This window comes from Pseudomonas sp. MNR3A (assembly GCF_009650575.1).
GTDB classification, from domain to species: Bacteria; Pseudomonadota; Gammaproteobacteria; order Pseudomonadales; family Pseudomonadaceae; genus Aquipseudomonas; species Aquipseudomonas machongensis.
On the sequence record NZ_VZZS01000030.1, the window covers coordinates 1 to 230686 of the forward strand.

General features: G+C 63.1%; 198 protein-coding genes, 5 tRNA genes and 2 pseudogenes. 66 read left to right on the forward strand and 139 right to left on the reverse strand.

All coding sequences use genetic code 11. The features are described 5' to 3' along the window. The first annotated feature begins 171 nt into the window (after positions 1–171). The gene (locus F6X62_RS20305) at positions 172–720 is read left to right on the forward strand and encodes a hypothetical protein (protein ID WP_054895558.1); all 549 of its coding nucleotides are present in this window, start codon (positions 172–174) and stop codon (positions 718–720) included. Between the two features lie 20 nt (positions 721–740). Here F6X62_RS20305 and F6X62_RS25465 read toward each other — a convergent pair. Next, positions 741–860, reverse strand: a pseudogene (locus F6X62_RS25465) (lysis protein); the annotation flags it as partial. On the opposite strand from F6X62_RS25465, the pseudogene F6X62_RS20310 reads away from it, so the two are divergent. After that, a pseudogene (locus F6X62_RS20310) lies at positions 859–1044 on the forward strand (pyocin activator PrtN family protein); the annotation flags it as partial. The pseudogenes F6X62_RS25465 and F6X62_RS20310 overlap by 2 nt on opposite strands. 210 nt (positions 1045–1254) lie before the next feature. Here the strand turns inward: F6X62_RS20310 and F6X62_RS20315 are convergent. The 3 genes from F6X62_RS20315 to F6X62_RS20325 form a co-directional block, all read right to left on the reverse strand. After that, positions 1255–2355, reverse strand: a complete 1101-nt coding sequence (locus F6X62_RS20315; protein ID WP_256674054.1) for a hypothetical protein — start codon at positions 2353–2355, stop codon at positions 1255–1257. After that, entirely contained in the window at positions 2352–3047 is a 696-nt protein-coding gene (locus F6X62_RS20320) for a hypothetical protein (protein ID WP_153774530.1), read from the reverse strand. The genes F6X62_RS20315 and F6X62_RS20320 overlap by 4 nt, the downstream gene beginning before the upstream one ends. Positions 3048–3185: 138 nt before the next feature. Further along, positions 3186–4307, reverse strand: a complete 1122-nt coding sequence (locus tag F6X62_RS20325) for a tyrosine-type recombinase/integrase (RefSeq protein WP_153774531.1) — start codon at positions 4305–4307, stop codon at positions 3186–3188. A gap of 92 nt (positions 4308–4399) precedes the next feature. Here F6X62_RS20325 and dusA point away from each other — a divergent pair, with 92 nt between their 5' ends. The 3 genes from dusA (at position 4400) to F6X62_RS20340 (ending at position 8638) form a co-directional block, all read left to right on the forward strand. Beyond that, on the forward strand, positions 4400–5419 hold the full coding sequence (gene dusA, locus F6X62_RS20330; protein ID WP_153774532.1) for a tRNA dihydrouridine(20/20a) synthase DusA: 1020 nt from the start codon (positions 4400–4402) through the stop codon (positions 5417–5419). Between the two features lie 196 nt (positions 5420–5615). Then, positions 5616–6542, forward strand: coding sequence for a transaldolase (gene tal / locus F6X62_RS20335; protein ID WP_063545613.1), 927 nt, complete (start codon positions 5616–5618; stop codon positions 6540–6542). A gap of 203 nt (positions 6543–6745) precedes the next feature. Next, on the forward strand, positions 6746–8638 hold the full coding sequence (locus F6X62_RS20340; RefSeq protein WP_153774533.1) for an alkaline phosphatase D family protein: 1893 nt from the start codon (positions 6746–6748) through the stop codon (positions 8636–8638). A gap of 28 nt (positions 8639–8666) precedes the next feature. On the opposite strand, the gene rssC is transcribed toward F6X62_RS20340, so the two are convergent. The 5 genes from rssC to F6X62_RS20365 form a co-directional block, all read right to left on the reverse strand. Then, a complete protein-coding gene (gene rssC / locus F6X62_RS20345) occupies positions 8667–9149 on the reverse strand; it encodes an anti-sigma factor antagonist RssC (protein WP_054894422.1) in 483 nt (160 codons plus the stop codon). Beyond that, entirely contained in the window at positions 9146–10330 is a 1185-nt protein-coding gene (rssB, locus tag F6X62_RS20350) for a two-component system response regulator RssB (RefSeq protein WP_153774534.1), read from the reverse strand. Before rssB ends, rssC begins: the two co-directional genes overlap by 4 nt. A 330-nt stretch (positions 10331–10660) precedes the next feature. Then, complete coding sequence (mgrA, locus tag F6X62_RS20355) at positions 10661–11701, reverse strand: L-glyceraldehyde 3-phosphate reductase (protein ID WP_153774535.1); 1041 nt, start codon at positions 11699–11701, stop codon at positions 10661–10663. A gap of 154 nt (positions 11702–11855) precedes the next feature. After that, complete coding sequence (locus F6X62_RS20360; protein WP_054894425.1) at positions 11856–12764, reverse strand: LysR family transcriptional regulator; 909 nt, start codon at positions 12762–12764, stop codon at positions 11856–11858. A 141-nt stretch (positions 12765–12905) separates the two neighbouring features. Continuing rightward, the gene (locus F6X62_RS20365; RefSeq protein WP_153774536.1) at positions 12906–13613 is read right to left on the reverse strand and encodes a VacJ family lipoprotein; all 708 of its coding nucleotides are present in this window, start codon (positions 13611–13613) and stop codon (positions 12906–12908) included. A gap of 199 nt (positions 13614–13812) precedes the next feature. Between F6X62_RS20365 and F6X62_RS20370 the strand changes: the two genes are divergently transcribed. Then, a complete protein-coding gene (locus tag F6X62_RS20370) occupies positions 13813–14376 on the forward strand; it encodes a phosphonoacetaldehyde phosphonohydrolase-related protein (RefSeq protein WP_153774537.1) in 564 nt (187 codons plus the stop codon). Positions 14377–14499: 123 nt separating this feature from the next. Next, positions 14500–14763, forward strand: coding sequence for a DUF4404 family protein (locus tag F6X62_RS20375; RefSeq protein WP_063545619.1), 264 nt, complete (start codon positions 14500–14502; stop codon positions 14761–14763). Positions 14764–14851: 88 nt separating this feature from the next. Here F6X62_RS20375 and queF read toward each other — a convergent pair whose 3' ends face one another. Both queF and F6X62_RS20385 read right to left on the reverse strand, forming a co-directional pair. Continuing rightward, positions 14852–15682 (reverse strand): NADPH-dependent 7-cyano-7-deazaguanine reductase QueF, encoded by an 831-nt coding sequence (gene queF / locus F6X62_RS20380; RefSeq protein WP_153774538.1) that lies wholly within the window; start codon positions 15680–15682, stop codon positions 14852–14854. A 67-nt stretch (positions 15683–15749) separates the two neighbouring features. Then, positions 15750–16244, reverse strand: coding sequence for a plastocyanin/azurin family copper-binding protein (locus tag F6X62_RS20385; protein ID WP_153774539.1), 495 nt, complete (start codon positions 16242–16244; stop codon positions 15750–15752). Between the two features lie 207 nt (positions 16245–16451). Between F6X62_RS20385 and cinR the strand changes: the two genes are divergently transcribed. Continuing rightward, positions 16452–17132, forward strand: a complete 681-nt coding sequence (gene cinR, locus F6X62_RS20390; RefSeq protein ID WP_065861984.1) for a two-component system response regulator CinR — start codon at positions 16452–16454, stop codon at positions 17130–17132. Next, positions 17129–18466, forward strand: coding sequence for a heavy metal sensor histidine kinase (locus tag F6X62_RS20395; protein ID WP_153774644.1), 1338 nt, complete (start codon positions 17129–17131; stop codon positions 18464–18466). The genes cinR and F6X62_RS20395 overlap by 4 nt, the downstream gene beginning before the upstream one ends. A gap of 83 nt (positions 18467–18549) precedes the next feature. Here the strand turns inward: F6X62_RS20395 and F6X62_RS20400 are convergent, their stop codons facing one another. From F6X62_RS20400 to F6X62_RS20410, 3 genes are read right to left on the reverse strand one after another with little or no spacing between them, the layout of a single operon-like run. Beyond that, positions 18550–19794: a lipoprotein-releasing ABC transporter permease subunit gene (locus F6X62_RS20400; protein WP_153774540.1), complete on the reverse strand. Its 1245-nt coding sequence runs from the start codon at positions 19792–19794 to the stop codon at positions 18550–18552. Between the two features lie 56 nt (positions 19795–19850). Next, entirely contained in the window at positions 19851–20534 is a 684-nt protein-coding gene (gene lolD, locus F6X62_RS20405) for a lipoprotein-releasing ABC transporter ATP-binding protein LolD (protein ID WP_172964760.1), read from the reverse strand. Between the two features lie 7 nt (positions 20535–20541). After that, positions 20542–21792: a lipoprotein-releasing ABC transporter permease subunit gene (locus tag F6X62_RS20410; RefSeq protein WP_054894434.1), complete on the reverse strand. Its 1251-nt coding sequence runs from the start codon at positions 21790–21792 to the stop codon at positions 20542–20544. Positions 21793–21885: 93 nt separating this feature from the next. On the opposite strand from F6X62_RS20410, the gene F6X62_RS20415 reads away from it, so the two are divergent. After that, entirely contained in the window at positions 21886–22470 is a 585-nt protein-coding gene (locus F6X62_RS20415; RefSeq protein ID WP_153774541.1) for a PilZ domain-containing protein, read from the forward strand. 31 nt (positions 22471–22501) lie between these two features. Further along, on the forward strand, positions 22502–23218 hold the full coding sequence (locus F6X62_RS20420) for a glycerophosphodiester phosphodiesterase (RefSeq protein ID WP_153774542.1): 717 nt from the start codon (positions 22502–22504) through the stop codon (positions 23216–23218). A 48-nt stretch (positions 23219–23266) separates the two neighbouring features. Here the strand turns inward: F6X62_RS20420 and sthA are convergent, their stop codons facing one another. The 3 genes from sthA to F6X62_RS20435 form a co-directional block, all read right to left on the reverse strand. Continuing rightward, entirely contained in the window at positions 23267–24661 is a 1395-nt protein-coding gene (gene sthA / locus F6X62_RS20425; protein WP_054894437.1) for a Si-specific NAD(P)(+) transhydrogenase, read from the reverse strand. Between the two features lie 202 nt (positions 24662–24863). Next, positions 24864–25862 (reverse strand): FAD:protein FMN transferase, encoded by a 999-nt coding sequence (locus F6X62_RS20430; protein ID WP_153774543.1) that lies wholly within the window; start codon positions 25860–25862, stop codon positions 24864–24866. 131 nt (positions 25863–25993) lie between these two features. After that, on the reverse strand, positions 25994–27457 hold the full coding sequence (locus F6X62_RS20435; protein ID WP_054894439.1) for a glyceraldehyde-3-phosphate dehydrogenase: 1464 nt from the start codon (positions 27455–27457) through the stop codon (positions 25994–25996). A gap of 167 nt (positions 27458–27624) precedes the next feature. On the opposite strand from F6X62_RS20435, the gene mfd reads away from it, so the two are divergent. The 3 genes from mfd (at position 27625) to F6X62_RS20450 (ending at position 34971) form a co-directional block, all read left to right on the forward strand. After that, positions 27625–31074, forward strand: coding sequence for a transcription-repair coupling factor (mfd, locus tag F6X62_RS20440; protein WP_153774544.1), 3450 nt, complete (start codon positions 27625–27627; stop codon positions 31072–31074). A gap of 9 nt (positions 31075–31083) precedes the next feature. Then, the gene (locus F6X62_RS20445; protein WP_153774545.1) at positions 31084–31659 is read left to right on the forward strand and encodes a CsiV family protein; all 576 of its coding nucleotides are present in this window, start codon (positions 31084–31086) and stop codon (positions 31657–31659) included. Between the two features lie 411 nt (positions 31660–32070). Next, entirely contained in the window at positions 32071–34971 is a 2901-nt protein-coding gene (locus tag F6X62_RS20450) for a DEAD/DEAH box helicase (RefSeq protein WP_371926323.1), read from the forward strand. Positions 34972–35023: 52 nt separating this feature from the next. On the opposite strand, the gene nagZ is transcribed toward F6X62_RS20450, so the two are convergent. Genes nagZ through F6X62_RS20465 form a run of 3 tightly spaced genes read right to left on the reverse strand, consistent with a single transcriptional unit; the run spans position 35024 to position 37323 of the window. Beyond that, positions 35024–36022 (reverse strand): beta-N-acetylhexosaminidase, encoded by a 999-nt coding sequence (gene nagZ / locus F6X62_RS20455; RefSeq protein ID WP_178117574.1) that lies wholly within the window; start codon positions 36020–36022, stop codon positions 35024–35026. Positions 36023–36044: 22 nt separating this feature from the next. Next, positions 36045–36569: a L,D-transpeptidase gene (locus F6X62_RS20460; protein ID WP_153774548.1), complete on the reverse strand. Its 525-nt coding sequence runs from the start codon at positions 36567–36569 to the stop codon at positions 36045–36047. 40 nt (positions 36570–36609) lie between these two features. Further along, positions 36610–37323 carry a TetR/AcrR family transcriptional regulator gene (locus F6X62_RS20465; protein ID WP_153774549.1) on the reverse strand — a complete coding sequence of 238 codons (714 nt, stop codon included), beginning with the start codon at positions 37321–37323 and terminating at the stop codon, positions 36610–36612. Between the two features lie 241 nt (positions 37324–37564). Here F6X62_RS20465 and lexA point away from each other — a divergent pair, with 241 nt between their 5' ends. Together lexA and sulA are read left to right on the forward strand one after the other, a co-directional pair. Then, positions 37565–38173, forward strand: coding sequence for a transcriptional repressor LexA (gene lexA, locus F6X62_RS20470; protein WP_054894445.1), 609 nt, complete (start codon positions 37565–37567; stop codon positions 38171–38173). A 13-nt stretch (positions 38174–38186) separates the two neighbouring features. After that, complete coding sequence (gene sulA, locus F6X62_RS20475; protein WP_054894446.1) at positions 38187–38663, forward strand: SOS-induced cell division inhibitor SulA; 477 nt, start codon at positions 38187–38189, stop codon at positions 38661–38663. 50 nt (positions 38664–38713) lie between these two features. Here sulA and F6X62_RS20480 read toward each other — a convergent pair whose 3' ends face one another. The 7 genes from F6X62_RS20480 to F6X62_RS20510 form a co-directional block, all read right to left on the reverse strand. After that, on the reverse strand, positions 38714–38947 hold the full coding sequence (locus F6X62_RS20480; RefSeq protein WP_011534820.1) for a hypothetical protein: 234 nt from the start codon (positions 38945–38947) through the stop codon (positions 38714–38716). Between the two features lie 51 nt (positions 38948–38998). After that, positions 38999–39520 carry a DUF6586 family protein gene (locus F6X62_RS20485; protein ID WP_153774550.1) on the reverse strand — a complete coding sequence of 174 codons (522 nt, stop codon included), beginning with the start codon at positions 39518–39520 and terminating at the stop codon, positions 38999–39001. 89 nt (positions 39521–39609) lie between these two features. Then, on the reverse strand, positions 39610–42219 hold the full coding sequence (topA, locus tag F6X62_RS20490; protein WP_112898835.1) for a type I DNA topoisomerase: 2610 nt from the start codon (positions 42217–42219) through the stop codon (positions 39610–39612). Between the two features lie 100 nt (positions 42220–42319). Next, entirely contained in the window at positions 42320–42571 is a 252-nt protein-coding gene (locus F6X62_RS20495; RefSeq protein WP_153774551.1) for a DUF1653 domain-containing protein, read from the reverse strand. A 78-nt stretch (positions 42572–42649) separates the two neighbouring features. After that, a complete protein-coding gene (gene fadA, locus F6X62_RS20500; RefSeq protein ID WP_054894450.1) occupies positions 42650–43825 on the reverse strand; it encodes an acetyl-CoA C-acyltransferase FadA in 1176 nt (391 codons plus the stop codon). Between the two features lie 30 nt (positions 43826–43855). Beyond that, the gene (gene fadB, locus F6X62_RS20505) at positions 43856–46003 is read right to left on the reverse strand and encodes a fatty acid oxidation complex subunit alpha FadB (protein ID WP_153774552.1); all 2148 of its coding nucleotides are present in this window, start codon (positions 46001–46003) and stop codon (positions 43856–43858) included. Between the two features lie 470 nt (positions 46004–46473). Next, entirely contained in the window at positions 46474–46911 is a 438-nt protein-coding gene (locus tag F6X62_RS20510; protein WP_063545637.1) for a hypothetical protein, read from the reverse strand. Between the two features lie 109 nt (positions 46912–47020). Between F6X62_RS20510 and F6X62_RS20515 the strand changes: the two genes are divergently transcribed. Then, on the forward strand, positions 47021–47461 hold the full coding sequence (locus F6X62_RS20515; protein WP_054894453.1) for a universal stress protein: 441 nt from the start codon (positions 47021–47023) through the stop codon (positions 47459–47461). Positions 47462–47521: 60 nt separating this feature from the next. Here the strand turns inward: F6X62_RS20515 and F6X62_RS20520 are convergent, their stop codons facing one another. Continuing rightward, complete coding sequence (locus F6X62_RS20520) at positions 47522–49453, reverse strand: ATP-binding cassette domain-containing protein (RefSeq protein ID WP_054894454.1); 1932 nt, start codon at positions 49451–49453, stop codon at positions 47522–47524. A gap of 235 nt (positions 49454–49688) precedes the next feature. On the opposite strand from F6X62_RS20520, the gene F6X62_RS20525 reads away from it, so the two are divergent. The 5 genes from F6X62_RS20525 to F6X62_RS20545 all read left to right on the forward strand — a co-directional run bounded on the left by F6X62_RS20525 (position 49689) and on the right by F6X62_RS20545 (position 58039). Next, positions 49689–51617: a transglycosylase SLT domain-containing protein gene (locus tag F6X62_RS20525; protein WP_153774553.1), complete on the forward strand. Its 1929-nt coding sequence runs from the start codon at positions 49689–49691 to the stop codon at positions 51615–51617. A 113-nt stretch (positions 51618–51730) separates the two neighbouring features. Next, positions 51731–53461, forward strand: a complete 1731-nt coding sequence (dsbD, locus tag F6X62_RS20530) for a protein-disulfide reductase DsbD (protein ID WP_153774554.1) — start codon at positions 51731–51733, stop codon at positions 53459–53461. Continuing rightward, positions 53461–54297, forward strand: coding sequence for a TlpA disulfide reductase family protein (locus F6X62_RS20535; RefSeq protein WP_063545640.1), 837 nt, complete (start codon positions 53461–53463; stop codon positions 54295–54297). The genes dsbD and F6X62_RS20535 overlap by 1 nt, the downstream gene beginning before the upstream one ends. Position 54298: 1 nt before the next feature. Beyond that, positions 54299–55057, forward strand: a complete 759-nt coding sequence (dsbG, locus tag F6X62_RS20540) for a thiol:disulfide interchange protein DsbG (protein WP_153774555.1) — start codon at positions 54299–54301, stop codon at positions 55055–55057. Between the two features lie 111 nt (positions 55058–55168). Continuing rightward, the gene (locus F6X62_RS20545; RefSeq protein WP_153774556.1) at positions 55169–58039 is read left to right on the forward strand and encodes an RHS repeat-associated core domain-containing protein; all 2871 of its coding nucleotides are present in this window, start codon (positions 55169–55171) and stop codon (positions 58037–58039) included. A gap of 48 nt (positions 58040–58087) precedes the next feature. On the opposite strand, the gene F6X62_RS20550 is transcribed toward F6X62_RS20545, so the two are convergent. Next, the gene (locus F6X62_RS20550; protein ID WP_153774557.1) at positions 58088–71041 is read right to left on the reverse strand and encodes a non-ribosomal peptide synthetase; all 12954 of its coding nucleotides are present in this window, start codon (positions 71039–71041) and stop codon (positions 58088–58090) included. Between the two features lie 317 nt (positions 71042–71358). Between F6X62_RS20550 and F6X62_RS20555 the strand changes: the two genes are divergently transcribed. After that, on the forward strand, positions 71359–71892 hold the full coding sequence (locus tag F6X62_RS20555; protein WP_054894776.1) for an RNA polymerase factor sigma-70: 534 nt from the start codon (positions 71359–71361) through the stop codon (positions 71890–71892). Between the two features lie 80 nt (positions 71893–71972). On the opposite strand, the gene F6X62_RS20560 is transcribed toward F6X62_RS20555, so the two are convergent. Together F6X62_RS20560 and F6X62_RS20565 are read right to left on the reverse strand one after the other, a co-directional pair. Beyond that, the gene (locus F6X62_RS20560; protein WP_153774558.1) at positions 71973–72995 is read right to left on the reverse strand and encodes a GNAT family N-acetyltransferase; all 1023 of its coding nucleotides are present in this window, start codon (positions 72993–72995) and stop codon (positions 71973–71975) included. Positions 72996–73059: 64 nt separating this feature from the next. Beyond that, complete coding sequence (locus F6X62_RS20565; RefSeq protein WP_153774559.1) at positions 73060–73860, reverse strand: ABC transporter substrate-binding protein; 801 nt, start codon at positions 73858–73860, stop codon at positions 73060–73062. Between the two features lie 258 nt (positions 73861–74118). On the opposite strand from F6X62_RS20565, the gene F6X62_RS20570 reads away from it, so the two are divergent. Further along, the gene (locus F6X62_RS20570) at positions 74119–74658 is read left to right on the forward strand and encodes an exonuclease domain-containing protein (protein WP_063545644.1); all 540 of its coding nucleotides are present in this window, start codon (positions 74119–74121) and stop codon (positions 74656–74658) included. Positions 74659–74732: 74 nt separating this feature from the next. Next, complete coding sequence (locus tag F6X62_RS20575; protein WP_054894773.1) at positions 74733–75017, forward strand: pyrimidine/purine nucleoside phosphorylase; 285 nt, start codon at positions 74733–74735, stop codon at positions 75015–75017. A gap of 41 nt (positions 75018–75058) precedes the next feature. Here F6X62_RS20575 and F6X62_RS20580 read toward each other — a convergent pair whose 3' ends face one another. Next, positions 75059–75751 (reverse strand): alpha/beta family hydrolase, encoded by a 693-nt coding sequence (locus F6X62_RS20580; RefSeq protein WP_153774560.1) that lies wholly within the window; start codon positions 75749–75751, stop codon positions 75059–75061. 49 nt (positions 75752–75800) lie between these two features. Here F6X62_RS20580 and ccoN (F6X62_RS20585) point away from each other — a divergent pair, with 49 nt between their 5' ends. The 16 genes from ccoN (F6X62_RS20585) to F6X62_RS20660 all read left to right on the forward strand — a co-directional run bounded on the left by ccoN (F6X62_RS20585) (position 75801) and on the right by F6X62_RS20660 (position 91391). Next, the gene (gene ccoN, locus F6X62_RS20585) at positions 75801–77225 is read left to right on the forward strand and encodes a cytochrome-c oxidase, cbb3-type subunit I (RefSeq protein WP_063545645.1); all 1425 of its coding nucleotides are present in this window, start codon (positions 75801–75803) and stop codon (positions 77223–77225) included. Positions 77226–77238: 13 nt separating this feature from the next. Next, a complete protein-coding gene (gene ccoO / locus F6X62_RS20590) occupies positions 77239–77847 on the forward strand; it encodes a cytochrome-c oxidase, cbb3-type subunit II (protein WP_054894770.1) in 609 nt (202 codons plus the stop codon). Positions 77848–77852: 5 nt separating this feature from the next. Then, positions 77853–78044 carry a cbb3-type cytochrome c oxidase subunit 3 gene (locus F6X62_RS20595; protein ID WP_054894769.1) on the forward strand — a complete coding sequence of 64 codons (192 nt, stop codon included), beginning with the start codon at positions 77853–77855 and terminating at the stop codon, positions 78042–78044. Beyond that, positions 78041–78982: a cytochrome-c oxidase, cbb3-type subunit III gene (gene ccoP, locus F6X62_RS20600; protein ID WP_153774561.1), complete on the forward strand. Its 942-nt coding sequence runs from the start codon at positions 78041–78043 to the stop codon at positions 78980–78982. The genes F6X62_RS20595 and ccoP (F6X62_RS20600) overlap by 4 nt, the downstream gene beginning before the upstream one ends. 398 nt (positions 78983–79380) lie before the next feature. Beyond that, a complete protein-coding gene (ccoN, locus tag F6X62_RS20605) occupies positions 79381–80823 on the forward strand; it encodes a cytochrome-c oxidase, cbb3-type subunit I (RefSeq protein ID WP_054894767.1) in 1443 nt (480 codons plus the stop codon). Beyond that, a complete protein-coding gene (gene ccoO / locus F6X62_RS20610; RefSeq protein WP_054894766.1) occupies positions 80823–81431 on the forward strand; it encodes a cytochrome-c oxidase, cbb3-type subunit II in 609 nt (202 codons plus the stop codon). The genes ccoN (F6X62_RS20605) and ccoO (F6X62_RS20610) overlap by 1 nt, the downstream gene beginning before the upstream one ends. 5 nt (positions 81432–81436) lie before the next feature. Further along, positions 81437–81634, forward strand: coding sequence for a CcoQ/FixQ family Cbb3-type cytochrome c oxidase assembly chaperone (locus F6X62_RS20615; RefSeq protein WP_054894780.1), 198 nt, complete (start codon positions 81437–81439; stop codon positions 81632–81634). Then, positions 81631–82611 carry a cytochrome-c oxidase, cbb3-type subunit III gene (ccoP, locus tag F6X62_RS20620; protein WP_153774562.1) on the forward strand — a complete coding sequence of 327 codons (981 nt, stop codon included), beginning with the start codon at positions 81631–81633 and terminating at the stop codon, positions 82609–82611. Before F6X62_RS20615 ends, ccoP (F6X62_RS20620) begins: the two co-directional genes overlap by 4 nt. A gap of 289 nt (positions 82612–82900) precedes the next feature. Continuing rightward, a complete protein-coding gene (ccoG, locus tag F6X62_RS20625) occupies positions 82901–84316 on the forward strand; it encodes a cytochrome c oxidase accessory protein CcoG (protein ID WP_151925603.1) in 1416 nt (471 codons plus the stop codon). 15 nt (positions 84317–84331) lie between these two features. Continuing rightward, entirely contained in the window at positions 84332–84862 is a 531-nt protein-coding gene (locus F6X62_RS20630; protein WP_054894763.1) for a FixH family protein, read from the forward strand. Positions 84863–85010: 148 nt separating this feature from the next. Further along, on the forward strand, positions 85011–87455 hold the full coding sequence (locus F6X62_RS20635; RefSeq protein WP_153774563.1) for a heavy metal translocating P-type ATPase: 2445 nt from the start codon (positions 85011–85013) through the stop codon (positions 87453–87455). 13 nt (positions 87456–87468) lie between these two features. After that, positions 87469–87690, forward strand: coding sequence for a cbb3-type cytochrome oxidase assembly protein CcoS (gene ccoS, locus F6X62_RS20640; RefSeq protein WP_153774564.1), 222 nt, complete (start codon positions 87469–87471; stop codon positions 87688–87690). After that, a complete protein-coding gene (locus tag F6X62_RS20645; protein ID WP_153774565.1) occupies positions 87683–88366 on the forward strand; it encodes a sulfite exporter TauE/SafE family protein in 684 nt (227 codons plus the stop codon). The genes ccoS and F6X62_RS20645 overlap by 8 nt, the downstream gene beginning before the upstream one ends. A 115-nt stretch (positions 88367–88481) precedes the next feature. Continuing rightward, positions 88482–89864: an oxygen-independent coproporphyrinogen III oxidase gene (hemN, locus tag F6X62_RS20650; protein ID WP_153774566.1), complete on the forward strand. Its 1383-nt coding sequence runs from the start codon at positions 88482–88484 to the stop codon at positions 89862–89864. A 190-nt stretch (positions 89865–90054) separates the two neighbouring features. Then, entirely contained in the window at positions 90055–90789 is a 735-nt protein-coding gene (gene fnrA, locus F6X62_RS20655; RefSeq protein WP_054894758.1) for a Crp/Fnr family transcriptional regulator FnrA, read from the forward strand. 53 nt (positions 90790–90842) lie between these two features. Further along, complete coding sequence (locus tag F6X62_RS20660; RefSeq protein WP_063545653.1) at positions 90843–91391, forward strand: adenine phosphoribosyltransferase; 549 nt, start codon at positions 90843–90845, stop codon at positions 91389–91391. A gap of 32 nt (positions 91392–91423) precedes the next feature. Here the strand turns inward: F6X62_RS20660 and F6X62_RS20665 are convergent, their stop codons facing one another. Next, positions 91424–92353 (reverse strand): class I SAM-dependent methyltransferase, encoded by a 930-nt coding sequence (locus tag F6X62_RS20665; RefSeq protein WP_153774567.1) that lies wholly within the window; start codon positions 92351–92353, stop codon positions 91424–91426. Positions 92354–92382: 29 nt separating this feature from the next. After that, complete coding sequence (locus F6X62_RS20670) at positions 92383–93285, reverse strand: DMT family transporter (RefSeq protein ID WP_054894756.1); 903 nt, start codon at positions 93283–93285, stop codon at positions 92383–92385. 132 nt (positions 93286–93417) lie between these two features. On the opposite strand from F6X62_RS20670, the gene F6X62_RS20675 reads away from it, so the two are divergent. The 3 genes from F6X62_RS20675 to F6X62_RS20685 all read left to right on the forward strand — a co-directional run bounded on the left by F6X62_RS20675 (position 93418) and on the right by F6X62_RS20685 (position 96569). Then, complete coding sequence (locus F6X62_RS20675) at positions 93418–93855, forward strand: Lrp/AsnC family transcriptional regulator (RefSeq protein ID WP_063545655.1); 438 nt, start codon at positions 93418–93420, stop codon at positions 93853–93855. Positions 93856–94287: 432 nt separating this feature from the next. After that, complete coding sequence (locus F6X62_RS20680) at positions 94288–95823, forward strand: NCS1 family nucleobase:cation symporter-1 (RefSeq protein ID WP_153774568.1); 1536 nt, start codon at positions 94288–94290, stop codon at positions 95821–95823. A 17-nt stretch (positions 95824–95840) separates the two neighbouring features. Then, positions 95841–96569, forward strand: coding sequence for an aspartate/glutamate racemase family protein (locus tag F6X62_RS20685; protein WP_153774569.1), 729 nt, complete (start codon positions 95841–95843; stop codon positions 96567–96569). 79 nt (positions 96570–96648) lie between these two features. Here F6X62_RS20685 and F6X62_RS20690 read toward each other — a convergent pair whose 3' ends face one another. The 5 genes from F6X62_RS20690 to F6X62_RS20710 form a co-directional block, all read right to left on the reverse strand. Next, positions 96649–96894 (reverse strand): hypothetical protein, encoded by a 246-nt coding sequence (locus F6X62_RS20690; RefSeq protein WP_063545657.1) that lies wholly within the window; start codon positions 96892–96894, stop codon positions 96649–96651. Continuing rightward, entirely contained in the window at positions 96881–97381 is a 501-nt protein-coding gene (locus F6X62_RS20695; RefSeq protein WP_153774570.1) for a hypothetical protein, read from the reverse strand. The genes F6X62_RS20690 and F6X62_RS20695 overlap by 14 nt, the downstream gene beginning before the upstream one ends. A gap of 116 nt (positions 97382–97497) precedes the next feature. Further along, positions 97498–98157, reverse strand: coding sequence for a hypothetical protein (locus tag F6X62_RS20700; protein ID WP_054894750.1), 660 nt, complete (start codon positions 98155–98157; stop codon positions 97498–97500). A gap of 174 nt (positions 98158–98331) precedes the next feature. Continuing rightward, positions 98332–98670, reverse strand: coding sequence for an FKBP-type peptidyl-prolyl cis-trans isomerase (locus F6X62_RS20705; protein ID WP_054894778.1), 339 nt, complete (start codon positions 98668–98670; stop codon positions 98332–98334). Positions 98671–98709: 39 nt separating this feature from the next. Further along, positions 98710–99723: a DMT family transporter gene (locus F6X62_RS20710; RefSeq protein ID WP_306109882.1), complete on the reverse strand. Its 1014-nt coding sequence runs from the start codon at positions 99721–99723 to the stop codon at positions 98710–98712. 73 nt (positions 99724–99796) lie between these two features. Between F6X62_RS20710 and F6X62_RS20715 the strand changes: the two genes are divergently transcribed. Beyond that, a complete protein-coding gene (locus F6X62_RS20715) occupies positions 99797–100690 on the forward strand; it encodes a LysR substrate-binding domain-containing protein (RefSeq protein WP_125929336.1) in 894 nt (297 codons plus the stop codon). On the opposite strand, the gene F6X62_RS20720 is transcribed toward F6X62_RS20715, so the two are convergent. From F6X62_RS20720 to ccmA, 13 genes are all read right to left on the reverse strand, one after another. Further along, positions 100687–101091: a GFA family protein gene (locus F6X62_RS20720; RefSeq protein ID WP_054894747.1), complete on the reverse strand. Its 405-nt coding sequence runs from the start codon at positions 101089–101091 to the stop codon at positions 100687–100689. The genes F6X62_RS20715 and F6X62_RS20720 overlap by 4 nt on opposite strands. A 124-nt stretch (positions 101092–101215) precedes the next feature. Then, a complete protein-coding gene (locus F6X62_RS20725) occupies positions 101216–102004 on the reverse strand; it encodes a PhzF family phenazine biosynthesis protein (protein ID WP_054895606.1) in 789 nt (262 codons plus the stop codon). 37 nt (positions 102005–102041) lie between these two features. Next, positions 102042–102980, reverse strand: a complete 939-nt coding sequence (locus F6X62_RS20730; protein ID WP_153774571.1) for a 2-hydroxyacid dehydrogenase — start codon at positions 102978–102980, stop codon at positions 102042–102044. Between the two features lie 103 nt (positions 102981–103083). Continuing rightward, the gene (locus tag F6X62_RS20735) at positions 103084–103509 is read right to left on the reverse strand and encodes a hypothetical protein (RefSeq protein WP_065862031.1); all 426 of its coding nucleotides are present in this window, start codon (positions 103507–103509) and stop codon (positions 103084–103086) included. A 12-nt stretch (positions 103510–103521) separates the two neighbouring features. Continuing rightward, positions 103522–104709, reverse strand: a complete 1188-nt coding sequence (ccmI, locus tag F6X62_RS20740) for a c-type cytochrome biogenesis protein CcmI (RefSeq protein ID WP_153774572.1) — start codon at positions 104707–104709, stop codon at positions 103522–103524. Beyond that, on the reverse strand, positions 104702–105178 hold the full coding sequence (locus F6X62_RS20745) for a cytochrome c-type biogenesis protein (RefSeq protein ID WP_063545664.1): 477 nt from the start codon (positions 105176–105178) through the stop codon (positions 104702–104704). The genes ccmI and F6X62_RS20745 overlap by 8 nt, the downstream gene beginning before the upstream one ends. Further along, on the reverse strand, positions 105175–105711 hold the full coding sequence (locus tag F6X62_RS20750) for a DsbE family thiol:disulfide interchange protein (RefSeq protein WP_153774573.1): 537 nt from the start codon (positions 105709–105711) through the stop codon (positions 105175–105177). Before F6X62_RS20750 ends, F6X62_RS20745 begins: the two co-directional genes overlap by 4 nt. Continuing rightward, positions 105708–107681 (reverse strand): heme lyase CcmF/NrfE family subunit, encoded by a 1974-nt coding sequence (locus F6X62_RS20755; RefSeq protein WP_178117575.1) that lies wholly within the window; start codon positions 107679–107681, stop codon positions 105708–105710. The genes F6X62_RS20750 and F6X62_RS20755 overlap by 4 nt, the downstream gene beginning before the upstream one ends. 11 nt (positions 107682–107692) lie before the next feature. Next, positions 107693–108148 carry a cytochrome c maturation protein CcmE gene (gene ccmE, locus F6X62_RS20760; protein WP_054895613.1) on the reverse strand — a complete coding sequence of 152 codons (456 nt, stop codon included), beginning with the start codon at positions 108146–108148 and terminating at the stop codon, positions 107693–107695. Further along, positions 108145–108321, reverse strand: coding sequence for a heme exporter protein CcmD (gene ccmD / locus F6X62_RS20765; RefSeq protein ID WP_153774575.1), 177 nt, complete (start codon positions 108319–108321; stop codon positions 108145–108147). Before ccmD ends, ccmE begins: the two co-directional genes overlap by 4 nt. Next, positions 108318–109085, reverse strand: coding sequence for a heme ABC transporter permease (locus F6X62_RS20770; RefSeq protein ID WP_153774576.1), 768 nt, complete (start codon positions 109083–109085; stop codon positions 108318–108320). Before F6X62_RS20770 ends, ccmD begins: the two co-directional genes overlap by 4 nt. 46 nt (positions 109086–109131) lie before the next feature. After that, on the reverse strand, positions 109132–109800 hold the full coding sequence (gene ccmB / locus F6X62_RS20775; RefSeq protein WP_153774577.1) for a heme exporter protein CcmB: 669 nt from the start codon (positions 109798–109800) through the stop codon (positions 109132–109134). Continuing rightward, a complete protein-coding gene (gene ccmA, locus F6X62_RS20780) occupies positions 109797–110429 on the reverse strand; it encodes a cytochrome c biogenesis heme-transporting ATPase CcmA (RefSeq protein ID WP_153774578.1) in 633 nt (210 codons plus the stop codon). The genes ccmB and ccmA overlap by 4 nt, the downstream gene beginning before the upstream one ends. A 246-nt stretch (positions 110430–110675) precedes the next feature. Between ccmA and F6X62_RS20785 the strand changes: the two genes are divergently transcribed. From F6X62_RS20785 to F6X62_RS20795, 3 genes are all read left to right on the forward strand, one after another. After that, positions 110676–112244: a flagellar hook-length control protein FliK gene (locus F6X62_RS20785; RefSeq protein WP_153774579.1), complete on the forward strand. Its 1569-nt coding sequence runs from the start codon at positions 110676–110678 to the stop codon at positions 112242–112244. Then, complete coding sequence (locus F6X62_RS20790; protein ID WP_153774580.1) at positions 112241–112573, forward strand: EscU/YscU/HrcU family type III secretion system export apparatus switch protein; 333 nt, start codon at positions 112241–112243, stop codon at positions 112571–112573. The genes F6X62_RS20785 and F6X62_RS20790 overlap by 4 nt, the downstream gene beginning before the upstream one ends. Positions 112574–112661: 88 nt before the next feature. Next, on the forward strand, positions 112662–115394 hold the full coding sequence (locus F6X62_RS20795; protein WP_153774581.1) for a dermonecrotic toxin domain-containing protein: 2733 nt from the start codon (positions 112662–112664) through the stop codon (positions 115392–115394). 62 nt (positions 115395–115456) lie between these two features. Here the strand turns inward: F6X62_RS20795 and F6X62_RS20800 are convergent, their stop codons facing one another. The 56 genes from F6X62_RS20800 to flgB form a co-directional block, all read right to left on the reverse strand. Next, positions 115457–115852: a DUF2802 domain-containing protein gene (locus F6X62_RS20800; RefSeq protein ID WP_054895569.1), complete on the reverse strand. Its 396-nt coding sequence runs from the start codon at positions 115850–115852 to the stop codon at positions 115457–115459. A gap of 1 nt (position 115853) precedes the next feature. Continuing rightward, positions 115854–116333 (reverse strand): chemotaxis protein CheW, encoded by a 480-nt coding sequence (locus tag F6X62_RS20805; RefSeq protein WP_016393802.1) that lies wholly within the window; start codon positions 116331–116333, stop codon positions 115854–115856. 68 nt (positions 116334–116401) lie between these two features. Beyond that, on the reverse strand, positions 116402–117304 hold the full coding sequence (locus tag F6X62_RS20810; RefSeq protein WP_153774582.1) for a CheW domain-containing protein: 903 nt from the start codon (positions 117302–117304) through the stop codon (positions 116402–116404). Beyond that, a complete protein-coding gene (locus F6X62_RS20815) occupies positions 117304–118092 on the reverse strand; it encodes a ParA family protein (protein WP_054895567.1) in 789 nt (262 codons plus the stop codon). Before F6X62_RS20815 ends, F6X62_RS20810 begins: the two co-directional genes overlap by 1 nt. A 50-nt stretch (positions 118093–118142) precedes the next feature. Beyond that, a complete protein-coding gene (motD, locus tag F6X62_RS20820; RefSeq protein WP_054895566.1) occupies positions 118143–119030 on the reverse strand; it encodes a flagellar motor protein MotD in 888 nt (295 codons plus the stop codon). 3 nt (positions 119031–119033) lie between these two features. Beyond that, positions 119034–119774 carry a flagellar motor protein gene (locus tag F6X62_RS20825; RefSeq protein ID WP_153774583.1) on the reverse strand — a complete coding sequence of 247 codons (741 nt, stop codon included), beginning with the start codon at positions 119772–119774 and terminating at the stop codon, positions 119034–119036. Further along, on the reverse strand, positions 119774–120904 hold the full coding sequence (locus tag F6X62_RS20830; protein WP_054895564.1) for a chemotaxis response regulator protein-glutamate methylesterase: 1131 nt from the start codon (positions 120902–120904) through the stop codon (positions 119774–119776). The genes F6X62_RS20825 and F6X62_RS20830 overlap by 1 nt, the downstream gene beginning before the upstream one ends. Positions 120905–120949: 45 nt before the next feature. Then, positions 120950–123178 carry a chemotaxis protein CheA gene (locus F6X62_RS20835; protein ID WP_153774584.1) on the reverse strand — a complete coding sequence of 743 codons (2229 nt, stop codon included), beginning with the start codon at positions 123176–123178 and terminating at the stop codon, positions 120950–120952. Between the two features lie 12 nt (positions 123179–123190). Next, positions 123191–123979, reverse strand: coding sequence for a protein phosphatase CheZ (locus tag F6X62_RS20840; protein WP_054895562.1), 789 nt, complete (start codon positions 123977–123979; stop codon positions 123191–123193). 18 nt (positions 123980–123997) lie between these two features. Then, the gene (locus tag F6X62_RS20845) at positions 123998–124372 is read right to left on the reverse strand and encodes a chemotaxis response regulator CheY (protein WP_153774585.1); all 375 of its coding nucleotides are present in this window, start codon (positions 124370–124372) and stop codon (positions 123998–124000) included. A gap of 104 nt (positions 124373–124476) precedes the next feature. Continuing rightward, the gene (gene fliA / locus F6X62_RS20850; RefSeq protein WP_054895561.1) at positions 124477–125217 is read right to left on the reverse strand and encodes an RNA polymerase sigma factor FliA; all 741 of its coding nucleotides are present in this window, start codon (positions 125215–125217) and stop codon (positions 124477–124479) included. Then, positions 125214–126047 carry a flagellar synthesis regulator FleN gene (gene fleN / locus F6X62_RS20855; RefSeq protein ID WP_016393812.1) on the reverse strand — a complete coding sequence of 278 codons (834 nt, stop codon included), beginning with the start codon at positions 126045–126047 and terminating at the stop codon, positions 125214–125216. Before fleN ends, fliA begins: the two co-directional genes overlap by 4 nt. A gap of 75 nt (positions 126048–126122) precedes the next feature. Beyond that, on the reverse strand, positions 126123–127433 hold the full coding sequence (gene flhF, locus F6X62_RS20860; RefSeq protein WP_054895560.1) for a flagellar biosynthesis protein FlhF: 1311 nt from the start codon (positions 127431–127433) through the stop codon (positions 126123–126125). An 11-nt stretch (positions 127434–127444) separates the two neighbouring features. Then, entirely contained in the window at positions 127445–129574 is a 2130-nt protein-coding gene (gene flhA / locus F6X62_RS20865; protein WP_063545676.1) for a flagellar biosynthesis protein FlhA, read from the reverse strand. 163 nt (positions 129575–129737) lie between these two features. Continuing rightward, positions 129738–130880, reverse strand: a complete 1143-nt coding sequence (flhB, locus tag F6X62_RS20870; RefSeq protein ID WP_153774586.1) for a flagellar biosynthesis protein FlhB — start codon at positions 130878–130880, stop codon at positions 129738–129740. Between the two features lie 2 nt (positions 130881–130882). Beyond that, positions 130883–131659, reverse strand: a complete 777-nt coding sequence (fliR, locus tag F6X62_RS20875) for a flagellar biosynthetic protein FliR (RefSeq protein ID WP_054891868.1) — start codon at positions 131657–131659, stop codon at positions 130883–130885. Positions 131660–131666: 7 nt separating this feature from the next. Then, positions 131667–131936, reverse strand: a complete 270-nt coding sequence (gene fliQ / locus F6X62_RS20880) for a flagellar biosynthesis protein FliQ (RefSeq protein ID WP_054891869.1) — start codon at positions 131934–131936, stop codon at positions 131667–131669. A 22-nt stretch (positions 131937–131958) separates the two neighbouring features. Then, complete coding sequence (fliP, locus tag F6X62_RS20885; RefSeq protein WP_054891870.1) at positions 131959–132714, reverse strand: flagellar type III secretion system pore protein FliP; 756 nt, start codon at positions 132712–132714, stop codon at positions 131959–131961. After that, positions 132714–133166, reverse strand: a complete 453-nt coding sequence (gene fliO, locus F6X62_RS20890) for a flagellar biosynthetic protein FliO (RefSeq protein WP_153774587.1) — start codon at positions 133164–133166, stop codon at positions 132714–132716. Before fliO ends, fliP begins: the two co-directional genes overlap by 1 nt. Further along, positions 133167–133634, reverse strand: a complete 468-nt coding sequence (gene fliN, locus F6X62_RS20895; protein WP_054891872.1) for a flagellar motor switch protein FliN — start codon at positions 133632–133634, stop codon at positions 133167–133169. Between the two features lie 45 nt (positions 133635–133679). Beyond that, on the reverse strand, positions 133680–134648 hold the full coding sequence (gene fliM, locus F6X62_RS20900) for a flagellar motor switch protein FliM (protein WP_054891873.1): 969 nt from the start codon (positions 134646–134648) through the stop codon (positions 133680–133682). Between the two features lie 11 nt (positions 134649–134659). Next, positions 134660–135157 (reverse strand): flagellar basal body-associated protein FliL, encoded by a 498-nt coding sequence (gene fliL / locus F6X62_RS20905; protein ID WP_054891874.1) that lies wholly within the window; start codon positions 135155–135157, stop codon positions 134660–134662. Positions 135158–135416: 259 nt separating this feature from the next. After that, the gene (locus tag F6X62_RS20910) at positions 135417–136811 is read right to left on the reverse strand and encodes a flagellar hook-length control protein FliK (RefSeq protein ID WP_153774588.1); all 1395 of its coding nucleotides are present in this window, start codon (positions 136809–136811) and stop codon (positions 135417–135419) included. 72 nt (positions 136812–136883) lie between these two features. Then, complete coding sequence (locus F6X62_RS20915) at positions 136884–137231, reverse strand: Hpt domain-containing protein (protein ID WP_054891876.1); 348 nt, start codon at positions 137229–137231, stop codon at positions 136884–136886. A 49-nt stretch (positions 137232–137280) separates the two neighbouring features. After that, the gene (locus F6X62_RS20920; RefSeq protein ID WP_153774589.1) at positions 137281–138972 is read right to left on the reverse strand and encodes a fused response regulator/phosphatase; all 1692 of its coding nucleotides are present in this window, start codon (positions 138970–138972) and stop codon (positions 137281–137283) included. A gap of 8 nt (positions 138973–138980) precedes the next feature. Continuing rightward, complete coding sequence (locus F6X62_RS20925; protein WP_054891878.1) at positions 138981–139286, reverse strand: STAS domain-containing protein; 306 nt, start codon at positions 139284–139286, stop codon at positions 138981–138983. Positions 139287–139373: 87 nt separating this feature from the next. Then, the gene (fliJ, locus tag F6X62_RS20930) at positions 139374–139832 is read right to left on the reverse strand and encodes a flagellar export protein FliJ (RefSeq protein ID WP_054891879.1); all 459 of its coding nucleotides are present in this window, start codon (positions 139830–139832) and stop codon (positions 139374–139376) included. A 6-nt stretch (positions 139833–139838) separates the two neighbouring features. Next, positions 139839–141197, reverse strand: coding sequence for a flagellar protein export ATPase FliI (gene fliI / locus F6X62_RS20935; protein WP_065862051.1), 1359 nt, complete (start codon positions 141195–141197; stop codon positions 139839–139841). Beyond that, complete coding sequence (gene fliH, locus F6X62_RS20940) at positions 141187–141945, reverse strand: flagellar assembly protein FliH (RefSeq protein ID WP_153774590.1); 759 nt, start codon at positions 141943–141945, stop codon at positions 141187–141189. The genes fliI and fliH overlap by 11 nt, the downstream gene beginning before the upstream one ends. A gap of 162 nt (positions 141946–142107) precedes the next feature. Next, entirely contained in the window at positions 142108–143127 is a 1020-nt protein-coding gene (gene fliG, locus F6X62_RS20945) for a flagellar motor switch protein FliG (protein ID WP_054891882.1), read from the reverse strand. After that, positions 143120–144895, reverse strand: coding sequence for a flagellar basal-body MS-ring/collar protein FliF (gene fliF / locus F6X62_RS20950; RefSeq protein ID WP_054891883.1), 1776 nt, complete (start codon positions 144893–144895; stop codon positions 143120–143122). Before fliF ends, fliG begins: the two co-directional genes overlap by 8 nt. 14 nt (positions 144896–144909) lie before the next feature. Continuing rightward, a complete protein-coding gene (fliE, locus tag F6X62_RS20955) occupies positions 144910–145242 on the reverse strand; it encodes a flagellar hook-basal body complex protein FliE (RefSeq protein WP_054891884.1) in 333 nt (110 codons plus the stop codon). A gap of 105 nt (positions 145243–145347) precedes the next feature. Then, positions 145348–146721, reverse strand: a complete 1374-nt coding sequence (locus F6X62_RS20960) for a sigma-54 dependent transcriptional regulator (RefSeq protein WP_153774591.1) — start codon at positions 146719–146721, stop codon at positions 145348–145350. Continuing rightward, positions 146718–147935, reverse strand: a complete 1218-nt coding sequence (locus F6X62_RS20965; RefSeq protein WP_153774592.1) for a PAS domain-containing sensor histidine kinase — start codon at positions 147933–147935, stop codon at positions 146718–146720. The genes F6X62_RS20960 and F6X62_RS20965 overlap by 4 nt, the downstream gene beginning before the upstream one ends. A gap of 142 nt (positions 147936–148077) precedes the next feature. Then, positions 148078–149553, reverse strand: a complete 1476-nt coding sequence (gene fleQ / locus F6X62_RS20970) for a transcriptional regulator FleQ (protein ID WP_054891886.1) — start codon at positions 149551–149553, stop codon at positions 148078–148080. 169 nt (positions 149554–149722) lie between these two features. After that, complete coding sequence (gene fliT / locus F6X62_RS20975; RefSeq protein ID WP_054891887.1) at positions 149723–150019, reverse strand: flagellar protein FliT; 297 nt, start codon at positions 150017–150019, stop codon at positions 149723–149725. Positions 150020–150034: 15 nt separating this feature from the next. Next, positions 150035–150430, reverse strand: coding sequence for a flagellar export chaperone FliS (gene fliS, locus F6X62_RS20980; protein WP_054891888.1), 396 nt, complete (start codon positions 150428–150430; stop codon positions 150035–150037). A 132-nt stretch (positions 150431–150562) separates the two neighbouring features. Beyond that, positions 150563–151969: a flagellar filament capping protein FliD gene (fliD, locus tag F6X62_RS20985; RefSeq protein ID WP_153774593.1), complete on the reverse strand. Its 1407-nt coding sequence runs from the start codon at positions 151967–151969 to the stop codon at positions 150563–150565. Between the two features lie 79 nt (positions 151970–152048). Beyond that, positions 152049–152405: a flagellar protein FlaG gene (locus F6X62_RS20990; protein WP_153774594.1), complete on the reverse strand. Its 357-nt coding sequence runs from the start codon at positions 152403–152405 to the stop codon at positions 152049–152051. A 72-nt stretch (positions 152406–152477) separates the two neighbouring features. Next, positions 152478–153338 (reverse strand): flagellin domain-containing protein, encoded by an 861-nt coding sequence (locus tag F6X62_RS20995; protein WP_054891891.1) that lies wholly within the window; start codon positions 153336–153338, stop codon positions 152478–152480. Between the two features lie 281 nt (positions 153339–153619). Continuing rightward, positions 153620–154555: a ketoacyl-ACP synthase III gene (locus tag F6X62_RS21000; protein WP_054891892.1), complete on the reverse strand. Its 936-nt coding sequence runs from the start codon at positions 154553–154555 to the stop codon at positions 153620–153622. Positions 154556–154772: 217 nt separating this feature from the next. Further along, positions 154773–158303, reverse strand: coding sequence for a glycosyltransferase (locus F6X62_RS21005; protein WP_153774595.1), 3531 nt, complete (start codon positions 158301–158303; stop codon positions 154773–154775). Positions 158304–158425: 122 nt separating this feature from the next. Continuing rightward, on the reverse strand, positions 158426–161146 hold the full coding sequence (locus F6X62_RS21010) for a glycosyl transferase (protein ID WP_153774596.1): 2721 nt from the start codon (positions 161144–161146) through the stop codon (positions 158426–158428). Positions 161147–161202: 56 nt separating this feature from the next. Further along, positions 161203–164778: a glycosyltransferase gene (locus F6X62_RS21015; RefSeq protein ID WP_153774597.1), complete on the reverse strand. Its 3576-nt coding sequence runs from the start codon at positions 164776–164778 to the stop codon at positions 161203–161205. Between the two features lie 116 nt (positions 164779–164894). Continuing rightward, positions 164895–166457, reverse strand: coding sequence for a flagellar hook-associated protein 3 (locus F6X62_RS21020; RefSeq protein ID WP_153774598.1), 1563 nt, complete (start codon positions 166455–166457; stop codon positions 164895–164897). Positions 166458–166470: 13 nt separating this feature from the next. After that, positions 166471–168516 carry a flagellar hook-associated protein FlgK gene (flgK, locus tag F6X62_RS21025; protein WP_112898870.1) on the reverse strand — a complete coding sequence of 682 codons (2046 nt, stop codon included), beginning with the start codon at positions 168514–168516 and terminating at the stop codon, positions 166471–166473. Positions 168517–168528: 12 nt separating this feature from the next. Beyond that, positions 168529–169722 carry a flagellar assembly peptidoglycan hydrolase FlgJ gene (flgJ, locus tag F6X62_RS21030; protein ID WP_065862064.1) on the reverse strand — a complete coding sequence of 398 codons (1194 nt, stop codon included), beginning with the start codon at positions 169720–169722 and terminating at the stop codon, positions 168529–168531. An 11-nt stretch (positions 169723–169733) separates the two neighbouring features. Beyond that, positions 169734–170843, reverse strand: a complete 1110-nt coding sequence (locus tag F6X62_RS21035) for a flagellar basal body P-ring protein FlgI (RefSeq protein WP_065862324.1) — start codon at positions 170841–170843, stop codon at positions 169734–169736. A 12-nt stretch (positions 170844–170855) separates the two neighbouring features. Continuing rightward, a complete protein-coding gene (flgH, locus tag F6X62_RS21040; protein WP_054891899.1) occupies positions 170856–171551 on the reverse strand; it encodes a flagellar basal body L-ring protein FlgH in 696 nt (231 codons plus the stop codon). Positions 171552–171611: 60 nt separating this feature from the next. Continuing rightward, complete coding sequence (gene flgG / locus F6X62_RS21045; protein WP_063545695.1) at positions 171612–172397, reverse strand: flagellar basal-body rod protein FlgG; 786 nt, start codon at positions 172395–172397, stop codon at positions 171612–171614. A gap of 48 nt (positions 172398–172445) precedes the next feature. Further along, a complete protein-coding gene (locus tag F6X62_RS21050; RefSeq protein ID WP_054891901.1) occupies positions 172446–173186 on the reverse strand; it encodes a flagellar basal body rod protein FlgF in 741 nt (246 codons plus the stop codon). Between the two features lie 209 nt (positions 173187–173395). Continuing rightward, positions 173396–173578 (reverse strand): hypothetical protein, encoded by a 183-nt coding sequence (locus F6X62_RS21055; RefSeq protein ID WP_054891902.1) that lies wholly within the window; start codon positions 173576–173578, stop codon positions 173396–173398. 72 nt (positions 173579–173650) lie between these two features. Next, complete coding sequence (gene flgE, locus F6X62_RS21060) at positions 173651–175009, reverse strand: flagellar hook protein FlgE (RefSeq protein ID WP_063545696.1); 1359 nt, start codon at positions 175007–175009, stop codon at positions 173651–173653. A 30-nt stretch (positions 175010–175039) separates the two neighbouring features. Then, positions 175040–175726 (reverse strand): flagellar hook assembly protein FlgD, encoded by a 687-nt coding sequence (flgD, locus tag F6X62_RS21065; protein WP_063545697.1) that lies wholly within the window; start codon positions 175724–175726, stop codon positions 175040–175042. Positions 175727–175742: 16 nt separating this feature from the next. Beyond that, positions 175743–176186 (reverse strand): flagellar basal body rod protein FlgC, encoded by a 444-nt coding sequence (flgC, locus tag F6X62_RS21070; protein ID WP_054891905.1) that lies wholly within the window; start codon positions 176184–176186, stop codon positions 175743–175745. Between the two features lie 2 nt (positions 176187–176188). Continuing rightward, positions 176189–176596 (reverse strand): flagellar basal body rod protein FlgB, encoded by a 408-nt coding sequence (flgB, locus tag F6X62_RS21075; RefSeq protein ID WP_054891906.1) that lies wholly within the window; start codon positions 176594–176596, stop codon positions 176189–176191. A gap of 341 nt (positions 176597–176937) precedes the next feature. Between flgB and F6X62_RS21080 the strand changes: the two genes are divergently transcribed. Further along, on the forward strand, positions 176938–179547 hold the full coding sequence (locus tag F6X62_RS21080) for an autotransporter outer membrane beta-barrel domain-containing protein (RefSeq protein WP_153774599.1): 2610 nt from the start codon (positions 176938–176940) through the stop codon (positions 179545–179547). Positions 179548–179662: 115 nt separating this feature from the next. Here F6X62_RS21080 and cheR read toward each other — a convergent pair whose 3' ends face one another. Together cheR and F6X62_RS21090 are read right to left on the reverse strand one after the other, a co-directional pair. Beyond that, entirely contained in the window at positions 179663–180490 is an 828-nt protein-coding gene (gene cheR / locus F6X62_RS21085) for a protein-glutamate O-methyltransferase CheR (protein ID WP_054891907.1), read from the reverse strand. A 49-nt stretch (positions 180491–180539) separates the two neighbouring features. Continuing rightward, positions 180540–181469, reverse strand: coding sequence for a chemotaxis protein CheV (locus F6X62_RS21090; protein WP_063545699.1), 930 nt, complete (start codon positions 181467–181469; stop codon positions 180540–180542). A 67-nt stretch (positions 181470–181536) separates the two neighbouring features. Here F6X62_RS21090 and flgA point away from each other — a divergent pair, with 67 nt between their 5' ends. The 4 genes from flgA (at position 181537) to F6X62_RS21110 (ending at position 184142) form a co-directional block, all read left to right on the forward strand. Further along, the gene (gene flgA / locus F6X62_RS21095) at positions 181537–182289 is read left to right on the forward strand and encodes a flagellar basal body P-ring formation chaperone FlgA (protein ID WP_153774600.1); all 753 of its coding nucleotides are present in this window, start codon (positions 181537–181539) and stop codon (positions 182287–182289) included. A 199-nt stretch (positions 182290–182488) separates the two neighbouring features. Further along, positions 182489–182803: a flagellar biosynthesis anti-sigma factor FlgM gene (flgM, locus tag F6X62_RS21100; protein WP_153774601.1), complete on the forward strand. Its 315-nt coding sequence runs from the start codon at positions 182489–182491 to the stop codon at positions 182801–182803. Between the two features lie 46 nt (positions 182804–182849). Next, entirely contained in the window at positions 182850–183317 is a 468-nt protein-coding gene (locus F6X62_RS21105) for a flagella synthesis protein FlgN (protein WP_054891911.1), read from the forward strand. Between the two features lie 81 nt (positions 183318–183398). Further along, positions 183399–184142, forward strand: a complete 744-nt coding sequence (locus tag F6X62_RS21110; RefSeq protein WP_054891912.1) for a flagellar brake protein — start codon at positions 183399–183401, stop codon at positions 184140–184142. Between the two features lie 88 nt (positions 184143–184230). On the opposite strand, the gene F6X62_RS21115 is transcribed toward F6X62_RS21110, so the two are convergent. From F6X62_RS21115 to bkdR, 3 genes are all read right to left on the reverse strand, one after another. Next, positions 184231–185571 (reverse strand): MFS transporter, encoded by a 1341-nt coding sequence (locus F6X62_RS21115; RefSeq protein ID WP_063545702.1) that lies wholly within the window; start codon positions 185569–185571, stop codon positions 184231–184233. Between the two features lie 126 nt (positions 185572–185697). Continuing rightward, complete coding sequence (locus F6X62_RS21120) at positions 185698–186939, reverse strand: glutamine synthetase family protein (RefSeq protein WP_178117576.1); 1242 nt, start codon at positions 186937–186939, stop codon at positions 185698–185700. A 193-nt stretch (positions 186940–187132) separates the two neighbouring features. Then, positions 187133–187618: a Bkd operon transcriptional regulator BkdR gene (gene bkdR / locus F6X62_RS21125; RefSeq protein ID WP_054891915.1), complete on the reverse strand. Its 486-nt coding sequence runs from the start codon at positions 187616–187618 to the stop codon at positions 187133–187135. Positions 187619–187815: 197 nt separating this feature from the next. Between bkdR and F6X62_RS21130 the strand changes: the two genes are divergently transcribed. The 5 genes from F6X62_RS21130 to F6X62_RS21150 all read left to right on the forward strand — a co-directional run bounded on the left by F6X62_RS21130 (position 187816) and on the right by F6X62_RS21150 (position 193554). Next, entirely contained in the window at positions 187816–189048 is a 1233-nt protein-coding gene (locus F6X62_RS21130; protein WP_063545704.1) for a 3-methyl-2-oxobutanoate dehydrogenase (2-methylpropanoyl-transferring) subunit alpha, read from the forward strand. Between the two features lies 1 nt (position 189049). Beyond that, positions 189050–190108, forward strand: a complete 1059-nt coding sequence (locus tag F6X62_RS21135) for an alpha-ketoacid dehydrogenase subunit beta (RefSeq protein ID WP_054891917.1) — start codon at positions 189050–189052, stop codon at positions 190106–190108. Beyond that, on the forward strand, positions 190109–191377 hold the full coding sequence (locus F6X62_RS21140; protein ID WP_054891918.1) for a dihydrolipoamide acetyltransferase family protein: 1269 nt from the start codon (positions 190109–190111) through the stop codon (positions 191375–191377). A 2-nt stretch (positions 191378–191379) separates the two neighbouring features. Beyond that, positions 191380–192759, forward strand: coding sequence for a dihydrolipoyl dehydrogenase (gene lpdA / locus F6X62_RS21145; RefSeq protein WP_153774603.1), 1380 nt, complete (start codon positions 191380–191382; stop codon positions 192757–192759). Positions 192760–192990: 231 nt separating this feature from the next. Beyond that, positions 192991–193554 (forward strand): hypothetical protein, encoded by a 564-nt coding sequence (locus F6X62_RS21150; protein WP_256674056.1) that lies wholly within the window; start codon positions 192991–192993, stop codon positions 193552–193554. A gap of 132 nt (positions 193555–193686) precedes the next feature. Here F6X62_RS21150 and F6X62_RS21155 read toward each other — a convergent pair. Beyond that, positions 193687–193758: transfer RNA gene (locus F6X62_RS21155), tRNA-Arg, on the reverse strand. Between the two features lie 628 nt (positions 193759–194386). Here F6X62_RS21155 and F6X62_RS21160 point away from each other — a divergent pair. Beyond that, positions 194387–194713, forward strand: coding sequence for an Arc family DNA-binding protein (locus F6X62_RS21160; RefSeq protein WP_029613963.1), 327 nt, complete (start codon positions 194387–194389; stop codon positions 194711–194713). A 62-nt stretch (positions 194714–194775) separates the two neighbouring features. Here F6X62_RS21160 and mgtE read toward each other — a convergent pair whose 3' ends face one another. From mgtE to alaS, 8 genes are all read right to left on the reverse strand, one after another. Continuing rightward, positions 194776–196218, reverse strand: a complete 1443-nt coding sequence (gene mgtE / locus F6X62_RS21165; RefSeq protein ID WP_054891920.1) for a magnesium transporter — start codon at positions 196216–196218, stop codon at positions 194776–194778. 364 nt (positions 196219–196582) lie between these two features. Next, positions 196583–196659, reverse strand: a tRNA-Arg gene (locus tag F6X62_RS21170). 86 nt (positions 196660–196745) lie between these two features. Next, positions 196746–196822, reverse strand: a tRNA-Arg gene (locus tag F6X62_RS21175). A gap of 72 nt (positions 196823–196894) precedes the next feature. Next, positions 196895–196971: transfer RNA gene (locus tag F6X62_RS21180), tRNA-Arg, on the reverse strand. A gap of 107 nt (positions 196972–197078) precedes the next feature. Beyond that, a tRNA-Ser gene (locus F6X62_RS21185) sits at positions 197079–197169 on the reverse strand. A 72-nt stretch (positions 197170–197241) separates the two neighbouring features. After that, positions 197242–197430, reverse strand: a complete 189-nt coding sequence (gene csrA / locus F6X62_RS21190) for a carbon storage regulator CsrA (RefSeq protein WP_043209419.1) — start codon at positions 197428–197430, stop codon at positions 197242–197244. A gap of 173 nt (positions 197431–197603) precedes the next feature. After that, on the reverse strand, positions 197604–198839 hold the full coding sequence (locus F6X62_RS21195) for an aspartate kinase (protein WP_054891921.1): 1236 nt from the start codon (positions 198837–198839) through the stop codon (positions 197604–197606). An 84-nt stretch (positions 198840–198923) separates the two neighbouring features. Further along, positions 198924–201548 (reverse strand): alanine--tRNA ligase, encoded by a 2625-nt coding sequence (gene alaS, locus F6X62_RS21200; RefSeq protein WP_153774604.1) that lies wholly within the window; start codon positions 201546–201548, stop codon positions 198924–198926. Between the two features lie 354 nt (positions 201549–201902). On the opposite strand from alaS, the gene F6X62_RS21205 reads away from it, so the two are divergent. Beyond that, positions 201903–203096 carry a M91 family zinc metallopeptidase gene (locus F6X62_RS21205; RefSeq protein WP_178117573.1) on the forward strand — a complete coding sequence of 398 codons (1194 nt, stop codon included), beginning with the start codon at positions 201903–201905 and terminating at the stop codon, positions 203094–203096. A gap of 4 nt (positions 203097–203100) precedes the next feature. Here the strand turns inward: F6X62_RS21205 and astE are convergent, their stop codons facing one another. From astE to acs, 13 genes are all read right to left on the reverse strand, one after another. After that, positions 203101–204108 carry a succinylglutamate desuccinylase gene (gene astE / locus F6X62_RS21210; RefSeq protein ID WP_153774606.1) on the reverse strand — a complete coding sequence of 336 codons (1008 nt, stop codon included), beginning with the start codon at positions 204106–204108 and terminating at the stop codon, positions 203101–203103. Positions 204109–204119: 11 nt separating this feature from the next. Beyond that, the gene (locus F6X62_RS21215; protein ID WP_054891925.1) at positions 204120–204410 is read right to left on the reverse strand and encodes a hypothetical protein; all 291 of its coding nucleotides are present in this window, start codon (positions 204408–204410) and stop codon (positions 204120–204122) included. Between the two features lie 15 nt (positions 204411–204425). Then, on the reverse strand, positions 204426–205775 hold the full coding sequence (gene astB / locus F6X62_RS21220) for an N-succinylarginine dihydrolase (RefSeq protein ID WP_153774607.1): 1350 nt from the start codon (positions 205773–205775) through the stop codon (positions 204426–204428). Positions 205776–205797: 22 nt separating this feature from the next. Further along, the gene (gene astD / locus F6X62_RS21225) at positions 205798–207264 is read right to left on the reverse strand and encodes a succinylglutamate-semialdehyde dehydrogenase (protein ID WP_178117577.1); all 1467 of its coding nucleotides are present in this window, start codon (positions 207262–207264) and stop codon (positions 205798–205800) included. Continuing rightward, entirely contained in the window at positions 207261–208289 is a 1029-nt protein-coding gene (gene astA / locus F6X62_RS21230) for an arginine N-succinyltransferase (protein ID WP_054891928.1), read from the reverse strand. Before astA ends, astD begins: the two co-directional genes overlap by 4 nt. Positions 208290–208351: 62 nt before the next feature. After that, on the reverse strand, positions 208352–209371 hold the full coding sequence (gene aruF / locus F6X62_RS21235) for an arginine/ornithine succinyltransferase subunit alpha (RefSeq protein WP_063545713.1): 1020 nt from the start codon (positions 209369–209371) through the stop codon (positions 208352–208354). Positions 209372–209517: 146 nt separating this feature from the next. Continuing rightward, positions 209518–210738: an acetylornithine transaminase gene (locus tag F6X62_RS21240; RefSeq protein ID WP_153774609.1), complete on the reverse strand. Its 1221-nt coding sequence runs from the start codon at positions 210736–210738 to the stop codon at positions 209518–209520. A 338-nt stretch (positions 210739–211076) separates the two neighbouring features. Then, complete coding sequence (gene argR / locus F6X62_RS21245; RefSeq protein WP_153774610.1) at positions 211077–212057, reverse strand: transcriptional regulator ArgR; 981 nt, start codon at positions 212055–212057, stop codon at positions 211077–211079. 91 nt (positions 212058–212148) lie between these two features. Then, complete coding sequence (locus F6X62_RS21250) at positions 212149–212913, reverse strand: ABC transporter ATP-binding protein (protein ID WP_054891932.1); 765 nt, start codon at positions 212911–212913, stop codon at positions 212149–212151. Between the two features lie 22 nt (positions 212914–212935). Beyond that, positions 212936–213634: an ABC transporter permease gene (locus F6X62_RS21255; protein ID WP_054891933.1), complete on the reverse strand. Its 699-nt coding sequence runs from the start codon at positions 213632–213634 to the stop codon at positions 212936–212938. Further along, positions 213631–214320, reverse strand: a complete 690-nt coding sequence (locus F6X62_RS21260; protein WP_054891934.1) for an ABC transporter permease — start codon at positions 214318–214320, stop codon at positions 213631–213633. The genes F6X62_RS21255 and F6X62_RS21260 overlap by 4 nt, the downstream gene beginning before the upstream one ends. A gap of 91 nt (positions 214321–214411) precedes the next feature. Then, the gene (locus tag F6X62_RS21265; protein WP_054891935.1) at positions 214412–215197 is read right to left on the reverse strand and encodes an ABC transporter substrate-binding protein; all 786 of its coding nucleotides are present in this window, start codon (positions 215195–215197) and stop codon (positions 214412–214414) included. Positions 215198–215704: 507 nt separating this feature from the next. After that, the gene (acs, locus tag F6X62_RS21270) at positions 215705–217666 is read right to left on the reverse strand and encodes an acetate--CoA ligase (protein ID WP_054891936.1); all 1962 of its coding nucleotides are present in this window, start codon (positions 217664–217666) and stop codon (positions 215705–215707) included. Positions 217667–218081: 415 nt separating this feature from the next. Here acs and F6X62_RS21275 point away from each other — a divergent pair, with 415 nt between their 5' ends. Then, positions 218082–218339 carry a DUF2790 domain-containing protein gene (locus F6X62_RS21275; RefSeq protein ID WP_153774611.1) on the forward strand — a complete coding sequence of 86 codons (258 nt, stop codon included), beginning with the start codon at positions 218082–218084 and terminating at the stop codon, positions 218337–218339. Positions 218340–218457: 118 nt separating this feature from the next. On the opposite strand, the gene F6X62_RS21280 is transcribed toward F6X62_RS21275, so the two are convergent. Further along, positions 218458–220017 carry a sigma-54-dependent transcriptional regulator gene (locus F6X62_RS21280; protein WP_151925555.1) on the reverse strand — a complete coding sequence of 520 codons (1560 nt, stop codon included), beginning with the start codon at positions 220015–220017 and terminating at the stop codon, positions 218458–218460. 254 nt (positions 220018–220271) lie between these two features. On the opposite strand from F6X62_RS21280, the gene phhA reads away from it, so the two are divergent. The 4 genes from phhA to F6X62_RS21295 all read left to right on the forward strand — a co-directional run bounded on the left by phhA (position 220272) and on the right by F6X62_RS21295 (position 223160). Further along, entirely contained in the window at positions 220272–221057 is a 786-nt protein-coding gene (gene phhA / locus F6X62_RS21285) for a phenylalanine 4-monooxygenase (protein WP_153774612.1), read from the forward strand. 39 nt (positions 221058–221096) lie between these two features. Further along, entirely contained in the window at positions 221097–221453 is a 357-nt protein-coding gene (locus F6X62_RS21290) for a 4a-hydroxytetrahydrobiopterin dehydratase (protein WP_054891940.1), read from the forward strand. 292 nt (positions 221454–221745) lie between these two features. Then, entirely contained in the window at positions 221746–221874 is a 129-nt protein-coding gene (locus F6X62_RS25470; protein ID WP_256216352.1) for a hypothetical protein, read from the forward strand. Between the two features lie 92 nt (positions 221875–221966). Then, complete coding sequence (locus tag F6X62_RS21295) at positions 221967–223160, forward strand: MFS transporter (protein ID WP_153774613.1); 1194 nt, start codon at positions 221967–221969, stop codon at positions 223158–223160. A gap of 48 nt (positions 223161–223208) precedes the next feature. Here F6X62_RS21295 and F6X62_RS21300 read toward each other — a convergent pair whose 3' ends face one another. Beyond that, positions 223209–226229, reverse strand: coding sequence for an FAD-binding and (Fe-S)-binding domain-containing protein (locus tag F6X62_RS21300; RefSeq protein ID WP_153774614.1), 3021 nt, complete (start codon positions 226227–226229; stop codon positions 223209–223211). Positions 226230–226402: 173 nt separating this feature from the next. Here F6X62_RS21300 and F6X62_RS21305 point away from each other — a divergent pair, with 173 nt between their 5' ends. Continuing rightward, positions 226403–227287: a LysR substrate-binding domain-containing protein gene (locus tag F6X62_RS21305; RefSeq protein WP_153774615.1), complete on the forward strand. Its 885-nt coding sequence runs from the start codon at positions 226403–226405 to the stop codon at positions 227285–227287. Positions 227288–227401: 114 nt separating this feature from the next. On the opposite strand, the gene F6X62_RS21310 is transcribed toward F6X62_RS21305, so the two are convergent. Continuing rightward, the gene (locus F6X62_RS21310) at positions 227402–228823 is read right to left on the reverse strand and encodes an amino acid permease (protein ID WP_054891944.1); all 1422 of its coding nucleotides are present in this window, start codon (positions 228821–228823) and stop codon (positions 227402–227404) included. A 648-nt stretch (positions 228824–229471) separates the two neighbouring features. After that, the gene (gene rluB, locus F6X62_RS21315) at positions 229472–230554 is read right to left on the reverse strand and encodes a 23S rRNA pseudouridine(2605) synthase RluB (RefSeq protein WP_065862088.1); all 1083 of its coding nucleotides are present in this window, start codon (positions 230552–230554) and stop codon (positions 229472–229474) included. Positions 230555–230686 lie beyond the last annotated feature (132 nt).

A 230686-nucleotide genomic window follows, 5' to 3' on the forward strand; every position in this document is an offset into this window, starting at 1 on the left:
TTATGCAAGTCTTTACTGTATGGATAAACAGGTGTTAGGCTCGCCGCGCTTTGTGCACAAGGCAGGGGCCACGGCTGGACTTGCAGGAAGGGCCTGCGGGTTCGGCGGGCCGGGCTGGATGTTGACGCATCCGCCCGGCTCGCCTCTTTTCACTAGATCAAGGAGCCTCCCGTGGAAGATCAGGTAAAAAAAAATCTAAGGAAACTGAAGTTAGAAACCGCAGAGCTTTTCGGAAAACTAAAAACAGAGATACCGCTGGCTTTGCTCTTGGGGACGTTCCCACTGCTACTGTTTTCCTACTTCAAGCGGGATGTAGACGAGATACTGGGCGGATTATTGGCAATAGGACCATTGGTTTATTACTCAGTTTTTTTGCTGGCCCCTTACGCTCTGGTGCTGATCATCAAGCACACCATCCGCCTCAGCTTCGACTCTACCAGAGAAAAATTAAACTATATCCATTTAATTGTTGACGAAGTCGGTCTTGGCTTCCTAACCATTACGAGAACAGCATTAGGCGCAATTATTGGAATCCTGATCCTACTGCACTTTTCCGACATCATATCTGGCACGCCCAAGCAAATTGCGAACACATATGTCAACGTAGCATTTTTAACGATATTCAACTGCCTTGGAGCGCTAATTAAGGACTGGGCGAATAAAGGAATAAATAGGCCTCTAGAGCGAAACCCTATAAGGCTGGGCAAAAAACTCTACTGACCTCTAAATCTAAAGCTCGCCTATTTTGACAACTCACGAGCATATTGCTGACAGGCTTTCAGGGCAATGATTGCTCGGTCACCTTCGTCGGTGATGGCGATAATTCGCTGAGCATGCGCTCGGTCAAGGTAGGCGCGTACCCCTGACATGTTCCAACGCAAAGTTCTAGCCGGCCAGATCAAGCTACCTATTACCCGCCTTGAGCCAAGCCAGAAGAGCGCCCGAGGCATTCATATTGCTGACCTGGCTTTCTATTTGGATCAGCAGCGGGATGCTGCGCGAAAAGAGTGTGCGCAGCTGAACAAGTCGTTTCGGGGCGCCTAACCGCAAGAGCACACCTCGGCAGGTCAGCTTCTGTCGCACGCCATGACCGCAGTAAACATTCGGCACAGCCAGCCAAATCAACTTGACTACATGTGTCGATAGCCGTCGACATTCGGCGGCTATCAAACCAACGCGGCCTTTGGCGGCGGGCAGCTAACGAGCTGAAGCTATCCTTCGTGCCTACAGGCATAAGCTACACCGTCGGTTCACTCATAGAGAATTGGTTCGAGTTAGACCGAGACTCAACCCACTGGGAAGATTTTCAATCGCAATAAGTGCTAGATTGTCGGTGATGATTCTACCGTCATTTAGCAGAGCGAACGAAGGCACCCAAAGAATTGCTTCTTTATCGAATTCATAGACCATTTGCCGACATACCTTTCCTTGAGCCTTAAGCCGCGAAATTAATAAGGCTGCTTGAGCACCCGCACCTGCTAAAGCATCCATGGCTGCATGAAGCTTTTTTGAATCTTTACCCCTGAATAGAAACGAGACCTGACAATCATCATGATTTGAATGAAAATCAAGTACAGGATTTCGCCTGTCGGCCATTCGAGTGAGTAATTTCCGGAACCAAGCATGTACTCCAGCATATGTGGCCTTACCCGCCTCCGAGGCAACCGCAGTCACAAATGGGTTCCAAACAATGAGTAAGTAGGGCAGTCCAATCCGGATCAACTCTTGTAATGATTCAGCTGCATTGAGGGACAGTTCAGCACGATCGACCTTAATAGGTGAGTCAATCGTCACCTCATCCACCCAGCCTCCATCCACCTCTCTTGAATCTGTCGCAATCTCGATCCACACATCGTCCGGTAAGTTGGGAAGTTTTAGGGGGGACGAAGCGGGTATGCCAACGTCTAAACCCAAATCAAAAAACCTCAAAACCTGGCCCCCAGCATAGAATCCAATCACTGCGGCGACAAATTTCCGGCCGTTGCCATTTTCGAATAGTGCGCCTTCCAGTAGTTGCCCTTTTGGACGACCGGGATCATGATTCTCAAGAAGAGTAAATGGATTACTGTTCACCTTGTCAACCAGCCTTTCTGGATCGACGTCCACCAGCAACTTACCATTTATATCGCATTCATCTGTCCAGATCACTGCGCGAACAATTTTCCCGAACTCCCCCCCCTTGGTGTCGTTATTCCACCTCTTCAACCCACTTAAGTGCAGCAGGTGTTTCTTGAATAAAATCAGACATATGCTTCGCCCCTTCTGATGCAATATGCAAAAAGCCAGATAAACCATATTATAATCGGCCACACCTTCGCGCCCTTCGCTTTGGGATCTGAGAGTTCCGCGCATCATGAGGCAATCACAGCAGACCAACGCAAAAGACAGATAACTGCCGCAAACCCACTCCAGATATAGGGTAACAGATGCTCAGTAGCGTACGAAGTTTTGATACAGAGTTTAATGAGCGAGAGCCATACACACAGACAAATCAGCCAATACGGACAATCACGATCAATCTGGTAAGTTCCAGTGGTTGCAACTCCACCGTCCTTCTCATTTGTTATCACACAGTAAGCATGGATTACCAACACATCCTTCATACCTCTGATGTACCTACGCTTCTCGGATGGATCAGTGAAGCGCTTGCATTCTGAGGTTTCAATTACGCACTTGCCTACCCCACACTTTAAAGCAGAAATGATAGCTCCCTTGCCACGTTCAAGCACCTCTTTTTTAATCGACTGCCTATTAAGCCACAGCATAATATTGCGCAAATAACCGACATAATATCCCTTATACTCTTTCAAGCCCGAATATGACACATCCGGCTGCTGCTGATAAAACCTCAACAATAAATATGCGTTAATTGCAAAAGCGACAAACCAAATGTGCTCGGTATTCCTTCTGAACTCAATTTGGGTGCCTAACACTGACAAGGCTTTTAGGTCCGCCCCAAAAAACCATAGAGCAATGAGCAGGGACGAGAAAGCAAGTAACCAACCGCGAGCTTTTGGGAAAGAGCCTTCATCGAAATCAGAACTCACAGCAACACTCCAGACAGGTTATTAATTATCGCAGTTAGCTCGACGTCTGCCGGGAGCAATCTAGCCGAATACTGGAGAGCTTACAACTGGTCAAGGCGAATACAAAATGGCAACCAAGTTTTTACATTACCCAGCCGACTACACAGCCCGGACGCCAAGTTTAACCGGCGCTTGGATGATCTTATCTAGCCACGCCCATCCCTTATATCGATCACCTCGCCCCCGCAAATGGGTATAACGGCGTAGCGAGTTCCAATCGCGATGCCCGGATACGCTCGACACCCTCGGGATATCCCAATCCATTTCAAACAACCGGCTCACTCCTTCATGGCGAAGGTCATGAAAATGGAGCCCATCTATCGCTACCACCTTACAAGCTCTTGCCCAAGACATGCCGACTGAGTCGGTGTTAAACGGGAAAATCTCAGGACACTGGCGCGGCATGCTTTGCAAAATCTGCCATGCCTCATCCGGCAAATGACACCAGACATCATTGCCGATCTTTTGGCCAGGGTTCTTCAAATCCCGCACCTTTACCGCCTGCCGATGTTCGTCCAAATCCTCCCAGCGGATTCTGGTGATTTCAGCCATCCTCCGTGTTGAGAAGATCGCGAACGCCATCACCTTGGGCATATGAATAGCAGTGGGCCTACGCTTCAGCATCTCGAAGAAATGCTCAAGCACCTTGTCGAGGTCATCCAGTGTCGGACGTCGATCCCGCTCGCGGCTACGCATGTTGTAGCCGAATTGCTTGAGGACAAGACGAGCATCAGGCATAGCTCGCGCGTCGATCTCGTAACCCCACGCTGCCCTGGCCAGCGACAGAACCGACCCAAGGTGCGCCAAGTCATTACCTGCCGTCTGCGGTTTGACTCCACCACCCTCGGGACTCATTCGCCACAATGCGTAGTCGACCAGCACCTGCTGGGTGATATTGGAGTCGACTACGTCAGCGAGGTAGGTTTTCTGGATGGCTCTGAGTGTCTGTCGCTTGGTCACGCCTAGCGGCCGGGCTTTCTCCGCTTCTACCAGGTACCGGTCAATCATCGCCGCAATCGGACGCCCCACACGGTTCGCCCGCTCGATTGCGCCCGGCTCCGACAATTCGGTCTCGCGTCGCTTCGCCCATGCCACAGCCGCCTGTTTGCGGGCGAACGTCTGGCTCTCTTGGTAGACTGTGACCTTGTCGCGGTTGATGCGAATCTGGACGGTGCAGCTGGTGGTGCCATCGGCTTTCTTGCGCAGTCTGATCGTTGCCATAGGGAATTGGTACACGTCTTAGGTCGATTGGTACATTGCACCAAGCGCTTGGTAAAACGCCCCAACCCCCCCGAAAATCGGTACGAAACACGTTGAACGAAAACACAGCAAAACCAAGCTCTAAACCACAAACCACGCGCCCTGAACCCTCCCGCCGGTTCAGCGTTGCACCCATGATGGACTGGACCGACCGCCACTGCCGGTACTTCCTGCGCCTGCTCTCCCAACGCGCCCTGCTCTACACCGAAATGGTCACCACCGGCGCCCTGCTCCACGGCGATGCGGCGCGTTTCCTGCGTCATGACGAGTCCGAGCACCCGCTGGCCCTGCAGTTGGGCGGCAGCAACCCGGCTGAACTCGCCGCCTGCGCTCGTCTGGCGCAGGAGGCGGGTTACGACGAGGTCAACCTCAACGTCGGCTGCCCCAGCGACCGGGTGCAGAACAACATGATCGGGGCCTGCCTGATGGGCCATCCGGCGCTCGTGGCCGACTGCGTCAAGGCGATGCTCGACGCGGTCGAGATTCCGGTGACGGTCAAGCACCGCATCGGCATCAATGGCCGCGACAGCTATGCCGAGCTGTGCGACTTCGTCGGCCAGGTGCACGACGCGGGCTGTCGCAGCTTCACCGTGCATGCACGAATCGCGATCCTCGAGGGCCTGTCGCCGAAGGAGAACCGCGAGGTGCCGCCGCTGCGCTACGAGGTGGCGGCGCAGTTGAAACAGGACTTCCCGGACCTTGAGCTGGTGCTCAACGGCGGGATCAAGACCCTCGATGAATGCCGCGCGCACCTGCAGACCTTCGACGGCGTGATGCTGGGGCGCGAGGCCTACCACAACCCGTACCTGCTGGCCGAGGTGGATCAACAACTGTTCGCCAGCGACGCGCCCGTCGTGACGCGCAGCGAGGCGATGGCGCGGCTGATGCCGTATCTGGTGGCGCATGTGGAGAGTGGCGGGGCCATTCATCACATCACCCGGCATATCCTCGGCCTGGGCCAGGGCTTCCCGGGGGCGCGGCGGTTCCGCCAGTTGCTGTCGGCAGACATTCACAAGGCGGCCGAGCCGCTGAAGGTGGTCGAGCAAGCGGCAGAGTTGCTGGCCGGCCGCTAGGGGAACCCTGGGCGGGGGGGTAGACTCGAAGGGGGAGTCGATGCCCCATCCAGGGGCTGCCATGTGGCCATCGCGGGGCCAGCCCGCGCCCGCATGACGCAGGATAGCCTTAGCCGGTGTTTGGCCTTGAGTGGCCGCCAGGGCTCGGGTAATGTCAAGACACTCACAGGACAGAGCATCAGGACAGAGCACGCCCATGACCTCAAAGCTGGAACAACTCAAGCAGTTCACCACCGTGGTCGCCGACACTGGGGACCTGGATGCCATCACCCGCCTCAAGCCGGTCGATGCCACCACCAACCCGTCGCTGCTGCTCAAGGCCGCGGCCATCTCGGGTTACGCCGACCTGCTCAAACAGGTCAAGGCTGATGCCAAGGGCAACGTCGACCTGGCCTGCGACAAATTCGCGGTGGCCGTGGGCGCGGGCATTCTCAAGGTCATCCCCGGGCGTATCTCCACCGAAGTGGATGCACGCCTGTCGTTCGATGAGCCGGCGTTGCTGAACAAGGCCCGCCAGCTGATCGCCCTGTACGAAGCTGCCGGCATTTCCAAGGATCGCGTGCTGATCAAGCTGGCCTCCACCTGGGAAGGTATCCGCGCCGCCGAGAAGCTGGAAAAGGAAGGCATCCAGACCAACCTCACGCTGCTGTTCTCCTTCGCCCAGGCCCAGGCCTGTGCCGATGCCGGGGTGTTCCTGATCTCGCCGTTCGTGGGCCGGATCTACGACTGGTACAAGAAGAGCACCGGCAAGGAGTACGTCGGCGCCGAGGATCCAGGCGTGCAGTCGGTGACACGCATCTACGATTACTACAAGACCAACGGCTACGACACCGTGGTCATGGGCGCGAGCTTCCGCAACGTCGGGCAGATCGAGCAACTGGCCGGGTGCGATCGCCTGACCATCAGCCCGGAGCTGCTGCAACAGTTGAGCGACGACCAAGGCGAGCTGCCACGCATCCTCAAGCCGGGCAATACCGGCGAAGCCAAGCAAGTGCTGAACGAGAGCCAGTTCCGCTGGGCGATGAACGAGGATGCCATGGCCACCGAGAAGCTGGCCGAGGGCATTCGCCAATTTGCGCGCGACCAGGAGAAGCTCGAGGCGTTGATGGCCGACAAAGGCTGATACATATCCGAGTTGTGGAACGGGCGGGAAGTACTGAGTATTTCCCGCCCGTTTGCGTTTGTGTATTCGAAAAAGAAGCTGCCGGCCTCATCGCGGGGCAAGCCCGCTCCCACAGAAGCATGTGCCCTACCACGGAATAGGTGCTGCTGTAGGAGCGGGCTTGTCCCGCGATTGGGCCGGCAGCCTCCCAACAGATGGAAGCAATGACCACCACCCTCCCCCTAGTTCTCGCTGGCCCCGTACTGCGCCGCCTGGAACCGCAACGCCTGGCCATCTGGCTGGTCGCTTCACGACCACTGAATCCCAAGTTCGTGCTGGACTGCCCGCACGTCGGCAGCCAACTGGAGTGCCAAGTCGTCGCCATCGGCGAACATGCTCATGTACACCTGCTGAACCTGCACTTCGACCAGCCCTTGCCCGAAGATGTGCTGCTGGAGTACGACCTGCACCTGGACAATGATCAGAGCATCGCCGACTGGGCGCCGCACCTGCTGTACCCAGGTGCCAGTCGTCCGAGCTTCGTGTTGCGCAAGCGTATCGATCCATTGCTGCACGGCTCGTGCCGCAAACCCCATCACCCCGCCGCCGACGGCCTGCTCTGCGCCGACCGCCTGCTGCTCGACAACCCACCCCCTGAACAACGCCCGGCACTGCTGATGATGACCGGCGACCAGGTGTATGCCGACGATGTGGCCGGCCCCACCCTCAAGGCCATCCACGGCTTGATCGAACGCCTGAAGCTGTTCGACGAGCCTCTCGACGGCGCGCTGGTCGACAGCGGCCAGGCGCTCTATCGTCATCCCGCCTGCTACTACCATCGCGCCGACCTGCTGCCAGCCCAGCAGGGCAATGAGCCGCTGCGCCGGCGTTTCTTCCGGGGCAAGCGCAAGCCGATCTTCTCGTCGAGCAATGCCGACAATCATCTGGTGACCTTCGCCGAGGTCATGGCCATGTACCTGCTGGTCTGGTCGCCCACACCCTGGACACTGGTGGGGCTGGAGGCGCCCGAAGGGCTCTCTGTCACGCGCCAGCAGCGCTACCAGGACGAACTGCCGCTGATCGAGGCGTTCCGCGACGGCCTGGGCCAAGTGGCGCGCGTCATGGCGCACCTGCCCTGCCTGATGATCTTCGACGACCACGACATCACCGATGACTGGAACCTGTCGGCGCAATGGGAGCAGACCGCCTATGGCCACCCCTTCTCGCGCCGGATCATCGGCAACGCCGTGCTCGGCTACCTGCTGTGCCAAGGCTGGGGCAACGACCCCAAGGGCTGCACAACGCTGGTCGAGGGATTGCAGGCACTGACTGCAAATGCACCGCAGGGCGCACTGGACGGTGAGGCCCTGGATACACTGATCGGTGATCTGCTGCGTTTCCAAGGCTGGCAATACGACCTGCCCAGCGACCCACCGCTACGCGTACTGGACACCCGCACCCGACGCTGGCGCAGCGAACGCAAGCTGAGCAAGCCGTCCGGGCTGCTTGACTGGGAAGCGCTGTGCGAACTGCAGCAGGCCCTGCTCGATCATCCGTCAGCGATCATCGTGTCACCGGCGCCGATTTTCGGGGTCAAGCTGATCGAGACGGTGCAGCGGGTGTTTACTGCACTGGGCTACCCGCTGCTGGTGGATGCCGAGAACTGGATGGCCCATCGCGGCGCCGCTCAGGTGATCCTGAATATCTTCCGCCATTCCCGCACGCCGGGACACTACGTGATCCTGTCCGGGGACGTGCATTATTCATTCGTCTACGAAGTGCTGATCCGTCACCGCCAACGCAGTCCACACCTGTGGCAGGTCACCAGCAGCGGGATCAAGAACACCTTTCCAGTGCGCCTGCTGGATGTGCTCGACCGTCTGAACCGCTGGCTGTACTCACCGCGCTCGCCGCTCAACTGGTTCACCCAGCGCCGATCAATGGAGGTGGTGCCGCGCGTGCCAAGCCGAAGCAAGGCCGGGGAGCGGCTGTGGAATGGTGCGGGCCTGGGGCAGGTATTCTTCGACGAGCAGGGGCGGCCGGCGCGGGTTGTCCAGCTGAGTGCCGAGGGCGATGAAGCGACGGAGTTCGTGCGGTGTGGTGAGAGGGACCGCTAGCGGATCCCGGGGCGCCATTGGCGCCGAATCAGGAACGCTCCAGCGCACTCACCAGATCACGAAACGCTTCGCGGTTGGAGTCGTTCAGGCCCATGAGGATCTTGTGCGCCTCCAGCACCTTGGAGCGCACCACTTCTTCGTTCTGATCCTGCGATGGCAAGTCGCTCAGGCAATCCGGGCATGGCAGCGGACGGTCGACGATGTTGAATACCTGGTCGAACCCCATCGACTGCAATAGCCGGGAAATGTCCGGGTTGGTAGTGACCACGGTCGGCAGCAGGCCAACCTTCTGCCGCGACAGGATCGACAGCTTGGCCAGCAGGCCCAGGGTGGTGCTGTCGATGCTTTCGGTTTCGGTCAGGTCGATGACGATGGCCGAGAAATTCAGTGCGGTGAAGATCTTCTCGATCGTCGCATCCAGCGCCGAACACAGGGTCAGGCGCACTTCACCGACGAATTTCAGCACGAAGGTACCGCTCTGCTCGGCGAACTGGATTCTACCGGTACTCATTGAAGGTTCCTGCTCAACACCAATAGGGCGATATCATCCGGCATCTCCCCAAGCGTAGCCAATCCGAATCGTTGGCGCAGCCCGTCCAGGCTGCCCCCCGCGGTCTTGACGATTTCCGGCAAGGCCGCTTCCTTATCTTTGAGTGTATCCCCAGGCAAAAGGTCCAGGATGCCATCGGACATGAGCGTGAGACTGAAGCGCGGCGGCAGCTCGAGCACATGGTCCTGGTAGGTGGCTTCATCGAACAGCCCCACCGGCAGGCCACGGCCTTCCAGATAGCGGGCCTGCCCCGGGGTGTAGAGCACAGGCAGCGGCAAGTGGCCGCCGACGCTGTAGGTCATCAGGCCGGTATCTTCGTCGATCACCCCGCCGACCATGGTCACATGCTTGCCCAGCTTGCAGTTGATCAGGCCACGGTTGATGTGCGCCAACACCTGCGACGGCTTGAACTCGCGCATCTTGCCGTTGCGCTTGAATTCGAACAGCAGGCGGGTGGTCATGAACTTGAGCAGCACGGTGACGAAGGCCGACGACGCGCCGTGGCCGGACACGTCCGCCAGGTAGAAGGCGATGCGGCGCTCGTCGACGCGGAAATAATCGGTGAAATCGCCGGAGAGGTAGAGCGAGGGAATGATCTGGTGGTCGAACGACAGATCGCCCGCAGTCCACGGCTTTTCCGGCAGCATGTTCATCTGCACCTGGCGACCGGCGGTCTGGTCTTCCTGCAGCAGGTGCAGACTGGCTTCCAGCTCCCGGTTGGCAGCTTCGAGCTTGTCGCGGTAACGCTGGTTCTCGAGCACCAGGCGCGAACGGTCGAGCGCACGGCGCACCGAGTGCTCGAGCACGGCAAGGTCTTCCAACGGCTTGATCAGGTAGTCGGCCGCGCCCAGGCGCAAGGCCTCGACCGCATCGCTCATGACGCCCGCACCGGATACCACGATCACGGGCAACTGCGGAGCGTGCTCGGTGATCCGGCGGATCAATTCGAGGCCGCCCATCTGCGGCATGCGCAGATCGCAGATCACGAGGTCGGGCTGGTGTTCTTCGAAGACCTGGAGCCCCTGCTGGCCATTACTGGCCTGGAGGACGCTGAAGCCACTGTCTTCCAGATAGGCGGCGAGGCTTGCACGGACCACGTCGTCGTCATCGATGATCAGCAGCGTTGCACTGGTTTTCTGCATGTGGGCGAACGGCGCCGATTGGTTGGCGTAGCGGACATCGGCAAGGGCGACGGACGGCTACTGGAATACTCTGTGACCACTTCTCTTTGAGGTGTAGGACAAGAAAACCTGTCCGGCAAATCGCAGTGGTGCCCTGTAAGGCGCAGACGGTACTCCCATCCGCGGGGCGTTTCAAGCATACGAGGGTCGAGTTCGATGTGCTAATCACCAGCGGTTATTTGGCAGGGCCGTTTGGCATACGGTTGGGTATAGAAAAGCCCTTGAGCGGCCAGACAATTACAGGATGTAAATGCCTGGCTACTCGCGGGCAGGTCTGGAGAAGATCAGGTTTCAGCGACGACCGATGTGCGACGACACACTCCACAGATCGACACCACCGTCTGTGGCATGACGGTCGATGGCGGACAACTCGTCAGGGGTGAACTGCAGATTGCCCACCGCATCGAGGGAGTCGTCGAGCTGCGCCAGCGTACGTGCGCCGATCAGCGTCGAGGACACCCGCAAATCACGCAGCACCCAGGCGATCGCCATCTGCGCCAGGGTCTGGCCGCGGGCCTGGGCGATGTCGTTGAGGCCGCGGATTCGCGCCAGATTGTCATCGCCGAGCATGCGCGACGGCAGCGAACCACCCCGGGTGGCGCGGGATTCGCTTGGCACGCCCTGCAGATACTTGTCGGTGAGCATGCCCTGGGCCAACGGCGAGAAGGCAATGCAGCCGACTCCCAGATCGTCGAGCGTGCCGAGCAAGCCCTGCTCGATATCGCGGTTGAGCATCGAGTAGTTGGGCTGGTGGATCAGCAGCGGCACGCCTTCAGAAGCCAGGATTGCTGAAGCTTCGCGGGTCAACTCCGGCGAATAGGAGGAGATGCCCACGTACAGGGCCTTGCCCTGGCGGTGCAACTGCGCCAGCGCGCCCATGGTCTCTTCCAGCGGTGTGTCGGCATCGACCCGGTGCGAATAGAAAATGTCGACATAATCCAGGCCCATGCGTCGCAGGCTCTGCTCGCAACTGGCGATCAGGTGCTTGCGCGAGCCGGTCGGGCCGCCGTAAGGGCCCGGCCACATGTGCCAGCCGGCCTTGGTGGAGATCACCAGCTCATCGCGGTAGGCGGCAAAATCCTGAGCCATCCAGCGCCCGAAGTGTTCTTCGGCGGAGCCGGCAGGCGGGCCGTAGTTGTTGGCCAGGTCGAAATGCGTGACACCACGGTCGAAGGCACGGCGCAGCAGGCTGCGGCCGGTCTCGAACTGATCCACGCCGCCGAAGTTCTGCCACAGGCCCAGGGAAATGGCCGGCAGTACCAGGCCGCTGCGCCCAACACGACGATAGGGCATGGCGCCCTCATAGCGACCGGGATCGGCAAAATAAGTCATCAAGTCCACCTCTTGGTCTGGTTACATGCTAGGCAGTGCGCAGCCTGTCGGCGCGACCACCGCTGAATCCATTCAATCAGCAAACGCGCGAACTTCAGACAGAAAAGAACTCAGCGCCATGCTGAACCATTTTCATCATATGGTCAGACTAGGCTCATGAAAGGCCCTGATCGGCTCGAATCAACTCGATCAGCTGACGCAGGGCGGGTGGCGTCTGGCGGCGGCTGGGGTAGTACATCACCAGCGGCTCGTCGCTGGAGGCCCATTGCGGCATCACCACTTCCAGCGCACCGCTGCGCAGCTCTTCGCGCACCCGCATTTCCAGGCAGTACGCCAGGCCCAACCCCGCAACTGCGGTGCCAATGGCCATGTCGCTGGCGTTCAAGCGCAGCGGCCCTGGCCCTTCGATGCGCACCTGCCGTTCTCCGTCACCCAGCTCCCAGGGGTAGACCGAATCGTCGCCGATACGCATCTGGATGCAGCGGTGCTGCATGAGCTCGGCGGGCGATGTGGGTCGGCCGTGCTTGTCCAGGTATGCCGGCGCGCCAACCACAACCCAGCGCAACACGCCGGTCAGCGGGATGGCGATCATGTCCTGGGGCACGGTTGCACCGAAGCGGATGCCGGCATCGAAGCCTTCGGCAACGATGTCGAGCATGCGGTCGTCCATCACCAGGTCGAGGTGCACCTGGGGAAAGCGCGACAGGAACCGATCAAGCACCGGCAGGATCAGCAGGCGCCCGGCGTCATGGGGAATATTCAGGCGCAGGCGACCGACGGGCGCCTTGCGGTGGTCTTCGAGGGCATTGAGGCCGTGGCCGATGGCTTCGAAGCCCTGGGCCAGGGACTGCATGAGGTCACTGCCGGCGGCCGTCAGCGCGACCGAGCGGTTGGTGCGATTGAGCAGGCGGACTTCGAGGCGATCTTCGAGCTTCTTCATCGTATGACTCAACGCCGAGGCGGTCAGTCCGAGCTCGTTGGCGGCATCGACGAAACTGCCGCGACGTGCAATGGTGAAGAATACGTTCAGGTCCGCCAGATCGGAGCGCTTGAATGCCGCCATGGGGCCAGCCACCCTTGAGAATGAGAACGACGGCCATTGTGCCGTCAATCAGGGAGAAGCTGAACGTACGGTGCATCACTTTTCACACTGCGCCAAACGAAGAAGGCGACCCTTGCGATCGCCTTCTTCTGCTTGCCTGACTCAGAAGTCGTCTTCGACTTCCCCGTCCTTGACCTTGAACTCGCGGTTCTGCAGGTAGGCGTTGCGGATGAAGATGTACTTGTCGCCCTGCATCAGCTTCTCTGCCGACAGCAGGCTGGCGCGGGTGTCGATCACGTCCAGGGCGAAGATCGAGTTGCGGGTCGGTACATGATCGATATAGCGGTAGGGTTCGGTGAAGGAGTCCGGGTACTTGGACAGACCGTCACGCACAGTGCTCGGCCCCAGCAGCGGGATGACCACGTATGGCCCGCTGGGCACGCCCCAGTAGCCGAGGGTCTGGCCGAAATCTTCGTCGTTGCGCTGCAGCCCCATGCGGGTGCCGACGTCGATGAAGCCGCCCAGGCCGAACGTGGTATTGACGATCAGCCGCGCCGTGTCGATGCCTGCCGCGCGAGGCTTGAGCTGCAGGACATTGTTGACCAGGTTGCCGACGTCGCCCAGGTTCAGGAAGACATTGTGAATGCCGTCCTCGAGGAACTGCGGGGTGACCGCCTGATAGCCTTGGGCCAACGGCTTGAGGGCGTAGGTATCAATGGTGTCGTTGAACCTGAAGATCGGTCGATTGACCACTTCCCAGGGATCTTCCTCGGTCGCCGCCTGGGTGGCGGCCACAGGCGCCAGCAACAGACTGACACAGACACAGGCCTGGGTGATTCGCTCGATCACACCGGCACCGATCCTCTGCATAGATGTTTCTCCATCGGATTTCACGGTGGCAGCCGCCTGAAGGCGCTGCTGGATAGTGCGCCAGTATAAAGGCAATCTGGCAGGCAGCCAGCATTACACACCTTTGTTCAACATTTTGTGAACAAGAGTTTCATCTTCCAACTGTCATCCGACCGTCATGAAGGGCGTTTAGCCTGCGGTGTATTTCAGGGATGTTGCCATGCACGAAGCGCCCGCCCTCACTGCTGTGCTGTTCGGCCTGCGCGGTTGCCTGGTCCAGGCCGCGAACGGCAGCCCCCTGCCCGCCCCCGGTGCCCTGGACACCCTCCAACAACTGCGGCGCCAGCAAGTACCTTGCATCTGGCTGGACGACCTGAGCGACCATCAGGGCGAGCACCTGGCCAGCGTGCTCCCCGACTGGCTGCCCGGCCAGGTTGCCAACGGTTCGCCATGGCCCTCACCGAATGCTTGCTGGCATGCCTTGATGTCATTGAACAGCGATCGCCTCGATGGCTGCGTGCTGGTCAGTGGCGAGCCGCGCCTGTTGCAGTCGGGCCTGAACGCCGGATTGTGGACCGTCGGCCTTGCCGCCTGCAGCCCTTCCTGCGACCTGGCATCGAGTCGGTGGCAAGCCATGAGCACGCAGGAGCAGGAGTTGGCCCGCGGCAAGGCTACCCTCGAGCTGTTCGGCCTGGGCGTGCACTCGGTGATTGACCACCTGGAGTCACTGGACACCTGCCTTGCGGACATCGCTCAGCGCCGACGCAAGGGTGAAAAACCCTGACACAGCGTCGTTGATGCCGGTCATGCAAAGCGCCAGCAAGTGGATTACGCTTGAAGTCAGGCCAGAACCTTTGCCGCTTCGCCGAGGTCCATGGCTTGCCAAGTCATTGATGGAGAACAGCCAATGCCCGCCCGCGAATTGCAAGAGCGCCTCAACAGCCTGCGCGAGCAACTGGATCGAAACGTACCGCTGTCGGAAGAAGAACTTGCCAGCCTGCATGAGGAAGCGCGACAGATCGAAGCGCAACTGAAGCTCGAAGAGGCCACGCCAGACAACAACCTGGTCGATGGCGTGAATCTGGCCATCGAGCGTTTCGAAGCCGATCACCCGGACCTCACGGCGACGCTGCGCAGCATTGCCAACTCGCTGCACAGCATGGGGATCTGATTTCATCACCAAGAGCCGCCCCTGCAGTCATCACCTGCCGGAGCGGCATCGCGCTACGCTGGGGGTATAACGCCCCCAAGCATTGCGCTTACTGGCGCACCAACCGCCCGTTGCTCGGACTGATCGGCCGATTGCTGCGGTAGGGGTTGATGTCCAGACCACCCCGACGCACATAACGCGCATACACCGTCAGATGCTCCGGCTGCAGCAGGCGCAGCAGGTCCAGGTAGATCCGCTCGACGCACTGCTCGTGGAAATCGGCATGCTGGCGGAAGCTCACCAGATAGGTCAGCAGGCTGGCATGATCCAGCGCGCGCCCCTTGTACTCGACCACCACACTCCCCCAGTCAGGCTGGCCGGTGACCGGGCAGTTGGACTTGAGCAGGTGGCTGTGCAGGGTTTCCTCGACGATACGCTGCGAGTCGCAGCGCAGCAGTTCAGGCTGCGGTTGCTCGTAGTTGCTGATGCTCACGTCCAGCCCATCGATGCACTGGCCCGGCAAGGCCACCACACCCTGCTGCTCGACCTCACCCAGCGTTCGAACCTGAACCTTCACAGGCTTGCCTGCAGCAGCGGACAAGTCCTTCTCCAGGCACGCCTGCAGCTCGCCGCTCGATGCGAACACCGTCTGGTTCAACGAGTTGAGGTAGAGCTTGAACGACTTGGACTCGATGATGTTAGGCGAGTCGGCCGGAATGGCGAACTCGCCGATGGCCACCACCGGCTTGCCGGAGGGCAGCAACCACGACAGCTCGAAGCAGTTCCAGTAGTCCACGCCCTGCCACGGCAGGGTCTGCGCGGTCACACCCAGCTCGGCCCATTTAGCCGTGCGTGGGATCGGAAACAGCAGCGACGGGGTGTAAGTGGCGATGTATTCGCTGGACTTGCCCAGCGGGGAGTGTTCGGCGGCGGGATGCATGTATCTGACCTGAAAGCGCGGGAATGGCGCCATTCTACCGGTTTTGCACCCCGCCTTGGGGATGATGTCACTCGATGGTCAACTGACCGACCATGCCCGCCTGATAGTGGCCCGGTACGTTGCAGGCGAATTCGATGGGCGTCGACTTGCGGAAGGTCCAGGTCAGCTCGGCGCGCTGCCCGGGCTGGACCAGCACAGTGTTGCCCTGATCATGCCCGTTGCCGCCATGGCCCATCTGGCTGTGGTCCATCCCGGCCATGTTGCCATGGTCCATGCCCGCCATGGCCGCCATCTCCTTCTGGTGCTCGACGTGCATGGCTTTGTCACCCAGGTTGAACTCATGAGCCAGCTTGCCTTCGTTGATCACCACGAAGCGCACCGTCTCGCCGGCCTTGACCTGCAGGCTCTTGGGCTCGAAGGCGATGTCCTTGAGCACCACATCGACGGTACGGGTGGCCTTGGAGGCCGGCGCCGGTTCGCCGAAGCCGAAGGTCTTGGCGCCATCGGCGAAGACCGGCAGGCTGGCCACGGCGAGGGTGGCGGCGAGGATCAGGTGTTTCATGGCAACTCCGGTTTGTGCGCTAGAGATGGAGCCACTCTAGGGTCATGGGACTGGCGGCTAGCTGACAGGCAGATTACAAGTTTGTCAGCTTGGGCGCGCTTGCCGATCGTCACGTATCATTTGAGCCAATGCTGCGGCACGACACTCCGGGCTGTTCTATGAAAACTGGAGTGCTCGTGCGCTTACCTTTTTGACAATGGACAGTGCATGAAACTGCTGATCGTCGAAGACCAGGCCAGGACCGGCCAATACCTGCGCCAGGGCCTGAGCGAGGCCGGTTTTGCCACGGAACTGGCCGATGACGGTGAAACGGGGCAATTCCTCGCGCTCACCGGCGACCACGACCTGCTGATCCTGGATGTCATGCTGCCGGGCCGGGATGGCTGGCAGATCCTTCAGGCGGTGCGCCAGGCGGGGCTGGACACGCCGGTATTGTTCCTTACCGCGCGTGACGCTGTCGAAGACCGCGTCCATGGCCTGGAGCTGGGGGCCGACGATTATCTGGTCAAACCCTTTGCCTTCTCCGAGCTGCTGGCCCGGGTACGTAGCCTGCTGCGCCGCGGCGCCAGCCCCTCCCAGGACACCACCCTGGCCCTGGCCGACCTGCGCCTGGACCTGATCCGTCGCCGCGCCGAGCGCGCCGGCAGCCGCATCGACCTGACCGCCAAGGAATTCGCCCTGCTCGAGCTGCTGCTGCGGCGCCAGGGCGAGGTGCTGCCCAAATCGCTGATCGCTTCGCAGGTGTGGGACATGAATTTCGACAGCGATACCAATGTGATCGAGGTCGCGATCCGTCGCCTGCGCCTGAAGATCGACGACAACCACCCCAACAAGCTGATCCATACCGTGCGCGGCATGGGCTACGTGCTCGAGGAGCGCCACGACTGATGCCCCGACTCTCCCTCAGCGGGCGCCTGGCCCTGCTGTTCGCGGCCTGCACCGCCGCCGTGTCGCTGAGCGCCGGGTTGCTGTTCAGCCATGCCAGTGAACGTCACTTCGTCGAGCTCGACCAGCAGTTGCTCAGCGCCCGCCTCTCGCAATTGCGTGCGCACCTGGCCGATGTCGACTCCCGCACCGCGTTGGACGTCCACCTGCCGACGCTGCGCAGCGAGCTCAGCCACCAGTCGGACCTGGCCCTGCGTATCCGCGGCAACGACGGTACGCTGTGGTTCGACAGCCGCGCAGGCTTGCCGCAGGAACCCCGTCAGCCGGGCCTGGCCACCCTGCACAGTGACGGCATGGACTACCGCAGCCTGTGCCAGGCGTTGCCAAACGCCCAGGTCACCTTGTTTCTCGACATCACCCACCACCAGCACTTTCTACAACGCATGCAGCAGTTGATCTGGCTGACCGTCGGGCTCTGCGCGTTGGCTACAGCCCTCCTCGGCGCCTGGGCTGCGCGCCGCGGATTGCAACCGTTGCGCCAGATGGGCGCGGTGGCCGCCAGCGTCAATGCGCGCTCGCTGACCACGCGCCTGCCAGTGGCACAACTGCCTGAAGAACTCGCCGAGCTCGGCCACACCGTCAACGCCATGCTGCAACGCCTGGACGATGCCTTTCAACGCCTCTCGGCCTTTTCCGCCGACATCGCCCATGAACTGCGCACGCCGCTGTCAAATCTGCTCACCCACACCCAGGTCACCCTCACCCGCCCCCGCAGCCTGGAGGAGTACCGCGAAGCCCTTCACGGCAACCTCGAGGAACTCCAACACATGGCGCAGATGGTCAACGACATGCTGCTCCTGGCCAAGGCCGACCATGGTCTGCTGATGCCCAGCCGACAGGCTTTGGACCTGGCGACCGAGACCGATGCTCTGCTGGAGTACTACGCGCCGCTGGCCGAAGATGCCGGCATCATCCTGCGACGCCGCGGTGAGGCACAGACAGAGGGCGACCGGCACATGCTGCGCCGGGCCATGTCCAACCTGCTGGACAACGCACTGCGCTTCACCCCACCTGGCGGGACCATCGAAGTGACGCTGTCACCGGGGCTGCACATAGAGATCGCCAATACCGGCCCCGCGATTGCAGCGCAGGCCCTACCACGCCTGTTCGACCGGTTCTATCGAGAGGATCCGACACGCCATGAAGGCAGCAGCGAACATGCGGGGCTAGGGCTTGCGATCACCCGGTCCATCGTGCAGGCCCATGGCGGGGGAATTCACGCCCACTGTGAAGGGGGATGGACACGCTTTGTGATTGACCTGCCCCCGAAGCGCTGAGGCAGTGCAACGGCTGGCGCGGGCTTCGTTTACGCTCGCGCCAGCGCAGGGATCGCGCCCACCTTCATGCGCAGACCACGACGTCACTCGTAACGCAATGCCATCGCAGGCTCGATCTGCGATGCGCGATACGCCGGATACAACGTGGCCAGGAAACTCATCACCAGGCCGGCGATACAGATGATCGCGACATCACCCCACTGCAACTGCGATGGCAGGCTGCTGATGAAGTACATGTCGGAGGTGAAGATATGCTGGCCGCTGGTGCGTTCCAGCCAACCGACGATGGCGCTGACATTGAGCGCACCGATCACGCCCAACACCCCGCCAATCAGGGTGCCGACGATACCGATCAGGCTGCCCTGGACCATGAAGGTCCCCATGATCTGCGCCGGCGTCGCGCCGATGGTGCGTAGAATCGCGATGTCGGCACCCTTGTCGTTCACCACCATCACCAGGGTGGCGATGATGTTGAACGCCGCCACGGCAATGATCATCAGCAACAGCAGACCGATCATGGTCTTTTCCATCTTCATCGCGCTGAACAGGCTGCCCTGGGTGTGCGACCAGTCATCGGCGCGGAAGGCATCGCCCAGGGCCGAAGCGATCGCCTTGGACACCTGCGGCGCAGCGTACAGGTCGTGCAGCTTCAGGCGTACGCCCTGCACCTGGCCCGGTGCCCAGCGTTGCATCTCGCCGGCGTCGGCCATGTGGATGTAGGCCTGCGAACCGTCCAGCTCGGCGCCGACCTTGAAGATGCCGACCACGGTCAGGCGCTGCATGCGTGGGGTAATACCACCGGGCGCACTGCTCACTTCCGGCACGATCAGGGTGACCTTGTCGCCGGTGTTCAGGCGAAAACGGCGCGCCGTCAGCTCCCCGAGCACCACGCCATACTCACCGGGCTGCAACGCTTGCAGGGCACCCTGAACGATATGCTGGCCGACAATGGAGACCTTGCCCTCCTGCGCCGGATCGATACCGCTGACCTGGATCGGCTGCATCGCGCCCTTGTAGGAGAGCATGCCTTCCATTTCCGTCAGGGGCGCCGCGGCGATCACCGCCGGGTTCTTCAGCGCGGCCTCGGCAACACGCTGCCAGTTATCCAGCGGCTGTACGCCAAGAATGCTGGCATGCGGCACCAACCCCAGCACGCGGGAGCTCATTTCACGCTGGAAACCGTTCATCACCGACAACACCACGATCATCGCCAGCACGCCCAAAGAGAGGCCGATCATCGAGGTCATGGAGATGAACGAGATGAAGTGATTGCGGCGCTTGGCACGGGTGTAACGGGCACCGATGAACAAGGGCAAGGGTCTGAACATGTACGCGAACACCCAGTTGAACAGTAGATTGGGGCCGCGCAGGCGGCCCCATGCAATCAGATCGAGATCAGACGACCGTCTTCCAGGCTCAGCACACGGTCCATCTTGCGTGCCAGGCTCAGGTCGTGGGTCACCACCAGGAACGCCGTGCGCGACGCCGTCGACAGTTCCTGCATCAGCTCCTGGATACCCAGAGCGGTATGGTGATCAAGGTTGCCGGTGGGCTCGTCGAGCATCACCAGGCCCGGCTGGTTGACCAACGCACGGGCAATCGCCACGCGCTGGCGCTCGCCGCCAGACAGTTCGGCAGGCTTGTGATTCAGGCGATGGCTGAGGCCTACACGCTTGAGCAGCGCCTCAGCGCGCTGACGTGCTTCCGGGATAGGTGTACGACCGATCAGCAGCGGCATGCAGACGTTTTCCAGGGCCGTGAATTCTGCCAGCAGGTGGTGGAACTGGTAGACGAAGCCCAGGGCGCGGTTGCGCAGCAAGCCGCGATCACGTTCGCCAAGCGCCGAAAGCTCCTCCCCGGCCAGCCAGACGCTGCCCTGGGTTGGCGTGTCGAGGCCGCCCAGCAGGTTGAGCAGCGTGCTCTTGCCCGAGCCGGAGCTGCCGACGATGGCCACCCGCTCCCCTGGGTGCAGTTCCAGGCTCAGGCCCGACAGCACCTGCACCGACTCCGGCCCCTCGTCATAGGACTTGCCCAGGTTGCGGCAACTCAGTACGGCTTTATCACTCATGCGCGACTCACTCATAACGTAGCGCCTCTGCAGGCTGGGTGCGCGCGGCACGCCAGGCCGGATACAGGGTGGCGAGGAAACTCAGGACCAGCGCCGCACCGCAGACCATCCACACGTCCTGGGCGATGATCTGCGACGGCAGGTAATCGATGAAGTACACATCGGCATTGAGGAACTTGTGCCCGATCAAGGTCTCGACACCCGCGATCGCCGCACTGACGTTGAGCGCGGCGATGATCCCGACCACTGCGCCGATCAGCGTGCCGACCACGCCGATCACCGTGCCTTGGACCATGAAGATCGCCATGATCTGCCGGGGCGTGGCGCCAAGCGTACGCAGGATGGCGATGTCGCCGCGCTTGTCATTGACCACCATCACCAGGGTGGAAATGATGTTGAACGCGGCCACCGCGACGATCAGCAGCAGGAGCAGGCCGATGATCGACTTCTCCATGCGAATCGCCTGGTACAGGTTGCCCTGGGTGCGGGTCCAGTCGCGGGCGTAATACTGGTGCTCGCCCAACTGCTGGACGATGCTCCAGGCCTCGCGCGGAGCCTTGAACAGGTCGTCGAACTTCAGGCGCAGGCCTTGCACCTGGTCGGCCTTCCAGCGGTGCAGGCGCGAAAGGTCGGAGAGGTTGGTCAGGCCCAGGAAGCCATCGATCTCGCCAGCGCCGACGTGAAAGGTGCCGACCACGGTAAAGCGCTTCATGCGCGGGAACATCCCGGCCGGGGTGATGCTCACCTCGGGGGCGACGAAGGTGACCTTGTCACCGACCTTGACGCCCAGCTTGGTGGCGGCCTTGTCACCGATGAGGATGCCCCACTCGCCGGGCGCCAGTTGGTCGAGGCTGCCCTGCTGCAGGAAGTTGTCGATGATCGACACCTCGCGCTCGCGGTCCGGCTGGATGCCGTTGAGCAGCATCTTCTGCACCTTGCCGTCATGGGTAAGCAGCCCCTGCATCTGCGTGAAGGGCGCGACCGCCTGCACGTGCGGATTCTGCTTTACTTGTTGAGCAAGGGCCTGCCAGTCGCCGATGGGCTGGTCGCCCTCGATGGTGGCGTGGGGGACCATGCCAAGGACGCGGGTGCGCATCTCGTGATCGAAGCCATTCATCACCGACAGCACCACGATCATCACCACCACGCCCAGGGCGAGGCCGATCATCGAGGTCAGGGAAATGAACGAGACGAAATGGTTGCGTCGCTTGGCACGGGTGTAACGCGTACCGATGAATACGAAGAGAGGTCTGAACATGTCGGGGCTTGTTCGGATGAAAGGGAACGTCCTGGTGGCGAGGCGCCTACGGCGGCTTTACACTCGGACCACCGCCGCAACCATGGGTTCGCCATGACGACATTAGACGAAGAAGATCGCCGGGAATACTACCGCATCGAAGACAGGATCGCACTGGAAATCAGCCCCCTGAGCGCGGCCGAAGCCCTTGAACCAGAACTGTTGCAGGATGATTCACCACTGTTCAACCTGCTCAGCGAGCTGCACCTGTCGGACTTCGAATCCCAGCACCTGTTGCGCCAGCTCAGCGACAAGGACCGCACCCTGGCCGCCTTCCTGCGCGCCCAGAACAAACGCCTCGACCTGCTCAGCGCGGTGGTCGCACAAACGCTGATCGGCGAGATCGGCCAGCCGCAGCGGGTGATCATCTCCGAAGGCGGTGTCGAATTCGCCCAGGCGCAGCAGATCGCGCCCGGCACCCGGGTAAAGGTGAAGATGGTACTGATGCCTCGCGCCCACGGCCTGCTGCTGCGTGGCCGCGTCACCCACTGCGACCCACGTCCCGAAGGCGACTTCGAGGTTGGCACCGAATTCATCGACATGACCGATGCCCAGCGCCAGCTCCTGGCCCGCTATATCCTGCAGCGTCAGCAACAACAGCGGCGCCAGCAACTCGAACACGACGACCCGGCATCCTGAGCCTTTTCCCTTTAGACCTGAAGGAACGAACGTGACCCTGATCTACGGCCATCGCGGCGCCAAGGGCGAAGCGCCCGAGAACACCCTGACCAGCTTCCGCCAGTGCCTTTCGCACGGCGTCGACCGTTGCGAGCTGGACCTGCACCTGTCGGCCGACAACGAGCTGATGGTGATCCATGACCCGACCCTCAAGCGCACCACCGGCCGACGCGGCAAGGTCGTCGAACACCCGGCAGCGGACCTGGTTACCTACGACGCGCGCAAGGGCGGCCCCGGACATGTGCAGCCCTGCCCTATCCCGCGCCTTGAAGAACTGTTCGAGAAGTGCGCCTTTGCCCACTGGCAGCTGGAGGTCAAGAGTGCTTCGCGCACCCGCGCAGCAAGCACGGTGCTGGCCATTCGCGAGCTGGCACAACAATACGGCCTGCTCGACAAGGTGACCATCACCTCGAGCTCGCGGGAAGTGCTGGGAGCAGCGCAGGAACTGGTGCCCGACATCGCGCGTGGGCTGGTTGCCGAATACGCCTGGCTCGACCCACTGAAAGTGGCACAGAACTACGGCTGCGAGATGCTCGCGCTGAACTGGACGCTGTGCACCCCCGAACGCCTGCTCAAGGCGCAGAAGCAGGGTTTGCATGTGTCGGTGTGGACGGTCAACGAGCCGGCGCTGATGCGCCGACTCGCCGATTTTGGCGTGGACAGCCTGATTACAGACTTTCCCGGTTTGGCCAAGACCACCCTCGGGTAGGGCTGAAATCGGTCTCCCCGACCGGCTCAGGCCACCGGTCGGAGCCGCTCAAAAAAGCCGGTTCAGACCGTCGTAGGCAGCTACCCGATAGGCTTCGGCCATGGTCGGGTAGTTGAAGGTGGTGTTGACGAAGTACTTGAGATTGTTCAGCTCACCCGGCTGGTTCATGATCGCCTGGCCGATGTGGACAATCTCCGAAGCCTGGTAGCCGAAGCAATGCACGCCAAGGATTTCCAGAGTTTCGCGGTGGAACAGGATCTTCAGCATGCCCTGAGGCTCGCCGGCGATCTGCGCACGGGCCATGCTCTTGAAGAACGCCTTGCCCACTTCATACGGCACCTTGGCCTGGGTCAGCTCCTGCTCGTTCTTGCCGATCGAACTGATCTCCGGAATGGTGTAGATACCGGTCGGCACGTCGTTGACGAAGCGCCAGCTGCCGTTGTCGACGATGCTGCCGGCCGCCGAACGGCCCTGGTCGTGGGCGGCGCTGGCCAGGCTCGGCCAACCGATCACGTCACCGGCACCATAGATGTTCGGCACACTGGTGCTGTAGTTCTCGTCGACCTCGATCTGGCCGCGGCTGTTGACCTTGATGCCGATGTTCTCAAGGCCCAGCTTGTCGGTGTTGCCGGTACGGCCGTTGCACCACAGCAAGGCGTCGGCCTTGATCTTCTTGCCCGACTTCAGGTGCAGGATCACCCCGTTGTCCAGCCCCTCGACACGCTCGTACTCCTCGTTATGGCGTACGGTGATGTTGTTGTTGCTGAAGTGGTAGCTCAGCGCCTGGGAGATTTCCGAATCCAGGAAGCTCAGCAGTTGACCACGGTTGTCGACCAATTCGACCAGCACACCCAGGCCACTGAAGATCGAGGCGTATTCGCAACCGATCACCCCGGCACCATAGACGATCAGCTTGCGCGGCGTGTGGCTCAGGCTGAGGATGGTGTCGCTGTCGTAGACGCGCGGGTGGTGGAAGTCGATGTCGGCCGGGCGATAAGGACGCGAGCCGGTGGCGATGATGATGTGCTTGGCGTTGAGCTTCTCGACCACGCCGTTGGGGCAGACCACTTCGACGGTCTGCTCATCGGCGAAGCTGCCGGTGCCGACGAACACGTCGACGCGGTTGCGCGCGTAGTAGCCGGTGCGCGAGGCAACCTGCTTGGAAATCACCTTCTCGGCGCTCTTGAGCACGTCAGGGAAGGAGAACCAGCGCGGCTCACCAATGGCACGGAACATCGGGTTGGTGTTGAACTGCATGATCTGCCGCACCGAGTGACGCAGTGCCTTGGACGGAATGGTGCCCAAGTGGGTGCAGTTGCCGCCGACCTGGCGACGGCTGTCGACCATCGCGACCTTGCGCCCCGCTTTGGCGGCGTTCATTGCCGCGCCTTCTCCGGCTGGGCCGGAACCCAGCACCACTACGTCGTAGTTGTAGACAGCCATGCGTACTCCTTCAGAACTGGCCCGCCGGCCGGCTGGCCGCGGGGCTCATCATGTCGCCGGGGCGCCATGAAAAAATTCGGGTGCAGTCTAATCAAGCGTGAACGCCGCGCACATTAACCCTTGGTCGCGTCGTAGGCCATCTTTGCCTGCACTACATGTCATTTCGCCGCTTCCCTGGCCGCGATCATCCGTGCCCTGCCTTTCACCCGCCTTTCAACACCCGCTGGAAACCGGGTGTGGAACGGGAGACGAAACCACCCTCGACCCGGGTCACCAGTACGGCAGCGATGCCGTGGGCCACAGCAAAATCCCAGCCGCGCTCGGGCCCGAGAATCAGCAGCAACGTCGAGTAACCGTCAGCGATCAGTGCCGAGCTGTCAAGCACGGTGACTGCAGCCAGACCGTGGGCGACCGGACGCCCCAGACGGGCATCGAAGGTGTGCGAATAGCGCCGGCCATTGTCCTCGAAATAGTTGCGGTAGTCACCCGAGGTCGACACCGACAGGCCATCGATGGCAATTACCTGGCGGGCGATCTGGCGATCCTCGCGCGGCAGTTCCAATGCAATGCGCCAGGGGCTGCCATCAGGCTTGCGGCCTGCGGCCTGCAACTCCCCGGTGGCTTCGGCGACAAAGCTGTCGACACCCATCGCCCGCAGGCGCTCGGCGATCAGGTCAACGGCGTGACCGGCAGCGATGCTGTTGAAGTCCAGCTCCAGCGCGACATCCTTGCACAGGCGATCGCCATCGATGTGCAGGTGACGATAACCTACGCGCTGACGGGCCAAGGCCAGGGCCTGAGGATCGGGCACCTGCTCCTGACGCGCCTGCGGGCCGAAGCCCCACAGGTTGAGCAGTGGCTCGACACTGAGGTCGAAAGCCCCCTCGCTCACATCCGCCAGGTGCTGGCCGAAGGTGACCAGCTCGAGCATGTCCTGCGGGATGGTCAGGCATTGATTGGCCGGCAACTGGTTGAAGCGACTGACGACAGAGTCGTCACGGTAGGTGGAGTAATACGCGTCGATACCGTGCAGGATGGTTTCGACAGCTTCGCGCACCTGGTCCGGCGCCGGGCCGCCGGGGTTGCGAACATACTGGATGCTGTAGCTGCTGCCCATGGTCGGACCGCCCAGGCGCTCCAGCGTGGGTTGCTGGTCACAGGCCGATAGCAGCATCAGGATAAACAGTAAGGCTTTGCGCAAGATTCAGACTCTCGGTTGCCTGTGCCGCGTCTACCGTGGGACCAGCGTTTACCGTGGCAGTGCCGGCACAGACACGACATAAAAAAACGGGAACCCGAAGGTTCCCGTTTTTTCATGGCCTTACAAGCCTATCAGCGTGGAAACGCTGGCGGGTTCACACCGGCCATCTCTTCCATCACGCGAACGACCTGGCAGCTGTAACCGAATTCGTTGTCGTACCAGACGTACAGGACAACACGATTATCGTTGCAGATGGTCGCTTCGGCATCGACCACACCGGCGTGGCGCGAGCCGACGAAGTCGGTCGAAACCACTTCCTGAGAGCTGACGTAGTCGATCTGCTTGTGCAGCTCCGAGTGCATGGCGGTCTGGCGCAGGTACTCGTTGAGCTCCTCGCGGTTGGTCGCCTTTTCCAGGTTCAGGTTCAGGATGGCCATCGACACGTTCGGCGTCGGTACGCGAATGGCGTTGCCGGTCAGCTTGCCCTTGAGCACTGGCAGTGCCTTGGCAGCGGCAGTGGCGGCGCCGGTTTCGGTGATGACCATGTTCAGCGGCGCGGCACGACCGCGACGGCTGCCCTTGTGGAAGTTGTCGATCAGGTTCTGGTCGTTGGTGAACGAGTGAACGGTTTCGACGTGGCCGTTGACGATGCCGTACTGATCGTTGATGGCCTTGAGCACCGGCACGATGGCGTTGGTGGTGCAGGATGCCGCGGAGATGATCTTGTCATCGGCAGCGATATCGCCATGGTTGATGCCGTGCACGATGTTCTTCAGCGCGCCCTTGCCAGGTGCGGTGAGGATGACACGGGCAGCGCCCGGGCAGGCCAGGTGCTGGCCCAGGCCGTCGGCATCGCGCCAGACGCCGGTGTTGTCGACGATCAGTGCGTTGTCGATGCCGTACTGGGTGTAGTCGACTTCGCTCGGGCTCTTGGCGTAGATGACCTGGATCAGGTTGCCGTTGGCAGTGATGGTGTTGTTGGCTTCATCGATGGTGATAGTGCCGTCGAACGGGCCGTGAACCGAGTCGCGGCGCAGCAGGCTGGCGCGCTTGACCAGGTCGTTTTCGGCGCCCTTGCGCACGACGATGGCGCGCAGGCGCAGGCCGTCGCCACCACCGGTCTTCTCGATCAGGATGCGCGCCAGCAGGCGGCCGATGCGGCCGAAGCCGTACAGGACGACGTCGGTGCCCTTGCGCGCCGAAGCGTTCTGCTGGCCAACCACCTCAGCCAGCTCTTCACGGACGAACTGCTCCGCAGTGCGACCGTTGCCTTCCTGCTTGAACTTGTTAGCCAGCTTGCCCAGGTCGACCGAAGCGGCGCCCAGTTTCAGCTCGCTCATGGCTTTGAGCAGGGGGAATGTCTCGTGTACGGACAGTTCGGTCTCGTCGGTCTGACGGTGACGTGCAAAGCGATGGGCTTTGAGGATCGAGATAACCGAACGGTTGATCAGGCTGCGGCCATAGATCGAGCTCACCACGTTGTTGTTGCGGTAGAGCTGACCGATAAGCGGGATCATCGCTTCAGCCAGGGCTTCACGATCGATCCACTCACCAAGACACTGGTCGGGCTTCTGAGTCACGGGAACCTTCCACATGTAGGGACAGAAAAAAGGGGCTACATTATGACGCCCCGATGCGTATCGGGCAATGAGCGCCTGTCGCTACCCGCAAAGCCAGCCGTCATGCCCTTTCGAGCCTGACAGCGAGCAGCGTCGCCGGTACACTTGACCTCTTTGCCGCAACGCTTGGAGTCGGATCTTCCGTGTCAGTTCTGCGCCTTCCGCAACTGTCGGCCACGGCCGGCAAACAAACCTGGGGCAACCTGCCAGGTGCCGCCCTCAGTCTCGCCATCGCCGAGGCCGCCAGCAGCGCCGGGCGCTTCACCCTGCTGCTGACTGCCGATAGCCAGGCCGCCGATCGCCTGGAACAGGAGCTGCGTTTCTTCGACCCGCAGCTTCCGGTGCTGCCGTTCCCAGACTGGGAAACCCTGCCCTACGACCTGTTCTCGCCGCACCAGGACATCATCTCCCAGCGCATTGCCAGCCTCTACCGACTGCCACAGCTGGACCACGGCATTCTCGTGGTGCCGATCACCACCGCCCTGCACCGCTTGGCCCCGACCCGCTTCCTGCTGGGCAGCAGCCTGGTGCTGGACGTGGGCCAGAAGATCGACGTCGAGCAGATGCGCACCCGCCTGGAAGCCAGCGGCTACCGCTGCGTCGACACGGTCTACGAGCATGGTGAATTCGCCGTGCGCGGCGCGCTGATCGATTTGTTCCCCATGGGCAGCAAGGCGCCGTATCGCATCGACCTGTTCGACGACGAGATCGAAACCCTGCGCACCTTCGACCCGGAGACCCAGCGCTCGATCGACAAGGTCGACTCGATCCGCCTGCTGCCGGCCCGCGAATTCCCCATGCACAAGGATGAGGTGACACGCTTCAAAGCCCGCTTCCGAGAGCGCTTCGACGTCGACTTCCGGCGCAGCGCGATCTTCCAGGACCTGACCAGCGGCATCATTCCGGCCGGCATCGAATACTACCTGCCGCTGTTCTTCGAAGAGACCGCGACACTCTTCGACTACCTGCCGGAAGACACCCAGGTATTTTCCCTGCCGGGCGTCGAGCAGGCCGCCGAACACTTCTGGAACGACGTACGCGGGCGCTACGAAGAGCGCCGCGGCGACCTCAGCCGCCCCTTGCTGCCACCGGCCGAGCTGTTCATGCCGGTCGAGGACTGCTTCGCCCGCCTCAAGCAATGGCCGCGCGTTGTGGTCAGCGCCGACGAACTCGAACAGGGCGCAGGCCGCGAGCGCTTCCCGGCGCGCGCCTTGCCCAACCTGGCCATCGAGGCCAAGGCCAACCAACCGCTGGCAGAGCTGTCGAACTTTCTCGACCAGTTCCCCGGCCGGGTGCTGTTCACCGCCGAATCGGCAGGCCGCCGCGAAGTGCTGCTGGAGCTGCTCGAACGCCTGAAGCTGCGCCCGCACACCGTCGAAGGCTGGGCCGACTTCATCACGGGCAGCGAGCGCCTGGCGATCACCATCGCCCCGCTCGATGACGGCCTGCTGCTGGATGACCCGAGCCTGGCCCTTGTGGCCGAAAGCCCGCTGTTCGGCCAGCGCGTGATGCAGCGCCGACGTCGCGACAAGCGCGGCGAAGCGGCCAACGATGCAGTCATCAAGAACCTCACCGAGCTGCGCGAAGGCGCCCCTGTGGTGCACATCGATCACGGCGTGGGCCGCTACCTGGGCCTGGCCACCCTGGAGATCGACGGCCAGGCCGCCGAGTTCCTCACCCTGGAATACGCCGAGGGCGCCAAGCTCTATGTGCCGGTGGCCAACCTGCACCTGATCGCCCGCTACACCGGCAGCGACGACGCCCTGGCGCCGCTGCACCGACTCGGCTCCGAAGCCTGGCAGAAAGCCAAGCGCAAGGCCGCCGAACAGGTGCGCGACGTGGCCGCCGAGCTGCTCGACATCTATGCCCGCCGTGCTGCGCGCAAGGGCTACGCCTTCGCCGACCCGGCCGCCGACTACGCCACCTTCAGCGCCGGCTTCCCCTTCGAAGAGACGCCCGACCAGCAGGCTGCCATCGAGGCCGTGCGCCTCGACATGCTCGCCGCCAAGCCCATGGATCGACTGGTGTGTGGCGATGTCGGCTTCGGCAAGACCGAAGTGGCCATGCGCGCAGCCTTCATCGCGGTGCACAGCGGCCGCCAGGTCGCGGTCCTGGTACCTACCACCCTGCTCGCCCAGCAGCACTACAACAGCTTCCGCGATCGCTTTGCCGACTGGCCCGTGACGGTCGAGGTGATGAGCCGCTTCAAGTCCGCCAAGGAAGTGGCCGCCGCCGCCGCAGACCTTGCCGAAGGCAAGATCGACATCCTCATCGGCACCCACAAGCTGCTGCAGGACGATGTGCGCTTCAAGGACCTGGGCCTGGCGATCATCGACGAAGAGCACCGTTTCGGCGTACGCCAGAAAGAACAGCTCAAGGCGCTACGCAGCGAGGTGGACATCCTCACCCTCACCGCCACGCCAATCCCGCGCACCCTTAACATGGCCGTGGCCGGCATGCGCGACCTGTCGATCATCGCCACCCCGCCGGCTCGACGCCTGTCGGTGCGCACCTTCGTCATGGAGCAGAACAAGAGCACGGTCAAGGAAGCACTGCTGCGCGAGCTGCTGCGTGGCGGCCAGGTCTATTACCTGCACAACGACGTGAAGACCATCGAGAAATGCGCCGCCGATCTCGCCGAGCTGGTGCCCGAAGCGCGCATTGGCATTGGCCACGGGCAGATGCGCGAGCGCGAGCTCGAACAGGTGATGAGCGACTTCTACCACAAGCGCTTCAACGTGCTGATTGCCTCGACCATCATCGAGACCGGCATCGACGTGCCCAGTGCCAACACCATCGTCATCGAACGTGCCGACAAGTTCGGCCTGGCCCAGTTGCACCAATTGCGCGGCCGGGTCGGACGCAGCCACCACCAGGCCTACGCCTACCTGCTCACCCCGCCACGCCAACAGATCAGCGGCGATGCCGAGAAACGCCTGGAGGCGATCGCCAACACCCAGGACCTGGGCGCAGGCTTCGTGCTGGCCACCAACGACCTGGAGATCCGCGGCGCCGGCGAGTTGCTCGGCGAAGGCCAGAGCGGGCAGATCCAGGCAGTGGGTTTCACCCTCTACATGGAGATGCTCGAACGTGCGGTCAAGGCGATCCGCAAGGGCACCCAACCCAATCTCGAGCAACCACTGGGCGGCGGCCCGGAGATCAACCTGCGCCTGCCGGCGCTGATCCCCGAGGACTACCTGCCCGATGTGCACGCCCGCCTGATCCTGTACAAACGCATCGCTTCGGCGGCCGACGAGGAAGGCCTCAAGGACCTGCAGGTGGAGATGATCGACCGCTTCGGCCTGCTGCCCGAGCCGACCAAGAACCTCATGCGCCTGACGCTGCTCAAGCTGCAGGCCGAGAAGCTTGGCATCAAGAAGGTCGATGCCGGCCCCAATGGCGGCAAGCTCGAGTTCGAGGCCGAAACGCCGGTCGATCCACTGACCCTGATCAAGCTGATCCAGGGCCAGCCCAAGCGCTACAAGTTCGAAGGCGCGACCCAGTTCCGCTTCCTGGTGCCGATGGAACGCCCGGAAGAACGCTTCAACACCCTCGAGGCGCTGTTCGAGCGCCTGGCCCCACAGTCAAATTAAGGAAGCTCCATGCGTGCCATTCGTTGCCTGACCTTGTTGCTGTCGCTCATCGCGCCAGTGACGGCCTTCGCCGAAGGCCCTTATCAGGTGGAAATCCTCCTCCTGCGGCAGAATGCAGTGCCTGCCGTGACCAGCCCGTTCACCCCCGAGAACTGGAGCGCCGGCGCCCCACGCCTGGCCAAGGATGCCGAACGCCCACCGGCACTGGTCGACGAAGCCACCCGCCTGCAAGCCACTGCCGACTACACTGTGCTGCTGCACAAGGCTTGGCAGCAGCAGGTGGGCAGCGAGCCCAGCCGCATCGCCGTGGGCGCCGGTGACGAGCAGTTCGGGCACTTCCCCATCGAGGGCAACCTGAGCATCGCCGAGGGCCGCTTCATCCGCATCGAGGCCAACTTCTGGGTCAACGACCTGGACGGCAATGGCAGCGTGCTGCGCAGCGAGCAATTCAAGCAAAGCAACAGCAACGTGAAAAACGGCCAGCTGACCTTCCTCGACGGGGGCCACCTGGCGCTGCTGATCAGGGTCGCACCGGCTGGCATGCGCAAGCTGCCAACGATGGACCCGGAGATGATGGAGCAGTGACACGTGAGTGACGTGCAGAAGCAGGTTGCGGAAAACCCGAGCTGGAAGCGCGAATTCGACGCCGGCGCTCTGCAGCGCGGTGAGCGCTATGCCGAGCAAGGCAGGGTAGAGATTCTCTCCCACGGCGACGCACGCATCGAGGCAACCTGCAGCGGCAACGGCGACAACCGTTATCGTCAGCGGATCACCATCACCTTCAACTCCGCCGGACACTGTCATGTTCGCGGCCAGTGCACCTGCCCGGTCGGCGAGAACTGCAAGCACTGCGCCGCCGTGCTCTACACGCTAGCCCACCGCCATGCGGCACAACCGGCGGCCAGCGATCACCTGCCGCACCACCTGCAACACTGGCTGCAGGGCCTCGAGCAACGCGCCACCCCACGCCAGCCTGACGAAGACAAACGCGGCCGCATGGTTTGCTACCAGCTCATGCTGCTGGGCGATCAAGGTTGCGCCCTGCGCGTGCGCAAGGGCACTCGCACCGATGGCGACATACGCTACAGCCGGGTGCAATCGCTGTATGAACTGCTCTACGAGCCGCCCAAGTTCGTCAAGGAAGAAGACCTGCGCATCCTGCGCCAGTTGTCCGCACAGAACGCCCCCTACGGCCAGGAGCGCGGCTACGTGCTAAAAGGCCAGGAAGGCGGCGAGCTACTGCAACGGGTGCTGGAAACCGGACGCCTGATGTACATGGACGAGTTGCCGCTGCTGCGCCGCGGCCAGGAGCGCCAGGCGGAATTTCGCTGGGTGCGCCTGGACAGCGGCGAATACCGCGGCATGTGGTACAACGCCGACAAACCGCTGCTCTGCGTCCTGCCGCTGGTGCCGTTGTTTTACTTCGACGTCATGACCAGAGAAGTCGGTACCGTCGCCCACAGTCTCGACCCGCACACCGCCATCCAGCTCTCGCTCGCACCCGATGTACCGGAACACCTGATCGTGCCACTCAGCCACAAGCTCAACGCCCTGAACCACCAACTGCCGACCCCGACAACGGTCAAGCAGGAACTGCTCGACAACATCGAGCCCACACCACACCTCACCCTTGGCAGCCTGGAATTCAGCGCCTACACGCCCAAGACCGGACGCATGCAGCGCCAGATGCAGCATCGCGCGGCGCTGTCGTTCGACTACGACGGGCTGCGCGCCAGCGGCCCCGAAGACAAGCCGCTGAGCCGCCTGGTGGACAGTACCAGCCAGCATATTCGCCGCCAGCCACAGCATGAAAAGCGCCTGCGCGACACCCTGCACAAGCTCGGTTTCAAGCCTGCCACACGTCAGAGCAAGGCCCTGCCCGACAGCGCCGGCGAAATGTTCCAACTGCCCGACGACGAGACCTGGCTGCGCTTCGCCCGCGAAGACCTGCTGCGACTGCGCGAGGCAGGCTGGAAGGTGGACGTCCACCGTGACTTCGCCTTCAACCTTCACGACGTGGAAGACTGGTACGCCAACATTCAGGAAGCCCCCGGCCACGAATGGTTCGATCTGGAACTGGGCATCGTCGTCGACGGCCAGCGCCACAGCCTGCTGCCGATCGTCCTGCAGTTGCTGCGCAGCAGCCCCGAACTGCTGCGCCCCAGCGAACTTGCGCGGCGCGGCGACGATGAACACCTGTTGATCGACCTCAACCGTGGTCGCCTGGACAGCCCGGCCATGCGGGTCGCCCTGCCCTACGGCCGGATCAAGGCAGTGATGGGCACCCTCGGCGAGCTGTATCTGCACGAGGATGCCAGCGGGCCGACGTTGCGCATGGAGCGCGCCGATGCGGCACGCCTGAACGATATCGAGCACCTGCCCCTGCAATGGGAAGGTGGCGAACAACTGCGCGATCTCGGCCGGCGCCTGCGCGATGCGCGTGACCTGGAGGTCGAGCCACCCAGGGGGCTGGCCGCGACCTTGCGCCCCTACCAGCAGCAGGGCCTGAACTGGCTGCAAGCCCTGCGCGAGATGGGCACCGGTGGCATCCTCGGCGACGACATGGGTCTGGGCAAGACCCTGCAGACCCTTGCCCATCTGCTGCTGGAAAAAGAAGCCGGGCGCCTGAACCATCCAGCCCTGGCAGTGATGCCCACCAGCCTTGTGCCCAACTGGCTGGACGAAGCACAGCGCTTCGCACCCAATCTGCGCGTTCTGGCCCTGCACGGCCCCGGACGCACCCGGTTCTTTGGTGCACTGCACGAATACGACCTGATCCTGACCACATACGCCCTGCTGCCACGCGACCTCGAGCCATTGCAGGCCCAACCCTGGCACGTGCTGGTGCTGGACGAAGCACAGAACATCAAGAGCAGTACCAGCAAGGCCGCCCAGGCCGCCCGGGAGCTGCAGGCCAACCAGCGCCTTTGCCTGACAGGCACACCCATGGAGAACAACCTGGGTGAGCTATGGTCGATCTTCCACTTCCTGATGCCCGGCTGGCTGGGCGATCAGAAACGCTTCAACCAGGATTACCGCACCCCCATCGAACGTCATGGCGACCGCGAGCGGCTGGCCCACCTGGCCAGCCGAGTACGCCCTTTCCTGCTGCGCCGCAGCAAGGAGCAGGTGGCCCGAGAGCTGCCGGCCAAGAGCGAGATGGTTCACTGGGTGGACCTCAGCGATGCACAGCGCGACACCTACGAAACGGTGCGCGTGGCCATGGACAAGAAGGTGCGCGATGAAATCGCCCGCAATGGCGCCTCACGCAGCCAGATCGTCATCCTCGATGCCTTGCTCAAGCTGCGCCAGGTGTGCTGTGACCTGCGTCTGGTCAAGGGTGTGGAAGCCAAGGGCAATCAAGCCGACAAGGGCAAGCTGGGCAGCTTGATGGAAATGCTCGAGGAACTGCTCAGCGAAGGTCGCCGAGTGCTGCTGTTCTCCCAGTTCACTTCGATGCTCGCACTGATCGAGCAGGAACTGGAAAAGCGCGACATTCGCTACAGCCTGCTGACCGGCGACACCCGCGATCGCCGCGCGCCGGTTCAACAGTTCCAGAACGGCGACAGCGAAGTGTTCCTGATCAGCCTCAAGGCCGGTGGTACAGGCCTGAACCTGACCGCTGCCGATACGGTGATTCACTACGACCCCTGGTGGAACCCGGCCAGCGAGAACCAGGCCACCGACCGCGCGTACCGTATCGGCCAGGACAAGCCAGTGTTCGTCTACAAGCTGATCACCCGCGGCACGGTGGAAGAGAAGATCCAGCAGTTGCAGCAAGAGAAAGCCGCCTTGGCGGCCGGTCTGCTCGATGGCGGGCAGGCCGGTCAGTGGCGGCTGGGGGATGAAGAAATCGAGGCACTGTTCGCCCCGCTGCCGGGCAAGCGAGGGCGCTGAATCCGGGGCGTCCCCTTCGCGTCCCGACTTGCCCGCGAAGGGAACACCGCGGTCAATCCACCAGCTGCGCGTCCTTCAACGCCCCCAGCGCCTCAAGCCAGCGCGGCTGCTGGCGATAGTCGGTGCGTGCGAAGCCTTGCCCACGCATTCCGGCGATGCGCGGCGACGGCCGCACCTTCAAGCGCTGCGCCGCACTCAGCGCGAGTTCCGCCGCAGCTCGGTCATTGCACACCAGCCCCATGTCGCAACCGGCACTCAGCGCTGCCTCGATGCGACTGGCGGCATCGCCCACCACATGCGCGCCAGCCATGGACAAGTCGTCACTGAAGATCACCCCCTCAAAGCCCAGCTCGCCGCGCAGGATGTCCTGCAGCCAGCGCCGCGAGAAGCCCGCCGGCTGGTTGTCGATCTGCGGATAGATCACATGCGCCGGCATCACCGCTGCCAGTTGGCCGCTGAGACGAGTGAACGGTACCAGATCAGCCTGGCGTAGCTGCTCCAGGCTGCGCTCATCGGTGGGGATCGCCACGTGCGAATCGGCTTCCGCCCAGCCATGCCCAGGGAAGTGCTTGCCGCAAGCCGCCATGCCAGCCGTGTTCATGCCACGAATGAAGGCACCGGCCAGTTGCGTGGCACGCTGCGGATCCCCTTCGAAGGCACGGCTGCCAACGACCGCGCTGCGCTGGTGATCAAGGTCCAGTACCGGTGCGAAACTCAGGTCCAGGCCGACCGCCAGAACTTCGGTGGCCATCAGCCAACCGCATTGTTCGGCCAGGTAATCAGCGTTGGCATTGTCGGCAATGGCACGCATGGCCGGCAAACGCACGAAGCCCTGACGCAGACGCTGGACCCGACCACCTTCCTGATCGACCGCCAGGATCAGGTCAGGACGAATAGCACGGATCGAGGCGCACAGCTCGCGCACCTGGCGTGGGCTGTCGATGTTACGGGCAAAGATGATCAGACCGGCCACTTCGGGCTGGCGCAGGAGGTGACGATCCTCGGCGGTCAACCATTGACCGGCGATATCCACCATCAGGGAGCCTTGCAGGCTGGCAGTCATAGGGTGTCCTTCATTGAATATCCAGAGAGGCCCATTGCGGGCAGGCAGCCTCGCTTATGCGCACTGGGCAATGGACCGGCACGCGCTCGAACAGGTCCAAAAGCTCGCGGTTGCGCAGGCGCACGCAGCCGTGGGACAACGGCACGCCCAGCGGTTCGCTGTCCGGCGTGCCGTGCAGATAAATGTAGCGACGAAAGGTATCGACCCGTCCCAGGCGGTTGACGCCTGGCTCACAGCCACTGAGCCAGAGGATGCGGGTGAGGATCCAGTCACGGCCTGGAGATTGCGCGTGCAAGGCGGGCGACCAGACTTCACCGGTCCAGCGTCGGCTGCTGAGCACAGCCCCTTGCGGCAATCCAGCGCCGATCTTCGCCCTGACCTGATGCAGGCCACGCGGCGTGCAGCCAGAACCATTGAGTTCACCCGCCCCCAGACGCGCAGTGGAAACGTCCAGGCGCACGCACAACGTCCCCCGGAAAAATCCGTAAAGGCGTTGGTCAGCGAGGGAGATGTGCAGGAAATCAAGGTCGGGCATGGGCGCTAGCTTAGCCGAAGCGCCCTGCCCCGCCCAGTGTTCAGGCCTTGGCTGGCGCGCCGGTGACTGCGCTCTTGCTGCGTGGCCGCAGTTGCGCGGCCGCCATGGCCTCGTCGGTTACCCCGCTATCGGCACGCATGCCGGCGGCGAGGAACGGCACCATCAGACGCATGACCTGCTCGATCGAAGTGTTGATGCCGAAATCGGTTTCAGCGATGGCGCGCAGCGCCTTGATACCGGACATGCTGAACGCCGCGGCACCCAGCATGAAATGCACGCGCCAGAACAACTCGATGGGGGGAATACGCGGCGCCGCTTCGTTGACCAACAGCATGTAGCGCCTGAACACCTTGCCGTACATGTCTTCAAGATAGCGGCGCAGGTGGCCCTGACTCTGACTGAAGGCCAAGCCCAGCAGGCGCATGAAGATCGAGAGGTCGTTGTTGCTGCGCGGCTGCACGGCCAAGGCCTGCTCCACCAGCATCTCCAGCAGTTCTTCGAGCGTCGGCTTCTGCTCGGGGCGCGCCTGACGGCGCTCGAGCTCACGCTCCAGGCTGGCACAGAACGGACCGAGGAAGCGCGAGAAGACCGCCTGGATAAGCGCCTTTTTGGAGCCGAAATGGTAGTTCACCGCCGCCAGGTTGACCCCGGCCTTGCTGGTGATCAAACGCAACGAAGTTTCCGCGAAACCTCTTTCCGCGAACAGCTGCTCGGCAGCATCGAGAATGCGTTCAACGGTTTCCGATTGGGCCATGACTTATCCGCCTGACAAACAGTTGTTTGAAACATACGTTTCAAGCACGCGCATGTCAAGGTTCGGTGACCCGACGGTCGCCCTTTTTAAAGCGCTGGGGCTCAAGCTGCAAGCCACAAATATCAAGGGCTGGGCACGACGCTCGGAAGACCGAGGCGATTTTCTTCAAGCGTGGTGCTTGCAGCAGGCCTTGTACTGTATATAATCCCAGTCACTGTATAAAAAGACAGAGCCACTCGCCATGCTGAAACTGACGCCACGCCAAGCCGAGATCCTGGCCTTCATCAAACGTTGCCTTGAAGACAACGGCTTCCCGCCTACCCGCGCAGAAATCGCACAAGAGCTAGGGTTCAAATCGCCCAATGCCGCCGAAGAGCACCTCAAGGCCTTGGCGCGCAAGGGCGCCATCGAGATGACACCAGGCGCCTCCCGCGGCATTCGCATCCCTGGTCTCGAAGCCAAGCCTGACGACAGCGGCCTGCCGATCATCGGCCGTGTTGCAGCAGGTGCCCCGATCCTCGCCGAGCAGCACATCGAGGAATCCTGCAATATCAATCCAGCCTTCTTCCATCCTCGCGCCGACTACCTATTGCGCGTTCACGGCATGAGCATGAAGGATATCGGCATCGTCGACGGCGACCTGCTCGCCGTGCACACCTGCCGCGAAGCCCGCAACGGCCAGATCGTGGTCGCCCGCATCGGTGACGAAGTGACCGTCAAGCGCTTCAAGCGCGAGGGCAGCAAGGTCTGGCTGATTGCCGAAAACCCCGAATTCGCCCCCATCGAAGTCGACCTGAAAGATCAGGAACTGGTGATCGAGGGCTTGAGCGTCGGCGTCATTCGCCGCTGATCCAGGAGGCGTCATGCAGCAGTCCGCCCATTTATCGCAGCCCGCACAATTGCCATTGTTCGAAGCCTTTCTCGCACAGCCGGTACTGCCAGGCCTGAAAAGTCGCGAGCAGTCGCGCAAGCCCGGCCAACCAGAACTGTTCAGTGAACTGTCCCTGCGCGGCGCGCCAGGGCACTGCCAGAGCCTGTTGGCCCCTATCCTGCGCGAGCTGAGCGAAGAAGATGACGCACGCTGGCTGACACTGATCGCACCGCCGGCGAGTCTCACACAAACCTGGCTGCGTGACGCCGGCCTGAATCGCGAACGCATCCTGCTGCTGCAACCCGGAAGCAACCAGAGCGCCCTGCAACTGGCCTGCGAAGCGCTACGTCTGGGTCATAGCCACACGGTGGTCAGCTGGTTCGGCAACGTCAATGCCAGCATCCGCCAGCAGCTCGTTCGTGCCGCCACCTGCGGAAACGCACAAAGCCTGAACATCCGCCTCGGCTGATGTCCAGGCTTTGCCTGTGACGCACTACAGTGATGGCCCAACTGGCGTGTTCAGTGCAGAACCCGCGGTCCCTCATCACGCTCGAAGTCACCTTCGACCAGCTTACCTGCCATCTGCACACCAACGCTGAGCATGGCTTTGGCCACTTCTACATGCTGCCCCTGAAGAAATGCCTTGGCATCTTCGGAGAAATCCAGGGTAACCAGCGAACCCTCGTCCTCGGCACGGCGCAGTTCGATCCGGCCATCAGGCAATTCGACAATTTCTAGAAAGGACGTTGACATAAAGGGCCTGCTGTTCACGAAAGGCGAGTAGTGTACCAGCCGCGCCGACTGTCAGCACTCACTCAACGCTTCTCGGAAACGTCTTACAAGCCCTTTTAGGTCCTGCCGCCAGCGCTCCAACTCCGCCCGAGACAGCACGATTTCCTCGACTTCATCGAGATTGACAGCCTGGATCAACGGCTGGGTGACATCTGTCTTGGCGACTTTCTTCGCGACCGGTGGTTGGAACAAATCGGCATAAGACTTGATCAACTGCGCCAGCCAGGTCTGCGGCTGGCGTGCCAGTTCAAGCATCTCGGCCATTTCCGGAATGGCGACGGTCTTCAGGGTTTCATCGTCAAGCAACAGCTCTGCACGCGCGGCGTTCGCCTGCGGCAGACGATAGAAGCCGGCAATTTCATGGCACAGCCCGAGCAACGCCCCATACAAATGAAACACCGCCGCCTCACGCTCAGCCTGGATCAGGCCCTGGGCATTCATGGCCTGGCTCTGCTCGGCCTTGGCCATGGACTCAAGAGCCAGGCCTGCAAAGAACAGTTTCTGGTTGGTGCGGGTATAGAGTTCCTGGGCCATTTCGGATGACCTCCCATGGGCAGCAAGGCGAATAGCTGCATCATAAATGATTGGGGCCGCAAAGCGGCCCCAATTGCAACACCGACGAATCAGCGCTTGTCTTCGACCTTCCACGCCTTGCCGTCGTAGAACGCCTTCCAGCCTGTCGGCTTGCCATCGACCTCGGATTGCACGTACTGCTCCTTGGTCTTGCGGCTGTAGCGAATCACCGCCGGACGACCGTCCGGATCCTTCTGCGGTGCATCGCAGAGGAAGTGATACTTCGGATCGATCTCATGCTTGTGCGGGATGATTTCCAGCACCAGCGGCGCACGGGTCTCGCGATTTTTCGGGAACTGGCTGGCCGCCAGGAACAACCCCGAAGCGCCGTCACGCAGCACGTAGGTGTCGTCGACCTTCTCGCACTTGAGCTCCGGCATGTCCACCTTGTCCATCTTCGGTGGCGCAGCCTCGCCGCTCTTGAGCAACTTGCGGGTGTTCTTGCACGCCGGGTTGGTGCAACCGAAGAACTTGCCGAAACGGCCAGTCTTGAGCTGCATCTCGCTGCCGCACTTGTCGCATTCCAGGCTCGGCCCCTCGTAGCCCTTGATGCGGTAGCTACCCTCTTCGATCTCGTAGCCAGGGCAATCCGGGTTATTACCACAGATATGCAGCTTGTGCTTCTCGTCGAGCAGGTAGGCGTCCATCGCCGTCGAGCAGATCGGGCAGCGGTGCTTGCCACGCAGCACCAGCGACTCGGATTCACCCTCGTCGTCAGCTGCGATCTCGTCACCCGGCACCAGATTGACGGTGGCCTTGCAGCGCTCCTTGGGCGGCAGGCTGTAACCCGAGCAGCCCAGGAACACCCCGGTCGAGGCGGTGCGGATCATCATCGGCCGACCGCATTCCTTGCAGGCAATGTTGGTCAAGGTCGGCTGATTGGCTCGCATGCCGTTTTCGCTGGACTCTGCTGTCTGCAGCTTCTTGCTGAAATCACCGTAGAACTCGTCGAGCACGTTTTTCCAGTCACGCTCGCCCTGGGCCACGTCATCGAGATTCTCTTCCATGCCGGCGGTGAAGCCGTAGTCCATCAGGTTGGAGAAGCTTTCGGACAAGCGCTCGGTCACGATGTCGCCCATCTTCTCGGAATAGAAGCGGCGGTTGTGCAGGGTCACATAGCCGCGGTCCTGGATGGTGGAAATGATGGCTGCATAGGTCGACGGACGACCAATACCACGTTTTTCCATTTCCTTGACCAGGCTCGCCTCGGTGAAACGCGCCGGCGGCTTGGTGAAGTGCTGGCTTGGGTCGAGCTGGATCAACTTGAGCGTCTCGCCCTGCCCCATTTCCGGCAGCACATCGTCCTCGCCCGGCTTGGCCTGTTGTGGCAGCACACGGGTGTAACCGTCGAACTTGAGAATACGGCCCTTGGCACGCAACTCGAAATCGCCAGCCGCCACGGTGACGCTCGTGGACAGGTACTGCGCCGGTGGCATCTGGCAGGCCAGGAACTGGCGCCAGATCAGCTCGTACAGGCGCTCGGCATCACGCTCCATGCCACTGAGCTTGCTCGGGTGGGTGTTGACGTCGGAGGGACGAATCGCTTCGTGCGCCTCCTGTGCGCCTTCCTTGCTGCCGTAGACGACCGGAGCGGCCGGCAGGTACTGCTTGCCGAACTCGCTTTCGATGTAGCTGCGCGCCATTTCAACGGCATCGGTCGACAGGTTGGTCGAGTCGGTACGCATGTATGTGATGTAGCCGGCTTCATACAGACGCTGGGCCATCATCATGGTCTTCTTCACCCCGAAGCCCAGGCGGTTGCTTGCCGCCTGCTGCAAGGTCGAGGTGATGAAGGGCGCCGATGGCTTGCTGCTGGTCGGGCGATCTTCACGCTTGATCACGCTGTAGCTGGAAGTCTTGAGCTTCTCCAGCGCCGCCATGGCCTGCGCTTCGTTCAACGGCTTGAAGGCTTCACCGTTCTCGCGCGCCACTTCGAAGCGCACCTTGGCGTTCTTCGCCGTGCCCAGGTCAGCATGGACCTCCCAGTATTCTTCGGGATTGAACGCACGGATCTCGCGCTCCCGCTCGACCACCAGCTTCACAGCCACCGATTGCACACGGCCGGCGGACAGGCCACGGGCGATCTTGGACCAAAGCAGCGGCGAAACCATGTAGCCCACCACGCGGTCGAGGAAGCGCCGCGCCTGCTGGGCATTGACCCGGGCGATATCCAGGTCCCCAGGCTGCGAAAACGCCTCCTGAATGGCCTTCTTGGTGATTTCGTTGAACACCACGCGCTTGTAGCGGCTGTCGTCTCCCCCGATGGCTTCGCGCAGGTGCCAGGCAATGGCTTCCCCCTCGCGATCCAAGTCGGTTGCGAGATAGATGGTGTCGGCATCCTTGGCCAAACGACGCAACTCGTCGATCACCTTCTCCTTGCCGGGAAGGATCTCGTACTTGGCCTTCCAGCCGGCCTCTGGGTCGACACCCATGCGCGCCACCAGTTGGCGCCGGGCTTTCTCCTTCGGCGTCAGCGCCGGAGCCTCACTCGCGGTCTTGCCGCGCTTGGCCGCCGGTTCCTTGGCCGTACTGGCCGAACCGCTGGTGGGGAGGTCTCGGATGTGGCCGATACTCGACTTCACCACGTACTGGCTGCCCAGGTACTTGTTGATGGTCTTGGCCTTGGCCGGGGATTCCACAATGACCAGCGATTTGCCCATGGATCGGAGTATTCCTGAATCTGAAGATGAAAAACGCGTCAGGTGCCGGACGCGGCACCGCTATATATAGTGGCAAAAGAGTGAGGTCAAGCGCGGTCGTTCACTCGCGAGGCTTCCCGGCCAGTGCCGCAAGCCCCTCTTCGGCCTTGACCAAAGCAAAGCGTGGCACCTGCTCGCCGTCAACCTCGACCGACTCCTGGAACATCGAAAGTGGCCGCACCCAAAACCCATAGTCACCATACAGGGATTGGTAGAACACCATCCACTCTTCGCTCTCCGAGTGCCGCGCAACGCTGAAGACACGGTACTCAGGCCCTTTGTAATGCCGGTATACGCCTGGTTGTATCTGCATGCTGCCCACCCTCTTGAACAAATCCTGTAAAAAACAAAAACCGGGGCACAAGGCCCCGGCTGCTGTCCTGCGAAGCGATCAGACGCGTTCGAAGACAGTGGTGATACCCTGACCCAGGCCGACACACATCGTCGCAACACCCAGCGTACCGCCATTCTGCTTCATGACGTTGAGCAGAGTGCCGGAAATCCGCGCACCGGAGCAACCGAACGGGTGACCCAGGGCGATGGCGCCGCCGTGCAGGTTAACCTTCTCATCCATCTTGTCGAGCACTTTCAGATCCTTCAGCACTGGCAGGGCCTGTGCGGCGAAGGCTTCGTTGAGCTCGAAGAAATCGATGTCGGCGATGGTCAGACCCGCACGCTTGAGGGCTTTCTGAGTCGAAGGCACCGGCCCATAACCCATGATCGCCGGATCCACACCGGCTACTGCCATCGAACGAATCACGGCCAATGGCTGGATGCCGAGGTCCATGGCACGCTGGCCGGACATGACGATCATGCACGAGGCACCGTCGGTGATCTGCGACGAGGTGCCAGCGGTGACAGTGCCACCCTTGGGGTTGAACGCCGGCTTGAGCGCAGCGAGGCCCTCGAGGGTGGTCTCGGGGCGAATGGTTTCGTCGTAGTCAAAGACCTTGAGGAAGCCGTTCTCGTCGTAGCCCTGCATCGGGATGATCTCATCCTTGAACTTGCCCTCGACCGTGGCCTTGTGGGCCAACTGGTGCGAACGCAGGCCGAACAGGTCCTGCTGCTCACGGGTGATGCCGTGCATCTTGCCGAGCATCTCCGCAGTCAGGCCCATCATCCCGGAAGCCTTGGCAGCGTGCAAGGACAGGTGCGGGTTCGGGTCGACGCCGTGCATCATGCTGACGTGCCCCATATGCTCGACACCACCGATCACGAATACATCGCCGTTGCCGGTCATGATCGCCTGGGCAGCGGTGTGCAGCGCACTCATCGACGAGCCGCACAGGCGGCTGACGGTCTGCGCAGCGGAAGTGTGCGGGATCGGGGTCATCAGCGACGCCATGCGCGCGATGTTCCACCCCTGCTCCAGGGTCTGGTTGACGCAGCCCCAGATCACATCCTCGACCTCTTTCGGATCGACCTTGTCGTTGCGCTCCAGCAGCTTGCTGATCAGGTGCGCCGACATGTCCTCGGCGCGGGTGTTGCGGTGCATGCCACCCTTGGAACGGCCCATCGGCGTGCGACCGAAGTCGACAATCACCACGTCTCTTGGATTCAGGCTCATATCAATAATCTCGCTCTAGCTCGTGGCCGTTCAGTTGAAGAAGCGCTGGCCGTTCTTGGCCATCTCACGCAGCTTCGCAGTCGGGTGGTACAGCGGACCCAGATCGGCGTACTTGTCGGCCAGGGCAACGAACTCGGCGACACCGATCGAATCGATGTAGCGCAGCGCACCACCGCGGAAGGGAGGGAAACCGATGCCGTAGACCAGGCCCATGTCCGCCTCGGCTGCAGTTTCGACGATGCCATCTTCCAGGCAACGCACGGTCTCCAGGCACAGCGGCACCATCATCCAGTTGATGATGTCCTCGTCACTGACTTCACGCTGCTCGAAGATCACCGGCTTGAGCACGTCCAGCACGGACGCATCGGCGACTTTCTTCGGCTTGCCGCGCTTGTCGGTCTCGTAGGCATAGAAGCCCTTGCCGTTCTTCTGACCCAGGCGATTGGCTTCGTACAGGGCGTCGACGGCGGAGCGGCGGTCGTCCTTCATGCGGTCCGGGAAGCCTTCTGCCATCACGTCGCGACCATGGTGGCCGGTGTCGATGCCGACTACGTCCATCAAGTAGGCCGGGCCCATCGGCCAGCCGAACTTTTCCATGACCTTGTCGATACGCACGAAATCGACGCCTGCGCTGACCAGCTTGGCGAAGCCACCGAAGTACGGGAACAGTACGCGGTTGACCAGGAAGCCCGGGCAATCGTTGACCACAATCGGATTCTTGCCCATTTTCTTGGCATAGGCCACCGTGGTGGCGACAGCCACTTCACTGGACTTCTCGCCACGAATGACTTCGACCAGCGGCATCATGTGCACCGGGTTGAAGAAGTGCATGCCAACGAAGTTTTCCGGCCGCTTGAGCGCCTTGGCCAGCAAGTTGATCGAAATGGTCGAGGTGTTCGACGCCAGAATCGCGTCTTCCTTGACCTGCCCTTCCACCTCGGCCAGCACCGCCTGCTTGACCTTCGGGTTCTCGACCACAGCCTCGACGACGATGTCGACGTTGGCGAAATCGCCATACGACAAGGTCGGGCGAATGGCGTTGAGAGCTTCGGCCATCTTCGCCGGGGTCAGGCGGCCTTTCTCGACGCGCTTGCCAAGCAGCTTGGACGCTTCGTTAAGGCCCAGCTGGATAGCTTCCTCGCGAATATCCTTCATCAGGATCGGCGTGCCCTTGACCGCCGACTGGTAGGCGATACCGCCACCCATGATGCCGGCGCCGAGTACGGCGGCCTGCTTCACGTCACGAGCGATCTCGTCGTGGGCCTTGGCTTTGCGCTTGAGTTCCTGATCGTTCAGGAACAGGCCGACCAGGCTCTCGGCGACCGAGGTTTTGGCCAACTTGGCAAAACCGGCAGCTTCGACTTCCAAGGCCTTGTCACGACCAAAGTTGGCAGCCTTCTGGATGGTCTTGATGGCTTCGACCGGGGCCGGGTAGTTCGGGCCGGCTTGACCGGCGACAAAACCCTTGGCGGTTTCGAAGGCCATCATCTGCTCGATGGCGTTGAGCTTGAGTTTCTCGAGCTTGGGCTGACGCTTGGCCTTGTAGTCCAGCTCACCGCTGATGGCGCGCTTGATCAGGTCCAGAGCACCGGCCTGCAGCAGTTCAGGCGCGACCACGGCATCGACGGCACCCACTTTCAGGGCGTCTTCAGCGCGGTTTTCCTTGCCCGAGGCGATCCACTCGATGGCATTGTCCGAGCCGATCAGACGCGGCAGGCGAACGGTGCCGCCAAAGCCTGGGTAGATGCCCAGCTTGACTTCCGGCAGGCCGATCTTGGCGCTGCTGGACATGACGCGGTAATCCGCCGCCAGGCACATCTCCAGGCCGCCGCCCAGGGCGATGCCGTTGATGGCCACGACGGTCGGCACCGCGAGGTCTTCGAAGTCGCTGAAGATACGGTTGGCTTCCAGGTTGCCGGCCACCAGCTCGGCCTCGGGCAGCTTGAAATTGTCGACGAATTCGGTGATGTCGGCACCGACGATGAACACGTCCTTGCCGCTGCTGACGATCACACCCTTGATGGAAGCGTCGGCCTTGATGGTATCCACGGCCTGACGCAGCTCGTTCAGGGTAAGGCGGTTGAATTTGTTGACGGACTCACCCTTGAGGTCGAACTTCAGTTCGACGATGCCGCTTTCAAGAGCCTTAACCGTGATGGCTTTACCTTCGTAAATCATCAACTGATCTCCACGATATGGAAGCTGAACTGTACACGCCGATCACTGACAGGAAGGCCATCTTCAAGCCCTCCCCCAGGCACACCCGTCAGCGCGCTAGTCGGGATTCTGTACGAGCGATGTGAACATACAAACGCTCAATTCATACGCCCGTTTGATTTGGGTACGCACACATTCTCCGAAAAGGTCGGCGTTGTCAAATGCTCGAAAGCACCCGGAAAACGCGACTTTCCAGTCATTTTGTAACACCAGGGGATAAAACATGATGACAGTGATTGTCGATCATTCATGTCGACGATCGGCCAATGGCTGGTGGGGTTAGTTGCGCTGCCAGCCTGCTGATTTTTCATGCGCACATTCGAGACAAGGGTCTACACTGCCCTCGAATCGAATGTTTTCCCGGCCTGCCTGGCCAGCTTCACCACTGTGGGATCAGGGTTGCCCTGCTCCCACTTTTTTTTGCGCATGCCTCAGGCGAGGGTTTCGAGTGTGTGGGCAATATCCTGCAATACAGATTTTTCGCCGCGCTCGCTCCAGTACAAGGCGATCATGCGCGTATCGGCCTCCACCTTGTAGACATTGGCCGGCAACCGCGCAAAACACTCCGCCAGACGAGGCTCCTCGCAGGGTTCACGCCATTTGTTCCACCACACTCCCGGGCTGACCTGCCAATAGCACCAGCTATCCTCACGCCCTTTGCGCCGCCCTCGGTGATACTGCGGACATGGGCTTGGCGGCTCGCTTTGCAGCCAGTGCGGCCACTGTTGGGGCGCCAGTTGCATGGCCAGGCCCATGCGTCGCCCCTCCAGGCGCAGGCTCATCTGTTCGCTCTGCTTGCGGGACGGTCGCAACCAGGCCAACGGGCTGAGAATCAGCGCAAGGATTGACACCACCAGCCATACCGTCATATCTGTAGTTCCCATAAAGCGTTGCAAATGAGCGGGTTAGTCTTTTTCACGCAAGACCTGCCAGAAAGCGACCATACTTTCATTATTGCGATTGTCAGGAGTGCCGCTCATGTCCTACGAACATCTTCTGGTTGCCGTCGACCTGACCGAAGAATGCGACCCGGTGATCAAGCGTGCCATGAAGCTCGCCGAACCCACCGGAGCCAAGGTTTCCCTGGTGCATATCGTCGAGCCGATGGCCATGGCATTTGGTGGCGACGTGCCGATGGACCTGTCGCAACTGCAGCAACAGCAGTTCGACCAGGCCAAGGAACGCATGGATCGCCTGTTCAACAAATATCCAGACATCCAGCGCGGCGATTCGCACCTGACCTACGGCCAGCCGCGCCAGGAAATACACCAACTGGCCAAGGATCAGAAGTGCGACCTGATCGTGGTCGGCAGCCATGGCCGCCATGGTCTGGCGCTGCTACTGGGTTCTACGGCCAATGACGTGCTGCATGGGGCACCGTGCGATGTACTGGCGGTGCGCTTGCAGAAGAAAGAATGATATAGCCCGAGCCGGCCCTATCGCTGGGACTTGTCCCGCGATAGGGCCGGCTCGATCGACTCAACCTTCCAGCTCGGCCCAGCGCTCGACCAGCACATCCAGCTCAGCCTGCAACTTCTCGAGCTTGGCCAGCACGTCCGACGTTTCGCCAATCGGCCGCTGATAGAAGCCAGGCGCGTTCACCTCTTCCTGCAGCACCGCCATCTTCTGCTCCAGCGCATCGATCTGCCCAGGCAGCATCTCCAGCTCACGCTGCAGTTTGTAGCTCAGCTTTTTCTTGCTACTGTCGGCCACCACAGGCGCCACGGGCTCCGGGGCGACCTCGACCGCAACCTTCTCGACCACCGCACTGTTGAGCTCGGACTTGCCGCCCTTGCTCTCGGTCACGCCCAGCAGCTTCGGCGAGCCCCCCTGGCGGATCCAGTCTTCATAGCCACCCACGTACTCACGTACCTTGCCCTCACCCTCGAACACCAGGGTGCTGGTGACCACGTTGTCGAGGAAGGCCCGGTCGTGGCTGACCATCAGTACCGTGCCCTTGAAGTTGGACAGCACTTCCTCGAGCAGCTCGAGTGTCTCGACGTCCAGGTCGTTGGTCGGCTCGTCCAGCACCAGCAAGTTGGCCGGTTTGCTGAACAGCTTGGCCAGCAACAGACGCGCACGCTCACCACCAGACAGCGCCTTGACCGGCGTGCGTGCACGCTGGGGGCTGAACAGGAAGTCACCGAGGTAGCTCAGCACGTGGCGATTCTGACCATCGATCTCGATGAAGTCGCGACCTTCGGCGAGGTTGTCGATCACCGTCTTCTCGAGGTCGAGCTGGTGACGCATCTGGTCGAAGTAGGCCACCTCCAGCTTGGTGCCGCGATCGACCTTGCCGGCGGTCGGCTCCAGGTCACCCAGCATGAGCTTGAGCAAGGTGGTCTTGCCGGTGCCGTTGGCGCCGAGCAGGCCGATGCGGTCCTGGCGCTGCAGGACCATGGAGAAATCCTTGACCAGCTTCGGCCCCTGAGGGTGCGCGAAGCTGACGTTTTCCAGCACCATCACCTGCTTGCCGGACTTGTCGGCGACCTCGATCTGGATGTTCGCCCTGCCCTGGCGCTCGCGACGCTCGCTGCGCTCCACGCGCAGGGCCTTGAGGGCACGCACACGGCCTTCATTACGGGTACGCCGGGCCTTGATGCCCTGGCGGATCCAGACCTCTTCCTGGGCCAGGCGCTTGTCGAACAGCGCATTGGCGGTTTCCTCGGCGGCCAGCGCAGCCTCCTTGTGCACCAGGAAGCTGGCGTAGTCGCCGTTCCAGTCAATCAGCCCGCCGCGGTCCAGCTCGAGGATCCGCGTGGCCAGGTTCTGCAGGAACGAGCGGTCGTGAGTGATGAACAGCACGGCGCCGTTGAAGCCGCTCAGGGCCTCTTCGAGCCAGGCGATGGCACCGATGTCCAGGTGGTTGGTCGGTTCGTCGAGCAGCAGCAGGTCAGGCTCGGACACCAGCGCCTGGGCCAGCAGCACGCGACGGCGCCAGCCGCCGGACAGCTCGGCGAGGGTCTTGTCGGCCGGCAGTTGCAGGCGGCTCAGGGTGCTCTCCACGACCTGTTGCAGGCGCCAGCCGTCCCGGGCTTCCAGCTCATGCTGGACATGCATCAGCTTGTCCAGGTCGGCATCATTCTGGATGTTCTGGCTCAGGTGGTGATATTCGGCGAGCAGCGCACCGACGCCGTCGAGGCCCTCGGCGACCACATCGAACACGCTGCGATCGTCGGCCACCGGCAATTCCTGCGGAAGCTCACCGATCTTCAGTGCCGGCGCACGCCAGATTTCTCCTTCGTCGGGTTTCTGCTCACCCTTGACCAGGCGCAACATGCTCGACTTGCCGGTGCCGTTACGGCCGATAATGCACACCCGCTCGCCACGGGCGATCTGCCAGGACACCTTGTCCAGCAGCGGCATGGCGCCGAACGCGAGGGACACATCGCTGAATTTGAGCAGGGTCATGATCATCTCCAAAAACCGGGCGCGCATTCTACCTGACTTTCACGCCTACTTCGCCCCTGCGTGACATTCCGGGTGCGATGGCAGCGAGCGCTTGGCGACGCGTGGTCGGTGTTAACGATTCGATACAAGCACAGTGCTTTCATCCATCGCCGGCAAACGGCTAAGCTAAGGAAACTAGATTTCAACAGTGCTGGCTTCGCCGTCACTTTTCATGGTTCAACTGCCCGGACGTATCATGCGCAGCCGCCTGTTCCAATTCGTTTCCTGCCTGGTGCTCACCGCTACGACCGCGAGTGCTGCACAGGCCCTCGACATCACCCAGCAGCGCCAGTACTACGACGAGGCCAAGCGTGCCCTCGCCAAAGGCGACAAGGGTCCCTACCTGCGCTATGCCCAAGCGCTCAGCGACTATCCGCTCACACCCTACCTGGCCTACGACGAGCTCACCGCGCGGCTGAAGACTGCCAGCAACGAGGAAGTCGAAGGCTTCCTCGCCAAACACGGTGACCTGCCCCAGGCCAACTGGATGAAACTGCGCTGGTTGCGCTGGCAGGCCGAACGCGGCGAATGGAAGACCTTCGCCAAATACTACGACCCGAAGCTGAACTTCACCGAACTGGATTGCCTCAACGGCCAGTACCAGTTGACCAACGGCCTGCGCGCCGAAGGTTTCGCCACTGCCGAAAAACTGTGGAACGTCGGCAAGTCGCAACCTGCGGCCTGCGACACCTTGTTCGGCCTGTGGGCCGCAGAAGGCCAGCTCACCGAGGCCCGCCGCTGGCAGCGTGCCAAACTGGCGGCCGAGGCGCGCAACTACAGCCTGGCCAACAACCTGGTGCAAACGCTCACCACACTCGGTCCGCAAGGCAAGCTGCTGATCGATGTGGCGCAGAAACCCGAGCTGCTCAAGCAGCCTTCGCGCTTCATGCCGGTCAACGAAGCGATGTCCGATGTGGTCAGCCTCGGCCTGCGCCGCCTGGCGCGGCAGGATCCCGAGCAAGCCATGGCCCTGCTCGACGACTACGCCCAGCGCATGCATTTCTCCCGCGACGAGAAGGTCGCCATCGCCCGCGAAATCGGCCTCACGCTCGCACGGCGCTACGATCCGCGTGCCCTCGACCTGATGACCCGCTACGACCCGGAACTGCGCGACAACACCGTCAGCGAATGGCGCATGCGCCTGCTGCTGCGTCTCGGGCGCTGGGAAGAAGCCTACGAACTGAGCCGCCGCCTGCCCCAGGATCTGGCCGACAGCAGCCGCTGGCGCTACTGGCAGGCACGCAGCCTGGAGCTGGCACAACCCAACAACCCGCAGATCCCGCTGCTCTACAAGAACGTCTCGCGTGAGCGCGACTTCTATGGTTTTCTTGCTGCCGATCGCGCGCAAACACCGTACCAGCTCAACAACAAACCCCTGGTACTGAGCCAGCAGTTGATCAACAAGGTGCGTAACACCCCCGGCGTGCGCCGCGCCCTGGAGTTCCACGCCCGTGGCCAGATTGTCGAGGGGCGCCGCGAGTGGTACCACGTCAGCCGCCACTTCAACCGTGACGAAATGGTCGCCCAGGCCCGCCTGGCCTACGACCTGCGCTGGTACTTCCCGGCTATCCGCACCATCAGCCAGGCTAAGTACTGGGACGACCTGGACATCCGCTTCCCGATGGCCCACCGCGACACCCTGGTGCGCGAAGCCAAAGTCCGCGGCCTGCACTCGAGCTGGGTATTCGCCATCACCCGTCAGGAAAGTGCCTTCATGGACGATGCCCGCTCGCCAGTAGGCGCCAGCGGCCTGATGCAACTGATGCCAGGAACCGCCAAGGAGACCGCGCGCAAGTTCAGCATCCCGCTGGCCTCGCCTGCGCAGGTGCTCGATCCGGACAAGAACATCCAGCTCGGCGCCGCCTACCTGAGCCAGGTGCACGGCCAGTTCAACGGCAACCGCGTGCTGGCTTCGGCCGCCTACAACGCAGGCCCCGGTCGCGTACGTCAGTGGCTCAAGGGCGCCAAGCACCTGAGCTTCGATGTCTGGGTCGAGTCGATCCCGTTCGATGAGACACGTCAGTATGTGCAGAACGTGCTGTCGTACTCGGTGATCTATGGCCAGAAACTGAACGCACCACAACCGTTGGTGGACTGGCACGAACGCTACTTCGACGACATGTGATCCGGCCCAAGCCCTGTCGGAGCACCGACAGGGCCTCATGTCGGACCGGGTTAACTTTCGGTTAATCAGTCTGCTCCAGCATGGTGCACTCAATGCACTGCCAAGGCGTCGACATGCGTGTTCTCCTGCTCTTCCTGACATTCCTGCTCGCCGGCCCGCTCCAGGCCAATCCCTTCGCTCCCAAGTCGGATTTCCTGCCGGTGAATCAGGCTTTCGTCCTGAGCCAGGACCGCTTGCCTTCCGGGCAGATGCGCCTGTATTTCCAGATCAAGGATGGCCACTACCTCTACCAGAAGCGCCTGAAGTTCGACGGCATTCCCGTCGATCAGCAACCGCAACTGCCTGCGGCTCTCAACCATCATGACGAGTTCTTCGGCGACAGCGCCGTCTATCGCACCGAACTCGAGTTGCTGCTGCCCGCCAACGCCACTGGCGAACTGCGACTGGGCTGGCAGGGCTGCGCCGATGCCGGGCTGTGCTATCCACCGCAAACCACCGTGATCGATCTGGGCGGCCAGGCGGTTTCTGCTGCGCCAGCCGCACCGGATGGCGGACAAGCCAGAGACCAGGCCCTGGCCAGCGGCCTTCAGCACAGCAGCCTGGCCTGGAGCCTGCTGGCGTTCTTCGGCCTGGGTCTGCTGCTGGCCTTCACCCCCTGCTCGCTACCGATGCTGCCCATCCTCGCCGGGTTGGTCATGGGCAATGGTGCCAGTGCACGACGTGGCTGGATTCTGGCCGGCGTCTACGTTCTGAGCATGGCCTTGGTGTACGCCGCACTGGGTGTGGTCGCCGCGCTGCTCGGCGCCAGCCTGCAGGCCTGGCTACAGCAACCCTGGCTGCTGGGCAGCCTGGCCGGCCTGTTCGTGATCCTCGCCCTGCCGATGTTCGGGGCCTTCGAACTGCAGCTGCCCGCCGCCGTGCGTGACCGCCTCGATCGTGCAGGCCAGGGCACGCGTGGCGGCAACCTGTATGGCGCAGCGTTGCTTGGCGCGCTCTCGGGCCTGCTTATGGGGCCGTGCATGACCGCGCCACTGGCCGGTGCGCTGCTCTATATCGCCCAGAGCGGCGATGTGGTGCAGGGCGCGCTGGTGCTGTTCAGCCTGGGGCTGGGCATGGGCGTTCCACTGCTGTTGCTGGTCACCCTGGGCAACCGCTACCTGCCACGCCCTGGATCCTGGATGAACCTGGTCAAGGGCGTGTTCGGCTTCGTCTTCCTGGCAATGGCGCTGTACACCCTGCGCAGCCTGCTGCCAGAACCACTGCTGCTGGCACTGGTCGGCGCCTGGCTGATTGCCCTGGCCTGGGCTGCATGGCCTGCCCTGCAGCGTCTGCCGGCGCTGCGAGCCCTGCCGTTGCTGGGTGCGCTCTGGGGTGGCCTGTTGCTGGTCGGTGCTGCCGCCGGTGGCAACGATCTGTGGCAACCGCTGCAGCCATTCACCGGTGGTGGCGCCGCGCCGATGAGCAGCGCCCATGACCAGCGGGTTATCACCATCGACAACCCGCAGGACCTGCAGCGCGAACTGGATGCCGCCAAGGCGCGCAACCAATGGGTGTTAGTCGACTACTACGCCGACTGGTGCGTATCGTGCAAAGTGATGGAGAAACAGGTATTTGCCCGCAGCGACGTGCAAGCCAGCCTCGACGGCGTGCAACTGCTGCGCCTGGATGTCACTGCCGACACCCCCGCCAGCCGCGCATTGCTGCAACGCTACCAGGCTCCAGGCCCGCCCAGCCTGATCTGGATCGGCCCGGAAGGTGACGAGCGCCGTACCCGGCGCATCACCGGCGAAATCGACGCGGCAGCGTTCCTGCAACACTGGGCCCAGACCAGGAGTCAAGGTTGATGCTGACGGTAACCCTGGGGCCATTGACCATGGCCCTGAACCACCTGCTGCTGCTCAGTGCATTGGGCATCGCTTGCCTGGTCGGCTGGTGGGTGGCCCGCCGTGGCGGCGAAAGCCCCGAGTCGGCACTGTTCAACCTGTTTCTGGTCGGAGTCCTCAGCGCGCGTGCAGGCTTCGTCCTGGAGTACTGGGCGATGTACCGCGACGAGCCACTGCAGATCATCGACATTCGCGATGGCGGCTTCCAACTCTGGAGCGGCCTGGCGGGCATCGTCGCTGCTGCCTTGTGGCAAGGTCGACGCCGTCCGGGCCTGCGCCGGCCACTGGGCTGGGCACTGTTCAGCGGCGCCCTGTTCTGGGGGCTGGCAAGCCTGGGCAGCCACCTGTACAGCAAAGGCACCGAACTGCCCGATCTGAGCCTGCGCAACGCCAGCGGCGAGTCGGTGGCCCTGCACAGCTACCGCGGCACACCCCTGGTCATCAACATCTGGGCCACCTGGTGCCCACCGTGCCGACGGGAGATGCCCGTGCTGCAGCAGGCCCAGAGCGACTACCCCGACGTGACCTTCCTGTTCGTCAACCAAGGCGAAACACCCGAAAGCGTCAGTACCTTCCTTGCCACGACCGGCCTGAGCCTGAACCACGTGCTGTTCGACGGCAGTGGGCAACTGGCGCAACGGGTCGGCTCCATGGCCCTGCCCACCACTTTGTTCTACAACGCCGAGGGCCGCCTGGTAGGCAGCCATCTCGGCGAGCTGTCCCGCGCCAGCCTGCACAACGCCCTGGAACCTTTAAAGCGGGCCGTGGCGCCCGCCCCCGCCGTACAAGGAAAATGACATGCGACTGACTGCTCTCCTGCCCCTCTCCCTGGCCCTGCTCGTCGCGCCCCTTGCCCAAGCAGAGCCCTGGCCCAAGCCGATTCAGCAGATGGAGGCCAAGGGCGCGGTGATCAAGGGCACGTTCGACGCGCCCAATGGCCTGCGCGGCTATGCCGCCGAGTACCATAGCAACGGCATCGCCCTGTATCTGACCCCCGACGGCAAGCACGTACTGGTTGGCAGCCTGTTCGATGAACAAGGCCAGGACCTGAGCGCCGAGCCACTGGACAAGCTGGTCTACGCACCGATGAGCAAGGAAATCTGGGCGAAGATGGAAAAGACCGCCTGGATCCAGGACGGCAAGGCCGATGCGCCACGCATCGTCTACCTGTTCAGCGACCCCAACTGCCCTTACTGCAACATGTTCTGGCAACAGGCGCGGCCCTGGGTCGACTCGGGCAAGGTGCAATTGCGCCATATCATGGTCGGCATCATCCGCCCGGACAGCCCTGGCAAGTCCGCCGCGCTGTTGTCGGCAAAAGACCCTGCCAAGGCACTGCAAGAACACGAAAGCGCTGGCAAGGCCAGCACGCTCAAGGCACTGGACACCATTCCCGAACCCACACAGAAGCAACTCGCAGCCAACCAGGCGTTGATGGAAGAAATGGGGCTGGGCGCAACGCCTGCGATCTTCTACCAGGATGAACAGGGACAACTGCAAAGCCAACAAGGCGCGCCACGCCCGGAAATGCTCGGCAAGATCCTGGGCAAGCGCTGACCTGATAAATCTGTCAGGTGCGAGACCGACGCAGTCTCCCTAGACTCCTCTTATCGCACCCTCGCGGCCACGCGATCGGTGCACAGGATGCGATGAGAAGAGGGATCGCAGATGCCTGCCATCAAGGCTGCACGCTACCATGCCGAAACACCGGACGTGACGGTGCTGTCCGGTGCAGCAGGCGCTACGGTGACGCTGCGCCTGCTGCGCTCCCCACAGGATGGAGCAGACATACCCGCAGCAAAACTGCTGCGTAACCGCACCCATGCAGATGCACTGACCCGCACCGTCCGCCAGTTCGGTGCACGAGCATTGCAGGTATCGGCAGGCGCAACGACGCTGGCCGATGTCACGACGGTCGCCAGCCTCGGCGGCCGACAGTTGAAGCTGCACACCACCGACGGCGATACCTCACTGTCGCTTGATGATGCCACTGGTCGGCCACTGTGGACCTGCAACGCCCAGGGCACCCACCACACGCACACCTATGAAGCCCCAGAACAAGGCGGGCGCAAGAGCGCGATCTTCGAGCACCCAGCCGCCGGCATCGCACGTATGCGCGAGCGCCTGGTGTATGCCCCAGCCACTGCTGCCGACCGCCAGCGCAACCTGGCAGGTGCCACGCTCAAGCATTTCGACAACGCAGGCCTGACCCATACAGCCTTGCTATCGCTGACCAGCAAACCTCTCGAAACCCGGCAAAAGCTGTTGCAACCTCAAGCCGAACAACCCGATTGGGCTGGCAGCAGTGAAGGTGATCTGGAAGAGAACGTACTGATCACCGTTAACCGATACAACGCAGTGGGCGATGTGCTGGTACGCACCAACGCAGCCGGGGTCACGAGCTCGAAGACACTGGACGTCAGTGGCGCAGTACGTCAGATACATTTGCGCCAGGGTGCCAAGGAGGCCATGGCGCTCGCGGCTGTCACGCGCAGGGCCGATGGCATGGTCATGGCGCAGACGTCTGGCAATGGCGTGGTCGACCTCTATGGCTACTCGCCCACCAGTCAGCGCCTGATTCAACATCGTACGCAACGCCCAAGTGACCATGCGCTGGGCTATCTGCTGATCAGCGACCTGCACTATGGCTACGATCCCGCAGGCAACATCCTCGCCCTCGATGACCAAGGTGCCGACCCTCAATGGCATGACAACCTACAGTCTGACGGTCTGCGCGAATACGCCTACGACACCCTGTACCGCCTGGTCGAGGCCAGCGGGCGCGAGCGCAGCCCGGTCGGTGCCTACTGGTCGTCCTCCTTCGGAACGTCCGACCGCCAGGGCGGCATGGTCTGGACACCTTACAGCGAACGCTACGAATACGACGACGGTGACAACCTGATCACCTTGAGTCACACCGGTGCTGCCGGCCAGCGCACCCAGCAGTTGCGTGTGTCGACCCAAAGCAACCGCGCAATGCCCGAGGGCCACGGGCTGACACCAGACAACGGCTTCCTGCCTGGCGGCCTGCAGAAACAACTGGTGGATGGCCGGGCACTGGCTTGGTTGGCCGATCACCAGTTGGGCCAGGTGTCGCTGGTCAAACGCGCTACCGGTGCGGCGGATGATATCGAGCAGTACCGATACGCCAATGGCGGCACCCGCCGTCGCAAAATCAGTACGGTGCGCGTGACCAACGGAATCCAGACCACCCTGACGACCTACCTCGATAACTGCGAAGTACGCCTGCGCACACTCGAAGGCCAGCCCCAGGCGCTCAAGCACGTGGTGATCAGCGAAGTCGAGGAGGTGCGTTGGATTGAAAATCGCCTGAGTACCGAGGTTCACCTGCGCTATGGGTTTAGCGACCATCTGAGCAGCAGTGCAGGAGAAACGGACGAGGCGGGAAACATCGTCTCGCGTGAGGAATACACCCCTTATGGCGAAACAGTTGGCCTAGATGAGCAGGCAGCGGAAGTCGACGGATTAACCCAACGTACGTCGCGTCATGCCGGCAAGGAGCTCGATGCCAGCGGTCTTTACTACTACGGCTGGCGATACTATCAGACGGGGTTGGGGCGATGGCTGAGTGCCGATCCCGGTGGGCTTGTTGATGGCCCGAATCTGTATCGGATGAATAGAAATAATCCTCTGCGCTTTCGTGACGCTACGGGGATGTCTCCAGCAGAGACCTTTATGAGTATAGCCATTGAAATATTTGCCATCTGGCTGCTTCTGCTGAACATAGCGACGCTTGTTACGAACAACCAACCCCTCTATTACCAGGTCAAAGATGCACAGAGAAACGGAACATCACTGACAGCTCCCTTATGGAAGCACTGGAGAGAATGGGGTGGCCGCCTCCATGTTGCATCCAGCGGACTAAGGGTGCTTAACATCCTTAATGCGATTACTTTAATGTTATTGGGCCGGGTCTCCCCCAATGATCCCACCGTGCGATATTTAACCATGTTTGGCGCCATGACATCGGTCGGGGCCCAAAATCTTGCACAATATCGGGTGTTTATGAAACAACGTACAGCTGAACAAATTCGCCGTGCTCAGTTGGAATCTGAAGAGGCTCCCCCGTTCAGAAATGATGCTCAATCACGCGATAATCAAAACTCCGCGGGCGGCGAAAACTTCGTTCACCAATACGCGCCTAGCAGACCACACTCTCCCAGACTTGGGGAACAGCGCCCGGATACGCACGACGCTATAGAGAGGGTCGCCTTGCCCGCTCCATCGGCACATACCAACGCAGGAGAGGACTTCTCTGCACCGCAGCACGTCGCCATCAATATTGACGACCCAGATACAAATGATACTCAACAAGTACCGACGCTAGCTCGCACGCACAGCACATCGAGCGAAGAGAGTACTCTCAACCTGGAGACACTGTTCCCTGACACCTCCGACGATGATTCAAAGTCCAGCCGGCACTCAAGCCTATCAAGTAACCCTTCGACGGTAAGAAAAAGAAAGGACGATTCCCCGGGTAGCAAGCGCAAAAATATCACTAACATCACACGGTTTTAAATACAGCACGACACCCGCGCGGCTTGCCCGCGCGGGTGTCGTGGCCTGTTACAACCCCTCCAACTCCGCCATCAGATCACTCAACCGATCCACCTTATCCTCATCCAACGCGCTGCCCTGCAACCCTTCGACATACACCGCCAGCTCTTCCACGGTGCTGCACTCGAACATCGCCCGCAGCGGCACGTTCAGTTGCAGGCGCTTCTGCACGCGTGAGGCAATCTGCGTGGCCAGCAGCGAGTGCCCGCCCAGTTCGAAGAAGTTGTCGCGCACCCCGACCCGCTCAGCCTTGAGCACCTCGCCCCAGATAGCGGCCAGGATCTCTTCCAGCTCGCTGCGCGGCGCCAGGTAATCCTGGCTGTGCTGGCCACCGATCTCGATGACCGGCAGCGCCTTGCGGTCGAGCTTGCCGTTGGCATTGTGCGGCAGGTTATCGAACCAGGCCCAGTGCAGCGGCACCATGTACTCCGGCAACTCGGCACGCAGACGCTGCTTGATCTGCTCGAGCAGACCGGCATCGGCCACCACGCCCTGATGGGCTACCAGATAGCCAACCAGATGCTTGCCATTAGCGCCCTCCTGGACACCAACTGCCGCATCGCGAATCTGCGGCTGCTCGTGCAGGCGCGCTTCGATTTCGCCAAGCTCGATGCGGTAGCCGCGGATCTTCACCTGATGGTCGATACGCCCGACATATTCGAGCACACCATCGGCACGGCGCCGCGCCAGGTCGCCGGTACGATACAGGCGCTCACCCGGCGCTCCATGCGGATGCGGGATGAAGGCCAGGGCCGTACGCACCGGGTCGCCAACATAACCACGACCGACACCCGTGCCGGCCACGCACAGCTCGCCCACCGCACCCAACGGCACCAGCGTCTGCTCTTCGCCGTAGAGGTACAGGCGGTTGTTGTCGGTCGGGGTGCCGATGGGCAGGTAGCTGCCGCGGGTCGAGTCGGCATCGACACGGAAGAACGCCACATCGTCCGAACATTCGGCCGGGCCATAGGCGTTGACCAGGCCGGTCTGCGGATAGCGCTCCAGCCACTGGGCGGCCAACTCCGGTGGCATCGCCTCGCCGGTCGGCAGCATCCAGCGCAGGCCATCCAATGCCTGATGATCGTTGGCCAGCATGCCCTGGATCAGCGAGGGTACGCTTTCCAGCACGGTGATACCGCTGGCCTGGACATGCGCCAGCAAGCCCTGGGGATCGTGGGCGATGGCATTCGGCACGATCTCGACACTGGCCCCGAACAGCGGCGCCGCCAGGAACTGCCACACCGAGATGTCAAAACTCTGCGAAGCGGTCTGGGCGATAACATCGTGTTCGTCCAGCGCCAGGTACGGCACCTTGCTCAGCTGGTTGTTGAGCATGCCGCGCTGCTCGACCATCACGCCCTTGGGCAGCCCGGTGGAGCCCGAGGTGTAGATCACATAGGCCAGGTTGTCCGGCCCGCTGTGGATACCCGAGTTGTGGCCAGCGACCTGGCTGGCCTGGATATCCTCCCACACCAGCAGCTTCGGCCGTACCGCCCCGCTCAGCTCGTCGAGCAACTGACCCGCCTGCTCGGCACAGGCGGCGCTGCACACCAGCACCGGCGTGCGGCTGAGCTCGACGATACGCTGCAGGCGCGCGGGGGGCAGGCCCGGATCCAGCGGTAGGTAACCCGCACCGGCCTTGAAGCTGCCAACGATCATCCCCAACAGCGGCAGACCACGCTCGGCCAGCAGGGCAACGGGCTGATCGATGCTCACACCGGCTGCGACCAGCGCATGTCCCAGGCGGTTGGCGGCCAGGTTGAGCCCGGCATAGTCGTAGGACGCCTCCAGGCAACGGGCGGCGATACGCTCGGGGTGCGCCGCAACGCGTGCCTCGAACAGCTCGACATAGCTCTGCTCCAAGGTATAGGCGTGCTCGGTGCGATTGCAGTCCTCGAGCAGGAAGCGCTGCTCGTCGGCACCCAGCAGTGGCAGTGCCTGGACCTCACCCTCGAAGCCTTCGACCAGCGCCAGCAGCAGACGCTTGAATTCGGCCAGCAGGCGCTCGACGGTCGGGTAGTCGAAGTAGCGCTGGTCGAACGACAGGTGCAGGCCCAGGTCGTCGCCCGGATAGCACACCGCCGTCAGCGGGAAGTTGGTGTGGGTACGGCCCGAGTCGGAGCTGGCGTTCAGATGTTGGGCGTGGTCAAGCACATTGCTCTCGACCGGCGCGTTTTCGAACACGAACAGGCTGTCGAACAGCGCCTGCCCCTTGGGCAGCTCGCTGCACTCCTGGATCGCCACCAGCGGCAGGTACTCGTATTCGCGCAACTGCATGTTGCGATCGAGCAGGCCTTGCAGCCACTGACGCACGCTCTGGCGCTCGCCGGCGGCAGGCAGTTGCACGCGCAAGGCGATGCTGTTGATGAACAGCCCGACCGTGCGTTGCATCTGCGGCAAGCTCACCGGGCGCCCGGCGACGGTCACCCCGAACACCACGTCGCGCTCGCCGCTGTAGCGAGCCAGTACCAGTGCCCAGGCCGCCTGGGCGAAGGTGTTGACGGTGAGTTGATGAGCCTGGGCCAGTTCACGCAGACGCGCACCTTCGCTCACCTCAAGGCGGGTGTAGCAATCGCCGACGATCATGCCGTCACCGGCGTGGTCATGGCGCAGCGGGCGGTCGCTGGGGATCGCCGTGGCGCGTTCGAAGCCGGCCAGGTTGGCCTGCCACCACTGGCGTGCTTCGTCCAGGTCCTGGCGCTGCAGCCAGCCGATGTAGTCGCGATAGCGCGGCGGCACCGGCAACTGCGCGGCACGGCCTTCGCCCAGCGCCTGGTAGATCTCGAAGAAATCGTTCATCAGCAACGAGCGGCACCAGGCATCGATGAGGATGTGATGGTTGCTCATCATGAACCAGTAGCGCTCATCGGCTACGCGCACCAGGCGCAGGTGGAACGGCGCCTCGCGCAGCAACTCGAATCCGGCTTCGCGCTCCTGCTTGTGCAGGGCCTGCAGGCGTTGCTCCTGGCTGGCGTCGTCGAGGTCGCGCCAGTCCTGGTAGTCGACGGCGGTCTTGCCGGGCTTGTGGATGATCTGCAACATCGCTTCGCCGGCGTTCCAGCTGAACGATGCGCGCAGGGCCTCGTGGCGCGCCACCACTGCCTGCCAGGCCTGGGCGAAGCGCTCGGGGTCCAGCGCACTGTTGATGCGGTAGCGGTCCTGCATGTAGTAGATGCCGGTGCCCGGTTCCAGCAGGGTGTGCAGCAGCAGCCCTTCCTGCATTGGCGTCAGCGGGTAGACATCCTCGATCTCGCCAGCCGGCACCGGCAGCGTGTCGATCTGCTCCTGGGTCAGTTGGGCCAGCGGGAAGTCCGACGGCGTGAAGCTACCGTTGCCCTCGACCAGGCAGTGGGTGACCAACGCCAGCAGTTCCTGGCGATAGGCTTCGGCCAGCTCGGCGATGGTCGCCTCGTCGTAGCGCTCTGTACTGAAGGTCCAGCGCAGTTGCAAGGCACCACCATAGACCTGGCCATCCACGCTCAGCCAGTTGGGCAGTGGCGCGTCCAGGTCATGGGCCAGCCCCGCAGGGGCATCCAGCGGCTGGAACGCGGCATTGGCGTCGAACTGCTGGTCGAACTGCCCGAGGTAGTTGAAGGTGATGCGCGCCTGTGGCAACGCCGCCATGCGCTCACGCCCCGCAGAATCGGCCAGGTAGCGCAGCACACCATAACCCAGCCCTTTGTGCGGCACCTGGCGCAGTTGTTCCTTGATGCCCTTGATCGACGCACTGCGCGCGGCATCGTCGTCGCCGGTTGCCGGGCTCAAGCTCAGCGGATAGGCGTTGGTGAACCAGCCGACGCTGCGGGTCAGGTCGATGTCTTCGAACAGCCCTTCGCGTCCATGCCCCTCAAGCTGTACCAGCACCTGCTCATCGCCGCTCCAGTGGCTCAGGGTGCGCGCCAGAGCGGTCAGCAGCAGGTCGTTGACCTGGGTGTGATAGGCCGCTGGTGCCTGCTGCAACAGTTGGCGGGTCTGCTCGGTGTCGAGCTCGATGGCCAAGGTGCGCGCATGCCGGTGCAGGTTGCCGCCCTGCGGGTGATCGCACGGCAGCTCGCGGCGCACACGCCCCAGCTGTCCCTCCCACCAGCCCAGCTCGTCACGCAGCGAGTCGCTGCCGGCATAGCTGGCCAGGCGAGCCGACCAGTCGCCCATGGCATGGGTCTTGGCCGCCAGGGTTTCACCGCGGTACAGCGCCTGCAGGTCCTCCAGCAATACACGCCAGGACACACCGTCGATAACCAGGTGATGGATGGCCAGCAGCAAGCGTTGCGCGCCTGCGCCATCGGTCAGCAGCAGGCCGCGCAACAGGGGCCCTTGCTGCAGGTCGAGGCTGCGCTGCACGTCGGTATAGAGCGCCTGGCAATCGTCGAAGGCAGCGACGGTCGCCGTCCACAGCAGCGGCTGGGCGCCGGCCTGGTCGTATTCCCCCTGCCAGCGGCCAGCCACCTGGGTGAAGCGCAGGCGCAGGCTGTCGTGATGCTGCACCAGCGCCGCCAGCGCAGCCTCAAGCCGGTCAGCGAGCAGCGGTTTGCGTGCTTCGAGCAGCACAGCCTGGTTCCAGTGCTGTGGCTGTGGCACTTCGCTGTCGAAGAACCAATGCTGGATCGGCGTCAGGCCGATACGGCCCTGACGCGCCCCCTGCTCCACATGCGTTGGCCCCGCGCCATGGCTGACCACGGTTGCCAGGGTCTGGATGGTCTGGTGCTGGAACAGGTCGCGCGGGGTGAACTGCAGGCCCAACTGACGGGCGCGGCTGACCACCTGGATCGACAGGATCGAGTCACCGCCAAGCTCGAAGAAATTGTCCTGCACACCCACGCGCGAGACATTGAGCACCTCGCGCCAGATCTGCGCCAACTGCGCCTCCAACTCATTGGCCGGCGCCTGGTACAGCTGGTGTGCCTGCTCGAGATCCGGCGCTGGCAGCGCACGACGGTCGAGCTTGCCATTGCCCATCAGCGGCAGGCGCTCGAGCAGTACCAGGTGCGCAGGCACCATGTAGTCGGGCAGATGTTGCCGGGCATGGGCCTTCACCGCCTCGCGCAGGTGCGCCTGGGCATCACTGCTCGCCTTGGCCTGAGCGCAGACCAGGTAGCCCACCAGTTGCTTGCCGCCCGGCAGGTCGAGGGCCAGAACCACGGCCTCCTCGACATCGGCGTGCTCCTGCAGGCGGCTCTCGATCTCGCCCAGCTCGATGCGGAAACCACGGATCTTCACCTGCTGGTCAGCGCGGCCGATGTACTCGACCAACCCGTCGGCGCGCAGGCGCACCAGATCGCCGGTGCGATACAGCCGGCCACCGTCACGGCTGAAGGGGTCGGCGACGAAACGTTCGGCCGACAGCCCCGGGCGGTCGTGATAGCCCTGGGCGAGGCCCGCGCCACCGACATACAGCTCACCGATGCCGCCCTGGGGCAACAGCGCCAGGTCCTCGTCGAGGATGTAGCCGGTGCGCGCCCCAATCATGCGGCCAATCGGCACGCTGCCCGCATCGGCCGACAAGGTATCGGGGGCCAGGCACGCCAGCGGCATGACCACGGTTTCGGTCGGGCCGTAGGCATTGAAGAATTGCTGCGGGGCGAAGGCCTGGCGGATGCGCTGCAAGTGCTCGCCGGTCAGCGCTTCGCCGCCGGTGATCACCAGGCGCACAGGCAGTTGCTCGCCACGTCCAGCCAGGAACTGCGCCAGCTGGCTGCCATAGCTCGGGGTGAAACCGAGAATGCTCACCTGCTGCTCGCGCACCAGGTCGCAGATCTCTTCGGCGCCCCACTGCCCCTGGGCGCGCAACACCACCCGTGCCCCGCACAGCAGCGGCGTGAGCAGGCGTTCGCTGGCCGCATCGAAGTTGATCGAATAGAAATGCAGCTCGCAATCGTCGCTGCGCATGCCGAAGTCGGCGATCACCGCCTGGCAGTGCATGGCGATCTCGCCATGGCTGACCACCACGCCCTTGGGCTTGCCGGTGGAGCCGGAGGTGTAGATGAGGTAGGCCTGGTGCTGCGGCAGGTTGAGGTTGTCCAGTGGCGCATCGCTGTAGGCGGACAGCGACGCTGCGTCGTCCTCCAGGCTCCAGGTGACCACACCGGCCGGCAGTTCGCCAAGGGTCGCGAGCAGCTCGCGCTGGCCGATCAGCAGGCCCAGGCGGCTGTCCTCGATCATGTAGTGCAGGCGCTCGAGCGGGTATTCCGGATCGAGCGGCACATAGGCTCCACCGGCCTTGAGGATCGCCAGCAGGCCGACCACCATCTGCGACGAGCGCTCCAGCGCCAGGCCCACCCGCACTTGCGGGCCGACCCCGCGCTCACGTAGGGCTCGGGCCAGACGGTTGGCCTGCTGATCGAGCTCGGCGTAGCTCAGGTGCTGGCCGGCGAAGGTCAAGGCCCGGGCCTGCGGCGTACGTTCTACCTGAGCGGCGAACAGCCCGTGCAGGGTCTGGTCGAGATCGAAATCCTGTTCGCCCTGAAGCTGCCCGACCAGCTCCTGCTGCTCGGCACCCGACAGCATCGGCAGCTCGCACAGGCGTTGCTGCGGATCTTCGAGCATCGCCGCCAGCAACTGCTGCAGGTGTTCGGCCATGCGCGCGATGCGCGGCTCATCGAACAGGTCGCGGCTGTAGGTCAGGCAGCAGCCGAGCCGGCCGTCCAGGTCGGTGACTTCCAGGTACAGGTCGAACTTGGTGGCGCTGGCGTCGTTGACCAGGTAGTCCACCTGCATGCCTGCCAAGGTTCGGCTTTGCTGGAAGGCCCAGCGCTGCACGTTGCACATTACCTGGAACAGCGGGTTGTAGGCACTGCTGCGCGGCGGCTGCAGGGCTTCGACCAGTTGTTCGAACGGCAGGTCCTGGTGCGACTGGCCGTCGATGATGGTCTGACGCATCTGCTCGAGCAGCGCGGCGGCGCTCATCTGTCCGTCCAGTTCGCAGCGCAGCACCTGGGTGTTGAGGAAGGCACCGATCAGCCCCTCGCTTTCCGGACGGATGCGGTTGGCCACCGGCGCGCCGATACGCAGGTCGCGCTGGCCACTGTAGCGGTGCAGCAGTGCGGCCAGCGTGGCGGTCATGGTCATGAACAGGGTCAGCCCGCGCTGGCTGTTGAACGCATGCACACGCTCGACCAGCGCCGGGTCGAGGTCGAAGCGGTACAGCTCGCCGCGATGGCTCTGCACCGCTGGGCGCGGGCGGTCCGTCGGCAGTGCCAGGACCGGATGCTCGTCGCCCAGGCGCGCTTTCCAGTAGTCGAGCTGGCGCGCGCCCTCCCCGCCTTCAAGCCACTGGCGCTGCCAGACGCTGTAGTCCAGATACTGCACTGGCAGCGGCTGCAGCGGCGATTCGCGCTCGTCGACGAAGGCTTCGTAAAGCTCGCCCAGCTCACGGGCGAAGATGTCCATCGCCCAGCCTTCGGTAACGATATGGTGCAGGGTCAGGACGAAATAGTGCTCACGCTCCTGCACCTTGACCAGGCAGGCACGCAGCAACGGACCACGTTCCAGGTCGAACGGCTGGTGCGCCTGCTCGTCGGCCAGCTGCTGCAGACGCTGCTGGCGATTGTCGGCCGGCAGCGCGCTGAAGTCCTGCCAGTCCAGGTGCAGGCCGCTGTCGTCGGCCACACACTGGTAGGGCTTGCCATCGATGCTGGGGAAGGTGGTGCGCAGGGTCTCGTGGCGTACGATCAACGCCTGCAGGGCACGCTCGAAAGCGTCCACATGCAGCGCGCCGCATAGACGCGCCATGCCGCCGACGTTGTACGCGGGGCTGTCCGGCTCCATCTGCCAGAGGAACCACATGCGCTGCTGCGAGTACGACAGCGGCACGGCCTGACGGCGATCGACACGGGTGATCGCGCCCTGCAGGTTGCACCCACCGCTGGCGCGGATCCGCGCGATCTCGGCACAGAAGGCACCCAGCTCACTGGCCTCGAACAGCGCCTTGAGCGGCAGCTCGACGTCACAGGCCTGGCGGCAGCGCGAAACGATCTGGGTGGCCAGCAGCGAGTGGCCACCGAGGGCGAAGAAGTCGTCCTGCAGACCGACCTGCGGCAGGTTCAGCACCTCGCGCCAGATCGCCGCCACTTGCTGTTCCAGCGCAGACTGCGGCTCGACGTGTTGGCGCTGCTGCCAGACTGGCGCCGGCAGCGCCTTGCGATCGACCTTGCCGCTCGGGCCCAGGGGCATCTGCGCAAGGTGAACCAACTGCGCTGGCACCATGTAGGCGGGCAGTTGCGCGCCGAGGGTCGCCAGCAAGGCGGCGCTCTGCTCGACGCCGCTGTAGTAACCGACCAACTGCGCGCCGACAGCGTCGCGGTGGATCAGCACCAACGCCTGCTCGACACCTTGCTGGGCCAGCAGCACGGCCTGGACTTCTTCAGGCTCGACGCGGAAGCCGCGCACCTTGACCTGCTGGTCGAGGCGCCCGAGGTATTCCAGCGCACCGTCGTGCACCAGCCAGCGCGCGCGGTCGCCGCTGCGGTACAGGCGCTGACCGTCGCCATCGGGTTGCGGCACGAAACGCTCGGCGGTGAGTCCCGGACGTCCCAGATAGCCACGGGCCAGGCCCGCGCCGCCCAGGCACAGTTCGCCCGGCACGCCCGGTGCGGTCAGTTCGAATTCATCATCCAACACACGGCACAGCACATTGGCCAGCGGACGGCCGATGGGCGAGCGCTCGCCATCCTCGCGCTGGCTGTGCCAGTGGGTGACGTTGATCGCGGTCTCGGTCGGGCCATAACGGTTGTGCAACTGCACCTGGGGGAGCAAGGCCAGGGCCCGGTCGCGCAGGCTGGCAGGCAGCGCCTCGCCGCCGGAGAACAGCCGACGCAGGCTGGTGCAACCTGCGGCCAGCGGCTCCTGGACAAACACGTGCAACAGCGGCGGCACGAAGTGCAGCGTGGTCACTCCATGCTGCTGCACCAGTGCGGCGATGCGCTGCGGATCGCGGTGCTCACCAGGGCCTGCCAGTACCAGGCGGCAGCCGGTGACCAGCGGCCAGAAGCATTCCCACACCGACACGTCGAAGCTGATCGGTGCCTTCTGCATCAGCACGTCGCGGTCGTCCAGCGCATAGGTGGCCTGCATCCATTGCAGGCGTTCGGCCAGGGCAGCATGGGTGTTGCCCACGCCCTTGGGCTGGCCAGTGGAGCCGGAGGTATAGATCACATAGGCCAGGTGCTCGCCTTCCAGGCGCAGGCCCGGTGCCTGGCTGGGCCAGGTGTCCAGGTGCAACTGGTCCAGCGCGATGGTACTGACGCCCTCGACCTGGGGCAGGCGCTCGAGCAGGGTGCTCTGGCTCAGCAGCAGGCCCGCACCACAGTCGGCGAGCATGTAGGCCAGGCGTTCGGCCGGGTAGTCGACATCCAGCGGTACATAGGCGCCGCCCGCCTTGAGGATCGCCAGCAGGCCGACCAGCAGTTGCGGCGAGCGCTCGACCGCGATGGCCACGCAGGTGTCCGGGCCGACGCCCTTGTCGCGCAGGTAGTGAGCCAGGCGGTTGGCCTGCTGGTGCAGGCTGGCGTAGTCGAGCTGACCGCCCTCCCACACCAGGGCGACGCGCTCCGGTGTCAGACGTGCCTGCTCGTTGAGCTGCTCGACCAGCAAGGCTCTGTCGGGCTCGGCAGGGGCCTGACCCCAGGCGAGCAGTTGCGCGCGGCCTGGCTCATCCAGCAGTTGCACTTCGCCCACGGCCAGCTGCGGTTGCGCGCAGACCTGTTCGAGCAGCGCCAGCAGGTGCTGGCCCAGGCGCTTGATGGTGCTCGCATCGAACAGCTCGGCGGCGTAGTCGAAGGCCAGTGTCAGCCGGCCCTGGTGGTCTTCCTCACTGTGCAGTTGCAGGTCGAACTTGGCCTCGCGGCTGTGCCACGGCAGCTCTTCGGCAAGCAGTCCGGGCAGGCGGCGCAGCGCGGACAGGTCGCGCTGCTGGTGGTTGAACATGACTTGGAACAGGCCCTGCTCACGGGCCTGGGGCAGCGCTTCGAGCAGTTGCTCGAATGGCAGGTCCTGGTGCGCCTGGGCGCCAAGGGTGCGCTCACGCACCTGGGCCAGCAACTGGTCGAACGGCGTACGGCCGTCGAACTCGGCACGCATGACCTGGGTGTTGATGAAGAAGCCGACCATGGCCTGGGTTTCCAGGCGCGGGCGGTTGGCGTTGGGGACGCCGACGCGGATGTCGGACTGGCCGCTGTAGCGCTGCAGCAAGGCTTGCCAGCCCGCCAGCAGGACCATGAACAGGCTGGCCTGCTGGTCACGGGCCAGGCCCTTGAGAGCTTCGCCGAGTTTGGCGGGCACCTTCATGTTCACGCGCGCAGCGCGCTGCTCGCCCAGCGCCGAGCGTGGATGGTCGGTGCACAGGTCGAGTACCGGCAATTCGTCGCCCAGTTGCGCCGTCCAGTATTCCAGCTGACGTGCAGCCTCACCTTCTGCCAGCCACTGGCGCTGCCAGGTGCCGTAGTCGGCGTAGCCCAGCGCCAGGGGCGCGAGATTGGGTTGCAGGCCCTGGCAGTGGGCGGCGTAGAGTCGGGCGAACTCCTCGAGCAGGATATTCAGCGACCAGCCGTCGGCGACGATATGGTGCAGGGTTACCCACAATTGGTGTTCTTCATCGTCCAGGCGCGCCAAGGTCACGCGCAGCAGCGGTCCTTGGAGCAAGTCGAAGGGTTGGCGGGCCTCATGCTCGCGACGATTGGCGACCTCGCTGGCGTCCACCCCTTCGAGATCGACACGCTGCAAGGCAAAGTCGGCATGCGCCAGCACATGCTGCAGGGCCTCGCCATCCACTTCGCTGAAGCGCGTGCGCAAAGATTCGTGACGCTCGACCAGCGCCTGGAAGCTCGCCTGCAGCGCCGCCTCGTCCAGCTCGCCACGCAGGTGCAGGCCGGCCGGGATATTGTAGGCAGCGGACTGCGGCTCCAGTTGCCACAACAACCACAGGCGGTTCTGCGCCAGCGATTGCGGCAATGCCTTGGCGCGATCGAGGCTGGCGATGGCGCCGGTGCCCTGCCCGCCCTGCTCCAGCGCGCAGGCCACTGCCGCGCTGTAGTCGGCCAGCACAGGCGCTTCGAACAGGGTACGCAGGCTGAGCGTGACACCCAGCTCATCGGACAGCCGCGCGGTGACCTGGGTGGCGGCGATGGAGTTGCCGCCCAGCAGCAGGAAATGATCGTCCGCCGTCACCGCCTCGACCTTGAGCAGGTCGCGCCATACCGCCGCGATGCGCATCTGCAGGGCATCGCCGCTGGCACCCCGCTCGGAGGACGCGGCATCTGCCGGGAAGCGAGCATAGCAATCGAGGCTGCCGTCGCTCATGCGCAGACGGCAGGCCGAACGCTGCAGCTTGCCACTGGAGGTCTTGGGCAGCGCCCCCGGGTTGAGCAGCAAGACCACGGCCGGCGCCTGGCGGCACGCGTCGGCGATGACCTGGCGCAGGGTCTTGATCAGCGCTTGCGCAGGCATCGCCTTCTGCACATTGCGGCTGACTTCCACCGCCACGCCGATGCCCTCTTCGCCTCGATCATCCACGGCGAACACCGCCACGCGCCCTTTGCGCAACACATCGACCTCACGCTCGAGGGTCTTCTCCAGATCCTGCGGATAGAGGTTCTGGCCGCGCACGATCAGCATGTCCTTCAACCGCCCGGTGACGAACACCTCGCCATCGCGCATGAAGCCCAGGTCGCCGGTGCGCAGCCAGGTCTGGCCGTCCATCTCGACAAAGGTACGCGCCGTGGCCTCGGGGTTGCGCCAGTAGCCCCGCGCAATGCTCGGGCCGCCGGCCCAGATTTCGCCCACCCGGTTATCGCCCAACACCGCCAGTTGCTGCGGTTCGACGATGCGCACCGCATGGCCCGGCTGCGGATAGCCGCAGCTCATCAGCACGCTGCCCTTGCCAGGCTCGGCGCGGTTGGCGGCGAAGGCCTCGGCATCGAGCTCCAGCGCGCCAATGCCCTGGCCGCGTCGGCTGCCGCTGACGAACAGAGTGGCTTCGGCCAGCCCGTAGCTGGCGAAGAAGCTGCTCGCCTGGAAGCCGCAAGCGGCGAACTTGCTGGCGAACGTCTCGAGGCTGTCCTGGCGGATCGGCTCGGAACCGGAGTAGGCCACCCGCCAGCGGCTGAGGTCGAGCCCGGCCAAGGCCGCCTCGCTGACCCGCTCGCTGCACAGGCGGTAAGCGAAATCCGGGCCGCCACTGATGGTGCCACCGTATTCGCTGATCGCCTGCAGCCAGCGCAGGGGCCGGGCGAGGAAGTAGCCCGGCGACATCAGCACACAGGGCACACCGCTGAAGATCGGTTGCAGCAGGCCGCCAATCAGGCCCATGTCGTGGTAAAGCGGTAGCCAGCTGACGATCACATCGTCAGGGTTGAGATCGATGCCAAAACCCTGGCGGATCAGCTGCTCGTTAGCCACCAGGTTGCCGTGGGTAACCTGCACACCCTTGGGCAGCGCGGTGGAGCCAGAGGTGTACTGCAGGAAGGCGATGTGCTCGCCGGCCAGCGCCGGTTCACGCCAGTCGTCGGCCAGCTCAGGGGGCAGACCGTCCACCGCCAGCAGGCCCGGGGCGGCATCCGTCGCCAGAGCATCAAGGCCCTGCAAACTGTCATGAAGCGCTTCTACCGTCAGCAGCAGACGCGGCTGGGCATCGTCGATGATCGACAGCAGCCGCTCCTGATGGTGCTGGCGCGAAGACTCCGGCGGATAGGCCGGCACTGCGATCACCCCGGCATACAGGCAGCCGAAGAATGCCGCGACATAGTCCGGACCGCTGGGAAACAGCAGGATCGCCCGATCACCGAACGTGGCGCGGGCCTGCAGGGCGGCGGCGATGGTACGGGCGCGCAAGTCCAGCTCGCGGTAGCTGAGCACCGCCTGTTCGCGGGGATCGTCGGCAAGAAAGCGCAAGGCGATCCGGTCCGGGGTCGCCGCGGCGCGTTGCGCCAGGGCCTGGACCAGCGTGAGCGGGAGTTCGAAGGCGTCCGTCATGGAGTGTTCCTGCCAGTGTCTGGGTAAGTCGGGCCGGGGCCGGGCCAGGTGCGCAAGGCACGTCGGGCGGGCGGCAGTCGGCGGCCGGATGTACACAGGGGAACGGATGGGCCGGAGAAATAATTAGAAACGTCGCGGGCCTGCGAACGACGTTCACACAGTGGTCATGGAGGGCGTGCAGCTTAGACCACAATCGAATAGAGACTCACTTACTTCTGTATTTGACAATCATTATCATTCTGAATAGTTTGTCGCACGTCGTAGGAAGCATGACCAATCGGTGTGCTCCCTTTCCTCACAGAGACAAGGTGATTTCCATGGCGGAACAACTATCCACAAGTAAGTGCGATTCACCATTACTCCAGGCGTTCGTCGACAATCGCAGCATCCTCGTCAAGATTGCCGCCCGTATCACGGGCTGTCGGTCGCGCGCCGAGGATGTGGTGCAGGATGCCTTCTTCCGGCTCGGTTCCGCGCCGCAGATCACGTCATCGTTCAAGGCCCAGCTCAGCTACCTGTTCCAGATCGTGCGCAACCTGGCCATCGACCACTACCGCAAGCAGGCGATGGAGCTGAAGTACTCGGGCAGCGAGGAAGAAGGCATGAACGTGGTGATCCAGAATGCCTCGCCAGAAGCCACCCACATCAACCTGGCGACCCTCGAGCACATCGCCGAAGCGCTCAACGAGCTGCCCCAGCGCACTCGCTACGCGTTCGAGATGTACCGCCTGCACGGCGTGCCGCAAAAAGACATCGCCAAGGAGCTCGGGGTCTCGCCAACGCTGGTCAACTTCATGATCCGCGACGCGCTGATCCACTGCCGCAAGAACAGCCGCCAGGCCGAGGGCTGACCGCCTCACAGGTACCGCGCGCATCGCACGGCACCTGTCAGCGTGATCGGGCCGCACAGCGGCCCACGCCCTGCGCGCCGCTAGACCAGCGTGCACCGATCGAAGAAACGCTCACGCCCCAGGATCATCAGCGCCGCCCGCTTGTGCGGGAAATCGAACTCTTTGTCGCAGTGGAAGCACTGATCGTGCATGTAGCCGATCATCTTGCCGTTGTCGGCGCGCGGCTCGGCGACGACGCGCTGGGTGCGCGGGTCGTCGAGGAACAGGTAGTGCACCAGCGCCGACATCCAGCTCGCCACCTTGTGCGGGCCACGATGCGCCTGTTCGCCCACGAGCATGTGGATACCGCGGTCGTAGTCGTCGGCCGGATAGAACGGCGCGATGCGGTCTTCCTTGGCCCAGTAGGCTTCGAAGTAGGCGAACGGCTCATCGTCGAAACAGCCGATGAGTGTCAGGGTGTGCGGGTCTGCCTCGAGCTTGCTCAGGTATTCGCGGTGCTGCTCCAGGCTGCCCTGTTCCTGCCAGAAGTGCGCGACCCGGGGCTCGTTCTGCCAACGGTTGAAACGCGCCAGGTCCTGCTCGACTTCCAGGGTGCGTAGCGACACCCACGCCCCCAGGCGCACATCGAAACGGCGATACACCTCGCCCCGGGGTTTGGGTGGGCGGCGTGGATGGCGCTTGCCGTTGCTGATCTGCATCTGCTGCGGGTAGACACCGCTCTGTACCTCGCCAAGCCAGGGCTGCGGCAACTGCCAGAACAGCGCTCGCTCGCAGATCAACACGTGCGCTTGCTCGCTGGGCACCAGCAGGCCGCTCGCCAGCAACGACGGTACCCACGCTGGCGCCTTCGGCACATGCCAGGCCAGGCGCTGGCAGGCGGGATCGCGCGACAGCAGCCAGTAGCAGGCAGCCCACAGGGCCTGGGCGCCGCGATCCGGGCAGACGGTTTCCAGGTGAACCTGCACAGGGTCGGCGGGCACCAGGCGTACCTGGATCAGCGGGCGCCCCTCCAAGGTCAGACTCAACCGGGAACCGGTCTCGTCGCCTTGCAGGCTGTGCCATCGAGGAAGGGAAAGCGGCGTCGAAGCAGCGTCGAAAGGCATGGTCATGGCTCACGGAAAAAAGGAATCACACTCAAGTGTCTGAACGTGATCGCAGCCCGCGAATTTAATTGTTCGGCGTTTGCACGGTGATCCGATAAGGGCCGAAAAGCGCTGCCAGCTCACCGCTGTCGCGCAGGCGCTGCATCAACTGGGTGAAGACTTCGGCGCGGATCGGCGCGCCAGGACGCAGTAGCGCGTAGTGATGGTAGACCTGATCGACCCGATCCGAGGCCATCAGCTCGCCGCCCTTGGCCGGGTTGCGCTTGAGGTAGTCACTCAGGTACGAGCAGGTCACCAGGGCAATGTCCGCACGCTCGCGTTGCACCATCGACAGGTTGCTGTCGTGGGAATAAGAGAGGATGGCCCGGAAGGTCTTCTTCAGGTATTCAGGGTCGGGATTGAAATCGGCAAACGCGTAGTGATAGCCATTGAACAGCGCCAGGCGCTTGCCTTTGAGGTCATCGAAATAATGCTGGTCACGCCCTGCCTGACGATGGGCGACGAAGATCTCGGCATCTTCCAGGCCCATGTCGACTACCGTGTGTGGGATCTGCTGCCAACCCCATTGCGGGTTCTCGAAGATCGCCATGTCGGTGCGACCCTGCTGGAAATCACCAAAACGACGCGGGATCGAGGTTGGTACCAGAACGAAACGGTAACCGGCCTGGAGCTGGTTCAGTGCCTCGGCGAGCTGCGGCAACAGCCCCGTATCGGCCCCCTGCTCCGGACGCACCGTATAAGGCGGAAAATGCGCGGCCCCGATCCGCACCTCCACCATTTCGACGGCACAGGCCGAGCCCGCCAGCCACAGTGCAGCGAGCATCATCAGGGATGACAGGGCCTTGAGGGCGGGCAGTGGCGTCAAGTGAGGCACTCAAATCACGGGGGTGGACCTTGATGCGCCTAAGCTAGGCGTTTTCCTGTCAGGGCACAACCGCTGGTTATGCCAAAATAGCGGCATTCTGCCAGGGGATGCCGTAAGGGTTCTGGATTGGCTACGCTCTAGGGTCTGTCTGAAATGTGTCTGCGCGAGTGCAGATACATTTCAGACAGACCCTAAGGGCCCGCGGCCCTGGCCCATGCCTGACGCCGCGGACCACAGCGTCTTGCAAGGGAGCCTGGTATGGGCCATTGGCTGGTCATCGACCTGGAAGCCACGACCGACGACGGTGGCTGGCCGGTCACCGAGATGGAAATCATTGAAATCGGCGCAAGCCTGGTCACCCGCGAAGGCCGCGAGGTCGATCACTTCCAGCGCTTCGTCAAGCCGCGGCGGCGTCCGCAGTTGACACCGTTCTGCCGCGAGCTGACGCACATCGGCCAGGCCAGTATCGACAGCGCGGCGCCGTTCGCCGAAATCTGGGCGCAGTTCGAGCGCTGGCTGGGTCATCACCAGGCGCAATTGCAGGCCTGGGTCAGCTGGGGCGACTACGACCGCCAGCAGTTGTTGCAGGAATGGCAGCAGCATCAGGTCAGCAGCCTGCTGGCGCAGCTGCCGCACATCAACCTCAAGCAGCGCTTCGCCAAGGCCCGCCACCTGCAGCGCCCCACCGGCCTGAACGGTGCGCTGCAACTGGCGGGCATGCAGTTCGTCGGCCAGCAGCACCGGGCGCTGGAGGATGCACGCAATACAGCGCGGTTGCTGCCCTTGAGCCTCACCTGAAAGCAGATGACGGCCGCGCAGGGCTTGGGCATACTGGCCAGCCTTTTTTCAGCCCTTCTGTTCAGGAGTCGCCCATGTTCCAGGTCAACGAGTACTTCAACGGCACCGTCAAGTCGATCGCCTTCGCAGGCGAAGAAGGTCCGGCCACCGTGGGCGTGATGGCCCCGGGCGAATACGAGTTCGGCACCGCCAAGCGCGAGATCATGCACGTGGTCTCCGGCGCCCTGATCGTCAAGCTGCCAGGCAGCGACAACTGGGAAACCTTCAACGCTGGCGACAAATTCAATGTACCTGCCGACAGCAAGTTCCAGCTGCAGGTCAAGGTCGATACCGCCTACCTGTGCGAGTATCGCGACTAAGCATCAGGCTCTTCGCGGGCTTGCCCGCGAAGAATCCAGCGCTAACCCTTCAGAAACCCCGCCACCTTCTCAGCCGCCGCCTGCAGATGCTGCTCATGGCTGAACCCTGAAGCTTTCAGCGGCTTCAGATCATGATCCCCCGCCACCAGCCAGTTCACCTCGATCGCCGGTGACAGCGCATACCCTCGCACCGCCTCCCGATTCCCCAGCGCATCCCGCTCGCCCTGGACGATGAGCGTCGGCGTCTTCAGCTCGGCCAGATGCTCGACCCGCGGCTTCTCCGGCTTGCCCACGGCATAGAACGGATACCCCAGGCACACCAGCGCATCCACCTTCAGCTCATCGGCCAGCAAACTGGCCATGCGCCCGCCCATCGACTTGCCGCCGATGGCCAAGGTGCCCGTGACCAATGGTCGCACCTGCCCATACACCTCGCGCCAGCACTCGAGCAGCACCTTCTGCGGGTTGGGCGGACGCTTGCCGCCGTTTATCCGGCGCTCGGCCATGTAGGGAAATTCGAAGCGGATCACTCCGACCCCAAGCCCCGCCAGCCTTTGCGCGATCTCGTCCATGAACGCACTGTCCATCGGCGCACCGGCGCCGTGGGCCAGGATCAGGCTGCAGGAACGCCCCTGATCGCCCCGGATTTGCGGGGGATCGACGCGCAAGCCTGGGACATTTCCCACTTGGGCCCATTGATCCCCGTCAATACCGGCACATTGCCCATCTTTCATGCTTGCCTCGCTGTTTAGCCTGCCTATAACCGTGGATGGGAACCCATACATGAACACAACCAGCAGTACCGCCTACAACTACAAGGTGGTCCGCCAATTCGCCCTCATGACGGTGGTGTGGGGCATCGTCGGCATGGGGCTCGGCGTCTTCATCGCCGCGCAACTCGTCTGGCCGAGCCTCAACTTCGACCTTCCGTGGACCAGCTTCGGTCGTCTGCGACCGCTGCACACCAACGCGGTGATCTTCGCCTTCGGTGGCTGTGCCCTGTTCGCCACCTCGTATTATTCGGTGCAGCGTACCTGCCAGACCATCCTCTTCGCGCCAAAACTGGCGGCCTTTACCTTCTGGGGCTGGCAACTGGTGATCCTGCTGGCAGCGATCAGCCTGCCACTGGGCTACACCAGCTCCAAGGAATACGCCGAACTGGAATGGCCGATCGACATCCTGATCACCATCGTCTGGGTCTGCTACGCCATCGTGTTCTTCGGCACGCTGATGAAGCGCACCACCAAGCACATCTACGTGGGCAACTGGTTCTTCGGTGCCTTCATCCTCACCGTGGCGATCCTGCACATCGTCAACAACCTGGAGATGCCAGTCAGCCTGACCAAGTCATACTCGGTCTACGCCGGGGCCACCGACGCCATGGTGCAGTGGTGGTACGGCCACAACGCCGTAGGCTTCTTCCTGACCGCAGGCTTCCTGGGGATGATGTACTACTACGTGCCCAAGCAGGCCGAGCGTCCGGTGTATTCCTATCGCCTGTCGATCGTGCACTTCTGGGCGCTGATCACCCTGTACATCTGGGCCGGCCCGCACCACCTGCACTACACCGCCCTGCCCGACTGGGCCCAGTCACTGGGCATGATCATGTCGCTGATCCTGCTCGCACCGAGCTGGGGCGGGATGATCAACGGCATGATGACCCTCTCCGGCGCCTGGCACAAACTGCGCAGCGACCCGATCCTGCGCTTCCTCGTGGTGTCGCTGGCGTTCTACGGCATGTCGACCTTCGAAGGCCCGATGATGGCGATCAAGACCGTCAACGCCCTCTCCCACTACACCGACTGGACCATCGGCCACGTCCACGCCGGCGCCCTGGGCTGGGTGGCGATGATCTCCATCGGCGCGCTGTACCACACTATTCCGAAGGTGTTCGGCAAGCAGCAGATGCACAGCATCGGCCTGATCAACGCGCACTTCTGGCTGGCAACCATCGGCACCGTGCTCTACATCGCCTCGATGTGGGTCAACGGCATCGCCCAGGGCCTGATGTGGCGTGCGGTCAACAGCGACGGCACGCTCACCTACTCGTTCGTCGAAACCCTGGTGGCCAGCCACCCCGGCTTCATCGTGCGCTTCGTCGGCGGGGCGATCTTCCTCAGCGGCATGTTCCTGATGGCCTGGAACACCTGGCGCACCGTACGTTCGCCAGCGCTTGACGCCGCCCCTGCGAACGCCCAGCTGGCTTGAGGAGACACGCCTGATGAAACATGAAGTCATCGAGAAAAACGTCGGGCTGCTGGCCTTGCTGATGGTGTTCGCCGTCAGCATCGGCGGCTTGACGCAGATCGTCCCGCTGTTCTTCCAGGACGTCACCAACAAGCCGGTCGAGGGCATGAAGCCCTACACCGCGCTGCAACTGGAAGGCCGCGATATCTACATCCGCGAAGGCTGCGTGGGCTGCCATTCGCAGATGATCCGCCCATTCCGCGCCGAGACCGAACGCTATGGTCACTACTCGGTGGCCGGTGAAAGCGTGTGGGACCACCCCTTCCTCTGGGGCTCCAAGCGCACCGGCCCGGACCTGGCCCGCGTCGGCGCACGCTACTCCGACGACTGGCACCGCGCGCATCTGTACAACCCGCGCAACGTGGTACCGGAATCGAAGATGCCGGCCTACCCGTGGCTGGTCGCACAGCCGGTCGATAACAGCCACACCGACACCAAGCTGCGCGTATTGCGCACCCTCGGCGTGCCCTACACCGACGAAGACATCGCCGGTGCCCGCGACGCAGTCAAGGGCAAGACCGAGATGGATGCGCTGGTCGCCTACCTGCAGGTGCTGGGCACCTCGATCAAGAACAAGAGGTAAGCACGATGGAATTCGACATCGGCATGATCCGCGGCCTCGGCACCCTGGTGGTGATGATCGCCTTCATCGGCCTGTCGCTCTGGGTGTTCAACCGCCGCCGCGACCGTGATTTCGCCGAAGCGCGCCTGCTGCCCTTCGACGACGACCGCCTGCCCCCTGCCGGGCAGGAACCTGCCATGAGGAGTAACGGGCAATGACCACCTTCTGGAGTACGTACATCAGCGTACTGACCATCGGCAGCCTGATCGGCCTGACCTGGTTGCTGCTCGGCACCCGCAAGGGCCAGAGCAACAACACCACCGACCAGACCATGGGCCATAGCTTCGACGGCATCGAGGAGTACGACAACCCGCTGCCCAAATGGTGGTTCTGGCTGTTCGTCGGCACCCTGGTGTTCTCGGTCGGCTACCTCATCCTCTACCCGGGCCTGGGCAACTGGAAAGGCATCCTGCCTGGCTACGAGAATGGCTGGACCCAGGTCAACGAATGGCAGAAAGAAATGGACAAGGCCGACGCCCGCTTCGGGCCGATCTTCGCCAAGTTCGCCGCCATGCCGGTGGAGCAAGTGGCCAAGGATCCGCAGGCATTGAAGATGGGCGCACGCCTGTTCGCCTCCAACTGCTCGGTGTGCCATGGCTCGGACGCCAAAGGGGCCTATGGTTTCCCCAACCTGACTGACAAGGACTGGCGCTGGGGCGGTGAACCCGAGACCATCAAGGCCTCGATCATGAACGGCCGCCATGGCGTGATGCCAGGCTGGGCCGAGGTCATCGGCGAACAGGGCGTGGCGGATGTCGCAGGTTTCGTGCTCACCAACCTCGATGGCCGCAGCCTGCCTGAAGGGGCCAAGGCCGACGTGGCCAAGGGCAAGGAGATCTTCGCCAGCAACTGCGTGGCCTGCCATGGGCCGGAAGGCAAGGGCACCCCCGCCATGGGCGCACCCGACCTGACTCACCCGCAGGCGTTCATCTACGGTTCGAGCTTCGCCCAGTTGCAGCAGACCATCCGCTATGGTCGCCAAGGCCAGATGCCGGCCCAGGCCGAGATCCAGGGCAGCGACAAGGTGCACCTGCTGGCGGCTTACGTGTACAGCCTGTCCCATGATGAAAACGCTGAAACGCTGACAGCCCAGTAATACCCCGCAAAACCCTCCTGTGGGAGCGGCGACTCGCCCTCCCACAGGGGCGCGCCGCTCCCCCTCCCTTGCACCCCCTCCGAACGGAACTAAGCTTGTTGCCACAGTGGCCGCGCGTTGCAGCGATGGCCTCGACGCGGCGCATTGCCTGACGCCGCGCGCTAAAAAGACATCGAAAAAAAAGCTTGACCGATCGATCAGAAAAAGGTGAAAAACGGTACACATTACAGATATTTATTTGTGTACAATCGTTCGACCCGAAACGCCACGGGACGGTGGTGGGAAGGGTATGGACACGGGTCGGCGCAGGGTACCTTGCGTTGCCATAGCCATTGCGGCTATCGAGACTGGCGCCGATTTTTCCACCAACAAGAACACCTAAACCGTGGAACCTTAGCATGAGCACAGCAATCAGTCCGACTGCTTATAACTATAAGGTCGTCCGCCAGTTCGCCATCATGACGGTGGTCTGGGGGATCCTTGGCATGGGCCTCGGCGTCTTTATCGCATCGCAGCTGGTGTGGCCGCAGCTCAACTTCGACCTGCCCTGGACCAGCTTCGGACGCCTGCGACCGCTGCACACCAACCTGGTGATCTTCGCCTTCGGCGGCTGTGCACTGTTCGGCACCAGCTACTACGTGGTGCAGCGCACCTGCCAGACCCGGCTGATCTCCGACGGCATGGCCGCCTTCACCTTCTGGGGCTGGCAGGCGGTGATCCTCGGCGCGCTGATCACCCTGCCGATGGGCTACACCACCACCAAGGAATACGCCGAGCTCGAATGGCCCATCGCAATCCTGCTGGCCATCGTCTGGGTCACCTACGCAGTGGTGTTCTTCGGCACCATCGTCAAGCGCAAGACCAAGCACATCTACGTGGGCAACTGGTTCTACGGCGCCTTCATCGTGGTCACCGCGATGCTGCACATCGTCAACCACATCTCGCTGCCGGTCAGCCTGTTCAAGTCGTATTCGGCCTACGCCGGTGCCACTGACGCGATGATCCAGTGGTGGTATGGCCACAACGCCGTGGGCTTCTTCCTTACCACTGGCTTCCTGGGGATGATGTACTACTTCGTGCCCAAGCAGGCCGAACGTCCGATCTACTCCTACCGCCTGTCGATCGTGCATTTCTGGGCGCTGATCACCCTGTACATCTGGGCCGGCCCCCACCACCTGCACTACACCGCCCTGCCCGACTGGGCGCAGTCGCTGGGCATGGTGATGTCGATCATTCTCCTGGCCCCGAGCTGGGGCGGCATGATCAACGGCATGATGACCCTCTCCGGTGCCTGGCACAAACTGCGCACCGACCCGATCCTGCGCTTCCTGGTGGTGTCGCTGGCGTTCTACGGCATGTCGACCTTCGAAGGGCCGATGATGGCGATCAAGACGGTCAACTCGCTGTCGCACTACACCGACTGGACCATCGGCCACGTCCACGCCGGCGCCCTGGGCTGGGTGGCGATGATCTCCATCGGCGCGGTTTACCACATGATTCCGAAGCTGTACGGCCGCGAGCAGATGCACAGCGTCGGCCTGATCAACGCGCACTTCTGGCTGGCGACCATCGGCACCGTGCTGTACATCGCCTCGATGTGGGTCAACGGCATTACCCAAGGCCTGATGTGGCGCGCGATCAACGATGACGGCACCCTCACCTACTCCTTCGTCGAAGCGCTGCAGGCCAGCCATCCGGGCTATATCGTCCGCGCACTGGGCGGCGCCTTCTTCGCCTCGGGCATGCTGCTGATGGCCTACAACGTGCTGCGCACGGTACGCGCTGCCAATCCGGCGCAGGCCGATGAAGCCGCCAAGATCGTCGTCGTGGGAGCGCACTGATGAAGCATGAAGCAGTCGAGAAGAACATAGGCCTGCTGGCCTTCTTCATGGTCATCGCCGTGAGCATCGGCGGCCTGACGCAAATCGTCCCGCTGTTCTTCCAGGACGTCACCAACAAGCCGGTCGAGGGCATGAAGCCGCGCACCGCGCTGGAGGTCGAAGGGCGCGACATCTACATCCGCGAAGGCTGCGTAGGCTGCCATTCGCAGATGATCCGTCCGTTCCGTGCCGAGACCGAACGCTATGGCCACTACTCGGTGGCCGGTGAAAGCGTGTGGGACCACCCCTTCCTCTGGGGCTCCAAGCGCACCGGCCCGGACCTGGCCCGCGTCGGCGGACGCTACTCCGACGACTGGCACCGCGCACACCTGTACAACCCGCGCAACGTGGTGCCGGAATCGAAGATGCCTGCTTACCCATGGCTGGTGGAAAACCACCTCGATGGCAAGGATACGGCCAAGAAGCTCGAAGTGCTGCGCACCCTCGGCACGCCCTACACCGACGAAGATATCGCCGGTGCCCGCGATGCGGTCAAGGGCAAGACCGAGATGGACGCCCTGGTGGCGTACCTGCAAGGCCTTGGCACCCTCATCAAGAGCAAACGGTGACGCTGATGGATATCGGGATGATTCGCGGCCTGGGCACCGTCGTCGTGCTGGTGGCCTTCGTGGGCCTGGCGCTGTGGGTGTTCAGCCCGCGGCGCAAGAAGGATTTCGACGAGGCCACGCAACTGCCCTTCGCGGATGATCCCGAGGCCAGCCGGCATGTCGAGCACGCGCAAAAGAATGCTTCTGGGAGCAAACAACAATGACAACCTTCTGGAGTCTGTACGTCACCGTCCTGACCCTGGGCACCATCTTCGCCTTGACCTGGCTGCTGCTGTCGACCCGCAAGGACCAGCGCGAAGAGATCACCGATGAAACCGTCGGCCATGCGTTCGACGGTATCGAGGAGTACGACAACCCGCTGCCCAAATGGTGGTTCTGGCTGTTCGTCGGCACCATCGTCTTCGCCCTCGGCTACCTGGCGCTGTATCCGGGCCTGGGCAACTGGAAAGGCATCCTGCCAGGCTATACGTACCTGGATAACGACAAGCAGACCGAATTCAGCAATGGCCAGTCGGGCTGGACCGGCGTGCACGAATGGGAAAAGGAAATGGCCAAGGCCGATGCCCGCTTCGGGCCGATCTTCGCCAAGTTCGCGGCCATGCCGCTGGAAGACGTCGCCAAGGATCCGCAGGCCCTCAAGATGGGCGCACGCCTGTTCGCCTCCAACTGCTCGGTGTGCCATGGTTCGGACGCCAAGGGAGCGTACGGCTTCCCCAACCTGACCGACAGCGACTGGCGCTGGGGCGGCGAACCGGAAACCATCAAGACCACCATCATGAATGGCCGTCATGGTGTGATGCCGGCCTGGGCCGAGGTGATCGGCGAGCAGGGCGTGGCGGACGTTGCCGCCTTCGTGCTGACCAACCTGGACGGGCGCAGCCTGCCCGAGGGCATCAAGGCCGACGCGGCCAACGGGCAGAAACTCTTCGCCGCCAACTGCGTGGCCTGCCACGGCCCTGAAGGCAAGGGCACCCCCGCCATGGGCGCACCCAACCTGACTCACCCGCAGGCGTTCATCTACGGCTCGAGCTTCGCCCAGCTGCAGCAGACCATTCGTTACGGACGCCAGGGGCAGATGCCGGCGCAGGCTGAAATCCAGGGCAACGACAAGGTGCACCTGCTGGCCGCTTATGTGTACAGCCTGTCGCAGCAGGACCAGATGCCGGCCAAGGCCGAGTAAGCAGGCCCGGCCTCTTCGCGGGCAAGCCCGCTCCCACAAGTCTGGTGCAGTACTTGTAGGAGCGGGCTTGTCCCGCGATGAGGCCGGCAAATGCACCACTGGCTGACCTGGATCAATTGACACTCGCCATAACACGATTCAAACGACCACCCAACGCGACTAAACGTCGCAGCCAAGCCCTACCCTGCCATCACAGGCGTATCATGGGCCGCAGAGCGCCAACACAGGCGCGCGACCACGGCCGGCATGCACTGGCCCTGGCATTTCTCCACTGCCGTGGGACTTGATGATGAGCAAGCAGATTCCGGTACATGACGTCACCCCGCCTGCCAACAAAGGAAAGGATTCCGTCGACCTCTACGCCGCCCGAGAGAAAATCTACACCCGCGCCTTCACCGGCGTGTTCCGCAGGTTGCGCATGGTCGGCGGCGCATTGCTGTTCCTGCTCTACTTCGGCACCGTATGGTTGAACTGGGGCGGGCACCAGGCCGTCTGGTGGAACCTGCCCGAACGCAAGTTCTACATCTTCGGCGCCACCATCTGGCCGCAGGACTTCATCCTGCTGTCGGGCATCCTCATCGTCGCCGCCTTCGGCCTGTTCTTCATCACCGTGTACGCAGGCCGTGTCTGGTGTGGCTACACCTGCCCGCAGAGCGTGTGGACCTGGATCTTCATGTGGTGCGAAAAAGTCACCGAGGGCGACCGCAACCAGCGCATGAAGCTCGACAAGGCGCCCATGAGCGGCAACAAGTTCCTGCGCAAGCTGGCCAAGCACAGCCTGTGGCTGCTGATCGGCTTCGTCACCGGCCTGACCTTCGTGGGTTACTTCTCGCCAATCCGCGAACTGGCCATCGAATTCTTCACCGGCCAGGCCGATGGCTGGGCCTATTTCTGGGTCGGCTTCTTCACCCTCGCCACCTATGGCAACGCCGGCTGGCTGCGCGAACAGGTGTGCGTGTACATGTGCCCCTACGCGCGCTTCCAGAGCGTGATGTTCGACAAGGACACGCTGATCGTCTCCTACGACCCGCGCCGCGGCGAAGCCCGTGGCCCGCGCAAGAAAGGCGTCGACTATAAAGCCCAGGGCCTGGGCGACTGCATCGACTGCACGATGTGCGTGCAGGTCTGCCCCACCGGCATCGACATCCGCGACGGCCTGCAGATCGAATGCATCGGCTGCGCCGCATGCATCGACGCCTGCGACGGCATCATGGACAAGATGGACTATCCGCGCGGGCTGATCAGCTACACCACCGAGCACAATCTTTCCGGGCAGAAGACCCACATGCTGCGCCCGCGCCTGATTGGCTACGCCCTGGTGCTGCTGGTGATGATCGGTGCACTGGCCACCGCCTTCGCCACCCGCTCGCTGGTCGGCTTCGACGTCAGCAAGGACCGCGTGCTATACCGCGAGAACGCCCAAGGCTGGATCGAGAACGTCTACAGCCTCAAGGTGATGAACAAGGACCAGCGCGACCACGTCTACGTGCTCGACGCCGCCGGCCTGCCTGGCCTGCAGCTGTCCGGGCAACGCGAGATCCGCGTGGCCGCCGGCGATATCGTCAGCCTGCCGGTGCAGCTGTCGGTCGCCCCCGAGAAACTGCCCTCGAGCACCAACGACATCACCTTCATCCTCAAGGATGCCGACGACAACGGCACCCAGGTTGAAGCCAAGAGCCGCTTCATCGGCCCACAGATCCGCTGAGAGAGACGTTCGACAATGACTGCCGCTACCGCCAACAGCCCTTGGTACAAGCACCTCTGGCCCTGGATCATCATCGGCATTCTCACCACCTCGGTGTGCCTGAGCCTGACCATGGTCAGCATCGCCGTGCGCAACCCGGACAACCTGGTCAACGACAACTACTACGAGGCAGGCAAAGGCATCAACCGCTCGCTGGACCGCGAGCTGCTGGCCCAGACGCTTGGCCTCAAGGCCAGCGTGCATCTGGACGACCTGACCGGCGAGGTGGAACTGCGCCTGACCGGCAACAGCGATCCGCAGACCCTGGAGCTGAACCTGATCTCGCCGACCCAGCCGGACAAGGACCGCAAGGTCCAGCTTGCCCGTAGCGAAACCGGGCGCTATGTCGGTCAGCTCGACGACAAGGTCGAGGGCCGGCGCTTCGTCGAGCTGCTGGGTACCGAGAACGGCCAGGTATGGCGCCTGTTCGAGGAAGAGAAGGTCGAGCATGGCGTGACCTTGCAGTTGGGCGACGAAGCCCTGCAAGGCGCCGAGCATCAAGAATGAACCGCTGCAACAGCACCGACCCCGTGGGAGCGGGCTTGCCCCGCGATAGCGTCAGCCCAGGCAATGATGTTGCCCAGGTGATCGCCATCGCGGGGCAAGCCCGCTCCCACAGGTTTTGCGCTGTTGCCCACGGCCAGGCATGACCCCGATGACTCAACCCACTCCCTGCTACCACTGCGCCCTGCCCGTCCCCGCCGGCAACCGCTTCAGCGCTGTGGTACTCGGCCAGCCCCGGCAGTTCTGCTGCCCTGGCTGCCAGGCAGTCGCCGAAGCCATCGTCGCAGGCGGGCTCGAGCACTATTACCAGCACCGCAGCGAGACCAGTGCCAACCCCGAAGCACTGCCGCGGCAGTTGCAGGACGAACTGGCGCTGTACGACCGCGCCGACGTCCAGCAGAACTTCGTGCAGCACCAGGGCGCCCTGGCCGAAACCACCTTGATGATCGAAGGCATCAGTTGCGCGGCCTGCGGCTGGCTGATCGAGAAGCACCTGCGCAATCTCGAAGGCGTTGGCGAGGCGCGCCTGAACCTGTCCAACCACCGCCTGCACGTCAGCTGGAACGACGGGCAACTGCCGCTCTCGCGGCTGATCGCCGAACTGCGCGGCATCGGCTACGCCGCCCACCCCTACCAGCCCGACCAGGCCGCCGAGCAATTGGCCCGGGAAAACCGCACGGCGCTGCGACGCCTGGGCGTGGCGGGCCTGCTGTGGTTCCAGGCGATGATGGCGACCATGGCGACCTGGCCGGAATTCAACATCGACCTATCGCCCGAACTGCACACCATCCTGCGCTGGATTGCGCTGTTCCTGACCACGCCGATCGTGTTCTACAGTTGCGCACCGTTCTTCAAAGGGGCTGCTCGTGACCTGCGCACCCGCCATCTGACAATGGATGTCTCGGTATCGCTGGCCATTGCCCTGGCCTATGGCGCCGGGATCTGGACCGCGATCACCGGCAGCGGCGAGCTGTACTTCGATACCGTGGGCATGTTCGCCCTGTTCCTGCTCACCGGCCGCTACCTGGAGCGGCGCGCCCGCGAACGCACGGCAGCGGCTACCGCGCAACTGGTCAACCTGCTGCCGGCCTCGTGCCTGCGCCTCGACGAGCAGGGGCGTGCCGAACGCATCCTGCTGGCCGAGCTGGTCCGCGGCGACCACGTGCAGGTCCTGCCGGGCGCCGTGATTCCCGCTGACGGTCGCATCCTCGAAGGCCGTTCGAGCATCGACGAATCGCTGCTCACCGGTGAATACCTGCCCCAGGCCCGACGGGCTGGCGAGCGGGTCACCGGTGGCACGCTCAACGTCGAGAGCGCGTTGACCGTAGAGGTCGACGCCCTCGGCCAGGATTCGCGCCTGTCGGCCATCGTGCGCCTGCTCGAGCGCGCGCAATCGGAAAAGCCACGACTGGCGCAGATCGCCGACCGCGCCTCGCAGTGGTTCCTGTTGTTCAGCCTGGCTGCCGCGCTGGCCATCGGCCTGTGGTGGTGGCATCTGGATGCCGAGCGCGCGTTCTGGATCGTCCTGGCGATGCTGGTCGCGACTTGCCCCTGCGCGCTCTCGCTCGCCACCCCGACCGCCCTGACCACGGCCACCGGCACCCTGCACAAACTTGGCCTGCTGGTGACCCGCGGCCACGTGCTCGAAGGGCTGAACCAGATCGATACCGTGGTGTTCGACAAGACTGGCACCCTGACCGAAGGACGCCTGGCCCTGCGCAGCATCCGCCCGCTGGGCAGCCTTGCGCCTGACCGCTGCCTGGCCCTGGCAGCCGCCCTGGAGAACCGCTCGGAACATCCCATCGCCCGTGCCTTCGGACGCAGCGCCGAACCTGCCGACGATGTCCAGGCCGTACCTGGGCTGGGCCTTGAGGGCCAGGTCGGCCAGCAGCGGCTGCGCATCGGTCAGGCCGCCTTCGTCTGCGCCCTGAGCGGCGCCGAAGTGCCGGCGGTACCAGAGCCACGCGGGCAGTGGCTGCTCCTGGGTGACCGCATGGGCCCCCTGGCCTGGTTCGGCCTTGACGATCGCCTGCGTGACGATGCCAGCGAGTTGCTGGCCGCGTGCAGGGCGCGCGGGTGGCAGACCTTGCTGCTGTCGGGCGACAGCTCGCCGATGGTCGGGGAAGTCGCCGCACAACTGGGCATCGACCAGGCCATCGGCGGCCTGCGTCCGGACGACAAGCTGGCCAGGGTCAAGGCCCTGCAGAGTGAAGGCCGCAAGGTGCTGATGCTCGGTGACGGCGTCAACGACGTGCCGGTGCTGGCCGCCGCCGACATCAGCATCGCCATGGGCTCGGCCACCGATCTGGCCAAGACCAGCGCCGACGCCGTGCTGCTGTCCAACCGCCTGCAGGCACTGGCACAGGCTTTCGACCTGGCGCGCCGCACGCGCCGTAACATCCTCGAGAACCTGCTCTGGGCAACGCTGTACAATGGCCTCATGCTGCCCTTTGCCGCGCTGGGCTGGATCACGCCGGTGTGGGCGGCGGTCGGCATGTCGGTAAGCTCGCTGATCGTGGTGCTCAATGCCCTGCGCTTGACGCGCATGCCAACCGTGCAGGCTGCCAATGCTGTCCCTCGTCCCGTCATGGCCTGAGCAGGAATCGCCGATGCCCGCCCTCTATGTGATGATCCCCGCCGCCCTGCTGCTCGTCGGCGTGGCGGTGTACATCTTCTTCTGGGCCGTGGACAGCGGCCAGTACGATGACCTCGAAGGCCCTGCCCACAGCATCCTCTTCGACGACCAGGACCCACGCCACCAGGCCGCCGTGAAACCCGAAGAAGCCAAGCCCGAACAGCCCGACGACAAGGATCCCACCCCGCGTGCCTGACCTGCTCCCGCTGCTCGGTTCCGCCCTGGTGCTCGGCCTGCTCGGCGGCGGCCACTGCCTGGGCATGTGCGGTGGCCTGATGGGCGCCCTGACCCTGGCCATCCCGCCCGAACAGCGCGCCCGCCGCCTGCGCCTGTTGGTCGCCTACAACCTCGGCCGCGTACTCAGCTATGCGGCCGCTGGTCTGCTGCTGGGCCTGGCCGGCTGGGCCCTGGCCAGCAGCCCTGCCGCCCAACTGCTGCGAGTGGTGGCAGCCTTGCTGCTGATCGCCATGGGCTTGTACCTGGCCGGCTGGTGGAGCGGGCTGACCCGTATCGAGGCCCTGGGCCGAGGCTTGTGGCGACACATCCAGCCGCTGGCGTCGCGTCTGCTGCCGGTCTCGAGCCTGCCGCGGGCCCTGCTGCTCGGCGCACTGTGGGGCTGGCTGCCCTGCGGGCTGGTCTACAGTACCTTGCTGTGGGCGGCGAGCCAGGGCAACGCCGCGTACAGCGCGGCGCTGATGCTGGCATTCGGTGTCGGCACCTGGCCAGTGTTGCTGGCCACGGGCCTGGCCGCAGAACGGGCCAACTCGCTGCTACGACGGCGCAGCGTGCGCATGGCGGGCGGAGTGTTGGTGATGCTGTTCGGCCTGTGGACGCTACCTGGGCCGCACCAGCACTGGCTGATGGGGCATTGATCGCCTGAGAGTGTTGCACCAGGTGACTGCCGACTCGGCTTGATACAAGTCAAGACCCCTTCCTACAGACATATCTAGACTCCGGGCACTGCTGCTCTATCCGGGGACTGCCCACATGCTCGACGACCTACGTTGGGATGCCGACCTGATCCGTCGCTACGATCTGGCCGGACCACGCTACACCTCCTACCCGACCGCCGTGCAATTGCATGGCGAAGTGGGTTCGTTCGACTTGCTGCATGCCCTGCGCGAAAGCCGCCGTGCGGTGCGCCCGCTGTCGTTGTACGTGCACGTGCCGTTCTGCGCCAACATCTGCTACTACTGCGCCTGCAACAAAGTCATCACCAAAGACCGCGCCCGCGCCGCGCCCTACCTGCAGCGCCTGGAGCAGGAGATCCAGCTGATCGCCTGTCACCTCGACCCCAAGCAACGGGTCGAACAACTGCATTTCGGCGGTGGCACCCCCACTTTTCTCAGCCATGTGGAACTGCGCCAGCTGATGACCTGCCTGCGCCAGCATTTCAACCTGCTGGATGACGATTCGGGTGACTACGGCATCGAGCTCGACCCGCGCGAGGCCGACTGGTCGACCATGGGCCTGTTGCGCGAGCTGGGCTTCAACCGTGTCAGCCTCGGCGTGCAGGACCTGGACCCGGCCGTGCAGCGAGCGATCAACCGCCTGCAGAGCCTGGAGCAGACCCGCGCTCTGGTGGAAGCCGCACGCACCCTGCAATTCCGCTCGGTGAACCTCGACCTGATCTACGGCCTGCCACGCCAGAGCCCGGAAGGTTTCGCCCGCACCGTCGAGGAGGTGATTCGCCTGCAGCCGGACCGCCTGTCGGTGTTCAACTATGCGCACCTGCCCGAACGCTTCATGCCCCAGCGACGCATCGACGCCGCCGAGCTGCCAGCCCCGGCCGCCAAGCTGGAAATGCTGCACAACACCATCGAGCAACTCACCGCCGCCGGCTATCGCTATATCGGCATGGACCACTTCGCCCTGCCCGACGATGAACTGGCCATCGCCCAGGAGGAAGGTACCCTGCAACGCAACTTCCAGGGCTACACCACCCACGGTCATTGCGACCTCGTGGGGCTGGGGGTTTCGGCCATCAGTCAGATCGGCGATCTCTACTGCCAGAACAGCAGCGACCTGAACACCTACCAGGACACCCTCTCCAGCGCCCAACTGGCGACCCAGCGTGGCCTGCTGTGCAATCAGGATGACCGTGTGCGCAGGGCCGTGATCCAGCAACTGATCTGTCATTTCGAACTGGACTTCGAGCAGATCGAGCAGGCTTTCACCCTGGACTTTCGTGGTTACTTCAAAGGGCTCTGGCCGCAACTGCAGGCCATGCAGCGCGACGGCCTGGTCACTCTCGACAGCCGCGGTATCAAGGTGCTGCCGGCAGGTCGGCTGCTGGTGCGCTCGGTCTGCATGGTGTTCGATGCCTACCTGGACCTGCACAATCGCCAACGTTTTTCCCGGGTCATCTAGTCGTTTTTCCGAGACGTTACACCGCATGGACAGTCCGCCTTGTCAGGCACACCATGGATTGGTAGAAGGCGCCCGAAGTCATCCACGCAGGGCGTCGCCAAGCCGCACCAAAAAAGTGCAGGCTGGCCTCTAGTCCAGCTGTAGGTTACCCTTACAGCTTATGTGTGCTTTATCACAAGGATCGAAAGAAATGTCCGAGCCAGTCAAACTGCGCCCTCACAGCCAGGCCCATTGCAAGGATTGCAGCCTGGCCCCTCTGTGCCTGCCCCTGTCGCTCAATCTCGAGGACATGGACGCACTGGATGAAATCGTCAAGCGCGGCCGCCCACTGAAGAAGGGCGAGTTCCTGTTCCGCCAGGGTGACAATTTCGGCTCGGTCTACGCTGTACGCTCCGGCGCCCTCAAGACCTTCAGCCTCAGCGATGCCGGCGAAGAGCAGATCACCGGCTTCCACCTGCCCAGCGAACTGGTCGGGCTATCGGGCATGGACACCGAAGCCTATCCGGTCTCGGCCCAGGCCCAGGAAACCACGTCGGTCTGCGAAATCCCCTTCGAACGCCTCGATGAGCTCTCGGTGCAACTGCCGCAACTGCGCCGCCAACTGATGCGGGTGATGAGTCGCGAGATCCGCGACGACCAGCAGATGATGCTGCTGCTGTCGAAAAAGACCGCCGACGAGCGAATCGCCACCTTCCTGGTCAACCTCTCGGCACGCTTCCGCGCCCGCGGTTATTCGGCCAACCAGTTCCGCCTGAGCATGTCGCGCAACGAGATCGGCAACTACCTGGGCCTGGCGGTGGAAACCGTGTCGCGCGTGTTCACCCGCTTCCAGCAGAACGGCCTGCTCAAGGCCGAAGGCAAGGAAGTGCATATCCTCGACCCGATCCAGCTGTGCGCGCTGGCCGGTGGTGCGATGGAGGTCTGATCGCTATCACGGCAGGGTATACTGACGCCACGTTTTTCCAGGATACCCGCCCCATGCACAGCGACACCTTCGACCTCAAAGCCCTGATCCGCCCGGTAGTGGACTTCCCCAAGCCGGGCGTGATCTTTCGTGACATCACTCCGCTGTTCCAGTCGCCACGCGGGCTGCGCTATGTCGCCGACCAGTTCATCGAGCGCTATGTCGAGGCCGAGTTCAGCCACATCGGTGCCATGGATGCACGGGGTTTTCTGATCGGCTCGATCATCGCCCACCAACTGAACAAGCCGCTGATCCTGTTCCGCAAGCAGGGCAAACTGCCGGCCGACGTACTCTCGGAGCCCTACCAGACCGAATACGGCGAAGCCTTCCTGGAAGTGCATGCCGACAGCCTGTGCGACGGCGATTCGGTGCTGATCTTCGATGACCTGATCGCCACCGGCGGCACCCTGCTGGCGGCCGCCAACCTGGTGCGCCGTACCGGTGCCAAGGTATTCGAAGCTGCAGCGATCATCGACCTGCCCGAACTCGAAGGCTCGCGCCGCCTGCAAGCCGCCGGGGTGCCGACTTTCTGCCTGACCGAGTTTTCGCTGTCCGAATACTGATCAGCGACCGGGCCGAACCCGAGTCCTCGGGTTCAGCCCTGCCGTTGGAAGACCAGCGCCTTCAACCCGCCTTGTGGGTCGGCATCGGGAAACTCCGGTGGATTCTCGAGACGCTGGACAAACGCCAGCTGCGGCGCCTGCTGCGCCATGCCGTCGATGAGAAATTCCGGGCCGATCGCCGGATCGTTCACGCAGGCCAGCACTGTCCCGCCCTCACTCAGCAGTTCGGGTAAACGACGCAGGATCTTGGCGTAGTCCTGGGTGAGCACGAAGCTGCCACGCTGGAAGGTCGGCGGGTCGATGATGATCAGGTCGTACGGGCCGTACTTGCGCACCTTGCCCCACGACTTGAACAGCTCATGCCCGAGATAAGCGACGCATGACGCATCATGGCCATTGAGGCGGTGGTTCTCGCGCCCACGCGACAGCGCCGACTTGGCCATGTCCAGGTTCACCACCTGCTGTGCGCCACCGGCGATGGCCGCCACAGAGAACCCGCAGGTGTAGGCGAAGAGATTCAGCACCCGCTTGCCCGCCGCCTGCTCCCGCACCCAGCGGCGACCGTAGCGCATGTCCAGGAACAATCCGTTGTTCTGGCGAACGCCCAGATCCAGCAGGTACTTCAAGCCGTCCTCGATCACCTCGCGCTGCTGGCAGGGCTCGCCGAGCAGCCACTGACCAGGGCTGTCGGGCAGGTAGCGGTGCTGCAGCAGGATCGCCTGGCCGCTCCATTGCGGGCGCTCGGCGAGGGCACGCAGCATCGCCTCGAGCTCGGCCAACTGGCCATCGGGCGGCTCGCGGAACAGCGCGACCGACAGCACCCCGTCGAGCCAGTCGACGGTGATCTGCTCCAGGCCCGGCCAGCAACGGCCACGCCCATGGAACAGACGACGGGTTTCGACAGGCGCGGGGTCGAGGGCGGTGAGCAGGTGCTGCTCCAGAGTGTGGATCGGGGAGGTCATGGCGGGCCGCATAGCGAAAAACCGCCATTCTACCTGCTTTGTGAGGCCGAGGCCGCCCTGCGCGACCTGAACCACCAGCCCTGCTGCATCCCTGCCGCCGCCAGCAGGATCAGCGCCACGCCCAGCCACTGCAGCGGTGCCAAGCGATGACCGAAGGCTACCCAGTCCACCAGGATCGCGGCAATCGGATAGATGAACGACAGGGCGCCGGTCAGCGCCGTGGGTAGGCGTTGGATGGCGCTGTACAACAGCACGTACATCAACCCGGTATGCACCACCCCCAGTGTCACCAGACTACCCAGCGCAGCAGGCGCTGCCGGCAGCCCGCCGAACCCGACCCAAGGGGCCAGCAGCAGTGCGCCGGTACTTACCTGGATCAAGGCAATCAGGTGCGGCGGGGTCCCGCTCAAGCGCTTGATGATCAATGCCGCCACGGCATAGAGCAGCGCCGCCCCCAATGCCAGGCCGATACCCAGCAGGTACTCATCGCCGCCCTGCCCTTGCCCGTGAGCGCTGACGATCGCCAGCATGCCGAGGAAGGCCAGTGTCAGCCAGGTCAGCTTGGCTGCGGTAATCCGCTCGCCAAGAAACACCGCCGCCAGGCCCACCAGCAGGAACGGCTGGACGTTGTACACGGCCGTGCCGATGGCGATCGAGGCGCGCGAATAAGAGGCGAACAGCAACAACCAGTTGCCGACGATGGCGACCCCGCTGAGCACCGCCAACAGGAAGGTGGTGCGGCTCAGGATACCCGGCTTGAGGAAGCCCATGACCGCACAAATCAGCAGCAAGGTGCCAGCGCCCAGAACGCAGCGCCAGAACACCACGTCCAGCACCGGCTGCCCGGACACCAGCACGAACCAGCCAATGGTTCCGGAAATCAGCATGGCGGCGACCATTTCCAGCGAGCCGCGACGAATCGAACTGTCCATCTCATGCCTCCTGTCGAAGATGGCAACAGTATGCTGGCGCAGACATGGGCACTCCAGCGGATAAACAAGGCCAGAATCACCAATCGCCTTTACTATCAAGGCAGATTTGCACTTTTACCTGACGAGGCAAGTATGACCGACGATATCGACCAACTGCTGATCAATGCCCTGATGGAGGATTCGCGCCGCTCGCTCAAGGCCCTGGCGCAGATCAGCGGCCTCTCCGCCCCCAGCGTCAGCGAGCGGCTGCGCCGCCTGGAGGAACGCGGCGTGCTTCGCGGCTACACCGTGGAAATCGACCCACGCTGTTTCGGTTACCAGTTACAGGCCATCGTGCGAATCCGGCCGCTGCCGGGGCAATTGCAGGAAGTCGAGCGGCAGATCGTCGCCATTCCCGAGTTCACCGAATGCGACAAGGTTACCGGCGAGGACTGCTTCATCGCCCGCCTGCATGTGCGCTCGATGGAACAGCTGGACACCCTGCTTGACCGGCTCAACACCCTGGCCGAGACCAACACCGCGATCATCAAGAAGACACCGGTCAAGCGGCGCCTGCCGCCGATGGCATGACCCAAGACTTGTACACAAGAATGTCACCTAGAGTGCCATTTTTGTGTGCACTGGTTACGGACATGCCCCAACACGTTACACCGGAAAGCCGATAAAAATTGACTCTAAAATCAACTAATAAGTGAATGTAAAATAAATGCTGATCAAATGGTCAGTTTATAGTTCTTTATTTTCATAAAGTTATTAAACAAAAGGTCAAAGTCAAAGTAATAGCAACTCATAAACTGTGCCCTCTCTGGCATGGAACTGGCTTAAGTGAACTTGTGTTTTGTATACAACTTAAACAAAACATAAATACACAAGAACACGCAGCGCCTGCCCCGCAGGCCGCTAGCGCCCAGAACCCAGTGATGCCAATGCTGCACAGACGAGAAGGCGAGCCCGTGCGCAAGCCCGCCTCATCGCAGTCCTAGCGCATCAGGAGCCGCCGGAATGAGTAGCAGTCTCGACCTTGCCCCTGAACTTTCCGTTGCCAGCACCAGCCCCACCGCCACCACGCTGGAAAACCCCGCCGGACCGTACGAGCTGAGCCCACGCCTGCACAATCGTGATCTTGCGCCCACCCGTATCGAGGGGCGGCGCTGGGGTGGCTACAGCATCTTCGCGCTGTGGACCAACGATGTGCACAACATCGCCAACTACTCTTTCGCCATGGGGCTGTTCGCCCTGGGCCTTGGCGGCTGGCAGATTCTGGTCTCTCTGGCGATCGGTGCCGCGCTTGTCTACTTCTTCATGAACCTCTCCGGCTACATGGGCCAGAAGACCGGCGTACCGTTCCCGGTCATGAGCCGCATCGCCTTCGGTATCCATGGCGCGCAGATTCCCGCGCTGATCCGCGCGGTGATCGCCATCGCCTGGTTCGGTATCCAGACCTACCTGGCCTCGGTGGTACTGCGCGTGCTGCTCACCGCCGTGTGGCCACAGGTAGCCGCCTATGACCACGACAGCATTCTCGGATTGTCGAGCCTGGGCTGGGTATGCTTCGTGGCGATCTGGATCGTGCAGTTGGTGATCCTCGCCTACGGCATGGAGATGGTGCGCCGTTACGAAGGTTTCGCCGGGCCGGTGATCCTGCTGACCGTGGCGAGCCTGGCCGCCTGGATGTTCTTCAAGAACGATGCGCGCATCGCCTGGTCGGTGGCCGATCCGCTGACCGGCTACGAGATGTGGCGCAACATCTTTGCCGGCGGCGCGCTCTGGCTGGCAATCTACGGCACCCTGGTGCTCAACTTCTGCGACTTCGCCCGGTCCTCGCCATGCCGCAGGACCATCCGCGTCGGCAATTTCTGGGGCCTGCCAGTGAACATCCTGGTGTTTGCGGTGATCACCGTGGTGCTGTGCGGCGCACAGTTCCAGATCAACGGGCAGGTGATCGACAGCCCGACCCAGATCGTCGCTACCATCCCCAAGACCCTGTTCCTGGTCCTGGGCTGCATGGCCTTCCTGATCGTCACCGTTGCGGTGAACATCATGGCCAACTTCGTCGCGCCAGCCTTCGTGCTCAGCAACCTGGCACCACGCCACCTGAACTTCCGCCGCGCCGGGCTGATCAGTGCCACCGTGGCGGTGCTGATCCTGCCGTGGAACCTGTACAACAGCCCGCTGGTGATCGTGTACTTCCTGTCCGGCCTGGGCGCCCTGCTTGGCCCGCTGTACGGGGTGATCATGTCCGACTACTGGCTGTTGCGCAAAGGCCGGGTCAACGTGCCAGAGCTGTACAGCGAGAACCCGACCGGCGCTTATCACTACTCGCGTGGCGTCAACCTGCGGGCGCTCGCTGCGTTCATTCCATCGGCCCTCCTGGCGATCGTGCTGGCGCTGGTACCGCACTTCCACAGCGTCGCGCCATTCTCCTGGCTGATCGGCGCAGGTACCGCGGCCGCGCTCTACCTGCTCATCGCACCGCGCAATCGCCAATACCTCGACGTCAGCGGCGAAGCCATCGCCGTCGACCACAGCAGCCATTGATCAAGGGAAGTTCGTTCATGCGTATTCTGATCGCCAACGTCAACACCACCGAAGCCATTACCGAGGCCATCGCCGAACAGGCACGCAGCGTTGCAGCGTCCGGTACCGAGATCGTCGGGCTGACGCCCTGGTTCGGCGCGGAGTCGGTGGAGGGAAATTTCGAGAGCTATCTGGCCGCCATCGCCGTGATGGACCGGGTGCTGGCCTACGACCAGCCCTACGACGCCGTGATCCAGGCCGGCTACGGCGAGCACGGACGCGAAGGTTTGCAGGAGCTGCTCAATGTACCGGTGGTGGACATCACCGATGCCGCCGCCAGCACCGCGATGTACCTGGGCCATGCCTACTCGGTGGTCACCACGCTGGACCGCACCGTGCCACTGATCGAGGATCGCCTGAAGCTGTCCGGACTGTATGACCGCTGCGCCTCGGTGCGGGCGAGCGGCCTGGCCGTACTGGAACTGGAGGCTGATCCACAGCGCGCCGTGGAGGCCATCGTCGAACAGGCCGAACGTGCCGTGCGTGATGACAAGGCCGAGGTGATCTGCCTGGGCTGCGGCGGCATGGCCGGGCTCGACGAACAGATTCGCCAGCGTACCGGCGTGCCGGTGGTTGATGGCGTGAGTGCGGCGGTGACCATCGCCGAATCGCTGGTGCGATTGGGGTTGAGCACGTCGAAAGTGCGCACCTATGCGACGCCACGGGTGAAGAAGGTGGTGGGCTGGCCGATGCGGTTGGGGCGATAAATTCAGCTCGAGGCCGCCGTATCGTCATCCTGAAGGCGCGGCGGCCTTGTCACAAGCTGACCCACTCTCCCAGTGATGCTTACGACTTGTCGACATGCCGGTTGCTGCGCAGCATGAGAAAAATGCCGATGGATACAGCGGACGACTTCCACATGATTATTTCGTGACCGAAAACTCTCCACATTTCGGTCCATAAAGAGCTGGTCAAGCCCCCCGCTAGAAGGGCCAGCCCTACCCATCCGCGCCAGGGTGATACGGTCCAGCGATCCAGTGTCCACCAGATGATCATGATCAAAATCGGCTGCAGCAGATCATCGAACGACATGTTCAACCCCAGCTTTCAGTAACAGGGAAGTAGAACTGCGTTGCGGACCAATACCGCCCTGGACCTTGGCCTCGACTGGTACCAAGACATCACCCGCGTGAAACGTTGGCAGACGATTGGAGACAAAAGCGAATGTGCCCATCTTTGCCGCACCAACTACCAACGCCGGGGCGAACGTCCCGGTGACTGCAGCCCCCCCTGCCGACACCAGAGCAGCGACTGTCCAGCGCTGTGAGTTCAGAGCATCCCCCTGCTCGCGCGTCAACGGCAATGAAACCGCCACCACCATTACGCAGGGCAACTGCCCGGCCTGCATCCGCTCGTACAGTTCCTTCACCTTGCCGACCACGCGATACTGATGTCGGCCCGCTGTTGGAATATGCAGCGTATTGAGCCAGCAGCAGTTATCGGCCCTCACGGTGAACTCGATGACGTCGAAGGTCACGCCGCGATGACCGATGAACCGATAAGACCGATCGATTTCCATGCAACTCCGCATTCCTCACGCCCGGAATCGGATTTCCGGAAACCCGTGAACAGTGCCCTGTCGTCACTTGGAAATAAGTCAGTCTGGACACCCCGACCGAGTCAGAAACGTCTGAATCAGGTCGGGCAAACCTCGGACCCACCATCGAGTTCCTGACGCACGTTGCGGCTGAGCATGGTGGCCTTGCCGTCATGCCAGGTCAGGGTGATCACGTACAGAGTGTCGAAATCATCGCCGTCCCAGTCCGAGGTGATGACGCGCTTCTCGCCCAGGGCCTTGCCAGCCACGGCGTTGATCAGGTCTGGCAGGTAGCCGTGCGACCAGGCGGTATAGACCGTGGCGTTGCGGTACTTGGCGCGCAGCAGTTCTTCGGCGAGGTCGTCGTAGTCGTTGGCGCCGAAGTCGATATTGACCGGCAGCCCGAGGCGGATGGCGCTGGGGCTGATGGTCATGAGCGGACGGATGTAGCTGTAGCGTTTATCCTCGCTGCCCTCCTCGACATGTCGGCCGGGGTCGGCGGCGAACACGTAGTCGGCAGCGCCGAAACGCTCAGGCAGCAACGTGGCCAGGTCGATGGCGCGGTTGAGGCCCTGGCAGTTCAGTTGCCCCAGCCCCTCGCCGGGCTTTTCGGCGTGGCGCAGGAACACCAGCGTCTGGGTTCCATCACCGTGCTGGTCGCGACTTTGCACCACATCGAGGGTCAGCGGTATCAGCACCGCGGCGAGGGTGAGACCGAGAAACAGGTGACGGCGTCGCAGGTATTGCATCCACTTCATGGCAGGGCTCGTTCGGCTAAGGACGGGGAGCATCCTTGCTTGTGCACCATCCTTGCCGGCGGCGGTGCAAGGCACCGGCCGCCTGATGGGCTCTTCCATGCTGGCCCTCCCTGGCAGCAGCCATGTTGGACCATCGATGTTGCCGAATTACGTCACCCTTGCAACAACTGGACATCAATCATCCCGCGTCAGCACCTCGAGCAACTCGATCTCGAAGGTCAGGTCCGAGTTCGGCGGGATGCTGCCGACCGAGCGCTCGCCATAGCCCAGGTGCGCGGGTACCTGCAGCCTGCGCTTGCCGCCCACGCGCATGCCCATCAGGCCCTGGTCCCAGCCCTTGATCACCCGGCCGGTACCGATCACGCACTGGAAGGGCTTCCCGCGCGACCAGGACGAGTCGAACTCGCTGCCGTCGGCCAGCCAGCCGGTGTACTGGGTGGTGATCAGGGCGCCTTTGACCACGGCCTTGCCGTCGCCTTCCTGGATCTCGGTGATGTGCAGTTCCTGAGTCACGATCATTTCCTTGCGGCAGATTTCGAGGCCGCCCTTTTCTCAGGAATGCACGGATTTGGCAAGTCCGGGGGCGACGTCGTGCTGGCGCATCGACCACAGCACGCCACCGATCACCAGCACGATGGCTGCTGCCTCCAGCAAGGTTGGGCCAGACTGGCGCCAGAGGAAGGCATACAGCAGGCCGAACAGCGTCTCGAACACGATCAGTTGCCCGCTCAAGGTCAGTGGCAGACGCTTGGAGGCGGCATTCCACAAGGCCATGGCCAACCAGGAGCCGAGCACGGCGCAACCCAGCGCGGCAACCCAGAACAACCACCAGCGTTCGACACTGGCCTGCGCCTGCAATTGCTGCGGGAACCACAGGGCCAGAATGGCCAGCAGCACCAGGCTGACAAGACCGGTAACCGCGCCACACAGCACCGACCACTGGTGGCTGTCGAAACGTGCGCACTGCTTGAGGTAGCGGCTGTTCTCCCCGGCGTACCAGGTCCAGCAGGCCAGGGCGACCAGCGCATAGACCAAGCCCATGAACTTGTCGCCAGCATCGCCTGCTGCGAAGGCGAATGTCTCGAGGTTGATGCACGACATGCCGAGCAGGATCAGCATCAGCGGGCCGATCAGGCGCGACAGCGGCACCGCCCCGCTGTCGTTGCGGCCATAGAGAGTAATGGTCAGCGGCAGCACACCGACGATCAACGAGGCGGGGGCCACGCCCAGGCGCTGGATCGCCGCCACCAGGCAGATGAAGTACAGCAGGTTGCCGATCACCGACAGGCGCAACAGCATCCACAGGTCGCCCACCGTCAGGCGCCGCAACTGGCGGGCCATGGGCAGTGCCAGCAGCACCGAGATCAAGCCGACCATCACATAGCGCACGGTGCTGAGCAACACCGGATTGAACTCTGGCAGCACCTCCGGAACCATCAGTACCAACCCCCACATTGCGCCAGCCGTGCCGGCATACATCACCCCGCGTTTCACCTTGTCTCTCCTGTTGGTGGATGCGCGCAGGCTACCGGTTGCACGCTTGACCGACAAAAGATGAATGGGCATGCAGCCATTCCCTGGAGGAATGGCTTTCAGCTGAGTATGCTGACGCTCTGTAATTCCAGCAGGCGCCACCACCATGAGCCGCTACAGCCGTCACCTTCCGCCCCTCGACACGTTGATCGCCTTCGAAGCCGTGGCACGCACCGGCAGCTTCACCCGTGCAGCGGGCGAGCTGTACCTGACGCAAAGCGCGGTGAGCAAGCAGATCCGTCTGCTCGAGGATCATCTCGGCGCACAGCTGTTCGAGCGACGCGCCCGAGGCATCGTCCTGACCACCGCGGGCACGCAGTTCCACGGTTTCGTCGAGCCGATGCTCGACAAACTGTTGGCCCACGTACAGCGGCTCAAGAGCGGGCACGGCGATCGACACGTCAGTGTCATCTGCACCCACGCCGTCGCCCAGTACTGGCTGTTCCCGCGCCTGCTGCGGTTCAACGAGCAGCATCCAGAACTGACGGTGAATATCCACGCCAGCAACGACATCAACGAGAGCCTGATCGCCGACTACGACCTCGGTATTCTCTATGGGCATGGCCGCTGGGCCTCGTTGCAGGCCGGCAAGCTGTTCGACGAGGTGATCTTCCCGATCGCCAGTACCGCACGCGCGCTGCCCACCATCGACAACGTTGCGCAGTTGCAGGGGCTACCGCTGATTCAGCTGGATGCCTCGGCCTGGAACTGCCTGGACTGGCATGACTGGTTCAGCCATTTCGGCTTGCGCTACCAGCCGCCGGCCGATGCGCTGACCTTCAATCAGGTCAATCTGGTGTTCGATGCCGTGCTGCAGGGCATGGGGGTGGGCTTGGGCTGGGAAGCCATGGCTCGCGAACGCATAAAAAGCGGGCTGATCCGACCGGTGTCGGACTTCGTGGTCCGCACCGGCCAGGCCGACTACCTCGTGCACGACCGACAGAACCCGCCCTCGTCCGCCGCCGAGGTGTTCGCCGAATGGCTGCTGGAGCAGGCCTAGCTGAACAGCTGCATGACCTGCTCGCCGGTGAGGTCCTGGGTCTGATTGGAGAAGCAGTACCAGCTCGGGCGCTCGTCGACGTAGATCTGCATCGTGAACTGCCAGTCATCGCCTTTGAGCAGGCCGACCGGCAAGGCGTATTCGTTCTTGGCGATCAACCGGTAGTAGAGGTGAGTGCCACACTGCCCGCAAAAGCCCCGCTCGGCCCAGTCGGAGGAGCGGAAGACGCTGGGAACAGCGCCTTCGAAACTGGGCGGCTGGGTGCAGTGCACGGCCAACATCGGGCCCCCGGCCCAGGTGCGGCACATGCTGCAGTGGCAAGCGTTGACTTCGAGGTTTTCGACCGTGGCAGTCAGGCGGGTGGCGCCGCAGAGGCAGGCGCCGTGCTTGGTATGAGACATGGGATGGGCTCCTGGCGGGTGGGGAAGCTGCAAAGTATAGCGGTACCGCTACAGACCTCTTTGCGGGCAAGTCGCAGCGGCGAACCGCCGCTCCCACAAGAGACCCGCAAGCCACCCTCGCCAGTCAGATGAACACTGTCCCTCGCATATACAGCGCCCCACGCCCACTGATGATCACCCGGCCGTTACCCGGCACCTCGCACTGCAACTGCCCCTTGCGCACCCCGCCCTGCTCGCAGCTGAGGCTGCGCTTGCCGAGGCGCTCGGACCAGTAAGGCGCCAGCGAGGTGTGTGCCGAGCCGGTCACCGGATCTTCGTTGATCCCCACGCGAGGGCCGAACCAGCGGGTGACAAAGTCGAAGCCGCGCCCCGGCGCAGTCACGGCAATGCCACGCACATCGAAGGCCGACAGCGCGACGAAATCGGGCTTGAGTGGATCGATCAACGCAGCATCATCGATCACCACCACGAAGTCATCCGAGCGGTACAGCGCGCGGGCGCTCGGCAGGCCGAGGGCCTCGAGCAGGCCATCGGGGATGTCCACCGCCACAGGTTGCTTGGCCGGGAAGTCCATGGCCAGCAAGCCATCTGCACCGCGACTGACGCGCAGCTCACCGCTGCGGGTATTGAAGCGCAACACCTCGGCCTGCTCATGCAACTGCTCGAACAACACCCAGGCCGAAGCCAGGGTGGCGTGGCCGCACAAATCGACCTCCACGGCCGGGGTGAACCAGCGCAGGTCGAAGCCTTCGCCGTTACGCACGAAGTAGGCCGTCTCGGACAGGTTGTTCTCTTCGGCGACGCGCTGCAGCACATCGTCCGGCAGCCAGCTGTCCAGCGGAATCACCGCCGCTGGGTTACCGCCAAACGGTTCGGCCGAAAAAGCATCGACCTGGAAGATCTCAAGTTGCATGCACACACTCCTTGTCAGGCGGGATCGAAAGCTGGGGCTACAACAGTACTGGCGTGAGCACCGGCTCGCCAGCGAAGAATGCCTGGAGATTGCGCAGCACCAGGGTCACGGTGTCGCGCGCCGCTTCCGGCGACTGGCCGGCGACATGCGGGGTCAGCACGGTATTGCCCAACACCTTGAGTGCCTCGGGCACGGCAGGCTCGTCATCGAAGACATCCAATGCTGCGCCAGCGATGACGCCTGCCTGCAATGCCTGCACGAGCGCCTGGGTATCGACCACGCTCGCGCGGGCGATATTGACCAGATACCCCTCGCCCCCCAGCGCCTCGAGCACCGGGGCATCGACCAGATGCAGGGTACCGGCACCACCCGGGGTGGCGATCACCAGGATGTCCACGGCCTGGGCCAGTTGCAACGGGCTTTCGTACCAGGTGTAGGGCACATCACCACGCGGCGTACGACTGTGGTAGCTGACGCTCATGTCGAAGCCCTGGGCTGCACGCTTGGCGATGGCCTGGCCGATGGCGCCAAGGCCGATGATGCCAAGGCGCTTGCCGCTCACCGATGGGCTGATGACCCGGTTCCATTCACCGCGCCGGGTGCTGGCATCGGCCCGGGGAATGTCGCGCAACATTGCCAGCAACAGGGCCATGGCGTGATCGGCGACCGGACCTGCGTTGGCGCCAGCACCGTTGGTGACGGTGATGCCACGGGCCTTGGCGGCGGCCAGGTCGACCTGCTCATAGCCTGCGCCGATCACGCAGATGATTTCGAGTTTGGGCAGTGCCTGGATTTCAGCACCGGTCAGGCCCAGCGGGCCACGGGTGAGGACAGCATCGATCTGCTCGGCATGCTCGGCGATGGCTTGCGCTCGCCGTTGCGGGGATGGGGCACGAATCAGGCGGTAACCCGCCTGCTCCAGCAGCGGCAGGTAATCATCGACGGTTTCCACCAGTACCAGGACTGTTTTGCTCATGCCACCCTCCGGTTCGATTCAGAGGGGGATTATGCCAGTTCGGCGGGAGACTGCGAGGGCCTCTATCGCGGGGGCGAGCCCACGACAGGGACGTGAAGGATACTTACTGCGCGAAGGCCCTGCCCAACCCGCCCGGCACACCGCTGCTGTCGGTTTCCTGCCAGGGGCCATTGGGGCTCAGCGACCAGCTCCAGCCCTTGTCATAACGGTAGTAGGTGCGCTGACGATAGAAGGTGTTGGGCTGCTTCTCCAGCACATAGACGCCAAGCTTCGGGTCCCAGTGGCTGGCACCGCCTGGCGGGGGCGCGAAGCTCGCGGAGGTGCGTGGCATCGGCTTGGGAATACCGGACGGCGCGCCAGGCTGCGGTGCGGGCTGTCCGCCCGGTAGCGGCTTGACCACCGGCCCCTGGTGCGGTGGTGGCGTGGTCTCGATCGGTGGCAGCGACTCGCGCTCGCCTGGCTGGTGCACCGTACAGGCAGAAAGCCCCAGGGCCAGGGTGATCAGGGTCAGGCGTACGCTGCGGTTCATGGCGGCAATCTCTTATCGGTCGGGACGGTCGATGGTCAGGTGCTGGGTTGGCTGGCCGCGGGTAGCCAGCGGCGCGCTCTGGCCGATCCACTCGCCCTGGGTCGGCTGGCCGGCACGCGATACGCGCGCAACCAGTTGGACTTCAGCGAAGTCCGACAGTTTCATCTGCGGCATCATCGCGTCGGCATCCGACAGCTGCACTTCGATCGGCAACTGCGCCACAGTCACCCGCTTGGCCGCCAGCGGCATCGGCGGGCCGTTGCTGGCGCGGGCGAAGATGAACACGGTGTCGTCCGGCTTGACCTTGTCCTTGAGCGCTGCGGCCAGCTCGACACGCACGGTCAGGCTCGCCGCCTGCACCGGTTTGCCGCCATCGGCCTTGAGCTTGTCGGCGGCACGGTCGATACCGCCCTGCAGGGCGGCGCGCGAGGCATCGCCTTCAGGCAGTTGCGCCAGCAGGCGCTGCCAGTAATCGATCGCTTCCTGATAGTGCTCGCCCTCGAAGGCAGCGATGCCGCGCAGCCCCAGGCTGGTAACCTCGTTCGGGTCGGCCTTGAGTGCTTCGTCGGTCAGGCTCTGCAGTTGCGCACTCCACTGCTTGTCGGCAGCGAAGTACTGCGCCTGGGCCCACTGCCCGAGCAGCTCGGGTTCACGACCGGCCAGGGCGACCGCACGCTCGAAGGCCTTGGCGGCATCGGCAGGACGCTGGTCGGCCATGTAGGCGCGGCCGAGGAAATACAGGCCCTCGGCAGAGTCCGGCTGAGCCTGCACGGCACGCTCCAGGCGCGTGGTCATCTCCTGCATGGTTTTCGGCGCATCGGCGAACTCACGGGTCAGCTCGACCTTGTCGGCGGCGCCGAAATGCAGGTACAACCCCAGCGCCATTACCGGCACCAGCACGGCAGCCACCAGCGGCAGGGTCTTGCCCAGATGCCCCTGACGCGGCGCCTCGCTACCTTCGGTATCGGACAGCAGTTCACGGGCCGCCTCGTCGCGGCCCTTGGCCAGTTGCCCGGCGTCGAGCACCCCGGCCTCCTGCTGCGCAGTCAACTCAGCGACCCGCTCCTGATACAAGGCCACGTTGAGCGCGGTGCGGTCTTCTTCGGCCTGCTGCTGGCGGCGGCCACGCAGGATCGGGATCAGCAGGAAAGCCAGGGCGGCGAGCAACAGCAGGCCCGCACTCAGCCAGAATTCAGTCATGGGTCTGTTCTTTATCCAGCAGTTTGGCGAGACGTTCGCGTTCGTCCACGGAGAGTTCGGAGTTGCCCTGCGCCACCGGGCTGCGACGCCGACGGACGATCACCGCCAGCACCACGAAGCCGCCAGCCAGCAACACGCCAGGGCCGAACCAGAGCAACCAGGTACGCGCCGTCAGCGCTGGCTTGTAGCGTACGAAGTCGCCGTAGCGATCGACCATGAAGTCGATGATCTGCTGGTTGCTCTGGTTTTCGCCGAGCATGCGGAAGATCTCCCGGCGCAGGTCGGCAGCGATCGGTGCGTTGGAGTCGGCGATGTCCTGGTTCTGGCACTTGGGGCAGCGCAGTTCCTTGGTCAGTTGCTGGTAGCGCTCGCGCTCGGCATCGTCGCGGAACTGATAGGTATCGATGGCCGCCCTGGCCATGCCGGCCAGGCTCAAGCCAAGTACGGCGGCGGCAAGCCAGCGCTTCATGGCCGCTCCTCATCGACCAGCTCCCGGTACAACGGCGCCAGTTGCTCGCGCCAGACCGTGGCATCGACCACACCGACATGCTTGTAGCGGATGATGCCCTTGGCATCGATGAGGAAGGTTTCCGGCGCGCCGTACACGCCAAGGTCCAGGCCCAGGGTGCCCTGCTCGTCGCGGATGTCGAGCTGGTAAGGGTTGTGGAACTCGGCCAGCCATTTGAGCGCGGCGGCGTTGTCGTCCTTGTAGTTGATGCCGTGGATCACCACGCCTTGCTCGGCCAGTTGGTTCAAATAAGGGTGCTCGACCTTGCACGATGGGCACCAGGTGCCCCAGACGTTGACCAGCGCCGGTCGCCCCTGCAGGTCGGCCTGGGTCAGGGTCCGGTCGCCCTGCACGCTCTGCAGCGAGAATACCGGGAATGGCTTGCCGATCATCGCCGACGGCAGTTCGTCGGGCTTGAGGAACAGCCCCTTGTACAGAAACACGGCCATCAGCAGGAACACCGCCAATGGCACTACCATGATCCAACGCTTCATGCCGTCGCTCCAGACAGGCCCAATGTATCGCGCACCCGCGCCGTGACCTTGACCCGATAACGCCGATCGAGCGCTGCAAGCAGCCCGCCCAATGCGGTCAGCAAGCCGCCCAGCCAGATCCAGCGCACATAGGGCTTGATGTGTACCCGTACCGCCCAGGCACCGCTCTCCAGTGGCTCGCCCAGGGCGACATAGAGGTCGCGGGTAAAGCCGGCATCGATACCGGCCTCGGTCATCATCGATTGCTGCACGGTGTACAGGCGTTTTTCCGGGTGCAGCACGGTCACTTCACGCCCCTCGCGCGACACACGGATGGTGCCCCTGTCGGAGATGAAGTTCGGCCCCTCGAAGTGCTTGGCCCCCTCGAACAGGAAGTGATAACCGCCCAGTTCGACGCTTTCGCCCGGCGCCATGCGCAGGTCGCGCTCGGCGCTGTTGTTGCTCGACAGCACCACGCCCAGGGCACACACCACCAACCCCAGGTGCGCCAGGTGCATCCCCCAGTAGCTGCGATGCAGGCCGCGCAGCCCCTTGAGCAGGCCCTTGTGACGGGTTTTGTCGAGAATATCGCGCACCCCGCCGAGCACCACCCAGGCGGCCAGGGCGAAGACGCTGAGCGCCGGCCAGTCGAAGTCGTCGACGATCAGCCCGGCGACCGGCGCCAGGATCGCGCTGCCGATCAGCACCGGCGTCAGCATGCCGAACAGCCATTTGCCAGGCGTATCCTTCCAGCGCACCAGCACACCGATCGCCAGCACTACCATCAGCAGCGCCATCAACGGCAGGAACAACGCATCGAAGTAAGGTGGGCCGACCGACAGCTTGGCGCCGGTCAGGGCGTCGAGCACCAGCGGGTAGAGCGTGCCCAGCAGGATCATCGAGGCCGCCACCACCAGCACCAGGTTGTTGGCCAGCAGCAGCGTCTCGCGCGACCACAGGCCAAAGCCCACGTGGCTCTTGACCACCGGTGCGCGCAGGGCGAACAGGGTCAGCGAGCCGCCGACCACGAAGAGCAGGAAGATCAGGATGAACACACCGCGCGACGGGTCGGCGGCGAAGGCATGTACCGAGGTCAGCACCCCGGAGCGCACCAGGAAGGTACCCAGCAGGCTCAGCGAGAACGCCGCGATGGCCAGCAGCACGGTCCAGCTCTTGAACACCCCGCGCTTTTCGGTCACTGCCAGCGAGTGAATCAGCGCAGTGCCGACCAGCCATGGCATGAACGAGGCGTTTTCCACTGGATCCCAGAACCACCAGCCGCCCCAGCCCAGCTCATAGTAGGCCCACCAGGAGCCGAGCGTGATGCCGATGCCGAGGAAGGCCCAGGCGACGATGGTCCAGGGCCGCGACCAGCGCGCCCAGGCGGCATCCAGGCGACCACCGAGCAACGCCGCGATGGCGAAGGCGAAGGCCACCGAGAAGCCCACGTAGCCCATGTACAGCATCGGCGGATGGACGATCAGGCCGAAGTCCTGCAGCAGCGGATTGAGGTCGCGACCGTCGGTGGGCACCTGTGGCAGCAGGCGGGTGAACGGGTTGGAGGTGATGATCAGGAACGACAGGAAACCGGTGCTGATCATGCCCATCACCGCCAGCACCCGCGCCAGCATCACCTGCGGCAACTGGCGCGAGAACACCGACACGGCGAAGGTCCAGCCACCCAGGATCAACGCCCAGAGCAGCAGCGAGCCTTCGTGGGCGCCCCACACGGCGCTGAACTTGTAGTACCAGGGCAGTGCGGTGTTGGAGTTGTGGGCGACATAGGCGACCGAGAAATTGTCGGTCATGAAGGCATGGGTGAGGCAGGCGAAGGCAAAGGCGAGGAAGGCGAACTGGCCCCAGGCCGCAGGGCGCGCCAGACTCATCCAGAGACGGTCGCCACGCCAGGCACCGAGCAGCGGCACGCTGGCCTGCACCACGGCAAAACAGATCGCCAGGATCATCGCCAACTGGCCAAGCTCGGGGATCACCAGGGCAGCGTTCATGGCTTGACCTCGCCGGCAGTGGCGGCCTGGCCGCTCTCCTTGAGCGCCTTGGTCACCTCAGGCGGCATGTACTTCTCGTCATGCTTGGCCAGCACCTCGTCAGCCACCACCACGCCCTCGGCGTTGAGCTTGCCCAAGGCAACGATGCCCTGCCCTTCGCGGAACAGGTCCGGGAGGATGCCACGGTAGGTGATCGGCACCGATTTGTTGAAGTCGGTGACCACGAAGCGTACGTCGAGCGAGTCGGCCGAGCGCTGCACCGAGCCCTTCTCGACCATGCCGCCGGCGCGAATGCGTGTGTCCTGCGGCGCCTCGCCGTTGGCGATCTGGGTGGGCGTGTAGAACAGGTTGATGTTCTGCTGCAGGGCACTCAGGGCAAAGCCAAGGGCTACGGCGACGCCGACCAGCAGGCCGAGGATGAGCAACAGGCGTTTCTTGCGCTGCGGATTCACTGGTGGTTCTCCCGGCGCAGACGGCGCGCCTCTTCTTGCAGGTAGCGGCGGCGGGCCTGCAGCGGCAGGGCGACATTGATCGCCAGTACCATCAGGCAGATGCCATAGGCCGACCACACGTACAGGCCATGATGGCCCATGGCGAGGAAATCACTGAAGGAGGCGAAACTCATCGCACGCTCTCCCGGCCCAGGCTGCTGAGCACCTCTTCGCGCACCCAACTGGCACGCGCTTCGCGCTTGAGCACTTCAAGGCGCATGCGCAGCAGCAGCACGGCGCCGAAGAAGCAATAGAACCCCAGCACCGTCAGCAATAGCGGCAGCCACATCTCGGCGGGCATGGCCGGTTTTTCGGTGAGGGTGAAGGTGGCGCCCTGGTGCAGGGTGTTCCACCACTCCACCGAGTACTTGATGATCGGGATGTTGACCACCCCGACGATGGCCAGCACCGCGCACGCCTTGGCGGCGCTGTCACGGTTACTGATGGCCTGGCCCAGGGCGATGATGCCGAAGTACAGGAACAGCAGGATCAGCATCGAGGTCAGGCGCGCGTCCCACACCCACCAGCTGCCCCAGGTCGGTTTGCCCCAGATCGCCCCGGTGACCAGTGCCACCGCGGTCATCCAGGCCCCGATGGGGGCGGCGCACTGCAGGGCGACGTCGGCCAGCTTCATCTTCCACACCAGCCCCACCACACCGGCGACCGCCAGCAGCACGTAGCAGGACTGCGCGAGCATGGCCGCAGGTACGTGGATATAGATGATGCGGAAGCTGTTGCCCTGCTGGTAGTCCTGCGGGGCGAAAGCCAGGCCCCAGGCGATGCCCACCAGCAGCAGGAGCACGGCAGCGATGGTCAGCCACGGCAGCATACGGCCGCTGATGGCATAGAACCATTTGGGGGAACCCAGTTTGTGGAACCACGTCCAGCTCATTTTCATCAGGGTACATCCAGGGTCTTTGCCGGGCTTCGGTGCCCGGGACTCGTTATTCGCCGACGCTGATCTTCAGGCCGGCCGCTATCGCAAAGGGTGTCAGTGTCACGGCCAGGGCGGTCAGGCTGGCCAGCCAGAGCAGGTGTCCGGTCGCGGGCATATTCTGCAACGCCGCCTGCAACGCACCACTGCCCAGGATCAATACAGGGATATACAACGGCAGAATCAGCAACGCCAGCAGCAAACCACCGCGCTTGAGCCCGACCGTCAACGCCGCGCCCACCGCCCCCAGCAAGCTCAGCACCGGAGTGCCCAGCAGCAGCGAGCCGAGCAGCACCGGCAGGCAGGCGACTGGCAAACCCAGCATCAGCGCCAGCAGTGGCGCCAACAATACCAGCGCCAGCCCGGAAAAGGTCCAGTGCGCCAAAACCTTGGCCAGCACCAGCAATGGCAGTGGATGCGGTGATAGCACCCACTGCTCCAGCGAGCCATCTTCGAAATCGCTGCGGAACAGGCCGTCCAGCGACAGCAATACCGCGAGCAAGGCCGCGACCCAGACCAGTCCAGGCGACAAGGTTTGCAACAATTGCGTCTCGGGGCCGACCGCCAGCGGAAACAGCGCTATGACGATGGCGAAGAACACCAGCGGGTTGGCCAGCTCCGCCGGGCGACGGAACAACAGGCGCGCTTCGCGGCGCAGCAACAGAAGGAATACGCTCATGCCGCCCACTGCCCCAGGTTGAGTTCACGGTAGCCGGACGGTCTGTGCTCGAGGTTGTGATGGGTGGTCAGCACCACCGTGCCCCCCTGCTCGCAGTGCGCGGCCAGATGCGCTTCGAGCTGGGCCACCCCCTGTTTGTCGAGGGCGGTGAACGGTTCATCGAGGATCCACAGTGGCGGGCAGTCCAGGTACAGGCGGGCCAGGGCGACGCGGCGTTGCTGGCCGGCCGAGAGGGTGTGGCAAGGCACATCCTCGAATCCGCGCAGGCCGACCGCCTCGAGAGCCGTCCAGATGCACTCGCGGGTCGCGGGTCGATGCAGGGCGCAGAGCCAGGCAAGGTTCTCTTCGGCCGTCAGCAACTCCTTGATCCCGGCAGCATGCCCGATCCACAGCAGGATACTGGCCAGGGCATGGCGCTGCTCGCCGAGGGCGCGGCCATCGAGCAGGATCTGCCCTGCCGTCGGCTGCATCAGGCCGGCCAACAGGCGCAGCAGGCTGGTCTTGCCGCTGCCATTGGGGCCGCTGACCTGCAGCATGTCGCCAGGGCGCAGTTCGAAGTCAAGGTGCTCGAAGAGCAGTCGCCAGTCGCGCTCGCAGGCAAGGTTCGCGGCTTGGAGGTGGAGGGTCACGGTTTCGCCTTATGCTGTTCATGGCGTGTCGAGCAGTGCGCCTTCTTCGCGGGCAAGCCCGCTCCCACAGAGGCAGCAGCGATCCTGTGGGAGCGGGCTTGCCCGCGAATGAAACACCGCAGATCAACACCCTTGTCTCAAGTCGCCCTGCCACTGGCCGTTATACTGGCAGTGGCAACGCGACCGGCATTATTACATGTGCCATCCCGCTGCCAAGAGGGCTGGCTCGACAGGTTGTATACAATCATGACGGAAATCAATAGTCTCGGCGCACAAAGCGCATTCGCAGCGCAGGTGGCCAAGGCCAGCCTGACCGGTGAGCTGCTGCGCCTGAGTCAAGCGCAACCCGGCCTGATCCCCCCGGGCCAGACTGCCCAGGCCGAAGTGCTGAACCTGCGCCAGGTAGGCCAGGACTTCATGATGCTGTTGCGCCTGAGCCTGCCCAACGGCAACCAGGCCCAGGTGCAGGCCAGTGCCAACCAGCCCCTGCCCCCCGGCAGCCAGATCACGCTCGGCCAAGCCGATAGCAACCGCCTGGCGGTGGTTTTGCAACAGGCCAGCGCCAGCAACATCGCCACCCTCACTCAGCTCGACACCGGCAAGATACCGATCGGCACCTTGCTGCAGGGCAAGGTGCTGACCAGCCAGGCACTGCCCGGCAGCGCGGCGCAGACCACAGCGTTCCGCTCGCTGGTGAGCCTGCTCAACAGCAGCCAGGCCGGCGCCACCCTGACCATCGACAGCCCACGGCCGTTGGCGGTCGGCAGCCTGCTCAGCGCGCTGGTGCAAGGCGACCAGTCGCTGCGCTTCGTGCCCCTGAGCGGGCGCCAGAACCAACTGACCATCGCCCAGCAACTGCTGACCCAAACAAGCCGTCAGGCGTCGCTGCCAACCTTGCTCAACGCCTTGCAGCAGATCGCCAACGCCCCCGCTGGCAACAGCGAGCTGAGCGCTACCGCCGCGCGCCTGTTGGCCAGCCTGCCAACCCCCGCACAGTTGGGCGACGCCAAGAGCATCGCCCAGGCGCTGAACAACAGTGGCGCGTTTCTCGAAGCCAAGTTGCTCGGCGGCCTTGGCGCGGGCGTGGCTCCAGACCTCAAGGCGCAGCTGGTGCGCCTGGTGGCGCAAGTCTTGCCGAGCGTTCCGGGCAACCCCACATTCAATCCGGCGCTGGCCGCCACCGCCCTGGCCCAGGTCCTGCCGGGCATGGCCCGCAGCGCCCTGGGCATGCTCGACCAAGTCAGCAGCCGCCCGCAGCCCGGCGCCTTCCCCCTGCCCTCACGTCTGCTGCAAAGCCTGGAAGAAAAAGGCGACCTGCAGCAACTGCTGCGCCTGGCCGCCGCCGCCATTTCGCGGGTACAAAGTCATCAACTGGCCAGCCTGCAGCAGACCGGTACCACCGAGAGCGGCAACCAGCAGACCACCTGGCAAACCGAGATCCCCTTGCGCCACGGCCAGGAGTTCATCCCGCTGCAGGCCAAGCTGCAACGCGAGGACACCCCACGGCAGCAAGCCGACTCGCAGCGCGAGCAGCGCGATCCGCTCGAGTCGTTGTGGCGCATCGACCTGGCCTTCGACCTGCCGCCGCTGGGCCCACTACAGGTCCAGGCCCAGCTCACCCAAGGGCGACTCAGCGGCCAGCTGTGGGCCGAGCGCCCGCAAACCGCCGAACTGATCGACAGCCAGCTTGGCAGCCTGCGCGAACGCCTGCTGGCACGGGGCCTGGACGTTGGCGACCTGGAATGTCACCCCGGCATCCCGCCACAAGGCCCGCGCACACGACTGGAACAACGCTGGGTGGATGAAACCGCATGAGCAACACAGCCCCCCGCCAGGCCATTGCCCTGAGCTACGACGGTGATCAGGCGCCCACCCTGAGCGCCAAGGGCGAGGACGAACTGGCCGAAGCCATCCTCGCCCTGGCCCGCGAACACGAAGTGCCGATCTACGAGAACGCCGAACTGGTGAGCCTGCTGGCACGCCTGGAGCTGGGTGAGCAGATCCCCGAAGCGCTGTACCTGACTATCGCCGAAATCATTGCCTTCGCCTGGCAACTGCGCGGTAAGGTACCGGAGAACTTCGACGACTCGGCGCCAGGCGAGCGTGACATCACCCCCAACCCACTGCTGCCGTTGGGCCATTGAGCTAGCCGGAGCAGGGGCACATATATCTAACTCGCCTGCAAAGCATGATCGCCCATCCTGTCCGCCCACTCCTCACAAGGTGAGCGTCATGCTTTCAACCCATATCAACGCGTCAGGCATCCGCTTTGTTTCCGATCATCTGGCACACATCCCCCGTCCAGAACTTGAGGTCAGACGCGCCATCAATGACTGGTTGCTCACGAAGGGCGTGACACTGGACGCCGAGCAGATCGAAGTAGTGACTCTGCATGTGCATGAGTCGGGTATCGACACCCCACTGGCCAAGATCGTGCAGCGAGTCGGCCTGACCGAGGCCGTGCTGATGAACTGGCAGGGCGAATCCAACAACGACCTGCTGCAGGCAGTGTTCCACCGGCCCTGGGCCGGTACCCTGCCAAGACAATCCATCCGCATCGTCGACGAACTCCCTCCCCCGCCGCTGATTCAGAATGGCGCATGGTACCGCGTATTCAACGGCCTGTTCCGACGCACCAGCGACGCACGCCTGGACTATTCCACACTGCTGCCGATATCCGCCGAAACCCTGCAAAGCCACATCGAGGCCATCGACTACCACACCCAATACAGAGCCTTGCTCGATGACTACTGGGTCGGCCACCAGAAGAGTTATGCCCTGGCCTGCAAGCTCAACTTCATCGCCGCCTGCAACAAGCAAGTCAGCGAGGGCAGCCTCAGCGATCCTGCCCGCAAGCTGATCTGGCAAGCCGCCGGCCTGCACAAGCCGGACACTTTGCGCATGAGCACCTTGAGCATCTATGGATATGCAGCGACCGACCTGCTCTACCTGACAGACACCCAAAGCGACCTGACCGTGCTCTACATGCCGGGCAACAGCTCTCCTCTGCTCGAGTTTGCCAGTGAAGAAGCACTCAAGGACTGGATCGGGTTGCAGTGCCGCGATGCCGACAAGCGCAATGCGCTCAAGCAACACTTCAGACTGGCCGACCGTCCCCAGGGGCTGGACTTCAGCGGACTCGACACCGCGCTCGAAGGCCTGGGCGCTTACCCGGACACACACCGCCTGCCCCCCGAGCATGGTTTCTTCAACGATGATGGAACCTGGCCACCGCGCATCTACGTCAACTACCGACCGGCCAAGTACAACCCGAAGATCGAGGGCGACCTGTTCGCCGACATGGCTGAGCGTCAGCGCCAGCGCACCATCGACGACGCCGACTTTCTCATTACCACCGACAGCGAGATCTGGCATCAACGCTGGCTTGGCTACCTCACCACGACCCTCAACATCGTTGCACCGCTGAGCCTTGTGATTCCCGGGCTTGCGCCTTTGATCGCACTGGGAGGCATCGCCCAGGCAGCGCTGGGGCTTGAACAGGTTATCAATGGCAAGACCCTGCAAGACAAGCAAAGGGGCGTCGGCACCGTGACCTGGGGGCTGTTCAACGCCCTGCCGCTCGTTGCACAAGGGGTCGCAAGGAGCAAGGCTATTTTCGCGGTGAAAAGCGAAGGTTTCGTGCCACCAATGCGGTTGAACGAGCAGATCGGCTATCCGTTGAGCCCGATCAGCCCTCCGCGTCTGCCGGATCTGGAGCCTGCAGAGTATTTCCATATCCACGACCCTATAGAGCCGCTGACGGGTGCCGATCAGGCGGTGGCCGGTTCGGTAATCCGTGAACCCAGGTACGATGGAACCCAGGACCGGCTGGAGGCCAGCATCGATGGCTACAGCGCCGAGATGGTCTATGACATGGAGCGGGACGTATTCATCCGCCAGGATGACCTCAACGAAGTCGAGCCTGTAGGCTATGTCGCCCAACACGGCAGCCTGGACATCCTGCCGGCAACCGGCACCCGCACCGCAACGAACGCCACCCGAACCGCTACGCTGCGTGCGCTGGGCATCGACTTGCCGCTGCCTGTGCAACTGCCGGCAACGGCTGGCGAAGGTCGCCTGCCGATCCCTCGGAAGATTTCCTGCCTGTGGGTCGGTGACAAAGTGCTGAGCCAGGATCTGCTCGACAACCTCGCCGTCAATACGAGTCGCCTCAAGGACAGCTCATATACCCTGCGCCTGTTCCTTTCCAATGCATCACCTGCTGCATATGCCGAGAACCTGCGACTGCTCGCAGAACATGCACCCGACCTGCAGGCGCTGGCACTCGAAGAGCAACCCTTCTTCCAGGCATTCACCGGCAGCAAATACCACGCCCAGTACCAGGCAGCGCTCGCCGGCAATGGTGGCATGGCAAGGAACTATGCCTCGGCTGCAGACGTCCTGCGCTACCCCATGCTCAACCATGAAGGTGGGGTATACATGGATATCGACGACACCCTGCAGGCATCTGGCGGCACCATCGACGGCCTCGCCAGCAAGAGCATCGATGACGCCGATCTGAGGACGACGCCAGATGGCTTGCTGTTGGTCCCGCCCATGAGCAACGAAAAGCTCAGCATGAATTTCCTGTACAACAACAGCATGATCGCCAGCCACGCGGGCAACCCGACACTGGAGGCAATCTCCGAGGAAATGTACAACCGCTTCCAGGCTGACCCAGCCTTCTATGACAACAGGCCAAGGCTGGCGAACGACCCAGCCGGTTTCTATCGCCATGCCGCCCGGCTCAGCCAGATGACCGGGCCCGCGCTGTTGACCGATGTGGTCGCCCAGCGCCTGCCGCTGTTGAATACGCTGCGCGAGATAAACAACCTGTGTGGTATCCAGCGCATCAACTCATGGCTGTTCGTTGACCTGGCACAGGCGCAGGGGTTGGTGGACGAGCTGTTACCGCTGGGACCGGTGGTACGGGTCGGCGGCAGCCAATCCTGGCTGAGGGAATGAGGGGAGAAACGGGGCCGCAAAGCGACCCGCGATGACAAGCTCGAATAAGAGCCGTTCGACACTCAGTCGCGCCGATGCAACTTGCTCATCAACTCCGCTTCGGCCTGGGTCAGCCCGCAGCTTTCAGTGAGTTCGGACACGCTTGCGCCCATCCCCACCAACTTGGCCGCCTGGGAGAAGGTGACATTGTTGGGGTCGCGCTGCTCCAGTTGCAGGAGCCTGTCAGGCAGCGGCGCGACCGCCGCGCGCAGTTCATGGATGGCTTCCCCCATGCGCACGGTGACGTTCTGGTAGTCGTCCAGGCGTTTGGCCAGGTCCCTGATGCGCTGGTCACGCAGCGCATCGCCCTGGGCCTGCTGACTGGCCAGCTCGCGCTGGCGCTTGCTGTAGTTGAGGAAGAACCACAGGCTCAGCGCCCACAACAGCGCCAGGAGGATTACCGCAGCCTCGAAGATCACCTCAGATGTTCTCCAGCTCCGACCACTCTTCCTCGGTCATCATCTTGTCCAGCTCGACCAGGATCAGCAGCTCGCCGTTCTTGTTGCACACGCCCTGGATGAACTTGGCCGACTCTTCGTTACCGACGTTCGGCGCAGTCTCGATCTCCGACTGACGCAGGTAGACCACTTCGGCCACGCTGTCGACCAGGATGCCGACCACCTGCTTGTCCGCCTCGATGATCACGATACGGGTGTTGTCGGTGACGTCCGAAGGCATCAGGCCGAAACGCTGGCGGGTGTCGATCACGGTGACCACGTTGCCGCGCAGGTTGATGATACCGAGCACATAGCTCGGCGCACCCGGCACTGGAGCGATTTCGGTATAGCGCAGGACTTCCTGCACCTGCATGACGTTGATGCCGTAGGACTCGTTGTCCAGACGGAAGGTGACCCACTGCAGGATCGGATCTTCGGAACCTTGTGCAGACGACTTTTTCATTCCCCTAGCCCTCTTGTACCGCCGTTGGCGGTGTGCTCGTTGAGGCCGCGGCAGATGCGGCGCCCATGTCAGTTGTGTTTGGTATTCAGCTGCTTGACCGCACCACTGGCGATCAGCTCGGCCAGCTCGGCGACGTCGAGCAAGGCGCACATGTGTTCGATCACGGTGCCTGCCAGCCACGGGCGTTGGCCACGCTGGCTGCGCCACTTGATCTCGGCCGGGTCCAGGCGCAGAGAACGGCTGACCTGATGCACCGCCAGCCCCCACTCGTAGCCCTGCACGGAAATCACGTACTGCAAGCCTTGGCGGAAATCCTCGCGGTAGCGGTCAGGCATGACCCAGCGTGCGGTGTCCAGCACCTTCAGGTTGCCGGCCTGGCAACTGAGGATGCCGAGGAACCAGTCCGGTTGGCCGAACAGCGGCGTGAGCTCCTGGCCGGCCAGGCTGTAGATCGACCCCAGGCACACCAGCGGCACCGCCAGGGTCAGCCCGGCGACGTCGAACAGCAGGCATTCGAAAGGCTCCGCAGCCCAGGCCGGACGCCCGTCGACGGTAGCCGGCGGCACCGGTGCAGCAGGTGACGGCAGGTGGACTTCGACCAGCGGGGCGACCGGCTCTATGGCTTGGGTCTGGGTCAGCACCGGAATCGAAGCCTCGGCCAGCACTTGCTCTTCGACCACGCTGACCACCGGCTCCACCGGCGGCAACAGCGTCGGCAGGATCCTGGGCGCAGGCTCGGCAAAGGGTTTGAGCGCCACCACCGACTCAGGCTGGCGGACGGCATCGCGGGCTTGTTCTTCACGAACCGCAGCGGCGAATTCGTCGCTGGGCTCGGCTGCCTGTGGCTGCACTGTCGGCAGCGGCGGCGCCTCAGGCACTTCAACCGGCTCGGTGGCTTCCTGCAACAGGCCATCGAGGTACGACTGCAGGGCCAGTTGCGGCTTGCTGGTGATCTGCGGGGCACGGTTCATCAGGCCACCTGCAATGCGTTGCGGTAGGTCAGCAGGTGCTTGAGCAGCGCCCGGTAGGCGATCACACCGCGGCTCTTGCCGTCGAACTGCGAGGGCGTGACGCCGTTGCGGCTGGCATCGCGCAGGCGCGTGTCGACCGGAATGTAACCCTGCCAGACCTGCTCGCCGTAGGTGTCGCGCAGCACTTTGAGCGTGCCGAGCGAGGCCTGGGTACGACGGTCGAACAGGGTCGGGACGATCTGGAAGGGTAGCGCCTGCTTGCGTGAGCGGTTGATCATCGCCAGGGTGCCGACCATCCGCTCCAGGCCCTTTACCGCGAGGAACTCGGTCTGCACCGGGATCACCAGTTGTTGGCTGGCCGCCAGGGCGTTGACCATCAGCACACCCAGCAAGGGCGGGCTGTCGATCAGGGCAAAGTCGAAATCCTGCCACAGCTGCGCCAGACTCTTGGCGATTACCAGGCCCAGGCCATTCTGGCCCGGCGACTGGCGCTCCAGCACCGCCAGTGCAGTGCTCGAGGGCAGCAACGAAATACGCTCATGGCTGGTCGGCAGCAGCAACTGCCCCGGCAGCCCCTCGGGCACCACGCCCTTGTGCAGGAACAGGTCGTAGCAGCTGTGCTCCAGGGCGTCGGGATTGTGCCCGAAGTAGCTGGTCATCGAGCCGTGCGGGTCGAGGTCGACGACGACCACGCGCTTGCCCGCCTCGGCCAGCAGGCCGGCCAGGGCGATGGTGGTGGTGGTCTTGCCGACGCCACCTTTTTGATTGGCTACTGCCCAGACTCTCATCGTGCGTTGCTTCCTCCCAGCATGGGCGAAATGTCCCGCCGGGAACGGTTCTATAGATTCGGTGACGGAGATTTGACGGGATTGCTCCCGACCGTCGTGGCTGGCGTAGCTGGTGCACTTTGTGTGCCAGCACGGCGCAACGCTGCGTCCGGGGTGGCGTTGGCGCTGCCAGAGCCCGTCAGGCTGCGGCGCACTTCGAGATTGCGCGAAATCACCAGCACCACGCGACGATTGCGCGCCCGGCCATCGGCGGTATCGTTGCTGGCGACCGGTTGATACTCGCCGTAACCCACCGAGGCCATGCGCGCCGGGTTCACCCCTTCCATCGCCAGCAAGCGCACGATGCTCGCCGCGCGCGCCGACGACAACTCCCAGTTGGTCGGGTACTGGGCAGTGCGGATCGGCAGATTGTCGGTGAAGCCTTCGACATGCACCGGGTTGGCGAACGGCTTGAGGATCCGGGCCACCTTCTCGATGATCTCGAAGGCGATGTCGCTGGGCATGGCATCGCCGCTGCCGAACAACAATGCCGAGTTGAGTTCGATCTCCACCCACAGCTCATTGCCACGCACGGTCATCTGGTTCGACTTGATCAAGTCGCCGAAAGCATCGGCCACCTGGTCGGTGATGGTCTTGAGCGGGTCGACGCTGGTCTGTCCCAGGCCTGCATCGACCTGGTCACTGTCCTTGATCAACGGTTCTGCCGGCTTGATCGTCAGCGGGCGCTCATCGCCGATCGGGATCGGCTTGAGGCTGCGCTCGGGGTCGTTGAACACTCCGATCAGCGCCTGGGAAATGACCTTGTACTTGCCCTCGTTGATCGAGGAAATCGAGTACATCACCACGAAAAAGGCGAACAGCAAGGTGATGAAGTCGGCGTACGAGACCAGCCAGCGCTCGTGGTTCTCGTGCTCCTCGGTATGGCGACGACGACGCATGGCCTACTCCATGAAGCCTTGCAGCTTAAGCTCGATCGAGCGTGGGTTCTCGCCTTCGGCGATCGACAGCAGCCCCTCGAGCAGCATCTCGCGATAACGCGACTGGCGCAGGACGATGGCCTTGAGCTTGTTGGCCACCGGCAGCAGGATCAGGTTGGCACTGGCCACACCATAGATGGTGGCGACGAAGGCCACGGCGATGCCGTTACCCAGTTGCGACGGATCGGCCAGGTTGCCCATCACATGGATCAAGCCCATCACCGCACCGATGATACCGATGGTCGGCGCGTAGCCGCCCATGCTCTCGAAGACCTTGGCAGCCTGGATGTCACGGCTCTCCTGGGTGAGGAAGTCGACCTCGAGAATGCTGCGGATCGACTCAGGCTCCGCGCCATCGACCAGCAACTGCAGACCTTTGCGTGCGTACGGGTCCGGTTCGGCATCGGCGACGCCCTCCAGCCCCAGCAGGCCTTCCTTGCGCGCAGTCAGGCTCCAGTTGACGACCCGATCGATGCCGCCAGCCAGGTCGACCCGAGGCGGGAAGAAAATCCAGCGCAGGATCTGCAACGCACGCTTGAACGCCGACAGCGGCGATTGCAGCAGCGCCGCGGCCAGGGTGCCGCCGATGACGATCAACCCGGCAGGGCCGTTGAGCAGCGCACCGACGTGGCCGCCCTCGAGGAAGTTGCCGCCGACGATGGCGACGAACGCCAGGATCAGGCCGATAAGGCTAAGAACATCCATCAGACACAGGCCTCTACCAGGTGCTTGCCGATCTCGTCCAGGCTGTACACGGCGTCGGCCAGGTTGGCTTTGACGATCGCCATGGGCATGCCGTAGATCACGCAGCTTGCCTCGTCCTGGGCCCATACGGTGCTGCCGCCCTGCTTGAGCAGGCGAGCACCTTCGCGTCCGTCGGCACCCATGCCGGTCAGCACGACCGACAGCACCTTGTCACCGTAGGTCTTGGCCGCCGAGCCGAAGGTGATGTCCACGCAGGGTTTGTAGTTCAGGCGTTCGTCACCCGGCAGGATCTTCACCGTGCCACGGCCATCGACCATCATCTGCTTGCCTCCCGGGGCCAGCAGCGCAAGGCCTGGACGCAGCACATCACCGTCCTCGGCCTCCTTGACGCTGATCTTGCACAGCTTGTCGAGGCGCTCGGCAAAGGCCTTGGTGAACGCCGCAGGCATGTGCTGAATCAGCACGATGGGGGCCGGGAAGTTGGCGGGCAGTTGCGTCAGCACCCGCTGCAGGGCAACCGGACCGCCTGTGGAGGTGCCGATGGCCACCAGCTTGTAGGGCTTGCGCTTGGGCGCCGGCGAATGGCTGGCGGCAGGCGCAACGCTGCGTACCGGCGCCGCAGGGCGTGTCGGTGCAGCGCTGCCCAAGGTGCTGGCCGGGGCATGGCTGGTGCTCGACGCAGCGCTGGCAACCGGGCTTGGCGCGTGGCTGGCGAAGCTGCTGAAACGGCGATTGCTGCGCGAGATGGTATGGACCTTCTCGCACAGCATCTGCTTGACCTTCTCGGGGTTGCGCGAAATATCCTCGAAGTTCTTCGGCAGGTAGTCGACCGCCCCTGCGTCCAGCGCATCGAGGGTGACACGCGCACCTTCGTGGGTGAGCGAAGAGAACATCAGGACCGGCGTCGGGCAGCGCTGCATGATGTGCCGCACGGCGGTAATGCCGTCCATCATCGGCATCTCGTAGTCCATGGTGATCACGTCAGGCTTGAGCGCCAGCGCCTGGTCGATCGCTTCCTTGCCGTTGGTCGCGGTGCCGACCACCTGGATGGTCGGGTCCGCCGAGAGGATTTCCGAGACACGGCGGCGGAAGAAACCGGAATCATCCACCACCAGGACCTTGACTGCCATAAACACTCCGTTAGGCGGCGCGACCGCCAGGCCACGCCGCCGAAATCAAATACGCCGGGCGGCGTAACGCTTGAGCATGCTCGGGACGTCGAGGATCAGCGCGATACGACCGTCACCGGTGATGGTGGCGCCGGACATGCCCGGGGTGCCCTGCAGCATCTTGCCCAGCGGCTTGATCACCACCTCTTCCTGGCCGACCAACTGGTCGACCACGAAGCCGATGCGCTGAGTACCGACCGACAGGATCACCACATGCCCTTCGAGCTGCTCCTCATGCTGCTGGTCCTGGACCAGCCAGCGCTTGAGGTAGAACAGCGGCAGCGCCTTGTCGCGCACGATCACCACTTCCTGGCCATCGACCACGTTGGTGCGCGACAGGTCGAGATGGAAGATCTCGTTGACGTTGACCAGCGGGAAGGCGAACGCCTGGTTGGCCAGCATCACCATCAGCGTCGGCATGATTGCCAGCGTCAGCGGCACCTTGATGACGATCTTCGAGCCCTGGCCCTTGGCCGAGAAGATGTTGATCGAGCCATTGAGCTGGGAAATCTTGGTCTTCACCACATCCATGCCCACACCGCGGCCGGACACGTCGGAGATCTCGGTCTTGGTCGAGAAGCCCGGGGCGAAGATCAGGTTGTAGCAATCCGACTCGCTCAGGCGGTCGGCTGCATCCTTGTCCATCAGGCCCTTCTCGACCGCCTTGGCGCGCAGGACGTTCGGGTCCATGCCTTTGCCGTCGTCGGAGATCGACAGCAGGATATGGTCACCCTCCTGCTCGGCCGACAGCACCACCCGACCGGTACGCGCCTTGCCGGAGGCCTCGCGTTCCTCGGGGGTCTCGACGCCATGGTCGACCGCGTTGCGCACCAAGTGCACCAGCGGGTCGGCCAGGGCCTCGACCAGGTTCTTGTCCAGGTCGGTCTCTTCGCCGACCAGCTCCAGGTTGATCTCTTTCTTGAGCTGGCGGGCCAAGTCGCGTACCAGGCGCGGGAAGCGGCCGAAGACCTTCTTGATCGGCTGCATGCGAGTCTTCATGACCGCGGTCTGCAGGTCGGCAGTGACCACGTCGAGGTTGGACACGGCCTTGGACATGGCCTCGTCGCCGCTGTTCAGGCCCAGGCGCACCAGGCGGTTACGCACCAGCACCAGTTCGCCGACCATGTTCATGATTTCATCCAGGCGCGCAGTATCGACCCGCACCGTGGTTTCCGCTTCGCTGGCGCCATGCTTGTCGGCAGCCGGCGCTGCAGCGCGTGCCGGTGCCGGAGCAGCGGCCGGCTTGGCAGCCGCGGCGGGGGCAGGCGCCGGCTTGGCGACAGGCTTGCTTTCGGCCTTGGCAGCAGGCGCGGCAGCCACGGCAACGGCTGGCGCTTCAGCCGCGACGGCATCGCCACTGAACTTGCCCTTGCCATGCAGTTGGTCCAGCAGGGCCTCGAACTCGTTGTCGGTGATGTGATCGCCGACAGGTTCGGCCGCAGGTGCGGTGGCGGTGCTGGCGGTGGCTTCGACGCTCGGCAGTGCATCGGCGGCAAAAGCGCCCTTGCCATGCAACTGGTCGAGCAGCGCCTCGAACTCTTCGTCGGTGATCTCGTCACCGGCCGGCGTCGCGACTGCAGCCTCCGGTTCGCTCGCCGCGACTTCCGGCGAGAACTGACCCTTGCCATGCAGTTGGTCGAGCAGCGACTCGAACTCGGCGTCGGTGATCTCGTCGGCACTGCCGGAAACGGCTTCGCCCTGCGACTGCTCGGCCGCCTCGGCCTGGGCCTTGACCGCGTCGAGGGAGTCAAGCAGTTGCTCGAACTCGGTATCGGTGATGTCCGCCTCGGCAGCCGGTGCCTCGACGACCGCCGCCACGGCAACCGGTGCCACGGCATCGGCGCTGGCCGGTTCGGCCAGGCGCGACAGCGCGGCGAGCAGCTCTGGCGTGGCCGGGGTGATGTCGCTGCGCTCGCGAACCTGGCCAAACATGCTGTTGACCGTGTCGAGCGCTTCGAGCACCACATCCATCAGTTCGGCATCGACCCGGCGCTCTCCCTTGCGCAGGATGTCGAAGACGTTCTCGGCAATGTGGCAGCACTCCACCAGCTCATTGAGCTGAAGGAAGCCGGCGCCCCCTTTTACAGTGTGAAAACCGCGAAAGATCGCATTGAGCAGGTCCGCATCATCAGGTCGGCTTTCCAGCTCGACCAGTTGCTCGGACAGTTGCTCGAGGATTTCGCCGGCTTCTACCAGGAAATCCTGAAGGATTTCTTCATCGGCGCCGAAGCTCATTAAACGTGCTCCCTAAAAACCCAGGCTGGACAGCAGATCGTCGACATCGTCCTGACCGGACACGACGTCTTCACGCTTATCGGCATGAATCTGCGGACCTTCACCCCGAGTTGGATGTTTTTCTTCATCTTTTTCAGCGCGCAATTGATCGTGGTCATGTTCGATGCCGGCAAAGCGGTCGACTTGACTTGCCATCAACACGAGCTTGAGCAGATTGCTTTCGACTTCGGTGACCAGCGCGGTCACCCGCTTGATCACCTGCCCGGTCAGGTCCTGATAGTCCTGAGCCAGGAGAATATCGTTGAGATGGCCGGCCACCTTGCGGTTACCTTCGGCGCTGTGCGTCAGGAAACTGTCGACGCGCTTGACCAGTTCACGAAATTCAGGCGCTGCCACCTCGCGGCGCATGAAGCGCTGCCAGTCGGCAGACAGGTTCTGGGCTTCGGATGCCAGATCGTTGAGCACAGGCGTGCTTTGCTCGACCAGGTCCATGGTGCGATTGGCCGCGTTCTCGGTCAGCCGGACCACGTAGGACAGCCGTTCGGTGGCGTCGGTGATCTGCGACACTTCCTCGGCCTGCGGCATGCGCGGATCGATCTGGAAACTGACGATAGCGCTGTGCAGCTCGCGGGTGAGCTTGCCCACTTCCTGATAAAGGCCGCGGTCGCGGGTCTGGTTGAGCTGGTGGATCAGCTGCACCGCCTCGCCGAACTGGCCGCGTTCCAGGCTTTGCACCAGTTGCTCGGCGTGCTTCTTCAGGGTCGACTCGAACTCCCCCAGAGAATCGTTTCTTGATTCCATAGCGCCCCCAGACATGGCTCAGCCGTTGACGCGTTCGAAGATCTTTTCGATCTTTTCTTTGAGTACCTGCGCGGTGAAAGGCTTGACCACATAGCCGTTGACCCCGGCCTGGGCCGCTTCGATGATCTGGTCGCGCTTGGCCTCGGCGGTCACCATCAGCACCGGCATGCCCTTGAGACGGTCGTGGGCGCGCACCCTGCGCAGCAGGTCGATGCCGGACATGCCAGGCATGTTCCAGTCGGTCACCAGGAAGTCGTAGTGACCGCTTTCGAGCATCGGCAGAGCCGTGGTGCCATCGTCGGCTTCGTCGGTGTTGGTGAAGCCCAGATCACGCAACAGGTTCTTGATGATCCGCCGCATCGTCGAGAAGTCGTCAACGATGAGGATTTTCATATCTTTGTTCAATTAGACCTCCAAGCAGTCTTAAACGCGCTCGTCTCACAAGCGCGCGCTCAATCAATTCGGCACCACGTAAAACGACTGCATCGAACCCGGGTTCACCGCGCTCGCCATTCACCCAACCGACTGCGCAGACGCGCCGCGCACTGGCTGTGCAACTGGCTGACACGCGATTCGCTGACCCCCAGCACTTCCCCGATTTCCTTGAGGTTCAACTCTTCGTCGTAGTACAGCGCCAGGACCAGGCGCTCGCGCTCCGGCAGGTTGGCGATCGCATCGGTCAGTGCAGCCTGGAAGCGTTCGTCTTCCAGGTCACGCGACGGCTCGACCTGGCCGCTGACACCGTCCTCGTGCAGCCCTTCGTGTTCGCCGTCCTGCAGCAGGTCGTCGAAACTGAACAGGCGGCTGCCCAAGGTATCGTTCAGAATCCCGTAATAATCGTCGAGACCCAATTGGAGTTCGGCAGCAACCTCGTGATCTTTAGCGTCACGACCGGTTCTTGCTTCGACGGCGCGAATCGCGTCACTGACCATGCGCGTGTTGCGGTGCACCGAACGCGGCGCCCAGTCGCCCTTGCGCACCTCGTCGAGCATGGCGCCACGGATACGGATGCCGGCATAGGTCTCGAAGCTCGCACCCTTGCTGGCGTCGTACTTGTTGGCCACTTCCAGCAGGCCGATCATGCCGGCCTGGATCAGGTCCTCGACCTGCACGTTCGCCGGCAGGCGTGCCAACAGGTGGTAGGCAATCCGCTTGACCAGCGGGGCATAGCGCTCGACCAGCTCGTACTGAGCGTCCTTGGACGCCTTGCTGTACATCTTGAATCCACTCGCGCTCATAGTACCGGCCCCGCACTGGTGGGCTGTACCAGGCGCTCGACGAAGAACTCCAGGTGCCCGCGCGGGTTGGCCGGCAGCGGCCAGCTGTCGACCTTCTGCGCAATGGCCTTGAACGCCAGGGCGCATTTGGAGCGCGGGAAGGCCTCGTACACTGCGCGCTGCTTCTGCACCGCCTTGCGCACGCATTCGTCGTAGGGCACGGCGCCCACGTACTGCAAGGCCACGTCGAGGAAACGGTCGGTGACCTTGGTCAGCTTGGCGAACAGGTTGCGTCCTTCCTGCGGGCTCTGCGCCATGTTGGCCAGGACGCGGAAACGATTCATGCCGTAATCGCGGTTGAGCAGCTTGATCAGGGCGTAGGCGTCGGTGATCGAGGTGGGCTCGTCGCACACCACCAACAACACTTCCTGCGCCGCGCGAACGAAACTGACCACCGAGTCACCGATACCTGCAGCGGTGTCGATCACCAATACATCGAGGTTGTCGCCGATCTCGCTGAACGCCTGGATCAGCCCGGCATGCTGGGCCGGCGCCAGGTGCACCATGCTCTGGGTACCCGAGGCCGCCGGCACGATGCGCACGCCGCCCGGCCCCTGCAACAGCACGTCGCGCAGCTCGCAGCGTCCTTCGATGACGTCGGCCAGGGTACGTTTGGGGGTCAACCCCAGCAGCACGTCGACGTTGGCCAGACCCAGGTCGGCGTCCAGCAGCATGACCCGGCGGCCGAGTTCAGCCAGCGCCAGGGACAGGTTCACTGAAACGTTGGTCTTGCCGACGCCACCTTTGCCACCGGTGACGGCGATCACCTGTACGGGATGCATGCTACCCATGTCTGTTCTTTACCTTGTCTCGCGTGGGACCTGCCCACTTGAAGGGCCGCTGTCGACCCCCTGCGCCGTTCATCTTCAACCCGCGCGCTTATCGGGATTGTGGTAGAGATCAGCGAACATGTCGGCCATGGCCTCTTCGCTGGGCTCTTCCTGCAACTGCACGCTGACCGCGCGGCTCACCAACTGATGCTTGCGCGGCAACTGCAGGTCGTCAGGAATGCGCGGACCATCGGTGAGATAGGCCACGGGCAGTTCGTGACTGATGGCCAGGCTCAGCACTTCGCCGAGGCTGCCCGTTTCATCGAGCTTGGTCAGGATGCAACCGGCCAGGCCACAGCGCTTGTAGCTGTGATAGGCGGCGGTCAGCACCTGTTTCTGGCTGGTGGTGGCCAGTACCAGGTAGTTCTTGGCGGCGATGCCGCGGCTGGCGAGCGATTCGAGCTGCATGCGCAGCGCCGGATCGCTGGCCTGAAGGCCGGCGGTGTCGATCAGCACCACGCGCTTGCGCAGCAGTGGTTCCAGGGCCTGGGCCAGCGACTGGCCCGGATCGACATAGGTCACCGGCACATTGAGAATGCGCCCGAGGGTCTTGAGCTGCTCCTGGGCACCGATGCGGTAGCTGTCCATGCTCACCAGCGCCAGGTGCTGCGAGCCGTACTTGAGCACATAGCGCGCGGCGAGTTTGGCCAGGGTGGTGGTCTTGCCCATGCCGGCCGGGCCGACCATGGCGATGACCCCGCCCTCCTCGATCGGCTCCACCTCAGGCACCTCGATCAGACGCGCCAGGTGCGCCAGGACCATGCGCCAAGCCTGACGCGGGTCTTCGATCTCACCGGCCCGCTCAAGCAGATCACGGGCGATCGGGCCAGACAGGCCCAGGCGCTGCAAGCGACGCCAGAGGTTGGCCTGCTGCGGCTTGTTGCCCTGCAATTGGCCCCAGGCAAGCGAGCCAAGCTGCACTTCAAGCAGCTCGCGCAAGCCCGAAAGCTCCGAACGCATGGCGTCGAAGACGCGCTTGTCGACCGTCGGGGCCGCAGGGGCCGGCGCGGGCGCCGGAACATCCACATGCGGCTCGACCAGCGGCTCGGACGCGGTCAGCGACAGGCCGGCAAACAATTGCCGGTTGCCGAGTTCGGCGTCACCACGCCCGTCCAGCTCGGCCTGGGCGGTGGCGATGCGCGAATGGGTCTTGCGCAGCTCGTCCTCGAGCTCGACATTCGGCACGCGTGGGGCCAGGGCGGACAGTTTGTAGTCCAGCGCGGCCGTCAGTTCGACACCGCCGGCGATACGCCGGTTGCCGATGATTGCGGCATCGGCGCCAAGCTCATCACGGACCAGCTTCATGGCCTGACGCATATCGGCGGCGAAAAAACGCTTAACTTGCATAACCCACTACCTCAGCCGTTAGGGCCCACGGTGGCAACGATGGTGACTTGCTTGTTGTCCGGTATTTCCTGGTACGCCAGCACATGCAGGTTGGGCACGGCCAGACGACCGAATCTCGACAGCATGGCACGGATCGGGCCGGCGACCAGGAGGATGGCCGGCTGGCCTTGCATCTCCTGGCGCTGCGCCGCCTCGATCAGCGAACGCTGCAGCTTCTCGGCCATGCTCGGTTCAAGAAGAACACCGTCTTCCTGACCCTGCCCGGCCCTTTGCAGACTATTGAGCAAGATCTGTTCCAACCTTGGTTCAAGAGTGATCACAGGCAGCTCGGACTCAACGCCGACAATGCTTTGCACGATGGCGCGTGACAAGCCGACCCGCACCGAAGCCACCAACGCGGCGGTATCTTGACTCTTGGCGGCATTGTTGGCGATGGCCTCGGCAATGCTGCGGATGTCACGCACGGGCACCTGCTCGGCAAGCAGGGCCTGCAGGACCTTGAGCAACCCCGACAAGGAAATGACACCCGGCACCAGTTCCTCGGCAAGTTTCGGCGATGCCTTGGACAGCACCTGCAGCAATTGCTGGACCTCTTCATGGCCGATCAGCTCGTGGCAGTGCTTCTGCAGGATCTGATTCAGGTGAGTGGCGACCACGGTGCTGGCATCGACCACCGTGTAACCCAAGGACTGCGCCTGGGCGCGCTGGGCCACATCGATCCACACCGCCTCCAGGCCAAAGGCCGGGTCGCGCGCGGCGATACCATTGAGGGTGCCGAACACCTGCCCAGGGTTGATCGCAAGCTCGCGGTCCGGGTAGATCTCGGCCTCGGCCAGGATCACTCCCATCAACGTCAGGCGATAGGCACTGGGCTGCAGGTCGAGGTTGTCGCGAATGTGCACGGTGGGCATGAGAAAGCCCAGGTCTTGCGAGAGCTTCTTGCGTACGCCCTTGATCCGCGCCAGCAACTGGCCGCCCTGGTTGCGGTCGACCAGCGGAATCAGGCGATAGCCGACTTCCAGGCCGATCATGTCGATCGGCGTGACGTCGTCCCAGCCCAGCTCCTTGGTTTCCATGGCGCGCTGCGGCGATGGCAGCAGATCCTGTTGGCGCTGCGCTTCCTGCACGGCCAGGAGCTTGGCCTTCTGCTGCTTCTTCCACACCATGTAGGCGCCGCCGCCGGCCAGCACGCCGAGGCTGAGGAAGGCGATGTGTGGCATACCCGGCACCAGCCCCATCACCACCATCAGCGCGCCGGAAACGGCCAGCGCCTTGGGCGAATCGAACATCTGCCGGTTGATCAGCTTGCCCATGTCCTCGGAGCCCGAGGCGCGGGTGACCATGATCGCGGCCGCAGTGGACAGCAGCAGCGAGGGCAACTGCGCCACCAAACCGTCACCGATGGTCAACAACGCGTACACCTTGCCGGCGTCGCTGAAGGTCATGCCATGCTGCAGCATGCCGATGAGCATGCCGCCGATGAGGTTGATGAACAGGATGAGCAGGCCGGCGATGGCGTCACCACGCACGAACTTGCTGGCACCGTCCATCGAACCATAGAACTCGGCCTCCTGGGCGACCTCGGCACGACGCGCCTTGGCCTGGGCCTGGTCGATCAGGCCGGCGTTGAGGTCGGCGTCGATGGCCATCTGCTTGCCGGGCATGGCGTCGAGGGTGAAGCGCGCGCTCACCTCGGAAATACGCCCGGCACCCTTGGTCACCACGACAAAGTTGATGATCATCAGGATGGCGAACACCACCGCACCGACCACGTAGTTGCCGCCGATCACCACCTCACCGAAGGCCTGGATCACCTTGCCCGCCGCTCCGTGGCCCTCCTGGCCGTGGAGCATGACCACGCGGGTCGAGGCGACGTTGAGCGCCAGGCGCAGCAGCGTCGCCACCAGCAGGATGGTCGGAAAGGCGGCGAAATCCAGTGGGCGCAGGGCGTAGACGCAGACCAGCAGGACCACGATCGACAGCGCGATGTTGAAGGTGAAGAACACATCGAGCAGGAACGGCGGGATGGGCAACATCATCATTGCCAGCATCACCAGCAGCAACAGCGGCACACCCAGGTTCCCCCGACCGAGACCGGCCAGGTTGTTACGGGCGTTGCTGATTAACTGAGCGCGATCCACCGGGTATCCTCTTCAAGCAAAACTTTGACGCCTTGACGGCGCTTGGGCGTGGCTTTGCAAGAAGCTTTCCAACTTTGCCTGGATGCGGGGCCAGGCGGTCTGTTGCGGTGTTTTCGCGGTCCACCGCGGTGTTCTTTTCGCGGGCAAGCCCGCTCCTACAGGATCAATTGTCGCGCTGCAGGTCCGGGGGAATCGGCAGATCCTTCTTCAGCGGCTCGGGCGGCTTGCCCTTGCCCGAGCGGTACTGGCGAATCTGGAACACGTACGCCAGCACCTGCGCCACCGCCAGGTACAGCCCGGCCGGAATTTCGTGCTCGAGCTCGGTCGAGTAGTAGATCGCCCGTGCCAGCGCCGGCGATTCGAGGATCTGTACCTTGTGCTCCTGGCCGATCTCGCGGATCTTCAACGCCAGGAAGTCGGTGCCCTTGGCCAGCAGCAGCGGCGCCGCACCGCCCTTCTCCGGGTCGTACTTGAGCGCCACGGCATAGTGCGTCGGGTTGGTGATGATCACATCGGCCTCGGGCACCGCCGCCATCATCCTGCGCTGCGACGCCTCGCGCTGCAGTTGGCGAATGCGCTGCTTCACCTCCGGCTTGCCCTCGGTATCCTTGTATTCGTCGCGCACTTCCTGCTTGGTCATCTTCAGCTTCTTGTGCGTCTGCCAGAGCTGGAACGGCACATCGACGATGGCGATCAGCAGCAGACCCGCCGCCATCCACAAGGCGCTCCAGCCCACCACCTGCACGCTGTGGATGATCGCCTGCTCGAGCGGCTCCTTGGCAATCGCCATCAGCGCCTCGCGGTCGTTGGCCAGCACTACCAGCGCCACCACCAGCACCAGGAAGAACTTGGCCACCGCCTTGAGCAGTTCGGTCAGCGAGTTCAGCGAGAACATGCGTTTGATCCCGGACAGCGGGTTCATCCGGCTGAACTTGGGCTGCAGCAAGGAGCCGGAAAACAGAAAGCCGCCCAGGGCGATAGGGGCCACGAACGATACGACGAACAGCAGCACCAGCACCGGCTGGGTGGCCCAGATGGCCATCTTGCCCGAGGCCATCAGGAAGGCGCCCATGGCCCGCTCGTCGACTATCACTTCGCGCGACAGGCTGAAGTTAACGCGCATCAGCGTCATCAGGGTTTCGGCAAGGTGGCCGCCGAAGGCCAGCAAGGCGCCGGCGCCGCCGAGGGTCACCGCGAAGGTGTTGAGCTCTTTGGAACGGGCGATGTCACCCTTTTCCCGTGCGTCGCGCTTGCGCTTCTCGGTAGGTTCCTCTGTCTTGTCCTGACCGCTCTCGCTCTCTGCCATGCTCAGGGCGCCCGTGCCAGCTCACGCAGCCACTGCAAGGCCTCGCTGGCCAGTTGCTGGTAGTGCGAGAGGATGTCGGCAAGCCCGACCCAGAAAATGGCCAGCCCCAGCACCAGGGTCAGCGGGAAACCAATGGAGAAGATGTTCAGCTGTGGCGCAGCTCGGGTCATCACACCAAAGGCGATGTTGATCACCAACAGGGCTGCGATGACTGGCAGGATCAGAACCAGCCCCGCTCCCAGCACCCAGCCCAGGCGTCCGGCAATCTCCCAGAAATGCGCGACCACCAGGGCATTGCCCACCGGCAGCGTGGTGAAGCTTTCGGTCAATACCTCGATCACCACCAGGTGGCCGTTCATCAACAGGAACAGCACACTCACCAGCATGGTCAGGAACTGCCCGACCACCGCCACGTTGACGCCGTTGGCCGGGTCGATCATCGAGGCCATCGCCATGCCCAGCTGAATCGCCACGATCTGCCCGGCGACGACGAACGCCTGGAACAGCATCTGCAAGGAGAACCCGAACAGCGCGCCGACAATGATCTGTTCGGCGCACAGCAGCACGCCACGCACGCTCAAGGGCTCGAACTCGGGCAGCGGTGGCAGGCCGGGCACGATCACCACGGTGATCGCGACCGCCACATACAGGCGTATGCGCGCCGGCAGCATGCGCGTACCGAACACCGGCATGGTCATCAGCACCGCTGCCACGCGAAACAGCGGCAGGATGAAGGTGGCGACCCAGGTGCCGATCTGCGCGGCGCTCAGCTCGAGCATGGGCTCATCATCCGATCAACTGCGGAATGCCGCTGTACAGGCCGGTCATGTATTCCATGAACTTCTGCACCAGCCACGGACCGACCACGATCAGGGTGATCAGCATCACCAGCAGGCGCGGCAGGAAGCTCAGGGTCTGTTCGTTGATCTGCGTGGCCGCCTGGAAGATCGCCACCAGCAGGCCGACCAGCAGGCTCGGCACCACCAGCACCGCCACCATCAGGGCAGTCAGCCAGAGCGCATCGCGGAACAGGTCGACGGCAACTTCAGGGGTCATCGAAAACTCTCCTTGAGTGGCCTCAGACGCCGCCGAAACTGCCGGCCAGCGTACCCATGATCAGCGCCCAGCCATCGACCAGGACGAACAGCATGATCTTGAACGGCAGCGAGATGATCAGCGGCGACAGCATCATCATACCCATCGCCATCAGCACGCTGGCGACCACCATGTCGATGATCAGGAACGGGATGAAGATCATGAAGCCGATCTGGAACGCGGTCTTGAGCTCGGAGGTGACGAATGCCGGCACCAGGATGGTCAGCGGCACCTGGTCGGGGCCGGCGATGTCGGTGCGCTTGGACAGGCGCATGAACAGGTCCAGATCGCTTTGCCGGGTCTGCGCCAGCATGAAGTCCTTCAGCGGCCCCTGGGCTTTGTCGATGGCCTGTTGCGCGGTCATCTGTTCGTTCAGGTAGGGCTGCAACGCGTCACGATTCACCCGATCGAACACCGGCGCCATGATGAACATGGTCAGGAACAGGGCCATGCCGGTGAGCAACTGGTTCGACGGCGTCTGCTGCAGGCCCAGGGCCTGGCGCAGGATGGAGAAGACGATGATGATGCGGGTGAAGCTGGTCATCAGGATGACGAACGCCGGAATGAAGCTCAGCGCCGTCATGATCAACAGGATCTGCAGGCTGACCGAATATTCCTGCTGGCCGTCAGGCCCATTGGACAGGGTGATGGCCGGGATCGACAACGGATCGGCGGCCAGGGCCACAGGCGCGGCCAGCAGCAGCGCCAGGGTCAACAGTAAGCGCAGCGCGCCGCTCATCACTTCTTGTCCTTCTGGTCCTTGCCCATCAGCTCGAGCAGCCGCTGGGCGAATTCCGGTGCCGCCTGACGCGCGCCGACAGGCACCTCCACGGGCTCGGCCATGACGTGCAGCGCCTCGATGCTGCCAGGGCTATGACCGATCAGGATCTGTTCCTTGCCCACCTGCACCAGCAGCAGGCGGTCGCGCGGGCCGAGGGCTCGGCTGCCGACGATCTCGATCACCTGCCCGCCGCGCGGCTGTGCCACCTGCAGGCGGCGCAACAGCCAGGCGAGCAGGAAGATGGCGCCCACCACCACGAGCAGGCCGAAGACCATCTGCGCCAGTTGCCCCCCCATGCCGCCGGGCGTGGACGTGCTGGCCGGCACCGACGCGGGGTCAGCTGCGCCGATCACCACCTCGCTGGCGAGCAATGTGCCCAGGGCGGCGACGCCGCGTATCAGGCCCTTCACTCAGCGCAGCTTCTTGATGCGTTCGCTGGGGCTGATCACGTCGGTCAGGCGAATGCCGAACTTCTCGTTGACCACCACCACTTCGCCATGGGCGATCAGCGTGCCATTGACCAGTACATCCAGCGGTTCGCCTGCCAGGCGATCGAGTTCGATGACCGACCCCTGGTTCAGTTGCAGCAGGTTGCGAATGCTGATTTCCGTGGCGCCCACTTCCATGGAGATGCTCACTGGAATGTCCAGGATCACGTCCAGGTTCGGCCCTTCCAGGCCGACGTTCTCGCTCGGCCGCGGGGAGCTGGCGAACTCTTCCATCGGCAAGCGACCTGCGCCGGAGGAGCGACCATTGTCAGCTGCCAGCAGCGCATCGATGTCCGCCTGGCCGGCATCACCGGTTTCTTCCAGGGCTGCCGCCCACTCATCGGCCAGGGCCTGTTCCTCTGGGGAGGTGATCTCGTTTTCGTTAGCCATAAAGTCCTCGACAGGCTTTCAATTCGTAGTGCGACCGGCTCGCCGTCAGCGGCGCTCGATCGGGTCGATGATCTGCAGCGACAGGGTGCCCTTGTGCGAGCCCAGACGCGCCTTGAACGACGGCACGCCGTTGGCGCGCAGTACCAGGTGTTCGGGCAGCTCTACCGGAATCACATCGCCCGGCTGCATGTGCAGGATGTCGCGCAGCTTGAGCTGACGACGGGCAACGGTGGCCGAGAGCGGCACATTGACGTCCAGCACGTCCTCGCGCAGGGCCTTGACCCAACGCTCGTCCTGGTCGTCCAGGTCGGACTGGAAACCGGCATCGAGCATCTCGCGCACCGGTTCGATCATCGAATACGGCATGGTCACGTGCAGGTCGCCGCCGCCGCCATCGAGCTCGATGTGGAAGGTCGAGACCACCACCGCCTCGCTGGGCCCGACGATGTTGGCCATGGCCGGGTTGACCTCGGAGTTCATGTATTCGAAGTTCACCGGCATGATCGCCTGCCAGGCTTCCTTGAGGTCGACGAAGCACTGGTCCAGGACCATGCGCACCACACGCAGCTCGGTCGGGGTGAACTCACGGCCTTCGATCTTGGCGTGGCGCCCGTCGCCACCGAAGAAATTGTCCACCAGCTTGAACACCAGCTTGGCGTCGAGGATGAACAGCGAGGTGCCGCGCAGCGGCTTGATCTTGACCAGATTGAGGCTGGTCGGCACGTACAGCGAATGCACGTACTCGCCGAACTTCATCACCTGCACGCCACCCACCGCCACGTCGGCGGAGCGACGCAGCAGGTTGAACATGCTGATGCGGGTGTAACGGGCGAAGCGCTCGTTGATCATCTCCAGGGTCGGCATGCGACCGCGGACGATCCGGTCCTGGCTGGTCAGGTCGTAGCTCTTGACGCCACCGGGTTCGGCAGCGCTCTCGGTCTGTACCAGCCCATCGTCGACCCCATGCAGCAGGGCATCGATCTCATCCTGGGACAGCAGGTCCTGCACGGCCATCGAGTGTGCTCCTACTGCAATACGAAATTGGTGAACAGCAACTGGTCGATGACCGGCTTGCCGACTTCCTTCTGCGCCACTTCCTGGACCACCGCAGTGGCCTTCTGGCGCAGCATTTCCTGGCCCACGGCACTGCTGGCCAGGCTGTCGAAGCCTTGCCCGGAGAACATCATCACCAGATTGTTGCGAATCACCGGCATGTGCACTTTCAGCGCATCGAGGTCAGCCTGGTTGCGGCCCTGCAGGGTAATGCTCACCTGCATGTAGCGCTGGCGGCCGTTCTGGTTGAAATTGACCACGAAGGCCGGCGCCAGGGGCTCGTAGATCGCCGCTTGCTTGACGCTGGCCACGGCAGGGTCGGCCGCAGGTGCAGGCTCGCTCTTGTGCATGATGAACCAGGTGGCGCCCACCGACAGGCCCACGGCCAGCAGCAAGGCCAGCACCAGCAGCAGGATCAGCTTCAGTTTGCCTTTAGTGGCGGGGTCTTTGACTGCGTCGCTCTTCGCCATGCCAATAATCCGTCGTCCATCGGGGTTTCAAGAAAGGATGACGTGGCTGAGCAAGTGTTATGCCAGATTTGGCCGAGCGGGCTTGAGGAGGTGGTAGGAGCGGGCTTGCCCGCGAACACGGGCGTAGCCCGTGCCAGGCAGCGCGGTGTATTTTTCGCGGGCAAGCCCGCTCCCACAGGGATTTGGGCTGGCTTCTAGATTTTGAGCAAGACAGTTGCTCACAAAAGCCCGCACCGGTGTCAGACGCAGCCCCGAATGATCAGGCGTAGTAATCGACCGCACTGTCGCCGATCACCACCTGCTGCTCCACCGGCCGCGAAGCATCGGCCAGCTCACCGTCCTCGCCCGCCTCCCCGGCGCGACGCGCAGCGACACCAGACAGATTCGATCCCCCCTGCTGGGCCTGCTGCTGTTGCTGACGCGACTGGTCGGCGACGTTGACGTCAGGCTGGGCCAGCCCCTGCTGGGCGAACAGTTCGCGCAGACGGTACAGCTGGCTGTCCAGCGCATCGCGCACGCCGGCGTGACCACTGATGAAAGTCACCTGGGTGGCCTGGTCCGACGCGACATTGACGCGAATGTCCAGTCGCCCCAGCTCTGCAGGCTCGAGCTGGATGTCGGCCGACTTGAGGTTCTGGCTCGACAGGTACATGACGCGATTGACCAACCCTTCGGTCCAGGCCCCCTGATTCATCGCCAGGGGCTGGTGCAGCGGATTGGTCGGCGGTACGGCATGGGCAGTCTTGGCGGTGACGGCCTGGGTCAGGTTGGCCAGGCGATTGGCGAAGTCGTCCACGCGGGTGTCGCTGTCGGCATGCTTGACGTCCTTCAGACCATTGGACAACAGCTCGGAGAAGCCTTTTTCGCCAGGCTGTGATTGTCCGCGCTCGGATTCACCCTCAGGCTTGACCGCCAGGTTCGCCAAGGTATTGACGTTGGCCTGGGCACTGTCGTCCTGGGCCTGGGTCTTGTCACCCTGGCCAGAGGCGTGCGTCGAGGTGGTGCCTTTGGCCTGGGCGCTCTGCTCGAGCGCCAGGCGCAAGGTCGGCATGTTCGCCAGGGCGTCGGCCTCGGGATCGAAGTCGCTGTCGTCCTGCTCGGCTACCGGCGGCGCCAGCTCTTCAGGAACAGGTTGCGCAGCAGGCTGCTGGATCGCGGCCTGCAGCACCGGGGCGACGGCTTCGGCCTGGGCCTGGAGCAATTGCGCACCCGCCTGGGCGTCGGTCACCTGCCCTGCCACCAGGCTCGCGTCCAGGGAGCTCGAGTCGCTTGCCTGATTGGCGTCGCTGGAAGCCTGCTGGGTACTGTCACCCGCCTGTTGAGTGCTGTCGCTACCCTGATTGTTCTTGTCAGCGGCCGATGTGGCCTTGTTGCTGTTGGCTGGCAAGTTCTTGCCATTACCGGCAACCGGCGAAGATCGGTCGTTGCCGCCCTTGCCGCCGGCATTGAAGTCAGGCTTGTCCTTGGGCGCCGCTACAAAGGCCTTGTCGTTGCGCACCGGCATCTTGTCGCGCTGCTGTCGGGCCATCAGCTGGTCGAAGCCGCTGCCCTGGTTGCCCGGTGCTTGCGGGGTTTTGTCCGCCGCAGGACTGGTCGCCCGCGAGGTCGCGTTGGCGAGGCCGGCTTGCAACAAGGGATTGGATGCGACAGGCATTGAAACTCTCCACGCCAGTGAACCGAAATAGAATCTGGGTGAAGACAGGCAAAACTCGCGCCAATTTTGCCGTCAGCCTGCAGAAACCCGCTCGCGCTCGCTACGGTAGAAGCGCTGGACCTCGACGAACTCCTGGTCGATCCGATTGATCAGGTCCTCGATGCCATACAAAGGCTGTTGCCGCACACGCTCCTCGAGCTGCTGGCACAGACTGGCCAGGCCAACTGCGCCCATGTTGCTGCTGCTGCCCTTGAAGCTGTGGGCGGCCATCCCCAACTCGCTGGCGTCCTTGGCCTCGTGCAACTGACTGAGACGGCGCTCGGAGTCTTCCAGGAAGGTTTCCAGCAACTGCAGGTAGCCATCTTCCATGACCTCCTGCAGGTCGCTAAGGACCTTTTGATCGATATGCTCGTGTGTCACTTGCTCACTCCTTGATCAAGCTTGATTATGCCTCAATCGCCGAGGCCGCTCACCAACCGAACTCCACCCGCGCCCGCCGCCCCTCGTCGAGCCATTGAGCCTTGACGCCCAAGCGCTGTACCAACTGTAGCCCACGCCCGCTGAAACCTTTTTCCGACGCAGGGCGCCCCAAGACTTTCTCGATATCAAAACCCGTGCCACTGTCGCTGATCTCAACTGTCAGACGACCACCTGCCGCCATGGGTTCCACCCTCAGTGCGATCTGCACGAAGCCCTCGGACAACGCGGCCAGGCGCCGACCGCGTTCGCGGTAGTACTCGGCAAATCCCTCGGCATCCTGCTTGAGCCGTGAGTCCATGCCCAACACCCCGTGCTCCAGCGCATTGGAATACAGCTCACCGAGGACACTGTGCAACACCCCGCTGCTGGGACGCAGACCATGGATTTCCTGGAGGAACTGCAACAGATATGGCACCGGGTTGAAGCGCTTCAGGCTGTCGGCATGCAGCACCAGCGACAACGACCAATCCAGCGGACTGGAGCGACCGCTGTCGGAATACACCGGCGCCACAGGTGCCAGGCCACCAGGTTCGGCCATGCGGATATCGCACAGGCTGATGTCGTCTCGCGGCACACCACCAAAACGCTCCAGCGCCTGCATCACTTCATCGAACAGTCGCCCAGGATCGCGGTTGGCCGCCAACACCTCACGCAAGCGCTCCACACCAAACAATCGATCCGTCGCATCGCTGGTATCGACCACGCCATCGGACAGCAGGAACAATCGCTCCCCCGCTGCCAGCGGCAGTATGTCGGTGCGGTCGTCAAAATGCTCGGGCGCCAGGATGCCCAGCGGCAAGTGCCGGGATTGCAGCACAGACAGCACCTCGCCGGCGGCCGACAAACGATAGCCATCGGGCATGCCCCCGTTCCACACCTCGACCGTGCCACGCTCGAAACTCAGGTTCAGCAGCAGCGCACAACAGAACATGTCCACCGGCAGGATGCGCTTGAGCTTGGCGTTCATCTCGCGCAGCGTCTCGACCAAACCATAGCCCTTGGCGGTCATGCCATAGAACACCTCGGCCAGGGGCATCGCCCCCACGGCCGCCGGCAGGCCGTGACCGGTGAAATCACCCAGCAGCACATGCATGTCGCCCGAAGGCGCGAACGCCGCCAGCAGCAGATCGCCGTTGAACAATGCGTAGGGCGACTGCAGATAGCGGATGTTGCTGCTTCTCAAGCAACCGGAATGGGCGACCTTGTCGAACACCGCTTTGGCTACGCGCTGCTCGTTGAGCAGGTGATGGTGATGCCGGGCCAGTTCGTCGCGCTGCTCCAGCACCGTGGCCTGCAGCCGACGCAGGCGATCCATGGCGCCGATCTTGGCAGCCAGAATCACTGCGCTATACGGCTTGGCCATGAAATCGTCGCCGCCGGCTTCCAGGCAACGCACCAGCCCCTGCTCCTCGTTCATCGAGGTGAGGAAGATGATCGGTATCAACGCTTCACCGGCCATGGCCTTGATCCGTCGCGCCGCCTCGAATCCATCCATCACCGGCATCAAGGCGTCGAGCAGCACCAGGTCCGGCCTCTGTTCGGCGAACAGCGCAACGGCCTGCTCGCCGTTTTCGGCAGTGACCACCTCGTGTCCCTGGCGCCGCACGATCTGCGCGAGCAGCAAGCGGTCCGCGGCACCGTCCTCGGCGATCAGCACCCTCAATCCCTGTTCGGCGGGCATGAGCGGCCTCAGCTGACGTCGAACAATTTTTCGAAGTTGGAAATGGCGAGGATCTTGCGCACATCAGAACTGGTATTGATCACTTTGATATCCGAGTGGTCACCACCGGCGTGATCGCGCAACAGCAGCAGCATGCCCAGCGCTGAGCTGTCCAGGTACGTCGCATCCTTGAGATCCACCACGACCGAGTCCGGGGCCGGGTGCTGGCGCTCGTAGGCGTCACGAAATTCCTGATGCTTGCCGAAATCGAAACGGCCCTTGACCTTGATCGTCAGCTGCTTTTCGTCCGGTGAAAAATCAGTTTCGACTGCCATGCGTGCGATTCCTTCGATGATGGCTACGACTCAGGAAGGTTTAGCAGCAGCCCGGCTGGGCCGCAAGCGCAGCGGCTTTGAGCGGTGTCAGCCTGGAAAATGATTCTGCCTGGGCAAGCGCTGTGACAGCTCGTCGAGCAGCTTCTGCTCACGCTTGTCTTCGGCCCGGCGGGCTTCGTCCAGGTAACGCTGCACCAGCTTGCGCAGACCCTCGACCCGGGCGTAGGCCTGTTGCCAGGCGTCGCGGGCATTCTTGAGGTTGTTCTGGTGCCAGGTCAGGCTCTGGCGCTGCTGGGTCATGGCCGTTTCCAACTGCCCCAGAAAGCGCTGGTAGTTGACCAACCAACTGCCGCCAACGCCCTGGCTACCGCGGTTGATCCACTGCAACTGGTAGTCCTCGCGAAAACGCTCAAGCTCGGCGAGCTTGGCCTGCGCCTGGGCCACCAGTTGCTGGAAGTGGCCCATACGCTGGACAGCCTTGCGCTCGGCCTCCTCGGCCATCTCCACCACCGGCGAAAGGCGCGCGGCACGACTGGGCAGGGCCATGGCCTATCAGCCGCCCGCCGGCGGGGCGAACACCGCGCCCAGCTGCTCGCCGCTCTCGGCCATGCCGACACTCTCGTCCAGCCCCTGGCGCAAGAACGCCACCAGCTTGGACTGCAAGGCAATGGCCAGGTCGGTTTCCGGATCGCCACCGGCCACGTAGGCACCCACGCTGATCAGATCGCGACTCTGCGACAGGCGCGACCATAGTTGCTTGAACTTCTGCGCCTGGCGCAGATGGTCGGCATCCACCACCTGCGGCATCACCCGGCTGATCGAAGCCTCGATGTCGATCGCCGGATAATGCCCTTCCTCGGCCAGGCGCCGGGACAGCACGAAGTGTCCGTCCAGCACCCCACGTGCCGAATCGGCGATCGGGTCCTGCTGGTCATCCCCCTCGGAAAGCACGGTATAGAACGCGGTGATCGAACCACCACCCGCCTCACCATTACCCGCGCGCTCGACCAACTTGGGCAACTTGGCGAACACCGACGGCGGATAGCCACGGGTGGCGGGCGGCTCGCCGATGGCCAGGGCGATTTCCCGCTGCGCCTGGGCAAAACGGGTCAACGAGTCCATCAACAACAGGACATTCTTGCCCTTGTCGCGAAAATACTCGGCGATGCGCGTGCAATACATGGCTGCGCGCAGGCGCATCAGCGGTGCATCGTCGGCCGGCGAAGCGACCACCACCGAGCGCTTGAGCCCTTCTTCGCCAAGGATGTGCTCGATGAACTCCTTCACCTCGCGGCCCCGCTCGCCGATCAGGCCGACCACGATGATGTCGGCCTTGGTGAAGCGGGTCATCATGCCCAGCAGCACCGACTTACCGACACCCGTACCGGCGAACAGACCCAGGCGCTGGCCGCGACCGACAGTCAGCAGGCCGTTGATACTGCGGATACCCACATCCAGCGGCTGACTGATCGGATCACGGTTGAGCGGGTTGATCACCGGGCCATCCAGCGGCACCCAGTCCTCGGCCTTCATCCCGCCCTTGCCATCGAGGGCACGGCCGGCGCCATCGAGCACCCGTCCAAGCATGCTCATGCCCATGGGCAGGCGGCCGCTGTCGTCCAGCGGCACAACCCGCGCACCGGGGGCGATACCGGCGATACTGCCGACCGGCATGAGAAAGACCTTGCTGCCCGCAAAGCCCATCACTTCGGCCTCGACCTGCACCGGGTGGTAGCTGTCGTCGTTGATCACCATGCAGCGGCTGCCCACGGCGCCGCGCAAGCCCTCAGCTTCTAGGGTGAGGCCGACCATGCGCAGCAGACGGCCCTCGACCACCGGCTGCTCCGGCAGATTCACCGCCTCGGCATAGCCGCTCAGCCGCTTGGCGAAACTGGTGCGTTCAAGGCGCATCGGGGCTGTCCAGGTCGACCGACAGATCCGGCGCGGCAGGATGCAGTGACTGGTCGTGGGTCTGCTCGAACAACTGCGCCACGGCCTTCTCCATGCGGGTTTCCATGGTGGCATCGATGCGGCTGTGGGCCGTCTCGATGCGGCAACCACCTGGCAGCAGCGACTCGTCTTCAAGCAGCTTCCAGCTTTCCTCGTGGCGTTCGCGCAGGGCCTTGGCCAGCTCGAAATCCTGCGGATTGAGGTGGATGCGGATATTGTCTGCGCCCATCGGCAGCAGTTTCAGCGCCTCGCGCAACACATGAGTGATCTGGCTGGAATCGCTGGCCAACTCGCGACCAATCACCTGACGGGCGACATGGGCGACCAGGTGCACGAGGGACTTCTCGATCTGGGTATCCTGCTCGGCGATGGGCTCGAGCAGGTTGGCCATCAATTGCTCCAGGCTCGCCAGCTTGGCCGTCAGGGCCTCTTCGGCCTCCTGGCGCACCTTGAGCTGCGTGCTGTGGAAACCCTCGCGCTCGCCGGTGGCGAAGCCTTCGTTGTAGGCCTCCTGGCGAATCGCTTCGAGCTCTTCGAGGGTCAGCGGCTGGACTTCCTCCAGCGGCACTTCCTCGACTTCCTCGACCACCTCGGGCTCAGGTTCAGGTTCAGGCTCGGGCTCCGGATCGAAGCTGGGCAATGCCCATATATCGACACCCTCGAGGTCGCGGGCGCGGATCAGGTCGCTGGGATGTTCTTTGGTGGACATGCTGTCATGTTCTCGAAACCATGTTCAGCCAACGCGATCCCTGTGGGAGCGGGCTTGCCCGCGAAAGCGTCAGCAGGAGCAACGCGTGGCCTGACCTGGCGCCTTCGCGGGCAAACCCGCTCCCACAGGGTCAGCGCCAGTCAGAACGGTGCGCGAAATCGCTTAGATCATTTCCTCGGCACCCTTGCCACCGAGCACGATCTCGCCGGCCTCGGCCATGCGTCGAGCGATGGTGAGGATTTCCTTCTGCGCCGTTTCCACGTCGCTGACCCGCACCGGCCCCTTGGCCTCCAGGTCGTCGCGCAGCAGTTCCGAAGCACGCTTGGACATGTTCTTGAAGATCTTGTCCTTGACCTTCTCGTCCGCACCCTTGAGCGAGACCACCAGCACGTCCGAGGACACCTCGCGCAGCAGCGCCTGGATACCACGGTCGTCGACGTCGGCCAGGTTGTTGAAGACGAACATCAGGTCTTCGATCTGCTCCGACAGGTCGCTGTCGATATCGCGGATCGCATCCATCAGCTGGCCTTCCACGGAGCTGTCGAGGAAGTTCATGATGTCGGCAGCGCGCTTGATGCCGCCCAGGGTCGTGCGCGCGGCATTGGAGTTGCCGGAGAACTGCTTCTCGAGGATCTGGTTGAGCTCCTTGAGTGCCGCCGGCTGCACAGTGTTCAACGAGGAGACGCGCAGGACGATGTCCAGGCGCACCTTGTGGTCGAAATTGCTCAGCACTTCACCGGCCTGGTCGGGGTCGAGGTAGGCGACCACGATGGCCTGGATCTGCGGGTGCTCATAGCGGATGACATCGGCCACGGCACGCGGCTCCATCCACTTCAGGCTGTCCAGGCCGCTGGTGTTGCCACCGAGCAGGATGCGGTCGATCAGGCCGTTGGCCTTGTCCTCGCCAAGCGCCTGGTTGAGCATCTTGCGGATATAGCCGTCGGAGCCGACGCCCAGGCTGGTCTGGTCGCCGACGATCTCGACGAACTCGCTCATGACCTGCTCGACCTGCTCACGGTGCACGTTGCCCATCTGCGCCATGGCGACGCCAACCCGCTGCACTTCCTTGGGCCCCATGTGGCGCAGGACCTGGGCTGCATCGGTCTCGCCCAGGGACAGCAGGAGAATCGCCGCCTTGTCGACGCGGCTCAGCTTGGCGGTAACGGCTCGGTTGTCACTCATCGGCGTTGATCCACTCTTTCACGACCTGGGCGACACGGCCCGGGTCTTCGGCCACCAGGCCCTTGATTGCGTTCAGTTGCGCCTCATAGCCTTCGCTCGGGCTTGGCAACAGGATACTGCTCGGCCCGCCAAGGCTGACGCGGTCGTTGCCCAGTTCGCCGTCCAGGCCGATCATGCCGCCCAGTTCCATGTCGCTGTCGGTGGCCGCGCTCTTGCCGCCACCGGTGATGTTGTTGAGCACAGGGCGCAGCACGCCGAACACCAGCACCAGGATGAACACCACGCCCAGCACTTGCTTGATGATGTCCCAGAACCAGGGCTGCGAGTAGAACGGGATGTCGGCCAGCACTTCGCCACGGTCGGCGGAGAACGGCACGTTCATCACGGTCACGCTGTCGCCGCGGCTGGCATCGAAGCCGACCGCATCCTGCACCAGGCGAGTGAAGCGCGACAGGTCCTCGGCGCCCCAGGGCGCGCGGGTGGTCTCGCCGTTGGCATCGACCTTGACCTGATCGTCCACGACCACGGCCACCGACAGGCGGGTCAGGCGACCTTGCTGCTGGCGGGTATGGCTGATGGAGCGGTCCAGTTCGAAGTTCTTGGTGCTTTGCTGACGCTTGTCGGACGGATACGGTGCAAGCATCGGCTGGCCGGTGGCCGGGTCCATGATCTGCTGGCCGTTGGCATCGACCAGCGGCTGGCCGGGGGCGATGGCACCGGCCGGGGTACCGGTACCGGCAGCGTTCTCAGGTGCAGCAGCACCGGCTGGCGGCTGGTTGCTCAGCGCGCCGGGAACACCCTGCGGGCCCTGGCTGCTGGCACGCTGCTCGTTGACCGACTGCTCGCTGCGCAGCGCCGGCTGGTCAGGGTTGAACTGCTCGGAGGTGGATTCGACGGCGTTGAAGTCGACGTCGGCGGACACCTCGGCCTTGTAGCGGTCGTTGCCCAGCACCGGCTGCAGGATGTTGTGCACACGCTGGGTGAGCAGGCCTTCCATGCGGCGGGTGTAGTCGAACTGCTTGCCGGCCATGGTCAGCGAGGTGTCCTGCAACTGATCGGAGAGCAGATTGCCCTTCTGGTCGACTACGGTGACCTGCGACTTGTCCAGCTCCGGCACGCTGGTGGCGACCAGGTTGACGATGGCCATCACCTGACCGGCCTCCAGGTTGCGGCCCGGGAACATTTCGACCAGTACCGAAGCGCTCGGGCGGCGCTCGTCACGCACGAACACCGAGCTTTTCGGAATGGCCAGGTGCACGCGAGCAGCCTTGATGTTGTTCAGGCTGGAGATGGTACGCGCCAATTCGCCTTCCAGGCCGCGACGGTAACGGGTCGCCTCCATGAACTGGCTGGTACCCAGGCCCTGGTCCTTGTCGAGGATCTCGAAACCGATGTTGCCATCACTTGGCGCCACGCCGGCAGCGGCCAGTTTCATGCGGGCACGGGAGAGGTCATCGGCCTTGACCAGCAGTGCGCCGGAATTGGGTTCGACGGTGTAGGGAATATCAGCGGCGGCCAGGGTTTCCATGACCTGCTTGGTGTCCATGCCGGCAAGGCTGCCATACAGCGGACGGTAGTCCGGCTGCTGCGACCAGAGCACCACGGCAAAGCCGATGGCCACGCTGGCAGCCAGCCCGACCAGCAGACCGACCTGACGCAGCATGGGCATCTGCGAGATGTTTTCCAGAAACGCCATGCCGAACAGCGGCGGCTTGGCCACGGGCGGGCCACTCTTAGCGGGGGCGTTATCGACGACTGCTTCGGCCATGACTCAATTCGTCCTCAAACCGGCATCTGCATGATGTCCTGGTACGCCTGGACCAGCTTGTTGCGCACTTGGGTCAGGGCCTGGAACGACACACTGGCCTTCTGCGAGGCGATCATCACGTCGGTGAGGTCGACACCGCTCTTGCCGATCTCGAAGGCGTTGGCCAACTGGCTCGATGCCTGCTGGGTATCGCTGACCTTGTTGATGGCCTGGCCGAGCATGTCGGCAAAGCTGCTCTGGCCCGGGGCGAGCTCAGGCGCAGCGGCGACCTTGGGCAGCGACATGGCATCGGCCTGCATCGCGCGCATGTCCAACATCAGACGATTGAATTCAACACCTTGGCTCATGAACTTCTCTCTCCGGCGGCCGCATTTTTTTGACACTGATGCAGCGGGTAAAACGGTTAAAGCAACAAAGGTGCCAGCCTTCGCAAAGTCGCTCCGCAAAGGCACTTACCCGTACAGGCTGGCCTCGACATCCATCCCCGCATCGCGCATCTGCGCCAGCTTGTAGCGCAGCGTACGCGGGCTGATGCCCAGCCGTTCGGCAGCCTCCTTGCGACGCCCACGTTCGGCGCGCAAGGTATCGATGATCATCTGGAATTCATGACGACGCATATCGTCGCCCAGGCCACTGGACTCAGAAGCCGATTCGAGCGATGATGGCTCAGTGATATCACTGCTTAGTGGTGACAAGGGAATGGCGCCCGCCAGACAGAAATCCGCCGCCTCGATCACCCCACCCTGCTGCAGGATCAGCGCTCGCTGCAGCGCGTTGTCCAGCTCGCGCACGTTGCCAGGCCATGCGTGCGCCTGCAGGCATACCCGCGCTTCGGCCGACAGGCGAACCGGCGCATGCTTCATCTTGCCGACATGCTTGGCCAGCAGGCGCTCGGCCAGCGGCAGGATATCGGCGCTGCGCTCGCGCAGTGGGCGCCAGGCCAGCGGGAAGACCGAAAGGCGGTAGTACAGGTCTTCACGGAAGCGCCCGGCAGCGACTTCGCCAGCCAGGTCACGGTTGGTGGTGGCCAGCACGCGAATGTCCAGGGTGATCGGCTTGCGCCCGCCGACCCGCTCGACCTCCCGCTCCTGCAGCACGCGCAGCAGCTTGGCCTGCAGGCCCAGTGGCATTTCGGAAATCTCGTCGAGCAACAGGGTGCCGCCATCGGCTTGCTCGAACTTGCCCGCCTGAGCCGCGATGGCACCGGTGAACGCGCCTTTTTCGTGACCGAACAGCGTGGCTTCGAGCATGTTGTCTGGAATCGCCGCGCAGTTGATCGCCACGAATGGCTGCGCGGCGCGCGCCGAGCGCTGATGAATGTAACGCGCCAGCACTTCCTTGCCGGTACCCGACTCGCCCGAGATCAACACCGTGGAGTCGCTGCGCGCCACGCGGGCAGCCAGCTCGAGCAACTGCCGACTGGCCGGCTCACTGGCCACCGGCCCCTCCTCTTCGGCACCCAGGTGCCCCGCGGCATGACGATCGACCAGACTCAGCAACGCCTTGGGTTCGAACGGCTTGACCAGGTAGTCGGCAGCGCCCTGACGCATCGCCTCCACCGCACGCTCCACTGCAGCGTGCGCAGTCATCAGCAGCACGGGCAGTTGCGGGTGGTGACGACGCAGTTGCGCAAGCAGTTGATGGCCATCCATCCCCGGCATGTTCACATCACTGACCACCAACCCGAAGGCCTCTTCGGCCACGGCGTCCAGCGCCTCTTCTGCACTACCCACGGCGCGGTAGTCGAACCCGCCGATCTCCAGGGTATCGCCCAATGCCTGGCGCAAGGCACGATCGTCCTCGACCAACAAAACCTTGACCATCACTGCACCTCCGTCGATTGCCCGTCGATCAGCGGCAGCACCACCCGCACGCAAGTGCCACGCCCGACTTTCGAGAGCAGCTCAAGACTGCCCTGATGCGCCTTGACCACCGCCTTGACCACCGCCAGGCCGAGGCCGGTGCCGGTGGCCTTGGTAGTCAGGAACGGCTCGCCCAGGCGCGCCAGCAGCCGCGCGTCGATCCCGCTGCCAGCATCACTGACGCACAGGTGCAGGCTCTGCCCCCGACGCAACAGGTGTACTTTCAGGCGCGCGGGCTCCGAGCTTGCCTGCAGCGCGTTCTCGATCAGATTGAGCAAGGCGCCAACCAGGGTGTCGCGATTGCACAGCAACTCGCCCAAGTGCGTGTCGCACTGCCAGCGCACCGCATGGCCCTGCACATGGGACTGCGCAGCCTGTTGCAGCGCCTGGAACAATGCCTTTGGGGTCAGCCGGTCATTGAGCGGCAACTCGCCACGGGCGAACACCAACATGTCGCGCACCTGATGTTCAAGCTCGTGCAGACGCTCCTTCAGGCTGCCGGCGAAGCGCTGACGGGTTTCCAGAGCCAGGCCGCCCTGGTCGTCGGCCAGATGGCTGGCATAGAGCATGGCCGCCGACAGGGGCGTGCGAATCTGATGCGCCAGCGAGGCAACCATGCGCCCCAACGACGACAGACGCTCGTGACGCGCCAGTTGTCCCTGCAGGCGACGGGTTTCGGTCAGGTCGTTGAGCAGCACCAACTGACCGGGCTCGGCATCCAGCGAACGGGTGGCAATGGACAAGCGTCGACCGTCACGCAGTGACACCTCGTGGCCGTCATCCTCTCGCGGCGCGAAGCTGCGGGCGATGACCTGGCGCCAGAGCTCACCGACCAACGGCGCACCGAGCAACTCACAGGCGGCAGGGTTGGCTTCGCGCACATAGCCCTGGCCGTCGATGACGATCACCCCGCCAGGCAGCAGATCCAGCAAATGCTGCAGGCGGTTGGCCAGACGCTCCTTTTCACCCAGCTCGGCCATGCGCTGTGCGCCGACCACCTCCAGCTCGCCCTTGAGCTCGCTGACGCGGGCCTCGAGCATGTTGTACGACTCACTGAGCTGGGAGGAAACCTGGTTGAACAGGGCGAACGCCTGCTCGAGCCCTTGTCGACTTTCCTGTTCGACCGGGGTGCGTCCCTGCTGCTCAGGGGCTCGGGAGATGTGGGCGGCCTGGGGCATCGTGCTCTCTCGCATGGCTGACCGTCATAAAAACGGTACTTTGCCTGCGGTGTAGCAATAGCCGTGCCGGGGATGGGGTTTCTGAAAACACGCCAGCCCCTTGCAGGCGCAACGCGAGGTTGCGCCTGCAAGGGGCTGGGCTTCAGTCTTCGGCCTGGTCTTCGCCGCCCTGGCGACTCATGCCGTACTTGCGCATCTTCTCGACAAGCGTGGTTCGACGGATGCGCAGGCGTTCGGCGGCGCGGGCAACGATGCCGTTGGCGTCGTCCAGGGCTTGCTGGATCAGCCCCTGCTCAAGGCTGCCGAGATAGTCCTTCAGATCCAGGCCTTCCGGCGGCAGCATGGCGTGGCTGGAGAAGTTCGGCGCATGGCCGTTGATCGCCACGCGCTCTTCGAGATCGCTGCGCAAGCTGTCGACCAACTGCTCGTCTTCATCATCGACGTAGCGGAATTTTTTCGGCAGCTCGGCAACGCCGATCACCCCGTACGGATGCATGATCGCCATACGCTCGACCAGGTTGGCCAACTCACGGACGTTGCCCGGCCAGCCATGCCGGCACAGCGACATGATCGAGGCCGAGTTGAAACGGATGGAGCCGCGCTTCTCGTGCTCCATGCGCGAGATCAGCTCGTTCATCAGCAGCGGAATGTCCTCGACACGCTCGCGCAGCGGCGCCATTTCGATGGGGAAGACATTCAGGCGATAGTACAAGTCTTCGCGGAAGGTCCCCTCTTCGATCATGGTCTCGAGGTTTTTGTGGGTCGCCGCGATGATGCGCACGTCGATGCTCTGGGTCTTGTTGCTGCCAACCCGCTCGAAGGTACGCTCCTGCAGCACGCGCAGCAGCTTGACCTGCATCGGCAACGGCATGTCGCCGATCTCGTCGAGGAACAGGGTACCGCCGTTGGCCAGTTCGAAACGCCCCGCACGGCTGGTGATCGCCCCGGTGAAGGCGCCCTTCTCGTGTCCGAACAGCTCGCTTTCGAGCAGCTCGGCAGGGATCGCCCCGCAATTGACCGGCACGAAAGGCGCTTCACGGCGCTTGGAGTGATAGTGCAGGTTGCGCGCGACCACTTCCTTGCCCGTGCCGGACTCACCGAGGATCAGCACGCTGGCATCGGTGTCGGCCACCTGCTGCATCATCTGCCGCACATGCTGGATCGCGCGGCTGGTGCCAACCAGGCTGCGGAACAGGTTGGGTTCGCGCTGACGACCGCGCTCGCGCGCCTGGTCGTACATCTCACGGTAGACCTGGGCCCGGTGCAGCGAATCGAGCAACTGGCTATAGCTGGGCGGCATCTCCAGGTTGGACAGCACGCGCCGGCGCAGGTCTTCAGGGAACTCGGCAGAAGAAATTTCACCTAGAAGCAGAACTGGAAGGAACTCATCCCACGCAGCCACTGTCTTAAGCAGGCCCAGGACACTCGCCGGTGCATTCACAGCCCCGATCAGCACACACAGGACTTCCCTGCTCGAAGACAATGCCTCTACCGACTGCTGCCAGTCCGCACTGGAGCAGGAGAGGTTCTCTTCGCCGAGAAAATTCAGGACCACCGCCAGATCGCGGCGGCGTTCGCTGTCGTCATCGATCAGGAGGATCTTGGTTTCACGCCACATTCAATACTAACTTCCCTAGTCATATCGGCGCCCGCAGGCGTGCTCGACATCATTCCGACTGAAATGGTCAGTGTTCGGACGTCTGAAATTTCGAAAACAGCCACTAGTTAAGTCAAAAAACAGCACACAGTCAAATTAATGGCGCGCAGCTTCTTGCATTGCCCAGCGATCAGCTGAACAGATGGTATACCTTTGTCGCGTTTTTTGCCTGACGGATCTGCGTCATCTCGTCGACTATCGATTGACGTTCACCACTTGCAAATTCAATCAATTGCCGATACACCGCCAGCAATTCATCCAGACTGCTCCTGACCTGTGCATCGTTTTCCTGCGCTTCGGCCAGGATATCCTCGACGCACACGCGACATGCCAGGTCGAGCTTGCCCACCGCATCCCAGTCGCGCTCAGCGAACGCTGCCAGCAAGGCATCGCGGGTCTCTTCGATACGTGCAATCACTTCGCTCATGTGCGCCTCCTGGAATTACTCTGCCGGCACCTGTTCGCCGATGGCGTCCCAGCCTTCCTTGACCGTGATCAGCAGGCGCGCCACTTCGTCGATGATCGCCGGGTCACTGTGGACGTTGGCTTCGATCAGGCGACGGCTCATGTACTGGTACAGGTTGTCGAGATCGGTCAGGCTGTCGGCGTGATTCTCCAGATCCAGCCCTTCGCGCAGGCCGCCAATGATGTCGATGGCCTTGCCGATCAGAATGCCCTTCTGGGCGACGTCCTTGCGCGCGATGGCGCCCTTGGCCTGGGCCATTCGGTCAAGACCGCCCTGCATCAGCATCTGCACCAGACGGTGCGGACTGGCTTCGGAAGTCTGCGCAGCACCGTTGACTTTCTGGTACTGCCGAAGGGCCAACATCGGGTTCATGGAACTACCTCATTGCAGCGAAAAGGTTGCGTATACCTGCTGTATCGCCAGCTCGTCAAAAAACTTTAGCCATGAAACACAAAGCCCGGTACACCTGCAAGGTGTCACCGGGCTTTTGTCGCCGCTTAGCGATCAGCCTTTCTTGGCCTGGGCATTCATCGCATCGAAGATCGAGACGATCTGCTCGCCCTGCTTCTTCATCAGGCCCAGGGCGGTGTCGAGCGCTGCGTACTTCTTGGTCAGCGAGGTGGTCAGCAGCTCGGTACGGCGGTCCAGCGCAGCCTGCTGGTCCTGCAGGTTCTTGGTCACCTTGTCGAGCGCCGACTTGCGCGAATCCAGCGAACCGCCGGTCTTGACGTAGGGATCGAGGGCCTTGGTCATCCGGTCGAAAACGCCACCGTCGGCCGTGAACAACCCCTGAATCTCCGAGCCAAGCTTCTTGTCGTTCAGTGCAGCGGTGAACTTGGTGCTGTTGAACTCAAGCGTGCCGTCTTTCTGGGTGTTGATACCCAGCTGGCTAAGGGTATTGAGCTGGGTGCCCGAACCGGCTTCGGCGACCACCTTGCCGATGTCGCTCAGCAACGAGCGCGTGGTCGGATCGTTGGTCAACGGGCCCAGGCTGGTCACGTTACCGGAAGAGTCCTTGGTCGGTGTCGTCAGGGCGGTAACAGCCTTGCGCAGGGTGTTGTAAGCATCGACAAACGACTGAACCGATTTCTTCAGGCCATCGTTATCGAGCGTCACACTCACCTTGACCCCGGTCGTGGCAGTGGGCGACGTGGTGCCGGTAAGTTCGAGGCTCAGGCCACTGACCGCGTTGTCGACGACGTTCTTGGAACTGGTCAGCTTCAAACCGTCGACGGAGAACTCGGCATCCTGTGCCAAGGCGTCGATAAAGCCGCCCCCCGCACCCACCATCTTCTGCGTGCCATCGATGGTAAGTTCGGGGATACCGCCAACGGAAATGTCACTGCCCTTGCCGGTCGTGGTAGAGCCGAACACCAGACGCGAACCGCCCGCCTCGTTGACGACGTTGGCGGTGATGCCTTCCTTGCCCAGTTCCTTGTTGATCTGGTCGCGCACGCTTTGCAGCGTGGAACCGGCAGCAACGTTGACCTTGTAGGTCTTGCCGTTCTGGCTGATGGTCAGCTCACCTTCGCTGATCGCTGAGGTCCCCCCCCCGGCGAACTGCTGGCTGGCGACCTTGGAGCCAGTGGCCAGTTGGCTTACCCGGATATCGTAGGTACCGGCAACCGCACTGTTGGTGGTCTTGATCTTGACCACGCTTTCGTTGGCGGAAGTACCGGCAAAGGCGTTGAAGGAAGGCGCATCCTTGTCGTTGAGCTTCTTCATGGCGTCCTGGAACGCCGTCAGAGCGCTACGCAGGGAGCCGATGCCCGAGAGGATCGCCGAGTTATTGCTCGACTGCCGAGCAATCTGGTTGGACTTGGCCGAAGTATCGGACTTCACCAAGGCATCGACGATCTTGCTGATCTCGAGGCCGTAGCCCACGCCTGTGCTAGGAGTAATTGCTGCCATGTCCTGCCCCTCTCTTCAACGCGCCCGCCTCGCTCCTGCAAGGCCGGCATGATTCGTAACGCGCAATGCTCGCCGCCGGTCAGACCTTGGCATTGAACAGTACACTTTTGACATCGCGCAGGCTTTCGGCGATCCGCAGGGCCTCCTCGGAGGGAATCTGACGGATCAGCTCGCCGGTTTCGCTGGCGATGACCTTGACGACAATCTTGCCGGATTCTTCATCCGTGGAAAACTCAAGATTACGTCGGGTTTCTTTCAGGAATTGCTCGATCTGCGAGACGGCTTTCTTGACGTTGTCAGTGTCGTGCACCTTGACCGCGTCCTTCTTGCCACCCTCGGCGGATGCTTCCAACGGCCGCGAGACCGGCTTGTCGGCAACCTGCTCGGCCGAACGTGCGGCCGGATAAGACAGGTTCAGCTTGACGCTCATGTCCATGTCCACCACCTCGTAATGAAAAGGCGGGGGAGCGCCGCAAGTGCACTCCCCCGCCAGCAGCTATCAGGCAGATTAGCCCAGCAGCTTCAGAACTGCCGACGGCAGCTGGTTGGCCTGGGCCAGAACCGAGGTCGAAGCTTGCTGCAGGGTCTGCTGCTTGGTCAGCTGGGCAGTTTCGGCAGCGAAGTCGGTGTCCTGTACACGGCCACGAGCAGCTTCGGCGTTCTCGTTGATGTTCTGCAGGTTGTTGATGGTGCTGGTCAGACGGTTCTGGGCGGCACCCAGGTCAGCACGGTTGGTGTTGATTGCCTGCAGGGCAGCGTCGATTGCGCTGATGGCGGCGGTGAAGGTCTGCTCGGCGGCGGTGCTGTTGGCACCGGTGATGCTCTTGCCAGCCAGGGCGGTCAGCGCAGCGCCAGTACCGGTGGTTTTCATCGCGGCACTGAGAGTCACGGTGATCTGGTTGGCGGAGCCGGAGTTGGAGCCGACCTGGAAGGTCATGACGCCAGCGGTACCGTCCAGCAGGTTCTTGCCGTTCAGCTGGGTGGAGTCGGCGATACGGTCGATTTCCGACAGCATCGACTGGAACTCTTTGTCCAGAGCGTCACGGTCTTGCTGGCTGTTGGAGTCGTTTCGGGACTGGACGGCCAGTTCACGCATACGCTGCAGGATGTTGGTCTGCTCTTGCATCGCGCCTTCAGCGGTCTGGGCGATGGAGATACCGTCGTTGGCGTTCTTGATAGCCATGGTCTGACCGCGGATCTGCGAGGTCATGCGGGTAGCGATCTGCAGGCCGGCGGCGTCGTCTTTGGCGCTGTTGATTTTCAGGCCGGACGACAGACGGGTCATCGAGGTGCTCAGAGCGTCGGAAGCACGGCTCAGGTTTTTCTGAACGCCCAGAGAGGTGGTGTTGGTGTTAACGGTCAAAGCCATGACGAATTCCTCGTTGGATTGGGTACTGCGGCTTCCGGCCCTGGCGTTTGCCGGGTGTGTGGCCTAGAGAACCTTCGTAATGGTTATCGTCGTCGTGGCGGTTTGCTTTAGGGGGTTTTGCGATTTTTTTTAGTGGCACGCTGCCACCCCAATGAAATCAAGGGTTTGACGCCAGAAATACAGCGTCCGCCGGGGCCCGCAGAACTGCCAAATAGACAGCAGAAATGCAAAAGCGCCGAACGGTTACCCGTTCGGCGCTTTTGCAGATACCGCGACAACACTCAATCAGTGCGTTCGATGATCGCCGAACCCCACGACAAGCCGACGCCAAAGCCACTGAGAGCAACACGCTTGTGGGTCGAACCCAGCACATGCTTCTCCAGCAGCAACGGAATGCTGGAGGAAACGGTATTGCCGGTCTCGACCATGTCCTTGACGAACTTGCCCTTGTGCGCGCCCTCATCGAAGCGCGCCGACACCGCATCGACGATGGCCGCGCTGCCCTGATGCAGGCAATACAGGTCGATGTCGTCAGCCTTGAGCTGGCTGGCCTCGAGCAACTGGTTCAGGTGCGCCGGTACCTTGACCAGGGCGAAGTTGTAGACCTGACGACCGTTCATGAAGAACTTGCCATCGGTGGTGCGCAGGTGCTCGGCACCGGCACCGTCGCTACCGAACAGCGACTTGCCCAGTTGCCAGGCCGCGCCCTCGCCCATCCAGGTCGCAGTGGCGGCGTCACCGAACAGCATGGTGGTGTTGCGGTCTTCAGGGTCGACGATCTTCGAGTACGGATCGGCGGTGATCAGCAGGCCGTTCTTCAGGCCCGCAGCTTCCATGAAGCCTTTCATCGCGTACAGGCCGTAGACATAGCCCGAGCACCCGAGCGAAACGTCGAACGCTGCAACATGGGTCGCAAGCCCCAGCTTGTGCTGGACGATGGCGGCGGTGTGCGGCAGGCCCTCGGCGTCGCCATTCTGGGTGACGACGATCACTGCATCGATGCTGGCAGGGTCGAGCGAAGGATTGGCGGCGAACAGATTGCGCGCGGCCTCGACACACAGGTCGGAAGTTTCCTGCTCGCTGTCCTTGCGCGGCAAGAACGTGGAGCCGATCTTGCCGAAGATGAAATCCTGGTCCTTGCCGAATTTTGCGCCCTGGGCGTAGTTGTCTACCCCTTGAGTCGGCAGGTAACTGGCGATGCTTTTAATGCCAATCATGTGGCTTCCCGTTCAATAACAGCGAAGTAGCCCACGGCGTACGCAACGACGAAACGCCAGGAAACACGGGACGCCCCTGTTCCTGACCACGTTTTGGCTGCGCGACGGCGGCTCCTAGTTTGGACAATATACAGTGAAGATGCGCGAAGTGACTCTCAAGTCACGCGTTTTTTGTCGAATGGACACCGCAGCGTCACATCCTCACTGCGCCCCCCCCTCAATCGGGTAACCAGGCGCGGCGCCAGCTCTCCAGTCGCGTCCCTTCGAGCAGCCACTGCCCACGCACCGCCGCCTGCAACGCATCACCCAATGCCGCCGACGCGTCGCGGTCGGACAAGTGCAGACGGATCGCCTGCAGCCACTCGTCGGGCTGGTTGCCCGCACGCGACAGCGGCAAGGCATCGCCTGCGGCAAAGCCCGGCACTCGACTGCAGATCACCGGATGACCACAGGCCGCGTGCTGCAACACGCGCATGTCGCCAGAGCAGGCGTTTTCCATCGAGTCGGCCATGGGCACCAGAGCCAGATCGAGATTCAACGCCGCCAGGGCCTCGCCGAGACGCCCTGGCTCGACCGCTGGGTGCGACTCGCTGACGAACGGCTTCAAGCTACCGGGACACTCACCCAGCACCACCCACTCGACTTCACCCGACAAGGCCGGGACTACCTGTTCGAGCATCTCGTCGTCCTTGCCGGCGATCCAGCCAAGACGTGGCAGTTCTCCTGCGCGTCGCTCGCCCTTCAGGCGGCCCCAGCCGACCGGCAAGGCGCTCTCCAACACCCGGATATCGTGGTGCAGCCCCTGCAGCCGCTCGGCCAGCACGGGGGTCGACACCAGTACCCGGTCAGCGTGCATCAACGCCGCCTGCAGGCGCTGCAGCAGATCCTCGCTGGACTCGAACTGTGCAAGCGCGGGATAACTGTCGAGCACCACCACTTTCAGCGCCCGGGAGAATGCACTCAGCCGACGCAGGGTCAGCAGCCCTGCATCATCCAGCGGTCGCTGCAGGATCACGCTGGTCGGGGCAAAACGCTCCAGCTCCACCGCAGACAACAGCCCGACGGTCGCGGCACCGTCGAGCAACGCGTTTTCGCACATCGCACCCAGCGGATGGATCAGACGCGACAGAGCCTGCTCATCCTGCTCGGCAATGCAAGCCAACACTCGCGGCACCTTGCCGAGCAGCGGTCGCCAGCTCAGGTCATTGCTTTGCAGCACGAAACCTTGCCCGGCACGCAGCGAGAAATTGCCGTTGTAGGCCGGGTCATGTGCCAGACGCGGCAACCAACGTGCATACAACGCGTCGTGCTGCTCTTCGCTGGCCAGCGCATCGCGTGGCGCATCCAGCAGCAAGCGCGCATGCGGCGTCCAGACATTCAGATAGCCAGCCTGATGCAGTTTCAGGCACAGGTCGACATCGGCCCAGGGCGCCAGCAACTCGCTGGCATCGAAGCCGCCTGCCTCGTGGAACAGTTCGCGCCGCAGCATCAGGCACTCGCCACCAACAGCAGCGAAGTTCTGCTCCAGCGCCAGGCGCGCCATGTAGCCCGCAGACTGCGCAGGCAGGCCGGCGAACGCCGGCCCCACAGAGCCGTCGATCCCGAGCAGCAAGCCGGCCTGGCGTACCGTGCCGTCACCAACCAGCAACTTGCCACCGACGGCACCGACTTCGGGGCGCTGGGCATGATTGAGCAGCGCCGCTAACCAGTTGCCATCGAGCACCGCGGCGCGGCCGTCGAGCCAGACCAGATAATCACCCCGCGCCTCCTGCGCAGCCGCGTTGCACAACGCAGCCCATGGCTGGCCTGGCATGTAGCGCAGCACCTGGAAGCGCCCATCGCCGATCTGCCCCACCATATCCAGCCATTCGAGCAGCGCCGGGTCTTCACTGCCCGCCTCGATCAGCAACACCTCGAACTGCTCATGGGCGGTGTGCGTGAGCAGGGTTTCCAGGCAGCGCTGGAAGTCGACCAGTTGCCCGCGCAACGGCACCATGATGCTCACGGACGCGACATGCGCATGGCCGTAGTCGATGCGATAACCGCCCGGCACGTCGTCAAGGGCCAAGACCTGCGCCCGTTCATAGCCGCGCAGGCGCAGGTGATGCTCGATGACCCTCTGTTCGTCGGCACAGGCCGCCAGCGGCTCGCCATTGCCGATCAACAGAGGCTCGGCGACATGCATGACACTGCCCAACCCGCGCTCAAGCAACAAACTCAACTGAAGGCCAAGTTCGAAGGCTCGCCCGCAGTCGCTGGCGAACCCTGCCGCCAGCGCCTCGCGCCGATAGATCCAGTGCCGCGACAGGCTGCCCGGCATGGCCAGCAGCAGGTCGAGGTTAAGGTCCGGACGCAGCGCCAGCTCGATTTCCCCTCCCTCTCGGCGCAGCCCTTCGTCGGCGTACACCGCCTGGCAGTCATCGGCCGCATCGAGCAAACGCACCGCCAGCGCCAGCAGCCCGCTGGCGACGAAGGTCTCGCCAGCCTCGACCAGCAGGCACCAGTCACTTGCGCTATCGCTCAGCACCGTGTTGATCGTCGCCACCGGCTCACGTGGATCGCAGGCATGCCATTGCACACCGACACGCTGCGGGTCGCACTCACCCAGCACATGCACCTGCAACTGTCGATACAGGCCACGGTCAAGACTCTCCAGGGTATGCAGCAGTGCCTGGCGGTCACCATGATCACGCACCAGCACGGCAAGCTTGGGCGCCTGTGGCCCGGACAACGCCTGCTGCAGGCGCTGTACCTGGGCGGGCAGCGGATAGCGCTGCCGCAGCCAGTCGAGCATACCGTGCCGGTTGCCCGCGGCTTCACGCACGGCTGCGTCCTGGGTCTTGGCGATGAAGGTGTCCAGCTGCTGCCAGAACGATGCGGTACGTTGCACATAACGCTGCAGGCCATCGCCAACGGTGGCCCGGGCCTGTTCGAGGGCGTGCGGCTGGTCGGCCATGGCAAAGCCGACGCAACCGAAGAAGCTGTTCTCGAGCACCTGCTGATCCACGCCATGCCCCGGCATGAACAGCACGGGGCAACCACACAGCACCGCGATCACGCAGGTCATCGACCATTCGTAGGTGTACAGCACCTCGGCATGGCGCAGCACCTCGGCCAACTCCACCAGGCTCAGGGCATTGGCCACGCTGAGCAGGCGAATGCCGGCAGGCAACTGGTCGTAGTCGATCATCTCCAGCGGGTGGCGGTTCTGGTAGAGGTAGGCGCCCTCGCGAGCACAATCGGCAGCGCCGGCGGCGAACAATTCGATGTCAATGGTGGGCAGGCACAGCAGGTCGACGTTGACATCGCCACGGGCCTCGGCAAGGCGTTCGGCGTAGTAGAAGATCAAGTCGGTCGCCGCCGCATTCATGCTCTTGCCGCTGATGAAGCTCTCGAAGTTGAGCATGTAGCGCGCCACCACCGGGCACTCCAGCGGGTTGCCGCTGACCACTTCGGGATAGACCGCGATCGGCACCTTGCCCTCGGCCAGGTGGCGGCGGGCGACCGCCGGGTCGAACAGCGGCGTCTTCAGGTCTGGATTGACCACATCGGTGCCGTAGATGTATGCCTCGCGGCCATTGAGGTTGAGCATGTGGCAGAGGTAGTGCATCGAAACGATACCGGAGGAGGTATCGCGGTAGGCAGGCGCCAGCAGGTAGTAGGGATGCCCCGGCTTGGTGAACATCAGGCGCAGGCGCGTCAGCGCCTGTTCGAGCGAAAGAGCATCCAGCTGCGCAGCGGTCGACATTGGGGGGCGAACTCCAGGATCAGGACAGGCCGCTGACCATCACGGTGGCGGCCTGTCAATAATTTGCCAGCGGGCATGAAAAAGCCGGGCTTAACCCGGCTTTTTTGCAATTAGCGCGCCAGTCACCCCAGCTGTGCCAGCCACTGCGGCGCACCCGCGGCGCTCTGACCGTCGAGCCGCGCAACCCCCTGGAACGCGCCGGGCCATTGCTCGGCCAGCGCCTGCACAGCTTGCCCGGCAGGCACCACCAGCTCGTTGCCCATCAGCCTGGCACGCGGCGTCCACACTACCATCAGACCGTTGCTGCGTACCGCCAGGCACAGGGCCAGGTCCGCCGCACCCGTTGTCGGCAGGCCACCGCACTGCTCGAAGGTCTCGCGGCCGATCATCAGGCAATCGCCGGATACCGCCGGGCAATCACGGACCGACAGCGGCCAGCGCGCCGCGGCGCTGCGTGCCGCCGAGGCACCGGCCCACGGTGCATTGACCTGGCCGCCGTCGAGCAGCTCGTAGCCAGCATGCAGCAGGACCTCGCCGCGCCCCCACAAGCTGGCCCCGACGATCCCCACCTCAGGGCGCTGGGCCTCGTTGAGCAGCGACTCGATCCAGGCCGGAGTGATTACGTGGCAGCGCTCGGACAGCAGCACCAGGTAATCGCCACGCGCCTGCCCGGCGGCCAGCGCCAGCAGTTGCTCGCGCGAGGCATGCGCCTCACCGGCAATCAGCCGCACGCGTGTGCCAAAGGTCTGGGCAATCGCCGCCTGCCCTGCGCTGTCGTGCCCCGGCAAGGCCACCACCACTTCGAAGCGCGGATAACGGGTGCGCTGGAAGATCCCGGTCAGCGACACCTGCAGTTGCGCGGTATCGCCCTCGCCCGCCAGCAGGATGCTGACCAGCGGCGTGGCGGTATGACGGAAATCGATGGTCAGGCCTGCACTGCCCTGGTCGCTGATCTGGGCGCGGTAGCCCAGCTCGGTCAGGTGGCGGTTGAGGACCTTGGCCGCTTCGTCGGTCAATGCCTGCTCGGGCTGCTGACCGATGACCAGGTAGTCGTCCATGTGCGCGAGACAGCCGACACCCTGCTGCTGGACCAGACGCAGCAACAGGTCGTACTCCAGCGCATGACGATAGGACTCGCTGTAGCCCCCCAGATCGACCACGGCCTGGCGACGCACCAGCCAGTGCCGCGACATCAGGCCTGGTTGGCTGCGCAGCAGGTCCAGGTCACTGCCCGGACGGGTCACGTCAAGCAGACGGCCTTCGCTGTCGCGCTGCACTTCATCGGCAGCGATCGCCTGGCAGCCCGGCGCCTGGGCCAGCTCGACAGCCAGGCGCAACAGGCCACCGGCCAGCAGCACGTCGCCAGCATCGAGCAGCAGCAGCCACTCGCTGGAAAGCTGTTTCACCACCTGGTTCAGGTGGGTCGCCCAGTTGCCTTCGTTGACCTGGATGAAGTGCAGGGTATCGCGCGCGGTGGTGATAGCCGGGGGCTTGCCGCCCTTGAGCACCACCAGCTTGAAGTTGCGCAGGCCGCTGGCCAGCAGGCTGTCGAAGGTGGCCTGCAGCGCCTGGTCGTCGTTTTCCAGGTCCAGCACCACGAAGGCGATCTGCGCAGCCGGGTGGCGCGCCAGGAAGCTCTGCGCGCGAGCACGGTCGGCTTCAGCCGGGGTCGCGGCAGCAATGGCGGCCAACACCTTGCCGGACGGCGTCGTCTCGAGCAATGCGCGGGCATCAGGTGCCGGAACGCTGCGCAGGCGCACCAGCCAATCCTGCATTTCGCGAACATGGTGGGTGTCTTTGGCGCCGGTCAGCAGCGGCACCAGGCGCTGACATACGTCCTGGTTGAACAGGCCCAGGCCCAGCGCTTGCAGGTAGCGCTGCTGCAGGCTGTCGTTGGTGTCGTTCGGATGCACTTGCAGCAGGTCGTGCTGGCGCACCCAGGCGCCTTCGAGCGCATGCAGATGACGCTCGCCAGTCGGCCAGGCATGGCAGAGAAACTCTATTTCGCTCAGACGCTGGAACAGCCTGCCGTTGTAGTACGGCAGCTCGACATACTGGCGCGGCTCGAAGGTCTGTTCAGGGTCGTCGATCACGCTGGCCCAGTCGGAGCTGAACAGCAGCGGCGTCTCGCCCTGATCGTAGCTGCTGCGCACGAAGCGGTTGAGCACCACGAAACCTTCTTCGCCGGCACACACACCCGCCGCTTCATCCCACTGGCGCAGGCTGCGCACGGTCTGGGTCAGGCGCTCTTCGCGGGCGGCTGCGCCCAGGTCGTTGCTCAGCAGTTCGCAGACCACATCGGTCTGCTCGAGGCTGCCGATCTCGCCTTGCAGCAGGATCGCGTAGCCCAGCGCCACACGCCAGCCCGCGGCATCCAGCGCTTGCGGCAGGCCTGCCAGCGCGGTCTGCAGGGTAGCGACACGCAGCACCGCGCGCCAAGCCTGTTGCCCGCTGTGACCATAACGGCGCACGCGCGCCAGAGCGTCTTCTGCGGCCTCGGGCGCGGCGAATGCACCCAGCTTGTGGTAGCTGAGCTTGCAGTTGCCCGCCGCATAGGCCAGGGCATACCCCTGTACACCCTTCAACTGGGGCTGTGCAGCCAGAGAGGCAGCAGCCTTGCCCAGCGCATCGGCGAGAACGAAGTCGGCATCCAGCGCCAGACAGACGAAAGGCGTTTTCACCCGCTCGAGCAGTTCGCCGAGTTGGCCTGCCGGCTCCAGCGCCAGGCACGCAACGCCTTGACCGGCGTAGTAGTGGAGTGCGCGGGCGCGGTGATCCGCCTGGTCATGCCCAAGCAGGACAACGGTCACGTCGGTGTGCGAGCCGGTTGCGGTATCGATCATAAGGCACCTGTTCAAGTGTTCGGTTCTGCGCAAGGCCTGGGCCCGGCGCCTGGATTTCAGTCAGCCAGCCAGGCGTTGGCCCAGTGCTGCAGATGATGTTCGGTGAGGACGTAGTCGCTCAGTACCGCCTCGCGCAGAGCATCGCCCTGGCGATAGCTGGCAGCCGGGTCGTCGAGGTGCATGCGGATCGCTTCCAGCCACTGCGCCGTGGTGTTGTCTGCCACGCGGGTGCACGGCAGGTAGCCGGCATAAGCCTTGGTGTCGGTGCAGATGACCGGGAAGCCGCAGGCGCCATATTCGAGCAGCCGCAGGTTGCTCTTGCAGTCGTTGAACAGGTTCTGCTCCAACGGTGCCAGGGCCAGGTCAAGGTTGAGGCTGGCCAGCTTGCGCGGGTAGTCACCGAACGAAATGGCCGGGTGAAACTCCTTCACGTAAGGCAGCAGCATCTCGGGGCACATGCCGAAGAACACCCAGTCGACTTCGTCGGCCAGCGTGCGCACCACCTCCAGCAGCAGTTCCAGGTCACCGCGGTGGCTGGTGCCGCCCGCCCAGCCTACACGCGGCCGCGCACTGGTCTGACGCTCACTGCGCAGGCCCGTCCACAAAGAGGCGGCGAGCATGTTGGGGACCACGCGGATGTCGCTGTGCATGCTCGACAGGGCATCGGCCAGCGGTTCGGTAGAGACCACCACGCGATCGCACAGGCCGATGGCTTCGCTGACCAGCTCGCGCATGTTGCGCGGCAGGTTGCGGGCGTGATCGTTCTTCTTCGGCGGATCGATGATGTAGTCGTCCAGCTCGTAGATGCGCCGGGTGTTGGAGAAGCGCTTGAAGCGAGCGATATCGCGCAGGCTGGCCGGGGTGTAGCGGCACTGCAGGATCACCACATCAGGTTTTTCCCGCTCCAGCTCGATCAGGCTCGGTGCGCTGTAGTCGATGCGGCCCTGGATCCAGCCGGCCTTTTCCAGCTCGGCGAACGGCTGCGATACACGGTAGTGACCGATGGCGGAGGTGCTGCTGGGCAGCCCCATCACCGACGGCATGGCGCGCGCAATGAACGGATCCCAACCACCGCGCAGGCCCGGCTCGAAGTTGAAGTTCGGCAGCTTCAGGCTGAGGTTGCGATTGTAGGCAGGATCGAAAGCAACCCATGCCAGCCAGCGCTCATACAGCCGCTCCTGATCGGCCAGCAGGCTCTGCGGTGCGGGCTGTTCCAGAGCGGGCACCGGCACCTGGGCGACCCGCGAGAACGGCGTCCACACCGACAGGTAGCCCGCTTCGCGCGCCCGCAGGCACAAATCGGCATCGAACAGCGAGACCTCGAACGCCGCAGTATCCAGCCCACCCAGCTCGGCGAACAACGCTGCGCGCACCAGCAGGCAGTCAAGGCCCAGGGCGCTCCAGTTCTGCACCAGGCTCAGGCGGTTCATGTAGCCGTCGGCATTCACCGCACAACTCAGGAACGGCGTGCCGGCAGTGCCATTCATGCCCATCACCAGGCCGGCCGAGAGCACCGAACCATTGTTGTCGAACAGCTTGGGGCCAACCAGGCCGACTTCCGGGCGCTGCCCCAGATGCATCAATTCCTGCAGCCATTGGCCGTCGAACAGCACGCAAGTGGCATCGAGCAGCAGCAGGTATTCACCGCGCGCCTGACGGCTGGCCTCGTTGAGGCTCTGCGCCCGCCCGGTGGCATCCGCCTGGCAAACGCGCAATTGGTCACTGCCCAACCCCTGCAGGCCGCCCAGCCAGTCGCGCACCTCCGAGGATGTCTCGCTGCTGGCCACCAGCAACACTTCGAAATCGGCGTAGGCGGTATGGGCGAACAGCGATTCCACGCAGCGCATCAGCACCGCCAGCTCGCCCGCGGCGTGGATGAGGATCGAGACACTGGCGGCTTGGGGGTGCAGGTAGGTGACCCGCGTCATCATGCTGCCTTCGATACCCGAAACCCGCGCCTGCACGCCCAGGCGCTCGAAATGTGCTTGCAGCACACGCGGGGCCTGCACATGCGCCTGCGCATCGTTGAGCCAGTCGGCGTAGCTGTGGTGACACTGCACCAGCACTTCGGCGATGTGCTCGACCACCTGCAGGCCGTGGGCCTCGACCATGCGCCAGAGCAGGTCGTGGGGAGCGAGCGTGGCGAAGCTGGAATCGAAGCCGCCAAGTTCGCGCAGCGCCTTGGCATCGAAGGCAAGCAGCCGACCGACATAGGGCAGGCTGCGCATCAGGTCGAGGTTGAAGTCGGGTTTGAAGATCGGACACGACGGCGCCAGGTTGTCGTTGGCGCCTTCGTCGATGTACAGGCACAGGCTATCGCCACGCAAGGCCATGCGCTCGGCCATGATCACCAGTGCATGAGGGTGCGCACGGTCACCGGCGCGCAGCAACAATAGCCAGTCGATATCCTGGGCGGTGGCCAGCCACTGGCCAAGTTCGGCAAAGTGATCACCCTGGCTGTGCAAGTGCCGGGCATCGCCCTGTACCTGGCCAGCCAGCGCCGCCGGGCCCAGCACCAAGGTACTGCGGGCGGGATAGGACTGCCCCTGCAGGCTCTGCAAGGTGGTGCGCAAGGCCTTCTCGTCGCCCGCATCGGCCAGCACCGCCACCGCGATGCGCGGCTGGCGGGGCCACTGCTCGATGCGTTTGGGCAGCAGGCTGACCTGGCCCGCAGACAACTGGCGCGACGCCAGCCATTCGGCATACAGCTCGTCGAAGCTGATGCTGTCTGTACCGATCTGCTGGCCAAGGTTGGCCATCTGACCGGAGAAGAAGCGGCGCAGGTCCATTTCCTCCCAGACCTGATCGGCCGCCCCGGTGTATTCGGCCAGCGGCAGGGTGCGCACCCAGCCATCGGCCGGCGCTGGCTCGCCAGTGGACTCGGCGAGCATCTGCAGCAGCCATTCGGATTCGGTCCTGGCAGCTTCGACCATGCTGCCCTGGTGGCTCAGGCGCCCCGCGTGCACGCGCTCAAGGCTCAGCACCTGGTCCAGGCTGCACAGGTGACCACGACGCAGCAGGCAGGCGTACAGCGCGAGGTCCAGGCGTGCGGCGAAGCCCTGCCCCTCCCCGACCAGCGCCGGCAGGTAGGCCTGCACCTCGTCACGGCGCAGCAGCGCGTGGCTGATCCCGCCAAACAGATTGGGCACGCCATCGGCGACGCTTTCGAGCAGGTCGGTGCCATTGATCACGGCACTGTTCAGGGAAATGACGAAGTTCAGCCAACGCGCCGGCAGCAGCACATCGTCGGCTGCACACAGCAGGCGCTGGCAGATGACCATGCTGACCTTGGCGTGATCGCTCAGCACCCTGGCCTGTTGGCTGATGCAGGTGCCGAACAGCACGTCGTCGTCACAGAGAAACTTGATCAGCTCGCCCGACGATTCCTCCAGGCAGCGCTGCAGGTTGCGGGCAAAACCCAGGCGCTCGGGGTTGCGCACATGACGCAAGGGCACCGTGCAACCGGCACGCAGCTCTTCGCAGATCGCCGCGATCTGGTCACCGCGACTGTCGTCGCAGACCACGATCTCCAGGTTCGGGTAATCCTGGCCGATGGCGCTGGCCAGCGTGGCGCGAAAGAACTCGGGATTGAACGCGGGGATGGCGATGCTGACGAGGGGATGTGCGTTCACTAGGACTCACTCAAGCGATTGAACCGCGGGACCGGCTGCCACCCGGTCCGGCGCTGACCGGCGGGTGGCGAGGCAGGCTCGTGGGACGATCACCCCGCGATCACCCGCACCTGGGTTCAGATGTAGTTGACCAGCGACAGGCCGGCGATCTTGGCGTAGGACTGCAGCGAGGCCTGGAGCATGTTGGTCTGCATCTGCAGGCGCAGCATCACCGTGGCCGGGTCGCTTTCGCGGATCGAGCTCTGGGTCTTGGCGTTCTCGTTGCCCAGTGCTTCGTTGGTTTCGGCCTGGACATCCAGTGCCGCGCCGCGACCACCGATGGCGCTGATCGACGAGCTCACCTGGTTGGTGGCACTGGCGATGTTGCCGATTGCCGAGTCCAGCGAGGCGAGGAAGTTCTGGCGCGCCTTGGGGTCGCTGTCCATCGGCACGCTCAACGCGGTGCGCAGTTGGCCAATGGTGTTGAGCATGTTCTGGTTCTGGTGGGTGTCGACCTTGATTGCGAACGAGTCACCAGCATTGGGTGCACCGGACAACTGGAAGCTCACGCCCGAGGCCGTGGCAGTGTTGCCCGCCAGGGTGCCGGTGGAGATCGGCCGGCTGTTGTCGGTGAGCGGCGCTGCATACAGCTCGAAGTCGGTAGCGCTGGTGAACTTGAGCACCGCGCCGCCACCTGGGAACGAGGCGTTGTACTGCGCCTGGTTGCTGATGGTGGCGTTATTGACCTGAGTGCCGGACGTGTTGCCCGGGCTGCGCGAGCCAGCGATGGCGTCGGGCTTGGAGCTCAGGTTGAAGGTGTGGCCGGCAATCGCGGCATCCGGGTTGTCGCCCGGCTGCAGGGTGATCTTCAGGCGCAGGTCGACACCGCGGAAGGAGATCGAACCATTCTCGGCATTCGGGTTGTAGGTCCCGCCCTGTGAGGCTTCCAGAGTCACGTCGTTGTTGCCCGAATCGAGGATTCGGTACTGAGTGCTGCTGAGGAACTCGACGCGGTACGGCTCGCCACTGCGGAAGCGGTCGTTGAACGTCGCGCTGCCGGACACCTGGCCGTTGGACAGGCTGACCCGACCATCGTCCACCGCTGGAGCGGTCAGGGTGGTCTGGCTGCGGCTGGTGTTGAGTGCCTGCTCGAAGGCATCGAAACCGGTCTCGTTGGCCGCCAGGCTGAGCATGTCGCCCACCTGCAGTTTCAGCTGGCCCTGGTCGCCCTGGTAGCTGTAGGTGCCGTCGGCGTTGCGCACGTAGGGCGGGGTGTCGCCCTTGGAACCGGAGAACAGGTACTTGCCGTTCTCGTCCTTGCTGTTCATCAGCGAGAACAACTGCTCTTCCAGCGAACCCAGCTCGTCGGCGTTGGCCTTGCGGTCGGCGTCGGTGAAACCGGCGTTGCCCGAGCTGATCGCCAGCTCGTTGACGCGCTGCAGCACCTTGCCGATGGCATCGAGGGTGCTTTCGGAAGTGCTCAGCGAGTTGCGCACATTGGTGATGTTGCTCTTGTACTGGTCGAGCATGTTCTGTTGCTGCTCGAGCTGCAGCAGGCGCGAGGCGCCTACCGGATCGTCGGCTGCAGTACGCACGCGGATGCCGTCGCTGGATTCCTGCTGGGTTTTCACCACGTTGGAAAAGCCGCGCTGATAGTTGGCGCTGCTGGTGTTGTAGAACTGCGAAGTGGAAATGCGCACGGTCTACGGCTCCTTAAAGGCTGTTGATCAAGGTGGCGAAGGTTTCCTGGGCCGCCTTGATGATTTGCGACGACGCGGTGTAGTACTGCTGGAACTTGATGAGGTTGCCGGTCTCTTCGTCGATCGACACCCCAGAGACAGCGTTGCGCCCATCGAGCGCCGACTTCTGCAGGGCATTGGTGGCGTCGGAGTCCATGCTTGCCTGGCCGGCCTTGCCGCCGACGTTGGACACGAGCTTGGCGTAGGCATCGGTCATGCTGATGCCCTTGCCGTCGGCGCCGACTTCCACGGTGGACTTGGTCTGCAGGTCGATCACCGACTTGGCGTTGCGGTTATCGGACGAGCCTGCGCCGGTCAGCGAGACGGTGAAACTGTCACCGTTCTTCGGCGCGCCCGCGACGTCCATCTCGAAGGTGAACGAGCGCTGGGTGGCGCCGTCCATGATCGGGTTACCGGCGCCATCGACCATCGGCACCGAGAGCTGCAGCTTGTTGCTCTGGCCGGGCACGATGGTGCCGGTGCCGATGGAGTTGCCCTTGGCGTCGTACAGGGTGTAGCCCTGGGGGGACGCGGAGTCGTCGCCGAACACCAGCTTGACCGGGGTCGAATACTTTAGGCCGGTCTGCAACTGAGTACGATCGGTGGCGTTGTAGATGTCCAGCTTGGAGGTCAGGTTCGGCTGGGTGATCTGCCCGGTGCCCTTGTTGCCCGAGCCGCTCACTGCACCCAACGGCGCGGACAGCGCCAGGCGCTTGGGATCGGTGAGCACCGACTCGATACCGGCTGCGGCGTTGCGGGTCGGGGTGATCTTGAAGCTGTCACCAGCGGCAACGGCGCCACCATTGAGCGAGAGGCTGAAGCCATCGATCACTTTCGGTGGGTTGTCGTTAAGGTCGAAGTTGCCCATGTCGGTGCCTTCGGGCAGCTTGCGCACGTTGTAGCCGGTGGCACTGGTGAAGGTCACCTGGTAGTCGCTGGTGCCGAGCTTACCGGTGTCCTTGATGGTCACATCGAGGTTGCCGGAGCCTGCACTGTTGCCTTGGCGGGCGATACTGCGCTCGCTGATGGCCTTGGCGCTGTTGATGTCGCCGAACAGCAGCGCGCCGAATTCACCATTCTTGTCGACGCCCTGGCCGAGCTGGCTGTTGATCGCATCGGACACCACCAGTGCCACCCGGCCCAGCTCGTTGAGCGCAGGGTCCAGGGTGTCCTTGCGGTAGCGCAGCAGGCCACCGAGCTCGCCACCGGTGGTGGTGTCGGTGATGTCCATCTTGGTGCTGCCGCGGTTGATCATCAGGCTCATGCGCGTCGGATCGTTGCGGTTTGGCGCGACCTCGAGGGTCTGGGTGGTCTTGCCCAGCACCAATGCCTGGCCGTTGGGCAGGTAAATGTCGTAGTTGCCTTCGCGCTCTACCACCTGGCTGCCGATCAGCTTGTTCAGTTCGCGCACGGCGCCGTCACGCTGGTCGAGCAGATCGTTCGGCTGGCCCTGGATCGCCGACACGCGCGAGATCTGGTCGTTGTACTGGGCGATGGTCGAGGTGAGCTTGTTCACCTGATCGGCGATCGACGCCATGTTGGCGTTGATGTTGCTGTTCTGCTGATTGAGTTGCGTGGACAGGGTGTTGAAACGCTTGGCCAGCGATTGCGCGCTGGTCAGCAGCAACTGGCGAGAGGCATCTTCGTTGGGCTTGGCCGCAGCGTCCTGCATGGCGGTGAAGAAGCTTTTCAGGGCAGCCGTGATACCGGTGTCAGCGCTCGACAGGGCAGTGTCGAGCGGATTGATCTGGTTCAGGTACGAGTTGGCATCGCTGGACAGCGAGGTGGTGGTGCGCAGCTGGTTCTCGAGGAACGAGTTGTACACCCGGCGCACGTCGGCCAGCGTGGTGCCGCTGCCGATGAAGACGTTGCCGTTCTGCTGCGAGCCTTTGGTCTTCTGCACGTTCTGCTGGCGCGAGTAACTGTCCACATCGGCGTTGGCGATGTTGTTACCCAGGGTGTACATCCCCGACTGCGCGGCACCCAGCCCCGACATGCCAATATTGATCAAGCTCGCCATGATTCGCTGCCCTTAAAGTTGCGTGGTGGTCCCGAGCATTGCGTAGCTCGTGTCCGACTTCATCTGTCTTGCGATCTGCGAGATCTTGCTGGCGTAGTTCGGGTCGGTGGCATACCCGGCCTTCTGCAGCTCTCGCACAAACTGTTCTGGGTTATCGGCCGCCTTCACCGCATCTTGATAGCGCGCGTTGTTCTGCAGCAGGCTGACCAGGTCGTGGAAACTGTCCTGATAAGAGTCGTAGGAACGGAACGCGGCCGTCTCCTTGACGAACTGACCGTTGCGGAACTCGCTGGTGATCGCCCTCGCCTCGCCACCCTGCCAATTGCCGGTGGCCTTGATGCCGAACAGGTTGTGGCTGCTGCTGCCATCGGTGTTGCGCATGACCGATTTGCCCCAGCCGGTTTCCAGGGCGGCCTGGGCCACCAGGTAACGCGGGTCGATACCGATGCGCTTGGCGGCCTGCTCGGCCATCGGCAGCATGGTGGCGACGAACTCGTCGCTGTCGGCGAAGGCTTTCTTCGGCGCCAGCGGCGGCTGGGCCACCGCGCGCCCGAGAATCTGCATGCCACGCCCTGGCGCGGCGAAGGCCTGGGCCGGCTCCCAGTCACCGGTGGCCACGCCACCGGGCGGGATGTCGCCACGGCCCGGCAACGCCGCGGTGTTGGTCGCCGCAGGATTGCCCGCCGACGGCACGATGCCGGCGAGCAGACGGTCGGTGAGCTTGCCCGGCAGCGCCAGACGCCGCGCATTGAGCGCCGCAACGTCGTTGCGGGTGGACGTCGATTCGGTGGCGTGGGCAGGTGCGACCACTTTCGTGCCCCACAGCGCCGGCGCATTGCCGTCGATACGCGGGAACGGACTGGTGTTCGGGCGCACACCCTTGTTCTTCGACAGCTGACGCACCAGTACGTCCTGCAGGCCGATACCGCCGCCTTCACGGGACATGCTCACGGCCAACTGCTGGTCGTACATGTCGCGGTACTGCTTGACCGTCTCGGTATTCATCGGATCGTCGGCAGCCAGCACATCGCCGGCCTTGCGCGAGGCCTTGAGCATTTCGCCGATGAACAGCGACTCGAACTCCTGGGCCACCTTGCGGATGTTGGCATCGCTGTCACGGTCCCCGTGCTTGAGCGAGCTCAGACGGTTGAGGTCGGTGTAGGCGCCGCTGTCGGCGGAACTTGAAACCAGGCTCTTCGGATTCATCGCCAGCGTCCTCAGATCACGATCAGGTCGGCCTGCAAGGCGCCGGCCTGTTTCAGGGCTTCGAGGATCGCCATCAGGTCGCCCGGTGCCGCGCCGACCTGGTTCACCGCACGGACGATTTCATCCAGCGTGGTCCCCGGGCCGAACTTGAACATCGGCTTGGCTTCCTGTTGCGCATTGACCCGCGACCGTGGCACCACGGCAGTCTGACCGTTGGAGAACGGCCCCGGCTGACTGACGATCGGGTCTTCGGTGATGGTCACGGTCAGGCTGCCGTGGGTGACGGCGGCCGGCGATACCTTGACGTTCTGGCCGATGACGATGGTGCCGGTACGCGAGTTGATGATGACCTTGGCCACGGCCTGGCCCGGATCGATCTCCAGGTTCTCGAGGATCGACAGGTAGTCGACCCGCTGGCTCGGGTCCATGGGCGCGGTGACGCGCACCGAACCGCCGTCCAGCGCCTGGGCAACGCCCGGGCCGAGCAGTTCGTTGACCTTGTCGACGATGCGCTTGGCGGTGGTGAAATCAGGACGGTTGAGGTTCAGGGTCAGGCTGTTGCCCTGGTTGAAGCCGCTCGGCACCGCTCGCTCGACCGAAGCGCCGCCAGGGATGCGACCGGCCGACGGCACGTTGACGGTGATCTTCGAGCCATCGCGACCTTCGGCATCGAAACCACCGACCACCAGGTTGCCCTGGGCAATGGCGTAGACGTTGCCATCGATCCCCTTGAGCGGGGTCATCAGCAGGCTGCCGCCACGCAGGCTCTTGGAGTTGCCGATCGAGGACACGGTGATGTCGATCACCTGGCCGGGCTTGGCGAAGGCCGGCAGGTCGGCGTGCACCGACACTGCAGCGACGTTCTTCAACTGCACGTTGCCCGAACCTGGCGGTACCTTGATGCCGAACTGCGACAGCATGTTGTTGAAGGTCTGCAGGGTGAACGGGGTCTGGGTGGTCTGGTCACCGGTGCCGTTGAGCCCGACCACCAGGCCGTAGCCGATCAACTGGTTGGCGCGCACGCCGGAAATGCTGGCGATATCCTTCAGGCGCTCGGCGTGGGCACCGAACGCGAAGGACAGGAGCAAGGTCGCGGCAATCAACTGCCTGGCGTTGAACATGGTCATCCGTACTCAGAAGGGCCAAAGCGGGCTCATGAAGAAGCGGTCCAGCCACCCGGGCTGGCTGGCATCGGCGAAGGAGCCGGTGCCCGAATAGGTAATGCGCGCGTCGGCCACTCGCGTGGACGGCACGGTGTTGTCGGTGGCGATATCATCGGCGCGGATCAGACCAGCGATACGCACCAGCTCTTCGCCGGTGTTGAGGGTCATCCACTTCTCGCCGCGCACGGCGATGATGCCGTTGGGCAGTACATCGGCCACCGTCACGGTGATCGAGCCGGTCAAGGTGTTGCCCTGGCTGGCCTGGCTGGCACCCTTGGTGGCACGCTCGCCCTTGTACCCCGCGTTGAGCGACAGGTCGCCGCCGCCGAACGGGTTGTTGGTGTTGGGGGTGGTGCCGAACAGCGAGGTCAGGCCGATATTGGCGTTGCTGTCCTTCTGGATCTGGGAACCGGCGTTCTTGCTCGCCGAGGTACGCTCGTTGAGGGTGATGGTGATGATGTCACCGACACGAAACGCCTTGCGATCGCCATACATGTTCTGCTCGAACCCGGCCTGGTAGATCGAACCGTTGTTGGCCGCCGACGGCAAAGGTGTACGCGGCAGTACAGGCGCGTAGTACGGGTCGTTGGGCTTTGCCGTCGGCGCAACGCAACCGGCCAGCAACACAGCCCCTCCCAGGGCGACGACGGACAACAGACGATTCATGACGCTTACCTCACGGTGTAACAGGCGCTGCAACAGCGGCCGGGTAGCTAGAGCCAGGACTTACAGTTGCTGGGTGACGAACGACAACATCTGGTCGGCGGTGGAGATGACCTTGGAGTTCATCTCGTAGGCGCGCTGGGTGGTGATCATGTTCACCAGCTCTTCGACGGTGCTGACGTTGGAGTTTTCCAGGGTCTGCTGCAGGGTGGTGCCGAAACCGTTCAGGCCCGGGGTACCGACCTGCGGCGCACCGCTGGCAGCGGTCTCGAAGAACAGGTTGTTGCCAATCGCCTGCAGGCCGGCCGGGTTGATGAAGTCCGCGGTCTGGATGTTGCCGATGATCTGCGCGGCCGGGTTGCCGGTGGTGGTGATCGACACGGTGCCGTCCTGGCCGACGGTGAAGGTCTGCGCCTCCGGTGGCACGACGATGGCAGGCTCCAGGGCGAAACCGTTGGCAGTCACGACCTGGCCATCGGAGTTCAGGTGGAAGGTGCCGTCACGGGTGTAGGAGACAGTGCCGTCGGGCTGCAGGACCTGGAAGAAACCACGACCATTGACCGCGAGATCCAGCGGGTTTTCGGTGGTCTGCAGGCTGCCGGTCTGGAAGTTCTTCTGGGTGCCGACGATGCGCACACCGGTACCGACCTGCAGGCCCGAAGGCAGCTCGCTATCCTGGGTCGACTGGGCACCAGGCTGGCGCTTGGTCTGGTACAACAGGTCCTGGAACTCGGCACGGTCACGCTTGAAACCAGTGGTCGAGACGTTGGCCAGGTTGTTGGAGATGACCGTCAGGTTGGTGTCCTGTGCGGACAGGCCGGTTTTAGCGACCCAGAGAGCCGGAAGCATTTAGTGTTCTCCTCGTGCGCCTGTTTTACGGCACTCGTTCAAAAGTGATTAGCTGATTTGCAAAACCCGAGCCATGGCTTCGTCGCCCTGCTCGGCTGTTTTCATCATCTTGACGTGCAGCTCGAACTGGCGAGACAGGGCCAGCACCGAGGTCATCTCTTCGACGGCATTGACGTTGCTGCCTTCGAGGAAGCCCGACACCACGCGGACATTGACGTCCGCATCGGCCGGCTGGCCGCTGTTGGTGTGGATCAGGCCGTCGAGGCCTTTGCTGATGCTCTTGATGTCGGGGTTGACCAGCTTGATCCGATCGACCTCGGCCATGACGCGCGGGTCTTCGCCCATGGCGCGGATGCTGATGGTGCCATCGTCACCGACCTCGACCTTCTGCTCGGGCGGAATGGCGATCGGGCCACCGTTGCCGATCACCGGCATGCCATTGCCGGCGCGCAACACGCCGAGGGCGTCAATGTTCAGGCTGCCGGTGCGTACGTAGGCTTCGCTGCCATCCGGGGCCTGCACGGCGATGAAGCCATTGCCACTGACCGCCACGTCCAGCTCGCGACCAGTCTCGATCATCGGGCCTGCGGTAAAGTCGGTGGCAGGCCGCTCGCTCATGGCGAAGGCACGCGCCGGAAAGCTGTCGCCGAACACCGGCATCGAGCGCGCCTGCTCCAGGTCACGCTGAAAACCAGTGGTGGAAACGTTCGCCAGGTTGTTGGCGTGGGCCTTCTGTGCCACCGCATTCTGGGCGGCGCCGGTCATGGCCACGTAAAGCATCTTGTCCACAGTCATCCTCCGCTGCACTGGCGATCGATTGCCGCTCACCGTTGCTGTGCAGGCTGTAAAGCAAGTTCCGAACCAACTTTCTCCAAGGCAAGAAAAAGCCCGTGAATACGGGCCTTTAGCGAATTTCATCGAGGGTGCAACGTCGGTTATCCGGCGCTGCTTTGCCGCTGGCGGCAAGGGGGTGCCAAAGTTCAGCAATAGCAGTGTTGCTAGTCGCGACACCCGCCATTGTTGTAAGGCCCGGCAAAGCGCTTCCAGCCCTCCCCCGGCGACCACTGCGAACACACCAGTCGCCCATCCACCTGACTTTCCCAACGCCACCACGGCGCGGTACCGGCCTGGGCCTGGAGCAGACACAGCGCCGCAAGCAGCGCGACAGCCAACTTTTTCATGATCCCTCCTGCAAAAACGACGAACCCCTTCACGGGAAAGGGGTTCGTCCAGACACGCTCAGCCAGCGACCATCAGGTCATCTGGATGATGGTCTGCATGATGGTGCTCTCGGTGGAGATGGTCTTGGCGTTGGCCTGGTAGTTGCTCTGCGCCTTGATCAGCTCGACCAGCTCCTGGGTCAGGTTGACGTTGGACGCTTCCAGCGAGTTGGACTCGACCGAACCGAGGGTGCCGGTCTTCGGCGCATCGATGCCCGGAATACCCGAGGAGAAGGTTTCCTTCCAACGAGTACCGCCAATCTGCTGCAGGCCCTGGTCGTTGGCGAAGCTGGCAATCGCAACCTGGCCGATGGCGCGAGACTGCTGGTTGCTGAAGCTTGCGAACATCACCCCGGTGGAGTCGATCGACAGGCTCGACAGGATGCCAGTGGCATAGCCGTCCTGGTTCTGCGACATGCGCGCGGTCTCGGTGTTGTACGAGGTGGTGCTGTTCATGGCCAGGCGCATGCCGTCGGCATTGCCATCCGAACCGTTGGCCGCCCAGTTGCCTGCGGCATCCTTCGCGGCCGGGATCCAGCCCTTGAGGCTGAAGGTGTTGTTGGTCACGCTCCAGTTGGCCGCCGGCACCGTGGTGTTGTCGGTGGTCATGGCCTTGATGCTGCCGTCGGAGTTGAAGGTCATGGTGCCGGTCAGCGGCGTGGTGCTGCCCGGGTTCAGCGGGTTGCGACCATCGACCAGGGTGTACATGGTCCACTCGTTGGTGCCGGTCTTGCGGTAGAACTGCTCCATGGTGTGCTCGTTACCCTGGCTGTCGTACACCTTGGTCGGGAAGGACTTGGTGTAGGTCGACTGGTCGGCCGGGTCGAACGGCTTGTTCGGCACCATCACCGGCGGGGTCGCGCCGTTGGACACTTCCAGCGGGATGGTGTCGGCGGAGGAGTTCAGGTTGATGCCCTGGTCGATCAGGGTGGTGGCCTTGGGGGCCAGCGCCGAGGTATCGATCTTCAGGTTGGTGAGGATGCCCTTCTGGATCTTGCCGGTGCTGTCGGCGGCATAACCTTGCAGGTTCAGGCCATCGGAGGTGACCACGTTGTTGTCCTTGTCGGTGCGGAAGGCACCGGCACGGGTGTAGGTCAGCGAGCCGTTGTCGGAGAGGACGAAGTAGCCCTGGCCCTGGATGCCCATGTCCAGCACGTTGCCGGTGTTGTTCACGTCACCCTGGGTGAACTGCTGCGACACCGCCGCCAGGCGCACACCGTTACCGACCTGGTTCTGGCCCACGCCCAGGCGGTTGGCACCGGCGTAGACGTCGGCGAACTCGGCACGCGACGACTTGAAACCTGTGGTATTGACGTTGGCGATGTTGTTGCCGGTAACGTCGAGTTGCTTGTTGGCTGCGTAGAGACCGCTAAGGCCGATATTGAAAGACATGCTTTGCTCCTTCTGCCGAACAGGCCGGCCTTAGATTCCGATGGTTTGTACTTTGGAGATGCCGACCTTGCCGATACCCGCCAGGTTGAGCATCATCTCGCCGCCAGTGCCGCCCACGGTGACACTGGTGACGGTGGCTGGCAGCAGCGTGTACATCTCCTGAGCCTTGCCATCGACGGTGGTCGTCGCGGTAAAGGTGTAATTGCCCGCCGCAACCTTCTCGCCCTTGTCGTTGGTGCCATCCCAGATGAAGTCGGCAGTGCCCTTCTTCTGTTCGCCCAACTGGATGGTCTTGACGACGTTGCCATCCTTGTCCTTGATCGTGACCTTGCCGCTCTCGATGTTCTGCGGCACCACGACCTGACCATTGAAGCTCTTGGTCGGATCGACCAACGCCTTGTCGTTCTGCACGATCACCGAGCGACCGACCAGCGACGACGCCTGCAGTGCCTGAGACGAACCCAGCGAACCGGTAATGGCATTGACCGACTCGTTGAGGGTCTGGATACCCTCCAGGCTGCTGAACTGCGCCAGCTGGGCAACGAACTCACCGTTGTCCTGCGGGTCGAGCGGGTTCTGGTGCTGCATCTGGGTGACCAGCAACTGCAGGAAGGCATCCTTGCCGAGCGCGTTCTTGTCGGTCGGCTCGCTGGTTGGCTTCTTGGTGCCGTTGCTAACACCAGAATTGGCGAGCACATCATTGATATTGACTGCCATGCGTTGCGCTCCTCAATCACTGACCCAGGGTCAGCACCTTCTGCATCATGGTCTTGGCGGTGTTCATCAGTTCGGCGTTGGTCTGGAACGCACGGCTGGCGGAGATCATGTCAGCCATTTCCTCGACCACGTTGACGTTCGGGTAGTAGACGTAGCCGTCCTTGTTCGCCGCCGGGTGATTGGGCTCGTAGCGGGCCTCCAGATTGCTCTGGTCCTCGATGATCCCCTTGACCTGCACACCCTGGCCGGCTTGACCCTGGTCGTCGAACAGCGACTGGCCGGCGCCGTTCTGGGCCTGCTCGAAGGTGGTGGCGAACACGGGGTGGCGCGCGCGATAGGTCTGATCGATGCTCGAGGAGACGGTCTCGGCGTTGGCGATGTTCGAGGCGACGGTGTTAAGGCGCGTGTTCTGCGCGCTCATGCCGCTACCGGCGATGTTGAAGACACTGGCAAGGGACATGGTCACTCTCCACGCAGGGCCGATACCAGCCCTTTGAATTTACTGTTGAGCAAGGTGAAGCTGGCCTGGAAGTCGATGGCGTTCTGCGCATAGTTCGACTGTTCGATCTGGGCATCGACGGTGTTCTGATCGATCGACGGCTGCATCGGCGTGCGGTACTTGAGGCTGTCGTCGGCCATGGCCAGGCCTTCGGCCTCGATGTGATGGCCGTTGGTGCGGGTCAGCGAGATACGCCCGTTGCTTTGTTTGTCTGCCTCGGCGGCAAGCACCGAGGAGAAGTCCATGTCACGCGACTTGTAGTTGGGCGTGTCGGCGTTGGCGATGTTGTTGGCCAGCACCTCGGCGCGCTGGGCGCGGAAGCCCAGTGCCTTTTCATGGATGCCGAGGGCCTTGTCGAAGCTGATGCTCATGTCGGGGAACCTTCGAAGGTTGACCAGCGTTGCGTTGGCCAAGCTATAGCAAGGCCTGTGCCAACAGGCGCAACCCCAGTAATACCGGGCATCGGCTGTATCAGTGAGCAGCGGCAATGCCAGAAAAGCGGCAAAGTGCTTCCGCCTGGTGGCGGGTGAGCGGCAATTGCAGAGCGGCAAAAGCGGCAATCCAAAAAATTGACGTCAACAGACCAGTGTTATTTTGCCATCACTACGAGTAGCATTCGCGACCGCGCAGAAATGTGGCATGAGGCCACTAGTTACGGTTTCAGGCACAGCATGGATGCGCACTGTCCCCATTGCCTTCCAAGGAAGAAACCGTGTCCCCGCTGACCTATCGCAAGACCCTGCTGGCCCTGGCAATTGCCGCCTGCGCCCTGCCTGCCCACGGCCAGACCGTCCAGCTTACCGATGCCGGCTTCACCTCAAGCCACCAGAGCTACGCGAATGGGCTCGAGTTCGGCGGCAGCTTCACCAATATTTCCCGCAGTGCGGTCGTGCTCGACGACGCCACCGTACAGGGCGGCTTGACCTTCAACAGCCCGGTCAACGACAACGACCGCACCTCCGTGGACATGGTCAATCGCAGCGATGCCCTCACCCTGCGCAACAGCCAGGTGACCGGCGACCTGGTGAACCAGGCCTTCGTCAGGAGCACCAGCCTCGATGGCAATGCGCTGAAAATCAGCAATACCACGGTTGATGGCAACCTGATCAACCAGGGCACGCTCCAGGCCGGCACTGGTATCGGCATCGTGAACCGACGAGAGGCCTACGGCATCAACCTGGCCAGCGCCACCGGCCAAACCACGCTGATCAAGGGCGACGTGGTCAATGCCCAGAATGCCAAGGTCCGCGCCTATGGCTACAACGCGATCACTCTCAACCTCGCCGGTGCCACCGTGCAGGGCAAGATCATCAACCGCGGCGCCATCGAAGGCAGCGGCCCCAATGCCATCAGCATCAACGCCACTTCGCGCGGCGGCGCCATTGGCATGCCAACTCGCCTGGACAGCATCGAAAACCACGGCAATATCGTCGCCAGCGATACCAACAGCCAGGCCATCGCGCTCGACGGTGCAACCCTGACCACCAGCCTCGGGCGACACATCGACAACCGTGGCTCGATCTACGCCCTGAGCGGCACCGGCATTCGCATCGGCGATGTCGCATACGACGCCCCCGGCCAGCAACCCTGGTATCGCGACCACGGCGACCTGAACATCTTCAACAGCGGCATCATCATGGCCCAGGTGGCCATCGACGCCAGCCACAGCAATCGGCCAGTCGAGCTCATCCTGCGCGAGGGCAGCCAGATCACCGGCATGCTGGACGGGCTGAGCAACATCGAGGTCGAAGGTGACAGCGAGTTCCAGGCCCACTACCTGCCCCACAGCACCCCGGACATCCGCCTCAAGTCCGGTGGCTGGATCGAAGTCGGCAACCTGAGCGACGACACCCGTGCAACCTTGTCACTGACCGCGGCCCGCACCGTGATCGACGGCAACCTGTCGATCGCCGGCAACTCGGCGCTGGGCCTGGAGCTGTCCAGCGAAACCGACCCGAGCGTGGCGGTACTCAAGGTCAGCGGCACCAGCAAGTTCGAACAAGGCTCGCGCATCGCCCTGCACGCCGACGAAGAGGACTTCCAGCCGTCCGGATCGCGCTACCTGCTGGTCGAGGCCGGCCAGGTACAGCTGGTGGACACTGCCGGCCACGACCTTGACCCCAACGGCATCCAGGTCACCAGCACCTCGGCACTGCTGCGCGTGCAGAGCAGCGCGGTGGAAGACAACAAGATCTACGCGCAAGTCACGACCAAGCCGGTCGACGAGATCACCGAAATCGTCAAGGAAGGCGGCGGCAACGGCAATGCCCAGGGCGCTATCGGCAACGCCATCAACAACGGCCTGCTGGCTCAACTGCCCAAAGGCGACCCGCTGCTGGCCTACGCCGCCACCGCCGACCAGGCCCAGGTCGCGAGACTGGCCCGCCAGCTGACCCCGGAAGTCAACGGCGGCGCCCGCCAGGCGGCTACCGGAAGCCAGCGCATGATCGGCAACGCCATCAGCAGCCGTGCCAGCAGCCTGCGTGGCGCCTCTTCGGGCGAAGGCTTCAGCCAGGCCGGCGTGTGGATTCAATCGCTGTACAGCGACGCCACCCAGAACAACCGTGACGGCGTGGCCGGTTACAACGCCTACAGTCGCGGCATTGCCGTCGGTGCCGATGGCAAGCTCAACGACCAGCTCACCCTGGGCCTGGCGTACAGCTTCCTGGACACCGACGTCAACAGCAGCAGTGGCAACAAGACTTCGGTAGAGAGCCATGCCTTCACCCTGTACAGCGCCTACACCCTGGGCAACTACTTCGTCGACGCCAGCCTGACCTACGGCCTGGGCGACAACGAAGGCAAGCGCGAGATCGCTGATACCCGAGCCAAGGCCGATTACGACAGCGACCAGCTGGCCGTGAACCTGGTCGGTGGCTACACCTGGCACATCAATCCGCAACTGCTGGTCGAGCCGCGTGTGGCCGCGCGCTACAGCCGTGTCGATATCGATGGCTACCGCGAGAAAGGCTCGTCCGCCGCGCTCAAGGTCGAAGATGAACGCTACGAAGCGCTCGAACTCGGCGCAGGTGTGCGGGTGGCGGGCAGCTATGCCATTGGCGTCGGGACCCTGGAGCCGCAGTTCAAGCTGATGGGCTACCACGACTTTGCCGCCGACCAGACCAACAGCACCTCGACCTTCCTGCTTGGCAACACGCCATTCGTGACCCGCGGCGCGAGTGCCGTGCGCAACAGCTACGAGGCGGGCATTGGAGCCGACTACAAGCTGGGTGCGGTAACCCTTGGGCTCAATTACGACTACGTGGGCAAGTCGGGCTTCAATGCCGATGTTTTCTCGGCGAAGGTACGGTACGACTTCTGATCGCAACCTCCAACGATCCTGACCTTGCCGCCTGAAGACAAAGGCACAGGCAAGGTCTTGTGTTCGCAGTCCCGAAAACGAAAAGGCCGGTATCTCTCGATACCGGCCTTTTCATTCACTTGGCCTGATAGATGATCCCCGGACTGCACTGAACCATCTGGTAATGATCCGGCAAGCCATTGAGCGCCTCCGAAGCCCCCAGGAACAGATACCCCCCTGGCTTGAGCGTCGCGTGGATACGCATGAGGATGTCTTTCTTCACCTGCGCGGAGAAGTAGATCAAAACATTGCGGCAGAACACGATGTCGAACTTGCCCAGCGCCGCATAGCTGTCGAGCAGGTTGAAAGAGCGAAACTCCACCCGACTGCGAATCGCCGGCTTCACCGCCCAGCGCCCCGGCCCTTTCGGGTCGAAGTAGCGCTGCAGGCGCTCCTGCGACAAGCCACGGGCAATCGCCAGGCTATCGTACTCACCGGTCTTGCAGTTATTGAGCATGGCGCCGGAAAGATCAGTAGCGACGATCTGCGCCCCCATCTTCAACTGGCCCAGGTTGCTGCGCTCGAACTCATCGATGGCCATCGAGATCGAATACGGCTCCTGCCCCGACGAGCAGGCCGCCGACCACATGCGCAGGCGCTGACCGGGGTTGCTGCGGATGAACTCGGGAATCACCTTGTTCTTCAGTACTTCGAACGGATAGGTGTCGCGAAACCACAGGGTCTCGTTGGTGGTCATGGCATCGACCACCTGCTCGCGCAGGCCACTGCGGGGCTGGGTCTGGATGCGCTGCACCAGCTCACCCAAGCTCTTGATGCCCTGTTGCTCCATCAGCTTGTTGAGACGGCTGGACACCAGATACTGCTTATTTTCGCCCAGCAGGATGCCACAGGCTTTCTCCAGGAATACCCGGAACTGTTCGAAATCCAAATTACCCGTAGACAATGCTGCCGCCTCTTTTCAATCACTTGCGCCGGGGCTTGCCCCAGCCGTTTCAATGCGTTGCCTTGATCCGATCGACTACGCGCTGGGCCAGGTCGTCCGGCTTGAACTTGGCCAGAAAGTCGTCAGCGCCAACCTTCTTGACCATCGCCTGGTTGAACACGCCCGATAGCGAAGTATGCAGGACGATGTGCAATTTTTGCATGCGCGGATCGTTACGAATCTCGGCGGTGAGGGTATAGCCGTCCATTTCCGGCATTTCAATGTCGGAGATCATCATCAGGAACTCTTCTTCCGGCCGCTTGCCCTCATCCACCAGCTTGCGCAGGTAGTCCAGCGCCTGGCGGCCGTCGTTGAGCGCCACCACCTCCACGCCCACGGTCTGCAGGCAACGGCTGACCTGCTTGCGCGCCACCGACGAATCGTCGACGGTCAGTACCCGCAGCAACACGGCCTTGTCCTGCACCTCGGCATCGACCACGCCGGCGGAGACCGACTCCGAGGACGGCGCCACTTCCGCAAGCACCTTCTCGACATCGACGATCTCGACCATGCGGTTATCTACCCGGGTGACCGCCGTCAGGTAGTGATCACGCCCGGTACCCTTGGGTGGTGGGTGGATCTCTTCCCAGTTCATGTTGACGATGCGCTCGACCGAATGCACCAGGAAACCCTGGGTCTTGGTGTTGTACTCGGTAATGATCACGAAACTGTTGCGGGTCTCTTCTTTCAGGCCCGGCAGCCCCGTCGCCATCGACAGGTCGAGGATGGGGATGGTCGCCCCACGAATGTTCGCCACACCGCGCACCACCGGATGGGACTTGGGCAACAGTGTCAGCTCCGGGCACTGCAGCACTTCCCGGACCTTGAACACGTTGATGCCGTAGAGTTGATCGCCATTGAGACGGAACAACAGCAGCTCGAGGCGATTCTGTCCAACCAGTTGCGTGCGCTGGTTGACCGAATCCATAACGCCAGCCATGCCAGACTCCTTCTATTTTTCTGCTCGCTTGCCAACAAGTCGGCACGGGCTTTGCTTTTTTGAGCGTATGTATACGAAAACGACATTTTTCCGACGACTGACGCGCCTTCTGGCCATCCCCCTGGCCATTGCATGCCTGATCGCATCCGGCGCCCGCACGCTGGCGGATTCGTTTACCTTGCCTGAACAGCTTATCGGTGTCACCCAAGGGTTTCTTGAATTCACCGTCGAAGACTACATGACGCGCACCCAGACCGTGGGGCGTTATGACATCCAGGTCAACAATCTTGACCCACGCCTGCGTATGCCGGTGTGCAGCCAGCAACTGGACGCCTCGCTGGAAAGCCCGGCACAGCCGCTTGGGCGAGTGACGGTGCGGGTACGTTGCGACGGTACTTCGCCCTGGACAGTGTTCGTGCCGGCACAGGTCAAGCTGTTTCGCGACGTGGTGGTCATGACCCGCCCGCTCAAGCGCGAAAGCGTGATCGGTGAAGGTGACGTGGCCCTGCGCGAGCGTGACGTCAGCACCCTGGGCCAGGGCTTTCTGAGCGAACTCGACCAGGCCGTGGGCATGAAACTGCTGCGCCCGACCGTCCTCGACCAGGTCCTGACGCTGCAGCAACTGGAACAGGCGGATGTGATTCGCAAGGGCGACCAAGTGGTGATCACCGCCCGCAGTGGCGGCCTGAGCGTACGCATGCCAGGCGAAGCCCTGAGCAAAGGCGGCCTGACCGAACAGATCCGCGTGCGTAATCTCAACTCCCAGCGCGTGGTCAAGGCCACGGTGGTCGGGCCGGGCCAGGTCGAAGTGGCGATGTAGAAAGAAGCCGCCGGCGGATCCTCGCCGACGAAATATTGCAGGGCCCCGGGACTGGCGGCGATGAACCGCTTTTCCTAAACTGTGTCAGAAATCGGGATACGCGGGTTTGCTGACGGACGGCAAAACATTTGTGCCTAAAGTTTGTTTCGGGTTAGCCGAAACAAAGGCAAGCGTCCTATTTACCCAGAGGTTTCTGATCATGGTCATCGACTTCAGTCGTTTGAATAACTCTCCGTCCATAACGGGCGGCGTTCGCGGCAATGCCACATCGGGCAACACCGAAAAAACCGGTGCTGCCAGCGATGCAGGCAAGCCTGCCAGCGTCAGCGGAGAAGCGGTACACCTCAGTCAAGAGGCCCAGCAGTTGCAGAAGATCAGCGACAAGCTGCGCGATCAACCAGCAGTCGACAGCGCCCGTGTGGCCCAGTTGAAGCAGGCGATCGCAGACGGCAGCTACCAGGTCGATGCCGGCCGGGTCGCCAGCAAACTGCTTGATTTCGAAGCGCAGCGCTAACCTTACGGTGCGCTGACTTCCAGGACGCCAGAGCCAAGAGCCAGCCATGCACGACACCACACTGCTGCAACTGATCGAAGACGACATCGCGCCGACCCAGGAACTGCTCGACCTGCTCCAGAAGGAAACGGTCGCCCTGCACGGTCGGGACATGCAGGTGCTGGAGACCATCCTCGCCCGCAAGCAATCGCTGATCGTCTTGCTCGAGCAGCAGGGCATGCGGCGCAATCACCTGCTCAACGGGCTCGGCCTCAGCGCCGACCGGGCAGGTGTGCAGGCCGTTGCTGCACAATCGCCCAACGGCGAGATCATCCTGCAGCAACTCGATGTGCTGACCCAGTTGATGGACACCTGCCAGAAGGTCAACGAGACCAACGGCCGGGTCATCCAGGTGCAACAGCACGCCACGGCCAACCAGATCAGAATCCTCAACGGCGGCGACTCTCCGTCGCTGTACGATAGCCGTGGCACCACCTCCCCCATGGACAAGCCCCGGGCGATCAGCCAGGTGTGATTATTCCTATTCAAGGCACGGAACATACTGGCAAAATGCCGTTACTTGCGTGTGTCGTTTTTGCCTGGAGATTGATTACCCGTGTTCAATGAGTCCGATGCTCCTCAGCCACCAAAAGTGCTGACCACTCCTCTGGAGATTTCGGCGAACCTGCGCCAGCTGATGGACAGCCACGATCCGCTGATCATCAGCTTCCATGAGCGCAGCCAGCGCTTCCAGAGTTACGTGGTACAGGTGGACCGGGACGCCAACGTTCTGGCACTGGACGAAATGATCCCGCGTGATGGCGAGAAATTCATCGAGAACGGCGAACCCTTCCGTGTCGAAGGTTTCCACGATGGCGTACGCATTGCCTGGGAGTGCGATACTCCGCTGACCATCGGCGAAGTCGATGGCCACCGCTGCTACCGCGGCCCGCTCCCCACCGAAATGACCTACCACCAGCGCCGCAATGCGTTCCGCGCAGCGCTGAAACTGTCGCAACTGGTCGACATCATCCTCGACGGCACCCACCTCAAAGGCAACGGCGCGCTGCGCGGCAAGCTGCTCGACGTGTCCGCCACCGGCTGCAAGCTGCGCTTCGACGGCAATGTCGAAGACCGCCTGCAACTGGGCCAGGTGTACGAGCGCTTCAAGGCGGCCAATCCCTTGGGCCTGACCGACGTCATGGTGGAATTGCGCCACCTGCACTTCGAAGAGCGGATCAACACCACCTTCGCCGGCGTGCGCTTCCACAACCTGAATGGGCAAAGCCAGCGCAAGATCGAGAGCTTCGTGTATCAGTTGCAGCGCGAAGCACGGCGGTTCGACAAGGACGACTACTGATCGTCCAGCTCAAATGAAAAACGCCACCGATCGGTGGCGTTTTCGTTCTGGTCCGTGGGGCCCCGCGACAGGGCCGGCACAGCCTGCGTCAAACCGACTTGTCTGCCTCGGCCTGCGGCGCCTTGGCAGCTGTGTCCTTCTCTTCCTCGGCCTCGGTATCCTCCGCCGCCACCGGCGCCTGCATCACGTCCTGCACGGTCTGCTCGTCGACCCGCGGGTCGAGCGCAGCCGACAGAGGCGAACCTGCCGCCGGCATAGCCACGTGGCCCAGCGGTGCATCCTGCACCTGGTGCAGCCCGGTGACCGCCTTCGGCCGAATACGCCACACCAGCACCAGGGCAAAGAAGGTGAAGAAGGCATAGAGCATCTGTGCGCCCAACGCCTTCATCAGAACGCCCGCCACCAGCGGACCGATGCTCGCACCCACGCCATAGGTGACCAGCAGCATCGCCGTCAGCGATACCCGTCGCTCGCTTTCCACGTGGTCATTGGAGAACGCCACGGCCAATGGGTAGAGGCAGAATTGCAGCAACGAAACGATGAAGCCTGCCGCGAACAACAACTCCAGCGGCACACTGGGCAACAGCGCCAGCGGCAGCGAAACCACCGCCAGGCCGATCGATACACTGCGGATCAGCACTGCTCGATCGTAACGATCCGACAGCCAGCCCAGAGGCCACTGCACGAGAAGCCCGGCAAAAATACAGCAACCCATGAACAGACCGACCTGCTCGGTGCTCAACCCCTGGCGCGCCGCATACAGGGGGGCCAGACCATAGAAGGAGCCGACGATCAGGCCCGCGCCAAGCACAGTACTCAACGACTGCGGTACCCGCTTGATGAAGAACTTCGGCTCCATCGGCGCCGGCCGCAGCGGCGCCGGGTGAATGCGCCGGGTCATCGCCACCGGCACCAGGCACAGGGCGAAGCACATGGCGACCAGCATCAGCAGCTCAGGCCCCAGTGCCGGATGCACCACCAGGATCAACTGACCCAGCACCAACCCGAGGTAGGACGCGATCATGTAGCCGCTGAATACCGCACCGCGCTGCTTGGCATCGGCCTGTTCGTTGAGCCAGCTCTCGATGACCATGTACTGGCACATCATGCCCAGGCCCACGATCATCCGCAGGCCGATCCAGGCGGGCACGAAGTTGGTCATCCCATGCCCGAGCACCGCCGCGCCGACAATGCCGGCACAGGTGGCATACGCACGAATATGCCCGACCCGGGCGATCAATCGGTGACCGACCTTGCCGCCCACTGCCAGGCCGAAATAGTTGGCCGCCATCAGCGCACCGACCCAGAGGCTGTCGACATGGTCGGCAGCCAGGCGCAACGCCAGGTAGGTACTCAACAGGCCTGAGCCGATCAGCATCATCAGGGCGGCAAAGTACAACGAGCGAAATGACTTCCAGATCTGGCGCATGCGTCCCCGCGGGCTCCTTGGGCAGGTGTGGTGCTGCTGGCAAGCATAAGGGCAATTTCCCGGACGCGGGCCCCTGGCAATGAAAAAAAGCCAGGAGCGGCGCGCCGGGCAAAGCTTCTGTCGCGATCAGGCCTGCGCGGCCAGCACCCTACGCTCCCACGGCGTGATCTCATTGAAGAAATCCGTCAATTCCAGGGTCTTGGTGGCGACGTAGCCTTCGATGAACTCCTCGCCAAACAGTTCCCGCGCCAACGTGCTGCGACGCAAGCGCTCGATCCCCGCGTGCAGCGTGCAGGGCAGACTCAGGTGCTCGGGCACCACGAACTCGCCCTGGATCGCCGGCGTGGGTTGCAGCTTGCGCTCGATACCCTGCAGCCCGGCCGCCAGACTTGCGGCGATCGCCAGGTAAGGGTTGGTGTCGGCGCCAGGCAGGCGGTTTTCCACACGTCGCGCCACCGGCGAACTGGCCGGGATGCGCAGGCCGGCAGCGCGATTATCCTCTGACCAGCAAGCATTGTTCGGCGATGCGTACGGGTGGCACAGACGCTGGTAGGAGTTGACGTTGGGCGCGAACAGCGCGGTGAAGTCGGCCATGCACGCCTGCAAACCGCCGATGAAGTGATGGAAGGTGTCGGTTGCCCTGCCCTGTTCGTCACTGAACACGTTACGGCCGGTGCCGATCTCCACCAGGCTCTGGTGGATGTGCATCGAACTGCCAGGGGTATGTGCCAGCGGCTTGGCCATGCAGACCACGGTCAAACCGTGCTTGAGCGCAACCTCCTTGAGCAGGTGCTTGAACAGGAAGGTCTGGTCGGCCAGCAACAGCGGATCACCGTGCAACAGGTTGATCTCGAACTGACTGACGCCCATCTCGTGCATGAAGGTGTCGCGTGGCAGGCCCAGTGCTGCCATGCATCGGTAGACCTCGCTGAAGAAGGGGCGCAGGCCATTGTTGGAGCTGACGCTGAAAGCCGAATGGCCCAGCTCGCGACGCCCGTCCCTGCCCAGCGGTGGCTGGAACGGCTGGCCCGGATCACTGTTCGGGGCGAACACGAAGAATTCCAGTTCGGTGGCCACCACCGGCGCAAGCCCCAGCGCCGCATAACGGGCGATCACCGCCTTGAGCAGGCCACGGGTCGAAAGCCCCGAGGGCGTGCCATCGAGCTCGACCGCATCGCAGATGGCCAGCGCCCGTGGGCTGTCGCTCCAAGGCAGGACATGGGTTTGCCCAGGGTCGGCAACCAGCGCCAGGTCGCCGTCATCGCTGCCGTAGAACCTTGCCGGCGGATAGCCGCCCATGATGCATTGCAGCAGCACGCCACGCGCCATCTGCAGGCGCCGGCCTTCGAGAAAGCCTTCGCCGGTCATTACCTTGCCGCGCGGGACACCGTTGAGGTCGGGGGTGACGCATTCGATTTCGTCGATGCCGGTCAGGCGCTCGGTCGTCATGACGCTGGTCCTTGTTGTTGTAGGCATGCCGCGAACGGCGACAGCCACAACATAGGCCGGGGGTGTTTAAAATATCAAGCACCCTGTAGAGCGATAGGGCCTGAACTGACAACTACTCGCGCAAGGTCATGCCATTGGCCGGTAACGGCAACGCGGTCTTGTAGCGCACCTGCTTCAGCGCAAAGCTGGAGCGGATATTCGCCACCCCCGGCAGCCGCGTCAGGTAATCGAGAAAGCGCTCCAGCGCCTGGATGCTCGGCAACAGCACGCGCAGCAGGTAATCCGGATCGCCCGTCATCAGGTAGCACTCCATCACCTCGGGTCGCTCGGCGATCTCCTCCTCGAAGCGATGCAATGACTGCTCCACCTGCTTCTCCAGGCTGACATGGATGAACACGTTGACATCCAGGCCCAGCACTTCGGGCGACAACAAGGTCACTTGCTGGCGGATGACCCCCAGTTCCTCCATCGCCTTGACCCGGTTGAAACAGGGCGTCGGCGAGAGGTTCACCGAGCGCGCAAGCTCCGCGTTGGTGATCCGTGCGTTCTCCTGGAGGCTGTTGAGAATGCCGATATCGGTACGATCAAGTTTACGCATGAGGAAAATTCACCTGTTTCTTGTGTTTATTCAGAATGTTTATCTGCGCCACGCGATAAAGGCAATGAACTTGAGAGAAAAATTCTTCGGCCCAGCCTCTAAGATGTAAATGACGCTGACCTACCAGTCACAAGCCAGTAGGCAGCGGCGGCCGCTTCAGAGCTCACAAAAACAACATTCGAGCGAGCGTAAAAAGCATGAACGAGTACGCCCCCCTGCGTTTGCATGTGCCCGAGCCCACAGGCCGGCCAGGCTGCCAGACCGATTTCTCCTACCTGCGTCTGAACGATGCCGGTCAAGTCCGTAAACCACCTATCGACGTAGAGCCCGCCGACACTGCGGACCTCTCCTACAGCCTTGTGCGTGTGCTCGACGAGCACGGCAATGCTGTCGGCCCCTGGGCCGAAGGCATCGACCCGCAGGTGCTGCGCCAGGGCATGCGCGCCATGCTCAAGACGCGCATCTTCGACAGCCGCATGGTGGTCGCCCAGCGCCAGAAGAAGATGTCCTTCTACATGCAGAGCCTGGGCGAGGAAGCCATCGGCAGCGGTCAGGCATTGGCCCTGAACCGCACCGACATGTGCTTCCCCACCTATCGCCAGCAGAGCATCCTGATGGCCCGCGACGTGTCGCTGGTGGAAATGATCTGCCAGCTGCTGTCCAACACCCGCGACCCGCTCAAGGGCCGCCAATTGCCGATCATGTACTCGGTGCGCGAGGCGGGCTTCTTCACCATCAGTGGCAACCTGGCGACCCAGTTCGTGCAGGCGGTCGGCTGGGCCATGGCGTCGGCGATCAAGGGTGACACCAAGATCGCCTCGGCCTGGATCGGTGACGGCGCCACTGCCGAATCCGACTTCCACACTGCCCTGACCTTCGCCCACGTCTACCGCGCCCCGGTGATCCTCAACGTGGTCAACAACCAGTGGGCGATCTCCACCTTCCAGGCCATCGCCGGTGGCGAGTCGACCACCTTCGCCGGCCGCGGCGTGGGCTGCGGCATCGCCTCGCTGCGGGTCGACGGCAACGACTTCATCGCGGTGTACGCCGCCTCGCGCTGGGCCGCCGAACGTGCCCGCCGTGGCCTGGGCCCGACGCTGATCGAATGGGTCACCTACCGCGCCGGCCCGCACTCCACCTCGGACGATCCATCCAAATACCGCCCTGCCGACGACTGGAGCCACTTCCCGCTGGGCGATCCGATCCTGCGCCTCAAGCAGCACCTGATCAAGGCCGGCCACTGGTCCGAAGAAGAGCACCAGGCCGTCAGTGCCGAGCTCGAAGCCGAGGTGATCAAGGCACAGAAGGACGCCGAACAGTTCGGCACCCTCGCCAATGGCCATATCCCCAGCGCCGCCTCGATGTTCGAGGACGTGTACAAGGAAATGCCCGATCACCTGCGCCGGCAACGCCAGGAACTGGGGGTTTGAAATGAACGATCACAACAACAGCATCAACCCGGAAACCGCCATGGCCACCACTACCATGACCATGATCCAGGCCCTGCGCTCAGCCATGGATGTCATGCTCGAGCGCGACGACGACGTGGTGGTCTACGGCCAGGACGTCGGCTATTTCGGCGGCGTGTTCCGCTGCACCGAAGGCCTGCAGACCAAGTACGGCAAGTCGCGGGTATTCGATGCACCGATCTCCGAGAGCGGCATCGTCGGCACCGCCGTGGGCATGGGCGCCTATGGCCTGCGCCCGGTGGTGGAAATCCAGTTCGCCGACTACTTCTACCCCGCCTCCGACCAGATCGTCTCGGAGATGGCTCGCCTGCGCTATCGTTCGGCCGGCGAATTCATCTCGCCGCTGACCCTGCGCATGCCCTGCGGCGGCGGCATCTACGGCGGCCAGACCCACAGCCAGAGCCCCGAAGCGATGTTCACCCAGGTCTGCGGCCTGCGTACGGTGATGCCATCCAACCCCTATGACGCCAAGGGCCTGCTGATCGCCTCGATCGAGTGCGACGACCCGGTGATCTTCCTCGAGCCCAAGCGCCTGTACAACGGCCCGTTCGACGGGCACCACGACCGCCCGGTAACCCCCTGGTCGAAGCACCCGCACAGTGCCGTGCCGGACGGCTACTACAAGGTGCCGCTGGACAAGGCGGCGATCACCCGCCCCGGCAACGATGTCACCGTGCTGACCTACGGCACCACGGTCTACGTGGCCCAAGTGGCCGCCGAGGAGAGCGGCGTCGACGCTGAAGTCATCGACCTGCGCAGCCTCTGGCCGCTGGACTTGGAAACCATCGTCGCCTCGGTGAAGAAGACCGGGCGTTGCGTGGTGGTCCACGAAGCCACCCGTACCTGCGGCTTTGGCGCCGAGCTGGTTTCGCTGGTCCAGGAGCATTGTTTCCATCACCTCGAAGCGCCGATCGAGCGCGTCACCGGCTGGGACACCCCCTACCCCCACGCACAGGAATGGGCCTACTTCCCAGGTCCTTCGCGGGTAGGTGCGGCATTGAAACGGGTCATGGAGGTCTGAATGGGCACGCACGTCATCAAGATGCCGGACATCGGTGAAGGCATCGCGCAGGTCGAGCTGGTGGAATGGTTCGTCAAGGTCGGCGATGTGATCGCAGAAGACCAGGTGGTGGCCGATGTCATGACCGACAAGGCCACGGTAGAAATTCCTTCGCCGGTCAGCGGCAAGGTCTTGGCCCTGGGTGGCCAGCCCGGTGAGGTCATGGCGGTCGGCAGCGAGCTGATCCGTATCGAAGTCGAAGGCAGCGGCAACCACATCGACGCACCGCAGGCCAAGCCGGCCGAGGCGCACGCCGCGCCAGCGCCAGCCCAGACGAAGATCGAGCCGCAGCCCGAAAACCGTCCGCAACCAGCGACGAGCCACGCCGCCGCGCCCATCGTCCCGCGCGAGGCGCATGAGAAACCGTTGGCTTCACCTGCCGTGCGCAAGCGTGCGCTGGATGCCGGCATCGAGCTGCGCTACGTGCACGGTAGCGGCCCGGCCGGGCGCATCCTGCACGAAGACCTCGACGCCTTCATCAGCAAGCCACAGACCGCCCTCGGCCAGGCGCCAGCTGGCTACGGCAAGCGCACCGACAGCGAGCAGGTGCCGGTGATCGGCCTGCGCCGCAAGATCGCCCAGCGCATGCAGGATGCCAAGCGCCGCGTCGCGCACTTCAGCTATGTCGAGGAAATCGACGTCACCCAGCTCGAAGCCCTGCGCCAGCAGCTCAACGCCAAGCATGGCGAAAGCCGTGGCAAGCTCACACTGCTGCCCTTCCTGGTGCGCGCCATGGTCGTCGCCCTGCGCGATTTCCCGCAGATCAACGCCACCTACGACGACGAGGCCCAGATCATCACCCGCCACGGCGCCGTACACGTGGGTATCGCCACCCAAGGTGACAATGGCCTCATGGTGCCAGTACTGCGTCACGCCGAAGCCGGCAGCCTGTGGAGCAACGCCAGCGAGATCGCCCGCGTGGCCAATGCCGCGCGCAACAACAAGGCCAGTCGGGAAGAGCTGTCCGGCTCGACCATCACCCTGACCAGCCTCGGCGCCCTGGGCGGTATCGTCAGCACGCCGGTGGTCAACACCCCCGAAGTGGCGATCGTCGGCGTCAACCGCATGGTCGAGCGCCCCGTGGTGATCGATGGCCAGATCGTGGTGCGCAAGATGATGAACCTGTCCAGCTCCTTCGACCATCGCGTGGTCGACGGGATGGACGCCGCCCTGTTCATCCAGGCCGTGCGCGGCCTGCTGGAACAGCCCGCCTGCCTGTTCGTGGAGTGAGCATGCAACAGATCCTCGATACCACCCTGCTGATTATCGGCGGGGGCCCCGGCGGCTACGTGGCCGCCATCCGCGCCGGGCAACTGGGCATTCCCACCGTGCTGGTCGAAGGGCAGGCACTGGGCGGTACTTGCCTGAACATCGGCTGCATCCCATCCAAGGCGCTGATCCACGTGGCCGAGCAGTTCCACCAGACCAGCCGGTATGCTGACGGCTCGGCACTGGGTATCAGCGTCTCGACACCGCACCTGAACATTGCCCGCAGCGTCGAATGGAAGGACGGCATCGTCGACCGCCTCACCAGCGGTGTGGCGGCCTTGCTGAAGAAACATGGGGTGAAGGTGCTCCATGGCTGGGCGAAGATCCTCGACGGCAAGAACGTCGAGGTCGACGGCCAGCGCATCCAGTGCGAACACCTGTTGCTGGCGACCGGCTCGAGCAGTGTCGAGTTGCCGATGCTGCCGCTGGGCGGGCCGGTGATTTCCTCTACCGAGGCCCTGGCACCGAAAAGCCTGCCGCAACACCTGGTGGTGGTCGGCGGCGGCTATATCGGCCTGGAGCTGGGCATCGCCTACCGCAAGCTCGGTGCTCGTGTGAGCGTGGTAGAGGCGCGTGATCGCATCCTGCCCACCTACGACGCAGAGCTGACCGCACCGGTGGCCGAGTCGCTGAAAAAACTTGGCATCGCACTGCACTTGGGACACAGCGTCGAAGGCTATGAACATGGCTGCCTGTCGGCACGCGACGGTGCAGGCCAACAGCTGCGCCTGGAAGCCGATCAGGTACTGGTCGCCGTTGGCCGTCGACCACGCACTCAGGGCTTCGGCCTGGAGAGCCTGGCGCTGAAGATGAACGGTGCGGCGATCGCCATCGACGAGCGCTGCCAGACCAGCATGCGCAACGTCTGGGCGATCGGCGACGTGGCCGGCGAACCGATGCTCGCACATCGGGCGATGGCCCAGGGCGAGATGGTCGCCGAACTTATCGCCGGCAAGACCCGCCGCTTCGAGCCCACCGCGATTGCTGCGGTGTGCTTCACCGATCCGGAAGTGGTAGTGGCTGGCAAGACGCCTGAGCAGGCCAGCGCCGAAGGCCTGGACTGCATCGTTGCGCAGTTCCCCTTCGCGGCCAACGGGCGAGCCATGAGCCTTGAGTCGAAAAGCGGGTTCGTGCGCGTGGTTGCACGTCGCGACAACCATCTGATCCTCGGTTGGCAAGCCGTCGGGGTGGCGGTTTCCGAACTGTCCACAGCCTTCGCCCAATCGTTGGAAATGGGCGCGCGGCTGGAAGACGTGGCCGGCACCATCCATGCCCACCCGACCTTGGGCGAGGCCGTGCAGGAAGCGGCATTGCGAGCTTTGGGGCATGCCTTGCATATCTGATCAGCACTGAAGCGGCGTTGGCCGTTTTGACCCGCGGCGCCTTGGGGTGCTGCGGGTCTTTTTTTGCAACAGCGGCTGTTGCCGATACCGGCAATGCGCTTCCTCCGATGGGCAATCCGCTGCCCAGGTGATACCTGTTGCTCGGCTACAACCCCCGCCACGCTTGGCTTGAGCCAAATGGCACAGGTTTTGCCCCTTGCACAACGCGATTACCATCCAAGGAGGAAACACATGATGATCAGCCTCAACGGGCTGGGCTGGCAGACTGCATTGCAGCAGCCAAGCCGGGTCAACCATGACGCTGTGCAGGCCGATTTCATGCCGCAGCGTCAGGCAATCACCACCAGCAACACAGCAGCGCAGCAGAACAATCAAGGCAGTACCTCGCAGCAAGATGCCGAAGACGCTCGTCAGGAAGCTTTCGCCAAGCTCAAGGTGGCCCTGCAGAACCCTGACATTGGCGCACGTCAGCAGGCCAGTTCGTCGAAACCTGCAGCCAGCAATGCGCTGCAGGAGTTCCGCGACTACATGTCCAAATCGCCAGCGGAAAAGATCAAGGAGAAGCTCCTGCAGGAGCTCGGCATGACCGAGGAGGACTACAACGCCCTGCCTCCCGAGAAGAAACAGAAGATCGACGAGCAGATCGCCCAACGCATGAAGGAAGACGTCGAACTCAAGACCCAGGCCAAGCTGCAACAACAGGCTGAACGCGCAGCAGCCAACACGGCCGACATGGCCCAGGGGAGTGAGACCAGCAAGCAGCAGGAAGACAAGGAAAAGGCGCAGTCCGTCTGAGTGGCATGACCGCGATGGCCGGTGCAACGCTGGCCATTACGGCAGGCTGCTGCGCAGGCAAAAACGCCTGCAGCCGAATCATCGGATAGCAGTGGCAAGCGGGAGCGAGGGAAAGGCGAGAAAGGAAGGATGTGTCCCCTGCTGGAATCGAACCAGCATCTAGCCCTTAGGAGGGGCTTGTTCTATCCGTTGAACTAAGGGGACATCACGGCGCGCATTCTACGCAAATTCAGTGGGTTGGAGAAGCCACCCGACGCGGCGCAGGCTGTCGGCGGCGAGCATGGTAACCAGCGCTCGACCGTTTGTCATGCCCAATACTGGCATTTCCATGTAGTCCCTTTCCGCGATTTCTCAGCGCCTCCAAGCTGCGCGGCGATTCAATTGCATATTAATGGCATCGCCAGGGAATTTTTTGCGCAGGCGCGGTCAAAACGTCAACGTCGGGCGCTTCGGCCTGATGGGGAACGCTTGCGTCATGTTGCATAGCCACTATGCTCAAGGATAGGGAAATCTTGCGGGTTTGATGATTTTCCCCAGGTCTTGTCGAACTTTACAAGATTTTGACAGCAAAGGCCTGACAACAGGGCGAGACGGGAAAGAGTAAAACTTTTCAAACCAGTACTCATTTCTGATAATTGGTACTGGCATAAAGCCTTTACCCGGATCACTATTTGTCACAGAATTGACGCCAAGGAAACGGCGACCATGAGGCAAGATGAGCATCCAAAATCACATCACGGTTGAACATTTTGTCGTCGCGACGGTCGAACCCACTACCGTGCGGCCAATTTGAGAACCGCTTCCCCTGAACCAGAACAACCGGTCAATTTATATGCGCCCAATGAAACAGGCTATCTACTCCAGCCGCACCGCTGACAAGTTCGTCGTCCGCCTGCCTGACGGGATGCGTGAGCGCATTGCCGAGGTAGCGCGCAACCATCACCGCAGCATGAACTCCGAGATCATCGCCCGCCTGGAGCAAAGTCTCATCCAGGAAGGTGCGCTGGGCGACGAGCTGAGCATGCGCCTGGACAGCCCTGAGCTGTCCCTGCACGAACGCGAATTGCTGCAACGCTTCCGTCAACTGACCCATCGCCAGCAGAATGCGCTGGTCGCCCTCATCGCTCACGATGTGGAAATGGCTGCCGACGCCTCCTGAGGCTTCCAACGCCCACGAAAAAAGCCAGCGCAAGCTGGCTTTTTTCGTTTGAGCGGAATCAGTCATAGCAGGAACAGTGTCGCCAGGCCAAGGAAGATGAAGAAGCCGCCACTGTCGGTTACGGCAGTGATCATCACGCTCGACCCCATCGCCGGGTCGCGCCCCAGGCGCACCAGTGTCATGGGGATCAACACCCCCATCAACGCCGCCAGCAGCAGGTTCAAGGTCATTGCCGCGGTCATCACCACACCCAGCGACCAACTGCCATAGAGCAGGAACGCCACTACCCCGATCACCCCACCCCAGATCAGGCCGTTGATCAGCGATACCGCCAGCTCCTTGCGCATCAGGCGACGGGTGTTGCCCGGAGATACCTGGTCCAGCGCCATGGCGCGCACGATCATGGTGATGGTCTGGTTACCCGAGTTACCACCGATACCGGCGACGATAGGCATCAGCGCCGCAAGCGCTACCAGCTTTTCGATCGACCCTTCGAACAGTCCGATCACCCGCGAGGCAACGAACGCGGTGATCAGGTTGATGGCCAGCCATGCCCAGCGGTTGCGCAGCGAACGCCAGACCGAGGCGAAGATATCTTCTTCCTCGCGCAGGCCGGCCATGTTGAGCACTTCGCTTTCGCTCTCTTCACGAATCAGGTCAACCATCTCGTCGATGGTCAGACGGCCGATAAGGCGATTGCTCTTGTCGACCACCGGTGCAGAAACCAGGTCATAACGTTCGAATGCTTGCGCAGCATCGTAGGCATCTTCCTCGGGCGTGAAGCTGACAGGGTCAGTCGCCATGACCTCCGCCACCTTCTTGTCCGGGTCGTTGACCAGCAGACGCTTGATCGGCAGCACACCCTTCAGAATGCCGTCGTAATCGACCACGAACAGCTTGTCGGTGTGCCCCGGCAGCTCCTTGAGCCGACGCAGGTAACGCAGTACCACTTCCAGGCTGACGTCTTCGCGGATGGTGACCATCTCGAAGTCCATCAGCGCACCGACCTGCTCCTCGTCGTAGCTCAGGGCCGAACGCACGCGCTCACGCTGCTGGGCATCGAGGCTTTCCATCAGCTCATGGACAACGTCACGCGGCAGCTCAGGCGCCAGGTCAGCGAGTTCGTCTGCGTCCATTTCCTTTGCCGCAGCCAGCAGCTCGTGATCGTCCATGTCGGCGATCAACGTCTGACGTACGGCGTCGGAAACTTCGAGAAGGATGTCGCCGTCACGATCCGAGCGCACCAGCTGCCAGACCGTCAGACGATCTTCCAGGGGCAAGGCTTCGAGAATATAGGCGATGTCGGCGGGGTGCAGATCATCGAGCTTGCGCTGCAGCTCGACCAGGTTCTGGCGGTGGACGAGGTTTTCCACCAGGTCGTTGTGCTGACCTTCCTGACGATGAGTCAGGTCCTCAACGACGCGCTGGCGCTGCAGTAGCTCGATCACCTGGGCGAGGCGATCCTGCAGGCTCTCTTGGACTTTCTTTACTTCGACTTCGGTCATAGGCGAACTCCACTCCCAGCAGCGGAGCACGCCGGGAGAATCAATCGGTCAGATCTGGCTTGATAAAGCGGATTAAGGGGTAACTACTGGGTAAGTCCATGGTGGTATTCCACAAGCCCCGGCGGGGCTGACGGGCGCAATCATACACTGCTCAAGCTGTCTGATCGCTTAAATTTTTGGCTGGAACAATCGTTTGCGCGATAAAGCTGTGACAACGCTCGAAGCCAACAGTGCGACGGCGCACAACAGCGAAAAAGCACATCGATGTGCAGCAGGGGTTTATATGGAGTCTAGCCGCGTTGCACTGACAGATTCGTGAACGGCAGAAAAGAAAAAGCCCGCTACAGGAGCGGGCTTTTTGGTGTGGCGGACTCAGGAGGATTCGAACCTCCGACCGCTCGGTTCGTAGCCGAGTACTCTATCCAGCTGAGCTATGAGTCCGTGGTGGTAGTTTTAGACCAGATTACCACTGGTTTCGAAGCTTCTCTTCTTGAAGATTTCTCGACAAGCAAAGCCACTTCAGAAAGTGGCGGACTCAGGAGGATTCGAACCTCCGACCGCTCGGTTCGTAGCCGAGTACTCTATCCAGCTGAGCTATGAGTCCGTCGATGGTAGTTTTAGACCAGATTACCACTGGTGAAATGATGCGTCTTCCAAAGAAAACCGCCTCATTGTATGGCGGACTCAGGAGGATTCGAACCTCCGACCGCTCGGTTCGTAGCCGAGTACTCTATCCAGCTGAGCTATGAGTCCGTGTCTTGCCGCGCATTATAGTTCGCTAAACCGTTTTGCCAAGTACTTTTTCGTTTAATTTCAACGACTTAAGCATTTTGACCAGTTACAGCGCCCTACACGAAGAATGGCGGTGAAGGGGGGATTCGAACCCCCGATACCCTTATGAGGTATACTCCCTTAGCAGGGGAGCGCCTTCGGCCACTCGGCCACCTCACCGCAACACGGGGCGTATATTAACCAGACCCCTCCCCGTTTGCAAACCCTTTTTTGAAAAAAACTTCAAAAAAATTAAAGGGTTGGTTCTTCGTCCTTCTCTTTCTTGATCCGCAGGTAGATTTCCTCGCGGTGAACAGCCACTTCCTTAGGGGCACTCACACCGATTCGTACCTGGTTGCCTTTGACACCCAGGACCGTCACGGTGATCTCACCATCACCAATGATCAGGCTCTCGGCGCACCGACGAGTCAGAATCAACATAGCTTTCTCCTCACGCAGTTCATTCAGGGACAACAGTCTGTTGGAAACAGAGGGCTGGTCGGGACAAAGGCCCAGCTCTCTTTGTCGGCTGTCAGGCAGGAAAGGACAGTAACCCGCATGACAGCCAGAAACGCGAAGGGCGCGGCCAAAGCCGCGCCCCCCGGGGCAATGCGTCACTCGCTCTGTCGGGCAGGCGCATCGAGCTCGAACGCGGTGTGCAGCGCGCGTACGGCCAGCTCCAGGTACTTCTCTTCGATCACCACCGACACCTTGATCTCGGAAGTAGAGATCATCTGGATGTTGATGCTCTCCTTGGCCAGGGCCTCGAACATACGGCTGGCCACGCCCGCGTGGGAGCGCATGCCGACGCCAACGATCGACACCTTGGCGATCTTGGTATCGCCGATCACTTCACGGGCACCGATTTCACGAGCGGTGTTCTCCAGCACGCTCAGAGCCTTTTCGTACTCGTTGCGGTGCACGGTGAAGGTGAAGTCGGTGGTGTTATCGTGCGAGACGTTCTGCACGATCATGTCGACTTCGATGTTCGCGGCGCTGATCGGGCCGAGGATCTTGAAAGCAACGCCCGGGGTGTCCGGTACGCCACGAATGGTCAGCTTGGCCTCATCACGGTTGAAGGCGATACCGGAAATGATCGGCTGTTCCATGGATTCCTCTTCATCGATGGTAATGAGGGTACCCGGACCCTCCTTGAAGCTGTGCAGCACGCGCAGCGGAACGTTGTATTTGCCGGCGAACTCCACCGAACGGATCTGCAGCACCTTGGAACCGAGGCTGGCCATTTCCAGCATCTCTTCAAAGGTGATCTTCTCCAGGCGACGGGCCTGCGGTACCACACGTGGATCGGTGGTATAGACGCCATCGACATCGGTGTAGATCTGACATTCGTCGGCCCCCAGCGCTGCCGCCAGGGCAACACCGGTCGTGTCGGAGCCACCACGCCCGAGGGTGGTGATGTTGCCGTGCTCGTCGACGCCCTGGAAACCTGCGACCACGACCACGGTGCCAGCCTTGAGGTCGGCGCGGATCTTCTGGTCATCGATCTGCAGGATGCGCGCCTTGTTGTGCGCGCTGTCGGTCAGGATACGCACCTGGTTGCCGGTGTAGGACACCGCCGGCACGCCACGCTTGATCAGCGCCATGGCCAGCAGCGCAATGGTCACCTGCTCGCCGGTCGAGACGATCACATCCAGTTCACGCGGAACCAGCTGATCGGACACCTGCTTGGCCAGGTCGATCAAGCGGTTGGTTTCCCCGCTCATGGCCGACAGCACAACCACCAGGTCATCGCCTGCCTCGCGGTGTTTCTTGACCTTGTCGGCCACCTGCTCGATCCGCTCGATAGAGCCAACGGAGGTGCCGCCAAATTTCTGTACGATCAACGCCATTTCAAAGTGCCTCAGCCCACGAAGGGCACCCAGTAAACAATCCTTCCTGACGCGCCCCGCAACCAGACTGCGGGGCGCGTCATCTCAAAGCCCCTGCTCGGCGAACGGCACGGCCAGTGCCAGGGCCTGATCCAGCGCAGCGACGTCGACGCCACCACCCTGGGCCATGTCCGGACGACCACCGCCCTTTCCGCCCACCGCCGCAGCGGCCTGCTTCATCAGGTCGCCAGCCTTGAGTTGGCTGGAGAGGTCTTTGGTCACGCCGGCCACCAGCACGACCTTGCCCTCATGCTCGCTGCCCAGCAGGATCACTGCATGGCCGAGCTTGTTCTTCAGCTGATCGACGAGCGCCAGCAGCGCCTTGCCATCCTGCCCATCCAGGCGAGCGGCAAGCACCTTGGCACCCTTGACCTCAACGGCCGCACTGGAGAGATCGTCCCCTGCGGCGCTGGCGGCCTTGGCCTGCAGCTGCTCGAGCTGCTTCTCCAGCTGACGGTTGCGCTCGAGCACAGCCGACAGCTTGTCGATCAGGTTGTCGCGGTTACCCTTGACCAGTTGCGCCGCTTCCTTGACCTGCTCTTCGGCAGCGTTCAGGTAGGCCAGCGCCGCAGCACCGGTGATCGCCTCGATACGACGCACACCGGAGGCTACGCCACCTTCACTGATGATCTTGAACAGGCTGATATCGCCGGTGCGCTTGGCGTGGATGCCGCCGCACAGCTCTACCGAGAAATCACCGCCCATGCTCAGTACGCGCACGGTGTCGCCGTATTTCTCACCGAACAGCGCCATGGCGCCTTTGCGCTTGGCGGTCTCGATATCGGTCTCGATGGTTTCGACCGCGGAGTTCTTGCGCACTTCGCGGTTTACGATGTCTTCGAGTGCCTTGATCTGCGCAGGCGTCACAGCCTCGAAGTGGCTGAAGTCGAAGCGCAGGCGCTGGCTGTCGACCAGCGAGCCCTTCTGCTGGACGTGCTCGCCCAGCACTTCACGCAGAGCAGCGTGCAGCAGGTGAGTCGCTGAGTGGTTCAGCGAGGTGGCGTGCTGCACATCGGCATCCACGCGGGCCTCGACCGGGGCGCCAATCAGCAGCGCGCCGCTGGCCACCACGCCGTGGTGCAGGAAGGCACCACCGGTCTTGGTGGTGTCGCGCACATCGAAGCGCGCAGCCCCAGCCTGCAGGTAGCCACTGTCACCGACCTGGCCGCCGGATTCGGCGTAGAACGGCGTACGATCCAGGACGACCACGCCCTCCTCGCCTTCGCCCAACTGGTCGACCGACTGGCCATCCTTGTACAGGGCGATGATCTTGCCCTGACCTTCGGTGCTGCTGTATCCGAGGAAATCGGTGGCGGTATCGACCTTGACCAGGCTGTTGTAGTCCATGCCAAAGGCGCTGGCCGAGCGGGCGCGCTCGCGCTGGGCGTCCATCTCGCGCTCGAAGCCGGCTTCGTCGATGGTCAGCTCACGCTCGCGGGCGATGTCGGCCGTCAGGTCCATGGGGAAGCCATAGGTGTCGTACAGCTTGAACACCACGTCGCCCGGCACGACCTTGCCCTGCAGCTGCGCCAGGTCCTGTTCGAGGATGCGCAGGCCCTGCTCGAGAGTCTTGGCGAACTGCTCTTCTTCGGTCTTGAGCACGCGCTCGATGTGCGCCTGCTGGCTCTTGAGCTCGGGGAAGGCTTCACCCATCTCGCTGACCAGTGCGGCCACGACCTTGTGGAAGAAGCTGCCCTTGGCGCCAAGTTTGTTGCCATGGCGGCAGGCGCGACGAATGATGCGGCGCAGCACATAGCCACGGCCCTCGTTGGAAGGCAGCACGCCGTCGGCGATCAGGAAGCCGCAGGAACGGATGTGGTCGGCGACCACTTTCAGCGACGACTGCGCTTCGTTACGGCAACCGATGGCCTGGGCTGCGGCATCGAGCAGACTCTGGAACAGGTCGATCTCGTAGTTCGAGTGCACGTGCTGCATCACCGCACTGATGCGCTCAAGGCCCATGCCGGTGTCCACCGACGGGGCGGGCAACGGGTGCAGGACACCGTCGGCAGTGCGGTTGAACTGCATGAAGACGTTGTTCCAGATCTCGATGTAGCGGTCGCCGTCTTCTTCCGGCGAGCCGGGTGGGCCACCCCAGATGTCGGCGCCGTGGTCGTAGAAGATCTCGGTGCACGGACCGCAAGGGCCGGTATCACCCATGGTCCAGAAGTTGTCGGAAGCGTACGGGGCGCCTTTGTTGTCACCGATGCGCACCATGCGCTCGGCCGGCACGCCGACTTCCTTGGTCCAGATGTCGTAGGCTTCGTCGTCGCTGGCGTAGACAGTGACCCAGAGCTTCTCCTTGGGCAGGTTCAGCCACTTGTCGGAGGTCAGGAAGGTCCAGGCAAAGGTGATCGCGTCGCGCTTGAAATAGTCACCGAAGCTGAAGTTGCCCAGCATCTCGAAGAAAGTGTGGTGACGCGCGGTGTAGCCGACGTTTTCCAGGTCGTTGTGCTTGCCACCGGCGCGCACGCACTTCTGGCTGCTGACAGCGCGCGTGTAGGCGCGCTTCTCGGCGCCCAGGAAGCAGTCCTTGAACTGGTTCATGCCTGCGTTGGTGAACAGCAGGGTTGGGTCGTTGTTCGGGATCAGCGAACTGGAGGCGACTCGGGTATGTCCCTGCTCTTCGAAGAAGCGAAGGAAGGCTTCACGGATTTCTGCGCTTTTCATAGGTTCTTCCACGGAAACGGCGGCCGTTTTGGCTAACGCGTCGGATCGACGAAACGACGGCAAAGGGCCGCATTATATCGGTCCTGCAATCGAGGTGCAGTGTGTTTATGCGATGGAAACCGGCAAACGGACAGTTTTTCCGCTGCAAACAGGTAAAAACGACATGAGCGGATGCTAAATCGGAGCTTTCGTCACTGACAAGCCAATTACCGCCCAGGGGAAAGGAAAAGGGAATAGGCGGCAAATTAAATCCCTGTCATCCGCCTCATGCTGACCATTCAGGCGGTACAGGAGTACCACTGGAACCACCGAGCGAACGCCAGAATGCAGCCTCCCCTACGAAAGGAGACGCCCATGGCGCCCGAAGACCTCATGATCCACACCGCTTCCGGCCTTGTGCTGAGACAACAACTACCCTACAGAAGCGGCCCACTGGCGATCAGTCGCCATGATCACACGCTGCTGATCGAAGCACTGGCCCCAGACACCGAACTGTCGGTTCATCCAAGCCCCGAAGGCATCGTGCTGCGCATCGAAGCCACCCGCTACACGCTGGCCCTGGCAAAAACAGAGATGCTGCATATTCGTACTGGCGCCGGCGACGACAACGTATTCGTCGAGTCCACCCTCGACAGCCGCATCGTGATCGAGACCGGCGAGGGCAACGACAGAATCCGGATCGAGGGCCAATTGCCTCCTGATGGCCAGCCCCTGAATGCCGGCTCGGTGATCATTGACGCCGGGGCCGGCGATGACCACGTCGTGGTAGAAGGGGTTCGGCAAGCAGAAATCGATGGCGGCAAGGGCAACGACGCCCTGCACAGCGCCGCTGCCCACAGCACGTTGTATGCCGGCGCTGGCGACGACGTCGTCAGGGTCAATGCGGGCAATGCGACCATCGAGGCCTTTGCCGGCCACAATCGCCTGTCCACAGGGCCACTGGACGATCGACTCTACGGCAACGCCAGCAGCATTCTCGTCGAGGACGGTTTCAGCGCACCACTGCTCTACGAGGCACGCGATGCGCAGCTACCAGCGCAATACCTCGACACCTTCGATATCCAGGGTGATCCCGCATACACCGACAAAGTCAGGCGCCAGTTGGTGATGCTGCGGGCCAGCCCGAGTGCCTCGGGGCTTCTGGAACAGTTGGTGGCGCACAAGGTGAAGGTCGCCATCACGCCGATCCCGGAACTGGACAATGCTTATGCTGGATTTGATCCCGCCCAAGGCGATCCGACAATCCGAAACGGCGTGCGAGGCGATCGCATCCTGAACTGCATAATCGGCTATAACCCGCTGGCCCACAGGCGTGACGCACCATCACTGGTGATGCTCTACCATGAGCTCTGTCACATTTGGAACTTCGCGACCGGAAGTGTGAACGACAACGCCGAGCGCTTGGCTGTCGGACTCGAAAACCCAGGCTCCTTGTTCGATTTCGACGACGATCCAAGCACGCCCGACACCGTCACCAATCCTGCACCGTTCAACGAAAATGCCCTGCGACACGAACTAGGCCTACCACCCAGGCTGACTTACCCCTGAACCCCTACTCCAGGCGCTGCCCGGAATCCGGCACGATCAGAATCCCTGCCCGCAAGCCATTCCTGACCTTGGGGTTGGGGAAAATGATACGTGCCCCCTCCTCTTCCACGACCCAGCGTGTTTCGGCCAGGTCCTCGGCCAGCAGATAGCCCTTGCTGAGCTCGGAAAAATTCTCGATATCCGCCGGCAAATGCAGGTGGAAGCTGTCGCTGTGCTTGATGATTTCCCGGGCGACGCTGAACAGCTTCAGGCCATCGAGGCTGGGCCCGATCTCTGGCTCGGTACCCTCGATGAGCTGGACAAGCCGCTGCTCCAGCTTATCGAGATTGACCTGTTCGTTCTGCCCGAACGGACGGGCCTTGCCCAGCTCCAGGGTGAAGGCTTCGGCGTCGAGTTGTTCGTAGGTGAAGGCACTGAAGGTGATCGACGACTTGCTCTGCAACAGCACCGCCTCCATGCCGGCGGCCGCCAGGCGGGCCAGTTCGCGGCGTGAATGCTTGCGGCCTTCCTTGAACGGGTACAGGGCGAACTGCTCGATCTTCGAACCGCGAATGGCCGTGTGCAGGTCGTAATGCAGGCGAGTACGCTCGGGCTTGCTGAAGAACACCCGGGCAAACTGCTCGAGCTCCGCGGCGCGCAGCGCCTCGAAACCACTGGAAAGCTCGTGACGACCGTTGAACAGGCGATTGATGTCCTGCTCGATGAAGCGCTCGCCCTTGCGAATCGCCGCAGGGTTGCCGAACAGGAACAACACCCTGGCACGCGGCTTGATCTGGCCGTTGGCCACACCATGCAGCAGCCGCTCCAGCAACTCGATCGGCGCGGTCTCGTTGCCGTGAATGCCAGCCGACAACAACAGGTCGAGCCCGCAATCTTCGCTTTCGGCCGGACGCACCTCCAGCGCGCCCTCCCCCAACCAGCGCAAACGCACGCCCTTGGGGGTCACTTGGGTCTTCTCGGCCGGTTCGTGATCGGTCAGGGTCAGCTCAAGCAGTTTGCCGAGGGCGAGCATAGGGCATTTCCTTAGTGGTGATGACCGCAATCCGGACCGTGCACGTGATCGTCGTCTTCACCGACCTCGGCAGGCTCCATCTCCAGCTGCAGGCTGACCAGGTTGGTGGCCATTGGGCGCAGCAGCAGGTTGGCGTACTCGGTATCGTCTTCCTCGACATCGACACCGATCAGCAGTTGACCGCGGCCATCCTGCTGGATCCACACCTCCTTGCCTTGCCAGACCACCGCAAAGCGGGTGCAGGAGGTTTCCAGCTGGGTGCCGTCTTCATCTTCCAGGATCAGGCGCAGGGCGTCGGACATTGCAAATTCTCTCTATCAAGGTTGGCGTTGGAACGGATAGACCGAACCCAACTTCAGGATCTGGGTCAACTCATCCAGTGCCGTACGGCATTCGTCCAGCAATTGCGGGTCGGCAAGATCAGCTTCGCCCAGACGGTCGCGGTAGTGCTTGTCGACCCACTGCACCAGGGTGTCGTACAGCGGGGCGGTCATGATAACGCCTTGATTGACCGCCGCCAGTTCCGTTTCCTTCAGGGCCACGCGCAAGCGCAGGCAGGCCGGGCCACCGCCGTTCTGCATGCTCTGCTTGAGGTCGAACACCTTGACCTCCTTCACCACACCCTGCTGGCCGGTCAGCTGGCTCAGGTAACTCCAAACCCGCTCGTTGTTGCGGCACTCCTCAGGTACCACCAGCAGCATGGAACCGTCGTCGCGCGACAGCAACTGGCTGTTGAACAGGTAGGACCGCACCGCGTCCTCCACCGTCACTGCCGAACGCGGCACGCGGATGGCCTGGAAGTTGCCGCCCTTTGCAGCCAGTTTAGCCTGCAGCTGGCCAAGCACCGTGTCGGTCTCGAGGAAGGCGTCCTCGTGGTAGAACAGCACCTCGCCGTTACCCACCGAAATCACGTCGTTGTGGAACACCCCCTGATCGATCACCGCAGGGTTCTGTTGAGCGTAGACCACACCTTCCTCGCCAAGGCCATGCAACCGCGCCACGGCCTGGGAGGCCTCGAGGGTCTGGCGCGCCGGATACTTCTGTGGCGACGGGTAGCGCGCGTCGAAGGCGCTGCGACCATAGACGAAGAACTCCACGCCCGACTCGCCGTACGCACGGCAGAAGCGCGTGTGATTGGCCGCACCCTCGTCGCCGAACTGGGCCACTGCCGGCAATGCCGCGTGATGGGCGAAATGCTGCTCGTCAGCGAACATCGCCGCCAGCACGCGACTGGTGGTCGGGTGTTCGATGCTGCGGTGGTACTTGCAGTTGAGGTTGGCTGCAGTGAAATGCACCCGCCCATCCGCCGTGTCGGCGCTGGGGCTGACGGTGGCGGCGTTGGCCACCCACATGCTCGAGGCCGAGCAACTGGCGACGAGCAGCGGCATGGCCTCCTTGGCGGCGCGGCGGATCACCTCGGCGTCGCTGCCGGTGAAGCCCAGGCGGCGCAGGGCAGCCACATCGGGTCGCTCCTGTGGGGCCAGCACACCTTGCTTGAAGCCCATTTCCATCAGGGCTTTCATTTTTGCCAGGCCCTGGCGCGCCGCTTCTCGCGGATTGGAGCACTGCTGGCTGTTGCTCTGCGAGGCCACGTTGCCGTACGAGAGGCCGCCGTAGTTGTGGGTTGGCCCCACCAGGCCATCAAAATTCACTTCATAGGATTTCATCGGCTAGCTCCGAGACCTGTTGTTATAGGGTGACGCCCGGCGTCAGGGTCGCCGGCAGGGCAAGGCTGGCGGTCTCCAGCGAGGCCACGGGGTAGGCGCAGTAGTCCGCCGCGTAATAGGCACTGGCCCGGTGATTGCCACTGGCCCCCACGCCACCGAACGGTGCGCTGCTGGCGGCGCCGGTGAGTTGCTTGTTCCAGTTGACGATGCCGGCGCGGCTGCGCAACCAGAAGTACTGGTAGCGAGCGCGCGAGTCGGACAGCAACCCGGCTGCCAGGCCGTACTGGGTGTTGTTGGCCTCATCGATCGCCGCATCAAAGTCGCTGTAGCGATTCACCTGCAGCAGTGGGCCGAAGAACTCTTCGTCGGGCCGGTCGGCAACTGCCGAAACATCGAGGATGCCTGGCGTCAACAAGGCAGCGCCGGCCTTTGGCTGGGTCATTTCCAGCAGCGCCTGCGCGCCCCTGGCCAGCAGTTCGGACTGGGCAGCCAGCAAGGCAGCGGCAGCCTGCAGCGAAATCACCGAGCCCATGAACGGCGTCGGTTGCTGATCGAAGGCTCCGACGCTGATGCTGCGACTGACCTCGACCAGGCGCGCAAGCAGCTTGTCACCCCAGGCGCCGTGCGGCACCAGAAGACGGCGCGCACAGGTGCAACGCTGCCCGGCCGAAATGAACGCCGACTGGATGATGGTGTAGACCGCAGCATCCAGATCCTTGACCTCATCGACCACCAGCGGATTGTTGCCGCCCATTTCCAGCGCCAGGATCTTGTCCGGACGACCGGCGAACTGCTGGTGCAGCAGGTTGCCGGTGCGGCTGGAACCGGTGAAGAACAGACCATCTATGCCCGGGTTGGCCGCCAGAGCGACACCGGTTTCACGGGCGCCCTGCACCAGGTTGAGCACACCGCTCGGCAACCCGGCGGCGATCCAGCACTTGACCGTCAGCTCGGCGACCTTGGGGGTCAGCTCGCTGGGCTTGAACACGACACAGTTGCCAGCCAGCAGCGCCGGCACGATATGGCCGTTAGGCAAGTGACCAGGGAAGTTATAGGGGCCGAACACCGCCACCACGCCATGCGGCTTGTGGCGCAACACGGCGGTCGCGTCGGCCAGCGGGCCGCTCTTCTCGCCGGTACGCTCGCGGTAGCTCTGCACCGAGATCGCTACCTTGTTGACCATGCTGGTGACTTCGGTGGCCGACTCCCACAAGGGCTTGCCGGTTTCCTCACCGATGCAGCGGGCCAGTTCGTCGGCGTTGGCCTTGAGTTGGTCAGCGAAGCCTTCGAGCACGGCGATGCGCGCCTCCAGGCTCAGTTGCGCCCAGGCCGGAAAGGCATTGCGCGCCGCCTGCACCGCAGCTTCGACCTGAGCAGGCGTCGCGCCCTGCCCTTGCCAGACCACGGCCTGGCTGACCGGGTCGAGCGATTGCAGGGCGTCACCCTGGCCAGCCTGCCAGTTTCCGGCGATGTAATGCGTGGTCATTATTGGGTCTCCCGGGGTGCAGTCAGCGGCACGGCGCGAACGTTATCGCCAACGCCCAGGCGCAGGCGCTTGGCGGTCTGCGGATCGACGACCAATGTCCCGGCCGCCAGACGCGCGGGCGCTGCGGTGATACGGCAGTCTTCGCGCTTGCGGTTGTGGATGATGTAAGGCGTGGCGTCGTCACCCGGCGTACCGACCGCCAGCACCAGGGTTTCACTCTCGCGCACGGCTCGGATCTTCGCGGTCTCGCATTCGATTGCCGGGCCGGCATCGAAGATGTCGACGTAGCCTTGATAGTTGAAACCTTCGCGCTTGAGCATCGCCAGCGCAGGCTCGGTGTCGGTGTGCACGCGCCCGATGACGCTGCGCGCAGCCTCCGACAGGAAACAGGTGTACAGCGGGAACTTGGGCATCAGCTCGGCGATGAACGACTTGTTGCCCACGCCGGTGAGGTAGTCGGCCTGGCTGAATTCCATCTTGAAGAAGTGGCGGCCCAGGCTTTCCCAGAACGGCGAACGACCGGCAGCATCGGACATACCACGCATCTCGGCGATGATCTTCTTGCCGAACAGGTCAGGGAACTCGGCGATGAACAGCATGCGCGACTTCGACAGCAGGTGCCCATTGCGCCCGCTGCGGTAGTCACTGCGCAGGAACAGCGAGCACAGCTCGGAGTTGCCGGTCAGGTCGTTGGCCAGGAACAGGGTCGGGATCTCGCGGTAGATGTTCAGTTCCTGCGAGGCGCTGACCGTCAGGCCGACCCGATAGTTGTACCAAGGCTCGCGCAAACCGACGGCGCCGGCGATGGCGCTGATGCCGACCACCAGGCCTTCGTCGTTCTCCAGCACGAACAGGTAGTCGGTGTCGCCGCGCTCGGCTTCGCCACTGAAGCTCTTCTCGGCCCAGCCGACACGGCGGGCCAGTCGCTCCTCGTTGGCAGGAAGCGTGGTCAGCCCGGTGGTACCGGTGCTGCGGGCCAATTCGATCAGCGCGGGTAAATCGCTGCTGCGTACAGGACGAACGATCATGCTATCTCCTTGTGCGGCGGCCTCTGCCTGCCGCGAATCGCGCTTGCCAGCTTCGCGCAGGCTCAGGCGGCAACCAGACGGACGTTGCCACCTTCACCGACGCCCAGGGCGTCGGCAGCTTCATTGCTCAGTGCCACTGGCTTGCCCGGCACCCAGTCCAGTTCCAGCAGCACGGCGCGGTAGTCCTGCAACTGGCCGTTGCACACCAGGTACGGGCGCCCGCCCTTGACTGGCGTGTCGTCAATCCTGACCGGCACCACGCGGCTCTGGGCAATCGAGCGGATCGCCGAAGTGCGTGCATGCAAGGTCGGGCCACCGTCGAAGATGTCGATGTAGTGCTCGGTCTCGAAACCCTCGCGCATCAGGATGTCGAAGGTAATCTGCGCGCGCGGGTGCACCTGGCCCATGGCTTCCTGGGCTTCGTCGTGCAGCAACGGCACGTAGATCGGGTAGTGCGGCATCAGTTCGGCGAGGAAGGTCCGGCTCTTCAGCCCGCACAGGCGCTCGGCGTCGGCGTAGTTGAGGTCGAAGAAGTTGCGCCCGATGGCGTCCCAGAACGGTGATTCACCCTGATCGTCGCTGTAGCCGACGATCTCGGTCACCACCGAGTCGGCAAAACGCTCGGGATGCGAGGCCATGAACAGCAGGCGACCGCGCGAATTGAGCTCGGCGAAGCCGCTGTTCACCAGCTCGGGCAATACGTAGAAGCTGGTCAGCAGGCTGTTGCCGGTCAGGTCGTGGCACAGCGACAGAACGTGGATCTTGTTGTGGATCTTCAGCTCGCGCGAAGCGTGCACGAAGGTTTCGTTGCGAAAGCTGTAGAACGGCTCGGAATAGCCGGCCGAGGCGACGATGGCCGAACAGCCGGCGAGCTTGCCGGAGGTGCTGTCTTCAAGCACGAAGAAATAGCTCTCTTCTCCGTTGAAGCTCACCTCGGCAGCGAAGGAGGTTTCCGAGGCGGCGATCTTGTCGCCCAGGCGGCCCGCGTCATCGGGCAGCGAGGTGACACCAATGGGGCTGTCGGCAGCCATGCGCTGCACTTCATTCAGATCCGCCATTTGCGCGGGGCGCATCACCAGCATGGTGTCACTCCTTTGGAATACGGGCCGACCCGGTCGGCACGGAAGAACGGCGGGCACACCCTTGCTTGCACAAGCAGGCACCCGCACTGGAATTCAGGTATCGCCGGCGCAGTATGATCCGCCCCGGCGATGGGACCGCAGGGCGATCAGCCCTGGGTCAGCTTGGCCACAGCGCGCTCGAAGCGGTCCAGGCCCTCGTCGATGTCAGCGTCCTCGACCACCAGGCTCGGCGCGAAGCGCACGACGTCAGGACCGGCCTGCAGCACCATCACGCCTTCTTTCTCGGCGGCATTGAGGATGTCCTTGGCCTTGCCTTTCCAGGCCTCGCTCAGCACACAGCCGATCAGCAGGCCGACGCCACGCACCTGGGTGAACAGGCCAGTGTCCTGGCCGATCTTCTCCAGACGGGTCTTGAAACGCGCGTGCTTGGTCTTGATGCCGGCCAGCGTCTCGGGGGTGTTGACCACGTCCAGCACCGCACAGGCGACGGCGCAACCCAGCGGGTTGCCGCCATAGGTGGTGCCGTGGGTGCCAACGGCCAGGTGCTTGGCCAGCTCGGTGGTGGTCAGCATGGCACCGATCGGGAAGCCACCGCCCAGGCTCTTGGCGCTGGTCAGGATATCCGGGGTCACGCCGTAGTGCTGGTAGGCGTACAGCGATCCGGTACGGCCGACGCCCGTCTGTACTTCATCGAAGATCAGCAGGGCGTTGTGCTCGTCACACAGTTTGCGCGCACCTTCCAGGTAGGTCTTGTCGGCCGGCACCACCCCGCTCTCGCCCTGGATCGGCTCGATCACTACGGCGCAGGTCTTGTCGGAGATCTGTGCCTTCAGCGCTTCCAGGTCGTTGTACGGGACATGGCTGATGCCGGTGATCTTGGGTCCGAAACCGTCGGAGTACTTGGGCTGGCCACCGACGCTGACGGTGAACAGGGTGCGACCGTGGAAGCTGTTCACGGTGGCGATGATCTCGTGCTTTTCCGGGCCGAAGCGGTCATGCCCGACACGACGGGCCAGCTTGAAGGCGGCCTCGTTGGCTTCGGCGCCGGAGTTGCAGAAGAAAGCACGGTCGGCAAAGGTGGCATCCACCAGCTTGTGCGCCAGGCGCAGGGCCGGCTCGTTGGTGAAGACGTTGGACACGTGCCACAGGGTGTTGGCCTGTTCGGTCAGCGCTTTGACCAGTGCCGGGTGGCAATGACCCAGGGCGTTCACCGCAATGCCGCCGGCGAAGTCGATGAGTTCGCGGCCCGACTGGTCCCAGACGCGGGAGCCCTCGCCTCGAACAGGAATGAAGGCCGCCGGGGAGTAGTTGGGAACCATGACCTGGTCGAAATCGGCACGCTGCACCGGGGCTTGCTCAACGGACATCTGAGTCTCCTGAAGAGGAACGCTGGCCTGAAAGTGGCGAGCGATGGGGGGATTGTAAGGACTGATCGGCGCCTGTCCTTGCTGCCAGGCGACAACTTGTTACAGCGCCAACCCCTGTTTTACCTGGGTTTTCGGCAATGCGACAAACACTGTCGCAATCGCGCAGTGTAACGGGCTGACGGGGTGGCGGGGAGAGGGTTGGGCAAATTGGGAGAACGGGTGTTCACAGGAGAGGGAGACGCCCGCGGCGGCCCTATCGCGGGGCAAGCCCGCTCCCACAGCTACCCCGGCGAACTCAGAATCAGTGGGGCAGCTATGGAAGCGGACTCGCCCCGACCTCAACCGCGCTCGGCCGACGCCGAACTCAACTCGAACGGGCTGCTGCTGCGCCGCTGATTGCGGTCTTCCCGCGGCGTGGCGCCGAAGAAATTGCGGTAGGCGCTGGAGAAATGCGGCCCGGATGAGAACCCGCACGACAAGCCGATCTGGATGATCGACTTGCTGGTCTGCATCAGCATCTGCCGCGCCTTGTTCAGGCGCAGCTCCAGATAGTACTGGCTGGGCACGCGATTGAGGTACTGCTTGAAGATCCGCTCCAACTGCCGGCGCGAGACACAGACATGCTGGGCGATCTCGTCGGTGGTCAGAGGCTCTTCGATGTTGGCCTCCATCAACAGCACGGCCTGGGTCAGCTTGGGGTGACTGGAGCCCAGACGATTCTGCAACGGGATACGCTGACGCTCCCCGCCTTCACGAATGCGCTCGACCACCAGTTCCTCGGACACCGCGCCGGCCAACTCTGCCCCGTGATCACGGGCCAGCACCGCCAGCAGCAGGTCGGTCACCGCCATGCCACCACAGGCAGTCAGGCGGTCGCGATCCCAGTCGAACAGATGACTGGTGGCGATCACCTTGGGGAAACGCTCTGCAAAGTCGTCCTGCCAGCGCCAGTGCACCGCCGCCCGGTAACCGTCGAGCAGACCCAGCAAGGCCAACGGGTACACGCCCGCCGACAACCCACCAATCATGCAGCCACTGCGGGCCAGGTGCTTGAGCGCCGCCGACAGCGCCGAACCCACCGCCAGCGGCGGCTCGTCAGCGAGCACCAGAAGCTTCTGGAAACCCTCCAGCCGACCGTTCCAGGGCTCGCCCGGCAGGCGCCAGGCGCCCGCTTCGGCAGGCTCGGCCTGCAGGTAGGCCAGCTCGTAGACCACATCAGGATGCACCCGCTGCGCCACCTGCAGCACTTCCTCGGCCAGGGCCAGGGTCAGCGGCTTGGTGCCGGGCCAGATAAGAAATCCGATTCGCTGGGTGGTCATAGGCTAGGTCCGAAACCTGAAGTCGAGTGAGGCACGGGTCATGCCGCGCTCGCTGCGCAGCATGCCCTATTCTGGTGCAGGAGTGCAGCTTTTACTTCAGGCTGCCAGAGAGAAACTGCTTGAGACGCTCGGATTGCGGATTGACCAGCACCTCACGCGGATTACCCCGCTCCTCGACCAACCCCTTGTGCAGGAACACCAGCTGGTTGGACACCTCGCGGGCAAAGCCCATTTCATGCGTGACCACCACCATGGTGCGGCCTTCCTGGGCCAACGACTGCATGACCTTCAGCACATCGCCCACCAGCTCAGGATCGAGCGCCGAAGTCGGCTCGTCGAACAGCATCACCTCAGGCTCCATGGCCAGGGCGCGAGCGATCGCCACACGCTGCTGCTCACCGCCGGACATGTGCCCGGGGAAAGCATCCTTGCGATGCGCCACACCCACCTTGGCCAGGTAGTGCTCGGCCTTTTCCAGCGCCTCCTTCTTGTTCATGCCCAGCACATGCACCGGCGCCTCGATGATGTTCTCGAGTGCAGTCATGTGCGCCCACAGGTTGAAATGCTGGAACACCATCGACAGGCGCGAACGCATGCGCTGCAGCTGCTTGGGGTCGGCAGCCTTGAGCGCGCCGTCCTTGCCGGCGACCAGCTTGAGCTCCTCGTTGTTGAGGAGGATCTTGCCGGCATGCGGCTGCTCAAGCAGGTTGATGCAGCGCAAGAAGGTGGATTTGCCCGAACCGCTCGAGCCGATGATGCTGATCACATCGCCTGCCTTGGCTTCGAGCGAGACGCCCTTGAGCACCTCGTGGCTGCCGTAGCGCTTGTGCAGGTCTTGGACTTGGAGTTTGTACATGCTGTCGATTCTCACAGAGCGGTCAGTGCTTGCGCGGCGCCAGGTAGCTGAGCCAGCGACGTTCGGCCATCTTGAACAGGCGCACGAGGATGAAGGTCAGGCACAGGTAGAACACGCCCGCCGTGATGTAGGCCTCGAAAGGCAGGTAGTACTGGGCATTGACCGTGCGCGCAGCACCGGTGATGTCGATCAGGGTCACGATCGACGCCAGGCTGGTGGTCTGCAGCATCATGATCACTTCGTTGCTGTACTGCGGCAGCGCCCGGCGCATGGCCGAAGGCAGCAGGATGCGGCGGTACATCTTGAAGCGCGACATGCCCATGGCCTTGGCTGCCTCGATCTCGCCATGAGGCGTGGCCTTGAGGCTGCCGGCGATGATTTCGGCGGTGTAGGCGCTGGTGTTGATGGCGAACGCCAGGCAGGCGCAGAAGGTCGCACTCGACAGCCACGGCCAGAAGATGCTCTCGCGCACCGCCTCGAACTGGGCCAGGCCGTAGTAGATCAGGAACAGTTGCACCAGCATCGGCGTGCCACGGATCACATAGGTGTAGAGCCACGCGATCAGGTTTACCAGCGGCTGCTTCGACACCCGCATCAACCCCAGCGGAATGGCCGCCAGCAGGCCGAAGAACAGCGACAGCGCCAGCAGCTTGAGGGTGGTCAGCAAACCGCCGATGTACAGCGGCATGGCCTCCCAGATGACGTTGTAGTCGAAGATCATAGTTCAGCCGCCTTTACGCCCACCGAGTAGCGCTTCTCGAGATACTTCAACGCCAGCAGCGAAACGCTGGTCAGCACCAGGTACAGCGCCGCCACCGCCAGGAAGAAGGTGAAGGGTTCGCGGGTGGCATCCGCCGCCTGCTTGGCCTTGAACATCATGTCCTGCAGACCGACCACGGAAATCAGCGCAGTGGCCTTGGTCAGCACCAGCCAGTTGTTGGTGAAGCCGGGAATGGCCAGGCGGATCATCTGCGGCACCATGATGCGGAAGAATACCTGGCGGCTGCTCATGCCATAGGCCGCGCCCGCTTCGGCCTGCCCCTTGGGAATGCCGAGGAAGGCGCCGCGGAAGGTTTCCGACAGGTAGGCACCAAAGATGAAGCCCAGCGTGCCGATACCGGCGATCATCGGGTTCAGGTCGATGTAGTCATCGTAGCCGACCAGTGGCGCGACCCGGTTGATGATGTCCTGGCCGCCGTAGAAGATCAGCAGGATGAGCACCAGGTCCGGAATGCCACGGATCACCGTGGAGTACAGGTCGCCCAGCCAGGCCAGCCAGCGCACCGGCGACAGCCGCAAGGCCACGCCGATCAGGCCCAGAACGATGGCCAGGGCCATCGACGACAGGGCGAGCTGCAACGTCAGCCACGCCCCCTCGAGGATGACTGCCCCGTAGCCTTTCAACATGATTGGGATTCCTCAGGACTTGGGAATGAAAAATGGTGCAAACCTCAGAGATTCTGCTGTTTGCACCATTGCACAGGTGAAACTCGACGATTTAGTTCGACTCTGGGCCGTAGATGTCGAAGTTGAAGTACTTCTTCTCGATCTCTTTGTACTTGCCGTTGGCGCGGATGGCGTCGATGGCAGCGTTGATGCGATCGGCGTTGGCCTTGTCGCCCTTGCGCACGGCAATGCCGACGCCGTCACCGAAGTACTTCACGTCGGTGAACGACGGGCCGACGAAGGCGAAGCCCTTGCCGGCGTCGGTTTTCAGGAAGCCGTCTTCGAGCAGAGTGGCATCGGCCACGGTGCCATCGAGGCGACCGGCGGCGACATCCAGGTAGATTTCGTTCTGGGTACCGTAAGGCACGACGGTGGCGCCCTTAGGTGCCAGCACTTCCTTGGCGAAGCGGTCGTGGATAGAGCCGCGCTGTACACCGATCTTCTTGCCCTTGAGCTCGTCGAGGCTGTCGCTGACGGTGGAGCCTTCCTTCATCACCAGACGGGCTGGAGTCAGGTAGTAGCGCTTGGTGAAGTCGACGGACTTCTTGCGATCATCGGTGATCGACATCGACGACAGGATGGCGTCGATCTTGCGCACTTTCAGCGCCGGGATCAGGCCATCGAACTCCTGCTCGACCCAGGTGCACTTGGCTTTCATCTCTTCGCACAGGGCGTTGCCGATGTCGTAGTCGAAACCGGCGATGCTGCCATCAGGCTGCTTGAAGGCGAAGGGTGGGTAAGCGGCTTCGATACCGATCTTCAACGGCTTCTCGTCGGCCTGCGAGACCAGGGAAAACACAGACAGCGCCAGGGCGCCAAGCAGTGCAAGCTTCTTCATCAGGTAACTCCATCGGTACGGGGCAATACCAGGCAGGGACACGATTGCCGGATATGCGAATGAGTACAACGCGAGCCGCGCAGGGTTCGACCAAGGTCGCAGACCACGAGCGAGTGAGTGGCATTTTAACGACAGCCCGGTAGTCGATATTTCTTCAAAGCGACAACTACGTACAGAAGCGCCTGAAGCTGCGGGCGGCGATATTGACAGCTCTTGCGAAACATGCAAGCGCAAAAGGAAAACAACCTTTAGACGAAGCAATAAGCGGGCCTATTATTGGCAAAGCCTTGTAATCCGGCAAGTGCAGGGTGCAAGGCTGCAAAAAACGGCTACAGGATCGCACCCTGAAGGCACAGAAATGTTTCCCTTGGCCCCGTTTGAGTGCAATCACGGTGACAGCAGCGGGTTACCGATGAATGTCGGGTAACAGAATGCAAAAACCCCGCCGATTACCGGCGGGGTCTGGTTGCAAGGCGCGGGGCAAGGCAGCCTACCCCCAAAGCATCATCACGCGGTCGCCAGGTTCATGGCCTTGTGCGTGTCGATCAGGTGCTGCACCACACCCGGGTCGGCGAGCGTGGAGATATCGCCCAGCGCATCGTACTCACCCGTGGCGATCTTGCGCAGGATACGCCGCATGATCTTGCCCGAGCGAGTCTTGGGCAAGCCTGGCGCCCACTGGATGACATCCGGCGAGGCGATCGGGCCGATCTCCTTGCGCACCCAGTTCTTCAGCTCCTGGCGCAATTGCTCACTGGATTCCTCGCCGGCATTGAGGGTGACGTAGACATAGATGCCCTGCCCCTTGATGTCGTGCGGCACACCTACCACCGCGGCCTCGGCGACCTTGGAGTGGGCGACCATCGCGCTTTCGATCTCGGCCGTCCCCATGCGGTGCCCCGAAACGTTGAGCACATCGTCCACCCGACCAGTGATCCAGTAGTAGCCATCTTCGTCGCGGCGCGCACCGTCACCGGTGAAGTACATGCCACGGAAGGTCTTGAAGTAGGTGTCGACGAAGCGGTCGTGATCGCCATACAGCGAGCGCGACTGGCCCGGCCAGGAGTCGAGGATCACCAGGTTGCCCTCGGCCGCGCCTTCGATCAGGTTACCCAGGTTGTCCACCAGTGCCGGTACCACGCCGAAGAACGGACGGGTTGCCGAGCCCGGCTTGAGGCCGGTGGCGCCCGGCAGCGGACTGATCAGGATGCCGCCGGTCTCGGTCTGCCACCAGGTGTCGACGATCGGGCAGCGCTCCTTGCCGACGGTCTTGTAGTACCAGTTCCAGGCCTCGGGGTTGATCGGCTCACCCACCGAACCGAGCAGGCGCAAGCTCGAGCCATCGGCACCGGCGACCGCCGCCTGACCTTCGGCCATCATCGCGCGGATGGCGGTTGGCGCGGTGTAGAGAATGTTGACCTTGTGCTTGTCGACGATTTTCGACACGCGGGTGATGTCCGGGTAGTTCGGCACGCCCTCGAACAGCAGGGTGGTCGCGCCATTGGCCAGCGGGCCATAGACGATATAGCTGTGACCGGTGACCCAGCCCACGTCGGCGGTGCACCAGTAGACCTCGCCCTGACGGTAGTCGAACACACGCTCGTGGGTGAGCGCGGCATAGACCAGATAGCCGCCCGTGGTGTGCAGCACGCCTTTGGGCTTGCCGGTGGAGCCGGAGGTATAGAGGATGAACAGTGCTTCCTCGGCCCCCATCTCTTTGGGGGCGCAATGGCTGGAGGCGACCTTCATCAGGTCTTCGTACCAGATGTCGCGATGCTGGTGCCAGGCGATGTCACCACCGGTGCGCTTGCACACGATGATCTTCTGCACACTGTTGGTTTCAGGGTTGGTCAGCGCCAGGTCGACGTTGGCCTTGAGCGGCGTGCGGCGGCCGCCACGCAGGCCTTCGTCGGCGGTGATGACGACCTTGGACTTGCAGTCGATGATGCGCCCGGCCAGCGCTTCAGGAGAGAAGCCGCCGAATACCACGGAGTGGATGGCACCGATGCGGGCACAGGCCAGCATCGCCACCACGGCTTCCGGGATCATCGGCATGTAGATGGTCACCACATCGCCACGGTGCACGTCCTGGCCACGCAGGGCGTTGGCGAACTTGCAGACCTGCTCGTGCAGCTCGCGATAGGTGATGTTGCGGTGTTCGGAAGGGTCATCGCCCTCCCAGATGATCGCCAGTTGGTCGCCGCGCTCTTCGAGGTGACGATCCAGGCAGTTGTAGGAAACGTTCAGAGTGCCGTCAGCGAACCATTTGATATCGACATGGTGGTCGTCGAACGAGGTCTGCTTGACCTTGGTGAAGGGCTTGATCCAGTCCAGGCGCTGGGCCTGCTCGCGCCAGAAACCGTCCGGGTTGATCACCGATTGCTGGTACATGGCCTTGTAGGTGGCCTCGTCGGTCAGGGTGTTTGCCGCAACCTCGGGACGAACGGGATACAGTGGAGCCGCACTCATCTGTGTTACCTCGGTGTAATAGTTGTTTTTGTATGAGACGGTTTTAACTGTACCAGAGCGACCATGACCATTCGACGTTGGTAGTAACGAACAGCATGCGCCGCGGCGAAATTTCATCAAGGCGCTCTAGCCCGCGGAGCCCCAGGCCATCACTGAAGAATTCGGTACGTTCGTACCCGTGATTGTTACCGATTCTGTCAAAAGCCCGAAAAACTTTATCAAAACCAGATCTTTTTCAATTCGAAGCACACTCCTAGAATTCATCTCGCCAGCAACGGCAAGGCGATTAACTTCTTGTAACAGCCCCCACGAAGGCACGTTAATCCCGCTCTAATTCAACAGTAAAATTCTGGATGTACTCGCGGCGCCATAAGTGCCGCGTGCCCCTTCACGACCTTAGACAGGTAAATTGAAAATGAAAGCTTTACTGGTATTGGTACTTGGCAGTGTTTGCAGCGCGGCAATGGCCGACGATGCTGCAACGAACGCCGAGCAGATTCCGGTTGAACAGTACAGTTACTCGCAACACCTGGACATCGCCAAGGTGCTGTCCATGAGCGAAGTCCCGAATGTCTGCGAAGTGGTGCCGGCGCGCATGACCTACGAAGACTCCAAGGGCCAGAAGCACATTCTCGAATACCGCGTGATGGGCAACGGTTGCTCCAACGGCTAACGCCACGGCCCGCTCCCTTCGTCCGCTCTCGACATCTCCGTGGGAGCGGGCTTCTGTAAGAGCGGGCTTGCCCGCGAAAACAACACCGCCGATTAAATCTTCATTACTTGAAACCTCTTCAATCCACCGACTTGCCCAAGGCGTATTCACGCAACTTGTTGGCAATCGTGGTATGGGAAACACCCAGCCTTTTCCCCAGCGCCCGACTACTTGGAAACTCCGCCATCAAACTTTCCAATACCGCTTTTTCAAAGCGACCGACGATCTGCGCAAGTTCCCCTTCCAGCGAAAATTCACCCAAGGGTTGTCGCGCACCATAATCCGGCAAACGAATATGTTCGCCCTTGACCACACCGCCCTCGCATAACGACACGGCCTGGAACAATACGTTTTCCAGTTGCCGGACATTGCCCGGCCAGTGATATTGACTCAACTTGTCCATCGCCGCCGGCGCCAGGCGAGGCAATGCACAACCGATCTGCCGACTGGCCTGGTCGAGGAAGTGCTGCGCCAGCCCCTCCAGCCCATCCATGCACTCACGCAGTGGCGGAATGTGCAACGACAGCACGTTGAGCCGGTGATAGAGGTCCTGGCGGAACTCGCCCCGCGCGCACAGCTCCGACAGGTCGACCTGGGTGGCGCAGATCACCCGCACATCGAGATAGACCTCCTCGTCGCTGCCGACCCGGCGAAAGCAGCCGTCCTGCAGAAAGCGCAGCAGCTTGACCTGCAGGCGCGGGCTCATCTCCCCTACCCCATCCAGAAACAGCGTGCCGCCCGCGGTCAACTCCAGCAGCCCGAGCTTGCCCTCGGCCCGCGCGCCCTCGAACGCACCCGGGCCGTAGCCGAACAGCTCGGTCTCGGCCATTGACTCCGGCAACCCCGCGCAGTTGAGCGCCATCAGCGGTGCCTGGCCACGCGGGCTGGCCAGGTGACAGGCACGGGCCAGCAATTCCTTGCCAGTGCCGGTTTCGCCCTCGATCAGCAACGGCGCATCCAGCGGCGCCATGCGCCGCGCCTCGCGCACGACCGAGGCCATCACCCGTGAACTCTGGAAGATGCTGTCGAAACCACGCAGCTCCTGCTTGCGAACGTTGTAGATACGCTCGCCGATGCGATCGGCGCGATGCAGGGTCAGCACCGCGCCGGCCAGGGCTTCGCTGTCGTCATGTTCGGACTGCAAGGGCGCGATATCGGCCAGGAACACATCACCCTTGACCTTGATGCGCAACCCGTTGATCCGCGACTGGTTGGCCCGCACCAGTTCCGGAAGGTCGAAATCCTCGACATAGCGCGCCAGCGGCAACCCCGGCACCTCGTCGACCCGTACCCCGAGCAACTGCGCCGCGGCACGGTTGGCTGCAACGATGCTGCCTCCCATGTCGACCGACAGCACCGGAAACTCCAGCGCCCCTAGCAACGCATTGAGCTCCATGTGCCGCCGCTCGCTGGGCATCAAGCCTACGCGCTTGACCCCGAATACCCCGGCGATGGCTTCGAACTTTGGACGCAAGGCCTGGAACTGCAGGTTGATCAGGTTCGGGCAATGCAAATAGATGGCGTTGCCGTGATCGCCGCCGACCTCGCCACGCAACACGTTGATACCGTACTCCACCAACAGGTTGAGGATGTCGCGCAGGATGCCGATGCGGTTCTGGCAGTGGACTTTGATACGCATGAAAGGCCCCGAGGCAACCGACTTTATTCATCGGCGCGCAGAAAATTCGTAAAGATAAGCTGACAAAAATACCTTAACTGCCAGCCTGATACCCTTGATTTTTCGGGGCAACCCTCTATTTGTAAAATTATCGTTACAGAAACACCCCATTCCTTCCTTGTCACCCCGCAGATCGACCCGTGCAAAACCGCCTGCGTAAGGCTATTCCTAGGGCAAGTCCCACATAACAAGAAAGCCCTCACCAGGAGAGCTCCATGAAACAGACGCAATACGTGGCCCGCGAGCCCGATGCGCAGGGTTTTATCGACTACCCGCAGCAAGAGCATGCGGTGTGGAACACCCTGATCACCCGCCAGTTGAAAGTGATCGAGGGCCGCGCATGCCAGGAGTACCTGGACGGCATCGACCAGCTCAAGCTGCCCCATGACCGCATTCCGCAACTGGGCGAAGTCAACAGGGTGCTGGGCGCCACCACAGGCTGGCAGGTCGCTCGCGTGCCGGCGCTGATCCCCTTCCAGACCTTCTTCGAACTGCTGGCCAGCAAGCGCTTCCCGGTCGCCACCTTCATCCGCACCCCGGAAGAACTGGACTACCTGCAGGAACCGGACATCTTCCACGAGATCTTCGGCCACTGCCCGCTGCTGACCAACCCTTGGTTCGCCGAATTCACCCATACCTATGGCAAGCTCGGCCTGGCGGCGACCAAGGAACAACGGGTGTACCTGGCGCGCCTGTACTGGATGACCATCGAGTTCGGCCTCATGGAAACCGCCCAGGGCCGCAAGATCTATGGCGGCGGCATCCTCTCCTCGCCCAAGGAGACGGTCTACAGCCTGTCCAGCGAACCCGAACACCAAACCTTCGATCCGATCGAAGCCATGCGTACGCCCTACCGTATCGATATCCTGCAGCCGGTGTACTTCGTCCTGCCGAACATGAAGCGCCTGTTCGATCTGGCCCACGAGGACATCATGGGCATGGTCCAGCACGCCATGCAGTTGGGCCTGCACGCGCCGAAATTCCCACCCAAGGCGGCCTGAGCCGTCTTGCCGACAACAACTCGAAAGCGGAAAACCTCCATGAATGCCTTGAACCAAGCCCACTGCGAAGCCTGCCGTGCTGACGCGCCGAAGGTCAGCGACCAAGAGCTGGCCGAACTGATTCGCGAGATCCCGGACTGGAGCGTGGAAGTGCGCGACGGCCACATGGAACTGGAGCGCGTGTTCCTGTTCAAGAACTTCAAGCACGCCCTGGCCTTCACCAACGCCGTCGGCGAAATCGCCGAAGCCGAAGGGCATCACCCCGGCCTGCTCACCGAGTGGGGCAAGGTCACCGTGACCTGGTGGAGCCACTCGATCAAAGGGCTGCACCGCAACGACTTCATCATGTGTGCACGCACCGACAAGGTCGCTGAGACGGCTGAAGGGCGTAAGTAACGCCAGCTGGATCGCGTCGTTCTCTTCGCGGCGGCTCCACGCTGCAACAAGCCCGCGCCTACAGGAATAGTGACCTGCCTGCAGGTGCGAGTTTATCGGGGCGCTGGACCGCCGCGAATGCATTCACAGCACAACCGAGGCGCACACCGTCCGCTATTCGCCCGCAAAACCGACAAGCGAGAGGGAAAAATCTCAAACTGTCATCCAGACTGCTGTATCCTGCCCCAGCTTTTCAAAAGCTTCCAATGCGCCAAGCGCTGCCCTTTCACTCACACTTGCGAGGAACGACGAGATGCATGAAATCCCGAATCTTCCCTTCCCAAGCCTGAACCCCGAAGAGCAAACCGTCACCGCCCACGCCGCCGAGCCGGCACCTGCTTCGCAGGACAGTGACGATCAATCCAGCGCCGATCAGGAATAACCGCGCATCCCCACCGACCGTGTGAAAACGGCTGACCTGCGGGTCATCCCCGTCATCACGTTTTCACACAGTCCAGAACCTTGAAGGCCCCCATGCCCGACTCACCGCGTCCTCTTGCGGTTACCCTGCAAGTCGTCTCCATCGTTCTCTTCACCTTCATCGGCTACCTGAACATCGGCATTCCCCTCGCCGTGCTGCCCGGCTATGTGCACAACGACCTGGGTTTCAGTGCCGTACTCGCGGGCCTGGTGATCAGCGTCCAGTACCTGGCAACCCTGCTCAGCCGCCCGACCGCCAGCCGTATCATCGACAACCTCGGCAGCAAGAAGGCGGTGATGTGGGGCCTGTTCGGCTGCGGCCTGAGCGGGGTGTTCATGCTGGCCTGCAGCTTCCTCACCCACTTGCCCTGGCTGAGCCTCACTTGTCTGCTCATCGGGCGCCTGGTGCTGGGCAGCGCGGAGAGCCTGGTGGGCTCGGGCTCGATCGGCTGGGGCATCGGCCGCGTCGGCGCCGAACACACCGCCAAGGTCATCTCCTGGAACGGTATCGCCAGTTATGGCGCGCTGGCCGTCGGCGCGCCGCTAGGGGTGCTGATGGTCAAGGGCCTGGGGCTGTGGAGCATGGGCGTGAGCGTCATCCTGCTGGGCATTCTGGGCCTTGCACTGGCCTGGCCCAAGCAGGCAGCGCCGGTGGTGGCGGGCAAGCGCCTGCCCTTCCTGCAGGTGCTGGGCAAGGTATTCCCGCATGGTTCGGGGCTGGCGCTGGGGTCGATCGGTTTCGGCACCATCGCGACCTTCATCACCCTCTACTACGCCAGCCGCAACTGGCCGAACGCTGCACTGACCCTGAGCCTGTTCGGCGCCAGCTTCATCTGTGCACGCCTGCTGTTCGGCAATCTGATCAACCGCATCGGCGGCTTTCGCGTGGCCATCGCCTGCCTGTCGGTGGAAACCCTGGGGCTGCTGATGCTATGGCTGGCACCCAACGCCGAGCTGGCCCTGGTCGGCGCCGCGCTGAGCGGATTCGGCTTCTCGCTGGTCTTCCCGGCACTGGGAGTGGAAGCCGTGAACCAGGTTTCGGCAGCCAACCGCGGGGCTGCGGTCGGGGCGTATTCGCTGTTCATCGATCTGTCGCTGGGGATCACCGGGCCGCTGGTCGGTGCGGTGGCCTCAGGCTTCGGCTTCAGGTCGATCTTTCTGTTCGCCGCAGGTGCGGCGGTTTGCGGGCTGGTGCTGAGCCTGTATCTGTACCGCCAGGCACGGCTGGGGCGAGAGCTGCACAGCTGAAGGCTGCGCTGGCCTCTTCGCGGGCATCCCCGCGAAGAGGCCGTAAGATCAGTGCACCAGGTACTGCAACACCACCTCCAGCGGATGGCGAAGCTGTTTCTCGGCCATGCGCTTGACCTGGCTACGGCACGAATAGCCGGTCGCCAACGCCTCGCCTTCCTTGTCCAGCTTGGTCGCCCACGACTGCTCGAAGATAGTCTTCGAAGCCTGCTGATTACGCGCCTCGTGCCCGTAGGTGCCCGACATCCCGCAGCAACCGGTGGCCTCGGTGGCAAGCTTGAGCCCCATCCGCGCAAACACCTGCTCCCACTGCCGGGTGCTGGCCGGAACGTTGGTCTTCTCCGTGCAATGCGCCATCAGGCGGAAGCTGCCGCCCTTCCCTGCAGCCTGCTCGGGCAACGCATCCATCAGCCACTCCTGCGGCAACAGTACAGTCGGACAACCCTCCAGGCCATCGACCTTCTGGTATTCCTGGCGATAGACCAGGGTCATCGCCGGATCCAGGCCCACCAACTGCACACCGCAATCAGCCAGGGCCTTGAGCTGCCGGCCATTGCGAATCGCCGCCTTGGCGAAGGCACCGAGGAAGCCCTGCACATGCAGCGGCTTGCCGTTGGCGCTGTAGGGCGCCAGGAACACCTTGTAGCCCAGCCGGTGGGCCAGTTCGATGAACGAAGCCAGCAGCGGCGTCTCGAAGTACCGTGTGAAAGCGTCCTGCACCAGCACGATGCTGCGCTCGCGCTGGGCCGGGGTCAGCTCGCGCAGCGCCGGCACACTGGCCACACCCACACGGCAGCGGGTCAGGGTGGACTGGAAGTTGAAGCGGCTGATCAATGGGCTGTCGACCATGCCGACTTTGTCGGCCAGCAGGCGGCTGACCCACTTCGACCCCATCACCGCGTTATACAAGCCCGGCGCATGGGCCAGGTACGGAATGGTGAACTCCAGCGAGCCGATCAGATAGTCACGCAGCGGGCGCTGGTAGCGACCGTGGTAGAGCTCGAGGAAACGTGAACGGAAGTCCGGTACGTTGACCTTGATCGGGCACTGCCCCGCGCACGACTTGCACGCCAGGCAGCCGGCCATGGCGTCGTACACCTCGTGGGAAAAGTCCTCCTGTCCCTGACGCTGGGCCCGCAGGTTGCCCAGGCGCTTGGGCAGGCCCTTGATCCACGACGCCTTGCGCTGGGCCGAGGCCAGCACATCGATATTGGCCTCGCCCTGCAGGCGCAGCCATTCACGGATCAGCGAGGCGCGCCCCTTGGGTGAATGGCGACGCTCGCGGGTGGCCTTCCACGACGGGCACATGGCGTCGTTGGGGTCATAGTTGTAGCAGGCGCCGTTGCCGTTGCAGTGCACGGCGCTGCCAAAGCTCTGCCACACGCGCTCGTCGATGTTACGGTCCAGGTCGCCACGCAGGGTGACACCATCGACCGGCGTCAGGCCCTCGGCGCTGTCGGGTGGCGTGCAGATCTTGCCCGGGTTGAGCTGGTTGTAAGGGTCGAATGCGCCTTTGAGCCGCTGCAGGGCCGGGTACAGTTCACCGAAGTATTCCGGCACGTATTCCGAGCGCAGCCCCTTGCCATGCTCGCCCCAGAGCAAGCCGCCATAGCGCTTGGTCAGCGCCGCCACCGCATCGGAGATCGGCTTGACCAACGCGGCCTGGACCGGGTCTTTCATGTCCAGCGCAGGACGCACGTGCAGCACGCCAGCATCGACGTGACCGAACATGCCATAGGCCAGGCCATGGCCATCGAGCAGCGCACGGAATTCGGCGATGTAGTCGGCCAACTGCTCCGGCGGTACCGCGGTATCTTCCACGAACGGCTGCGGCCGCACCTCGCCCTCGACGTTGCCGAGCAGCCCCACCGAACGCTTGCGCATGGTGTAGACGCGCGTCACTGCCTCGGCGCCCTCGGCGAGGGTGTGGCCCAACCGCTCGACACTGGTATCGCTGCGCAGGTGTTCGACGAAGGCCTCGACGCGGGCATTGACCTCGTCCGGCTCGTCGCCGCAGAACTCGACCAGGTTGATACCCAAGGTCGGGCGCTCGGCGTCGGCAGGGAAGTATTCGGCGACGCTGTGCCAGACGATATCTTTCATCGCCAGCATCAGTACCTTGGAATCGACGGTCTCGATCGACAGCGGCTTGTGCGCCATCAGCGCATTGGCGTCGCGCAGGGCGTCCATGAAACTGGTGTAGCGCACGTTGACCAGCACCGCGTATTTCGGGATCGGCAGCACGTTGAGCTTGGCCTCGACCACATAGCCCAGCGAGCCTTCGGCGCCGCACAGCACGCTATTGAGGTTGAACAGGCCCTGCTCGTCGCGCAGATGCGCCAGGTCGTAACCGGTCAGGCAACGGTTGAGCTTGGGGAAGGTGGCCTCGATCAGCTCGCCTTGGGTCTGCTGGATCTCACGCGCCATGCGATAGACCTCGCCGACCCGGCCAGGTGCGGCGCAGGCCTGCTCCAGCGCAGCGTCGTCGATCGGCAGGCTGTGCAGTCGCTCGCCCCCGAGCAGCACGCTGTGCAGCTCGAGCACGTGGTCACGGGTCTTGCCGTAGGTGCAACTGCCCTGGCCACTGGCATCGGTGTTGATCATGCCGCCGACCGTGGCGCGGTTGGAGGTCGACAGCTCAGGGGCGAAGAACAGCCCGTGCGGTTTGAGCGCAGCGTTGAGCTGATCCTTCACCACACCAGCCTGCACCCGCACCCAACGCTCCTGGGTGTTGATTTCGAGGATGGTGTTCATGTGCCGCGACAGGTCGACGACGATGCCGTCGGTCAGCGACTGGCCGTTGGTCCCCGTACCGCCGCCGCGCGGGGTCAGCTTGATCTGCCGAAAACGCGGCTCGGCCATCAGCGTGGCGACGCGCGCCACGTCGTCGGCATCGAGCGGAAAGACGGCCGCCTGGGGCAGGCGCTGATAGATCGAGTTGTCGGTGGCCAGCACCGTACGGGTGCCGTAGTCGGCGCTGATCTGGCCGCGGAAGCCGCTGGCACTCAGGGCTTCGAGGAATTCGGGGTAGCCGGCGGCAGGCGCACGGACGGGCAACTGGGCGATCATCGAAGGATGGCCTCTTGTATGGGCAGGTTCACGGTCTGGCATCACCGGCAGGCGACGCTCTGTTGCTCATCCGGCATGAATAACTCCGGGCCGGATGACGGATAGGCCAATGTTCCTGTACTTTCCAGCCGAGGGCAAACGGATAATCCTGCCGCTATCGATGAGTTTCATGAATGAATTACCGCCACCTGACCCCATCGATGTCCTTGCTGCTGGCCTTCGAGGCCGCTGCCCGGCATGAAAGCTACACCCGCGCGGCCGTCGAGCTGTCGCTGACCCAGAGCGCAGTCAGCCGCCAGGTCCAGGCGCTGGAGCAGCAACTGGGCCTGACCTTGTTCCGCCGCGAAGGGCGCCAGGTGCAATTGACCGATGTCGGGCGCCTGTACCAGCGCGAGTTGAGCGAAGCCCTTGGGCGTATTCGCAGTGCCACGCTGCAGGCCCTCGCCTACCAGTCCGGGGTCGGTACCCTGCGCCTGGCGACATTGCCCACCTTCGGTTCGAAATGGCTGCTGCCGCGCCTGAATGCGTTCTACAGCGCACATCCCGGGATGCTGGTGCACATCCATTCACGCATCGAGGCGATCAACTTCGACACCAGCGAGATCGATGCCGCCATCGGTGTGGCCAGCCACGACCTGCCCGGCCTGATCTGCCACCGGCTGCATGCCGAGGAACTGGTGGTGATCCTGCCGCCGCAGGCGGCGGGTGCGCAGGACACATGGACGCCAGCGCGGATCAGCGAAGAACTGTTGCTCAATGTCGCCAACAATCCACATGCCTGGGGCGAATGGTTTTCCCATCATGAACTGGCGCATCGCGCCATGCGCCTGGGGCCGAGCTTCGAGCTGACATCGCATCTGATCCAGGCGGTACGCGCCGGGATCGGCATCGGCCTGGTACCAAGGATTCTGGTGGCCGAAGAACTGGCCAAGGGCGAGCTGTTCAGCCCGGGCGAGGCGTTTGCAAGCCAGCGCAGCTACTACCTGATCTATCCGCCGCGCAACGAGGCGCTGCCGTCGCTCAGGGCGTTTCGCGGATGGTTGTTGGAGCAGATTTAGCGGTTGCCTGGTTGGGCGCTTTCGCGGGCAAGCCCGACCCCACAGGGCCCGATCAGACAACAAAAAACCCGGCGCCAGCCCCTGGCACCGGGTTTCCCGAATCAAGCTACCGGCTTACTTGGCCACGCTACCCGCCGCAGTGCCCGCCTGCGCCATGCGCTTGCTCTTGATCACATAGAACACATACATCACCACCAGCCACACCGGAATCGCATAGACCGAAATCTGGATCCCTGGAATCTGCAGCATGATGCCCAGGATCAGCACCACGAACGCCAGGCACAGGTAGTTGCCGTACGGGTACCACAGCGCCTTGAACAGCGGTTTCTGGCCGGTACGGTCAAGGTGCTGGCGGAACTTCAGGTGCGAGTAGCTGATCATCGCCCAGTTGATCACCAGCGCCGCGACCACCAGCGACATCAGCAACTCCAGGGCATGCTGCGGCATGAAGTAGTTGAGCAGTACGGCAATCAGGGTGAACGCTGCCGACGCCAGGATCGCCCGCACCGGCACGCCACGACGGTCGATCTTCGCCAGGCCCGCCGGCGCATCGCCCTGCTCGGCCATGCCGTAGAGCATGCGCGCATTGCAGTAGGTGCCGCTGTTGTACACCGACAGTGCCGCGGTCAGTACCACGAAGTTCAGCAGATGCGCCGCCACGTCACTGCCCAGCAGCGAGAACACCTGGACGAACGGGCTGCTGCCGTAGCTGCCGCCGGAAGCATCGATGCTGGCCACCAGGCTGTCCCACGGGGTCAGCGACAGCAGCACCACCAGGGCACCGATATAGAAGATCAGGATGCGGTAGATGACCTGGTTGATCGCCTTCGGAATCACGGTCTTGGGCTTGTCGGCTTCGGCGGCAGTGAAGCCGAGCATTTCCAGGCCACCGAAGGAGAACATGATGATCGCCAGCGCCATCACCAACCCGCTCACGCCATTGGGGAAGAAGCCACCATGGCTCCACAGGTTGGTCACCGAGGCGTCCGGTCCGCCGCTGCCGCTGGTGAGCAGATATGCGCCCAAGGCGATCATGCCGACGATGGCGGCCACCTTGATGATCGCGAACCAGAACTCGGCCTCGCCGAACACCTTGACGTTCATCAGGTTGATCGCGTTGATCAGCAGGAAGAAGCCCGCTGCAGTGACCCAGGTCGGGATCTCCGGCCACCAATAGTGGACGTACTTGCCGACTGCGGAGAGCTCCGACATACCCACCAGGATGTACAGCACCCAGCAGTTCCAGCCCGACAGGAAGCCCGCGAAGCCGCCCCAGTACTTGTGAGCGAAATGGCTGAAGGAGCCGGCCACAGGCTCTTCGACGATCATCTCGCCGAGCTGGCGCATGATCATGAAGGCGATGAAGCCACAGATGGCGTAGCCAAGGATCATCGAGGGGCCGGCGGATTTCATCACCCCGGCCGAACCGAGGAACAGGCCGGTACCAATGGCGCCGCCCAGGGCGATCAGCTGGATATGGCGGTTTTTCAAGCCACGCTTGAGTTCGCCTGACGACTGCGAATTGTGTCCACTCATGAACGAAGTCACCTGCTTGTTTTTATCTGTGACGGAATCGGACCCGCCGCGCTCGTGGCACAGCGGAATGAGGCAAGGTGGTTACCTTGGGTTCCCGGACCCTGGCGTCGCGCCTGGCACGGAGCCTGAGGCGGATCAGCCGGGAGTCGGCGAGAATGCGTGGTACGCGAGGGGGTCACAGGTAAAACGCGGCGCATTGTATACCCCTGCGAGCGCGCAGGCGTCAACGCGTTGCGTCGTTTCCTCGGGAAAAAACGCAGCGGTCCTGTGGCAAGGGCCATCAATGGCGTAGTGATCGGCGTACATGGCGCCTCCATTTGTTGTTGTGTAGGCCCGACTGCAGTGGTGGGCTGATGCACGTGGCAATGCCCGTCATATCAGCGCGAGGCGGGGCTTTGGGCAAGAGTACGAATGGCCGGCGCAAGGCCCTACAGCGCGGCATGCGGCAAGATCTGTTTACACCAACTTGCAAAGCAGGAAACCGAACGGCAATTCCGGCAGACTTCGTATAAATTTCGTTACAAGGTGGTTCAAAAACTTTCCAGCGTGACGAAAAATGCTTCGTACTCAGGGGCTTGAGGACGCTCAGTTTTCGACCAGGCACAAAAAAGCCAGCCCGAAGGCTGGCCTTTTCACCGCAGGATGCGATCACCCACGCGGCTTGCCACGACCACGGCCAACCGGCTTGTCGCCTTCGGCACGTGCAGGACGCTTGCGCATCTCGCTAGGGCGTTCGGCAACGGTGCTGCCACGGCCACCCTTGCGCGGTGCTTCCTCACGAGCCGGACGCGCCGGACGCTCACTGGCCGCGCGCGGTTGACGCTCGCCGGCATCCTTGGCTGGGCGCAAGTCACGTACGCGCTCGCCACGCCCCATGGGGCGCGTGGACTTGCGCTGCAAGCGCTCGAGCTTGTCCTTGGCCTTGAGGTTGAGGGTCGGCAGCGCCACCGGCTGCAGCCCGACTTCGGCGGCCAGGATGTCGATCTCGCCCTGGCTCATTTCACGCCAGCGGCCCATCGGCAGGTCGGAGTTGAGGAACACCGGGCCGAAGCGCACACGCTTCAGGCGGCTGACCACCATGCCCTGGGACTCCCACAGGCGACGCACCTCACGGTTGCGGCCTTCCATCACCACGCAGTGGTACCAGTGGTTGAAGCCTTCACCGCCCGGCGCCTTCTGGATATCGGTGAACTTGGCCGGGCCATCCTCGAGCATCACGCCCGCCTTGAGGCGTTCGATCATCTCGTCGTCGACCTCGCCACGGACACGCACCGCGTACTCGCGGTCCATCTCGTAGGAAGGGTGCATCAGGCGGTTGGCCAGTTCACCGTCGGTGGTGAACAGCAGCAAGCCAGTGGTGTTGATGTCGAGACGACCGATATTGATCCAGCGGCCTTCTTTCGGGCGCGGCAGGCGGTCGAACACGGTCGGACGGCCTTCCGGGTCGTCACGGGTGCAGATCTCGCCGTCGGGCTTGTTGTACATGATGACGCGGCGGGTCGCCTCGGCGGCTTCCTCGCGCTTGATCAGCTTGCCGTCGACAGCGATGGCATCGTGCAGGTCGACGCGCTGGCCGAGGGTAGCCTCGACGCCATTGACCTTGATGCGGCCTTGGCTGATCCAGGCTTCGACGTCACGGCGTGAACCCACACCGATGCGTGCCAGCACTTTCTGCAGCTTTTCGCCGGACGGCGGGGTGATCTGGGTTTCTTGCAGGTCTTTGTCACTCATCTGGGCACCTCCCGGTGTACGGTGTAGTGAAAGCGGTTTGGCGGCGGATGCGCCAAGGGGGCGCGTATTGTACGTGGTTCATGGGGCTGGCGCATCGGGATGAGAAAGTTTTTCTGCCCGGCGGTTAGCCCG

What these genes read in the sequence shown, in the direction of transcription:
- F6X62_RS20315 (WP_256674054.1), bottom strand. Translation starts at nt 2,355, where the DNA reads ATGATGCGCGGAACTCTCAGATCCCAAAGCGAAGGGCGCGAAGGTGTG.
- F6X62_RS20325 (WP_153774531.1), bottom strand. Translation starts at nt 4,307, where the DNA reads ATGGCAACGATCAGACTGCGCAAGAAAGCCGATGGCACCACCAGCTGC.
- tal (WP_063545613.1), top strand. Translation starts at nt 5,616, where the DNA reads ATGACCTCAAAGCTGGAACAACTCAAGCAGTTCACCACCGTGGTCGCC.
- F6X62_RS20340 (WP_153774533.1), top strand. Translation starts at nt 6,746, where the DNA reads ATGACCACCACCCTCCCCCTAGTTCTCGCTGGCCCCGTACTGCGCCGC.
- rssC (WP_054894422.1), bottom strand. Translation starts at nt 9,149, where the DNA reads ATGAGTACCGGTAGAATCCAGTTCGCCGAGCAGAGCGGTACCTTCGTG.
- rssB (WP_153774534.1), bottom strand. Translation starts at nt 10,330, where the DNA reads ATGCAGAAAACCAGTGCAACGCTGCTGATCATCGATGACGACGACGTG.
- mgrA (WP_153774535.1), bottom strand. Translation starts at nt 11,701, where the DNA reads ATGACTTATTTTGCCGATCCCGGTCGCTATGAGGGCGCCATGCCCTAT.
- F6X62_RS20360 (WP_054894425.1), bottom strand. Translation starts at nt 12,764, where the DNA reads ATGGCGGCATTCAAGCGCTCCGATCTGGCGGACCTGAACGTATTCTTC.
- F6X62_RS20365 (WP_153774536.1), bottom strand. Translation starts at nt 13,613, where the DNA reads ATGCAGAGGATCGGTGCCGGTGTGATCGAGCGAATCACCCAGGCCTGT.
- F6X62_RS20370 (WP_153774537.1), top strand. Translation starts at nt 13,813, where the DNA reads ATGCACGAAGCGCCCGCCCTCACTGCTGTGCTGTTCGGCCTGCGCGGT.
- F6X62_RS20375 (WP_063545619.1), top strand. Translation starts at nt 14,500, where the DNA reads ATGCCCGCCCGCGAATTGCAAGAGCGCCTCAACAGCCTGCGCGAGCAA.
- queF (WP_153774538.1), bottom strand. Translation starts at nt 15,682, where the DNA reads ATGCATCCCGCCGCCGAACACTCCCCGCTGGGCAAGTCCAGCGAATAC.
- F6X62_RS20385 (WP_153774539.1), bottom strand. Translation starts at nt 16,244, where the DNA reads ATGAAACACCTGATCCTCGCCGCCACCCTCGCCGTGGCCAGCCTGCCG.
- cinR (WP_065861984.1), top strand. Translation starts at nt 16,452, where the DNA reads ATGAAACTGCTGATCGTCGAAGACCAGGCCAGGACCGGCCAATACCTG.
- F6X62_RS20400 (WP_153774540.1), bottom strand. Translation starts at nt 19,794, where the DNA reads ATGTTCAGACCCTTGCCCTTGTTCATCGGTGCCCGTTACACCCGTGCC.
- lolD (WP_172964760.1), bottom strand. Translation starts at nt 20,534, where the DNA reads ATGAGTGATAAAGCCGTACTGAGTTGCCGCAACCTGGGCAAGTCCTAT.
- F6X62_RS20410 (WP_054894434.1), bottom strand. Translation starts at nt 21,792, where the DNA reads ATGTTCAGACCTCTCTTCGTATTCATCGGTACGCGTTACACCCGTGCC.
- F6X62_RS20415 (WP_153774541.1), top strand. Translation starts at nt 21,886, where the DNA reads ATGACGACATTAGACGAAGAAGATCGCCGGGAATACTACCGCATCGAA.
- sthA (WP_054894437.1), bottom strand. Translation starts at nt 24,661, where the DNA reads ATGGCTGTCTACAACTACGACGTAGTGGTGCTGGGTTCCGGCCCAGCC.
- F6X62_RS20435 (WP_054894439.1), bottom strand. Translation starts at nt 27,457, where the DNA reads ATGTGGAAGGTTCCCGTGACTCAGAAGCCCGACCAGTGTCTTGGTGAG.
- F6X62_RS20445 (WP_153774545.1), top strand. Translation starts at nt 31,084, where the DNA reads ATGCGTGCCATTCGTTGCCTGACCTTGTTGCTGTCGCTCATCGCGCCA.
- F6X62_RS20450 (WP_371926323.1), top strand. Translation starts at nt 32,071, where the DNA reads ATGGTTTGCTACCAGCTCATGCTGCTGGGCGATCAAGGTTGCGCCCTG.
- F6X62_RS20460 (WP_153774548.1), bottom strand. Translation starts at nt 36,569, where the DNA reads ATGCCCGACCTTGATTTCCTGCACATCTCCCTCGCTGACCAACGCCTT.
- F6X62_RS20465 (WP_153774549.1), bottom strand. Translation starts at nt 37,323, where the DNA reads ATGGCCCAATCGGAAACCGTTGAACGCATTCTCGATGCTGCCGAGCAG.
- lexA (WP_054894445.1), top strand. Translation starts at nt 37,565, where the DNA reads ATGCTGAAACTGACGCCACGCCAAGCCGAGATCCTGGCCTTCATCAAA.
- sulA (WP_054894446.1), top strand. Translation starts at nt 38,187, where the DNA reads ATGCAGCAGTCCGCCCATTTATCGCAGCCCGCACAATTGCCATTGTTC.
- F6X62_RS20480 (WP_011534820.1), bottom strand. Translation starts at nt 38,947, where the DNA reads ATGTCAACGTCCTTTCTAGAAATTGTCGAATTGCCTGATGGCCGGATC.
- F6X62_RS20485 (WP_153774550.1), bottom strand. Translation starts at nt 39,520, where the DNA reads ATGGCCCAGGAACTCTATACCCGCACCAACCAGAAACTGTTCTTTGCA.
- topA (WP_112898835.1), bottom strand. Translation starts at nt 42,219, where the DNA reads ATGGGCAAATCGCTGGTCATTGTGGAATCCCCGGCCAAGGCCAAGACC.
- F6X62_RS20495 (WP_153774551.1), bottom strand. Translation starts at nt 42,571, where the DNA reads ATGCAGATACAACCAGGCGTATACCGGCATTACAAAGGGCCTGAGTAC.
- fadA (WP_054894450.1), bottom strand. Translation starts at nt 43,825, where the DNA reads ATGAGCCTGAATCCAAGAGACGTGGTGATTGTCGACTTCGGTCGCACG.
- fadB (WP_153774552.1), bottom strand. Translation starts at nt 46,003, where the DNA reads ATGATTTACGAAGGTAAAGCCATCACGGTTAAGGCTCTTGAAAGCGGC.
- F6X62_RS20510 (WP_063545637.1), bottom strand. Translation starts at nt 46,911, where the DNA reads ATGACGGTATGGCTGGTGGTGTCAATCCTTGCGCTGATTCTCAGCCCG.
- F6X62_RS20515 (WP_054894453.1), top strand. Translation starts at nt 47,021, where the DNA reads ATGTCCTACGAACATCTTCTGGTTGCCGTCGACCTGACCGAAGAATGC.
- F6X62_RS20520 (WP_054894454.1), bottom strand. Translation starts at nt 49,453, where the DNA reads ATGACCCTGCTCAAATTCAGCGATGTGTCCCTCGCGTTCGGCGCCATG.
- F6X62_RS20525 (WP_153774553.1), top strand. Translation starts at nt 49,689, where the DNA reads ATGCGCAGCCGCCTGTTCCAATTCGTTTCCTGCCTGGTGCTCACCGCT.
- dsbD (WP_153774554.1), top strand. Translation starts at nt 51,731, where the DNA reads ATGCGTGTTCTCCTGCTCTTCCTGACATTCCTGCTCGCCGGCCCGCTC.
- F6X62_RS20535 (WP_063545640.1), top strand. Translation starts at nt 53,461, where the DNA reads ATGCTGACGGTAACCCTGGGGCCATTGACCATGGCCCTGAACCACCTG.
- dsbG (WP_153774555.1), top strand. Translation starts at nt 54,299, where the DNA reads ATGCGACTGACTGCTCTCCTGCCCCTCTCCCTGGCCCTGCTCGTCGCG.
- F6X62_RS20545 (WP_153774556.1), top strand. Translation starts at nt 55,169, where the DNA reads ATGCCTGCCATCAAGGCTGCACGCTACCATGCCGAAACACCGGACGTG.
- F6X62_RS20550 (WP_153774557.1), bottom strand. Translation starts at nt 71,041, where the DNA reads ATGACGGACGCCTTCGAACTCCCGCTCACGCTGGTCCAGGCCCTGGCG.
- F6X62_RS20555 (WP_054894776.1), top strand. Translation starts at nt 71,359, where the DNA reads ATGGCGGAACAACTATCCACAAGTAAGTGCGATTCACCATTACTCCAG.
- F6X62_RS20560 (WP_153774558.1), bottom strand. Translation starts at nt 72,995, where the DNA reads ATGCCTTTCGACGCTGCTTCGACGCCGCTTTCCCTTCCTCGATGGCAC.
- F6X62_RS20570 (WP_063545644.1), top strand. Translation starts at nt 74,119, where the DNA reads ATGGGCCATTGGCTGGTCATCGACCTGGAAGCCACGACCGACGACGGT.
- F6X62_RS20575 (WP_054894773.1), top strand. Translation starts at nt 74,733, where the DNA reads ATGTTCCAGGTCAACGAGTACTTCAACGGCACCGTCAAGTCGATCGCC.
- F6X62_RS20580 (WP_153774560.1), bottom strand. Translation starts at nt 75,751, where the DNA reads ATGAAAGATGGGCAATGTGCCGGTATTGACGGGGATCAATGGGCCCAA.
- ccoN (WP_063545645.1), top strand. Translation starts at nt 75,801, where the DNA reads ATGAACACAACCAGCAGTACCGCCTACAACTACAAGGTGGTCCGCCAA.
- ccoO (WP_054894770.1), top strand. Translation starts at nt 77,239, where the DNA reads ATGAAACATGAAGTCATCGAGAAAAACGTCGGGCTGCTGGCCTTGCTG.
- F6X62_RS20595 (WP_054894769.1), top strand. Translation starts at nt 77,853, where the DNA reads ATGGAATTCGACATCGGCATGATCCGCGGCCTCGGCACCCTGGTGGTG.
- ccoP (WP_153774561.1), top strand. Translation starts at nt 78,041, where the DNA reads ATGACCACCTTCTGGAGTACGTACATCAGCGTACTGACCATCGGCAGC.
- ccoN (WP_054894767.1), top strand. Translation starts at nt 79,381, where the DNA reads ATGAGCACAGCAATCAGTCCGACTGCTTATAACTATAAGGTCGTCCGC.
- ccoO (WP_054894766.1), top strand. Translation starts at nt 80,823, where the DNA reads ATGAAGCATGAAGCAGTCGAGAAGAACATAGGCCTGCTGGCCTTCTTC.
- F6X62_RS20615 (WP_054894780.1), top strand. Translation starts at nt 81,437, where the DNA reads ATGGATATCGGGATGATTCGCGGCCTGGGCACCGTCGTCGTGCTGGTG.
- ccoP (WP_153774562.1), top strand. Translation starts at nt 81,631, where the DNA reads ATGACAACCTTCTGGAGTCTGTACGTCACCGTCCTGACCCTGGGCACC.
- ccoG (WP_151925603.1), top strand. Translation starts at nt 82,901, where the DNA reads ATGAGCAAGCAGATTCCGGTACATGACGTCACCCCGCCTGCCAACAAA.
- F6X62_RS20630 (WP_054894763.1), top strand. Translation starts at nt 84,332, where the DNA reads ATGACTGCCGCTACCGCCAACAGCCCTTGGTACAAGCACCTCTGGCCC.
- F6X62_RS20635 (WP_153774563.1), top strand. Translation starts at nt 85,011, where the DNA reads ATGACTCAACCCACTCCCTGCTACCACTGCGCCCTGCCCGTCCCCGCC.
- ccoS (WP_153774564.1), top strand. Translation starts at nt 87,469, where the DNA reads ATGCCCGCCCTCTATGTGATGATCCCCGCCGCCCTGCTGCTCGTCGGC.
- hemN (WP_153774566.1), top strand. Translation starts at nt 88,482, where the DNA reads ATGCTCGACGACCTACGTTGGGATGCCGACCTGATCCGTCGCTACGAT.
- fnrA (WP_054894758.1), top strand. Translation starts at nt 90,055, where the DNA reads ATGTCCGAGCCAGTCAAACTGCGCCCTCACAGCCAGGCCCATTGCAAG.
- F6X62_RS20660 (WP_063545653.1), top strand. Translation starts at nt 90,843, where the DNA reads ATGCACAGCGACACCTTCGACCTCAAAGCCCTGATCCGCCCGGTAGTG.
- F6X62_RS20665 (WP_153774567.1), bottom strand. Translation starts at nt 92,353, where the DNA reads ATGACCTCCCCGATCCACACTCTGGAGCAGCACCTGCTCACCGCCCTC.
- F6X62_RS20670 (WP_054894756.1), bottom strand. Translation starts at nt 93,285, where the DNA reads ATGGACAGTTCGATTCGTCGCGGCTCGCTGGAAATGGTCGCCGCCATG.
- F6X62_RS20675 (WP_063545655.1), top strand. Translation starts at nt 93,418, where the DNA reads ATGACCGACGATATCGACCAACTGCTGATCAATGCCCTGATGGAGGAT.
- F6X62_RS20680 (WP_153774568.1), top strand. Translation starts at nt 94,288, where the DNA reads ATGAGTAGCAGTCTCGACCTTGCCCCTGAACTTTCCGTTGCCAGCACC.
- F6X62_RS20685 (WP_153774569.1), top strand. Translation starts at nt 95,841, where the DNA reads ATGCGTATTCTGATCGCCAACGTCAACACCACCGAAGCCATTACCGAG.
- F6X62_RS20690 (WP_063545657.1), bottom strand. Translation starts at nt 96,894, where the DNA reads ATGTCGTTCGATGATCTGCTGCAGCCGATTTTGATCATGATCATCTGG.
- F6X62_RS20695 (WP_153774570.1), bottom strand. Translation starts at nt 97,381, where the DNA reads ATGGAAATCGATCGGTCTTATCGGTTCATCGGTCATCGCGGCGTGACC.
- F6X62_RS20700 (WP_054894750.1), bottom strand. Translation starts at nt 98,157, where the DNA reads ATGAAGTGGATGCAATACCTGCGACGCCGTCACCTGTTTCTCGGTCTC.
- F6X62_RS20710 (WP_306109882.1), bottom strand. Translation starts at nt 99,723, where the DNA reads ATGCCCATTCATCTTTTGTCGGTCAAGCGTGCAACCGGTAGCCTGCGC.
- F6X62_RS20715 (WP_125929336.1), top strand. Translation starts at nt 99,797, where the DNA reads ATGAGCCGCTACAGCCGTCACCTTCCGCCCCTCGACACGTTGATCGCC.
- F6X62_RS20720 (WP_054894747.1), bottom strand. Translation starts at nt 101,091, where the DNA reads ATGTCTCATACCAAGCACGGCGCCTGCCTCTGCGGCGCCACCCGCCTG.
- F6X62_RS20725 (WP_054895606.1), bottom strand. Translation starts at nt 102,004, where the DNA reads ATGCAACTTGAGATCTTCCAGGTCGATGCTTTTTCGGCCGAACCGTTT.
- F6X62_RS20730 (WP_153774571.1), bottom strand. Translation starts at nt 102,980, where the DNA reads ATGAGCAAAACAGTCCTGGTACTGGTGGAAACCGTCGATGATTACCTG.
- F6X62_RS20735 (WP_065862031.1), bottom strand. Translation starts at nt 103,509, where the DNA reads ATGAACCGCAGCGTACGCCTGACCCTGATCACCCTGGCCCTGGGGCTT.
- ccmI (WP_153774572.1), bottom strand. Translation starts at nt 104,709, where the DNA reads ATGACTGAATTCTGGCTGAGTGCGGGCCTGCTGTTGCTCGCCGCCCTG.
- F6X62_RS20745 (WP_063545664.1), bottom strand. Translation starts at nt 105,178, where the DNA reads ATGAAGCGCTGGCTTGCCGCCGCCGTACTTGGCTTGAGCCTGGCCGGC.
- F6X62_RS20750 (WP_153774573.1), bottom strand. Translation starts at nt 105,711, where the DNA reads ATGAAGCGTTGGATCATGGTAGTGCCATTGGCGGTGTTCCTGCTGATG.
- ccmD (WP_153774575.1), bottom strand. Translation starts at nt 108,321, where the DNA reads ATGAGTTTCGCCTCCTTCAGTGATTTCCTCGCCATGGGCCATCATGGC.
- F6X62_RS20770 (WP_153774576.1), bottom strand. Translation starts at nt 109,085, where the DNA reads ATGAAAATGAGCTGGACGTGGTTCCACAAACTGGGTTCCCCCAAATGG.
- ccmB (WP_153774577.1), bottom strand. Translation starts at nt 109,800, where the DNA reads ATGAGCGTATTCCTTCTGTTGCTGCGCCGCGAAGCGCGCCTGTTGTTC.
- F6X62_RS20785 (WP_153774579.1), top strand. Translation starts at nt 110,676, where the DNA reads ATGACGGAAATCAATAGTCTCGGCGCACAAAGCGCATTCGCAGCGCAG.
- F6X62_RS20790 (WP_153774580.1), top strand. Translation starts at nt 112,241, where the DNA reads ATGAGCAACACAGCCCCCCGCCAGGCCATTGCCCTGAGCTACGACGGT.
- F6X62_RS20795 (WP_153774581.1), top strand. Translation starts at nt 112,662, where the DNA reads ATGCTTTCAACCCATATCAACGCGTCAGGCATCCGCTTTGTTTCCGAT.
- F6X62_RS20805 (WP_016393802.1), bottom strand. Translation starts at nt 116,333, where the DNA reads ATGAAAAAGTCGTCTGCACAAGGTTCCGAAGATCCGATCCTGCAGTGG.
- F6X62_RS20810 (WP_153774582.1), bottom strand. Translation starts at nt 117,304, where the DNA reads ATGAACCGTGCCCCGCAGATCACCAGCAAGCCGCAACTGGCCCTGCAG.
- F6X62_RS20815 (WP_054895567.1), bottom strand. Translation starts at nt 118,092, where the DNA reads ATGAGAGTCTGGGCAGTAGCCAATCAAAAAGGTGGCGTCGGCAAGACC.
- motD (WP_054895566.1), bottom strand. Translation starts at nt 119,030, where the DNA reads ATGCGTCGTCGTCGCCATACCGAGGAGCACGAGAACCACGAGCGCTGG.
- F6X62_RS20825 (WP_153774583.1), bottom strand. Translation starts at nt 119,774, where the DNA reads ATGGATGTTCTTAGCCTTATCGGCCTGATCCTGGCGTTCGTCGCCATC.
- F6X62_RS20830 (WP_054895564.1), bottom strand. Translation starts at nt 120,904, where the DNA reads ATGGCAGTCAAGGTCCTGGTGGTGGATGATTCCGGTTTCTTCCGCCGC.
- F6X62_RS20835 (WP_153774584.1), bottom strand. Translation starts at nt 123,178, where the DNA reads ATGAGCTTCGGCGCCGATGAAGAAATCCTTCAGGATTTCCTGGTAGAA.
- F6X62_RS20840 (WP_054895562.1), bottom strand. Translation starts at nt 123,979, where the DNA reads ATGGAATCAAGAAACGATTCTCTGGGGGAGTTCGAGTCGACCCTGAAG.
- F6X62_RS20845 (WP_153774585.1), bottom strand. Translation starts at nt 124,372, where the DNA reads ATGAAAATCCTCATCGTTGACGACTTCTCGACGATGCGGCGGATCATC.
- fliA (WP_054895561.1), bottom strand. Translation starts at nt 125,217, where the DNA reads ATGAGCGCGAGTGGATTCAAGATGTACAGCAAGGCGTCCAAGGACGCT.
- fleN (WP_016393812.1), bottom strand. Translation starts at nt 126,047, where the DNA reads ATGGGTAGCATGCATCCCGTACAGGTGATCGCCGTCACCGGTGGCAAA.
- flhF (WP_054895560.1), bottom strand. Translation starts at nt 127,433, where the DNA reads ATGCAAGTTAAGCGTTTTTTCGCCGCCGATATGCGTCAGGCCATGAAG.
- flhB (WP_153774586.1), bottom strand. Translation starts at nt 130,880, where the DNA reads ATGGCAGAGAGCGAGAGCGGTCAGGACAAGACAGAGGAACCTACCGAG.
- fliR (WP_054891868.1), bottom strand. Translation starts at nt 131,659, where the DNA reads ATGCTCGAGCTGAGCGCCGCGCAGATCGGCACCTGGGTCGCCACCTTC.
- fliQ (WP_054891869.1), bottom strand. Translation starts at nt 131,936, where the DNA reads ATGACCCCTGAAGTTGCCGTCGACCTGTTCCGCGATGCGCTCTGGCTG.
- fliP (WP_054891870.1), bottom strand. Translation starts at nt 132,714, where the DNA reads ATGAGCGGCGCGCTGCGCTTACTGTTGACCCTGGCGCTGCTGCTGGCC.
- fliN (WP_054891872.1), bottom strand. Translation starts at nt 133,634, where the DNA reads ATGGCTAACGAAAACGAGATCACCTCCCCAGAGGAACAGGCCCTGGCC.
- fliM (WP_054891873.1), bottom strand. Translation starts at nt 134,648, where the DNA reads ATGGCCGTGCAGGACCTGCTGTCCCAGGATGAGATCGATGCCCTGCTG.
- fliL (WP_054891874.1), bottom strand. Translation starts at nt 135,157, where the DNA reads ATGGCGAAGAGCGACGCAGTCAAAGACCCCGCCACTAAAGGCAAACTG.
- F6X62_RS20910 (WP_153774588.1), bottom strand. Translation starts at nt 136,811, where the DNA reads ATGCCTGTCGCATCCAATCCCTTGTTGCAAGCCGGCCTCGCCAACGCG.
- F6X62_RS20920 (WP_153774589.1), bottom strand. Translation starts at nt 138,972, where the DNA reads ATGCCCGCCGAACAGGGATTGAGGGTGCTGATCGCCGAGGACGGTGCC.
- F6X62_RS20925 (WP_054891878.1), bottom strand. Translation starts at nt 139,286, where the DNA reads ATGGCAGTCGAAACTGATTTTTCACCGGACGAAAAGCAGCTGACGATC.
- fliJ (WP_054891879.1), bottom strand. Translation starts at nt 139,832, where the DNA reads ATGGCCCTGCCCAGTCGTGCCGCGCGCCTTTCGCCGGTGGTGGAGATG.
- fliI (WP_065862051.1), bottom strand. Translation starts at nt 141,197, where the DNA reads ATGCGCCTTGAACGCACCAGTTTCGCCAAGCGGCTGAGCGGCTATGCC.
- fliH (WP_153774590.1), bottom strand. Translation starts at nt 141,945, where the DNA reads ATGTCCACCAAAGAACATCCCAGCGACCTGATCCGCGCCCGCGACCTC.
- fliG (WP_054891882.1), bottom strand. Translation starts at nt 143,127, where the DNA reads ATGAGTGACAACCGAGCCGTTACCGCCAAGCTGAGCCGCGTCGACAAG.
- fliF (WP_054891883.1), bottom strand. Translation starts at nt 144,895, where the DNA reads ATGGCCGAAGCAGTCGTCGATAACGCCCCCGCTAAGAGTGGCCCGCCC.
- fliE (WP_054891884.1), bottom strand. Translation starts at nt 145,242, where the DNA reads ATGAGCCAAGGTGTTGAATTCAATCGTCTGATGTTGGACATGCGCGCG.
- F6X62_RS20965 (WP_153774592.1), bottom strand. Translation starts at nt 147,935, where the DNA reads ATGCCCCAGGCCGCCCACATCTCCCGAGCCCCTGAGCAGCAGGGACGC.
- fleQ (WP_054891886.1), bottom strand. Translation starts at nt 149,553, where the DNA reads ATGTGGCGTGAAACCAAGATCCTCCTGATCGATGACGACAGCGAACGC.
- fliT (WP_054891887.1), bottom strand. Translation starts at nt 150,019, where the DNA reads ATGAGCGAAGTGATTGCACGTATCGAAGAGACCCGCGATGCCTTGCTG.
- fliS (WP_054891888.1), bottom strand. Translation starts at nt 150,430, where the DNA reads ATGAACCCGATGTTGGCCCTTCGGCAGTACCAGAAAGTCAACGGTGCT.
- fliD (WP_153774593.1), bottom strand. Translation starts at nt 151,969, where the DNA reads ATGGCAGCAATTACTCCTAGCACAGGCGTGGGCTACGGCCTCGAGATC.
- F6X62_RS20990 (WP_153774594.1), bottom strand. Translation starts at nt 152,405, where the DNA reads ATGGACATGAGCGTCAAGCTGAACCTGTCTTATCCGGCCGCACGTTCG.
- F6X62_RS20995 (WP_054891891.1), bottom strand. Translation starts at nt 153,338, where the DNA reads ATGGCTTTGACCGTTAACACCAACACCACCTCTCTGGGCGTTCAGAAA.
- F6X62_RS21000 (WP_054891892.1), bottom strand. Translation starts at nt 154,555, where the DNA reads ATGATTGGCATTAAAAGCATCGCCAGTTACCTGCCGACTCAAGGGGTA.
- F6X62_RS21005 (WP_153774595.1), bottom strand. Translation starts at nt 158,303, where the DNA reads ATGTCGACCGCTGCGCAGCTGGATGCTCTTTCGCTCGAACAGGCGCTG.
- F6X62_RS21010 (WP_153774596.1), bottom strand. Translation starts at nt 161,146, where the DNA reads ATGATCGATACCGCAACCGGCTCGCACACCGACGTGACCGTTGTCCTG.
- flgK (WP_112898870.1), bottom strand. Translation starts at nt 168,516, where the DNA reads ATGGCGAGCTTGATCAATATTGGCATGTCGGGGCTGGGTGCCGCGCAG.
- flgJ (WP_065862064.1), bottom strand. Translation starts at nt 169,722, where the DNA reads ATGAATCCGAAGAGCCTGGTTTCAAGTTCCGCCGACAGCGGCGCCTAC.
- F6X62_RS21035 (WP_065862324.1), bottom strand. Translation starts at nt 170,843, where the DNA reads ATGTTCAACGCCAGGCAGTTGATTGCCGCGACCTTGCTCCTGTCCTTC.
- flgH (WP_054891899.1), bottom strand. Translation starts at nt 171,551, where the DNA reads ATGAATCGTCTGTTGTCCGTCGTCGCCCTGGGAGGGGCTGTGTTGCTG.
- flgG (WP_063545695.1), bottom strand. Translation starts at nt 172,397, where the DNA reads ATGCTTCCGGCTCTCTGGGTCGCTAAAACCGGCCTGTCCGCACAGGAC.
- F6X62_RS21055 (WP_054891902.1), bottom strand. Translation starts at nt 173,578, where the DNA reads ATGAAAAAGTTGGCTGTCGCGCTGCTTGCGGCGCTGTGTCTGCTCCAG.
- flgE (WP_063545696.1), bottom strand. Translation starts at nt 175,009, where the DNA reads ATGTCTTTCAATATCGGCCTTAGCGGTCTCTACGCAGCCAACAAGCAA.
- flgD (WP_063545697.1), bottom strand. Translation starts at nt 175,726, where the DNA reads ATGGCAGTCAATATCAATGATGTGCTCGCCAATTCTGGTGTTAGCAAC.
- flgC (WP_054891905.1), bottom strand. Translation starts at nt 176,186, where the DNA reads ATGTCCCTTGCCAGTGTCTTCAACATCGCCGGTAGCGGCATGAGCGCG.
- flgB (WP_054891906.1), bottom strand. Translation starts at nt 176,596, where the DNA reads ATGAGCATCAGCTTCGACAAGGCCCTCGGCATCCATGAAAAGGCACTG.
- F6X62_RS21090 (WP_063545699.1), bottom strand. Translation starts at nt 181,469, where the DNA reads ATGGCTGGCGTTATGGATTCGGTCAACCAGCGCACGCAACTGGTTGGA.
- flgA (WP_153774600.1), top strand. Translation starts at nt 181,537, where the DNA reads ATGTATACGAAAACGACATTTTTCCGACGACTGACGCGCCTTCTGGCC.
- flgM (WP_153774601.1), top strand. Translation starts at nt 182,489, where the DNA reads ATGGTCATCGACTTCAGTCGTTTGAATAACTCTCCGTCCATAACGGGC.
- F6X62_RS21105 (WP_054891911.1), top strand. Translation starts at nt 182,850, where the DNA reads ATGCACGACACCACACTGCTGCAACTGATCGAAGACGACATCGCGCCG.
- F6X62_RS21115 (WP_063545702.1), bottom strand. Translation starts at nt 185,571, where the DNA reads ATGCGCCAGATCTGGAAGTCATTTCGCTCGTTGTACTTTGCCGCCCTG.
- F6X62_RS21120 (WP_178117576.1), bottom strand. Translation starts at nt 186,939, where the DNA reads ATGACCGGCGAAGGCTTTCTCGAAGGCCGGCGCCTGCAGATGGCGCGT.
- bkdR (WP_054891915.1), bottom strand. Translation starts at nt 187,618, where the DNA reads ATGCGTAAACTTGATCGTACCGATATCGGCATTCTCAACAGCCTCCAG.
- F6X62_RS21130 (WP_063545704.1), top strand. Translation starts at nt 187,816, where the DNA reads ATGAACGAGTACGCCCCCCTGCGTTTGCATGTGCCCGAGCCCACAGGC.
- F6X62_RS21135 (WP_054891917.1), top strand. Translation starts at nt 189,050, where the DNA reads ATGAACGATCACAACAACAGCATCAACCCGGAAACCGCCATGGCCACC.
- F6X62_RS21140 (WP_054891918.1), top strand. Translation starts at nt 190,109, where the DNA reads ATGGGCACGCACGTCATCAAGATGCCGGACATCGGTGAAGGCATCGCG.
- lpdA (WP_153774603.1), top strand. Translation starts at nt 191,380, where the DNA reads ATGCAACAGATCCTCGATACCACCCTGCTGATTATCGGCGGGGGCCCC.
- F6X62_RS21150 (WP_256674056.1), top strand. Translation starts at nt 192,991, where the DNA reads ATGATGATCAGCCTCAACGGGCTGGGCTGGCAGACTGCATTGCAGCAG.
- F6X62_RS21160 (WP_029613963.1), top strand. Translation starts at nt 194,387, where the DNA reads ATGCGCCCAATGAAACAGGCTATCTACTCCAGCCGCACCGCTGACAAG.
- mgtE (WP_054891920.1), bottom strand. Translation starts at nt 196,218, where the DNA reads ATGACCGAAGTCGAAGTAAAGAAAGTCCAAGAGAGCCTGCAGGATCGC.
- csrA (WP_043209419.1), bottom strand. Translation starts at nt 197,430, where the DNA reads ATGTTGATTCTGACTCGTCGGTGCGCCGAGAGCCTGATCATTGGTGAT.
- F6X62_RS21195 (WP_054891921.1), bottom strand. Translation starts at nt 198,839, where the DNA reads ATGGCGTTGATCGTACAGAAATTTGGCGGCACCTCCGTTGGCTCTATC.
- alaS (WP_153774604.1), bottom strand. Translation starts at nt 201,548, where the DNA reads ATGAAAAGCGCAGAAATCCGTGAAGCCTTCCTTCGCTTCTTCGAAGAG.
- F6X62_RS21205 (WP_178117573.1), top strand. Translation starts at nt 201,903, where the DNA reads ATGGCGCCCGAAGACCTCATGATCCACACCGCTTCCGGCCTTGTGCTG.
- astE (WP_153774606.1), bottom strand. Translation starts at nt 204,108, where the DNA reads ATGCTCGCCCTCGGCAAACTGCTTGAGCTGACCCTGACCGATCACGAA.
- F6X62_RS21215 (WP_054891925.1), bottom strand. Translation starts at nt 204,410, where the DNA reads ATGTCCGACGCCCTGCGCCTGATCCTGGAAGATGAAGACGGCACCCAG.
- astB (WP_153774607.1), bottom strand. Translation starts at nt 205,775, where the DNA reads ATGAAATCCTATGAAGTGAATTTTGATGGCCTGGTGGGGCCAACCCAC.
- astA (WP_054891928.1), bottom strand. Translation starts at nt 208,289, where the DNA reads ATGATCGTTCGTCCTGTACGCAGCAGCGATTTACCCGCGCTGATCGAA.
- aruF (WP_063545713.1), bottom strand. Translation starts at nt 209,371, where the DNA reads ATGCTGGTGATGCGCCCCGCGCAAATGGCGGATCTGAATGAAGTGCAG.
- F6X62_RS21240 (WP_153774609.1), bottom strand. Translation starts at nt 210,738, where the DNA reads ATGTCCGTTGAGCAAGCCCCGGTGCAGCGTGCCGATTTCGACCAGGTC.
- argR (WP_153774610.1), bottom strand. Translation starts at nt 212,057, where the DNA reads ATGACCACCCAGCGAATCGGATTTCTTATCTGGCCCGGCACCAAGCCG.
- F6X62_RS21250 (WP_054891932.1), bottom strand. Translation starts at nt 212,913, where the DNA reads ATGTACAAACTCCAAGTCCAAGACCTGCACAAGCGCTACGGCAGCCAC.
- F6X62_RS21255 (WP_054891933.1), bottom strand. Translation starts at nt 213,634, where the DNA reads ATGATCTTCGACTACAACGTCATCTGGGAGGCCATGCCGCTGTACATC.
- F6X62_RS21260 (WP_054891934.1), bottom strand. Translation starts at nt 214,320, where the DNA reads ATGTTGAAAGGCTACGGGGCAGTCATCCTCGAGGGGGCGTGGCTGACG.
- F6X62_RS21265 (WP_054891935.1), bottom strand. Translation starts at nt 215,197, where the DNA reads ATGAAGAAGCTTGCACTGCTTGGCGCCCTGGCGCTGTCTGTGTTTTCC.
- acs (WP_054891936.1), bottom strand. Translation starts at nt 217,666, where the DNA reads ATGAGTGCGGCTCCACTGTATCCCGTTCGTCCCGAGGTTGCGGCAAAC.
- F6X62_RS21275 (WP_153774611.1), top strand. Translation starts at nt 218,082, where the DNA reads ATGAAAGCTTTACTGGTATTGGTACTTGGCAGTGTTTGCAGCGCGGCA.
- F6X62_RS21280 (WP_151925555.1), bottom strand. Translation starts at nt 220,017, where the DNA reads ATGCGTATCAAAGTCCACTGCCAGAACCGCATCGGCATCCTGCGCGAC.
- phhA (WP_153774612.1), top strand. Translation starts at nt 220,272, where the DNA reads ATGAAACAGACGCAATACGTGGCCCGCGAGCCCGATGCGCAGGGTTTT.
- F6X62_RS21290 (WP_054891940.1), top strand. Translation starts at nt 221,097, where the DNA reads ATGAATGCCTTGAACCAAGCCCACTGCGAAGCCTGCCGTGCTGACGCG.
- F6X62_RS25470 (WP_256216352.1), top strand. Translation starts at nt 221,746, where the DNA reads ATGCATGAAATCCCGAATCTTCCCTTCCCAAGCCTGAACCCCGAAGAG.
- F6X62_RS21295 (WP_153774613.1), top strand. Translation starts at nt 221,967, where the DNA reads ATGCCCGACTCACCGCGTCCTCTTGCGGTTACCCTGCAAGTCGTCTCC.
- F6X62_RS21300 (WP_153774614.1), bottom strand. Translation starts at nt 226,229, where the DNA reads ATGATCGCCCAGTTGCCCGTCCGTGCGCCTGCCGCCGGCTACCCCGAA.
- F6X62_RS21305 (WP_153774615.1), top strand. Translation starts at nt 226,403, where the DNA reads ATGAATTACCGCCACCTGACCCCATCGATGTCCTTGCTGCTGGCCTTC.
- F6X62_RS21310 (WP_054891944.1), bottom strand. Translation starts at nt 228,823, where the DNA reads ATGAGTGGACACAATTCGCAGTCGTCAGGCGAACTCAAGCGTGGCTTG.
- rluB (WP_065862088.1), bottom strand. Translation starts at nt 230,554, where the DNA reads ATGAGTGACAAAGACCTGCAAGAAACCCAGATCACCCCGCCGTCCGGC.